The 227,751-nt window shown below is 59.7% G+C and carries 211 protein-coding genes (2 of these 211 cut by a window edge); 100 read left to right on the top strand and 111 right to left on the bottom strand.

What is annotated here, in order from left to right; genetic code table 11:
* Both ACIPO9_RS09685 and ACIPO9_RS09680 read right to left on the bottom strand, forming a co-directional pair.
* On the bottom strand, positions 1-469 hold the 5' portion of the coding sequence (locus ACIPO9_RS09685) for an alpha/beta fold hydrolase (RefSeq protein WP_400780546.1). It extends 353 nt beyond the left edge of the window; only the first 469 of its 822 coding nucleotides appear in the window; the start codon lies at positions 467-469; its stop codon lies off the left edge, out of view.
* Between the two features lie 243 nt (positions 470-712).
* A complete protein-coding gene (locus tag ACIPO9_RS09680; RefSeq protein WP_400780435.1) occupies positions 713-1,024 on the bottom strand; it encodes a hypothetical protein in 312 nt (103 codons plus the stop codon).
* A 308-nt stretch (positions 1,025-1,332) separates the two neighbouring features.
* On the opposite strand from ACIPO9_RS09680, the gene ACIPO9_RS09675 reads away from it, so the two are divergent.
* Both ACIPO9_RS09675 and ACIPO9_RS09670 read left to right on the top strand, forming a co-directional pair.
* The gene (locus ACIPO9_RS09675; protein WP_400780432.1) at positions 1,333-2,220 is read left to right on the top strand and encodes an NAD(P)H-binding protein; all 888 of its coding nucleotides are present in this window, start codon (positions 1,333-1,335) and stop codon (positions 2,218-2,220) included.
* Positions 2,221-2,390: 170 nt separating this feature from the next.
* Positions 2,391-2,978 carry a hypothetical protein gene (locus ACIPO9_RS09670; protein ID WP_274130435.1) on the top strand — a complete coding sequence of 196 codons (588 nt, stop codon included), beginning with the start codon at positions 2,391-2,393 and terminating at the stop codon, positions 2,976-2,978.
* A gap of 198 nt (positions 2,979-3,176) precedes the next feature.
* On the opposite strand, the gene ACIPO9_RS09665 is transcribed toward ACIPO9_RS09670, so the two are convergent.
* The 6 genes from ACIPO9_RS09665 to ACIPO9_RS09640 form a co-directional block, all read right to left on the bottom strand.
* Positions 3,177-3,467: a hypothetical protein gene (locus ACIPO9_RS09665; RefSeq protein WP_400780429.1), complete on the bottom strand. Its 291-nt coding sequence runs from the start codon at positions 3,465-3,467 to the stop codon at positions 3,177-3,179.
* 201 nt (positions 3,468-3,668) lie between these two features.
* The gene (locus ACIPO9_RS09660; RefSeq protein WP_274130437.1) at positions 3,669-3,998 is read right to left on the bottom strand and encodes a hypothetical protein; all 330 of its coding nucleotides are present in this window, start codon (positions 3,996-3,998) and stop codon (positions 3,669-3,671) included.
* Positions 3,999-4,368: 370 nt separating this feature from the next.
* The gene (locus ACIPO9_RS09655) at positions 4,369-5,067 is read right to left on the bottom strand and encodes an anti-sigma factor domain-containing protein (protein ID WP_400780427.1); all 699 of its coding nucleotides are present in this window, start codon (positions 5,065-5,067) and stop codon (positions 4,369-4,371) included.
* Positions 5,064-5,612, bottom strand: a complete 549-nt coding sequence (locus ACIPO9_RS09650) for a sigma-70 family RNA polymerase sigma factor (protein WP_400780424.1) — start codon at positions 5,610-5,612, stop codon at positions 5,064-5,066. Before ACIPO9_RS09650 ends, ACIPO9_RS09655 begins: the two co-directional genes overlap by 4 nt.
* Positions 5,613-5,717: 105 nt before the next feature.
* Positions 5,718-6,245 carry a DUF3455 domain-containing protein gene (locus tag ACIPO9_RS09645; RefSeq protein ID WP_400780423.1) on the bottom strand — a complete coding sequence of 176 codons (528 nt, stop codon included), beginning with the start codon at positions 6,243-6,245 and terminating at the stop codon, positions 5,718-5,720.
* 164 nt (positions 6,246-6,409) lie between these two features.
* Positions 6,410-6,949: a carboxymuconolactone decarboxylase family protein gene (locus ACIPO9_RS09640; RefSeq protein ID WP_400780421.1), complete on the bottom strand. Its 540-nt coding sequence runs from the start codon at positions 6,947-6,949 to the stop codon at positions 6,410-6,412.
* A gap of 114 nt (positions 6,950-7,063) precedes the next feature.
* On the opposite strand from ACIPO9_RS09640, the gene ACIPO9_RS09635 reads away from it, so the two are divergent.
* Positions 7,064-8,026 (top strand): cupin domain-containing protein, encoded by a 963-nt coding sequence (locus ACIPO9_RS09635; RefSeq protein ID WP_400780418.1) that lies wholly within the window; start codon positions 7,064-7,066, stop codon positions 8,024-8,026.
* A gap of 78 nt (positions 8,027-8,104) precedes the next feature.
* Here ACIPO9_RS09635 and ACIPO9_RS09630 read toward each other — a convergent pair whose 3' ends face one another.
* Together ACIPO9_RS09630 and ACIPO9_RS09625 are read right to left on the bottom strand one after the other, a co-directional pair.
* Positions 8,105-8,875, bottom strand: a complete 771-nt coding sequence (locus ACIPO9_RS09630; RefSeq protein ID WP_400780416.1) for an SDR family oxidoreductase — start codon at positions 8,873-8,875, stop codon at positions 8,105-8,107.
* A gap of 36 nt (positions 8,876-8,911) precedes the next feature.
* Positions 8,912-9,886 carry a zinc-binding alcohol dehydrogenase family protein gene (locus ACIPO9_RS09625; RefSeq protein ID WP_400780413.1) on the bottom strand — a complete coding sequence of 325 codons (975 nt, stop codon included), beginning with the start codon at positions 9,884-9,886 and terminating at the stop codon, positions 8,912-8,914.
* 207 nt (positions 9,887-10,093) lie between these two features.
* Here ACIPO9_RS09625 and ACIPO9_RS09620 point away from each other — a divergent pair, with 207 nt between their 5' ends.
* The 3 genes from ACIPO9_RS09620 to ACIPO9_RS09610 all read left to right on the top strand — a co-directional run bounded on the left by ACIPO9_RS09620 (position 10,094) and on the right by ACIPO9_RS09610 (position 12,543).
* Positions 10,094-10,723 (top strand): CGNR zinc finger domain-containing protein, encoded by a 630-nt coding sequence (locus ACIPO9_RS09620; protein WP_400780410.1) that lies wholly within the window; start codon positions 10,094-10,096, stop codon positions 10,721-10,723.
* A 151-nt stretch (positions 10,724-10,874) separates the two neighbouring features.
* Positions 10,875-11,750: an alpha/beta fold hydrolase gene (locus ACIPO9_RS09615; protein WP_400780409.1), complete on the top strand. Its 876-nt coding sequence runs from the start codon at positions 10,875-10,877 to the stop codon at positions 11,748-11,750.
* A 295-nt stretch (positions 11,751-12,045) separates the two neighbouring features.
* Complete coding sequence (locus ACIPO9_RS09610; RefSeq protein ID WP_400780406.1) at positions 12,046-12,543, top strand: YkgB family protein; 498 nt, start codon at positions 12,046-12,048, stop codon at positions 12,541-12,543.
* Positions 12,544-12,558: 15 nt separating this feature from the next.
* Here the strand turns inward: ACIPO9_RS09610 and ACIPO9_RS09605 are convergent, their stop codons facing one another.
* On the bottom strand, positions 12,559-13,461 hold the full coding sequence (locus ACIPO9_RS09605) for a LysR family transcriptional regulator (protein ID WP_274130449.1): 903 nt from the start codon (positions 13,459-13,461) through the stop codon (positions 12,559-12,561).
* A gap of 122 nt (positions 13,462-13,583) precedes the next feature.
* On the opposite strand from ACIPO9_RS09605, the gene ACIPO9_RS09600 reads away from it, so the two are divergent.
* Positions 13,584-14,684, top strand: coding sequence for a tRNA-dihydrouridine synthase (locus ACIPO9_RS09600; protein WP_400780404.1), 1,101 nt, complete (start codon positions 13,584-13,586; stop codon positions 14,682-14,684).
* 105 nt (positions 14,685-14,789) lie between these two features.
* On the top strand, positions 14,790-15,251 hold the full coding sequence (locus ACIPO9_RS09595; RefSeq protein ID WP_400780402.1) for a GNAT family N-acetyltransferase: 462 nt from the start codon (positions 14,790-14,792) through the stop codon (positions 15,249-15,251).
* Here the strand turns inward: ACIPO9_RS09595 and ACIPO9_RS09590 are convergent.
* Positions 15,220-15,714 (bottom strand): GFA family protein, encoded by a 495-nt coding sequence (locus ACIPO9_RS09590; protein ID WP_400780543.1) that lies wholly within the window; start codon positions 15,712-15,714, stop codon positions 15,220-15,222. The two genes, ACIPO9_RS09595 and ACIPO9_RS09590, sit on opposite strands and share 32 nt — an antisense overlap.
* Positions 15,715-15,873: 159 nt before the next feature.
* On the opposite strand from ACIPO9_RS09590, the gene ACIPO9_RS09585 reads away from it, so the two are divergent.
* Positions 15,874-16,767 carry a LysR family transcriptional regulator gene (locus tag ACIPO9_RS09585; protein WP_400780399.1) on the top strand — a complete coding sequence of 298 codons (894 nt, stop codon included), beginning with the start codon at positions 15,874-15,876 and terminating at the stop codon, positions 16,765-16,767.
* 115 nt (positions 16,768-16,882) lie between these two features.
* Here ACIPO9_RS09585 and ACIPO9_RS09580 read toward each other — a convergent pair whose 3' ends face one another.
* The gene (locus ACIPO9_RS09580; RefSeq protein ID WP_400780396.1) at positions 16,883-17,848 is read right to left on the bottom strand and encodes an oxidoreductase; all 966 of its coding nucleotides are present in this window, start codon (positions 17,846-17,848) and stop codon (positions 16,883-16,885) included.
* Between the two features lie 85 nt (positions 17,849-17,933).
* Here ACIPO9_RS09580 and ACIPO9_RS09575 point away from each other — a divergent pair, with 85 nt between their 5' ends.
* Together ACIPO9_RS09575 and ACIPO9_RS09570 are read left to right on the top strand one after the other, a co-directional pair.
* Positions 17,934-18,875: an AraC family transcriptional regulator gene (locus tag ACIPO9_RS09575; RefSeq protein ID WP_400780394.1), complete on the top strand. Its 942-nt coding sequence runs from the start codon at positions 17,934-17,936 to the stop codon at positions 18,873-18,875.
* Between the two features lie 135 nt (positions 18,876-19,010).
* Complete coding sequence (locus tag ACIPO9_RS09570) at positions 19,011-20,072, top strand: SDR family oxidoreductase (protein ID WP_400780391.1); 1,062 nt, start codon at positions 19,011-19,013, stop codon at positions 20,070-20,072.
* 578 nt (positions 20,073-20,650) lie between these two features.
* Here the strand turns inward: ACIPO9_RS09570 and ACIPO9_RS09565 are convergent.
* Positions 20,651-20,887 (bottom strand): hypothetical protein, encoded by a 237-nt coding sequence (locus ACIPO9_RS09565; protein ID WP_274130457.1) that lies wholly within the window; start codon positions 20,885-20,887, stop codon positions 20,651-20,653.
* A gap of 370 nt (positions 20,888-21,257) precedes the next feature.
* Here ACIPO9_RS09565 and ACIPO9_RS09560 point away from each other — a divergent pair, with 370 nt between their 5' ends.
* On the top strand, positions 21,258-21,866 hold the full coding sequence (locus ACIPO9_RS09560) for an SCO family protein (RefSeq protein ID WP_400780388.1): 609 nt from the start codon (positions 21,258-21,260) through the stop codon (positions 21,864-21,866).
* Between the two features lie 121 nt (positions 21,867-21,987).
* On the opposite strand, the gene ACIPO9_RS09555 is transcribed toward ACIPO9_RS09560, so the two are convergent.
* Positions 21,988-22,446: a MarR family winged helix-turn-helix transcriptional regulator gene (locus ACIPO9_RS09555; protein ID WP_400780385.1), complete on the bottom strand. Its 459-nt coding sequence runs from the start codon at positions 22,444-22,446 to the stop codon at positions 21,988-21,990.
* 166 nt (positions 22,447-22,612) lie between these two features.
* Here ACIPO9_RS09555 and ACIPO9_RS09550 point away from each other — a divergent pair, with 166 nt between their 5' ends.
* Complete coding sequence (locus ACIPO9_RS09550) at positions 22,613-23,383, top strand: alpha/beta fold hydrolase (RefSeq protein WP_400780382.1); 771 nt, start codon at positions 22,613-22,615, stop codon at positions 23,381-23,383.
* A gap of 118 nt (positions 23,384-23,501) precedes the next feature.
* Here the strand turns inward: ACIPO9_RS09550 and ACIPO9_RS09545 are convergent, their stop codons facing one another.
* On the bottom strand, positions 23,502-24,323 hold the full coding sequence (locus ACIPO9_RS09545) for a helix-turn-helix domain-containing protein (RefSeq protein ID WP_400780379.1): 822 nt from the start codon (positions 24,321-24,323) through the stop codon (positions 23,502-23,504).
* Between the two features lie 143 nt (positions 24,324-24,466).
* On the opposite strand from ACIPO9_RS09545, the gene ACIPO9_RS09540 reads away from it, so the two are divergent.
* Entirely contained in the window at positions 24,467-25,195 is a 729-nt protein-coding gene (locus tag ACIPO9_RS09540) for a cysteine hydrolase family protein (RefSeq protein WP_400780378.1), read from the top strand.
* 166 nt (positions 25,196-25,361) lie between these two features.
* Here ACIPO9_RS09540 and nthB read toward each other — a convergent pair whose 3' ends face one another.
* From nthB to ACIPO9_RS09505, 7 genes are all read right to left on the bottom strand, one after another.
* Complete coding sequence (nthB, locus tag ACIPO9_RS09535; RefSeq protein ID WP_400780375.1) at positions 25,362-25,985, bottom strand: nitrile hydratase subunit beta; 624 nt, start codon at positions 25,983-25,985, stop codon at positions 25,362-25,364.
* Positions 25,986-26,006: 21 nt separating this feature from the next.
* Entirely contained in the window at positions 26,007-26,615 is a 609-nt protein-coding gene (gene nthA / locus ACIPO9_RS09530; protein WP_400780373.1) for a nitrile hydratase subunit alpha, read from the bottom strand.
* Between the two features lie 151 nt (positions 26,616-26,766).
* Complete coding sequence (locus tag ACIPO9_RS09525; RefSeq protein WP_400780540.1) at positions 26,767-27,972, bottom strand: GTP-binding protein; 1,206 nt, start codon at positions 27,970-27,972, stop codon at positions 26,767-26,769.
* 181 nt (positions 27,973-28,153) lie between these two features.
* Positions 28,154-29,353: a carbohydrate porin gene (locus ACIPO9_RS09520; RefSeq protein ID WP_400780371.1), complete on the bottom strand. Its 1,200-nt coding sequence runs from the start codon at positions 29,351-29,353 to the stop codon at positions 28,154-28,156.
* Between the two features lie 411 nt (positions 29,354-29,764).
* Entirely contained in the window at positions 29,765-30,784 is a 1,020-nt protein-coding gene (locus ACIPO9_RS09515) for an ABC transporter permease (RefSeq protein ID WP_400780369.1), read from the bottom strand.
* Positions 30,781-33,261: an ATP-binding cassette domain-containing protein gene (locus ACIPO9_RS09510; protein WP_400780366.1), complete on the bottom strand. Its 2,481-nt coding sequence runs from the start codon at positions 33,259-33,261 to the stop codon at positions 30,781-30,783. Before ACIPO9_RS09510 ends, ACIPO9_RS09515 begins: the two co-directional genes overlap by 4 nt.
* A gap of 189 nt (positions 33,262-33,450) precedes the next feature.
* Positions 33,451-34,545: a substrate-binding domain-containing protein gene (locus ACIPO9_RS09505; protein ID WP_400780365.1), complete on the bottom strand. Its 1,095-nt coding sequence runs from the start codon at positions 34,543-34,545 to the stop codon at positions 33,451-33,453.
* Between the two features lie 590 nt (positions 34,546-35,135).
* Here ACIPO9_RS09505 and ACIPO9_RS09500 point away from each other — a divergent pair.
* Positions 35,136-36,074, top strand: a complete 939-nt coding sequence (locus ACIPO9_RS09500; RefSeq protein ID WP_400780362.1) for a helix-turn-helix domain-containing protein — start codon at positions 35,136-35,138, stop codon at positions 36,072-36,074.
* A gap of 172 nt (positions 36,075-36,246) precedes the next feature.
* Positions 36,247-37,683 carry an amidase gene (locus ACIPO9_RS09495; protein ID WP_400780360.1) on the top strand — a complete coding sequence of 479 codons (1,437 nt, stop codon included), beginning with the start codon at positions 36,247-36,249 and terminating at the stop codon, positions 37,681-37,683.
* A 26-nt stretch (positions 37,684-37,709) separates the two neighbouring features.
* On the opposite strand, the gene ACIPO9_RS09490 is transcribed toward ACIPO9_RS09495, so the two are convergent.
* Positions 37,710-38,750, bottom strand: a complete 1,041-nt coding sequence (locus tag ACIPO9_RS09490) for a GlxA family transcriptional regulator (protein ID WP_400780358.1) — start codon at positions 38,748-38,750, stop codon at positions 37,710-37,712.
* 116 nt (positions 38,751-38,866) lie between these two features.
* Here ACIPO9_RS09490 and ACIPO9_RS09485 point away from each other — a divergent pair, with 116 nt between their 5' ends.
* From ACIPO9_RS09485 to ACIPO9_RS09475, 3 genes are all read left to right on the top strand, one after another.
* A complete protein-coding gene (locus tag ACIPO9_RS09485) occupies positions 38,867-39,508 on the top strand; it encodes an HD domain-containing protein (protein ID WP_400780356.1) in 642 nt (213 codons plus the stop codon).
* 195 nt (positions 39,509-39,703) lie between these two features.
* Positions 39,704-40,825 (top strand): alkene reductase, encoded by a 1,122-nt coding sequence (locus tag ACIPO9_RS09480; protein WP_400780353.1) that lies wholly within the window; start codon positions 39,704-39,706, stop codon positions 40,823-40,825.
* A 111-nt stretch (positions 40,826-40,936) separates the two neighbouring features.
* On the top strand, positions 40,937-42,343 hold the full coding sequence (locus ACIPO9_RS09475; RefSeq protein WP_400780351.1) for an aldehyde dehydrogenase family protein: 1,407 nt from the start codon (positions 40,937-40,939) through the stop codon (positions 42,341-42,343).
* A 78-nt stretch (positions 42,344-42,421) separates the two neighbouring features.
* Here the strand turns inward: ACIPO9_RS09475 and ACIPO9_RS09470 are convergent, their stop codons facing one another.
* From ACIPO9_RS09470 to ACIPO9_RS09460, 3 genes are read right to left on the bottom strand one after another with little or no spacing between them, the layout of a single operon-like run.
* Complete coding sequence (locus ACIPO9_RS09470; RefSeq protein ID WP_400780349.1) at positions 42,422-43,051, bottom strand: cysteine hydrolase family protein; 630 nt, start codon at positions 43,049-43,051, stop codon at positions 42,422-42,424.
* Positions 43,052-43,105: 54 nt separating this feature from the next.
* Complete coding sequence (locus tag ACIPO9_RS09465) at positions 43,106-43,924, bottom strand: DUF2182 domain-containing protein (RefSeq protein ID WP_400780537.1); 819 nt, start codon at positions 43,922-43,924, stop codon at positions 43,106-43,108.
* A complete protein-coding gene (locus ACIPO9_RS09460) occupies positions 43,924-44,595 on the bottom strand; it encodes a DUF1326 domain-containing protein (RefSeq protein WP_400780347.1) in 672 nt (223 codons plus the stop codon). Before ACIPO9_RS09460 ends, ACIPO9_RS09465 begins: the two co-directional genes overlap by 1 nt.
* 104 nt (positions 44,596-44,699) lie before the next feature.
* Here ACIPO9_RS09460 and ACIPO9_RS09455 point away from each other — a divergent pair, with 104 nt between their 5' ends.
* Positions 44,700-45,689 carry a GlxA family transcriptional regulator gene (locus ACIPO9_RS09455; RefSeq protein ID WP_400780345.1) on the top strand — a complete coding sequence of 330 codons (990 nt, stop codon included), beginning with the start codon at positions 44,700-44,702 and terminating at the stop codon, positions 45,687-45,689.
* Between the two features lie 97 nt (positions 45,690-45,786).
* Here ACIPO9_RS09455 and ACIPO9_RS09450 read toward each other — a convergent pair whose 3' ends face one another.
* From ACIPO9_RS09450 to ACIPO9_RS09440, 3 genes are all read right to left on the bottom strand, one after another.
* Positions 45,787-46,260: a copper chaperone PCu(A)C gene (locus ACIPO9_RS09450; RefSeq protein WP_400780343.1), complete on the bottom strand. Its 474-nt coding sequence runs from the start codon at positions 46,258-46,260 to the stop codon at positions 45,787-45,789.
* On the bottom strand, positions 46,260-46,862 hold the full coding sequence (locus tag ACIPO9_RS09445) for an SCO family protein (protein ID WP_400780534.1): 603 nt from the start codon (positions 46,860-46,862) through the stop codon (positions 46,260-46,262). The genes ACIPO9_RS09450 and ACIPO9_RS09445 overlap by 1 nt, the downstream gene beginning before the upstream one ends.
* A 68-nt stretch (positions 46,863-46,930) precedes the next feature.
* Positions 46,931-48,229, bottom strand: coding sequence for an MFS transporter (locus ACIPO9_RS09440; RefSeq protein ID WP_400780342.1), 1,299 nt, complete (start codon positions 48,227-48,229; stop codon positions 46,931-46,933).
* Positions 48,230-48,423: 194 nt separating this feature from the next.
* Between ACIPO9_RS09440 and ACIPO9_RS09435 the strand changes: the two genes are divergently transcribed.
* Positions 48,424-49,449, top strand: coding sequence for a GlxA family transcriptional regulator (locus tag ACIPO9_RS09435; protein ID WP_400780340.1), 1,026 nt, complete (start codon positions 48,424-48,426; stop codon positions 49,447-49,449).
* 96 nt (positions 49,450-49,545) lie between these two features.
* Here the strand turns inward: ACIPO9_RS09435 and ACIPO9_RS09430 are convergent, their stop codons facing one another.
* From ACIPO9_RS09430 to ACIPO9_RS09420, 3 genes are all read right to left on the bottom strand, one after another.
* A complete protein-coding gene (locus ACIPO9_RS09430) occupies positions 49,546-50,409 on the bottom strand; it encodes an acyl-CoA thioesterase (protein ID WP_400780338.1) in 864 nt (287 codons plus the stop codon).
* Positions 50,410-50,499: 90 nt separating this feature from the next.
* Positions 50,500-51,276, bottom strand: a complete 777-nt coding sequence (locus ACIPO9_RS09425; RefSeq protein ID WP_400780336.1) for an enoyl-CoA hydratase/isomerase family protein — start codon at positions 51,274-51,276, stop codon at positions 50,500-50,502.
* 4 nt (positions 51,277-51,280) lie between these two features.
* Positions 51,281-52,807, bottom strand: coding sequence for a class I adenylate-forming enzyme family protein (locus ACIPO9_RS09420; protein ID WP_400780334.1), 1,527 nt, complete (start codon positions 52,805-52,807; stop codon positions 51,281-51,283).
* 252 nt (positions 52,808-53,059) lie between these two features.
* Between ACIPO9_RS09420 and ACIPO9_RS09415 the strand changes: the two genes are divergently transcribed.
* Together ACIPO9_RS09415 and ACIPO9_RS09410 are read left to right on the top strand one after the other, a co-directional pair.
* On the top strand, positions 53,060-53,824 hold the full coding sequence (locus ACIPO9_RS09415; protein ID WP_400780331.1) for an SDR family NAD(P)-dependent oxidoreductase: 765 nt from the start codon (positions 53,060-53,062) through the stop codon (positions 53,822-53,824).
* 67 nt (positions 53,825-53,891) lie between these two features.
* Positions 53,892-54,464 (top strand): TetR/AcrR family transcriptional regulator, encoded by a 573-nt coding sequence (locus ACIPO9_RS09410; protein ID WP_400780329.1) that lies wholly within the window; start codon positions 53,892-53,894, stop codon positions 54,462-54,464.
* Positions 54,465-54,695: 231 nt separating this feature from the next.
* On the opposite strand, the gene ACIPO9_RS09405 is transcribed toward ACIPO9_RS09410, so the two are convergent.
* Genes ACIPO9_RS09405 through ACIPO9_RS09395 form a run of 3 tightly spaced genes read right to left on the bottom strand, consistent with a single transcriptional unit; the run spans position 54,696 to position 57,444 of the window.
* Positions 54,696-55,640, bottom strand: a complete 945-nt coding sequence (locus ACIPO9_RS09405) for a hydroxymethylglutaryl-CoA lyase (RefSeq protein WP_400780327.1) — start codon at positions 55,638-55,640, stop codon at positions 54,696-54,698.
* A gap of 5 nt (positions 55,641-55,645) precedes the next feature.
* Positions 55,646-56,047 (bottom strand): cupin domain-containing protein, encoded by a 402-nt coding sequence (locus ACIPO9_RS09400; protein WP_400780325.1) that lies wholly within the window; start codon positions 56,045-56,047, stop codon positions 55,646-55,648.
* A 14-nt stretch (positions 56,048-56,061) separates the two neighbouring features.
* Positions 56,062-57,444, bottom strand: a complete 1,383-nt coding sequence (locus ACIPO9_RS09395) for an acetyl/propionyl/methylcrotonyl-CoA carboxylase subunit alpha (protein WP_400780322.1) — start codon at positions 57,442-57,444, stop codon at positions 56,062-56,064.
* Between the two features lie 187 nt (positions 57,445-57,631).
* On the opposite strand from ACIPO9_RS09395, the gene ACIPO9_RS09390 reads away from it, so the two are divergent.
* From ACIPO9_RS09390 to ACIPO9_RS09370, 5 genes are all read left to right on the top strand, one after another.
* Positions 57,632-58,408, top strand: a complete 777-nt coding sequence (locus tag ACIPO9_RS09390; protein WP_400780320.1) for an enoyl-CoA hydratase/isomerase family protein — start codon at positions 57,632-57,634, stop codon at positions 58,406-58,408.
* On the top strand, positions 58,405-59,937 hold the full coding sequence (locus ACIPO9_RS09385) for an acyl-CoA carboxylase subunit beta (RefSeq protein WP_400780318.1): 1,533 nt from the start codon (positions 58,405-58,407) through the stop codon (positions 59,935-59,937). Before ACIPO9_RS09390 ends, ACIPO9_RS09385 begins: the two co-directional genes overlap by 4 nt.
* Positions 59,938-59,970: 33 nt before the next feature.
* Positions 59,971-60,183: an acetyl-CoA carboxylase biotin carboxyl carrier protein subunit gene (locus tag ACIPO9_RS09380; protein WP_400780315.1), complete on the top strand. Its 213-nt coding sequence runs from the start codon at positions 59,971-59,973 to the stop codon at positions 60,181-60,183.
* A 16-nt stretch (positions 60,184-60,199) separates the two neighbouring features.
* The gene (locus ACIPO9_RS09375) at positions 60,200-61,048 is read left to right on the top strand and encodes a fumarylacetoacetate hydrolase family protein (RefSeq protein ID WP_400780312.1); all 849 of its coding nucleotides are present in this window, start codon (positions 60,200-60,202) and stop codon (positions 61,046-61,048) included.
* A gap of 322 nt (positions 61,049-61,370) precedes the next feature.
* Positions 61,371-62,336, top strand: coding sequence for a GlxA family transcriptional regulator (locus tag ACIPO9_RS09370; RefSeq protein ID WP_400780310.1), 966 nt, complete (start codon positions 61,371-61,373; stop codon positions 62,334-62,336).
* A gap of 107 nt (positions 62,337-62,443) precedes the next feature.
* On the opposite strand, the gene ACIPO9_RS09365 is transcribed toward ACIPO9_RS09370, so the two are convergent.
* The 3 genes from ACIPO9_RS09365 to ACIPO9_RS09355 form a co-directional block, all read right to left on the bottom strand.
* Positions 62,444-62,887, bottom strand: coding sequence for a MarR family winged helix-turn-helix transcriptional regulator (locus ACIPO9_RS09365; RefSeq protein WP_400780532.1), 444 nt, complete (start codon positions 62,885-62,887; stop codon positions 62,444-62,446).
* Positions 62,888-62,939: 52 nt separating this feature from the next.
* Entirely contained in the window at positions 62,940-63,821 is an 882-nt protein-coding gene (locus ACIPO9_RS09360) for an NmrA family NAD(P)-binding protein (RefSeq protein ID WP_400780530.1), read from the bottom strand.
* Between the two features lie 267 nt (positions 63,822-64,088).
* The gene (locus tag ACIPO9_RS09355) at positions 64,089-64,670 is read right to left on the bottom strand and encodes a carbonic anhydrase (RefSeq protein ID WP_400780308.1); all 582 of its coding nucleotides are present in this window, start codon (positions 64,668-64,670) and stop codon (positions 64,089-64,091) included.
* A 136-nt stretch (positions 64,671-64,806) separates the two neighbouring features.
* On the opposite strand from ACIPO9_RS09355, the gene ACIPO9_RS09350 reads away from it, so the two are divergent.
* Positions 64,807-65,433 (top strand): TetR/AcrR family transcriptional regulator, encoded by a 627-nt coding sequence (locus tag ACIPO9_RS09350; RefSeq protein ID WP_400780305.1) that lies wholly within the window; start codon positions 64,807-64,809, stop codon positions 65,431-65,433.
* A 123-nt stretch (positions 65,434-65,556) separates the two neighbouring features.
* Here the strand turns inward: ACIPO9_RS09350 and ACIPO9_RS09345 are convergent, their stop codons facing one another.
* The 3 genes from ACIPO9_RS09345 to ACIPO9_RS09335 all read right to left on the bottom strand — a co-directional run bounded on the left by ACIPO9_RS09345 (position 65,557) and on the right by ACIPO9_RS09335 (position 70,354).
* Positions 65,557-68,754, bottom strand: a complete 3,198-nt coding sequence (locus ACIPO9_RS09345; protein ID WP_400780303.1) for an efflux RND transporter permease subunit — start codon at positions 68,752-68,754, stop codon at positions 65,557-65,559.
* A gap of 222 nt (positions 68,755-68,976) precedes the next feature.
* Complete coding sequence (locus ACIPO9_RS09340; protein ID WP_400780300.1) at positions 68,977-69,573, bottom strand: carbonic anhydrase; 597 nt, start codon at positions 69,571-69,573, stop codon at positions 68,977-68,979.
* A gap of 157 nt (positions 69,574-69,730) precedes the next feature.
* Positions 69,731-70,354, bottom strand: coding sequence for a hypothetical protein (locus ACIPO9_RS09335; RefSeq protein WP_400780298.1), 624 nt, complete (start codon positions 70,352-70,354; stop codon positions 69,731-69,733).
* A 246-nt stretch (positions 70,355-70,600) separates the two neighbouring features.
* On the opposite strand from ACIPO9_RS09335, the gene ACIPO9_RS09330 reads away from it, so the two are divergent.
* Positions 70,601-71,602 carry a GlxA family transcriptional regulator gene (locus ACIPO9_RS09330; RefSeq protein ID WP_400780295.1) on the top strand — a complete coding sequence of 334 codons (1,002 nt, stop codon included), beginning with the start codon at positions 70,601-70,603 and terminating at the stop codon, positions 71,600-71,602.
* A gap of 6 nt (positions 71,603-71,608) precedes the next feature.
* Here ACIPO9_RS09330 and ACIPO9_RS09325 read toward each other — a convergent pair whose 3' ends face one another.
* The 5 genes from ACIPO9_RS09325 to ACIPO9_RS09305 form a co-directional block, all read right to left on the bottom strand.
* Entirely contained in the window at positions 71,609-72,379 is a 771-nt protein-coding gene (locus tag ACIPO9_RS09325) for an SDR family NAD(P)-dependent oxidoreductase (RefSeq protein ID WP_274130461.1), read from the bottom strand.
* 41 nt (positions 72,380-72,420) lie between these two features.
* The gene (gene rhaT / locus ACIPO9_RS09320; protein WP_400780292.1) at positions 72,421-73,479 is read right to left on the bottom strand and encodes an L-rhamnose/proton symporter RhaT; all 1,059 of its coding nucleotides are present in this window, start codon (positions 73,477-73,479) and stop codon (positions 72,421-72,423) included.
* A 41-nt stretch (positions 73,480-73,520) separates the two neighbouring features.
* On the bottom strand, positions 73,521-73,841 hold the full coding sequence (gene rhaM, locus ACIPO9_RS09315) for an L-rhamnose mutarotase (RefSeq protein ID WP_400780290.1): 321 nt from the start codon (positions 73,839-73,841) through the stop codon (positions 73,521-73,523).
* Complete coding sequence (locus ACIPO9_RS09310) at positions 73,841-74,722, bottom strand: amidohydrolase family protein (protein ID WP_400780287.1); 882 nt, start codon at positions 74,720-74,722, stop codon at positions 73,841-73,843. The genes rhaM and ACIPO9_RS09310 overlap by 1 nt, the downstream gene beginning before the upstream one ends.
* A 117-nt stretch (positions 74,723-74,839) precedes the next feature.
* Positions 74,840-75,784 carry a LysR family transcriptional regulator gene (locus ACIPO9_RS09305; RefSeq protein ID WP_400780284.1) on the bottom strand — a complete coding sequence of 315 codons (945 nt, stop codon included), beginning with the start codon at positions 75,782-75,784 and terminating at the stop codon, positions 74,840-74,842.
* 124 nt (positions 75,785-75,908) lie between these two features.
* Here ACIPO9_RS09305 and ACIPO9_RS09300 point away from each other — a divergent pair, with 124 nt between their 5' ends.
* The 5 genes from ACIPO9_RS09300 to ACIPO9_RS09280 all read left to right on the top strand — a co-directional run bounded on the left by ACIPO9_RS09300 (position 75,909) and on the right by ACIPO9_RS09280 (position 82,381).
* Positions 75,909-77,207 carry an MFS transporter gene (locus ACIPO9_RS09300; protein ID WP_400780283.1) on the top strand — a complete coding sequence of 433 codons (1,299 nt, stop codon included), beginning with the start codon at positions 75,909-75,911 and terminating at the stop codon, positions 77,205-77,207.
* Between the two features lie 16 nt (positions 77,208-77,223).
* A complete protein-coding gene (gene rhmD / locus ACIPO9_RS09295; protein WP_400780281.1) occupies positions 77,224-78,408 on the top strand; it encodes an L-rhamnonate dehydratase in 1,185 nt (394 codons plus the stop codon).
* Between the two features lie 77 nt (positions 78,409-78,485).
* Complete coding sequence (locus ACIPO9_RS09290) at positions 78,486-79,283, top strand: HpcH/HpaI aldolase/citrate lyase family protein (protein WP_400780279.1); 798 nt, start codon at positions 78,486-78,488, stop codon at positions 79,281-79,283.
* An 18-nt stretch (positions 79,284-79,301) separates the two neighbouring features.
* The gene (gene aldA, locus ACIPO9_RS09285) at positions 79,302-80,735 is read left to right on the top strand and encodes an aldehyde dehydrogenase (RefSeq protein ID WP_400780276.1); all 1,434 of its coding nucleotides are present in this window, start codon (positions 79,302-79,304) and stop codon (positions 80,733-80,735) included.
* A gap of 1,049 nt (positions 80,736-81,784) precedes the next feature.
* Positions 81,785-82,381 (top strand): hypothetical protein, encoded by a 597-nt coding sequence (locus ACIPO9_RS09280; RefSeq protein WP_400780274.1) that lies wholly within the window; start codon positions 81,785-81,787, stop codon positions 82,379-82,381.
* Between the two features lie 85 nt (positions 82,382-82,466).
* Here the strand turns inward: ACIPO9_RS09280 and ACIPO9_RS09275 are convergent, their stop codons facing one another.
* Positions 82,467-83,336, bottom strand: a complete 870-nt coding sequence (locus ACIPO9_RS09275; RefSeq protein ID WP_400780272.1) for an SDR family oxidoreductase — start codon at positions 83,334-83,336, stop codon at positions 82,467-82,469.
* 135 nt (positions 83,337-83,471) lie between these two features.
* Here ACIPO9_RS09275 and ACIPO9_RS09270 point away from each other — a divergent pair, with 135 nt between their 5' ends.
* Positions 83,472-84,350, top strand: a complete 879-nt coding sequence (locus tag ACIPO9_RS09270) for a LysR family transcriptional regulator (RefSeq protein ID WP_400780271.1) — start codon at positions 83,472-83,474, stop codon at positions 84,348-84,350.
* Positions 84,351-84,432: 82 nt separating this feature from the next.
* Here the strand turns inward: ACIPO9_RS09270 and ACIPO9_RS09265 are convergent, their stop codons facing one another.
* The 7 genes from ACIPO9_RS09265 to ACIPO9_RS09235 form a co-directional block, all read right to left on the bottom strand.
* Positions 84,433-84,993, bottom strand: coding sequence for a hypothetical protein (locus ACIPO9_RS09265; protein WP_400780268.1), 561 nt, complete (start codon positions 84,991-84,993; stop codon positions 84,433-84,435).
* A 236-nt stretch (positions 84,994-85,229) separates the two neighbouring features.
* A complete protein-coding gene (locus ACIPO9_RS09260) occupies positions 85,230-87,095 on the bottom strand; it encodes a pyruvate kinase (RefSeq protein ID WP_400780266.1) in 1,866 nt (621 codons plus the stop codon).
* 10 nt (positions 87,096-87,105) lie between these two features.
* Positions 87,106-88,710: an inorganic phosphate transporter gene (locus ACIPO9_RS09255; RefSeq protein WP_400608154.1), complete on the bottom strand. Its 1,605-nt coding sequence runs from the start codon at positions 88,708-88,710 to the stop codon at positions 87,106-87,108.
* A gap of 171 nt (positions 88,711-88,881) precedes the next feature.
* A complete protein-coding gene (locus tag ACIPO9_RS09250) occupies positions 88,882-89,115 on the bottom strand; it encodes a hypothetical protein (protein ID WP_400780264.1) in 234 nt (77 codons plus the stop codon).
* Positions 89,116-89,331: 216 nt separating this feature from the next.
* Complete coding sequence (locus ACIPO9_RS09245; RefSeq protein ID WP_400608158.1) at positions 89,332-90,606, bottom strand: MFS transporter; 1,275 nt, start codon at positions 90,604-90,606, stop codon at positions 89,332-89,334.
* A gap of 169 nt (positions 90,607-90,775) precedes the next feature.
* Positions 90,776-91,558, bottom strand: a complete 783-nt coding sequence (locus ACIPO9_RS09240; protein ID WP_274130478.1) for an aldolase — start codon at positions 91,556-91,558, stop codon at positions 90,776-90,778.
* A gap of 88 nt (positions 91,559-91,646) precedes the next feature.
* The gene (locus ACIPO9_RS09235) at positions 91,647-92,534 is read right to left on the bottom strand and encodes a LysR family transcriptional regulator (RefSeq protein WP_400780262.1); all 888 of its coding nucleotides are present in this window, start codon (positions 92,532-92,534) and stop codon (positions 91,647-91,649) included.
* 142 nt (positions 92,535-92,676) lie between these two features.
* On the opposite strand from ACIPO9_RS09235, the gene ACIPO9_RS09230 reads away from it, so the two are divergent.
* Positions 92,677-93,405 (top strand): type 1 glutamine amidotransferase, encoded by a 729-nt coding sequence (locus ACIPO9_RS09230; protein WP_400780260.1) that lies wholly within the window; start codon positions 92,677-92,679, stop codon positions 93,403-93,405.
* Positions 93,406-93,412: 7 nt separating this feature from the next.
* On the opposite strand, the gene ACIPO9_RS09225 is transcribed toward ACIPO9_RS09230, so the two are convergent.
* Positions 93,413-94,327, bottom strand: coding sequence for a pyridoxal-phosphate dependent enzyme (locus ACIPO9_RS09225; protein ID WP_400780259.1), 915 nt, complete (start codon positions 94,325-94,327; stop codon positions 93,413-93,415).
* A gap of 195 nt (positions 94,328-94,522) precedes the next feature.
* Positions 94,523-94,759 carry a transmembrane sensor/regulator PpyR gene (locus ACIPO9_RS09220; RefSeq protein ID WP_274130482.1) on the bottom strand — a complete coding sequence of 79 codons (237 nt, stop codon included), beginning with the start codon at positions 94,757-94,759 and terminating at the stop codon, positions 94,523-94,525.
* A 425-nt stretch (positions 94,760-95,184) separates the two neighbouring features.
* Here ACIPO9_RS09220 and ACIPO9_RS09215 point away from each other — a divergent pair, with 425 nt between their 5' ends.
* From ACIPO9_RS09215 to ACIPO9_RS09195, 5 genes are all read left to right on the top strand, one after another.
* A complete protein-coding gene (locus tag ACIPO9_RS09215) occupies positions 95,185-96,744 on the top strand; it encodes a DHA2 family efflux MFS transporter permease subunit (RefSeq protein ID WP_400780256.1) in 1,560 nt (519 codons plus the stop codon).
* A 106-nt stretch (positions 96,745-96,850) separates the two neighbouring features.
* On the top strand, positions 96,851-97,288 hold the full coding sequence (locus tag ACIPO9_RS09210) for a MarR family winged helix-turn-helix transcriptional regulator (protein WP_274130484.1): 438 nt from the start codon (positions 96,851-96,853) through the stop codon (positions 97,286-97,288).
* A gap of 175 nt (positions 97,289-97,463) precedes the next feature.
* Entirely contained in the window at positions 97,464-98,408 is a 945-nt protein-coding gene (locus tag ACIPO9_RS09205) for a catalase family peroxidase (RefSeq protein WP_400780254.1), read from the top strand.
* Positions 98,405-98,986, top strand: a complete 582-nt coding sequence (locus ACIPO9_RS09200; protein ID WP_400780252.1) for a sigma-70 family RNA polymerase sigma factor — start codon at positions 98,405-98,407, stop codon at positions 98,984-98,986. The genes ACIPO9_RS09205 and ACIPO9_RS09200 overlap by 4 nt, the downstream gene beginning before the upstream one ends.
* Entirely contained in the window at positions 98,983-99,177 is a 195-nt protein-coding gene (locus ACIPO9_RS09195; protein WP_400780250.1) for a hypothetical protein, read from the top strand. The genes ACIPO9_RS09200 and ACIPO9_RS09195 overlap by 4 nt, the downstream gene beginning before the upstream one ends.
* A gap of 60 nt (positions 99,178-99,237) precedes the next feature.
* On the opposite strand, the gene ACIPO9_RS09190 is transcribed toward ACIPO9_RS09195, so the two are convergent.
* The 4 genes from ACIPO9_RS09190 to ACIPO9_RS09175 all read right to left on the bottom strand — a co-directional run bounded on the left by ACIPO9_RS09190 (position 99,238) and on the right by ACIPO9_RS09175 (position 104,790).
* On the bottom strand, positions 99,238-100,740 hold the full coding sequence (locus ACIPO9_RS09190) for an FAD-dependent monooxygenase (protein WP_400780248.1): 1,503 nt from the start codon (positions 100,738-100,740) through the stop codon (positions 99,238-99,240).
* Between the two features lie 84 nt (positions 100,741-100,824).
* Positions 100,825-102,234: an efflux transporter outer membrane subunit gene (locus ACIPO9_RS09185; RefSeq protein ID WP_400780246.1), complete on the bottom strand. Its 1,410-nt coding sequence runs from the start codon at positions 102,232-102,234 to the stop codon at positions 100,825-100,827.
* 1 nt (position 102,235) lies between these two features.
* Entirely contained in the window at positions 102,236-103,264 is a 1,029-nt protein-coding gene (locus tag ACIPO9_RS09180; RefSeq protein WP_274130490.1) for an HlyD family secretion protein, read from the bottom strand.
* Positions 103,261-104,790, bottom strand: a complete 1,530-nt coding sequence (locus tag ACIPO9_RS09175; protein ID WP_274130491.1) for an MFS transporter — start codon at positions 104,788-104,790, stop codon at positions 103,261-103,263. The genes ACIPO9_RS09180 and ACIPO9_RS09175 overlap by 4 nt, the downstream gene beginning before the upstream one ends.
* A 116-nt stretch (positions 104,791-104,906) precedes the next feature.
* On the opposite strand from ACIPO9_RS09175, the gene ACIPO9_RS09170 reads away from it, so the two are divergent.
* The 4 genes from ACIPO9_RS09170 to ACIPO9_RS09155 all read left to right on the top strand — a co-directional run bounded on the left by ACIPO9_RS09170 (position 104,907) and on the right by ACIPO9_RS09155 (position 109,010).
* On the top strand, positions 104,907-105,662 hold the full coding sequence (locus ACIPO9_RS09170; protein ID WP_400780244.1) for an IclR family transcriptional regulator: 756 nt from the start codon (positions 104,907-104,909) through the stop codon (positions 105,660-105,662).
* 245 nt (positions 105,663-105,907) lie between these two features.
* Complete coding sequence (locus tag ACIPO9_RS09165; protein WP_400780242.1) at positions 105,908-106,609, top strand: pirin family protein; 702 nt, start codon at positions 105,908-105,910, stop codon at positions 106,607-106,609.
* Positions 106,610-106,735: 126 nt separating this feature from the next.
* A complete protein-coding gene (locus ACIPO9_RS09160) occupies positions 106,736-107,848 on the top strand; it encodes a Gfo/Idh/MocA family protein (RefSeq protein WP_400780240.1) in 1,113 nt (370 codons plus the stop codon).
* Between the two features lie 43 nt (positions 107,849-107,891).
* Complete coding sequence (locus ACIPO9_RS09155; RefSeq protein ID WP_400780238.1) at positions 107,892-109,010, top strand: alkene reductase; 1,119 nt, start codon at positions 107,892-107,894, stop codon at positions 109,008-109,010.
* Between the two features lie 164 nt (positions 109,011-109,174).
* Here the strand turns inward: ACIPO9_RS09155 and ACIPO9_RS09150 are convergent, their stop codons facing one another.
* From ACIPO9_RS09150 to ACIPO9_RS09140, 3 genes are all read right to left on the bottom strand, one after another.
* Complete coding sequence (locus ACIPO9_RS09150; RefSeq protein WP_400780237.1) at positions 109,175-110,281, bottom strand: alkene reductase; 1,107 nt, start codon at positions 110,279-110,281, stop codon at positions 109,175-109,177.
* A gap of 199 nt (positions 110,282-110,480) precedes the next feature.
* Positions 110,481-111,377, bottom strand: a complete 897-nt coding sequence (locus tag ACIPO9_RS09145; protein ID WP_400780528.1) for a LysR family transcriptional regulator — start codon at positions 111,375-111,377, stop codon at positions 110,481-110,483.
* A 67-nt stretch (positions 111,378-111,444) separates the two neighbouring features.
* Positions 111,445-111,834, bottom strand: coding sequence for a RidA family protein (locus ACIPO9_RS09140; protein ID WP_400780235.1), 390 nt, complete (start codon positions 111,832-111,834; stop codon positions 111,445-111,447).
* A gap of 126 nt (positions 111,835-111,960) precedes the next feature.
* On the opposite strand from ACIPO9_RS09140, the gene ACIPO9_RS09135 reads away from it, so the two are divergent.
* The 4 genes from ACIPO9_RS09135 to ACIPO9_RS09120 all read left to right on the top strand — a co-directional run bounded on the left by ACIPO9_RS09135 (position 111,961) and on the right by ACIPO9_RS09120 (position 123,778).
* Positions 111,961-112,878, top strand: coding sequence for a LysR substrate-binding domain-containing protein (locus ACIPO9_RS09135; protein ID WP_400780233.1), 918 nt, complete (start codon positions 111,961-111,963; stop codon positions 112,876-112,878).
* Between the two features lie 745 nt (positions 112,879-113,623).
* Entirely contained in the window at positions 113,624-114,142 is a 519-nt protein-coding gene (locus ACIPO9_RS09130; protein WP_400780231.1) for a cysteine hydrolase family protein, read from the top strand.
* Between the two features lie 190 nt (positions 114,143-114,332).
* The gene (locus ACIPO9_RS09125; protein WP_400780229.1) at positions 114,333-122,981 is read left to right on the top strand and encodes a GH36-type glycosyl hydrolase domain-containing protein; all 8,649 of its coding nucleotides are present in this window, start codon (positions 114,333-114,335) and stop codon (positions 122,979-122,981) included.
* A 71-nt stretch (positions 122,982-123,052) separates the two neighbouring features.
* Complete coding sequence (locus ACIPO9_RS09120) at positions 123,053-123,778, top strand: Crp/Fnr family transcriptional regulator (RefSeq protein ID WP_274130499.1); 726 nt, start codon at positions 123,053-123,055, stop codon at positions 123,776-123,778.
* On the opposite strand, the gene ACIPO9_RS09115 is transcribed toward ACIPO9_RS09120, so the two are convergent.
* From ACIPO9_RS09115 to ACIPO9_RS09090, 6 genes are all read right to left on the bottom strand, one after another.
* Positions 123,766-126,906, bottom strand: coding sequence for an efflux RND transporter permease subunit (locus tag ACIPO9_RS09115; protein ID WP_400780227.1), 3,141 nt, complete (start codon positions 126,904-126,906; stop codon positions 123,766-123,768). The genes ACIPO9_RS09120 and ACIPO9_RS09115 overlap by 13 nt on opposite strands.
* On the bottom strand, positions 126,903-128,156 hold the full coding sequence (locus tag ACIPO9_RS09110; protein WP_400780225.1) for an efflux RND transporter periplasmic adaptor subunit: 1,254 nt from the start codon (positions 128,154-128,156) through the stop codon (positions 126,903-126,905). The genes ACIPO9_RS09115 and ACIPO9_RS09110 overlap by 4 nt, the downstream gene beginning before the upstream one ends.
* Positions 128,153-129,409, bottom strand: a complete 1,257-nt coding sequence (locus tag ACIPO9_RS09105; protein WP_400780223.1) for a TolC family protein — start codon at positions 129,407-129,409, stop codon at positions 128,153-128,155. The genes ACIPO9_RS09110 and ACIPO9_RS09105 overlap by 4 nt, the downstream gene beginning before the upstream one ends.
* 98 nt (positions 129,410-129,507) lie before the next feature.
* On the bottom strand, positions 129,508-129,858 hold the full coding sequence (locus ACIPO9_RS09100) for a hypothetical protein (RefSeq protein ID WP_400608193.1): 351 nt from the start codon (positions 129,856-129,858) through the stop codon (positions 129,508-129,510).
* 163 nt (positions 129,859-130,021) lie between these two features.
* Positions 130,022-131,266 (bottom strand): serine hydrolase domain-containing protein, encoded by a 1,245-nt coding sequence (locus ACIPO9_RS09095; protein WP_400780221.1) that lies wholly within the window; start codon positions 131,264-131,266, stop codon positions 130,022-130,024.
* A 177-nt stretch (positions 131,267-131,443) separates the two neighbouring features.
* Positions 131,444-132,535, bottom strand: coding sequence for a helix-turn-helix transcriptional regulator (locus ACIPO9_RS09090; protein WP_400780220.1), 1,092 nt, complete (start codon positions 132,533-132,535; stop codon positions 131,444-131,446).
* A gap of 98 nt (positions 132,536-132,633) precedes the next feature.
* Here ACIPO9_RS09090 and ACIPO9_RS09085 point away from each other — a divergent pair, with 98 nt between their 5' ends.
* On the top strand, positions 132,634-133,029 hold the full coding sequence (locus ACIPO9_RS09085; protein WP_400780218.1) for a hypothetical protein: 396 nt from the start codon (positions 132,634-132,636) through the stop codon (positions 133,027-133,029).
* 177 nt (positions 133,030-133,206) lie between these two features.
* Positions 133,207-134,523 (top strand): hypothetical protein, encoded by a 1,317-nt coding sequence (locus tag ACIPO9_RS09080; protein ID WP_400780216.1) that lies wholly within the window; start codon positions 133,207-133,209, stop codon positions 134,521-134,523.
* On the opposite strand, the gene ACIPO9_RS09075 is transcribed toward ACIPO9_RS09080, so the two are convergent.
* The gene (locus ACIPO9_RS09075) at positions 134,477-135,454 is read right to left on the bottom strand and encodes a LysR family transcriptional regulator (RefSeq protein ID WP_400780525.1); all 978 of its coding nucleotides are present in this window, start codon (positions 135,452-135,454) and stop codon (positions 134,477-134,479) included. The two genes, ACIPO9_RS09080 and ACIPO9_RS09075, sit on opposite strands and share 47 nt — an antisense overlap.
* 236 nt (positions 135,455-135,690) lie before the next feature.
* On the opposite strand from ACIPO9_RS09075, the gene ACIPO9_RS09070 reads away from it, so the two are divergent.
* Entirely contained in the window at positions 135,691-138,510 is a 2,820-nt protein-coding gene (locus ACIPO9_RS09070) for a 2-oxoglutarate dehydrogenase E1 component (protein WP_400780214.1), read from the top strand.
* Between the two features lie 22 nt (positions 138,511-138,532).
* On the opposite strand, the gene ACIPO9_RS09065 is transcribed toward ACIPO9_RS09070, so the two are convergent.
* Positions 138,533-139,372, bottom strand: coding sequence for a helix-turn-helix domain-containing protein (locus ACIPO9_RS09065; RefSeq protein WP_400780212.1), 840 nt, complete (start codon positions 139,370-139,372; stop codon positions 138,533-138,535).
* A 118-nt stretch (positions 139,373-139,490) separates the two neighbouring features.
* On the opposite strand from ACIPO9_RS09065, the gene ACIPO9_RS09060 reads away from it, so the two are divergent.
* Entirely contained in the window at positions 139,491-140,888 is a 1,398-nt protein-coding gene (locus ACIPO9_RS09060) for an NAD(P)/FAD-dependent oxidoreductase (RefSeq protein ID WP_400780210.1), read from the top strand.
* A 201-nt stretch (positions 140,889-141,089) separates the two neighbouring features.
* Positions 141,090-143,195, top strand: coding sequence for a TonB-dependent siderophore receptor (locus tag ACIPO9_RS09055; RefSeq protein WP_400780209.1), 2,106 nt, complete (start codon positions 141,090-141,092; stop codon positions 143,193-143,195).
* A 79-nt stretch (positions 143,196-143,274) separates the two neighbouring features.
* Here the strand turns inward: ACIPO9_RS09055 and ACIPO9_RS09050 are convergent, their stop codons facing one another.
* The 4 genes from ACIPO9_RS09050 to ACIPO9_RS09035 all read right to left on the bottom strand — a co-directional run bounded on the left by ACIPO9_RS09050 (position 143,275) and on the right by ACIPO9_RS09035 (position 148,995).
* Positions 143,275-144,015: a transporter substrate-binding domain-containing protein gene (locus tag ACIPO9_RS09050; protein WP_400780207.1), complete on the bottom strand. Its 741-nt coding sequence runs from the start codon at positions 144,013-144,015 to the stop codon at positions 143,275-143,277.
* A 22-nt stretch (positions 144,016-144,037) separates the two neighbouring features.
* Entirely contained in the window at positions 144,038-145,123 is a 1,086-nt protein-coding gene (locus ACIPO9_RS09045) for a lactonase family protein (RefSeq protein ID WP_400780205.1), read from the bottom strand.
* An 85-nt stretch (positions 145,124-145,208) separates the two neighbouring features.
* The gene (gene prpF, locus ACIPO9_RS09040; protein ID WP_400780203.1) at positions 145,209-146,357 is read right to left on the bottom strand and encodes a 2-methylaconitate cis-trans isomerase PrpF; all 1,149 of its coding nucleotides are present in this window, start codon (positions 146,355-146,357) and stop codon (positions 145,209-145,211) included.
* Positions 146,358-146,388: 31 nt separating this feature from the next.
* On the bottom strand, positions 146,389-148,995 hold the full coding sequence (locus tag ACIPO9_RS09035) for an aconitate hydratase (RefSeq protein WP_400780201.1): 2,607 nt from the start codon (positions 148,993-148,995) through the stop codon (positions 146,389-146,391).
* 340 nt (positions 148,996-149,335) lie between these two features.
* Between ACIPO9_RS09035 and ACIPO9_RS09030 the strand changes: the two genes are divergently transcribed.
* From ACIPO9_RS09030 to ACIPO9_RS09015, 4 genes are all read left to right on the top strand, one after another.
* The gene (locus ACIPO9_RS09030; RefSeq protein ID WP_400780199.1) at positions 149,336-150,652 is read left to right on the top strand and encodes a CitMHS family transporter; all 1,317 of its coding nucleotides are present in this window, start codon (positions 149,336-149,338) and stop codon (positions 150,650-150,652) included.
* 117 nt (positions 150,653-150,769) lie between these two features.
* Complete coding sequence (locus ACIPO9_RS09025; RefSeq protein WP_274130516.1) at positions 150,770-151,657, top strand: GntR family transcriptional regulator; 888 nt, start codon at positions 150,770-150,772, stop codon at positions 151,655-151,657.
* 261 nt (positions 151,658-151,918) lie between these two features.
* The gene (locus ACIPO9_RS09020; RefSeq protein ID WP_400780197.1) at positions 151,919-153,217 is read left to right on the top strand and encodes an MFS transporter; all 1,299 of its coding nucleotides are present in this window, start codon (positions 151,919-151,921) and stop codon (positions 153,215-153,217) included.
* A 361-nt stretch (positions 153,218-153,578) separates the two neighbouring features.
* Positions 153,579-154,805, top strand: a complete 1,227-nt coding sequence (locus ACIPO9_RS09015) for an MFS transporter (protein WP_274130518.1) — start codon at positions 153,579-153,581, stop codon at positions 154,803-154,805.
* Positions 154,806-154,826: 21 nt separating this feature from the next.
* Here the strand turns inward: ACIPO9_RS09015 and ACIPO9_RS09010 are convergent, their stop codons facing one another.
* Positions 154,827-155,714, bottom strand: coding sequence for a LysR substrate-binding domain-containing protein (locus tag ACIPO9_RS09010; RefSeq protein WP_400780194.1), 888 nt, complete (start codon positions 155,712-155,714; stop codon positions 154,827-154,829).
* Positions 155,715-155,908: 194 nt separating this feature from the next.
* Here ACIPO9_RS09010 and ACIPO9_RS09005 point away from each other — a divergent pair, with 194 nt between their 5' ends.
* The 8 genes from ACIPO9_RS09005 (at position 155,909) to ACIPO9_RS08970 (ending at position 163,098) form a co-directional block, all read left to right on the top strand.
* Positions 155,909-156,787 (top strand): transketolase, encoded by an 879-nt coding sequence (locus ACIPO9_RS09005; RefSeq protein ID WP_400780523.1) that lies wholly within the window; start codon positions 155,909-155,911, stop codon positions 156,785-156,787.
* Position 156,788: 1 nt separating this feature from the next.
* Entirely contained in the window at positions 156,789-157,790 is a 1,002-nt protein-coding gene (locus ACIPO9_RS09000; RefSeq protein ID WP_400780193.1) for a transketolase family protein, read from the top strand.
* Positions 157,791-157,801: 11 nt separating this feature from the next.
* Positions 157,802-158,647, top strand: a complete 846-nt coding sequence (locus ACIPO9_RS08995; protein WP_400780191.1) for an NAD(P)-dependent oxidoreductase — start codon at positions 157,802-157,804, stop codon at positions 158,645-158,647.
* A 95-nt stretch (positions 158,648-158,742) separates the two neighbouring features.
* Positions 158,743-160,077 carry an MFS transporter gene (locus tag ACIPO9_RS08990; RefSeq protein ID WP_400780190.1) on the top strand — a complete coding sequence of 445 codons (1,335 nt, stop codon included), beginning with the start codon at positions 158,743-158,745 and terminating at the stop codon, positions 160,075-160,077.
* A 131-nt stretch (positions 160,078-160,208) separates the two neighbouring features.
* Entirely contained in the window at positions 160,209-160,661 is a 453-nt protein-coding gene (locus tag ACIPO9_RS08985; RefSeq protein WP_400780188.1) for a thiol-disulfide oxidoreductase DCC family protein, read from the top strand.
* Positions 160,658-161,059: a DoxX-like family protein gene (locus ACIPO9_RS08980; protein ID WP_400780187.1), complete on the top strand. Its 402-nt coding sequence runs from the start codon at positions 160,658-160,660 to the stop codon at positions 161,057-161,059. Before ACIPO9_RS08985 ends, ACIPO9_RS08980 begins: the two co-directional genes overlap by 4 nt.
* 383 nt (positions 161,060-161,442) lie before the next feature.
* Complete coding sequence (locus ACIPO9_RS08975; RefSeq protein WP_400780185.1) at positions 161,443-162,336, top strand: serine hydrolase domain-containing protein; 894 nt, start codon at positions 161,443-161,445, stop codon at positions 162,334-162,336.
* A gap of 225 nt (positions 162,337-162,561) precedes the next feature.
* Positions 162,562-163,098, top strand: a complete 537-nt coding sequence (locus ACIPO9_RS08970; RefSeq protein WP_274130526.1) for a hypothetical protein — start codon at positions 162,562-162,564, stop codon at positions 163,096-163,098.
* On the opposite strand, the gene ACIPO9_RS08965 is transcribed toward ACIPO9_RS08970, so the two are convergent.
* The 6 genes from ACIPO9_RS08965 to ACIPO9_RS08940 form a co-directional block, all read right to left on the bottom strand.
* On the bottom strand, positions 163,095-163,415 hold the full coding sequence (locus ACIPO9_RS08965) for an antibiotic biosynthesis monooxygenase family protein (protein ID WP_400780183.1): 321 nt from the start codon (positions 163,413-163,415) through the stop codon (positions 163,095-163,097). The genes ACIPO9_RS08970 and ACIPO9_RS08965 overlap by 4 nt on opposite strands.
* 40 nt (positions 163,416-163,455) lie before the next feature.
* Complete coding sequence (locus ACIPO9_RS08960) at positions 163,456-164,430, bottom strand: zinc-dependent alcohol dehydrogenase family protein (RefSeq protein WP_400780181.1); 975 nt, start codon at positions 164,428-164,430, stop codon at positions 163,456-163,458.
* A gap of 63 nt (positions 164,431-164,493) precedes the next feature.
* Entirely contained in the window at positions 164,494-164,796 is a 303-nt protein-coding gene (locus ACIPO9_RS08955) for a helix-turn-helix transcriptional regulator (protein ID WP_274130529.1), read from the bottom strand.
* A 91-nt stretch (positions 164,797-164,887) separates the two neighbouring features.
* A complete protein-coding gene (locus ACIPO9_RS08950; RefSeq protein ID WP_274130530.1) occupies positions 164,888-165,361 on the bottom strand; it encodes a hemerythrin domain-containing protein in 474 nt (157 codons plus the stop codon).
* Between the two features lie 266 nt (positions 165,362-165,627).
* A complete protein-coding gene (locus ACIPO9_RS08945) occupies positions 165,628-165,957 on the bottom strand; it encodes a hypothetical protein (RefSeq protein ID WP_400608239.1) in 330 nt (109 codons plus the stop codon).
* Between the two features lie 122 nt (positions 165,958-166,079).
* Entirely contained in the window at positions 166,080-167,264 is a 1,185-nt protein-coding gene (locus ACIPO9_RS08940) for a DUF2252 domain-containing protein (protein WP_400780179.1), read from the bottom strand.
* A 149-nt stretch (positions 167,265-167,413) separates the two neighbouring features.
* Here ACIPO9_RS08940 and ACIPO9_RS08935 point away from each other — a divergent pair, with 149 nt between their 5' ends.
* Both ACIPO9_RS08935 and ACIPO9_RS08930 read left to right on the top strand, forming a co-directional pair.
* Positions 167,414-167,656: a hypothetical protein gene (locus tag ACIPO9_RS08935; protein ID WP_400780177.1), complete on the top strand. Its 243-nt coding sequence runs from the start codon at positions 167,414-167,416 to the stop codon at positions 167,654-167,656.
* Between the two features lie 27 nt (positions 167,657-167,683).
* A complete protein-coding gene (locus tag ACIPO9_RS08930; protein ID WP_400780176.1) occupies positions 167,684-167,992 on the top strand; it encodes a hypothetical protein in 309 nt (102 codons plus the stop codon).
* 46 nt (positions 167,993-168,038) lie between these two features.
* On the opposite strand, the gene ACIPO9_RS08925 is transcribed toward ACIPO9_RS08930, so the two are convergent.
* Together ACIPO9_RS08925 and ACIPO9_RS08920 are read right to left on the bottom strand one after the other, a co-directional pair.
* Positions 168,039-169,589, bottom strand: coding sequence for a sensor histidine kinase (locus ACIPO9_RS08925; RefSeq protein WP_400780174.1), 1,551 nt, complete (start codon positions 169,587-169,589; stop codon positions 168,039-168,041).
* A gap of 227 nt (positions 169,590-169,816) precedes the next feature.
* A complete protein-coding gene (locus ACIPO9_RS08920; RefSeq protein WP_400780173.1) occupies positions 169,817-170,221 on the bottom strand; it encodes a response regulator in 405 nt (134 codons plus the stop codon).
* A 339-nt stretch (positions 170,222-170,560) separates the two neighbouring features.
* Between ACIPO9_RS08920 and ACIPO9_RS08915 the strand changes: the two genes are divergently transcribed.
* The 6 genes from ACIPO9_RS08915 (at position 170,561) to ACIPO9_RS08890 (ending at position 178,492) form a co-directional block, all read left to right on the top strand.
* On the top strand, positions 170,561-173,032 hold the full coding sequence (locus ACIPO9_RS08915; protein ID WP_400780171.1) for a PAS domain-containing protein: 2,472 nt from the start codon (positions 170,561-170,563) through the stop codon (positions 173,030-173,032).
* 141 nt (positions 173,033-173,173) lie between these two features.
* Complete coding sequence (locus tag ACIPO9_RS08910; protein ID WP_400780169.1) at positions 173,174-174,073, top strand: SDR family oxidoreductase; 900 nt, start codon at positions 173,174-173,176, stop codon at positions 174,071-174,073.
* The gene (locus tag ACIPO9_RS08905; protein ID WP_400780167.1) at positions 174,070-175,863 is read left to right on the top strand and encodes a glycoside hydrolase family 15 protein; all 1,794 of its coding nucleotides are present in this window, start codon (positions 174,070-174,072) and stop codon (positions 175,861-175,863) included. Before ACIPO9_RS08910 ends, ACIPO9_RS08905 begins: the two co-directional genes overlap by 4 nt.
* Positions 175,864-175,984: 121 nt before the next feature.
* Positions 175,985-176,815, top strand: a complete 831-nt coding sequence (gene xth / locus ACIPO9_RS08900) for an exodeoxyribonuclease III (protein ID WP_400780166.1) — start codon at positions 175,985-175,987, stop codon at positions 176,813-176,815.
* A gap of 51 nt (positions 176,816-176,866) precedes the next feature.
* On the top strand, positions 176,867-177,631 hold the full coding sequence (locus ACIPO9_RS08895; protein WP_400780164.1) for an alpha/beta fold hydrolase: 765 nt from the start codon (positions 176,867-176,869) through the stop codon (positions 177,629-177,631).
* A 63-nt stretch (positions 177,632-177,694) separates the two neighbouring features.
* The gene (locus tag ACIPO9_RS08890; protein WP_400780163.1) at positions 177,695-178,492 is read left to right on the top strand and encodes an SDR family NAD(P)-dependent oxidoreductase; all 798 of its coding nucleotides are present in this window, start codon (positions 177,695-177,697) and stop codon (positions 178,490-178,492) included.
* 16 nt (positions 178,493-178,508) lie between these two features.
* Here the strand turns inward: ACIPO9_RS08890 and ACIPO9_RS08885 are convergent, their stop codons facing one another.
* Positions 178,509-178,727 carry a hypothetical protein gene (locus ACIPO9_RS08885; RefSeq protein ID WP_400608259.1) on the bottom strand — a complete coding sequence of 73 codons (219 nt, stop codon included), beginning with the start codon at positions 178,725-178,727 and terminating at the stop codon, positions 178,509-178,511.
* A gap of 221 nt (positions 178,728-178,948) precedes the next feature.
* Between ACIPO9_RS08885 and ACIPO9_RS08880 the strand changes: the two genes are divergently transcribed.
* From ACIPO9_RS08880 to ACIPO9_RS08860, 5 genes are all read left to right on the top strand, one after another.
* Positions 178,949-179,566 carry an isochorismatase family protein gene (locus tag ACIPO9_RS08880; RefSeq protein WP_274130546.1) on the top strand — a complete coding sequence of 206 codons (618 nt, stop codon included), beginning with the start codon at positions 178,949-178,951 and terminating at the stop codon, positions 179,564-179,566.
* A gap of 88 nt (positions 179,567-179,654) precedes the next feature.
* On the top strand, positions 179,655-180,566 hold the full coding sequence (locus tag ACIPO9_RS08875; protein ID WP_400780161.1) for a LysR substrate-binding domain-containing protein: 912 nt from the start codon (positions 179,655-179,657) through the stop codon (positions 180,564-180,566).
* A gap of 105 nt (positions 180,567-180,671) precedes the next feature.
* Entirely contained in the window at positions 180,672-181,550 is an 879-nt protein-coding gene (locus ACIPO9_RS08870; RefSeq protein ID WP_400780159.1) for a pirin family protein, read from the top strand.
* A gap of 91 nt (positions 181,551-181,641) precedes the next feature.
* Positions 181,642-182,577, top strand: coding sequence for an alpha/beta hydrolase (locus ACIPO9_RS08865; RefSeq protein ID WP_400780157.1), 936 nt, complete (start codon positions 181,642-181,644; stop codon positions 182,575-182,577).
* Positions 182,578-182,625: 48 nt separating this feature from the next.
* On the top strand, positions 182,626-184,146 hold the full coding sequence (locus ACIPO9_RS08860) for a GMC family oxidoreductase (RefSeq protein WP_400780155.1): 1,521 nt from the start codon (positions 182,626-182,628) through the stop codon (positions 184,144-184,146).
* Positions 184,147-184,236: 90 nt separating this feature from the next.
* On the opposite strand, the gene ACIPO9_RS08855 is transcribed toward ACIPO9_RS08860, so the two are convergent.
* Positions 184,237-185,091 (bottom strand): LysR family transcriptional regulator, encoded by an 855-nt coding sequence (locus ACIPO9_RS08855; protein ID WP_400780153.1) that lies wholly within the window; start codon positions 185,089-185,091, stop codon positions 184,237-184,239.
* A 74-nt stretch (positions 185,092-185,165) separates the two neighbouring features.
* On the opposite strand from ACIPO9_RS08855, the gene ACIPO9_RS08850 reads away from it, so the two are divergent.
* Positions 185,166-186,179 (top strand): DMT family transporter, encoded by a 1,014-nt coding sequence (locus ACIPO9_RS08850; protein WP_400780151.1) that lies wholly within the window; start codon positions 185,166-185,168, stop codon positions 186,177-186,179.
* Here the strand turns inward: ACIPO9_RS08850 and ACIPO9_RS08845 are convergent.
* Positions 186,091-186,555: a zinc-binding dehydrogenase gene (locus ACIPO9_RS08845; RefSeq protein WP_400780150.1), complete on the bottom strand. Its 465-nt coding sequence runs from the start codon at positions 186,553-186,555 to the stop codon at positions 186,091-186,093. The genes ACIPO9_RS08850 and ACIPO9_RS08845 overlap by 89 nt on opposite strands.
* Positions 186,447-187,061 carry an alcohol dehydrogenase catalytic domain-containing protein gene (locus ACIPO9_RS08840; RefSeq protein WP_400780148.1) on the bottom strand — a complete coding sequence of 205 codons (615 nt, stop codon included), beginning with the start codon at positions 187,059-187,061 and terminating at the stop codon, positions 186,447-186,449. Before ACIPO9_RS08840 ends, ACIPO9_RS08845 begins: the two co-directional genes overlap by 109 nt.
* 399 nt (positions 187,062-187,460) lie before the next feature.
* Here ACIPO9_RS08840 and ACIPO9_RS08835 point away from each other — a divergent pair, with 399 nt between their 5' ends.
* Genes ACIPO9_RS08835 through ACIPO9_RS08825 form a run of 3 tightly spaced genes read left to right on the top strand, consistent with a single transcriptional unit; the run spans position 187,461 to position 191,251 of the window.
* Positions 187,461-188,705, top strand: coding sequence for a class I SAM-dependent DNA methyltransferase (locus ACIPO9_RS08835; protein ID WP_400780146.1), 1,245 nt, complete (start codon positions 187,461-187,463; stop codon positions 188,703-188,705).
* Positions 188,706-188,720: 15 nt separating this feature from the next.
* On the top strand, positions 188,721-190,403 hold the full coding sequence (locus ACIPO9_RS08830) for a hypothetical protein (RefSeq protein WP_400780144.1): 1,683 nt from the start codon (positions 188,721-188,723) through the stop codon (positions 190,401-190,403).
* On the top strand, positions 190,403-191,251 hold the full coding sequence (locus ACIPO9_RS08825; RefSeq protein ID WP_400780143.1) for a hypothetical protein: 849 nt from the start codon (positions 190,403-190,405) through the stop codon (positions 191,249-191,251). The genes ACIPO9_RS08830 and ACIPO9_RS08825 overlap by 1 nt, the downstream gene beginning before the upstream one ends.
* Positions 191,252-191,379: 128 nt before the next feature.
* Here the strand turns inward: ACIPO9_RS08825 and ACIPO9_RS08820 are convergent, their stop codons facing one another.
* Both ACIPO9_RS08820 and ACIPO9_RS08815 read right to left on the bottom strand, forming a co-directional pair.
* Positions 191,380-191,766, bottom strand: coding sequence for a cupin domain-containing protein (locus ACIPO9_RS08820; RefSeq protein ID WP_400780142.1), 387 nt, complete (start codon positions 191,764-191,766; stop codon positions 191,380-191,382).
* A gap of 104 nt (positions 191,767-191,870) precedes the next feature.
* The gene (locus ACIPO9_RS08815; RefSeq protein WP_400780140.1) at positions 191,871-192,308 is read right to left on the bottom strand and encodes an Rrf2 family transcriptional regulator; all 438 of its coding nucleotides are present in this window, start codon (positions 192,306-192,308) and stop codon (positions 191,871-191,873) included.
* A 64-nt stretch (positions 192,309-192,372) separates the two neighbouring features.
* Between ACIPO9_RS08815 and ACIPO9_RS08810 the strand changes: the two genes are divergently transcribed.
* Positions 192,373-193,173, top strand: a complete 801-nt coding sequence (locus ACIPO9_RS08810) for a class I SAM-dependent methyltransferase (protein ID WP_400780138.1) — start codon at positions 192,373-192,375, stop codon at positions 193,171-193,173.
* 473 nt (positions 193,174-193,646) lie between these two features.
* Here the strand turns inward: ACIPO9_RS08810 and ACIPO9_RS08805 are convergent, their stop codons facing one another.
* Entirely contained in the window at positions 193,647-194,648 is a 1,002-nt protein-coding gene (locus tag ACIPO9_RS08805) for a GntR family transcriptional regulator (protein ID WP_274130563.1), read from the bottom strand.
* A gap of 306 nt (positions 194,649-194,954) precedes the next feature.
* Here ACIPO9_RS08805 and ACIPO9_RS08800 point away from each other — a divergent pair, with 306 nt between their 5' ends.
* The 8 genes from ACIPO9_RS08800 (at position 194,955) to ACIPO9_RS08765 (ending at position 202,668) form a co-directional block, all read left to right on the top strand.
* Positions 194,955-196,304, top strand: coding sequence for an amidase (locus tag ACIPO9_RS08800; protein ID WP_400780136.1), 1,350 nt, complete (start codon positions 194,955-194,957; stop codon positions 196,302-196,304).
* A 77-nt stretch (positions 196,305-196,381) separates the two neighbouring features.
* Positions 196,382-197,263, top strand: coding sequence for a polysaccharide deacetylase (locus ACIPO9_RS08795; protein ID WP_274130565.1), 882 nt, complete (start codon positions 196,382-196,384; stop codon positions 197,261-197,263).
* A 60-nt stretch (positions 197,264-197,323) separates the two neighbouring features.
* The gene (locus ACIPO9_RS08790) at positions 197,324-198,646 is read left to right on the top strand and encodes an MFS transporter (RefSeq protein ID WP_400780134.1); all 1,323 of its coding nucleotides are present in this window, start codon (positions 197,324-197,326) and stop codon (positions 198,644-198,646) included.
* Between the two features lie 14 nt (positions 198,647-198,660).
* Complete coding sequence (locus tag ACIPO9_RS08785; protein ID WP_400608288.1) at positions 198,661-199,425, top strand: SDR family NAD(P)-dependent oxidoreductase; 765 nt, start codon at positions 198,661-198,663, stop codon at positions 199,423-199,425.
* Positions 199,426-199,434: 9 nt separating this feature from the next.
* The gene (locus tag ACIPO9_RS08780) at positions 199,435-200,184 is read left to right on the top strand and encodes an SDR family NAD(P)-dependent oxidoreductase (RefSeq protein ID WP_400780132.1); all 750 of its coding nucleotides are present in this window, start codon (positions 199,435-199,437) and stop codon (positions 200,182-200,184) included.
* Positions 200,185-200,195: 11 nt separating this feature from the next.
* Positions 200,196-200,495, top strand: a complete 300-nt coding sequence (locus tag ACIPO9_RS08775) for a hypothetical protein (protein WP_400780130.1) — start codon at positions 200,196-200,198, stop codon at positions 200,493-200,495.
* Positions 200,492-201,484, top strand: coding sequence for a CobW family GTP-binding protein (locus ACIPO9_RS08770; protein ID WP_400780128.1), 993 nt, complete (start codon positions 200,492-200,494; stop codon positions 201,482-201,484). Before ACIPO9_RS08775 ends, ACIPO9_RS08770 begins: the two co-directional genes overlap by 4 nt.
* Complete coding sequence (locus tag ACIPO9_RS08765; protein ID WP_400780127.1) at positions 201,481-202,668, top strand: PotD/PotF family extracellular solute-binding protein; 1,188 nt, start codon at positions 201,481-201,483, stop codon at positions 202,666-202,668. Before ACIPO9_RS08770 ends, ACIPO9_RS08765 begins: the two co-directional genes overlap by 4 nt.
* 36 nt (positions 202,669-202,704) lie before the next feature.
* On the opposite strand, the gene ACIPO9_RS08760 is transcribed toward ACIPO9_RS08765, so the two are convergent.
* Both ACIPO9_RS08760 and ACIPO9_RS08755 read right to left on the bottom strand, forming a co-directional pair.
* On the bottom strand, positions 202,705-203,667 hold the full coding sequence (locus ACIPO9_RS08760; protein ID WP_400780125.1) for a quinone oxidoreductase family protein: 963 nt from the start codon (positions 203,665-203,667) through the stop codon (positions 202,705-202,707).
* 111 nt (positions 203,668-203,778) lie between these two features.
* Entirely contained in the window at positions 203,779-204,528 is a 750-nt protein-coding gene (locus ACIPO9_RS08755; RefSeq protein WP_400780123.1) for an SDR family NAD(P)-dependent oxidoreductase, read from the bottom strand.
* A gap of 163 nt (positions 204,529-204,691) precedes the next feature.
* Here ACIPO9_RS08755 and ACIPO9_RS08750 point away from each other — a divergent pair, with 163 nt between their 5' ends.
* Positions 204,692-205,597, top strand: coding sequence for a LysR substrate-binding domain-containing protein (locus tag ACIPO9_RS08750; RefSeq protein ID WP_400780521.1), 906 nt, complete (start codon positions 204,692-204,694; stop codon positions 205,595-205,597).
* Positions 205,598-205,618: 21 nt separating this feature from the next.
* Here the strand turns inward: ACIPO9_RS08750 and ACIPO9_RS08745 are convergent, their stop codons facing one another.
* A complete protein-coding gene (locus ACIPO9_RS08745) occupies positions 205,619-206,392 on the bottom strand; it encodes an SDR family oxidoreductase (protein WP_400780121.1) in 774 nt (257 codons plus the stop codon).
* A 107-nt stretch (positions 206,393-206,499) separates the two neighbouring features.
* Between ACIPO9_RS08745 and ACIPO9_RS08740 the strand changes: the two genes are divergently transcribed.
* Complete coding sequence (locus tag ACIPO9_RS08740) at positions 206,500-207,417, top strand: LysR substrate-binding domain-containing protein (RefSeq protein WP_400780119.1); 918 nt, start codon at positions 206,500-206,502, stop codon at positions 207,415-207,417.
* A 33-nt stretch (positions 207,418-207,450) separates the two neighbouring features.
* On the opposite strand, the gene ACIPO9_RS08735 is transcribed toward ACIPO9_RS08740, so the two are convergent.
* Entirely contained in the window at positions 207,451-207,756 is a 306-nt protein-coding gene (locus ACIPO9_RS08735) for an NIPSNAP family protein (RefSeq protein WP_400780117.1), read from the bottom strand.
* 211 nt (positions 207,757-207,967) lie between these two features.
* Between ACIPO9_RS08735 and ACIPO9_RS08730 the strand changes: the two genes are divergently transcribed.
* Positions 207,968-209,275: a PD-(D/E)XK nuclease family protein gene (locus tag ACIPO9_RS08730; RefSeq protein ID WP_400780115.1), complete on the top strand. Its 1,308-nt coding sequence runs from the start codon at positions 207,968-207,970 to the stop codon at positions 209,273-209,275.
* Between the two features lie 110 nt (positions 209,276-209,385).
* Positions 209,386-210,009, top strand: coding sequence for a glutathione S-transferase family protein (locus tag ACIPO9_RS08725; protein WP_400780114.1), 624 nt, complete (start codon positions 209,386-209,388; stop codon positions 210,007-210,009).
* Positions 210,010-210,027: 18 nt separating this feature from the next.
* Here ACIPO9_RS08725 and ACIPO9_RS08720 read toward each other — a convergent pair whose 3' ends face one another.
* The 8 genes from ACIPO9_RS08720 to ACIPO9_RS08685 form a co-directional block, all read right to left on the bottom strand.
* Positions 210,028-210,834 (bottom strand): IclR family transcriptional regulator, encoded by an 807-nt coding sequence (locus ACIPO9_RS08720; RefSeq protein WP_400780112.1) that lies wholly within the window; start codon positions 210,832-210,834, stop codon positions 210,028-210,030.
* A gap of 144 nt (positions 210,835-210,978) precedes the next feature.
* A complete protein-coding gene (locus tag ACIPO9_RS08715) occupies positions 210,979-212,520 on the bottom strand; it encodes an AMP-binding protein (protein WP_400780110.1) in 1,542 nt (513 codons plus the stop codon).
* A gap of 2 nt (positions 212,521-212,522) precedes the next feature.
* Positions 212,523-214,226: an ABC transporter permease subunit gene (locus tag ACIPO9_RS08710; protein WP_400780108.1), complete on the bottom strand. Its 1,704-nt coding sequence runs from the start codon at positions 214,224-214,226 to the stop codon at positions 212,523-212,525.
* Positions 214,223-215,290 carry an ABC transporter ATP-binding protein gene (locus ACIPO9_RS08705; protein WP_400780106.1) on the bottom strand — a complete coding sequence of 356 codons (1,068 nt, stop codon included), beginning with the start codon at positions 215,288-215,290 and terminating at the stop codon, positions 214,223-214,225. The genes ACIPO9_RS08710 and ACIPO9_RS08705 overlap by 4 nt, the downstream gene beginning before the upstream one ends.
* A gap of 10 nt (positions 215,291-215,300) precedes the next feature.
* The gene (locus ACIPO9_RS08700; RefSeq protein WP_400780104.1) at positions 215,301-216,365 is read right to left on the bottom strand and encodes an ABC transporter substrate-binding protein; all 1,065 of its coding nucleotides are present in this window, start codon (positions 216,363-216,365) and stop codon (positions 215,301-215,303) included.
* 154 nt (positions 216,366-216,519) lie between these two features.
* Complete coding sequence (locus ACIPO9_RS08695) at positions 216,520-217,281, bottom strand: enoyl-CoA hydratase/isomerase family protein (RefSeq protein ID WP_400780102.1); 762 nt, start codon at positions 217,279-217,281, stop codon at positions 216,520-216,522.
* A 250-nt stretch (positions 217,282-217,531) separates the two neighbouring features.
* Complete coding sequence (locus ACIPO9_RS08690) at positions 217,532-218,731, bottom strand: MFS transporter (RefSeq protein WP_400608321.1); 1,200 nt, start codon at positions 218,729-218,731, stop codon at positions 217,532-217,534.
* Between the two features lie 121 nt (positions 218,732-218,852).
* Complete coding sequence (locus tag ACIPO9_RS08685) at positions 218,853-219,302, bottom strand: hypothetical protein (protein ID WP_400608323.1); 450 nt, start codon at positions 219,300-219,302, stop codon at positions 218,853-218,855.
* 75 nt (positions 219,303-219,377) lie between these two features.
* Here ACIPO9_RS08685 and ACIPO9_RS08680 point away from each other — a divergent pair, with 75 nt between their 5' ends.
* Positions 219,378-219,752, top strand: coding sequence for a MerR family transcriptional regulator (locus ACIPO9_RS08680; protein WP_400780519.1), 375 nt, complete (start codon positions 219,378-219,380; stop codon positions 219,750-219,752).
* 238 nt (positions 219,753-219,990) lie between these two features.
* On the opposite strand, the gene ACIPO9_RS08675 is transcribed toward ACIPO9_RS08680, so the two are convergent.
* From ACIPO9_RS08675 to ACIPO9_RS08660, 4 genes are all read right to left on the bottom strand, one after another.
* Positions 219,991-220,494 carry a glycine-rich domain-containing protein gene (locus ACIPO9_RS08675; RefSeq protein WP_400780100.1) on the bottom strand — a complete coding sequence of 168 codons (504 nt, stop codon included), beginning with the start codon at positions 220,492-220,494 and terminating at the stop codon, positions 219,991-219,993.
* The gene (locus ACIPO9_RS08670) at positions 220,491-220,802 is read right to left on the bottom strand and encodes a hypothetical protein (RefSeq protein WP_400780098.1); all 312 of its coding nucleotides are present in this window, start codon (positions 220,800-220,802) and stop codon (positions 220,491-220,493) included. The genes ACIPO9_RS08675 and ACIPO9_RS08670 overlap by 4 nt, the downstream gene beginning before the upstream one ends.
* A gap of 60 nt (positions 220,803-220,862) precedes the next feature.
* Complete coding sequence (locus ACIPO9_RS08665) at positions 220,863-221,582, bottom strand: hypothetical protein (RefSeq protein WP_400780096.1); 720 nt, start codon at positions 221,580-221,582, stop codon at positions 220,863-220,865.
* A 366-nt stretch (positions 221,583-221,948) separates the two neighbouring features.
* Entirely contained in the window at positions 221,949-222,485 is a 537-nt protein-coding gene (locus tag ACIPO9_RS08660; RefSeq protein WP_400780094.1) for a hypothetical protein, read from the bottom strand.
* A 192-nt stretch (positions 222,486-222,677) separates the two neighbouring features.
* On the opposite strand from ACIPO9_RS08660, the gene ACIPO9_RS08655 reads away from it, so the two are divergent.
* Entirely contained in the window at positions 222,678-223,841 is a 1,164-nt protein-coding gene (locus ACIPO9_RS08655; RefSeq protein ID WP_400780092.1) for an MFS transporter, read from the top strand.
* Positions 223,842-223,872: 31 nt separating this feature from the next.
* Here ACIPO9_RS08655 and ACIPO9_RS08650 read toward each other — a convergent pair whose 3' ends face one another.
* Positions 223,873-224,484 carry a glutathione S-transferase family protein gene (locus tag ACIPO9_RS08650; protein WP_400780090.1) on the bottom strand — a complete coding sequence of 204 codons (612 nt, stop codon included), beginning with the start codon at positions 224,482-224,484 and terminating at the stop codon, positions 223,873-223,875.
* A 284-nt stretch (positions 224,485-224,768) separates the two neighbouring features.
* On the opposite strand from ACIPO9_RS08650, the gene ACIPO9_RS08645 reads away from it, so the two are divergent.
* Entirely contained in the window at positions 224,769-225,140 is a 372-nt protein-coding gene (locus ACIPO9_RS08645) for a nuclear transport factor 2 family protein (RefSeq protein ID WP_400780088.1), read from the top strand.
* Positions 225,141-225,188: 48 nt separating this feature from the next.
* Here ACIPO9_RS08645 and ACIPO9_RS08640 read toward each other — a convergent pair whose 3' ends face one another.
* Both ACIPO9_RS08640 and ACIPO9_RS08635 read right to left on the bottom strand, forming a co-directional pair.
* A complete protein-coding gene (locus ACIPO9_RS08640; protein WP_400780086.1) occupies positions 225,189-226,586 on the bottom strand; it encodes an efflux transporter outer membrane subunit in 1,398 nt (465 codons plus the stop codon).
* Positions 226,586-227,751: the 3' end of an efflux RND transporter permease subunit gene (locus ACIPO9_RS08635; protein ID WP_400780084.1), read on the bottom strand. The gene runs 2,029 nt beyond the window's last position; the window shows 1,166 of its 3,195 coding nt (coding positions 2,030-3,195); its start codon lies off the right edge, out of view; the stop codon is at positions 226,586-226,588. Before ACIPO9_RS08635 ends, ACIPO9_RS08640 begins: the two co-directional genes overlap by 1 nt.

Raw genomic sequence — 227,751 nt, 5'->3', positions numbered from 1 at the left:
TGTAGAACTGCGCACGGTTGGCGGCGAGTGCTGACCGGAACCCGTCAAAGACGTCGATCGGCAGACCGCCAGGGTTCTTCGCCGACTTGACCATGATCGGCGGCACAGCGCCAATCAACACCGCCTTGGCCACCCGACCCGCGCCATGTTGAGCGACGTAGCGCGCCACCTCGCCGCCACCGGTTGAGTGACCGATGTGTACGACATTCTTCAATTTGAGATGCGTGACCAGCGCAGCGACGTCTGCCGCGTAAGTGTCCATGTCGTTGCCCGTGGAGGTCTGGGTCGAGCGCCCATGACCGCGACGGTCGTGGGCAATGACCCGATAGCCTTTGGAGACGAAGAACAGCATCTGAGCATCCCAGTCATCGGAGCTGAGCGGCCAGCCATGGTGAAACACGATGGGCTGCCCCGAACCCCAGTCCTTGTAGAAAATTTCTGTGCCGTCTGAGGTGGTGAAGCTCGTCATGTCATTGCGTCCTTCTTTGGGAGTCGCCGCTGTGGCGGCCTGGGCGCTGGTTGCGCCCATGACCATAGCTGAAAGTGAACCTGCAGCCAGCGCCGTCGCGCCGACCTTGAGCACCTGCCTGCGTGAGCTCGATGGTGTGTTGGGAGTGTCAGACACAGTCGTTACCTCTCTTGGGTCGTAAACGAAAGTCATCAGGGGTGGGCGCCAACGGTGCCCACCGCAAGGTCAGGAAGATTGATAGGTTCAGCTGTGCGAAGCGCCAGCACTGCCGGCGTCACAGACTTGTATGGAGAGCAAAGCGTCATGGGCCATCAGCGTGTCGAAGGCAGGTTGGAACAGATACTCGAAACTGGCTCGCATCGCATCGATGGAATTCCAGGCGCAGTGAATGGCCCAACGCCCCACAGGGCGCTCAGCGGTATCCAGTTGGCAGCACACACAACCATCGGAGGCTTTCAGACGTGCAACCGATTCCTGCATCAGGTGCCCACAGGTCTGGGAGAAACACTCGCGGGTATGAATCAGAACGACTTTTTCCAACGTGTCAGTGTTCATGGGATTCCCCGATAAATGGCCAGTGCCGAGTCATCAAGGCGCCAGACGGCAGCGCAAGAAAAATGCTCGAACTGGTTCGTATGATCTTGCGCGCGAGAGCGGTGCGCCATTATCGGTTCGCATAGGCAACCCACACCTTGGTATGGCGTATGTACAGGGCATATCGCCCACTCGCAGGCCTCACATCGAGGCCGTGCGCGACTGAAATCCGAGCAGGCGCATGGCAGGAATCACGACGCTTTTCGTCGTTTTATTTTCAAATCCCCAACTGCACGATGTGGCGGACCTCCTCTTGGGAAATCGCCGCCATGACTGTTTCACCGTCCAACCTTCCCGCCGTACACACGCCTCGCATCGCCATTTCGGGCGCCACCGGCCGGGTCGGTGCGCAGTTAATCAATAGTCTGATCAACGACCCTGTCGACCTCCTCGCTCTAACGCGAACGCCGGCCAAAACCCGGTTTCCATCCGGAGTCGACGTGGCGAGCATTGACTTCGACCAGGCGGACACACTGCCCCAGGCACTTGATGGCGTCGACACGCTGTTCCTGGCACATGGCACTTCAGACCGCCAGGTCGAAAATGAAATTGCACTGATTGACGCGGCTGTCGTGGCGGGCGTGACACATATCGTCAAGCTCTCGGCGATGGGGCCGGCGACACCGCTCAACCCATTCGCCTGGCACATGCGCATCGAGGCCCATCTGGCGATCCAGCCTGTGGCATCTACCGTGTTACGGCCCACGGCCTTCGCTGACGTACTCAAACGCGCCGGGGCTCAGGTGGCGAATGGAACCTGGGGCGGATCGGCAGGCAACGGAGCAGTCAACTTCATCGACACCCGGGATGTCGCGCAGACCGCCAGGGTCGCCTTGCTCGAAGAGGTCAGCACGCGCTCCCAGCGGGCTTATCACCTGACAGGGCCTCGCGCCTGGACGATGCAAGACATTGCCGCTGAGCTGACCCGCCTGCTGCAGCGGCCGGTTGCTTACCATCAGCGCTCTGCCACCGAGCATCGCGCAATGCTGATCAGAGAAGGCGCATCAGCGCTGATGGCCGATCTCCTGAGCGGTATGGACTTGATGTATCACGAATCGGCGCTGTCGGAGATCACCTTGACTGTTGAACAGATGACAGGCGAATCGCCGCGCGATTTATCAGACTGGTTGATCGAGAACATCAGCCTGTTCCGCTGATGCTTTGTAATTCAGAGACGAACGTCGTGCAGGCTGGGCAGCGATCCTTTCACACCAAGGTATAGCTGAGCTGTATTCAGGTAGGAGTGAGGCCCGAGGCAAACTGGCTTATCGTTTTCCCCACGCCAGATGTCGATCAACGCTTACATCGATTGTGAGGGCCATTCGTCATGGACAGTTGGAACACTCGTCAGCCAAGCGACTCTCTCGGTCTTATGGCCACCCGACATGCCACGCTGGATTCGGCCCAGACCTGCGAACGTATCGCACTGCTGGAGTTGCTACAGCAACACCTGACGACCACCGTCCAGTTGCACCAGTACGTCCACAGCCTGGAAATCAGGCTGCGCAATGTGAGCTTTGTCGACGTCCGGGAGTTGTTCCATCGCATCGGGGTTGCCACCGAGCATTGCTCGGCATTTCTTGATGAGCGGATTCGCGACATGGGCGGCGCGATGCAACTGCAACGGCAGATCGTCAACGCGCTGAGGCTGAATCAGGACGATCGCTGGTACGAATTGAGTTTTGCAGCCTGCATCGATCAGATCACCCAACGAACACATGCTTTGATGGCGTTTTCAGCTCAGGCCAAAAGATTAATGGATCGCGCCGTCATCAGTGGCGATTACAACAGCCTGCATGTCATGACCGATTGCGTCTATCAGATCAGCCAACTGGTGGCGCTGATCCAGATCCATATTCCCCTGGAGCCGCTGGCAATGGCCAAGCAGGCTTCGGCCCGATCAGAAAGAGGATGAACCAGCAGGCTTGTCGGTGAGTTCTAACGCAATGCCAGACGCAACTCTCTCGCTTGAGAGAACCATCACCTGGAATAAAGGCTGACGAACGCAGGGTGAACCATGCGACTCCCCGCTTGATGGCGTTACTGAGCGTCCGCAATGGGTCGATAGCGGCCACTGGCGCCAGACCGTTACGGCCAGAATTTAACGTGCGAGCTATGCCAGCGTGCACAATGTGTCCATGAACATCGGGCCCGATAAATCTCGTACTGCACCATCGCCAGCAACGAAACAGCCCGCAGCGCCAGCGAACGACTCCTGCTCATCAACAGGAATGTCCAAACTGCAATGGACTATGTAGCGGAATAGCCAGCCACCCGCGACGCGACCGCAAGGTTCCACTGTCTGGTGATAGCCATCAACCGACAGCGGCCCGGCACCGTGTTGCTGAGCAACACGATATGCCGCGCGGTAGCTGGATTCATCGAGTGAGGTTTCGTTTTCCATTTGAATTCGGAATGGCTAAGAAGGGGCAATTATCTACACACTCACGCGAAATGTCCGTACGCCAGCTACCAGCCAGAAGCAGCCGGCCGGTGGGTAAAGCCACATTGCTCATGATCTTAACGGCTACTCGCGAGGCAGCATGACCGGCTCCATCGTGACTCCAGACACCTCACTTCGGCCAGTCGTGCTGCCACCGTTGGTTCAGTCTTCGTTGAACGGCCCTGCCTCAAAGGAGATTTGACCGTCCATAAACTCTCGCACCCAAATGTCGCGCGTCTCTTCGCCCACGCCTTTGACTGTGAAACTAAGTTTCGGCAATAAGCGTGCAACCACTTCGAAAAGTGCACGAACTGACCAGCTATCCAACGAAAAGTACGCATTGGACTCGGTGCATGCGGTGACGAGGTCGGTGTAAACGTCTTGGCTGAGGGCGTTACTGTCCAGGTATGCGATCAACTCCGATCGCACGCTGTCCAGTACCAGCAAGTCACCGTCCAACGGTTGGACCCAAACATCAGTGTGAAAGCTCATTGCAGACCTCCGTGTAATGGTTAAAGGCATTTTGCCGTACGCTCCACGGCTATGCCTAGTCAGCTTCCCTGATATTCAATCTCACGCATTTCAACAGTTCTCTCCTTCTGAGGCCCTTGGTATAGCTCATTCGACCGTCGTGATTTTCCCGCATACCCGCTGCCGTTGATTTCAACAACCGCCTCAATTGTGTCGATCGAACGACCGCTTGTGGCCGATAGCAGCCTGTGGTGACCGGCCGCTCCCGGCCATAACCAGCCACTCCCAACATAACGCCTCTGCCAGAAACGCACAGCCTCTCAACAACGGCATCCTCGCCGAGTTCGCGACCTTACATCAGGGCTACTCAAGCCGCCCCCCTGACACTGGCTCATATCACCTTCACCGCACGACCTATGAACTGAATCGGGCCGGTCGGCCGACCGGTTGGCGACCCTCCGGCTTTCTCCAGGGTCAGTTCGAATAGCTGATCAGGTTCAAGCGGCGGCAGGCTCTGCAATGGAACGCGGTTAGGCGCGCCTGGCTTGACCAGACCCAGGGAAACCGGGGCGCCCCACCGCTCGCCTTTGGTCCAGAATTGCAGCGCCATGCCATCGGGAACCGAATCCTGCCCCAGCGGAAGCAACTCGATGGTTCGGTTGTCGTTGGCCTGTACCACCCAGCCGGGCGCCTGGCTGTTCGGAGCCACCAGCACCACCAGGTATTGGGTCGTGGGCGCAGGGGCATTGAGCAGGATGAACGCCAGCATCAGGCTTGCCGCAAGCCCCGCCGCACTCAATCCCTGCCACAGGCCCAGGCGCTGCCACCAGCTCGCCTGACGTTGGGCGGGCGCTGCGGCAAACTCGTCAAGGCTGCGCTGGATACGGCCCCACAGTCGGGCACTGGGCGGCACCGGCGTGGCGAGTTCGGTGAGGTCCAGCAGGCGAACCTCCCAGGCATCCACGGCGGCTCTCAGTGCAGCGTCGGTGCGCAGGCGCTCGGTCAGGTCGGCATGTTGTTCGGGGGACAGCGTTCCCAGCACATATTCTCCGGCGAGGGCGTCCAGTGTTTCGGCGGCTTCGGGCTTCATTCCAGACACTCCCGCAGCGCCTTGAGGCTGCGCTTGATCCAGGCTTTGACAGTCCCCAGCGGCGCACCCAGCAAGGTGGCGATTTCGGCATGGCTGCAGCCGTCCACGTAGGCGTGCAGGATGCAGCGCTGCGGTGTGGGTTGCAGTTGCTCAAGGCAGCGGTAGATCTTCGCCGACCCTGACCACAGGTCTGCATCGTCCTGCCCCCCGTGCAACACGACGCCGGTATCGATCCCGGACTCATCCAGCTCGGTTTCCCGCCGCGTATCGCGTATCGAATTCAGCGCCAGGTGGCGGGTGATGCTGTAGATCCAGCCCCGGGCCGAACCGCGCTCGGGATCGAAGCTGGCTGCACGGGTCCAGATGCGCACCATGGCATCGTGCACAACGTCTTCTGCCGTGGCGTGGTCGCGGGCGATGCGCCGGGCCACACCCAGCATACGTGCCCCCTCATGATCGTAGAGCGCCTGCAAGGCTCTCCGGTCGCCCTGTGCACAGGCCTCCAGACAGCGGTGGAAATCGAAGGGGGCAACAGGCGCGTTCAACGTGAGCGGTGTCCTTGTTTCAAACGAGGTGCCCCGGTCATCTGACCGGGGTGCTTGCCCAACAGCGTAGAGGATCGATCACAACGGCGTCTGCCTGATTGCGTATCACTTGGCCGTCCAGAACACATAGTCTGCCTGATACTTGACGATCTGCTGCGCGCCCTTGTTCTGGGCGGTGCAATCGCTTGCCGGGGCCACGCCGCCACGGGTAGCCACGCGCTGGATGTAGCTGACCCCTTGCATAGCGCCCTTGCCTTCGACCGGGTTGGCTTTGACCAGTTGATACGGCAGGTCGCCGTCCGCCGCTTTTGCCACCGCCAACTGGGTGCCGGTGACTTTCGAACCGTCCTTGGCCTGCCAGGTAGCCGGAGGGCCGAAGTAGTCACCCACGGGTTTGCCGGCACGGTCGTTGAGCACGGCCTTGGGGCCGACGAAGGTCCATTCTGTCTTGCCAGGGGCATCGGTCTTGTCGCGGCATTGATACGTGATTTCGCCGACGCCGACGGTTTCAAGCATCACCCGATGGCCATCAGGGACTTTGACCGCATCCGGCAGCGCGGACTGGGCGTGGGCAGTCTGCAGGCCGATAGCGAGGCTGCAGGCGAGCAGGCAGACGGAGGTTTTGATGTTCATGGGCAGTGCTCCTGAAGGATCATTGGGCTGGGCAGTCAGATGCCGCCCATTACCAATACCCGCCAGTTGCAGAACTGGATGCACCGCCTGAAAAAATAATTGCGCGAGGGTCTGGGCATCCCGACGGGGATACCCAGCCTGCCCGGTTCGACGCGGTCAGTGATTCACTTCACCGGCGGCATGTCGATGTCGGTGTCGTTGATGCGGTTGAAGGTATTGGTGAAGATGGTCAGCGCGATCGTCAGCGAGATTTCCGCCAGTTGCGCATCGCTGTAACCCGCCTGGCGAACCGCAGCAACATCGGCATCGCTCAGGGTGCCGCTGGTTTTCTGCAGCTTCAGTACGAAGCTGACCAGGGCATCGCGCTTGCTGTCCCCTGTCGAGGTGCCCTGGCGGATCTGGGTCAGGACCTGGGACGGCAGGCCGGTCATCTTGCCCAACATCACATGGGCCGCAACGCAGTAGTCACAGCCGGTCTGCTCGCTGACCAACAGCTTGATGGTTTCCAGGTCCTGTTTGCTCAGGCTGCCGTTGGCCAGCACGCCCTCGGCATTGAGCACAGCCGACAGTGCATTCGGCACCAGATGGCCTAATGCAGCGAACAGATTAGGCACGGTACCGCCGGCGATTTTCCGGACTTCGGCATAGACGTCAGCGGTGGCGCCAGTGGCAGTTGCAACAGCGGGGATTGCGATGCGGCTCATGGTGAAACTCCTGCTCGGTGGGTTAGATGGCTCCACTTTATCCAGCACCCATGATCTTGTAGAGACTCAAATCGCTCACTATAGTGCTCATAAGTATCAACTACGGACATCGCCATGACCGCTTCTTCCCGCCAGCAGGACTGGCTCAGCCGACTGCTGGAGATGATTACCGTCAAAGGACGCCTGGAACTGCGGTGCGCATACGGGGCGCCGTGGCAGGTCGTGTATGAAGAGTCGGAACCGGGAGAGATGCCCTATCACGTGGTGATGCGCGGGTCGGCCATTCTCGAAACCCCGGGCCTTGGCGCGCCGCGACGATTACAGGCCGGTGACGTGCTGCTGATGCTGCATGGCTCTGAACACCTGTTGCATGACGGCAGCGGCATCAGCCCGCCCAAGGCGAGCTACCGGGATGAGCTCAATCTGGTGGTCAGTGAAAACACCGGCGGCGGTGAGCCCCTGGAAATGCTCTGCGGCCGCTTCGTGATCCGGCCACCCCATGACCGCTTCATCAGGGACTATTTGCCGGGCCGCTTGATCGTCCGCACGGCCAGCCAACCCTCTGACACCCAGACGCACACGCAACTGACTCATCTGCTGGCCGTGATGCGGCAAGAGTCACTGGTCGCAAGCCTGGGCGGCAATGCCATGCTGGATGCCCTGTCTACCGCGCTGTTCACCATGACCCTGCGCCTGGCCAGCGAATCGGCAGACACACCGGTGGGCCTGCTGGCGATGGCAGGCCACCCAAGACTGGCACCCGCACTGACCGCGATCTTCAACGACCCGGCCCGGGCTTGGACGCTGCCGGAGCTGGCGGATCTGTGCAACATGTCCCGGGCGACCCTGATTCGCCATTTCCAGGACAAGGTGGGCAAGTCTGCGAACGCCATCCTCACCGACGTGCGCATGACCATGGCGGCCAATGAACTCACCTCCACTACCCTGCCTACCGAGGCGATTGCCGAAGCCGTCGGCTATCAATCCGTCGCCGCGTTTCGGCGTGCCTTCACCCAACGCATGGGGATGACCCCGGGCGACATTCGCAGGTCCAGACACCCGGGCGCGACTCCATGAAAGGACCATGAACGCAAAAGCCAGGTGCCACACCGGTTCGGTGGCACCTGGCTTGTCAGGCAGGATGTGCACTCAACCTCAGACGGATTTCACCTCTCCCCCGTCGATCCGCAACGCCGATCCGGTCATCCATTTCGCAGACGGCGACACCAGGAACGCCAGCAGGTCGGCGATCTCTTCAGGCTCGCCAAATCTTGAAATCCCGGCATTCTGCGGAAACCTGATCGTCGCTTCCTCAACACTCATGCCATTGGCAGGTGCCCATTTTTCCAGAAAGGAACGGCGGCGCCCCGTCATCACCGGCCCCGGCAACACACTGTTGACCTGGACGCCCTCCTGGATGCCGCGATCAGCGAACGCCTTGGCCAGCGACACAATGGCAGCGTTGATGGTCGCCACCGCTGCATAGCCGGCTTTTGGCGTATCCGCCGAGTTGCCAGACATCAGCACCACCGAACCTTGTGATGCCTTGAGCGCAGGCCACGCCGCCAGCGTCATCCGCCGTGCGCCGTGCAACTTGAGCTCGGCACCGTCGTGCCACTGTTCGTCGGTCATCTCGAACAGATCGATCTGAGGCACGGCCCCGGCGATGTTCAACAGGGCGTCAATCCTGCCAAACCGGGCCAGCGCTTGCTCAACCACTTCTGAGGGCACACCCGGTGCGGAAACATCGGCGTCCAGCACCAGCGCTTGCGCACCGATCGCCTCGACCTGCCGGGCCGTGTCTTGCAGGTTCTCGCGGTTTCGCGCCACCAGGACCAGTGCCTCAAAATCCCTGGCCAGGCGTAGGGCTGTGGCGCGACCGATCCCCTGACTTGCACCCGTGACAATAGCTACAGACTTCACCATCGCAATTTCCTCATTCAACGCATTTGGGTTGGGGGATCAATCGACAACCACGACCATTTTGCCGGCCGCTTCGTTGGCCTCCATGACGCGGTGAGCCTCATGGATTTCTTCGAATTTGAAGACTCGCGTCGGTTTGACGTCGAGCCTGCCGGCGGCTGCTTCCTGGGCAATGGCCTGCAGCGGCACATCGGCCAGCGGGAAGCCCTCGGTGCCGAACACGAAGCTTCCAAAGAAGGTCAGATAGACGCCACTGGACATCTGCAACAGCGGATTGAAATCGGCGATGGGCTCAAGCCCGCCCAACCAGCCTGCCAGGCACACGCGCCCGCCCCGGCGAACGATCGCCAGCGAATCGATCACCGTGCTGTTGCCCACCAGATCGAGTACTGCATCGAAGGTTTTCGCGCCCTTGATCCGGGCGGACAGCTGCGGCCCTTCCAGTTCCACTGCCACGGCGCCGAGGTCCTTGAGCATCTGGGTGCGTTTCTCGCTGCGAGTCGTGGCAACCACACGCGCCCCAGCGTTCACCGCCAGTTTCACCGCGGCCTGGCCGAACGATGAGGTCGCACCTCGAATGAGAACGGTCTGGCCCTTTTCGATCTCCAGATTGCGGAAAAGACAGGTCCACGCCGTGGCGTAGGTTTCCGGGATCGCCGCCAGTTCGGCCCACGGCAGATCGGCGTCGATCAAGGCCACGTTGGAAACCGGTGCACGAGTGTATTGCGCGTAGCTGCCGTTAATGGTGCGGCCCAGCCCTCCCATCAAGGCAGCCACCTTCGCCCCGACCGGGAATTCGCCGCCGGGGCATGACTTCACGATGCCCACGCACTCGATGCCGCTGACCGGTGCCGCTTCCGCCCATTCACCCCGGCGCATGTGCATTTCGGCGTGATTGATGCCGAACGCCTTGATCTGAATGACGACGTGCCCTTCCTCGGCCGTGGGCTCCGGGATGTCTTGATAAACCAGGCTGTCCAGACCGCCGAATTTCTCTAGAACGATCGCTTTCATAAGATTCTCCTGCAGAGGCCGTTTAGGCACCTGATCCGATTGGCTGGGTAGACGTCGCGTGAGAGGGAGGCCAACCGGGGTCGTCATCGACGCCGCCCGAGTAACCTCTCTACTGCCGGCTTGGAGGTTAGTAACGGCATAGTAACTTGTCAAACACATTTTGAATGGTTACTCTTTTTCGACACTTCCAGAGATAGCGAGCATTCGATGAGCACCCATTTGCACGGTCCGGCGATGTTCATCGCGGACGCCCCGGCGCTGGATTTCCTCAATTCCATCGCTACCCCGGGGGACGAGGTCGTTGACTGGATTGGCGATGGGCAGGGACTGCTCGACTGGCTGCGCCAGGCAGGCTGGGTCAGCGAGCACAACCTGCAGCAGATCGCCCAGGAGGCCATGCCCGGTGAGCTGGAGATGGTCGCCGGGCAAACCAGGGCGCTGCGCGACTGGTTCAGGGATTTCGTTTTGACGCACCGGGGTCAGCCACTGTCGCCCCGAGCCCTGGAGGACCTCGCTGCGCTCAACCGCCTGCTGGCCAGGGACGAAGGCTTTACCCAGATAACCGTCACCGATACGGACGCCTCGAAGCTGACCCTTGCGCCGCGCAGACGCTGGAAAACCCCGGATTCATTGCTGCTGCCTATCGCTGAGCAGTTGGCGACGTTCATCTGCGACGAGGACTTTTCCGACGTCAAAAGCTGTGAGGGTGCCAGTTGTACCCTGATGTTCGTCGACCACACCCGCGGCAAGAAACGTCGGTGGTGCAGCATGGCGGTGTGCGGCAATCGCGCCAAGGCGGCGGCGCACCGCGAGCGCAAGAAGTCCGACGCAGTGTGATGGGCAGTCATCAGGCGAAGATCCCGAGCGCTGAAAACAGGAGAGAAAACAATAACCTCTTAAAATGCATTTGACAGGTTACTAAAGCTGTGCGAACTTCAGATACGCAGCTGTATCTGCCTATCCCCGCACACGCCAAGAGGATCACGTCATGAATACTGCAAATGCTTCAACGCCGGTGATCAACCACGCCTCCGCAGACGCTGACGGCGTCAGGGTGTTCTATCGAGAAGCCGGCGACCGCGCCCTGCCCACCCTGCTCCTGCTTCACGGTTTTCCAAGCTCGTCCCATCAGTTCCGCCAGTTGATCCCCCTGCTCGCCCCGCACTTCCATGTGATCGCCCCTGACTTGCCGGGCTTCGGCTTCACCGAAGTGCCAGAGGCCAGAAACTACGTCTACAGCTTCGACGGGCTGGCCAGGACCCTGGCGGACTTCGTCGATGCCCTGGGACTCAAGAGCTACGCAATGTACGTCTTCGACTACGGAGCACCGACCGGGCTGAGGCTTGCGCTCAAGCACCCGGAGCGTGTCACCGGGCTGGTCAGCCAGAACGGCAATGCATATCTGGAGGGGCTGGGTGATGCCTGGGCGCCGATCCGGGCCTATTGGGCTGAACCCACCGCGGCCAATCGGCAGGTAATCGCCGATGCCGTGTTGAACCTGGAAGGCACGCGCTGGCAGTACGTGCATGGGGTCAGCCAGCCCGAACTCATCGCGCCGGAAGGCTACACACTGGATGCGCTCTTGATGGAACGCACCGGGAACAAGGACATCCAGCTGGACCTGTTTCTGGATTACGCCAACAACCTGAAGCTGTACCCGGAGTTTCAGGCGTTCTTTCGTGCGCACAAGATCCCGACGCTGGTCATCTGGGGCAAGCACGACCCGTTCTTCATTCCCCCGGGCGCCGAGGCGTTCAAACGGGATAACCCGCAGGCGGTGGTCGAGCTTCTGGACACCGGCCACTTCGCACTCGAAACCCATGCTGCGCACATCGCCGCGCGCATCATCGAAGTGATCCGCTGATAGCCGTAGAGCCGCCCCTCACGAGTCGCTGCCATGGACGGCGCACTTGCCCCCTCAAACTCCCGAGCCCGTTTCCCGTCAGTTGGAGCCCTAGTCGATCCTGTCTGAGCTTTTGAGACTTTGGAGCATTTTTTAGAGATTAAACAGGCTTAAGGGTATTACCGAGACGCCCTACCATGGCGTCGTTGACGAATACCTAACACTCGATGGAGTTTCCCATGTCACGTACCCACACCCCGTTCCTGGCGCCTGCCGCTCACTCCGCCGCCCACACCGCGCCAGGGAGGACTCAAGCATGACTTATCTGGTCAGCATTCTCGGGCGCTCGGGCCTCATGAAACGTGATCTCGACTACCACCTGCTGCGCGCCGCGATGGTGGTCATCTTCGTCTGGTTTGGCTATGACAAATGGTTCGTTGCCGAGATCACCGACCTGCTGCCGCTGATCACCAACGGCCCGCTGATTTCATGGACCATTCCGGTGCTGGGCGTCAAAGGCACCAGTGTCTTCCTGGGCACAGCCGAATGGACCTTTGGCCTGCTGATCTTCCTGGGTTTCTGGAACAGGAAGCTTGGGATACTGGGCGCCCTCGGCTCCTGCGCCACCTTCATCGGAACCGTCACCATCATGCCGTTCGCACCCGGAGCCTGGCATGAAGGCGCCGGCGGTTTTCCGGCGATGACCATCGTGGCCGCGTTTCTTCTGAAGGATCTGGTGTTGCTCACGGTCTCGGTCTACCTGCTCAGGCAGGACGTTGCCCGGCAGTTGAAGCTGGCTGAACACGCCGCCTGAACCAGCAGCGGGCATTCAGGACTTCGACACGGTGCTCTGAAGCCGCGCAGTCATGTCGGCTTCGAGCATCTGCAGGAAAACCTTCACCCTGGCAGGCACATACTGCCGGGTCGGGGTGACGGCCCAGACCGACAACTGCTCCATGTCGCCGTCGGCCAGGCGGATTTCCACCAGCGAACCGTCCCGCAACTGGGGCAGCACGTCCCAGTACGCCAGCATCGCAATGCCCAGCCCTTCGATGGCAGCATCGCGCACTGCGCCCACATTGCTGATCATCACCCGCCCCTCCACCCGCCGCCGGACGATTTCGCCGTTCACCACGAACGGCCATCTCGGCACTGCCTGAAGCACGATGCACTGGTGCTGTTCAAGCTCGTCCAGCGTGACGGGCGTGCCGTGCTCTCGCAGATAATGCGGGGCCGCACAGAGCACGCGAGGATTGGGCGCGACCCGCCGGGCAACCAGCTCGGAATCGGCCAACGGCGCGACCCGCAGCGCCAGGTCGAACCCGCGGCCCACCAGATCGACCACGGTGTCCGAAACATCGAGCTCGACCCGCAGATCAGGGTATTGCTGCAACAGTTGCGGCAGCATGGGCAAGACAATGGATTGTCCGAAGACGCTGGGCGCCGTCACCCGCAACAGCCCTGTCACCCGACTCGTCGACGGCTGCAACGCCTCCAGCGCACTCTCTTCGGCCTCGAGCATGGTATGGGCATAAGGAAGAAACGCCTCGCCCTCGGCCGTGAGCGAAACCGCCCTGGTGGTGCGCTGAAACAGCCGCACGCCCAATTCCTGCTCCAGCGCAGTGATGCGCCGCGACACCTGCATCGGCATCACATCCAGCCTGCGCGAGGCGTCCGAGAGGCTGCGCGCCGTCGCGACCGCCAGGAAAATACGCAGGTCGGTTGTCAGCATGATTATATCCTTTCAGGTTATGCCGGCTTCACCTCAGACCGGCTTGGTCTGGCCCTGACACCTCCGTAGTATCGCTAACAACAGGCAATTACGCCTACTACGCTTGAAGACGAGGTGCAGCCATGAACCATTCGACCCCATCGATTCTAACGCCTTTCGATATCAAGAACCTCACCCTGCGCAACCGCCTGGCGGTGGCCCCCATGACTCGCGTCAGCGCCACGCAAACCGGCGTCGCGACCGACGCGATGGTCCGCTACTACGAACGCTTCGCCAAAGGCGGGTTCGGCATGGTCATCACCGAAGGCATCTACACCGACCAGCGCTTCTCCCAAGGCTACCCCTTCCAGCCCGGCATGACAGACGCCGAACAGGCCCAGGCATGGCGCACAGTCACAGACCGCATCCACGTTCAGGAAGCGGCTGTTTTCGCGCAACTCATGCATGCCGGGGCACTGAGCCAGGGCAATCGATTTACCCAGCACACCGCAGCGCCCTCCGCAGTCCGCCCGAAAGGCGAGCAAATGCGCTTCTACTTTGGAGAAGGCCAGTACCCGGTGCCCGTTGCCATGACCGACGAAGACATCGCCGACGCCATCGCCGGATTCGCCCAGGCAGCCAAGCGCGCGATGCTGGATGCAGGCTTCGATGGCGTCGAGATCCATGGCGCCAACGGCTACCTGCTCGACCAGTTCCTCACCGACTTCAGCAATCAACGCAACGACCGCTGGGGCGGCAGCACCCAACAACGCGTCGGCTTGATTCTGGAAGTGATCAAGGCCGTACGTGAGGCGGTAGGTAGCGTCCCCGTCGGCGTTCGCATCTCCCAAGGCAAGGTCAACGACTTCGGACACAAATGGGCAAACGGTGAGCACGACGCCGAAATCATCTTCGGCTCGCTCAAGGACGCCGGCGTCGACTACATCCACGTGACCGAATTCGAAGCATGGAAACCCGCTTTCGCCAGCACCACCCAAAGCCTCGCTGCCCTGGCCCGTCGCCATGCACCCGGCGTCGTACTGCTTGCCAACGGCGGCCTGCATGAGGCAGAACACGCCAACGCCGTGCTGAACGACGGGGTCGATATCCTGGCCATCGGCAAGGCAGCACTGGCCAACCCCGACTACCCGAACCGCCTCGCCGAGGGCCGTGCGCTGTCAGGGTTCGATGCGTCGATTCTGGGGCCAATTGCGAACATCAAGGAGAGTGAGCTGGCGATGTGAGTGGAGGGGCGGCCGTAAGTTATCGGCCAGAACCTTAAAGTCGCAGCGCGATCCTCGATACCCTAGACTGACGTCGAGCTCGTTGAGATCGGCCAGGAGTATCCAATGGCTTGTTTGATCAGAAAAGCTGACAGCACGGATGCATCAGCGATCAGCCTGATCGTCGAGGCCGCGTTGCGAAAATCCAATGCCCAGGATTACCCGCCGGACGTTATCGAGCAGGTGGTGCAAGGCTTTTCGCCCTCGCAAGTCTTGAAACTCATGAGCCTGCGCCAAGTGTACGTCGCGTGCATCGACACCCATGTCGTGGCCACTGCAAGTCTTGCAGGAAATACGGTGCGCAGCGTATTCGTCGATCCTGCTTATCAGCGACAAGGCATTGGGAGTCTTCTGATGGCGGCTATCGAGTCAGTGGCGGTGAAGAGCGGCATCGAACGACTGCGTCTCCCCTCTTCGATCACTGCGCAAGGCTTCTACCTTTCTCTAGGCTTCGTGAAGGTGCGGGACGCATTCCACGGCGCCGAGCGCACGATCATCATGGAAAAGAGCCTCGGCCAGCAGGCTTGACTGCGTCAGATAGAGACTCGAATCTGAACTCGGCCATCAGCGCAGGATAATCCCGAGGGTCGGGAAAGGCGTCGTAGCTCACCCGTGCTCCCGTGCTGGCCCAAGGCAGCTTTTCACGAACCCAGGTTTCCATGAACGGCGCGTAATGCTGGGGCTGGTCGAGCAGGCTGCTGCGCACGCCAATGAATGCGTCACTTTCGTCAGGGCGGGTGAACAGCCAGGACAGACAATGGGGACAGAAATAGTGCCGGGTCGAGCCATGCATGCCGCCAATCACTGGCGAACCTGTGGTGACGGAAAAAGCTTCGGCTGGAAACAGCGCGGTCAATGAAAAAGCGCTTCCGGACATTTTCTGGCAGCCAACACAGTGGCACGCGCTGGTGATCACTGGTTTCGAGCGCACCTGGAAGGTCACCTGACCGCACCGGCAACTGCCGGTGGCACAGGGCCCGTCAATGGTCATGATTTCCTCGGTCATGGGTATCCTCCAGCAAGCTTCATGGGCAAATTCTCCTGTTTTCAACAGTGGACGCTTGATGTCAGGCACCCACAAGGTTAAGCATGCCTACTGTTCGAGCTGATGAAAATTGATCAAACCTTACCAGCGGCTCATAGGAAATGTATGAACATCCCGACACTTCAGTGGGAAACCCAGCGGGTTTTCCTGGCTGTTCTGCGAACAGGCAGCTTGTCGGCTGCAGCCCGGGCGCTGGGCATCGCGCAGGCCACTGCGCGACGACGCATCGATTCGTTGGAGCACAGCGTAGGCACCAGCCTGTTCGTTCGCTCCCCTGCGGGGTTGATGCCCACCGATACCGCTCGGGAATTGGTCGATCATGCGCAATCGATGGCATTGGCCGCCGAAGCCTTCGCCCGAGCCGCGTCGGCGCAGGCCAATGTGTCGGGCGGCACCGTGCGCGTGACGAGCAGCCAGTTGCTGGGCGTAGAGGTTCTGCCTTCGATGCTGGGCGAGATTCGCGCCGCCCAACCCCGATTGGCGGTTGAGCTGAGCGTGTCCAATCGACTGGAAGACCTGGCATTGCAGGAAGCCGATGTGGCCGTCCGTATTCGGCGCCCGAATGAGGCGGCCGTCGTCACCCGCCATGTGGGCGACTTGCGCGTTGGCCTTTATGCCACGCCTCAATTGATCGCGCACCGGGGCCTGCCTCGCAGCGCAGATGAATTGAACGAGTACCCCGTCATCGGCCCGGACCGCAACCTGACGGAACAGACCTTCCTCAGGGAACGCGGCTTTTTCTGTACGGGGGAGAACGCTGTCATTCGCAGCGACAGTCATCTGGCCCAGTTCGCCTCCCTGCGGGCAGGCCTGGGTATCGGCGTCTGTTCAAGCCAGTTGGCGAGACGTTACGGCCTTGTACGCGTGCTGCCCGAGCATGTGGACTTCCCGATCGACGTCTGGATCGCGATGCACCAGGACCTCAAGCGGGTACGGCGTGTCACCTTGGTATTCGATGCACTTTCGCAATCGCTGTCCCGCTTTTTGTCCGACGCCTGATCAGTGAGCTGGCGCCAGGTAACGGCCAAAAGCCGCCCCTGGATTCCCTCACATGACTCATCCACTTGATCGCAGAGTCCAGAGCTGTGGAAGGCACTGGCGCACCGAATTCCCTTCACAGCGACATCCCCGTCCACTCTTCGGAAATGCTCCAGAGACGCTCGGCGAATTCCGGATTGGCGGCCCAACTTGCCACTCCCTTGCGACCGGTTTCGGCATCGTTGACCGGGGCGATGTTGCAGTCTTCGCAGTAGACGCCGCCCTTGCCATTCAGTGCAGGGCTGGTTGCGCACCACAAGCCCGTTGCCGCTCCCTGCTCCAGATTCTTGAGGCCGACTTCCGGTGCGACCTTTTGCTGGCCGTGCTCATCAAAGACATCAAATGCTGCGATCTCGGCGCTGCTCAGATGGCGTCCCAGGTCAGTCAGAATCTGACCGGGGTGAAGGGAGAAAGCGCGCACGCCCTGGCCAGAACCGCGCTGGTCGAGTCCCATCGCGAACAGTGCGTTGGCGGTTTTCGACTGACCATACGCCGCCCATTTGTCATAGGGACGATGGATGAAGTCGATGTCATCGAAGTCGACACCGGCGATCTGGTGACCTCGCGATGACACCGCAACCACCCGGGCAGCGCGAGCCGCCACCAGTGCTGGCCACAGACCGCACACCAGACGGAAGTGCCCCAGATGGTTGATCGCGAACTGGCTTTCGTGCCCATCGACATCTCGTGCCAGGGGCGCGGCCATGACGCCCGCGCAATTGATCAACAACGAGAGCGGTTGTCCGCGCCCCACGACCTGAGCGCTGAACGCCTGAATGGAATCGGCATCGATCAGATCCATCCCATGGACAGAGACACCCTCTTCCCCCGCCAGGGCCTTGCGCGCACGATCAGGGTCTCTGGCCGGGACAATCACCTGGGCACCTGCGCGGGCCAGGCTTCTGGCAGTGACCAGCCCCAGTCCGGAATACCCACCAGTGACAACAGCGAGATGCCCGGCGAGATTCACTCCGGCCATGACCTCGGTTGCAGTACTGGCGGCGGAAAAAGGTGAAAGAACAGGTTTCTGAGGCGTTGTCATGAGGGGCTCCTCGTTGCATGGCTTTGGCGCCCATTGTTCTTTAACATGACTGGACGAAACAGTTCAGATAATCCAGGTTTCTGTCTTGATCATCCAAAATCCGCTTTCAGATCCCCTATCCGATGTCCTCGCGCTGGCCGGGCTTCGTGCTGCCTGCTCTGTGCGCCTGCGGGCGGGTGGACAATGGGCGCTGCGCTTTCGTCCGATTGAACTCAAATTCAACGTCGTGCGACGTGGCCAGTGCTGGCTGCGCATCGAGGGCAGCCAGCCGCGTCAATTGCGGGCGGGCGACTGCTTCGTGATTTCCCGCACCCCGTTCATTCTGGCGAGCGATCCGGAGGGCGATGCGGTCAATGCGTCCGATGCCTTCGCCCAGTCCAGCACACTCGCCACTCTGGGTGCCGGTGACGATGTGGAGTTACTGGGTGGCAGTGTGAGCCTGATCAATGCCGGCGCCGGCCAACTTCTGTCGTTGCTGCCGCCTGCGATCATCATCCGTGCAGCCTCGGGTGCCGCTTCGTCGTTTGCCTGGTTGCTGGATGAACTGGACCGGGAATGGCAGTCGGCGCAACCAGGCGCCAACGCCATGTGCAACGACCTGCTTCGTCTGATTTTCGTCCATGGCCTGCGCCATCACATCAGCACTGCCGACGTCGCCGACCTTGCCTGGCTGGGAGGCCTGCGCGACCCTGCCATCGCCAACGTGATGCGCGCCATTCATGGTGCCCCGGAGAGATCCTGGACACTGGCGCAGATGGCGCAGATCGCTTGCATGTCGCGATCCAGCTTCGCAGCACTGTTCAAGCATCGGGTGGGCCATCCTCCTGTCGAGTACGCGACCCGCTGGCGCATGCAAGTTGCCGCCTCCAGGTTGTATGCAAGCCGGGACAGCGTGGCGACCGTTGCCGCCTCCTTGGGTTATCTGTCGGACGCTGCTTTTGGAGTCGCCTTTCGCCGGGTTCACGGGAAATCGCCTGGGCAGTATCGGCGAGAGGCAACAGGTGAGAATGCTGATAGGCCAGTGTGACGCCCACATAATTGAAGCGCTTGAACACGACGCCAGACCCGGCATGCTCCAACGCTGCGAACGGGAATCTGCCGCTGCAACGAAGGAATTCGTCGGCTGACGGGTTGTCAGCTATGGACCCCAAGGAGAAACCCCATGACCCAACTCGCACTCGTTGTAGGCGCCAGCGGCATTGTCGGCAGCGCTATCACCCAACTGCTACTCGACAACCAGTGGCAGGTTGCGGCCCTCTCTCGCCACCCGTCCCAAGCCTCGGGCGTGATACCTGTTGCAGCGGACCTGCAGGATCCGGAATCCGTACGCCGCGCGCTGCAGGATCTGAAACCCACGCATGTGTTCATCACGACCTGGTCGCGCCAGGCCACAGAGGCTGAGAACATTCGAGTCAACGCCGCGATGGTACGAAACGTCCTGGATGCGATACGCCCCGCAAAAAGCGTTGCCCATGTGGCCTTGGTGACGGGGCTCAAGCACTACCTTGGCCCTTTCGAAGCCTACGGCAAGGGCACACTGCCGCAGACGCCTTTCCGTGAAGAGCAAGGTCGCCTGGACGTCGAGAATTTCTACTATGCCCAAGAGGACGAAGTGTTCTCGGCTGCCAAGAAAGATGGCTTCACCTGGAGCGTGCACCGCCCACACACCGTCACTGGCGTCGCCGTCGGCAATGCGATGAACATGGCGACCACCCTGGCCGTCTACGCCACGATCTGCAAACAGACGGGCCGGCCCTTTGTATTTCCGGGATCGCGAGTCCAGTGGGACAGCCTCACGGACATGACCGATGCGAAGCAGTTGGCCAAACAACTGCTCTGGGCTGCTCAAACCCCTGCAGCGGCGAACCAGGCGTTCAACATCACCAACGGCGATATCTTTCGATGGAAATGGATGTGGACGAGGATTGCCGACTACTTCGGCCTGCACCCCGCCGCGTATCCCCCTGCCCCTTCGCCACTTGAGTCTCAGATGGCCGATGACCAGGCGATCTGGAGCCAGATTGCCGCCGAGCGCGGACTGAAAGAATCCGACATCAATCGCCTTGTTTCGCCATGGCACACCGACGCTGACCTGGGGCGGCCTATCGAAGTGGTAACGGATATGTCAAAGAGCCGGGCGATGGGCTTCACGGAGTTTCAAGCCAGTGACCAGGCATTCTTCAACGTGTTTGACCAACTGCGTAGGGAACGTCTGATTCCTTGATACTCGGGACAAGTTCGCTTACGCATTCAAGAAACTTGCCCACCAGAGCGGATCGATGCCACTGCCAGGCGTTCAATCCTCGCAGTGGCCTCGCTTCTTCTGGTGCTTGGTGCAGTATTTTTTCTTGTCGCCGTTCAAGAACTTCTCTTGCCGTTCCTTCTCCCAAGGCGACATACAGGAGTTGAAGCCCCGACCCCATCCCGCCCAGTAACGCTCCTGAAAACGCGCTCGGCGATCAGCATCCCGTGCCTCATACCCGTAGCCATGTTCCCGGGCGTCACATCCACTGCGATATCCGTCCCCGTAGGCGCCGGTCAGAGGCTCTTTCCAGAACCAGGCGCAGCCCGACAAGGGCAAGGTTACACACAGAACAACACACACTTTGAAAAAGCGTCTTGCCACGAAACACTTCCTGGAGAACAGCCAACTGAGAGAGCCAACGAACTCCAGAATAAGATCAAAATGACATCACTTGGTTCTACGGTGTCTGATCATTTGTTGCCTCCGAAAACGCCAGTTCTCAGCAACAATTGAAGCCAGCTGGAAACCAGGGCATGTAGCCCTGGCTGATTACGGTGTTACTTACTCTTCTTTGCAGGCTTGTCTGATTTTTCGGATTTCTTGGCCTTCGTTGGTTTGCTATCCGCCTTCTTTGCAGATTTCTTCGGTTCACTGGCTTTCTTGTCTTTCTTTTCGGAAGATTTTGAAAGCGCAGAAGCCGCAGCGGATTTCTTGGCAGGCGATGCCTTTTTATCCTTCAGATCCTTACTGGCTTTCGAAGCGTCACCTTTGCTCTTCTTATCGTCTTTAGCCACGTTACACCTCTCGGAATGTGCCAGGTTGGCACTTGGCCTGCGGAAATATCCGCACGCTGACCATTAGGCGAGCGCTGGCGAAAGCGGTTCCATGTTTTACATGCGCGGATGGCTGAGTGGATCACCCGCTCAATTCGAGCACGCCATCACAACGTAGAAAGCTTGCTGGCTTTCACCCCGTCGTCCACCGTTGGCACAAAACGACCGGAAACAGTCAACACCGACAAGTGGGAATCCGTAGGATGGGGGTCCAGTTCACAGGCTAGAAGCAGTCGGCAGACAAATCAGTTCGTTCGCGAAGACGATTCATCGGCGTCGCGACTGATCCGTTACATGCCTGCAATACCAGTCAAGCGCTAGAAGGGAAAGCATGAACAAGATGATCAACCGCCGTGACGTCCTGAAAGGTTTTGGCATTTTTGGACTTGGGCTAGCGGCGGGCTGCGACGATCGAGGTGCACAGCTCTATAAATATGGGAAAGACTTGAGTAACCAGATTCTTGGTCGCACCTTCAAGCTACAGGACAGCGACGGCAATCTGAAAACCCTCTCCAGCTATCGTGGAATGATGCCGATGGTGTTTTTCGGGTTTACCCAGTGCCCGGCAGTCTGCCCCACTACGCTTGCTCGCGCAGTAAAAATCAAGAAACTGCTGGGGAAAGACGGCGATCAGTTTCAGGTCATCTTCATCACCCTGGATCCGGAAAGAGACACCCCGGAGATTCTGGATGCTTACGTGAAAAGCTTCGACCCGTCTTTTGTGGCACTTCACGGAACACTGGAAGCCACAGCAGCAACGGCCAAAGAATTTAACGTGATTTATAAAAAAGTCCCGGCAGGCTCAAGCTATACGATCAGCCATACGTCCACGAGCTACGTTTATGACTACAGCGGTAATCTTCGTCTTGGGCTATCACTGTCACTTACAGCCCAAGAATGCGCTGAGGACCTGTTGACGGTAATGGAAGTGTGTAACTGACTGCCGATATGTTGCCTGACTTCATAAGACCAATGCTGTTATCCAAGGCGCTCACCTGACAGCTGCGACTCCAATGGCTGGAAGTCCCCGCCGCCCAGCTTCCACTGTGATCGCAACTCGGTCAGACGTTTCGAAACTTATGCAGCCGCCCACGAATATCGGCTACTGCCGCTTGAATCTGCCTCACCTGCTCCTCACTCATTCCTACGGCTTCCTCGATGCAGTCGGGAACGTGGAGTGAACGCGCCTTCAAGGCTTTTCCCTCCTCGGTAAGGCGGATTCGGACCTGACGTTCATCCAGGGGATCACGCTTGCGCGACACGAAGCCGGCCGCCTCCAGCCGCTTGATGAGAGGCGTGAGGGTGCTGGAATCGAGAAACAGCTCGCTCCCCAGGTCCTTGACGATCTGATCGTCCTTTGCCCAAAGCGCCACCATTAGCAGGTATTGCGGGTATGTCAGGCCGATCGCCTCCAACAAAGGCCGGTAGAACTGGTTGAGAGCGAGCCCCGTTGAGTAAATGGTGAAGCATAAAAACTCGTTGAGAGGGGCGAAATCTTTTTCCTCGAGCGTGGCGGACACGGTGCTGCTCCTGATCTGACGTAGGCACCAAATTATTACGCACGCGATTTAATCGCAACCTCTTGACACCAATTTTTGATTCGAGGATATTCGCCCCAACGCGATTAGATCGCGCGCAAGGTAAATTCACGAAAAATCCGATTCTTATCCCACAAGGCCAATTGTCATGAAAAAAATCCTCACTGGCGTAGCGCTCGCCACTGCCCTCCTTTCAAGCGCCCTGAGTAACGCGGGAGAAATCAAGCCCACTGTCGTCCTGGTGCATGGCGCATTCGCGGATTCCTCCAGCTGGAATGGCGTGGTGAAAATCCTGGAGAAGGATGGCTACACCGTAGTGTCCGCAGCGAATCCACTGCGTAGCGTCAAGGGCGACGCGCAGACAGTCGCCAGCGTTGTGAACAGCGTCAAGGCACCAGTGGTTCTGGTCGGCCACTCCTACGGTGGTCCAGTAATCAGCGAAGCGGCGTACGGCAATCCGAACGTGAAGAGCCTGGTGTTCGTAGCCGCGTTCGCACCCGAAACTGGCGAGACCGCGGCTGGGCTGTCCGGTAAATTCCCAGGCAGCACTCTGGCCCCGACACTGGCAGCCCCTGTGGATCTGGCAGACGGGGGGAAGGACCTGTATATCCAACAGGATAAATTCCACGATCAGTTCGCCGCCGACGTTCCTGCAGCCGATGCGCGCTTGATGGCTGCAGCTCAACGACCGGTCACCGTGGCCGCATTGAATGAACCCGCGACCGACCCCGCCTGGAAAACCATTCCATCGTGGTTCGTGTACGGCGACAAAGACAAAAACATCCCACCTCAGGCGCTGGCGTTCATGGCTGAGCGCGCTCACTCCAAGCAGACTGTGGTGGTTAAAGGGGCGTCACACGTCGTGATGATTTCCAACCCTAAGGCAGTAGCAGAGATTATCGAGAAGGCGGCGAAATAAGCCAATCGCAAGACGGGCGGACCTGCCTCAGGTTCGCTCGTTCAGTGCGTTCAGGGTTATACCTGAGGTCTGAATCGGGTCCATCCTGGTGAACCGTTGGTAACGGCGTCGTGAAGTATCATTCCCGACGCTTGAGCCATTCACCGGGTGGGATGCCCATCTCCTGCACGAATGCCCGAGTCAGGGCAGCTTGCGAGCTGTACCCCACGCATGCGGCAATTACCTTGAGCTTGACACCCTGGATCATCAAGTCGCGTGCGAGCTTCATTCGCCAGGCAACCAGATAAGCGATAGGAGAAACCCCCACAACTTTCAGAAACTGAGCCGAAAACTTGGATCGAGACATGCATGCAATGCTTGCGAGCTCTCGGACAGTCCACTCTTGTTCAGGTCTGAGGTGAATCTCATTCAAAGCTTTACCCAGTTGAGGATCTAATATCGCGGACAGACCGCCTCTGGCGATCATTCCCTGGGCAATTGCCCGTCGCACCAAAACAATCAAGATATATTCAAACAGAACGCTCAGCCCCTTCCGATGCCCAGCACCCTGGGAACGATATTCTTCCAGCAGAGCTTGGATCACAGGCACGACGGTCGCGATATCGGCGAACGGGAACACCAGGGTGTCCGTCACGCCCAGCGGAAAAGATCGCCCCATACTTACCCCAAATTCGAAGGTGGCACATATGATGTCTGCCCCCGTTTCAGAGGTCGGCTCAAGCTTGTAACGGCAAGTACTGGGGCAAAGCAGAACCGTAGGACCGTCTAAAGAGATCCGTGGATGCCCGGGCCGAACAAGATCCAATCCGCCTGTTTCGAGAATGTGGATAAACGCGGTTCCATCCGGCTTATTGATATCCAAGGTGTCGTAGACCTTGCCGGCATAAAACAGCCGACCCGTCATCTGAATTCGGTCAAAAAACTCGGATAAGGCGTCCATTGAGTCCCTCAGGCAAGAAAGTTGGACGCCTGGGAAAAACTTCTTCGGCGCGGGAGCACAAGATGGCTCCACTTGCAGGCCAGGCCCAATCAGCACCGTCGCCACCGCCCGCAAGAGGTTATTCCAATCCGAGGAGCCTCACAATGAGCATCGAGCAAAGCAAAACCGAAAACTCGAACAGCGTATATCAGGACCCGACTGACCCTGCACTTCCAGGCACCGGCTTTCAGTTGGACCTCAGCAAAGCTGCACTGGTAGTCATCGATCCGCAAGTGGACTTCCTGAGTCCCGAGGGAGTCGCCTGGCCTCTGGTAGGCAAGAGCGTCACCGAGAATGGTGTGGTGGACCACTTGGGGCAACTCTTTGAGGCAGCAAAAACAGCGGGGATCGCGGTTGCCATCTCGCCCCACTACTACTATCCATGCGACCACACCTGGTCACATGGCGGCCCACTGGAGAAAGCGATGCATGCCATAGGCATGTTCGACAGGAAGTCGCCGCTTGACTTGACAGGTTTCGAGAATTCGGGCGCCGACTTCATGCCGCAATTCAAGCCTTTCATTCTCGATGGCCGGACTATCATCTGCTCGCCGCACAAAGTGTACGGACCGCAAACCAATGATCTGACCCTGCAGCTACGCAAACAGGGCGTATCTCAAGTTATCCTGGCAGGTATGGCCGCCAACCTGTGTGTGGAATCTCACTTGCGTGATCTGGTGGAGCAGGGTTTTGAAGTGGTGGTAGTGCGCGATGCGACTGCCGCCCCTCAAATTCCTGAAGGCGACGGCTATCTCGCTGCCCTGGTTAACTATCGCTTCATCGCCAGCGCGTTGTGGACCACCGAGCAGGTACTTCAGAAGCTTAGGGGATAGTTGCGCGTAATGCCGTGTTGGCTGTAAGCGCCCCGACTTCATTGGACGGGGCGTTTCTGGACTTCGCTACTGGCCGCCGGGAACACCCGCACAACGAAAGCTCCCAGCACGCCCGTTGGAAAAAGGGTGAGCACGCTGAGGCCGGATCAAGAAATTGCTTTGAACATCAATTTACCGGATCAAGGTAGCTCTCCCACAAATCAACAACCACGGACGAGCCGTCCACGACCTCCCCCCAAATCTCTTCAGAATTGAATTTGACGTGGTAGGTAGGCTGTTCGCGTACCTTCAGTCCGTGACCCGCCTCCCCAGGAAAAGGAACCGGAGCAGTTACCTTCAACACCACACCCGTCTTGCCTTGGACGTAGCCCGGAATGCGAATATGGCCTGGGGGTGGCGCCGTAATCACCCGCACCTGATCGCCCACCTTGAAAGATTCACGCCCGCCACGACTCGCGTGCCCTGGACCTATAGGGACAGACAAGGGAAAACTGCCCTTGCCACCTGCGCGCTCCTCGATATCCTCATGTGAAAGCAGCCCGTGCTCTACCAGCAATGTAGCCATGCCCACGAGCACACGGTCGAAGTACGGCGAGTTGATGTAGTCGCGAGCGGGTATACGCTCAATGGAATGACGGCCTGCGTCGAATGTCCACCAGCCGTTCTGTTTCGCCAGAATGGCGATGATGTAAGGCAAGGGTTCCCAAGCTGCGTGGAAGGGAAGTTCATCCCGACGCGTCTGTAGGCTACCAAACCCGCATACCCCGCCCATGTCATGAATACCGTCCATACGAATCTCCTTCTGAGTCTGTCAGTTACGCCCTGAGGGCCGGGTGACTGTCGGGAGCGCAACACCGATCAGGACATCCTTGGTCACCAGAGTCGCCAGGTCGTCCTCTGTCCAGCCATCGGTGCCCTCGGGTCGGCAGGGCAAGACGACATACCGAGTCTCGGCCGTCGTGTCCCAGACCCGGATGTTGATTTGCGGATCAAGATCCAGACCTAACTCACTGAGTACTTTGCGCGGTTCTCGGACAACTCGGGAACGATACTCAAAGCTCTTGTACCACTCTGGCGGCAACCCGATGATGGGCCAGGCAGTGCATGAGCAAAGTGTGCAGACGATGACATTTTGCAATTCAGGCTTGTTTTCAAGCGCTACGATGAATCCTCCCTCGTCGCCGCCGAAGCCGAGTTCAGCGCACGCGGCCGTGCCATCTGCAAGCAATCGGCCACGAAAACCCTCATCGACCCACGCACGCGCCACCACTCTGGCACCGTTTTCCGGAACCCAGGTGGTAAACACGTTCTCGAGATTCTGAATGTAGTCATCACTGATCAGATCTCGCGCCTCTAACGCCTCTTTGAGCGCTTGTGCTCGCCTCTGCGCCGAAGCTTTGGTTTGTTGTTGATGTTCCATCTCAGCGTCCTCCAGCTAGTAACGGTGCTGCCTCTATTTCCCGTAAGTCTAGTGTCGCGGTGATCGACGCATCTGCCTCTGCGAGACAGCTATGTTCGTCTGAACAAGACATAAATCAACTATCGCTGCGTGGCGCTGAACACTGGCTTGGTCACGGTAATTCCTTGAATGGATCGAGCATCAACTTCCACTCTTGAGTGCCGAGGCCAATCTCCGCGTCGGACAACTGGCACGCATCAAGATCTTTGGAAAGTTTATGCGGATCTATCCCTTGTCCGATGAAGACAAGCTCTTGCCGACAATCACCAGACTCATCGCTCCAATGGTCCATGATGCCGTTCAACCGATAAGCATCTGCGGGCCATTGTTGCTTTGCGATAAACCGCCACCATCTCCCAACGAACCCCCAGGACAAGCGCCCCCCGGCCTGCGAAAGACTCCCGATCTCGGTGAGTTGGCTTGCCAGCCAAAAATTGCCCTTGGCCCGAAGAAGCACTCCATTCGTCCATTGCTGGCTGATGAATTCATGGAACCTGCCAGGGTGAAAAGGAATACGAGCCCGGTACACAGTTGAAGTAATTCCAAACTCTTCACTCTCCGGAACAACCTCTCCACGAAGTCGCTTCAACCATCCAGGCGCTTGGGCTGCCTTCTCCAGACTGAATCGACCCGTATTCAACACCTGATCCAACGGCACCTCTCCCCCCGACATCGGAATGATGACGGCCTGAGGGTTCAACTCGCGCAGTACCTGTATCAGCTCCGAAGTGTGTTCCGGGGCAATGAGATCGCATTTACTGAGGAGCAGCGTGTCCGCGAATTCGATCTGCTCGACCAGCAGTTCGCCTACATGGCGCACATCGCTACTGTCACGTGCCACGCCGCGGCTTTCAAGAGATTCACACGCCCGGTAGTCCTTTAGAAACGAGGTACCATCCACCACGGTAACCATCGTATCCAGCCTGGCGACAGACCCAAGACTTACCCCCGACTCGTCCATGAAAGTGAACGTCTCGGCGACCGGGAGCGGTTCCGAGATCCCGGTGGATTCCACGAGCAGATAGTCAAAACGGCCTTCTCGCGCAAGGTTGGAAATCTCGTGCAGCAAATCCTCTCGCAACGTACAGCAGATACAACCATTGCTCATCTCAACCAGTTGCTCGTCGGCTCGGATCAGCGCCGAACGTTGCACGAGCTCGCTGTCAATGTTGACTTCGCTCATATCGTTGACGATCACCGCTACTCGCAAGCCCTCCCGATTGTGAAGGATCCTGTTAAGAAGCGTTGTCTTGCCAGCTCCCAGAAAGCCGGAAATCACCGTCACCGTTAGACGTGGGTCAGCGCGGTCCACACACATAGCTTCAAACTCTTCCACAAAATGATGTCCTAACCTACGCCTGCACGAGCAAGACGACTTTTCTGGAGAAGACAGAATCCGTGGTCCGATACGGACACGAGCAGCTTTTCACGCGACCGGACGCAGCGCGAATTAGCCGATTTCACCACCAGTCAGTGGAATCGGGCGCCGCACAAGGTGGTCAGAACGACGCACGCACCATCAGGCCTCCCACTACGGCACTGTCGACTTGATTCACGCCTCCTGGATGGACGATGTATTGAATATTAGGACGAAGGATCAGCCATTTCGTGACCTTGACGCCGTAGTAGATCTCCGCGCTGTACTCGTCGCCTTGAACGGGCAGGTAACGAGCGTCATCGTAATCTGACACGCCGTTGAGGGTGTTGATCAGGCGCTGACGTTTGCTCGCGTTGTCAGCCACGCTGAGCCCACCCGCTGCGATCCCGATGGTATCGTCGGGGCGAGAGTCAAAAGCGCCATTGATGATCATGCCCAATGTGTAGTGTCGAGCGACGTATCCGGTCGCGTGATCGTTGAAAAAGGCTTGGCTGAATACTTCAATATTCCGGCCAGGGTCGTTATTAATCAATGCCACCGTCTGCCGCGCTACGTACCACCAACCTGAACGGTGGGAGTGCTCCTCGAATGCTCCGCCAGGGGTGAGCGGTTGCGGTTGTCCATCCGCCCCTTTGTAAACATCGTTCGCATTGGAGGTGTTATAACATCCACCCACCCGGTATTCACCAGGGTGGCCAAACAGCGCCTGTTTGGGGGCCCAGATCAGTTCTGCAGGTAATATCACTCCGTCCCTGCCACTGGTACTCACCTTGAATGCATTTTTGTTCTGGATAAGCGTGGGATTCTGCTCAAAAACACCCACTTGCACCGCCCATTCCGGACTCAAATTGTATTTGAGACTTGCGGCCCATTGACCGATGGGGAAGTTGTACCAGTCGTCTCCATGCCAGTTACCTCCAGAGTTCCCGCAGAAGATAAGGTTCTGGAAGTCACACGTGAATTGCCCAAAGGCATCTGGCCCGAAGCGGCCGATACTGTACTCCAGGCTGTCGTCCAGAAGCTTTTGTCGGAACAGGAGTTGAGTAAGGCGAGTGACATTCCCCCTGCCGAACACGTTCTGCGACGAGCCGAGCTGGCCCTGCCTGGTATCAATGAGCCGCTCGGCGCTCAGATCCTTACCATTACGGTCAGTGAAGGTGGTCACGAAACTTGCGTTCGGGATATCAAGCAGCTTCCCAAGGTCCATGCTAAGCGTGAAAGCCAACTGATCGGCATATTCGTAGGTTCGGTTTTTATCGAAGCCGCCATGGGCATTCCATGCCGAATCATTGCGGTAGGTCATATTGAAGGTGTAGCCCATGTCCTGCAGCTGGTTTCGTAGCCCGCCCCAATCACCCAACATCCATTTGGAGCTGCCTTCCGCAGTGTAGGCTGCCGTGGGGGATGGATTAGAGCTTGAGGCCGAAGTGGAACTTGATACCGCACTTGGCTCAGGACTAGAACTTGCGTCCGCGACCAGAGGCCCGTGACTCTTCTCTTGCCCCATTACTGCGTTACAGCTCATAAGCTGCAAGATCGTCAATGCTATACCACTCGCCAACACCTCACATTTTTTCATCAAAGCCCCCGCATTTATTAGTATGATTTATAATTTTCAGGCAAGACTGTTCCTGCTCAATTTGAGAGGAAAAACATTTTTTCACATGGACCGACCGAAGTGAGGACTACACTTCGGTTACGATCTATCGCTTATTATCGCTTCTTCTCTACTTCAACCGGCGCGGCGGAGGATTCCAGGTATCCCCCGTGCTGCCACTGCAATAAATATTGCAAGCGCTTGAACAAGCAGTTGTATGGCGGCACTCGCACCCATGGCAAGAACCATTTGCCCCAGTTGCGCCATGAATAAAGCAGCAATCGCACTGGCTACAACGCTTCCTTTCCCGCCGGTGAAAGGCGTCCCGCCCACGACTACCGCCGCAATCGCAGGCAATAAATAATCATTACCAGCGGTATGGGATGCGCTGCCGATAAACCCCGCTAGAAGTATTCCGGCAACCGCAAAACAGACAGCCGAGACTACATATGCACCGAGTTGATACAGGTTCACCCTGATTCCGGCGGCAAGTGCGGCGGCTGGATTGATCCCGACAGCCACGAAACGCCGCCCAACTGCCGTTTTACGGGTGATAATCCAGACCACTCCTACAAACAGAAATGCAAAAATGACACTAAATGGCAAACCTAAAAATTTGGAATGTGAAAACTCCTGCAGAGTGCTCGCAGTCGAAACTGGAGCATTGCCCGTCAGAGTTCTGACTGACCCAATCAGCAATGCGTTGACTGCCAGGGTTGCGACCAGAGGGCTGATGGAAAGACGCGAAGTCAGGAAACCGTTCAGCGCCCCCACCAGGATCGCGATACTAACGGTAATAAGCGCTGCCAATGACTGGGAGCCCAATGCATTACCCAACGTCGCCATCAGTACGCCAGCAAGCGCGACCATGCCGATGGCAGACATATCGAGTCCCCGCTGTTGAATGACCACTGTTTGGCCTGTTGAAACAATTGCCAGCATCCCTGCGAAAGGCAGCATCGCGAGCAGCGATCCCTTGCTCATCGTGCCGGGGGCGATGTAAGCGCTGACCACGAACAATGTTATTGTGCCGAGCCAAACCCAGGAAAATTCGTCCAGAGCAACTAATCGGCGTTTAGGTTCATGAAGCTGCACTGTCTTCTTGCGTGAAAGATTGCGTTCATTAGCCAGAGGATGAGATTTGACTGAGCTCATGCTGCCACCGCCATTTGCCGACTCTTCGAATATAATGCTACTGATGCGAGAATCATCGCACCCAGAAGATATGACTGCCATGCATCGCTGAGATCCAGAAAGGTAGTGACGACATTAATCTGGGTAATCAGAAGTGCACCTAACAGGGCGCCGAGAAAGGAACCACGTCCGCCGAACAGGCTTGCCCCGCCAATAACCACTGCGGCAATACTGGCCAGGGTATAGCTGGTTCCGGCAGAGGCGTCACCTGATCCCACTTGCGCCATCATTGGAATAGCTGCAACTGCTGCCATCAACGAACATGCCACATATGCCATCAATAGAGTCACTCTGGGCTTTACACCGGCCACCCTCGCCGCCTCCGGCCGCGAACCAAAGCCTCTGAGAGAAAGTCCCCAGTAACTTTTGAACAGTGCGAACTCCAGTATCAAACCGATTATCAAAACGACGACAATCGCGGCAGGAATAAACCCGTACTGCATGTTTACAGAGTCCATGACTGATTCCGATATCAAGCCCCCTGGAGTGGGTCGAAGCACGAGGGAAAATGCTTGCAACCCCATGAATGTCACGAGGGTGGCAACCATCGGGTGCATCTTCAGAGGGTCGACAAGTACCCAGTTCACGACCCCCACACCAGCGGCGACCAGAAAGACAAACGCCCAGCCAACCAAGGCGCTGCCCGCAGGTTCATCGACGAGGTAAAAAGACTGAATGACAACCACAAAGCCCATCAACGGTCCGACGGAGAGGTCTATCCCGCCTACCAGCATCAATATCTGCTGACCGAAAGCAACCAATGCAAGCGTAGCCACCAGGGCCAGCATTCCAGCTATGTTTCTCTCACTCATGTAAAACTCGTTAGCATGAGAAGCGAACATGCCAAGGACGCCGATACCTGCCACCAGGATCAACAGCGGAGCCCAATATCCCGCTGCCCACTCGTAAAGATCTGAAACCCCTCGCTTGTGCTGCACCCTCTGGTTGGTTGCAGTCAGAACCGCGCTCGTGATGTTCTGCTCCGTTACTTCAGTCCCGGTCAGTTCTTTTACGACCTCGCCCCTGGAAAAGACCAGTACTCGATCGCACAATCCAGCGACTTCCGATGCATCCGACGAAACCAACAAAACGCCAGTCCCCGTGTTCGCGGTAGAGCGAAGTGTTTGGTAGATTTCCATACGTGCGCCTACGTCAACCCCTTGGGTAGGCTCGTCCACAATCAGCAACTTGGGGTTGCTTGCAAGAACGCTCGAGAGGACTAGCTTTTGCTGGTTGCCCCCCGACAAGAGGCGGATTGGAGTATCAAGCGACGATGTTTTCACTGCGAACTCGTTCACTGCGGCCACCGCGCGAGACTCTTCCAGACGGGGCGATATCACCCCCCCAACGCCCGATTGGCGCAAGCTACGGATAGAGAAGTTCTCCCGGATGCTGAGCTCACCAAAGATACCCTCTCTATGGCGATCGCCTGGGACATATCGGATCCCGGCTGAACCAGCTGACGCTGCGCTCGATAACCGAACGTTATCCCCGTTGACACGAACAGAACCTTTGGATCGGTGGAGCCCCGCTAGCGCGCGGATTACCTCGCGCTGGCCATTACCATCGACACCTGCCAGGCCGACGATCTCCCCACGGCGCACTGTGAAATCTACGTTGTCGAATCCCCTTCCCGTGAAAGACTTAACCTCCAGACATGGCTGAGTTGAGTCCGTGCTGGATGATTTGCGAGGAAAATCACGGTTTATCTCACCTCCCACGATCAGCTCGACGATCTGCTGCTCCGTCAGGTTGTTGGCGATATGTGTCCCCTGGTCCTGACCATCTCGCAGAACAGTGAGACGTTCGACAATCGACTGCACTTCGCGAATGCGATGCGAGATATAAATGACGGCAGAGCCCGCACTCACAAGCGTCTGGATGTGCCGAAACAGTCGTTTGACGTCGTCGCCTCCCAAATGCTCGGTCGGCTCATCCAGTACCAACACCTTGGGTTTGGCCGCGAGTGCCTTTACGATTTCGACAATGAATTTCTCCCCGGAATTAAGGCTTGCGACGCGCGTCGAGGGGTCGATCCGGGCCGAATCGTCCCACAGGAGAAGGCATTCGGCTGCCCATGCATGGAGCCGCACAGGGGAAGGCCGCAAATGGGGCGGCATGCCCATATAAAGATTTTCAGCCACTGTCAGATCAGGCATCAGTGCGGGCTCCTGCCGGACAATCGCCAGGCCAAGCTCTCGCGCAAGAAGCGGGTTACCGAGGGCCTCTTGACCGTCGATGATCACCCTCCCCTCGTCGGGTACCAGGGCACCAGACGCGACAGCCATCAAAGTCGATTTTCCCGCGCCGTTTTCGCCCACCAGTCCATGCACCTCGCCGGCTCGCACGCAAAGCGTTACTTCATCCAATGCCTTCACGCCTGGAAATGACTTGGTGACCTTATGTATGACTAACAAATCTTTAGCGTTCATATTCATTCAAGATTACCAACGGAGTAGTCAATGTATTTTTCTTATTTCAGTGAAAGGTAACTGGCTGAACAAATCACCATCACGTGAATTGGTCTGATCACAGCATGACAACAGGGGCGCATAACTATCCGCGAAGACGAGACGTAGCAGGATCTTGGAGCGTATAACCCCTCCCCTGCACCAGGCACTATCGTTTCAAAAGAGCTGCTTTAATTTTTCGCTTGATAGATTGGAACTGAAATCTGCATCTGGCGGGGCGGAAGGATCGCACTTGGGTGCAAAGCCCTTGGTAGAATCGGCGCTGGGGAACGGAACAATAGCAAGAGGCTCGGGATCTGGGGTACCCTGGAACTCAGCAACCGCTCGACGAACAGCAAACCTTGCGAGTGTCGTGGTACCGTCAAGAGAAAAGTAAGGCCACCCTTTCCCGGCGCCGACATCGTCCGAATATCTGCAATTGAGCTCGTTGCTGCTCGCCAGTGTCGCTTGTGCCGGAACTGCTAATCCCGCCTGCTGAAATGTTTTTACAGCGGCTAGAGTGGTTGCGCCGAAATCTGATGCGATGCCATCAATCTTGGAATATTTTGCGATAAGCCCGGAAACCGCTTTCTGTGCATCCGAGGGTGTCCAGTTAGTCACAATATAATTATCATCGAGCAGATGCAGCCCCGGGTATTTCTGCACGCCTTTCTTGAAACCTTGCATGAACCGTAAGGAGGAGCTGGCGCCTGGCACACCACCCAACAACAGGACATTGCCTTCTTTAATCGTCGAGCCGAACCAGTCAGCCCACAACTCGCCCACTCGTTCCTGATCCTGATAGACAAGCGCCGTATAGTCTCTTCCTGGCGTTCCGGAAATTTTCGAGAAATAAGGCACTACGGTAACACCCGCTTTTTTCGCAGAGCGCAAGGCAGGCAGCATGGCGTCGCCAAAATCCGTGAACGTCACCATCACGTCTACGCCTTGAGAAACAAGCGAATTGATATCGCTGTTGGACTTCTGCTGGTTACCGTTGGCGTTAGTATAGATAAACCGCTTCACATTCGGGCATTTTGAAAGTTCATCCTGAACCTCAGCCAAGACTATTTTTCGCCAAGTATCGCCGCCATATCCGTCTGTCAATGCTACGGTCATGGGCTTCGAACCACACATGGCGGTTATGTCGGCGCCTTCGCCCATGGTTGCATAATCACTTGCCGCAGCGGGCAAAGCCATTAGCGACACAAGCACACCCGCCAGCAGAGCGAATGAAATGTGCAGGCCTTGAGATTGTTTAAGAGCAGTCATCACGGATCTCCGTCGCACGCAAGCGCATATACTGGCCTGCCGATAACCCACACTGTACGAACTGGAGATGCAATGAACACGTCTCTAAGCGCCAGATTCATTTGCCGAATTCGGACAGTTATCAGACCGCAACAATCGGCTGAAGCGTTTCAGGCAGCGCAGGAAACTTGACGCGTCGCGAGCGTCACAAAAAGCCAAAGACAAGATTGTGCGCCGACTCTAAAGTCAATATCCGTTGCTACCATTAGGAACGCCGGGGTTGCGGATGGCTACAGTTGTTCCCTCTAGGGCCTGCTTGCATATCCGGTTCTCAGGCCTGCGTTCGGGAGCGGACCAAATAATCCGAAGCCTGATATTTGAGGACACGAAGACCTGAGCGAGGCACTGATTTGTAGCGCGCGCACCAAGCCAGAGCGGACTGAACACACAAGAAGCAGCGCCAGAATAACCGCCTGGTTTCTTGAGCGAAGCCTGAATCAACCGCAAGAACAGGTCCTGGTCACCAGAATAGGCATTCCAATGTTTGGCTCTGGCTCAAATTTTGCTGAGACCTGCGTTCGGTAAGTGAGTGGCACATCGCGGAGACGATCATGATCGACCATTACAGCACCAACTCTTTAGCAGCTAAGGATCGCTTCGCTTACTGGGCTGATGTCGTTTCGTCACAGCATTGCGTGTCCGATAGCGCAGCCACGCAAAACGGGCCTTTTGACGCCCATCTGGCTATCCACTCAGTCGGTTGCATCCGCGTCAGCGAAATCAGAAGCGCGGCGTTAACCTACCGTCGAAATTCACGAAACCTGAGCGAGGCCCCCTCTGACAGTTACTTGTTCGCCTATATGCAGGAGGGTAAAGGCAACCTCGAGCAGGCGGGTAGACGGGTTGTCCAAAAAGCGGGAGAGATGGTTCTCTACGATACCGCTCGAAATTTTGATTTCGATTTCCCGGATGATTATCGGATGATCATCATGAACATCCCGAGGAAACAGTTGTTATGCCGCCTCCCGGAAGCCGAGCGCATGACAGCCATGAAACTAGGTTCTTCCAGCATGATGGGGTCATTGCTGTCATCGATGATTTTGAGCTCCGTAGATTTGATTGTCCCTGACAACCTGAGCGCCGCAGCAAAAGTGAGTTCCTCCTTCATCGATATCCTGGCCGCAGCCATGGAGTGTGAGTTTGGAGACGCCAAGGGCCTGACTAACCGTCACAGCGATCTTTTAGCGAAGGCCAAGAATCACATGATGGCCCATATCGATGACCCCGACATGGATATGGACAGCATCAGTTCAGTGCTTGGAGCTTCATCAAGAACGCTCAGCAGACTCTTTGCAGCAGAGGGCACCACTGCCATGCAGTGGCTGTGGCAACAGCGCCTGGCCATGAGTTATACGGCACTGACGGAGGGCAGAGCACGGCTTATCGCCGAGGTGGCCGTGAGCAATGGCTTCAGCAATTTTTCGCATTTCAGCCGCGCTTTTAAAAAGCAGTATGGCGTCCCGCCCAGTTCGCTAGTGCGCAAGGATTGATGAGAGCTCCCCTCCCCGGCATTAACGATTTGTCCAGCCCAGTCACAAAGATTTGACCGGCCAAGCACATAGCGCGGTGAGCTTTCCCTCTACAGTTGAAGAAACAGTCGGCACAGGTGTGATCAGTGATTGCGCCCTTGTGCTGTGTCTTTTCCCCCGTAGAGCCATAGCGATGTCAAATTTGGACAACAAGCCCTATTACAATCTTGAGCTTCTGGAAGTTGCCGATTTGCTGCGACGCCGCGACATTTCGTCTGTGGATCTCACTCATTCGATGTTCGAACGTATCGATGAATTTGATGACAGGTTACATAGCTATGTGTGTCTGATGCAGGAGTCGGCACTATCGGAGGCCGCTAAAGCAGATGCTGAACTGGACCAAGGCCTGTGGCGCGGTCCGTTGCATGGTGTGCCGCTTGCCGTCAAGGACATGCTTTGGACAAAAGAAGCGCCCACTACAGCCGGTATGGCGATACATCTGGACACCAGAACCGAGCAGGACGCGACTGCAGTAGCTCGGCTCCGTGAGGCGGGTGCGACAGTGTTGGGAAAGGTCGTGCTCACCGAGGGCGTTTACGCCGAACACACCCCGCCGTTCAAGGCCCCCATCAATCCGTGGCACGCAGACTACTGGTCCGGAGCCTCATCGAGTGGCAGCGGTGTAGCAGTGGCTGCAGGCCTATGCTTCGGGGCGCTGGGCTCCGAAACCGGGGGATCGATCAGACTGCCATCTGCGGCAAATGGCGTGACCGGACTAAAACCGACCTGGGGGCGCGTGTCACGCTACGGTGCCTTTGAACTGGCAGCGTCAATGGATCACGTTGGCGTGCTGGCACGCAGCGTTGCAGATGCAGGAGCGATACTCAAGGAAATTGCAGGGCCGGATAACAGGGACCCTACGGCTTCACATCTTCCTGTGCCTGACTATGTAAGCGCACTTGGGCAAGACGTCGAAGGGCTGCGTATCGGTCTGGATTGGCGCTGGATCTCGGGCCTCGCCGACGCCATCACACAGCAGGCTCTGCTCTCGGCAATGGACGTATTGAGTGCTCAGGGCGCCAAGATTGTGGAAATTACCGTTCCAGACGTTCGCGCAATGATTGACGATTGGGTGGAAGTTTGTGCTGTGCAAACGGCGCTTGCGCATCGCGATACGTTTGCAAGCCGTCGAAACGAATATGGCCCCGCATTGCGCCAACTGATTGAAATGGGTCAAAACTTAAGTGGAACGGCGTATCAGGAACTGCTGCTTCGAAAGGCTGCGTTCTCTGGAAAGTTCGAGGCGCTCTTTCAGAATGTCGACGCACTCGCGATGCCGGTGATACCTTTTTCGGTACCCAAGTTGGAGCGCATGGCTAACATCGATCTTGAATTGATCGCAGCGCTTCACACCTTCACCTGCCCGTTCAACATGACCGGGAGCCCCTCTCTGACAATGCCCTGCGGCTTGGGTGAAAACGAAACGCCTCTGGTTTTTCAACTTGTCGGGGCCCAATTCGACGAGTCACGGCTTTTGAACCTGGGCCATGCCTACCAGAAAAATACCCATTGGCATCGACGGCGTCCAAAACTTGGCTCTAGTCACACAACGCTTTTTCAGGCGAGTTGAGAACTCCCATGCAAGCCCGGACAATTCTACGCGTATGCCCGGGCCAGGCTGCTTTGAGGTGCGAAGTGGAGCGCGTATTCCTTAGGGGTGATTCCTAGCCTGCGCACAAACGCCTTTCGCATCACATCAATGCTGTTGTAACCACACCGACGCGCCACCTCATCCATCGTGCGGCCACCTAGTTCAACATCACGACACGCAGCTTCCAGCCGAACATCTTCCACATATTTCGCAGGGGTTGTTTTAAGGTCTCGTTGGAAAGTCCGTATGAGGGTACGCACGCTCGTGGACATCTGCCCCGCAAGTATTTCCACGGTAAGTTCGGTATGCAGGTGTTCACTGATCCATACGCACAAATCGTCCAGGTTCGAACCCACTGCACGCTGGGACTGCAGAGTGACGCTAAACTGCGCCTGCCCACCCGGACGACGAAGAAACAAGACCAGATTCTTCGCGATTTCCATCGCGACCTCATCACCCAGGTCTTCGCTCACCAACGCAAGGGCCAAATCAATTCCTGCGGATATTCCTGCCGAGGTGTAAACGTGACCGTCTTTCACCCATATAGGATCTGCATCGACGTTGACCTTCGGGTAACGATCAGCCAAATCCCGGGCCATGCGCCAGTGAGTGGTCGCACGGCGGCCGTCCAGAACACCTGCCTGGGCAAGAACGAACGCAGCAACGCAAATTGAACACACTCGTCGCACCGCCGGCGAATGCGTACGGAGCCAGTCCAGCACGCTCTGATCTGACTGGCCAATCGACTTCCATCCTGATGCCACGATCAAAGTATCAATTGGCCTGGGCTGCTGACGCTCCTGCGAAAGTGTCTTGCGCGCCACGAGGTCAATTCCCGTACTGCTCTCCAGTCTGACATCAGCTCCGGACGATATGAGCTCTAGTTCGTAGGGAGGGATTTCCCCCACGCACAGACTGTTGGCAAAGCTGAAAACCTCCGCAGGACCGACCACGTCCAGCGCGTCAACCGGCCCCACACCCAGAATGACTACGCGTCGTTGTTTGCGGCCGCTAGCCCGTGGATCAATTTCTACGCGTCTGATCATGGCCCGAGTCCAAAAAGCAATGCCGCATATTGGCACGAATAAACTGAAAATAGTCAATTACGACAGGAAAAAAAATCTAGATTAGATAGGGAGCTACCCCACCTCAGGAATTCGATATGACTACCCCAGTAACGATCGGCGGCATCATCGCCCCAGACTCCGATTTGACCCGCAAGGCCTTCTCTCTGGTCGAACGCGTGCACTCGAAACCATTGCTCCATCACGTCCACCGCACATGGTGGTTTGCCGACTTCCTTGGGAAAAAGCGCGGCTTTAACTACGACCGTGAAGCTGTATATCTCGCAGCGCTGATGCATGACCTGGGATTGACCGAAGAATTTGCCGCCGACAGCCGTTTTGAAGTTGACGGCGCTGATGCAGCAAGCCGCTTCCTCCTCGACAACGGCTACTCGGATGCCAAGGCACAGCTTGTGTGGGATGCGATCGCGCTGCATTCAAGCGCGGGCATCGCTGACCGCAAGCAACCAGAAATCGCGCTGATCTACATGGGCGCCCATGTCGACGTAATGGGGCTGTTCATCGAAGAAATCACACCTTCGCTGATCGACGACACCTTGCAGCTTTATCCAAGAATCGGAATGAAGGCGGCGTTCACCCGGGCCGTCGCCGAAGTGGCGCGCAAAAAGCCGCATACAGCGATCGGCACCGGTCTGGGAGATGTTGGTCGTCGCCACATCCATGGTTTCGACTGCCCGAATGTCTGCGACCTGATCGACAACGCGCCTTTCGATAGCTGATTGGCGACTGGGTGGATCAACCGTACTGCACTTGGCGAGAACCCCGAGCAGTACGAGCTTCTACCCACTGCGAGACAGCGCAGCGCCGAAAACACGGGGTCCTGACTTAGCTCAACCCACTATTAATCGACAACTCCCTTGCGCTGTCCTTATGGCAGCTGCGCAAGTATCAACGACTTTTATCGGAGGTTTACCTTGAGCCTGTTCAACGACTTCAAGCTGGGCGATATGGTTCTCAAGAACCGTTTCGTCATGGCGCCAATGACCCGGTCCCGAGCGTTCGAAGATATCCCAAACGAGCAGACCGCTCTGTATTACACCCAACGTGCTACCGCTGGACTGATTGTTACCGAAGGCACGCCGATCACTCAGGAAGGCCGTGGATACCTGTTTACACCCGGCATCTATACCCCTGAGCAGATCGCAGGCTGGAAGCTGACCACCGATTCGGTTCACAGCGTTGGCGGCAAGATATTCGCCCAGTTGTGGCACGTGGGTCGGATCTCCCACACATCGCTGCAGAAGGATGGATGCGCGCCGGTCAGCGCGACGACGAAGCTCGCCAACGGAGCCACTGCCTATGCCTACACCGACAGCGGTGAACCTGGCTTCATGCAAACATCCGAGCCGCGCGCACTGACGACTGATGAGGTGCGTCGTGTGGTTGAGGACTTCGCCCAGGCCGCGGCTAACGCAATAGAAGCCGGGTTTGACGGCGTAGAACTGCATGGCGCCAACGGCTATCTGTTCGAGCAATTCCTCAACCCAAAAGTCAACGACCGTACCGACCAGTACAGCGCACAAGCTCTCGACGATCGCCTTCGCTTCGCGTTCGAGGTTGTAGACGCTGTATGCGCGCGGATCGGCGCCGCTCGCGTCGGCTTCCGGATCTCCCCGTACGGCCAGCTGTTCGACATGCCGCTATACCCAGAGATCGACGAGACTTATACCGCACTTTGCGCGGGCCTGGGCGCGCGCGGTATTGCGTATGTTCACGTCATGGATCAAACACGCTTCTTTCTTGCATCAGCAGATTCGGTTGCTCGCGAAGATGCCCTGCGAAGTCTGCTGAGCGTCTGCCGCCAGGGTCTGAGTTCGACTGCGCTGATACTGGCGGGCGACATGACATTGGAGCGCGCCAGGCAACTGGTCGGTGACGATCTGATTGACCTGCCGGCGTTCGGTCAGCCCTACATCTCTAACCCGGATCTCGTCGCTCGCCTGCAGAACGACTGGCCGCTCACCCCCCCGGATCGCGACACCTACTATCAAGGCGATGTCGAAGGCTACCTTGATTATCCGCCTTACAAGAAATGAGTTCATTGGCCGTTCAACGCTGATCCGATCTCCGGCTGATGCCCCTGAACCGAGGCCGGCCCCCGTCCCGCGTGGGGTGCCTCGGTGAACCCTTGACGAGTGGATTCTCGAATGACAGAACCAACCCTGGCGGTAACCTCCCCCTACGACGACTCGATTGTGGGACGGGTAGATATTTCTTCAGCGACCGACGTGGAGCATGCGCTTGACGTGGCCCACGGGTTATTTCGAGACCGAGCCGGTTGGCTGCCTAAAACGCAACGTATCGAAGTCCTGCATCGCGCCGCCGTGATCGTCCGTGCTCGCAAGCTCGAGATAGCGACGCAGGCTGCGCGAGAGGGAGGCAAGCCTATAAAGGATTCGATCGCAGAGGTAGAGCGAGGTATCGACGGTATCCTCAATTGCATAGAGGTCTTGCGGACCGAGGCAGGAAATGTCGTCCCGATGGGGTTGAACGCAGCATCGACGAATCGGGTTGCGTTCACTCAGTACGAGCCCATCGGCGTCGTGGTTGCCGTCTCGGCGTTCAACCACCCCTTCAATCTGATCATCCACCAGGTTATTCCAGCAGTTGCCGTCGGTGCGCCGGTAATCGTGAAACCTGCAGCCAATACCCCCCTGAGCTGCCGGACACTCATTGAGGTTCTCGTTGAAGCCGGTTTACCCCCTGGCTGGGCACAGATGGTGTTGCCGATCGACAACGCTTTGACAGGAACACTGGTTGGTGACTCCCGGGTAGGCTTTTTCTCGTTTATTGGCTCCGCCCCAGTCGGTTGGATGTTGCGGTCCACGCTCGCACCAGGTACTCGCTGCGCGCTTGAGCATGGTGGAGTCGCGCCCGTTATCGTCGCTGCCGACGCCGATCTTGATGACGCCCTGCCGCGTATCGCTCGTGGAAGCTTCTGGCACGCTGGACAGGCGTGTATCAGCGTGCAGCGGGTATTCTGTCATTCGAGCATCGCGCACAAGGTCGCTACGCGTCTGGGTCATTCAGGTGACGCTATGGTAGTTGGCGATCCTGTGGACATGACGACCGAGGTGGGTCCACTGATTTCGGGACGTGAAGTGGATCGGGTCGATGAGTGGGTAAAAGAAGCGATCGATGCCGGTGCGACGCTCATATCCGGGGGTAAGCGGTTGAGCAACAATTGCTATGCCCCGACGGTGCTGCTCAACCCGCCTCAGGACTCCAAGGTCATGCGCAAAGAGGTTTTCGGCCCAGTAGTGGCGGTCTATGCCTACGACTCTCTGGAGGAAGCACTCGAGCTGGCCAACGCCCTGCCCTATGCCTTCCAGGCCGCCGTGTTCACCCAAAACCTGGACACTGCCATGCAGTGCTATCAGATCATGGACGCGACCACCGTGATGATTAACGAGAACACATTGTTCCGGGTTGACTGGATGCCGTTTGCGGGAGCGAAGCTTTCAGGCCATGGCGTAGGTGGAATCCCGTACACCATGAAGGAAATGCAGGTTGAAAAGATGATGGTCTGGCGCTCTACAGCGGTTCGCCCATAAATCCTCTCGACTGGAAGCAGTTGCGCGACCACCCGGCCGCGCAACTGCCAGCTTTGCGTTGACGAAGATCGCGACGTCTCACATTTTCCCTATCGCGCGCTGGTTCGAGTAGTAGATGTTGTCGCGCACAGCGTGCTCTGGGTTGCTGAGGCCCTGCACCCAATCCTCTGTACTGAGCACTGCCGCATAAGCGGACTCCAGGATAATCGTCGTAACGCGATGTAATTCCTCGGCGGACGCATACCCCGATTTGTTCCTGTAAGGGAGAGAGCCGGCAGCGTCGGGTAGAAACTCGACGTGATACCCACGGTGCATCGCTTCCCGAATGGTCGAGTCGTTACAGTTGTGGGTCATATAGCCAATCACGGTCAGCGTATCTACCCTGTTATTCGTCAGCCATATGTCGAATCCCGCATCCGAGAATGTGCTGGGCAACACCTTGGTCACCAGGTGATCGTAGGGGCGCTCGGCTACTACAGGGTGCAACTTGGCTCCCTCGCTATCCTGGGCGAAGATCGGGGCGTCTGATGGCAGAACGTGCTGCACCGCCACTACGGGAATCCCTGCTTCTCGCGCAGCGTCCATCGCTTTGGCGATGTTGCCGAGCGACAACTCAACCGGCGGATACTCAATGCGAAAGTTGCCATTGATGTATTCGTTCTGGACGTCAATGACGATAAGCGCGCGACGCGGTGTACTTTCGGACATGTCCTTTCCTCAGAGTGAGCGCCATCCGCAGGACGGCGCAAGTTGGAGTTGTTGTCAGAGCGATCGGCAATAGCCGTCATACATCAGGGGGTCTTGAAGCAGCGGCGCCGTTTGCGGCGATACCGCAATCCATATCCCCATGGCGACCAGGAAAAAAGCGATGGGAATTGCCAGCTTCTGTCCTTTGGGCAAGACCTTCTCGGCAAACATGAACAGCGTCAGCAAAGCCATCCAGGTCAGGCTCATCGCCCCTACCGCAAACATCACACCCATCAGCGCCCAGCAGCAACCCACACACACGAGCCCATGTTTGAAGCCCATGTAGATTGCGCCGCCATTCCCGGCGCGCCAGTGAAGCTGGAAGAATGAAAACGGTGAGCGGCAGCCTTTGAGGCAGACATGCTTGAGGGAAGACACCTGAAAAAACCCTGCCAGGACCAGCACCGCGCCCGCCAACCATGGGCCCGCGTGATCCCAGGCGATGACCCTCGGGCTTACAGCTCGCACCAGCCCATCCAGTGCGTAGGCACAAAGGCCATAGGCAATCCAGGCAATCCCATAGCCAGCGACGAAGCCAAGCATCCGCTGGATACGGACGGCGCGTGCTGTGCCTCGTCCTCGAAGCATTCCTGCGAAGGCTGCGATGTAGTTAAGTTCGGAGGGCAGCATCATCGCAGTCAGCATCACTACCCAACCTGCGAGGAATACGGGCAATTGGTGCAGGGGCGTCCCAGGCCCCTCATCCATCCCACTCATGAAGATGAGTGTAAAGAGCCAGGCAGCCACGCTGATCGCGACGACCACCATCGCCCAACCGGAAACGGAGAGTCGCACACTCAAAAATGATTGCGACGCAGGCGGGGCGTTCTTCATCACGGCGCGTCCGGTCCGTTCCAATCAAATGGAATGTGCTTGCTCGCTTGTCCTGCGGGAATATTCTGTTCAAAACCGAAAGCCTTCCAGCGCCCGGCCACGCTTTTGCCCCAGGTGACAGCGGCGTCCGTGGGCCCAACTTCACTGCCCGGTGGGTTGAAGCTCTGCAAGCGCTTGCTTGGGTCGGAAGTCGGACCACTCATGGCGCGGCCACTGGCTTCGACCTTATCTTCAACGGTCACCCTCCAATGTTCGAGGGTGCTCTCGATTTCGACCGTGATGTCCGCGAACTCGACGCCTTTAACTTCCCGAACGTGTGTCGGCACGAACTGGGTCATCCAACCACCCGCTTGACCGGTGAATATCGACACCATTGCAGCGCGTTGTTCTTCGTTGCCGGTGGCGTCGAAGAAAAACCCACAATCGAGCCAGGCGCCGTCCCAGAGATTGCCGGTGAAATTGGCCAGCAGGACAACTTTGAGACCCGCCATCGGAGTGGCCCCGAAATGCCCTTCGTTGATTCTGTACGCCCACAGCACTTCGCAATGGTTTCCGGTAGGAGGTTGCGCGTAAGTACAAGGGCACGGTGAATTGCACGAGCACACGTCCAGCCACTCTCCGGCGATGTGCCATGGTGGAATACGTTCGGGTTCAACCACTGATTGGGTCATTGCCTGCACTCCTCTGATGTTCAGCAAAATGTCTGGACATCATGGAGCAAACTGGAGACGATCATCAGTGGCCGGATCGACATAATTAAAGGCGAAATCGACAAATGGCGAAACATCCCACCATCGAGATTGGAATTGTTCCGTTTCCAGGCGCCCAACTGGCGGCAATCTACGGTCTGATCGATTTGTTCAAGATCGCCGACACTTATGCCGCCAGACATTTTGGAGAAGACAGTGTTTTCCTGCGGGTCACGCAACGCCTCCCCCCGGCGTTAGCCCCGATAGCCAATGAACGTCTTGGCATCGAGCTGAAGACAGACAAGGCGCCGACTGTACTGATTCTGCCGCCGAAACTGGGCACCCCATTGACGGCTGAAGAAGCGATGCCCTATGCCGACTGGTTGATCGCCTGCCATAAAAAAGGAACTGTTCTGGCTTCTGCTTGCGGAGGCGCATTCATGCTCGCTGAGGCAGGCTTGCTCGACGGACGATTGGTCACCACCCACTGGGATCACGCTGAAGTGTTTGAAAGCCGTTTTCCAGACGCCAGACTGGACGTGGACAAACTCATAATCGATGACGGGGATATCATCAGCGCCGGCGGTTTGATGGCATGGGTCGACATGGGACTCAAACTGGTAGATCGTTTTTTGGGACCTGTCGTGATGGTTGAGACAGCCCGTTACATGCTGGTCGATCCTCCTGGCCGGGAACAACGCTACTACAGTGCGTTTTCACCAAACCTGAACCATGGTGACGCGTCCATCCTCAAGGTTCAGCATCGACTGCAGGCTGAAGGCGCGAAAGACGTTTCCCTGGGCGCTCTGGCCTCGATCGCCGGGCTTGAAGAAAGGACTTTTTTGCGCAGATTTCGCAAGGCGACCGGGCTGACCGCTGGAGATTACTGCCAGCGGTTGCGGGTCGGAAAAGCATGTGAGCTGCTGCAATTCAGCGCAGCCCATGTCGAAACGATCGCCTGGCAAGTCGGCTACAGCGATCCGAGCGCATTTCGTAAAGTGTTTCTTAAAATCACCGGACTCACACCCGGTGATTACCGTCGCAGATTCAACGTGAATCCGCCGCAAGGCCATTGAGCGAGTGGTAGTCGGGTCAGTGAAACTCACCAACCGGGTCAGACGCGGGACCGCAGACAGCGATTTCGAGCCCCCTCATGTCCTGAAACCGCTGGTCTTACTTGCTTGCATCCGCCGCATCCAGAGGGCGAGCTTCGGCCCTGACCGGGATCAGCTCCTGCGCACCTGATGGTGTCTGGACAACCAGAACGAGAGGCACAACATCCCCAGCCCTGATCTGAGCCTTCAGGTCCATGAGCATCACGTGATAGCCATCAGGATCGAAGCTCACCATCTTGCCTGGGGGCAGCGGCACGTTTTCGACCGGCTCCATTCGCATCACCTCATGTTGCATGGTCGAACGGTGGATCTGGACGCTCCTGGCTACATCAGATCTGACCTCGACCAGCTTGGCATCGTCCGTAGAGGTCACTTTCATAAAGGCACCGGTAGACGGTTGCCCAGGTACAGTTGCCCGCACCCATGCCTTCTCTACCGTGGTCTGAGCCATCACTGGCAGGCTCACGCCTAAAGCAGCCAGCAGGAAAAACTGCAGGAGGGATCCAGTCCCCAGATTACGTCGGCCATTCATCAACTGATCCTCATGAGAGAGAGCAAATCTTCTACACACTGCTGTTCGGTGAATGCCTGGGACAATCCCAGGCGCAGTACCCCAGCAGAGTCGTACACGTAGCTCATCGCGGTGTGAGAGATCGTGTAGGTCGTGCCGATGGGGGTCTTCTCATAAAACACACCGAACTCCTCAGCCGTCGCTGCCGTTACTTCAAGGCTGCCGTAAAGCGCCTCAAACGTAGGGTCGAACGTTTTGACATAGGCTTCCAGGACTGCCGGCGTGTCTCGCTCCGGATCAAGCGTGATGAACACGACCTGAAGCCTGTCGCCATCCGGCCCAAGTTGCTTTTTGACCTTCGCTGCCCGCGACAAGGTGACCGGACAAACCGCCGGGCATTGAGTGAAACCGAAGAAGACCATCAGGACTCGTCCTTTGTAACTGGACAACGTCTTCTGGTTTCCCTGAGTGTCGCTCAGCGTGAACGACCGCCCCCTTGGCTGCCCGGTCAGGTCCCACCCATATTTAAAGGTTGACGCCACGCTGTCGAAACTCGCCAGCAGGCCCAGACCGAATCCTGCGAGACCGACCATGACATTGCGGCGTGTCAAATGCACATTCATGCTCAACCCCCCGTGCGTGAAGAAAGCGTCCATCTGGCGCTCACGCTTGTGCAAGTGAAGAAGCCTGTTCAGCTCGCCGCCGGCACAGCGGCGGGAAGCTTTTTCTCCTGAGTAATCGAGAGAATCGTGAGCGCTGCGATCAAGCAAAGAGCGCCGCCCACGAAGAACGCCGGCAGATAGCTCGCTAAGGCGACCCGAGACCAACCCGCCCCAAAGGCCGCCGCCGCTGCTCCGATCTGATGGCCCGCGAAGATCCAGCCGAAGACCAACCCCGCTCGCTCAGCACCAAATCGCGATGCGGCAAGTCTTACCGTAGGCGGCACAGTCGCGATCCAGTCGAGTCCGTAAAACACCGCGAACAACGACAACCCGTAGATGGAGAAATCCGAAAATGGCAACGCTATAAGCGACAGACCGCGCAGGCCGTAATACCAGAACAAGAGTCGACGGTTATCAAAGCGATCCGAGAGCCAACCTGACGAGACCGTTCCGATCAAGTCGAAAACCCCCATTGCAGCAAGCAGGCCCGCGGCCTTGACTTGTGAGATCCCGAAGTCCCCGCACAATGGAATCAGGTGAACCTGAACCAATCCGTTCGTTGTCGCGCCGCAGATGAAAAATGTGCCGAAGAGAATCCAGAACACCCGGGTTTTCGCTGCGTCTCGCAGGGCCCCAAGTGATGCCGCCAGGATGGACGCGCCGCTTGGAGTCGGAGCATTGACACCAGCACCCTCGGCGACACCGAACGGCTGTTGCCCTACATCACTCGGACGGTCCCGCATCACCAGCAAGACGGCCAAGGCAGCGATCACCAGCATCACGCACATGAGCGCCAGTGCCCATCTCCACCCCGAATGATCGGTAATGGTTGCGAGAATAGGCATGAAAATGAGCTGCCCCGTTGCTGTGCTTGCGGTCAAAATCCCCACCACAAGACCGCGCCGGGCACCGAACCATCGTGATGCTACGGTGGCCCCGAGTGTCAACGCAGTCATCCCGGCCCCCACGCCCACTGCAACACCCCAGAGCACGAAGAGCTGCCAGACCTTCGTCATTCCCAGGGAAAGAAGCAAGCTGACAGTGATTACGAGCAAGGCCGTGAGGGTGACGTTGCGCAGGCCGTACCTGTTCATCAACGCGGCCGCGAAAGGCGCCATCAAACCGAACAGGACAAAACGCACCGAAAGCGCCGAGGAGATCTCGACCGTATTCCAGCCAAACTCCATTTGCATGGGAACGATGAATACGCCTGGAGCACCCACCGACGCCGCGCTGATCAAAGCAGTGAGGAAGGTCACCGCAACCATGGCCCAGCCGTAATGGATATTACGTCGCGCCAGAAAGGATGAGAGCCATCCCGAAATCATAGACACTCCTCAGGTGCAGGCACCAGCCGGCGGAAAGATTGGAATCAAGGTCGGGTGCCAAGGGCTCTCGAAATGCTCGATGTCTTCACGGCCTCTCGACCTGCGCGAGTCTAGTTTTTTTCGACTGGCACAAATTGACAATTTATTGATGATTTGTGCCAAATGACGAACAGGTTTATGCGCGAGCGCTCCCAATGCCCCATGCCAAAACGGTTCACCCTGCAAAACTGGGTTCTCGCAAGCGGGTTCTGATTCTTGCTCTACCCCCCGTTGATGCCCTGGATGTAATTGGGCCTGCGGAAGTGTTCGCCCTCGCGAACAGTCTTTGCAGAGAGCATCCGGAACCCTACTCGGTGGAACTGGTGTCTTCAGCAGGCGAGGCCCAGATACCCAGTCACACCGGCATAGCGCTCGTTGCTCATCACACGCTCCAGGAAGAGCAAACATCTGGCAGGGCAATCGATACGTTGATCGTGACGTCTGGCTGGAATCCTGCAGAGCAGCTGGATGAGAACGCAATTGAATGGATTCGGGAGCAATCGCCCAAGGTCAGGCGTCTCTGTTCAATCTGCGTAGGTGCTTTTGCGCTGGCTCACGCAGGATTGTTGAATGGTCGTCGAGCGACCACTCACTGGCGTATGGCTCGGGACATGGCCGATCGGTATCCCTTGGTAAACGTGGACCCTAATCCGATCTGGATAAAAGACGGGAATCTCTATACCTCAGCGGGAATCTCTGCGGGGATCGACCTGGCTCTTGCGCTGGTGGGGGAGGACCTGGGTGAGGACATCGCGTTGGAAGTCGCGAAGAATCTGGTTTTATTCCTGCGCCGACCAGGTGGACAGGCGCAATTTAGCATCGCACTCCAGTCTCAACACCATCCCGGCTCGAACCTGGACGAACTCTGCGTATGGATCAGCGAACATCTGCATTCAGAGCTCACCGTCGAAATACTAGCCGACCATTTGTCCATAAGCGTCAGGACCCTGATCCGACTGTTCCAACGTGACTTGAAAACCACACCGGCGAAATACATCGAGGACGTACGCATTGAGGCCGTTTGTCGAGCGCTCGAATTAGGCGGTCGATCCCTGGAAGACATTGCGCGAATCTGCGGCTACCGCAGCATCGACGTGTTGAGAAAAGCCTTCATCCGCCGCATGGGCGTGAGCCCGCGAGATTACGGCGTGCGCTTCGCACGCGACGGTGGTGGCCAGTGACCCTGGCAGACCAGTCATCCCCTTCGCGCCGCGATGACCGACCTCTGAACAGCGAGCCAGACGTCCAAATGGACAGCAACGAGCGGCCTTGTTTCATCAAGAGAATCCATGCTTCCTGATCAGTCCTTCCTGGCATACGGTTGCAATCAATGATCCCGATCGGTCATAGATCAGCCCCCTTGATAGACCTCGACCGCTGCCAGCCCAAGGACTATCCATCGCGTAGAGCAGCCAGTCATCCACTTTGACAGGGCAATGAATCCGGAGAGAGTGATCCAGGCTTGCGACCTGCATATCCTCCTGTAAATCCGAAACCCCGTGGGGAAGTAACGAGGTAATCAGAAGCCCGATGTCACTCGCATACGCGAGAACACTGTTATGGAGTACAGGATCGTTCGGAAGGCTCCCATCCGCTCGGAACCAGAACTTCTTCAAGGGGGCACGCTTGTGCGGTGAGCTCGGATCGATGAGGTCAACCGGGCGAATGTCTATCGCTCTCGCCGCCGAATACCTGAGCCTGACCTGCTCTGCCAGATCGCTCCTGCCGTTGAGCAACTCGATCTCCCGCACACAAGTCTCAGGCTGTTGAGTCTGCTCGATTTCAGGCTGATGGCTGAACCCCGGTTCGGCGATCTGAAAAGACGCTGACGCAGAGAAAATCACCCTTCCATCCTGACTTGCCTTTATCTGTCGGTTGCTGAAACTGCGACCATCATGAACAGACGTGACTTCATACAACACGGGCGCCGACGCGCGGCCGGCGCGAATGAAATAGCCATGGATGGAATGAAGGGCCTTGAACGCAGGCACTGTCAGCGTGGCAGCCTTCGCTGCCTGGCCCAGCACCTGCCCACCGAACAACTGAGGAAGGTGGAGCTCCTGACTCTGCCCTCTGAATATTCCCTGTTCAATAATCTCCATGTCGAAAAGCTCGACAAGCTCAGTCAAACACTGCGACATTTTCACTCCTGAATCAGCGTCAGGGCTGGATAGCACCTGGCCCCGTCCCGATAGAACAAAGGTTCATCGAATTGCTCATCACGAACGTCATCAAATACCGCGATAAACCGGGGCACGCTTTTCTGTGAAAGCAGCAATACCCTCCTCGAAGTCCTGGCTAAGCAGAACCCTGCGAAACGCCGTCCTCTCGAGCTCGAGGGCAGCATCCAGCCCGCAGTCCATTCCGCGACGAATGACCTGCAGGGATGCGCGCACGGCGAGCGGGCCGTTCCTGACGATCTGCTCCGCGATCTCCAGCACGCGAGGCATCAACTGCTCGGCCGATACCAACTCACTCACCAAGCCCTCTTTCAAAGCCCGCTCGGCAGAAATAGGCTCGCCGGTGAGGATCATCTGCGTCGCCAGAGCTGAAGGGATGACCCGAGCGAGTCGCGTTACCCCGCCCGCACCTGCGATCACTCCCCAGCGCGGCTCGGGCAAGGCAAACCTGGCGTGGTCAACTGCGATACGAACATCACAGGCAAGCGCGATCTCCAGGCCGCCTGCATAAGCCAGACCGTTGATGGCCGCAATGATCGGCTTCGTCGTGGGCGACCTGCGATTGATTCCGCAGAAATCCCCATCGTCCAGCTCCTGTTTCGCACGTTGCTGCAGATACGGCAGGAACGTGCCAATGTCCGCGCCGGAGCAGAACGCCTTGGGGCCTGCGCCGGTGATCACCACGACGTGGATGTCATCGTCCGAATTAATTCCCCTCCACACCTCCTGAAAGGCGAGATGCGAGTCGAGGTCGATGGCATTCATCGCATGCGGACGGTTGATAGTGACCAGCCCGACGCTGCCGATTTTTTCGAATCCGATAGTCATGTAGTTACCTTGAATTCGCAGGCTGGAAGCGCTGACGCAGTTCACGCTTGAGGATCTTGCCGTTGTGGTTGAACGGCATCTGTTCATACGCGATGAATTCGATCCGCTTGGGCAATTGGTAGCTGGCCAAGCGTTCTCGGGCGTGTGCGATGAGAGCGTCGGTGTCTGGTTCGGCACCTGACTTGAGCACGATGACAGCGGTGACTTCTTCTCCCCAACGTTCGTTGCTCAACCCAATTACTGCCACCTCGCGCACCAGCGGATGCTTGGACAGCACTGCCTCGACCTCTTGGGAATAGACGTTCAAGCCGCCCGTTTTGATCATGTCTTTCAAGCGGTCGTAGAAAAACACGTAGCCGTTGGTATCCATGTGCGCCAGGTCGCCCGTGTGTAGCCAGCCATCCTTGTCGATCGCCTCGGCGGTAGCGTCCGGTCTGTTGTGATATCCCAGCATCACGGTCGGGCCACGCAATACGATTTCACCAATCTCACCAGGCGCTGCAACCTGACCTCGATCATCAAAAATGGCGACTTCGATGTTGATGAACGCCTTGCCGATAGAATCAGGAGCCTTCAGGTAGTCCTCCTCCTTGAGCACCGTGGCGATCGGCCCAGCCTCGGTCAGGCCGTACTGGTAGAAAATTTCAACGCCCGGAATGCACTCCTTCATTGCCTGGCGATCGTGAGCGGTGAGAATTCCGCTCCCCACGTACCAACGCTTGAAGCTCTGAAGATTCAGGGTTCTGGAAAGTGGGTGCAGGATGAATTCACGGGTCAGTGAGGGGGGCATGAAGGTATTGGTTACACCTTGCGCTGCAATGGTCTGCAGGACCTCCTCAGTCGAATATTTCTCGAGAATGGTCGCCGTCGCGCCGAGGTAGAGGTGCGGCAACAGCCAGCAGTTGAGCGCGGCCGAGTGATGAAGCGGCGTCGCAATGAGGGTGTTGTCCGTCTCGACCATCCGGGTATCGATGATCTCATCCAGGCTGTTCCAGAACAGGTTGGCATGACTGAGCAGCACACCTTTGGATCTACCCGTGGTCCCACCGGTGTAAAGAATCACCGCAGGGTCATCAGTCGATACCCCGTCGACCTCATCGATAACCGGACCGTGATCGGCTGTGAACGCATCCAGCGCATCCAGCGAAACCACAGGAATACGTAATGAAGACAGAAGTCCGCAGAAGCCTTCAACGTGTTGGCTCGATACGAACAGAAGCTTCGCTGCGCAGTCGTCCAGCATCATCGCCAGTTGTTCTGAAGTCTCGCGATAATTAAGGGGAACGGCGACTGCCCCAAGCTTCACAATGCCAAAGAACGCTTCGACCCACTTACGGCTCGCCGAAGCGACAAACGCAACCTTGTCCCCCCGCCCTACGCCTTGGGCGGTTAGCGCGTTGGCAACCTTGATAGCTGCCTTTTCCAGCTCGGCATACGTGGTACGACCGTGCTTATCGATCAGCGCGACCTTGTCCGGGTAGCGCTTGGCGTTGTGAGTGATGTGACCGCCCAACAGCATTCGTGTCGACATGTGGTGCCCTCTTGTAATTATTTTTAACCGAACCGAGACGAAGGAGCCCCCGGCGAAATATTTGTCTGCAAGAATACCTAACAGGCGTTCGTTTTCAAGATGTAAATTTTCAAAGCCTTCAGAAAAATGTGCGCGCTTCTGCCCTGCTGCTCGACCATATAAAAGCTCTACCGCCGCTCAGTCGTTGATATTTGTCAGAAAATGGAGAAAGATAACGGTCGTTAGTTTTTTAAAACAAAAAAGGAGACAGGTATGGCAACGGCAAACCTCAGCCTCGACGGCGACCTCGCGCTCATCACCGGCGCCGGGCAAGGAAACGGCGCAACCCTCGCCCACGGCTTTGCCAAGGCAGGGGCACATGTTTTGGTGGTGGACATCAACGCGGAATCGGCCGCTCAGACTGCCAGCGCGATCAACGAGCAAGGAGGCAATGCTCACAGCTTCGGTCTGGACGTCACCGACGAGGCGGCATGCCGGCAACTCGCAGCCGAAATCCAAGACACCATTGGTGACGTCTCCATCGTCGTAAACAATGCCGGCCTGCTATTCCGCGGCCCCTTTGAAAGTGAGTCCACTCCAGAGAAGTGGCGAAAAACCCTGGACGTCAATGTCACAGGGATGCTCAACGTCACTCACGCTTTCATTGGGCACCTCAAGCAGACCGCGGGGTCGGTGCTTAACATCGGGTCGATCTGCGCCTATGCCGCGGGGTTCGAATTGTCGACATACTGCACTTCAAAGGGAGCTGTTCTTCAGTTCACACGAGCCCTGGCGTCCGAATTGGCGGCCGATGGCATCAGGGTTAACGGCCTGGCGCCGGGCTCATTTCCAACGGCGATGTCAGCCGTGACCCGCGAGGACGAACATCGGCGCCAGAAATTTCTTGATCACGTCCCAATGGGACGCATCGGCGATCCGAACGAGCTTGTCGGACCCGCTTTGTTTCTGTCTTCATCGTTGGCGAGCTATATTACCGGCGCGATGTTGCCCGTTGATGGCGGATACCTCACGCGATAAGCGACCCACCCATTCACTAATTACCGAGACCCCTTATCAGATGCGACCAGTTGGCGCGAAACGAGAAGTGACCGAGCAGGCCATCCACGCTGCGGGCGTTGAACTGATCTGCACTCATGGCTATGAGTCCATGACGCTGCGAATGCTCGCCGAAAAGGTGGGCATGAAAGCAGGTTCGCTCTACAACTACTTCAGTACCAAGCAGGAGTTTCTCGCTATCGTTCTGAAGGCGGTGATGCGTGACCTGCTGATGGAGTTCACCGACAGGGTTGACTTCCAGCCGACCACGCTGGCGCGCTTTGAAGGCATGGTGGTTGTGCACATCGACTTTCACACGCGTCGACGGCAGGAGGTCTTCATCGGCAACATGGAGCTTCGTAGCCTGGATGAGGACAACTATCGGATGGTCACGCGGCTGCGTGCCGAATATGAACGCCGCGTGCGCCAGCTGATTGAAGAAGGTGTCGAAGAGGGCATCTTTGAGGTCGCTGACTGCAATCTCACCACAAAGGCGCTTATCTCGATGCTGACCGGGATTTGCTCGTGGTATGACCCCAAGGGGCGAATGAGCATCGAGGAGCTCGAGAAGCTACACATCGAGCTGGCATTGCGAATGCTCAATTACAAACGACCAGAGTGATGGCGCGGCCATCAGGCCGTCCCAAGCAGAAGATCTGACTGCTCACAACAGAACTCGTCCAGAGTCCGGCCAGGCTCTGGATTCTTTTATGCTCTTGATTTGGTCAGACCGCGCGCTCAACACACCAAAAAAATAGCCCCGAGTGGACAACCTCGGGGCAAAGAACAAAGGAGCGTTCAGAAAATCACCACAGCACAACCCGGCTGCTTGAAAGAGGTGACACCCCTAGCCTCACCCCTTGTACCTGGCCAGGCTTCCACCTCTCATCACCTTACCTGGGAGTTGTCGGCCGAATACGTCTTCAGCGAGTCGAGCAACTTCGATGAGACGGTCCAGATCGACCCCAGTCTCGATACCCATCTCCTCGCACATGAACACCAGGTCCTCAGTGCAGATATTTCCAGCAGCTCCGCGCTGGCCTGCAAACGGGCATCCACCTAGCCCTGCGCATGAGCTGTCGTATTTTGCGACGCCAAGACGCAGCGCAGCGTAAACATTCGCCAGCCCTGTGCCCCGGGTGTCGTGCAGATGCAGCGCCAGCGGCAAGTCAGGCCATTGATCGCGCACGGCACCAATGGTGCGCTCCATCATCAGCGAATTGGCCCAACCCACGGTGTCCGCCAGGTAGACGCCCTTGAGTTCCACACCAGCCTCGCACGCAAGATTCAGCACTTCCCCGACCATTCGCACGACCTGAGGAATGGGCATGTATCCTTCATAATTGCAGCCGAAAGCGGTCATGACGTAGCCCCATTCGACCGGAACGTCGTGCTCAGCGTAAGACTTCAACCAGGCACGTTGCTCCTCAAGTGTCTGCTCGATGTTCTTGTTGGTATTTTTGACCGAGAACGTCTCGGACGCCGTTACGCGGATGGCGCCCACGACATCCAGCTGAGAAAGGTACGCACGTTCCAGCCCCTGCTGGTTCAACCACAAGCCGGTGTAACGAACACCGGGCTTCTTGGTAATGGCTGCAGCCAACTGATCAGCGTCGGCCATGCCCGGAACCCGCTTGGGGTTGACGAAGGACACGCAGTCGATTTGCTTGAGCCCTGTTTCGGCCAACGCCTCGACCAGCTCGACTTTGCGCTGGAGCGGGATTGGATTCGGTTCGATCTGAAAGCCTTCTCGCGGCCCTTCTTCGTTGATGACGATACGCTTGGGAAGATCACTCATCACACTTACTCCAATGTCTGCCCTGCGAATTCGCCGCCAATGAATTTGTTCGGCCGCAGGAAGAAAGAGATCACCAAAGCGCCGTTCGGTGAATGGGCCAAGTGGCGGTTGCCGCGCGGACGCCAAACGAAATTGCCTGCGGTGACTTCTCCCTCATCGTCCACGATGCTGCCTTCGAGCACGTACGTCTGCTCGATCTCCACATGCTCATGAAGTGGCAAGACCGTCCCTGGCGCCCACTTGAACAGCGCAGTCAGCAGACCAGTCTCCTGATCCTGTACCAGGATCTTCATATCAACACCTGGGGTCGGTGTCGGCTTCCACGGAAGTGCCGCAACGTCGACATAACGCGACGCCAGCTCAGGCAGCAACTCCAGACCGGGCATATTCGGGGTTGTAGCAGCCATAGCTCTAGGCTCCTTTAAGCAGGTTGGACAGCTGGAAACAGACTGGCTGAATGCACATCAATGAACCGGGTATGAACGGCCGAATCGATGTACGAAGGGTGTTCAAGAACGTTGAGCAAAAAATCCCTGTTGGTACGCAGACCGCCGATTTTCAACTGGGTCAACGCTTGCTTCAGACGGTCAAGTGCCTCGCTGCGATCAGTGCCGTGAGCAATGATCTTCATCACCATCGGGTCGTAGAACGGCGTGATACGATCGCCCGCCACAAAACCGGTATCGATGCGAACCCCCTCTACCACGGGCAATTCCAGACTTTCGATCAACCCTGGGGCGGGCATGAATTTACGCTCGGGGGACTCGGCGTATATCCGGGCCTCGATCGCATGACCCTCATGTTTGATAGCGCTCTGAGCCATCTCGACAGAAAGATCCTCCCCCAAAGCATGTCGGATCTGGGCCGCTACGAGATCTACACCTGTCACCGCCTCGGTGACGGGATGCTCTACCTGGATGCGGGTGTTCATCTCCAGGAAGAAATACGACTTGGTAGTGTCGTCGTACAAAAATTCGACTGTGCCGGCACCGTCATAGTGGCAAGCCTCTGCCAGTCTTACAGCTGCCGCTGCCATGTGCTCCAGAACGTCGCAAGGGACGTTGGGTGCCGGGGACTCTTCGAGGACCTTCTGGTAACGACGCTGGATGGAACAATCTCGCTCAAACAGGTGCACTGCCTTTCCGTTACCAAAACCAAACACCTGCACCTCAATGTGCCGGGCGCTCAGAATCAACTTCTCAAGAAAGACTGTCCCATCACCAAACGCGCGCTCGGCCATCCGCTGAGTCCCGGCAACGGCCTCGACCAACTCTCCTACCTCATACACAGGCTTGAGACCAATCCCGCCGCCGCCCGCAGAAGCCTTGACCAGCAGTGGATAACCCACTGCTTCGGCAGCGGCGATGAGAGATGCAGGATCATTGGCTGTAACATTCTCAGCCGCTGGCTGAACCGGAACCCCGGCCTCAATGGCCAGGTGGCGCGACCGCTGTTTGTCACCCATCGCCTTGATGACTGCGGCGGTGGGACCAATGAAAGCAATACCGGCAGCGCTGCATGCATCGGAAAAATCCGTGTTCTCTGAAAGAAAACCGTAGCCAGGATGAACCAGCGTCACACCATGGTCCTTCGCTACCTTGAGCACTTTGGCAGCATCCAGGTAGCTCTCGGTCGCCTTCGAGGGCCCAATCCAGTAGGCCTCGTCCGCAGCCTTGACGTGCTGGGCATCCGCATCGGCGTCTGAATAGACCGCGACCGTAGGAATACCCAGCGCTTTGGCGGAGCGAAAAACCCGGCAAGCGATCTCTCCGCGATTCGCGACCAATAATTTTTGTTGTGTCACGGCAACCTCCATAAACTAACGGCTGTAAGTATATATCTTGCTTTTCTCAGCATGACCACACCCCGCAGAGCTGCGGCTTCAGCTACCAACTACCAAGAAAATGGGCAGCGAGGGTTGTGCTGCATACGCAGCCTAGCTATATTCGACAAAACTAACAACCGTTCGTTAAAGCAAGAAGGAGAACAGCTTGACCTCCACCGACCTGCTTATTCAGCGCGAAGGCCCGTGCGCAAAGCTGATCATCAGCAACCCACCCAAGCGCAACGCCATAGCAACCGCTACAGCTGCGGCGCTGGTCGACGCGCTTAACGCTCTCGACCAAGACCCGGATGTACGAGTCATCGTGGTCACGGGCGAGGGTGAATATTTTTCCTCCGGAGGTGACCTGGACGAGTTTCTGGCGACGGTCGACGCTGGCGCCACGCAGCTATGGGAAACAGGAGAACCCTGGCAGACCCTTTTCGGACTGATCCCTACCCTCAGCAAGCCAGTCATTGCTCGCGTTGTCGGGTCGGCCATGGCAGGCGCTTGCGGGCTCGTTGCAGCGTGCGATTTTGCATACGCCAGCGAAGACGCTACGTTCGGCTCGCCTGAGATCAAGATTGGCCTCTTTCCCCTGTTCATCCTCCCCGCCCTTCTCAATCGATTGGGCCAACGTCACGCACTTGACCTGGCTCTCACCGGTAGAACCATCGACTCAGCTGATGCCCTGCGTATGGGCTTGGTGAATGCAGTCGTTGGCCGCGACCAGCTCGACGACCTGGTCGGTCAACACGTTGCTGCCTTGTCGAAGCTTGAACCGGCGACCGTCAAACGCGGCAAGCACGCATTCCACAAGATCTCATCTGTAGGTTTCACAGAAGGCCTGGAACTGGCTCGTGGGCTGCGCCCCGCGTTCATGTGTTCAGAAGAACTACGTCGTGGCATCGAAAAATTCTTTAACAAGAAAGGGGTGAAAGCATGAGTGGCATCGAGAACGTCAACGAGTTGAATCGTCGCGTAGAAATTGCTTTGGCCGGCGGCTCTGAAAAAGCCAGAGACAAACACAAGTCTCAGGGCAAGCTGTTGGTACGCGAGCGCCTGGAGATGATTTACGATGGCGGCGAATACATCGAGGACGGTTTGCTGGTGGGTGCATCGCGTGGAATGCCAGGCGATGCAGTCGTGACAGCGATTGGCAAAATTGACGGCCGTGAGGTCGCCGTGATCGCGAACGACATGACCGTGAAGGCAGGAACCTGGGGATACCACACCTTCCGCAAGATCGTGCGCATGCAAGAAATCGCGGTCGAAAACAAGATGCCGATCATCTACCTGGTCGACAGCGCGGGCGCCCGTATTGATAGCCAGTTCGACTGCTACCTCGGTCGTATCGCATGGGGAAATATCTTTCATACCCAGGTACAGATATCTGGCGTAGTCCCACAAATCTGCGTCCTGTTCGGCCCCTCACCTGCTGGCTCTGCCTACGTACCCGCACTGTGCGATGTGATCATCATGGTCGACAAGCAGGCCACCGCTTACCTGGGTTCGCCTCGACTGGCTGAAATGGCGATTGGTGAAAAAGTCACGGAAGAACAGATGGGTGGTGCACGCATGCACTGCGCCGTGAGCGGTCTCGGTGATTACCTCGCTCAAACGGAAGAGGAAGCGCTTAAGGCAGCGACCGACTATCTACGCTTCTTCCCGTCGCATAACAGTGAACTGCCGCCACTTCGCGAAGCCCGTAAACCGCGAGCCGGCCGGGCAATCGTGGACATCGTTCCGCCAGACCAGAACCGACCATTCGACGTTAAAGAGCTCGTTGAGGCATTGGTCGACGAAGACAGCCTTTTTGAAGTCAAAGCTCTTTTCGCCAAGGAGATGTTCACAGGCCTGGCGTATCTGGGAGGCCGGCCAGTCGGAATCGTGGCCAACAACTCCAAGAACAAAGGTGGCGTCCTGTTCAACGACAGCGCTGACAAAGCCACCCGATTCATCTGGGCGTGCAACGCCTTCAGTGTGCCTCTGCTCTTCCTGCAGGACATCAGTGGCTACATGATCGGCAGTGCGGTGGAGAAAGCCGGGATCATTCGTCACGGCGCCAAACTGCTGCACGCGGTATGCGAAGCGAAGGTGCCGCGAATTTCCGTGATGATCCGCAAGGGTTACGGCGGCGGTTACCTCGCCATGTCCGGCGGCCCGACCCTGCCGGACGCCCAACTGGCTCTCCCTGGCGCAATGCCCGCACTGATGGGACCGGAAGCGGCCATCAACGCGATTCACTTCAACGAGATCCAGACAATGGAACCCGAAGAACGTGAACGCTTCATCAACGAGAAACGGCAGGAATACGCAAAGGACATCAACGCCTTCGACCCGGCGGACCAGTTCTCTTTCGAGGCCGTCATTGATCCTGATCACCTGCGTGACGACCTGATTCGTCGCTTCACGATCTACAGCCGTCGAGTTATCCCGCGCATCGACCGCCGCAACGGCATTTACCCGGTTTAACCCTGGCCAACTTGAATCGTTCGGAGTTTTTTCATGAGTCAAATCAAAGCACAAATGGCCGGGAACATCTGGAAGATCAACGTTCAACCAGGTCAGACAGTCGATTACGGCGACGAGGTCATCATCATGGAATCGATGAAAATGGAGATCCCGGTAGAGGCTGACGCTGCCGGCGTGGTCAAGGAAATCCGCGTAGCCGAAAGCGATACCGTCGATGAAGGCGATGTCCTGATCATTCTCGAATAACAGAAGAAGAGACCTGATGAGAATTGCCAGTTTTCTCCATAACGGCCGCAGCTCCTACGGTATTGTCATAGACGATCACGTGCTCGATGCGGAGCATGTGCTGGGCTCCACATATCCGGATCTCAAATCGGTACTGGGAGCACCACTAGGGTTGAGTGACCTCAAGACTGTTTCGGGAGCGCCGCGCATCCCCCTCACGGATATCCAGTGGCTCCCTCCAATCCCGAATCCGGACAAGGTGCTCTGCGTAGGTCTCAACTACTCCAGACATATTGAGGAGACCGGTAGAGAAGTGCCGAAGCACCCTACTTTGTTCACCCGGTTTGCGAGTGCCCAGGTTGGCCACGAGCAGCCTCTCATCCGACCGCAGGCTTCGAAAGCCTTCGACTTCGAGGGCGAGCTTGCTGTCGTAATCGGCCGAGGTGGGCGCCACATCCAGGCACAGCATGCCCTCGATCACGTTGCGGGGTACAGCCTGTTCAATGACGGCTCAATCCGGGACTGGCAGCGTCATACCTTGCAGTTCACGGCAGGCAAGAACTTTGTAGGTTCCGGAAGTTTCGGACCGTGGATCGTCACCCGTGACGAAATACCCGATGTCGACAAACTGACCCTGATCACCCGCCTGAATGGGGATGAGGTTCAGCGCTCAGGCATCGATGACCTGCTCTTCAAGATAGGCGACCTCATTGCCTACATCTCGACCTTTACAGAGTTGCTGCCAGGCGACGTGATTGCCACCGGCACACCTGGTGGGGTCGGCGCATTCAGAGAGCCACCGCTGTGGATGCAAGAGGGTGACATAGTCGAGGTCGAAATCGCGGGGATTGGCACCCTGATCAACCGGGTGACAGACGAAGGATAACCGCTGCTCGAAGGAGGGCTCCTGCCCTCCTCTACAGTCCGACAGCCGACGGTACTGTATGAAAGAGGACTGACATGACTCACGATCCGACTCAAGGGAGGGCTTGGGGAATTCGCTGAGGTTCTGGCGCTGTTCAAACAGCTTGGTGTTCGTGCTCTTGCGGCAGCGCGCTGCTTTACATAGAGAACGAAATGCCTGCTGTGGCAGCCGCAGTTGCCAACCTTCTGACGACTTGCGCCAACGGATACGAAATAGATACGAGAAACGTTATTCTAAGCGCGGACTTTACGCGCCATGCGCGGGGTTGCCGGAGTGAGCTCGCATGATTCGTACTGTTGCCGTTGTCGTATTCCCAGGCGTCCAGTCACTTGACGTCACTGGCCCAATGGATGTGTTTGCCGAAGCCAACCGCTTCCTGCCCGCAGAGAAGCACTACGCCTTTGAAGTTATCTCATTGGAAAAAGGCTTGATAACCTGTTCGAATGGCCTGGTCATCGCGCCTCACTCGTATTACCAGCAATCCGAGGTGGCGTTTGATCTTGTGCTGTGCGCTGGCGGCCCCTCGTTACCTACAGAGGCGATGTCAGAGGACGTCTACGACTGGTTGAGAAAAGTCGCTGGTCGCTCCAACAGGTACGGTTCCATTTGCAATGGAGCGTTCATGCTCGGCCGCGCAGGCCTGCTGGATGGACGCAAAGTAGCGACTCATTGGAGCGACGTGCAGGCGCTCGCATCATTATGCCCAACCGCCCATGTGGAATTGGACCACTTATACGTTCATGACCGGAATTTGCTGACCTCAGCTGGCATCACAGCGGGTATCGACTTGTCGCTCTATATCGTCAGCCACGACCACAGTCCCGAGGTCGCGCTCAATGTAGCGAAAAGACTGGTCGTGTTTACTCAACGTGCTGGCGGACAGTCTCAATTCAGCCCCTACCTGACCACGGGCGTGGAAAGCACTTCGCTTGCGAAACATGTGCAAGACTATGTGCTTTCCAATCTGATGTCCGAATTGAGCATTGCGCGCCTGGCAGAGATCAGCAGCATGAGTAGCCGCAACTTCGCTCGCGTTTTCCTGCGCGAAACCGGAATCACGCCCGGCGAATTCGTTGAGCGTGCCCGGGTAGACGCCGCCAGGAAAATGCTGGAGTCCGAAACGGCTGCTCTCAAGGTCGTGGCTTACAGGACAGGCTTTAGCGACGCCCATCGTATGCGGGAAGTGTTCAAACGGCGGTTAGGGGTATCGCCCCAGCAATTTCGTGCGAACTTCAAGGCTCTAACGTGAACCAGCCGGTCAAGAACGCCCGGCTGACAGTCTCGTCAGTGTCACTCCCCGCGCTTTTCAGCACACCATAATGACACTTCGCCAAGACTCTGATCGGCCGATCAATTCTATCCGACATCACCCACGACCATGACCGCAAGATCGCGCCGCAGCGAATTGACGGTTTTCACGCCGTTGAGCTGCGTGAACTGCCGCTGAGCTTCTTCCCAAAGCGGCAACGTCTTTTGAAACAGTTCACGCCCCTCCTTGGTGAGTTGCACAACGCGACTCCTGGCATCGAGTGGCGAGGGGGTAATCGAGATCAATCCATCGCGCTCCAGCAAACCAGTCATTTTTCCCATTGCCGTGCGCTCGATGTCGAGCCGTTCGGCCAGCGCGTTGATAGCCGCACTCTCCAGCTCGCTGAGGGCCGCCAGAGTCAGGTATTGGGTAATGCGAAGCCCGGAGGGTTCGAGCATCGCATCGTAGAAACGGGTGATCTGCCGACTCGCCTTCCTGATTGCGGAACAGTTGCACTGGTCGATACCCAGGGGTTGGCTAGCCGGCAGCATCACGGTATTTCCTCTCTAAGACTTGGAAGTATCAACGTCACGGACGTTCGGGTTACACATAGGCATCCCGATATTTAGCGACGAATGCTTGCACGGACAACGCCGGGATTCCAGTGACCTTCTCCACTACGTCATTTACACCAGCGAAGACACCGTCGCGGTAGTCCTGGGCGACTTCGACCAAATGTTGCACGAGAGCCGGCGGGAACTGATAGTCCTGTTGCATTTTTTGCTCGAACTCTTCAATCGAGACAGGTGCGTACTCGATTTTTGCGCCCAGCACTTCGCTCATGGCTGCAGCGATTTCGGTATGGTTCATTTCGACCGGGCCGTGAAGGCTGTAGATCTTGCCCTCGTGACCCTGCGGCTTAGCCAGAAGGTGGGCAATCACCCGCCCCTGGTCATCACTGGCAATGGGCGCATGGCGGCCATTGCCGAACGGGAACTGGATTTTCTTCGTGGCCCAGATTTCCTTGGCGAAGTGAGGATAGGACAGCCAGTCGGCAAAGAAAGTTGGACGAAGATGAGTGGTCGGTACACCCGACCAGTCAAACACACGCTCCGACATCCAGTGGTCCTGGGCCAGATGGCTTTTGGCATCCCGGTTCGAGGAGATCTGCGACATGTTTACGATAGCCTGCACGCCAGCCTCTTTTGCCGCCTGAGCGAAAAAGGCTGCCGCCTGGACAATGCCAGGTGCCAATGGATACAGGAAGTATGCCGAGCGGATACCTTCCATTGCGGCGCGAATGGCATCGATATCAGTGAAGTCGCCCAAGGCAATTTCCACCCCACGTTCACGCAGCGCCGCTGCCCTGTCGTCATCCGAGCGCAGATAGGCCCGTACGCGCTTACCCATCCTCAGCAGCTCATCGATCGCCGCCCCGCCAGTGCGTCCGGTTGCACCGCTTACAAGAATTTCTGCGCCCATAATCGTGATCCTCAATTAGGTGTGAGCCTGTGCTCTTCAATAAATAGGAGCATATGCTCCCATGTGATTCAAAGTAGGAGCATATGCTCTCAATGTCAATACAGATCCGTAACCGTTCAGCGGGCATACCGCTTTCTGAATGCAGGCCTAACCTGAAAACCGAGCAGTGCTCGGTTCGATTGGCATTGGGAGATGGGGGGATGCGGCGGATAGACGATGAGCAGCGGCAGACCACGCAAGGGTGGCCGCCGCTTTCGCAAAGGCGACGGTTTAGCCTGGAATGTCGCTGACCACTTCAGTCAATTCGCCATTATCGATGTTGTAGAAGAAGCCGTGGATTTTCACTTCTTTAGGCACGCCTGGGTGGGCACGTACGACGCCAACATCGTATTTGAGCGAACTTTCGAAATCTGAAATGCAGACGCTGTTGTGGTCATAGGCTGCCGAGATATCACTGCCATGTTCATGCTTGAACGCATCGATGATGCCATCGGTGGTGAAGGATGTAGCACCACAGAACGAGTGATGCACCACCACGACCCGCTCAATGCCGAACAGATGAACCATAGTCGCGATCGACTGCAGACCGGCAACTGCGCGGCCACCGGCGCAGGACACAGGGAATAGCGTCGTGGTATGCGCTACCCGATTGCCGTTTTCATCAAGGATGTTCTCACCTGGAAAGACTTCGCCAAAGTGCTTGGCGATAACGGTCGGAACCTCCGACGCCCGCGGGTCGAAGCAGTGAATAACGATAGTGCGCAAATTCACCGCCTTGGCGAACTGCGGGCGAAACTCCGCCTCGTTGAACCAAGGTTGGGCCTTGAACGAAAAATCATTGAAATTGGGCATCTGCAGTCTCCGGTGTTATGAGTTTTCTGACTGGTCTGAACCAGCCAGGCAAAAGTACACAGATCTGTCTACCAACTCAAGAGAAAAGTAGACAGATCTGTGTACTCAGTGTTAGGTTGCAGGCTGGAGGATTTCCATGCTGACCCATGACCCGGATTTCAAAGATTTACGCCTGGAGGAGCTCACCGCTCTCAAGCCGCGGGACCGCATCCTGAAGACAGCGATCACCCTGTTCAATGAGGGTGGCGTCCATACGGTCGGAATCGATCGAATCATTGCCGAAAGTGGTGTGTCCAAGCGCACTTTCTACAATTACTTCCCTTCGAAATCCGATCTGATGTGCGCCTATCTGGATTTCTGGCACGGGTTGAGATTCAAGAATTTGAATCTCTATGCGGCCCGTGTGGGCGGCGATGCCAGAGCGGAACTGCTGGCCATTTTCGACTTCCTGGAGTTCTGGTTTTCCGAACAGGATTTCAGAGGGTGCGCCTTTGCCCGTGGCCTCAACGACTTCAGCGATGAAGCGTCGATCACCCTGCGCACAAAAGTGAGCTCTCACTTTGAAGAGTGGGCCCGGTTTATCAGAACCCGGCTGGAGCAGTTGGTGGAGCCCGACCAGATCGACATAATGCTTGCGCAGTTCCTGAGCCTTATTACCGGAACGACGGTGGTTGCCCATGCCTCCGGAAACGTTCAGGTCGCGCAATTGAACAAGAAAGTTGCCGAAGCTTTGCTGGGCGAAAAGATCGAGTCGATCAATTGATCGACCCCAACCAAAAAACCTCCAGCCTCACCGCCGTCTGGCTACTTTTGCGCCAGTGATGCACCCGCCGCCAGCACGCGGTTTACATTCCGTCGCTGGCGAGCGGCCCCCTGCCGCCACCGTTCATGAAGCAGCCTGCGGCTTCAATGAGTGATCATCAGGCTGTGAAATTACCGCGCGAGCAGCATTCCTACCCTCGATATGGCGACGAATCAGAACAAAAAATACTGGCGTGAGCAGCAATCCAAAAAAGGTCACGCCCAGCATCCCCGAAAACACTGCAGTACCCATTGCACGACGCATTTCCGAGCCTGCGCCAGTTGAAGTCACCAACGGGATCACCCCCATGATGAAAGCGACGGACGTCATAACAATTGGCCGCAGCCTCATGCGGCAGGCTTCCAACACCGCATCGAGCGGCGTCATCCCTCGATCCTGTTTGTCTTTCGCAAACTCGACGATGAGAATCGCGTTCTTGCACGCCAAACCGACCAGAACGATCAGACCGATCTGAGTGAAGATGTTGTTGTCGCCCTTTGAAATGAGCACCCCGGCGATCGCCGACAACAGGGTCATCGGCACTATCAGGATGACCGCGAGCGGCAGGCTCCAGCTTTCGTACAACGCGGCCAGCACCATGAACGCCAGTAACACGCAGAGCGGAAAGACCAGTAGCGCGGTGTTGCCTGACAGGATCTGCTGGTAAGTGAGATCGGTCCACTCGTACGTCATGCCATTGGGCAGCTCCTCCCTCAGCAGCTTCTCAATGGCAGCCTGGGCCTGGCCTGAGCTGTAGCCGGGGGCAGCACTACCATTGATTTCTGCCGTGACAAACCCGTTGTAGTGCGAGACACGATCCGGACCGGAGGTCGAGCTGACCTTCACAAAGGCCGACAGCGGGATCATCTCGCCGCGATCGTTGCGCACCTTCAAGTGACCGATCTGCTCCGGTTCCTGACGCAATTGCTGTTCGGCCTGGATGTTGACCTGATAGGTGCGGCCGAAGCGGTTGAAGTCGTTGGCATACAGCGAACCCAGATACACCTGCAAGGTGTCGAAGATGTCGTTGATCTTCACACCATGGGTCTTGGCCTTGTCCCGGTCGATAGCCGCTTCGACCTGTGGCACGTTAACCGTGTAGCTGGTAAACAACTTCGCCAGCTCCGGGACACCGTGACTCTTGGCGATGATGTTCATCGTCTCTTTGTACAGCGCCTCGTAACCCAGATTGCCGCGATCTTCGATCTGCACACGAAAACCGCCGATCGTACCTAGACCCCGAACCGGCGGCGGAGGAAACACGGCAACGTTGGCATCCTGGATGCTGCCAAACTTAGCGCCTAGTGAGGCAGAGATCGTCCCTGCGGACAGGCCCGGATCCTTGCGCTCATCGAACGGACGCAAGCTGATGAACTCCACGCCGGCGTTCGGACTGTTGGTGAACCCGTTTATCGACAAACCAGGAAATCCTACAGCGTTAACAGTGCCCGGCTCATTCATCGCGATGCTGCTCATGCGACGAATCACTGACTCGGTCCGATCCAGGCTGGCGGCATCCGGCAACTGGGTAAAAGTCACCAGATACTGCTTGTCTTGAGTAGGCACGAAACCGGTCGGCGTACTGTTGAAGCCCAGCCAAGTCATGACGATCAGGCCCGCATAAACCACCAGTGCAACGCCGCTGCTGCGAATGATCCGCCCCACTGTCGCTACATATCGATGACTGACCTTCTCGAAGAGGCGGTTGAAGGGCAAGAACAACCAACCGCCGAGCACGCGATCAAGCACTCTGGATAAGCGGTCTTTCGGTTCACCGTGGGCTTTGAGCAACACTGCGGCCAAGGCTGGCGACAAGGTCAGGGAGTTGAATGCCGAGATCACTGTCGAGATGGCGATAGTCAACGCAAATTGCTTGTAAAACTGCCCGGTCAACCCCGAGATGAATGCCGCTGGTACGAACACGGCGCATAGCACCAGCGCCGTGGCAATGATAGGCCCGGTCACTTCGCCCATGGCGACTCTGGTCGCCTCGAGCGGCTCCAGGCCAGACTCGATGTTTCGCTCAACGTTCTCAACCACCACGATCGCATCATCGACCACAACGCCGATCGCCAAGACCAGACCGAACAGCGACAGTGCGTTGAGCGAAAACCCGAGCAAGTGCATCACAGCAAACGTACCGATCAACGATACCGGTACCGCCACCAAGGGAATAATCGAGGCGCGCCAGGTTTGCAGGAACAGGACCACCACCAGCACCACCAGAATCAGCGCCTCGAACAGGGTGTGCACCACCGCTTCAATCGAACTGCGCACGAAAATGGTCGGGTCATAAACAATCTTGTAGTCCACGCCTTCCGGGAAGCTCTTTTTCAACTCGGCCATCGTCGCGCGCACCTGGTCGGAGACCTCGATCGCGTTGGAGCCTGGACGCTGAAAAATCGGCATCGCCACCGCCTCCTCGTTATTGAGCAAGGCACGCAAGGCGTACTGGTTGGAACCCAATTCAATGCGGGCGATGTCCTTGAGGCGGGTGATCTCGCCGTTCGGGCCGCTGCGAATGATCACGTTCTCGAACTCTTCTTCGCTGACCAGCCGCCCTTGTGAGTTGATCGACATCTGGAAGCTGGTGGCATTCGGCGCAGGCGGCGAGCCCAACTGCCCGGCCGCGACCTGACGGTTCTGCTCGCGCACAGCATCCACAACGTCAGTGGCAGTCAGATTGCGCGAGGCGACCTTGTCCGGATCAAGCCAGATCCGCAACGAGTAATCGCCAATACCGAATATCTTTACATCGCCAACACCGTTCAGACGCGCCAGCTCATCCTTGACGTTGAGGATCGCGTAGTTGGACAGATAGAGCATGTCGTAGCGTTTGTCCGGTGACACCAGGTGCACCAGCAACGTCAGGTCTGGAGAGGCCTTGTCGACCGTGATGCCGATGCGCGTCACCTCTTGCGGCAGCTTGGGCTCGGTGCGGGTCACTCGGTTCTGCACCTGAACCTGGGCATTGTCCAGATTAGTGCCAAGGGCAAAGGTCACAGTGAGGGTCAGACGCCCATCCGCCGTCGCCTGGGAGGACATGTACAGCATGTTCTCGACCCCGGTGATCGCCTGTTCCAGCGGTGCAGCGACCGTTTCGCCGATGACCTTCGGGTTGGCACCGGGATAGTTGGCACGCACCACAACGGTGGGTGGTACGACTTCGGGGTATTCGCTGACCGGCAGCTGGAACATCGAGATAAGACCGGCGATCAGGATCAGTAACGAAAGTACGGCGGCGAAGATCGGACGCGTGATAAAGAACTGGGAAAATTTCATGGATGCTTATCATATTCAAACGCGCAGAAGATCCTCGCCGTAAACAGCAGACGGTGAGTACAGAACAGCGGGATCGGGTGGCCGCTTCAAGACGTGCGCGGTGACGGGATAGTTACTTGAACGTTGACGCAACACTGATGAAAGCCACGGTCACCGCGAACATAAGTGCGGTAATCGTGGCTGTCGTCGAGGCTGTCCAGAACGATGGATTAAATCTGCGAATCACTCAGGTATATCACGTGCGACTTCGGTCAGCTCCCCTGAGTTTATTTCATAAAAGAAGCCATAGAGTTCGATGTGCTTGGGTACCGCCGGGCTGGCACGAAGCAATTGGAGATCGTGTTTAAGCGAGTCTTCAAAATGTCCGATAGCAAGGCTGTCGTGATCGAACAACGTAGAAATGTCAGAGTGATGATGATCGTGAAAATCTTTGACCAGGGTGTCTGGAGTGAAAGCAGTCGCGCCACAGAACGAATGGTGCACCACGACAACCTTTTTGACTTGAAAAAGGAAATCCATGGTGACGACCGATTGCAGGGCAGAAAAAGCACGGCCACCCGCATTTGACACGGCAAACAGCGTTCGAGTATTTCCGACCTTGTAGCCATCCTCATTGAGAATGTTCTCGCCAGGATAAACTTCATCCCCGAAATGATCGGCAACCGCCTGAGGGATCTCGGATGCGCGAGGATCGAAGCAATGGATCACGATGGTCTTCATGGGAATAAAATTACTGAATCCCACGAACCCTGCCCGATCGAACCAGGCGGGATCAAACCAGGGCTGGGTCCTGAATTCGAACTCGGAATATTTTGCCATCTTTTCAAACTCCCGTTGTGCAGCCCATATTGTGCAAAAAGGCCATGATTCTAACTATTCAGGAACAGCACAGACGTGATGACTGGCCTTTAGAGGCCCTACGATCGCGCGCCGCAGTAAAACGACCAGCACCGACCAACCCGGCGCGAGTCAATATTCACTCATCGAATGGCGCCCAGCCCAATACGACTGGCGCGTCCACGATCGTAAGTGGGGACCTGTTGTGTTCAATGCGGGAACATATGTGAAACCAATGCGGATAGGGCTGCTTACAGTCGAGTTCGCGATTCAAGCTTTCGTTGAACGCCCGCTTGAAATCGAGCCGCGGGTACCGCCGCAAGACTTCAGCGACATCAGCAGCATCGAGTTGTGCACCCGGAACCCCGGACACGTCGTAGGCAAGTCCGCATTGCATCAAACGGCTTGTATCGCCGCGAAACTGGTTCATGTCCCATGTGTGGAGCGCAATGTTATCCCACACCTTCTGCGCTCTATCCGCCGATACCCCCTGCGCGCCCAAAAAAGTCCGGGCTGCGGTTGCGCCTTCTATCTCGAATCGGTGTGGGCCAGGAGCGTATTCAGTCAGTCCTAAATCGTGCAGCACTGCCGAAAGAAAGATCTCTTCGCTATCGACCTTTTTTCGCTCCTGCTGCGCAAAGAGTTCAGCGAACCAGTAACAGCGCATGACATGATTGAATAGCGTATCGTTCGACACCGATCGGGCGAGTTCTTCCGCCTGGCGAGCGATGCTGCTATCTGGAGCCTTGATATCCGCGATCATTGGTGTGCCCTGCAAATCCACCCGAACCAGGGTTCAGATGTTAGTGTCCACCGGTTGCCACCTGCAATGACATTCACCCCTCGGATTCTGCCAAGCTCATTCGGTTTACTGCGCTGTGCTTGGGGGGTAAATGATCGAGGTATCTACGAGAATTGTAAGGGTGGGTAAAACTGTGGATCATGTGCTGTCTCGTTGTGGGCACAATCCGCAACCGAATGCGTCAGACAAAACGGCATAAAGTGAACCATGGCCTCAAAAGCTTGCCACTCCCCGGCCCCGACGCCGCTCAAGGTTGTCATAGTCGCTTATGATCGCGCCAAGCTCCTGGACATCTGCGGCCCGTTACAAGCGTTCAGCGACGCATGCCTGAACGTCGGGTACGCTGCCTATGAAGTATCAGTGGTGTCGGAGAGCGGCGGCCTCATCACTACCGATACCGGCGTGAAAGTAGACACCACCGCGCTTGACCAGATAACTCCCCAGACCGTCGACACCCTCCTTCTGGCGGGCTTTGACCCATCAATGCCACCCATCTCGACCGCTTCGCTTGAATCACGTCTTGCCGTTTACCTGGATCAGCCACGCCGTCTGGGATCGATTTGTACGGGCGCCCTGATCCTCGCCAAATTCGGGGTGCTGGACGGCCTGGAGGTGGCGACGCATTGGTCGGCCTGTGATCTCCTCAAGCAGGAGCATCCAACCATTCGAGTCAAGCCGGATGCCCTTTTCGTCAACTCCGGCCGAATTTGGACGTCAGCCGGCGTTTCCGCGGGAATAGACATGGCACTCGCCATGATCGAGAGCGACCTGGGCCATTTGACTGCTCTTAATGTGGCCCGATCGATGGTCCTCTTTCTCAAACGACCAGGCGGTCAGTCGCAGTTCAGTGTTGAACTGCGTCAGCAAATTCAAGATGCGCGCGGTCGATTTGAAGACCTGCACGATTGGATACGCAACAACCTGACCAGTGACCTCTCCGTGCCAGCCTTGGCCGAGGCGGCACGGATGAGCCCGCGCAATTTTTCACGTGTGTATCTTCGCGAGACTGGCGACAGCCCTGCCCGAGCAGTGGAAAAACTTCGCACTGAAGCCGTCAGGCGTCTCCTGGAATCCGCGCCAGATTCCATCCAGGTTATTGCGCGCCGAACCGGCTTCGGTGACGACGAGCGCATGCGCCGCGCATTTGTTAAAACCTATGGTGTATCCCCCCAATATTACCGCAGGCGGTTTGGGCGTCAGCACGATTGACAAAAGCTACTGCAAATTGACAAACAACCCGCCATCCACCAACAGCGATGCGCCCGTCACGTACTTCGCCATATCGGAAGCCAGAAACACGATGGGGCCTGCGATGTCATCAGGCTCGCCAAGACGCCCCAGTGGCGTACGGGACTCCATGTAGGCCAGCTTTTCCTCGTCTGCGAGGTCCTCTTTGTTGATATCGGTCGCAATGGTGCCGGGCAGCACGGAGTTACAACGAATGCCGTAAGGCCCCAAGGCAATGGCGCAGGACTGCATCAACGAGTGCAGGCCGGCTTTGGTAGGCGTGTAGTGAGTCTGCATGGCGCCGCCCACCAGTGCGCTGATGGAGCTGACCGCAATGATCGCTCCGCCTTTGCCCTGTTTCTTCATCTGATTCGCAGCAGCCTGGACAGCGAAATAGGCACCGTTGAGGTTGGTGTTCACGGTTTTGAGATACACCTCGCGCGGCATGTCGAGGAATGAATGGAAGGGGCAGATACCGGCGTTGTTGACGAATACATCGACGCTGCCGAAAGCCTTGAGTGCGCCGGCCACCAGGCGATCGCCGGTATCGGGATCGGCGGCATCGCTGCCCACTTCGACGGCTTGCCCATCGAATGCTGCTATTTCTTCGATCAGACTGCGCGCAGCCTCAGTGCCCTGCGCGCTGCCGCTGTGCCCGATGACCACACGAGCGCCTTGCCTTGCGCACTCTTTCGCGGCGGCACGACCGATACCGCGGGAAGCGCCAGTGATGATGACCGTTTTGCCTGCCAGTAACATAGAAAACTCCTTGGATAGCGAAGACTGAGTCCGGTCAGGATTCAGCTCAGATAATTGCCATAACCAACCATACCGATGGCGCCCAGGATCACGGCAATACCCGAGACCAGCACACCTTTGTTCGATGCCGTGGTGCCCTGCCATTCCCGGAAATACAGCCCCCAGCAGTTGGATACGATGATGATGAAAGACATGTGCAAGACCCATGAACTGGCGTCGTTGTGCAGCCTGGTCTCACCCATGCCGTAAAAGAAGAACTGCAGGAACCACAGCGTTCCTGCGCACGCGACGAGCAAGTAGTTGCGCAGCAGAGGCGTCTGCGTGTTCACGTAGTCGCCGAAGCTGTTATTGCGTTTGTTGAGCCACAAGCACCAGATGGCGTTGGTGGTAAGCCCGCCCCACATGATGACCATGAACGTCACGTTGTTCTGGAACAGCGAGTTGGCACCGTGTTGCACCGCAGCGTCTGCCAATGGGCGACCCGCGCTGATGCCGTAACTGAAGCAGGCGCTCAGCACGCCGGAGATCACCGCAACCAGCGCGCCTTTGCTCAGGGAGAATTCACTGATGCTGGCAAATTTGGTCTCGTCGCTGACCTCTCGCTCCTTCAGCACCCCGGCGCGACCACACAGGGCGATTCCCACCAGGGAGACGGCAACGCCCCACAGAACCCAGTTACCACTTGAACTGGTCACCATTTCGCTGAGCGTGCCGGCCTTGGCATCGGTGAACAGATCGCGATACAGCGCGGGCATCAGAGCCCCCAGAGCGGAGGTCAGGCCCATGACCAGGGACATGCCGAGTGACAGGCCCAGGTAGCGCATGGTCAGGCCGAACGTCAGTCCGCCGATCCCCCACAGCACGCCAAACACATAGGTCCAGAACAACGTGACGCCGTCCGCCTCGCGGAGGATGTCGACAAAGCCCGGGACGGTGAGTTGGGCGGCGATCAGCGGAACGATGAGCCAGGAGGCCAGCCCACCCGTGATCCAGTAGCTTTCCCACTTCCACCCTCGCACTTTCTTGTACGGAATGTAGAAGCTGCCGGAGGCTGATCCTCCAATGAAATGCAACAAAACGCCGAGCAGAATGATTTCCACGTTCACTATCCCTTTTTTTTGTTATTGGCGTGACAAAGTATTCAGTCCCGATTCAGGCTGAACACGGGCAGCAGATCCACAGTGATGGGTGAGGCGTCAGGGTGACTGGGCATGATCGACTGCATGTGCTGCCACCAGTGCTGCATCACCGCAAGGCGGGGTAACTTATCGAGCAGATGCTCATCGTCATGGGTCAGCACGGCGAACAGCGCCAGCGATTCGGGGTCAAGAAAGATTCGATAATCCCGCACGCCAGCATTGCGCAGAGCGTCGATCAACTCCGGCCAGATCTCGTCGTGGCGCTTGCGGTATTCCTCGGCCTGGCCGGGATTGAGGTTCATGCGAAAGGCGCGGACCGGCATTATCCCGCCCTCTTCAGATCAGGTAGCGAATAGGCCTGTGCGACATTGCGCAGGAAAAACTTTTCCTGCACCTCAACCGTCTTGTCGGCCATGTAATCCCTGACCAGATCAACCGTGCTCGCAAAGTCGGTGATCGAATCACTGTTGGGCCAGTCGCTGCCAAAAAAACACCGATCCTCACCGAAGGCTTCCCAGAGATAGCCCAGGCGATCCCGGTACCAGGCGGGATCATTCACAACGCCCTGCCCGGTCTGCTGAGGAATTTCCGCGAGCTTGGCAAAGACGTTGGGCCGTTCGGCCAGCGCGAACACATCTCGCTGAAAATCCACCATTTGCTGCTCAGGGACTGCGGCGTTGGGGAGGTGATCCACGACAATGCGCAGGTTGGGTACGGCGTCGCTCAGACGCAGCAAAGCCTTTATCAGGCGTGGATCGGGATTGGCGCTGTCCAGGCTTCGACCGCTGGCCGCCAGCCTCTTCATGGCGTCGATGAACCCCGGGCGGCTTTGATCCTCCAGCAAATCCCTGTCCCAGAGATTTCCGTATCGCAATCCCAGGAACAGCGGTTCTGACTCAAGAAAGTCGAGGTCATCGTCAAAATCTGCATCAAAGGGCGACAGGTTGCCGACAAAGCCCAGCATCTTGGGGCTATCGCGCAGGGTCTCAAGCAACCAGGTATTGTCCAGACGCCAAGGGCTGGCTTCGACCACGATGGCACCGATGATCTGCTGCTGGCTGGCGAGTGCCCAGTAGTTTTGCGGAAGGGAGACGCCATGAAGCGGGTGGCCGGGCTCAGGCCAGGGGATTCCTTCAGGTCGCAAGGCATCGAACAAATGGATATGGCTGTCGATGACAGGGCCCGTGTAACGTTCTGCAGTCATGCTGCGTCCGTCCAGATTTGTTTTTATTAAGTCCGACTGTAGGTGGCTAGCCGATGCGTGACTAATCGATTTTTGTTTAGGAGCGATACCCGCTTGGTATCGGTAGCAGCCATTCGCTCAAGGCGCCTCAAAGGCACGCTTTCGCAACAGGTCTATGAAATGCTGCAACTCGCGGCTCACCGGCTCATCCTTGCGGCGTAACAAACCGAACGGCGCCATGTGTGCGTCGAGGGTCACAGGCAAGGCCTTGACCAGCCCCATCTTCAAGTAATCACGCATCGCAGACTCGGAAAGCACCATCAGCGCGTCCGTGAGTTGCACCAGTTGCTGCATCGAATACACCGAACTGCATTCGATGATGTCGGCTGGCATTGGCAATTCAAGGCGTTGCAATGCCTGCTCGATGGCGATCCGTGCGGGGCTGGTTTCGGGTTGAAGGATCCATGGCCAATCCGTCACCAACTCTTTCCACTCCAGTTTTCGACGTTTGGCCAAAGGATGGCCGCTGTGAACCACGGCAATCAGCCGCTCGTTGCCCAAAGGCTCGAACTCGTAGTGTTCCCGATCATTGATCGGACTGCGCCGCGTGACCGCAATGTCCACGCGCCCTTGCTCAAGTAATTGCACCACCTGGTCGCTGGTGTCGCCCATGATTCGAATGCGCAACTGAGGATGAAGCGCCTTGATTTCGGCCACCGCGTTCATCACCAGATCCGGAGCGGCGCCCATGATCGTGCCGATCGACAGGTAGCCGTATCCGCCCAGCTTGCGCGCCGCCAGATCCGCGGAGGCCCGATCCAGGCCACTGAGCGCCGCTTCGGCGAAGCGCAACAGTTCGCGACCCAGCGCCGTAGGTCGCATGCCCCGAGGCAGGCGCTCGAAGAGCTCGCAATCAAACATGTCCTCGATTTCCTGCAGCATGCGTGTCGCCGCCGGCTGGGACATGTTCATGCTCAGTGAGGCCCGGTGCAGATTCAGACTCGAACCCAGCACGACCAGCATCTGCAGATGCTTGTAACGCAACCGGCTGAACAACTGCTGAGGTGACCGCTCGACGCTCATACCCTCACTCCTATCGATAACTTCAAGGTATCAACTATAAGCTTAATTCGATTGGTCACGCATCACTGACGCGCAGTAGAGTCAGCCCTACGCAGTCAAATAATTCCAAGAAAAGGAAACTGACGTGAGCTCTCTCCCCACATCCCTGCTGGCCAAGGTTTCATGGCGGCTGCTGCCGTTCCTCTTACTGATGTACATCATGGCGTTCCTGGACCGGGCCAACGTAGGCTTTGCCAAGCAAGCGTTCCAGGCCGACACCGGCATCGGCGACGCTGCGTTTGCCTTCGGTGCGGGCGTCTTCTTTGCCGGATATGCGCTACTCGAAGTCCCCAGCAACCTGATCATGCACAGGGTCGGCGCCCGGTTGTGGATGTGTCGGATCATGGTGACATGGGGCCTGATATCGGCGGCCATGGTGTTCGCACACACCGAAACCAGCTTCTACGTACTGCGCTTCCTGCTGGGGGTCGCGGAAGCCGGCTTCTTTCCAGGCGTCATCCTGTATCTGACCTACTGGTTCCCCGGCGCAGCGCGCGGCAAGGCCATGGGTTTCTTCTACTTCGGCGCTCCGCTGGCGTTCATCTTCGGCAGTCCCCTCTCCGGTTTGTTGCTTGAGCTCGATGGTGTGCTGGGGACTCACGGCTGGCAGTGGCTGTTCGCTGTGGAAGGCCTGATGGCAACTGCGGTGGGCGTCTGGGCGTACTTCTATCTGGACAATCGGCCGAGCGACGCGAAGTGGTTGACCGCTCAGGAGCGCAGCCAGCTTCAGGCCGTGCTGGATGCCGAGGACAGCCACAAACAAGCCCACGGCAGCCTCCTCAAAGTACTCATGCAGCCGGCGGTGCTCTACCTGTGCCTGATTTATCTGCTGATACAGGCAAGCGTCTACGGCGTGGTGTTCTACCTGCCAAGCCAAGTGGCAGGTCTTCTGGGTACGAAGGTCGGGCTGATGGTGGGCCTTGTCAGCGCCCTGCCCTGGCTCTGCGCACTGCTGGCTGCCTGGAAGGTGCCGGCCATCGCCGACCGTACCGGCCAGCGCCGCACTGTGGCCGCGCTGACACTGGTGGTTTCCGGGCTGGGGATCGCCGCCTCCGTCAGCTTCGCAAGCCCGCTGATTGGCATTCTGGCGTTGTGCTTCGCCGCGTCCGGTTTCATCGCTGTCCAGCCTGTCTTCTGGACGTTCCCGGGGAGTTTCCTCGCAGGATCCGCCGCTGCAGGCGCCATCGCCTTGATCAACTCCTTCGGGGCGCTGGGCGGCTTCATCGCTCCCATCCTCAAGAACTGGGCTGAAGGCGCGTTTCAGTCTCCCGCCGCCGGCCTCTACATGCTCGCCATCACCACCTTGATTTCTGCGGCGCTGGTCATGGGCATTCGCCCTCCCCGCGTCGCCACGCCTCACAAGCAACCCACCTTCCAGATCTGATCTAAAGGAATCAACCATGGCCACACCAACCATCAAACATGTTCGCGCCTTTGTCCTACGTGGGGGTGGCGCTGACTATCACGATCAAGGCGACGGTCACTGGATCGACGATCACATCGCCACGCCGATGAGCAAATACCCGGAGTATCGCCAGAGTCGTCGCAGTTTCGGCATCAACGTGCTCGGCACCCTGGTCGTCGAGGTCGAGGATTCCGAGGGCAACATCGGCTTCGCCGTGACCACCGGCGGGGAACCTGCGGCCTACATCGTCGAGAAACACCTGGCCCGTTTCGTGGAGGGCGCCAAAGTCACGGATATCGAGCGTATCTGGGACCAGATGTACTTCGCCTCTCAGTACTACGGCCGCAAGGGTCTGGTCATCAACACCATCTCGGGTATCGACCTGGCGCTGTGGGATTTGCTCGGCAAAGTGCGCAAGGAACCGGTACACCAGTTGCTCGGTGGTGCAGTGCGCGATGAACTGCAGTTTTATGCCACCGGCGCACGTCCGGATCTCGCGCAGAAGATGGGCTTCATCGGCGGGAAGCTGCCGCTGCACCATGGCCCTGCCGAAGGCGAAGAAGGCCTTCGCAAGAATCTTGAAGAGCTGGCCGTGATGCGCGAGCGGGTCGGCAAGGATTTCTGGCTGATGCTCGACTGCTGGATGAGCCTGGACCTCAACTACGCAACGCGGCTGGCCCACGGTGCTCAAGAGTTCGGCCTCAAATGGATCGAAGAAGCGCTGTCGCCGGACGACTACTGGGGTTATGCCGCGCTGAAGAAGGCCGTGCCCACCGGCATGCTGGTGACCACCGGTGAGCATGAGGCCACCCGCTGGGGCTTTCGCATGCTGCTGGAGATGGGCTGCTGCGACATTATCCAGCCCGATGTCGGCTGGTGCGGCGGCATCACCGAGCTGATCAAGATCTCGGCGCTGGCCGACGCACACAGCGCAATGGTCGTGCCGCACGGTTCATCGGTGTACAGCTACCACTTCGTCGCGACGCGCACCAATAGCCCGTTCGCCGAATTCCTGATGATGGCGCCAAAGGCCGATCAGGTAGTGCCCATGTTCCATCCACAACTGCTGGGCGAGCCTGTGCCAGAGAACGGCCGCATGCGTCTTTCGAAGCTGGATCAGCCAGGCTTTGGCGTGACCTTGAACCCGGAATGCCAGCTGCACCGCCCTTACCAGCATTGATCGGCTGGACGCTCGCCGATCCACAGGTGTCGGCGGGCCGCCATTGCGACCTACCCCATTCGACAGGATTTTTTGCCATGAAACTGCCCCGCAATACTTTCAAGGCTGCGCTGGCCAAAAACGAGCCGCTGTACGGCATCTGGGCGGGATTCGCCACAGGCTACGCCGCAGAAATCACCGCAAGCTTCGGGTACGACTGGATGCTGATTGACGGTGAACACGCCCCCAATACCGTGCCATCGATCCTGGCCCAGTTGCAGTCGGTGGCCCCCTACTCCACCGCCCCCATCGTGCGCGCGGTCGGACACGACCCGGTACTGATCAAGCAGCTGCTGGATATCGGCACACAGAACCTGATGATTCCGATGGTCGAGACGCCTGAGCAGGCGCAAGCCCTGGTCAGGGCGACGCGTTATCCGCCCCATGGCATTCGCGGGGTCGGCGGTGGATTGACCCGCGCGACTCGCTGGGACGGTGTTCCCGACTACATCAACACTGCCCATGAAGAGCTCTGCCTGATTGTGCAGGTGGAGTCTCGCACTGGCGTCGAAAACGTTGCGCAAATCGCCGCAGTTGACGGCGTCGATGCGGTTTTCATCGGCCCGGCCGACCTGTCCACCGGTCTGGGTCACATCGGCAATCCGTCCCATCCTGAGGTGCAGGAAAAAATCAGGCAGGCGATCGACGCCACCCTTGCTGCCGGCAAGGTCAGCGGAATCCTGGCCCCGGCCGAAGAGGACGCTCGTCGATACCAGAGTTGGGGTTGCCAGTTCATCGCCGTCGCAATCGACATCAGCCTGATGCGCCAGGCCGCCCTGGCCAACCTTGCCCGGTACCGTGAAACCGAGCAGCGCAGCGAATCCAGAACCTATTGATCAGGAAGGAGCCAGACCATGTCCTCAGTACCCGTCTATCAGAACTACATCAACGGCCAGTTCGTATCGGCCTCGGAACATTATGAAGTGCTGAACCCGGCGACCGGCGCCCTGTTGGCCAAGGTCCCTGCCTCGGATGCAGATCAGGTCGACCGTGCCCTGGCCGCTGCCCGGGCCGCGCAATCAGCTTGGGCCCGGCGCCCCGCCAATGACCGGGCAAGCTATTTGCGCAAGATCGCCAACAAGCTGCGGGAAAACGTTCCCCACCTGGCCCGCACCATCACCCTGGAGCAAGGCAAGACCTCGGGCCTTGCTGAAGTGGAGGTCAACTTCACCGCCGACTACCTCGACTACATGGCTGAGTGGGCACGACGGATCGAGGGCGAGATCATCACCAGTGACCGGCCAGGCGAGAACATCTTCATGTTTCGCAAGCCGCTGGGCGTCGTCGCTGGCATCCTGCCGTGGAACTTCCCGTTTTTCCTGATCGCTCGCAAGATGGCGCCGGCCTTGGTCACAGGCAATACCATCGTCATCAAACCCAGTGAAGAAACCCCCAACAACTGCTTTGAGTTCGCGCGGCAGGTTGCAGAAGTCGACCTTCCTCCTGGTGTGTTCAATGTGGTCAGCGGCGACGGACGAGTGGGTGCTGCACTCTCGGCGCACGAGCAGGTCAACCTGATCAGCTTCACCGGCAGCGTTGAGACCGGCGCCCGGATCATGAGCGCAGCGGCGCCCAACATCACCAAACTCAACCTCGAGCTGGGCGGCAAGGCGCCTGCCATCGTGTTGGCGGATGCCGACCTGGATCTAGCCGTCAAGGCGATCAGGGATTCGCGAATCATCAACACCGGCCAGGTCTGCAACTGCGCCGAGCGCGTCTACGTGGAGCGTCAGGTAGCCGATCAGTTCATCGAGAAGATCAGCGCTGCCATGGCCGCAACTCGTTATGGCGACCCGCTTGCCGATGCCTCGGTCGAGATGGGGCCGTTGATCAATCGCCAAGGCCTGGACAGCGTCGCCGCCAAGGTCAGGAAAGCCAGGGAGCAAGGCGCATCCCTCATCACCGGCGGCAACATCGCAGACCTCGGCCAGGGCTTTCACTATCAACCCACAGTCCTTGCAGGCTGCCGTGCGGACATGGAGATCATGCGCAAGGAAGTCTTCGGACCAGTGCTGCCCATCCAGATCGTCGATGACCTCGACGAAGCCATTGCCCTGGCCAACGACTGCGAATACGGGCTGACGTCATCCCTGTACACCCGGGATTTGAGCAAGGCCATGCACGCGATTCGCGAGATCGATTTCGGCGAGACCTACATCAACCGGGAGAATTTCGAGGCCATGCAAGGCTTCCACGCAGGCGTTCGCAAATCAGGGATTGGCGGCGCTGACGGCAAGCACGGCTTGTACGAATACACCCATACCCACGTGGTGTATCTGCAGGCCTGATCACAACAAGGGGAACGAGACTGATGGTCGCGCTCCCCTTTCGCGTTTACCCGATAACCGCCCGAAACCCCGGCTGTCAGCGGTTGAAAAACACAGCGACTTTGTTACCGGTCGGATCTCTGAGGTAGGCAACGTAGAAGAGTGAGTCGTAGAAGGCTACGGACGCATCGACATCGTTTGCACCGATCCACAGATAACTGAGCATGGTCGTCTCAGGTAGACAGTTTGCGATGGGCCAGGAGCGGTCGTTTAATCAATGTCGGCCTGCTTAATCAATAAGGCAAAGATCAGTAATTTCTTTCACTCCAGTTTGGAGTCAGTCGTAGCTGATCTTGCAATCCCTGCTCAAGAACATTAATCGGCCTCTTCAATGAATCCGGCGTGCCTGAATCTGATGATCCAAGCCATCCACAGACGTCATAGGTTTGCATGATTCTTTCGTCACCCGCTTCTGGCCGAGGCCAGATCTCGACGACAACTGTCTGCATACCAAAAAGTCGTCGCCAAAACCCGCTCTCCCTAATGACCGCACAGCAATTTTCTGCGTTAAAGTTTGAGGACCATGTGGAGTATCTTTCATCGTATAATTTTCTTCTGACTTTCAACGGGTCTCCCACATCAACGAAGTAGTCACGACGCTGAAGTGCAAGCATGTTAAAGGCGGCTTTCGTAAACTCCATGTCAGATAGGACACGCCCTTTATTTTCACAAAACCCGGGCGGTTCGAGATTAAACAGAAGCGTGTAAAAAACCGCGCCACTCAAGAGGCATAGGACTCCAAGGGTGACGCCTAGGCTACTCCTCACAATCGTCTCCCTTGTAAATTGCCTGCTTTCGCTGTCGCCGCCAGCTCATTGATTTCGTTCTCTGATAAACGCTTATCATAGCCGGAGTCACCGCCGTCCCAGCCAACCGAATGCCACGAAACCTGAAGAACTGACGGCCAGCAGTAGCCTCCGAGCACACATCACGAACTCTGCAGTATTTCTGATAGCATCCCTCCCCCCCGCTCAGTCAGCAACGCCGACATCAACACACGGAGAGTGACAATGAAACGCCTGAACGCCCTGCTCGCTGGAAGCTGCGCCGCGCTTATTGCAGCCTGTAGCAGTACAGGACCCTATCAAACACCTGAAGACCTGGCCCGTATGAAGCAGGACCTCAAGCTGGAGCATGCACCCACCGGCGTGCTTCCTCTGAAATGGTCCTATTTCGACTATGGCATTCAACAGGAAGGCGTGGACACGGTAGATGCTCTCGCGCTGGTTCAGCCTGGCTTGCTCACACTCGTGGGGTATGAAAAAGGCCATTATGTCCGTCAGGCTGAGTTCGCCAGTTCTTCAACCGACTGCATGTACATTTTCAAGGGTGATGTCAGCGCACAGCCAGTGTGGTTATTGAAAGCTGATCGCCCGGTATTCCTGACAACCGGCAACAACAGGGGACTTATCAACGTTCCCCTTCGCAAGCAATTGATTGATCAGATGACGTCCGCCGGCTTCCTTCCCCACCTCGATGCCCAGGGTATGCCCTATCAACCGACTGGCATTACCGAGCGCAAACTGGTTTTGATGACAGGCTATGGGCAGCGCGTGGAATCGATGGACCAGAATCAGGTTTACAACGTTTGCCAGAAACACAGTTAGCCGTTGAGCTTTACGCAGAACAGCGGCCAATGGTGTCGAACATCAACACCATCGGCCGTCTCACCCCTGCGAATGTGCGGCGACGTCAAACCGAGGCAGCGATTTGAGCCGCGAGCTCGCCATAGGCGTGAAGTGGACGCCCCAGCATTTCGGTCAGACGCTCCACGTCACCCCTTTCCGGAATCATGCCGTCTGTGATGAAACGCTCGCTCATCATGCGCATGTCATAGGCCATCCAGTTGGGCATGAACTGACGCAGGTTCTGCTCGAACGCGGCAGTGTCTTCACCCGGATAGGTGATCGGACGGCCCAGTGCCTGAGTCCATAGAGCGGCAATGTCCGTGCCGGTCAGGGTGTCAGGGCCTACCAGATTGATCCGTTCCATTGGCAACGGTACAGACGACTGTTCACGACGCAGCAACTCGATGGCTGCAACCTCGCCAACGTCCCGGGTATCAATCATCGCCAGGCCTTTGCTGCCCACTGGCATCGGGTAGATGCCGTAGCGGGTGATTACATCCTTGATCGTGTGATCGTTATCCATGAAGTAAGCGGGACGCAGAATCGTGGCGTTGAGCCCCATGTGTTCAATCATCCGCTCGACCCCGTACTTGCCTGCGAAATGCGGCACGTTCACGAAGCGATCACTGTGGATCACCGACAGATAGACGATGCGCTCGATGCCGGCTTCCCGGGCGATGTTGAGGGCGATCACTGCCTGTGTGTACTCGTCTGCCACCACTGCGTTCAGCAGAAAGAGTGTCGAGACGCCAGCGAATGCTTTACGCAATGAGTCTACGTCGAGCAGGTCCCCCTGAACGATTTCGACACCCGCCGGGAAGTTGGCTTTGGATGGGTCACGGACGAGTGCGCGGACGTCGGCACCGCGTTTGACGAGCTGTTCAACTACTTGGCCGCCTACATTGCCAGTCGCGCCGGTAACAAGAATGGTCATGATGATTTCCTTCGTGATAGTGAGGTTGTTCAAGCAACACCGCGGTATTGCGTGTGCATGGCCTCACGATAAGGGGTTCCATATCCTGGATGAAGTCCCTAAAATCGATACACCTCGCACCATAAATGAGACGACATGGACCTCAATGCCCTCAGTGACTTCCAGTTGGTTGCGACCCACGCAGGCTTCGGCAAAGCCAGCCGCGCCAGCGGTCGATCCAAGGCGACACTGTCGCGCCGCCTGGCTGATCTTGAAGATGCGCTGGGTGTCAGGCTTATCGAGCGAGGCAGCCACAGTCTCGAATTGACCGAAGCAGGGAAAGCCCTGATAGCCAGGATCGAAGGCCCGATGCGGGAAGTCAGCGAAGCAGTCGATGCGGCAAGAGAAGGCGTCGCAGCGCCACGGGGCCGACTGCGTATTGCCGCACCGTTGCTGTTCTCGCAGCTCGCGCTCGGAAGGCTTGCCGCCGCATTCCAGGCGATCTATCCCGACGTGGAGATCGAGGCTGTATCGGAAGATCGCTTCATCGATCTGGTCGACGAGCAATTCGATGTTGCCATTCGAATCAATCCGAGCAATGACAGCACCCTCGTGGGACGATGCTTCGCGAGGGACCGGATGGTTCTGGTGGCAGCGCCATCGGTGCCGATGCCGAGCGCGGGCGCCGATAAACCTGGCCGGGTGCCTGCCGTGGTGATGACGACCTATACGGACGGAACGCTATGGTCGGTCAATGATGGCCTGTTGAGCGTCGAGCCAAGGCCAGTTCTGAGACTGTCTTCGCTGCTGGCAATGCGCGACGCCGTGATCGCTGGCGCAGGTGCAGCGATGTTGCCGCAATCGATCATTGGCGCTTCGCTGGCAAGAGGCGAGCTGGTGTCGTGGGGTGCTGCGAACAACGAGACTGAGCTCTGGGTGCTGCATACGTCGCGGCGGCTGCAAAGCCCGAAGGTTCGGGCTTTTGTGACGTTCATATCCAGCCAGTATCCAGATGGGTCGTTCTCGATCCCCTAGTCGCTCACGAACGGCCGTTCATCCCCGCGGGAAAAAATCATCGGCCGTCGTGTAAACGAGGTATGAGCCAAAGAAGAACGCCTCAGGTGTTCTCATCAGCATTGATAAACTTTTTGCGATTGACCATCCAGGGCAACGCGGGCTGGCTGCGTATTTTCTTGTAGCGGTTTTTCGTGAACTGGTAGGTCACCAGTTCTTTGAAGTGACGGTTTCCTTTGACCACCTCGTAGGTGATAAGAAAATAAATCAAAGGGCTGTCTGCGTCGGTCCAGGTCTGCAATGTCTGCTCAAGGGCCTTGGCAACATCTTCGACACGGCTATAGCCGATGAAGGTCTGGAAGACTGCCTGCGCAGCCTTGCTGCGCAACTTCCCGATTTCATTGATATCCGTGTGAGCGCGTTTCCACTCCCACTCGACGTAGGTCAGAACGTCTTTATCAGAGTATTGCACCACTGCATCAGTACGCCCGCCAGACTCAAAAAGCGCCCGTGCGCCAAGCAGGCTGGAGCATTGCCGAACGACCAGACCCATGTGGATTGTCCAGTTGGCACGATTGGCCAAACCTGCGAATTCATCTACGGGAAAGTCTTTGTACCAGAGGTAGTTGAATAGCGTGACGAAGTCTCTTTCAATCCGTTTCATAAAAAATTCCGTACTGTCGCGTATGTCGAGTGATCTGACTTGACATGCACCGGAAAGCACCGTTCTAGAGCCTTGCGCTACCGGTTGCATCCGTGACTGTATCGGCGAAATTCGTCAAACTTGAGCTTCGTCTCTCCATCGTTTATGGGAAGTCTCCAGTACCTGAAGTTGCAACGAGAGAACACTCCAACAGGAGTTCAACACATGAACTCGATAAGACTTGGCAACCGCCCGCACTAACCCGCCGGCCGCAGATTCGCCACTCCCAATCTTCGCATCAGATCCACCTTCTTGCGCCGATGGCTCTGCATGCGCCCAAGCACGTTATCCAGGCAGCGAATGGCTTCCAGGATATGCGGGCCCTTGTTCAGCATCACACATTCGGCGCGAGCGCCTGTGGCGGCGTCGGTCATTTCGGCGCGGGTCGGGCTGCCGGTCTTGGCCAGCGTTTCCAGCACTTGCGTGGCCCAGATGACCGGCACGTGGGCGGCCTCGCAGATGCACAGGAGTTCTTCCTGCAGCTCGGCTGTGCGTTCAAAGCCAGTTTCGATGGCCAGGTCGCCACGGGCGATCATCACGCCGAGCCTGGGCAGTTGCATGCCTGCGATCAGCAATTGGGCGAGGTTGTCGAAGGCCTGCCGGGTTTCGATCTTCAGCACGACCGCCATGTTCAATGCATCCAGGCGGGTCAAATGGCTCGCCAGTGACTCGATGTCCGCGCCGCTGTTGACGAACGACATCTGCACCCCATCGGCGTTTTTACAGGCGAACTCCAGCGCCTGGATGTCGCTGGCAGAAAGCGCCTCCAGCTTGAGATCGCTGTCGGGCAGGTTGATGCCCTTGTCGCTCTTGAGCTTCGCACCGCCAGGGGCGTGATTGATCAGGACGTGAAGCGCGTCGGGTTCGACCGTCTGGATGGTCCCGCCGATCTTGCCGTCGTCGAACCAGATCGGCTCGCCGACTTTAACGTCAGCGAACACCGAGGGCAGCGTACAGCCGATGGTTGCCGATGCCTTGACCTGGCCTGATTGATCGAGCATTGCGCCGCGGCCGCTGCGTGCGTCCCGGGTCAGCAGCAGGGTGTCCCCTTCTTTCAGCTTGATGCTTTGCGCGGGTTTGCGCGAGACATCGAGCACTCGCGCCGACTTCTTGCGGCCGTTGCGCTTTTTCAGGTTGAGGGTCACGCCGGGCACCAGGTAGGCAGTCTTGTCCAGCGCCGCCCAGCAGCCGTTGTCGCCCACCTCGGTAATGCGCATGCGACGCCTGGACTCGCGGGCGTCGCTCAAGGCAATGACATCGCCGACAAGCAGACTGCAAAGCCATTTGCGCGGCACCTGGATGGCCTGTTGCTCTTGTGCGGGCAAGTGCTCGCCATGGTGCAGCCACACCCGGGCGGGCGTGACCACGCGACCGAATACGTCACGGTTCGGCCGCAGGCGCAGTACCGCAGGCGCGGGATCGATCAGGCCGGTGCGCAGCTTGGGCCCGGCCAGGTCCATCAGCACCGCGCACGGCTTGCTCAACGCGCGCGATGCACGGTGCACGTGCTCGATCATCCGCGCCCAGTCTTGCGCGGTGTCGTGGGCACAGTTGATCCGCGCGCAGTCCATCCCGGCGTTCAACATATCCTTGACCTGCCCGTAGTCGGCGGCGGCCTCGCCGGGCAAGGTGACCATGATCCGGGTGCCACGCTCTGGAGGCTGCCCGCCGAACAACGCCTGGGTGTGGGCCTCCAGCGGTTCCTCAGCGTTGTCTTTGAGCTGTGGCGATGTGGCAGAGGGTGTTTGCGATTCGGCGCTCAATCGCTGCAGCACCTCGATGACCCGGTCCAGCGCGGCCAGCGCATCGGCTTCGCAACGCCCCAGCGACGACAGCCCGAGCCTGGACAGGGTCTGCTGCAAGGGCCTGATGTCATGGCGACGCAGTGCCAGGTAGGCGAGCAGGTTTTGCGCGCTGGCCAGGTGCACGGGATGCAGGTGCATGTCCTCGACCCGCGCCTGGGCGGCAATCATCTTGTTTCGCAGAAACAGGGTTTCACGCAGCGCGGCCTTGATGGCGTCGTCATCAAGGCTGGAGAATCCGGCGGACTGGATGGCGTTCATGGCTCGGCACTCAGAAAATGGAATGGAACAGCCAGAACAGCAGTGCCGAGAGCGCCATGGCGGCAGGCAGGGTGAACACCCACGCCAGAATCAGGTTGCGCACCGTGGCCATTTGCAGGCCGCTGCCGTTGGCGGCCATGGCGCCGGCGACGCCCGACGAGAGCACATGGGTGGTGGACACCGGCAAGCCGAACACGTCGGCGGCGCCGATGGTTGCCATGGTCACCAGTTCAGCGCTGGCGCCCTGGGCGTAGGTCAGGTGCGCCTTGCCGATTCGCTCGCCAACTGTGATGACGATGCGACGCCAACCCACCAGGGTACCAAGCCCCAGCGCGATGGCCACGGCGATCTTCACCCAGAACGGAATGAAGCGCGTGGCCGCATCGATCTGGCGTTTGAATTCGGCCACGTTGGTGCGCGTGTCCGCGGAGAAGTCATCAAGGTGCTGGGTGCCCAGCAGCCGGATGCTCTCCGAAGTCAGGAACATGTCGTTGCGCACGTTGGTCATGGCCTGGGCGGGCACCTTGGCCAGCGTCCCGTAGTTCTTCACCTCGTCGGCGATGATCCCGGTCACGGCGGCCAGCGCAGGAATCGTGTCTTCGCTGGCTTTTCGGGTGCGCACGTATTCCATCAGCGCCGTGCGCGGATCCTCCACGCGGCGCCCTTTGGCTTCGTTGGTCAGACCCTGATGGGTGACTTGCGCGACCGCCACAAACTGGGTGGTCTGGGTCACCGGCACTGCGCGGTCCAGCGCGTACGCCATCGGCAAGGTGCCCACCAGAATCAGCATGATCAGCCCCATGCCCTTCTGCCCATCGTTGGAGCCGTGGGCAAAGGAGACCCCGCTGCAGGTCAGGATCAACAGCCCGCGAATCCAGGGCGGTGGCGGGTTCTGGCCCTTGGGCTCCTGATACAGCTCTTTCTGTTTGACCAGCAGCCTGAGGAGCAGCAGCAACCCCGCCGCGCAGACGAAACCCACCAGTGGCGACAGCAACAGCGCGTAGGCCACTTTGGACACCTGCGACCAGTCGACGCTGTCCGATGCAGAGCGGCCCTGCATCCAGGCATTGGCCAGCCCGACGCCGAGGATCGAGCCGATCAGGGTATGCGATGAAGACGCCGGCAGCCCCAGCCACCAGGTGCCCAGGTTCCAGACGATGGCGGCGATCAACAGCGCGAAGATCATCGCGAAACCGTTCGCCGAACCCACCTGGAGGATCATGTCCACAGGCAGCAGCGCAATGATGCTGAAGGCCACCGCGCCGCTTGAAGCCAGCACGCCGCTGAAGTTGCAGAAGCCCGACCACACCACTGCGATGTTCGCCGGCAGCGAGTGGGTGTAGATCACCGTCGCCACCGCGTTGGCCGTGTCGTGGAAACCGTTGACGAATTCGAAGCCCAACGCAATCACCAGCGCCAGGCACAGCAGGCCATAGGGCAGCCAGGTAGTGGCCACGGCTCCGGCGTCATCGACGTCCTGAACGATGCCCCATCCGCTGACGATCACACCGACGACCAGCAGGCCGAAGAACAGCGCCAGACTTCGCCGGCTCAGGGCATGATCGAGTTTGGGGCGTGAAAGATGGGCAGTGTCATGGGCGGCTGAATTGTTCATGTTGTTGTCTCAGCTCAAAGTGAGACTTCAACCTAGTCAGCGCAGATGACGCTTTTCTTACCAGTGGCGATATCAGGGACGATACGCCGAGACTTTAGACTAACGGGCCCAAACTCCACTCAAACGATTGGCTTGCTCTCTCCAGAGCGGACAGTGACTTCACGGACTGCTCTACTCAGCCAACAGCGCTTCGTCGACATCGATGGACGGCACTGAAACGGCACACCGCTGCGCTTTTAGCCAGCTGCGCATTCTCTCGGTGTCGAAGATCTGTCCCTGCTCCATCAAGCTGAGCACCAGTGCCAGGGACATGCGATAGCGGCCGCACTCCGCGCAGCGACGCTCTTCCCAACCCTCTGTGCTCTCGATGGTTTCAGCGTGGCCTGCGCAAATCAGACAACTCATGGCGCCCCCTTCTTGTTTGAGTCTGCGGGAGATGAAGTCATTGGAGGGTAACGCTCGTTCATGAGCATTCCAAGACGGGCGCCGGATCGCTGATGAGCGGCAGGATGCGAGCGCCCGAGCGAATGCTTGATACGGAAGGGATAAGCCAAGGCCAGGAAGGTCTTCCCTGACCTATGCGTTGTCGAAGCGACTGATTCAAGAATCCCTGACGTGGAATTACCGGGCCTGCTCCGCGGCGAACGGCTTGACCGTCTCTCCCTTCTTCACTTCCAGAGGCTGTGAAACGCTTTTCATCGCCCGCACGGAGATAAGCGCTATGACGCCCAACGCCATGAGATAACCGCTGATGTACAGCGGGTTGCCATTGCCGAACGCGAGCAGCGAGGTGGCCACCAGCGGGGCCAAGCCACCGCCGATTGCACCGGAGACCTGCACCCCGACCGAGATACCGGTGTAACGCACTTCGGGTTTGAACTGAGCAGCGAACAGCGCCCCCTCAGGGCCGTAGAGCAGCGAATAGACCAGACCGATCGCAATGATCATGGCAACCGTGATCCAGGCAGCGTCTTGAGTTTGCAGAAGCAGGAAAAACACCGGTGCGAAAATGATAAGTCCGACTGTTCCATAAGCGAACATTCTTCGCTGGCCCATCTTGTCGGCCAGCCACCCGCATATCGGCATGGTGAACATCGCAACTGCGGCGCCCCAGACGACGGCTGACAACACGGTCTGCTTGGGCACGAGCAATGTCTTGGTGGCGTAGGCCAGTGAGAAGGTTGCAACCGTGTAGAACCACGTCACTTCCGCAAGTCGAGCTCCCGCGACTGCCAGCAGTTCTACCCGATGATCACGAAACACTGCCTTCAGGGGTGGAATTGACTTCGGCTCATGTTTCACCGCCACGAAATCCGGGGATTCCGAGACCTTCTCGCGGATGTACCAGCCTACCAACAGCAGCGCTGCGCTCGCCAGGAAGGGAATTCTCCAGCCCCAACTGAGCATGTCCTCTTCCGGCATCTGCGCGACCGCGCCCATGGCCAGTGAAGACAGGATGAGACCTGGCGCCACCCCGGTTTGAGGAAGGCTGCCGAACAGTCCCTTCTTTCCCTCGGGAGCATGTTCGACCGCAAGGAGCACAGCACCTCCCCACTCTCCCCCTACCGCAATGCCTTGCAGCAATCGCATGACAACGAGCAGAACCGCCGCCCAGTAACCAATGCTGTCGTAGGAGGGAATCAGGCCGATCACGATGGTGGGTATGCCCATCATGAACAGCGTGATCAGCAACATGGACTTGCGCCCCAGCCGATCACCGAAATGTCCGAACACGATGCCGCCAAACGGACGTGCGAAGAACCCGACCGCGTAGGTGGCGAATGCCGCGAGGGTTCCGGTTACCGGGTCGAAATCCGGGAAGAAGATTTTGTTGAAGATCAGCGCTGCCGCCGTCCCGTACAGGAAATAGTCATACCACTCGATGGTAGTGCCCATCAGACTGGCCAGCCCGGCCGTTAGGGTCTGGGAACGCCCGGACCGCTTTGCACACTCTGCGTCTCTCATTGTTTTTGGCATTTTTCAGGCCCGCAGTTTCAGGTTTATTGTCTGACTCGTCTGCCTTGCTACCCACGCCCGGGAGCGTGGGGCACCCGTAGGTGTTCGGTCAGGTGAAGGCCGGCATGCCCGGCGCGCGGTGGGTCTGGCGGCACCAGTACTCGAAGGTGGCGCGGACGATTGAAGGCTTGAGGAGGTAGTCGTGTGCCTCTTGAGCCAGCACTGGATCGACCGGGGTAAGGTCCCCATAGGCTTTGGCACGCAGCTGCATGCGCGCTGCGCGTTCCAGATACACAGAGAGGTAGGTGGCCTCTTCGATCGAGACGCCCGCGGTCAGGTAGCCGTGGTGAGCCAGGATGATCGATTTCATCCCGCCCAAGGCTTCGGATATCAGCGTGCCTTCGTGGTCGGCGATCGGCACACCGGGCCATTCCGAGAGAAAGGCGCAATCATTGAACAATGGAGTCATGTCCATTTGCGAAATGACCAGTGGCTGACGTGCAGCGGCCAGGGCCGAGGCCCATGGCGAGTGGGTATGGATAATCGACATCACATCGGGGCGGTTTCGGTAGACCCACAGATGGAAGCGTGTGGCAGGGTTTGCCATCCCTTCGCCGGTGACAGTATTGAGGTCCTGGTCCACCTCGATGAAGTCTTCGGCGGTGGCCTCCTCGAACCCAAGGCCAAAACGGAGAGTCCAGTAGGTATCTTCCCGCTCCGAACGGGCGGTGAGCTGCCCTGCAAGCCCGGCTTCCTGACCTGTCATGGCGAGGATGCGCGCCGCATAGGCCAGCCGCTCCTTCTGTGACATGTCCCTGGTCTTGAGCAAGCGGCCCATTTCTTCAGTGGCTCGCTGATCGAAGTATTCTTTGCTGCGAAGGCTCTGGTTCATGACTCATCTCCTGTTCTCGGGCTTTCACGGCGCAAGAATAGGGTTGGCACCAGTGCCGGTGCGATGCGGCCAGGGTTATAGCTGCTTTTCAGTACAGCCCGCGCGAAGTCTGAATTGCCATGTCGAGGAAAGCTCTCGTCATCGCCCGGGGAGCCGAGTCGGTCCTCTGGATGGCGACGACCTTCCTGGCCAATCGGGGGGAGTAATCAAGTGATCGCGCCAGACCGTATTGCGTGAGCACCCGGTCTGGAATCAGCGCCGGAAGGATGCAGGCACCTACACCTGCGGCAACCAGTTCGAGCATCGCATCCACTGTCTCGACTTCTGCGGTGACGGTGTATGAAAAGCCACTGACGTCGAGCATCCTGCGCAATGCGTAACCCGTGGAGAACACGACCAGTCGCAACGGGGTTTCAACCAGGTTGACCGGCGACTGCAGAAGTGGATCACCTTGCCTGGCGACAATCGCCATCCTTTCGTTGAAGAGATGGGTGGAAGCCAACTCTGCCGAGGCCACTTCACTGTCGTAGACCAGTCCAAGCTGGGCTGTACCGTTTTCCACCAGTTTGACTACATCGGTCGAGCTTCTCGCCATGAAAGAAACGTTGACGTCTTCGTGGGCATGCACAAAGCGCGAGACGGCCTCCCCCAGAAAGTAATACGTCAGGGTGTGCACCGTCGCCAGACGAAGATTGCCCTGGGTCACTCCGTAAGCGTCCCTCAATTGCGATACCACTGAATCAACCGACATGAAGGCGGGTCCTGCTACCGAGGCAAGTTGTGTTCCTGCATCGGTCAATACGAGGCCTCGACCGGTACGCTTGAACAGCGGCTGGCCAATGTAGGCCTCCAGGCTCGCCAACTGACGGCTCAAGCTCGGCTGCGAAATATCAAGGAACTCCGAAGCCCTGGAAATGGATCCGTGCAGTGAGATGGATAGGAAATTGCGGATCTTTTTGTCCTGCTCTTCACTCACGCTACGCCTCCTTCGCGGTTCCTGGGAAAACGACGCCCTTGATCATGACACACAGTGTCATTAATATCGACAAGTGTCTTTCCTGTCCAGAGAACACACGACCTCTCTTTACCCCTCACCTTCCACTTTCGGGAAACCTGTCATGCGAGTCCATTTCATCGTCCACGAATCGTTCGAAGCACCCGGAGCGTATGAAACCTGGGTCCTGACGCGAGGCTACGAGGCGAGTCATTCGCGGGTATACGCCAATGAGGCGCTGCCAGGCGATGCGAACAACCTGGATCTGCTGGTCGTGCTCGGCGGGCCCCAGAGTCCCGCCACCACGCTGGAAGAATGTTCACACTTCGATGCAGGTGCCGAGTGCCGGTTGATTCGCCAGGCAGTGGATGCCGGAAAAGCGGTGGTAGGGGTCTGCCTTGGCGCGCAGCTCATAGGCGATGCGCTGGGTGCGAAGTTTGGCCACAGCCCAGAGAAGGAAATCGGAAAATACCCCATCAGCTTGTCTGCCGAAGGTAAAACCAACAGCAAAGTCGCTCATTTTGGGCACGTACTGGAAGTGGGTCATTGGCACAGCGACATGCCCGGCCTTACCGCTCAAGCACGCATTCTTGCAGGGAGCGAAGGTTGTCCTCGCCAGATCGTCGAGTACAGCAAGCTGGTGTACGGCTTCCAATGCCACATGGAGTTCACCCGCGAAGTCGTGGAGCTTCTGATCGCCGCCTCTGAAACGGAGCTGGCCAATCTCACCCGGCACCGCTTCGTGCAACAGCCCGCTGCGCTTCGCGCCAACGACTGGGATGAGATGAACCAGAAGCTGTTTACCTTTCTGGACAAACTGGTCGCCGAGTATCAGCTAGCCAGCCTCAGCTAACCGGCAGTCACAGCCCGGCTCGCCAGGCGCCAATCTGCGCGTAGGTCGCAGTGGCCCCGCCGCAAACCACGATCAGCACGTTCTTGTATTCTTTGAGCAAGGTTGGGGTGTAACCCAGCGCCAGCGCCGCGCCACAGGCAGGCTCAACCAGAATGCGGTGGTCCGTCAGAAAGCGATCACAGGCCTCGAGAGCCTGTGCGTCGCTGATCACGACGCTTTCGACAGTGCGGGATTTGAAATATTCATAGGCTTGCCCGCAGACGCGCTTGGCCCCGAGCGAGGTGGCAACTGACGTGATGGCGTCGATTTCCACCGGCCGACCGGCAAGGGTAGCGGCGCGGAACGACGCTGCGCCTTGGGTTTCCACCGCGATGATGGGCACCTGGCCCCAGCCGTTGCGTTCCAGGCCCTCGGCAACGCCGCACAGCAATCCGCCGCCGCCCACGGACAACACGACAGCATCCGGTTTGCAGGACGTGAGGGCCACTTCATCGATCATGCTGGCATGGCCGGCCCACAGCAGCGGATCGTCGAAGGGGTGGATAAAGGCATCACCCGCTGACAGCAGGGTGTGCGCCAGTTCATTGGCCTCCTGCCAGGAATCCCCGTGCACGATGACCTCTGCGCCTTCGAGCGCCAGAAGCTCTCTGGCCTTTTGCGATGTGGTGTTTGGCACCACCACGACAACCGACGCACCCAGCAGACGCCCGGCATACGCAACTGCCAACCCGGCATTGCCACCTGACGATGAGATGAATCGTCTTGCACCCCTGCGATAATGGGTCTCGCACGCATGCCCTACCCCGCGCAGCTTGAACGAGCCGCAGGGCTGCAAGGCGTCGAGCTTCAACAGAATGTTGCTCTTGGCCAAGGCACTCATCGGGCGGGATTCAATCAGCGGGGTCGAAATATGCAAGGGCATGGCGGCAGGGTTCCGTGTTGAATGATGGCAAGCGTAGCCTTCAGGTGAAAGGTGCGGCGCAATCGAAGCGCCAGTTCTTGAACGTACCGTCCTGTATTACGTAACGTACTTCCGTGTTGCGCTCCCATGCTTCGTATGGGCTAGCTCATGAATGCCTCAGGGTCCAACAAACCACACCGGTCACAGCCACGCCACTCAGGCATGCTGCAACCGAAGGTTATGTTGCGAAAGCAGGCGCATCACGTACCCGATCTTGAGCAGGGTTGGCCCAATAATGGTCATGGCGTGCATGCTGACCAGGACAATCAGGTTTGCATGCAGTTCGATCAGGTACGCCCCGACAATGCCGGTCAGGAGCATGATTAATCCGGTCCACAAAATACGGGTCGAAAGACGCAGCACATTCCTGGGGTCAACGAAGAAATCAAACATGGCGATTACTCCCATCCTGTTTAGGCTCGTCGTGATGACGTTGCCTGTACTCTTCGAAGAGCAGAAGTCATGCCAGAATAAATTACCATGGCACTCAACAGGTTAGTATGCTTGAGTCGTAATGACTCCATCGCAGAAAGGTCAAAATGACCGCGCTTGGTCATTTGGACCATGACTTCACTTGGCGGCGCCGCCACGCCTGCCTGAATTCCCCCTTCAGCATCATGAACTGATCACGTATCAGAACCCCGCCGCATGCCAGCCCAACCTTCGATCCGGAAAAGAATCGGCATGCTTGATATATCTGACATGTCAGATAACATCATGGTCAATTAATCACCGCAATCCCCTCATCCCGGGAGTTGCGTATTTCCAACGGCATATCTGACTAGTCAGATAAAATGACCTGTTCTTCTGGAGGCCCCATGCCCTCTGCAACTGCGCCCTCCCCGTTACCCGCGCTGACCGGAATGAAGTTTTTCTTTGGTGCGCTGGCAGTTTCCCTTGCCACGTTCATGAATGTGCTCGATTCCTCGATCGCGAACGTCGCCATCCCCACCATCTCAGGCAATCTGGGGGTGTCGGTGGATGAAGGCACCTGGGTCATCACGCTGTTCGCAGCGGCAAACGCCATTTCAATCCCGCTCACCGGCTGGTTGTCGCAGCGCCTGGGCCAGGTGCGTCTTTTTGTGGCCGCCATCTTGCTGTTCTCCTTCGCGTCATGGATGTGCGGCATCGCCCCCACTCTTCCGGTACTACTCGGCGCCAGAGTGCTTCAAGGCGTGGCTGCCGGACCTCTCGTACCCTTGTCCCAGGCACTGTTGCTGGGAACATTCGCCAAGCATAAAAGCTCCAGTGCCCTCTCGCTTTGGGCGATGACGGCCACCGTCGGCCCTATCGCCGGCCCGGCCCTCGGCGGCTGGATCACCGACAGCTACAGCTGGTCATGGATTTTCTACGTGAATATTCCGGTGGGGCTGTTTGCGGCGGGCGTCATCTGGGCGATCTACCGTGATCGGGACACCTCAGGGCGCAAACTGCCAATCGATCTGGTCGGCCTGATTTCGTTGATTGCATGGGTTGGATCGCTGCAGATCATGCTGGATAAAGGTAAAGATCTGGACTGGTTCAGCTCACCGTTAATCTGCGCACTCGGGATATTCGCCCTGGTCAGCTTCCTGTTTTTCTTGATTTGGGAGCTCACCGATGACCGGCCGATCATTGACCTACGCCTGTTTGCCAAACGGAATTTCCTGGGCGGAACCCTTGCGATATCGGTGGCCTACGCCATATTTTTTGGCAATCTGGTGCTGCTTCCCCAATGGATTCAAGGCTATTTGGGCTATCGTTCGGTGGACGCAGGCCTGGTCACCGCGCCCCTTGGGATATTCGCCGTCATACTGGCGCCGGTGATGGGCAAGATCATGCCGAAGACGGACGCAAGAATCTTGGCGACGCTTGCGTTCATAGGCTTCGCAGGGGTGTTCTTCATGCGCTCCCATTACACCACCGGCGTTGATGCCTTCACCCTGGTACTTCCGACTCTGCTGCAGGGAATCCCGACCGCGCTGTTTTTCGTACCGCTCACAGCCATCATTCTTTCGGGGCTGCCTGCGGAAAAAATCCCGGCAGCTGCAGGCTTGTCGAACTTCGTCCGTATTTTTGCCGGCGCGGTGGGTACATCACTGCTGACCACCGGCTGGAACAACCGGACCATCGAGCATCACGCGCGGCTCGCCGAGCAGATGTCTGTCTACAATCCGACGTTCACAGCGTTCATTTCTTCGGTGCAAACCCAGTTGAACGTGGGCGTCAACCAGGCGCTGGCCTTCGCCGAGACGAAGATGAATGCGCAGGCTGCCATGCTGGGCCTCAATGACATGTTCTGGTTGTCTGCGGTGGTGTTCGTGGCAATCGTTCCGCTCATCTGGATAACGCATCCTCAGAAACAGACTGCATCAGCGGCGAACGTTAGTGCACACTAGGCTTTGTACGAAAAGTGGCTGCGCTCGACCAGGCGTACAACGCCAAAGAGGAGTTTCTCTGGCCAACAGCGCACCGCCCGCTATTTGCACCACCTCTGGAGGGAACGTGAACCACTACAACAAACGAAATTTCATGCTCACCCAGAGCGTCGGGTTCACGCTGGCCAAGGCTCGTAATCTGGTGACCGCCGAGATTGACGCCGCATTGAAAGAATACGACATCTCTAGCCAGCAAATGGGGATTTTGCTATCGCTTCACCGAGCCATGGCGAAAACCCCGTTTGAACTGTCGACCCTGCTGGGCATCGACACCGGGCTGATGACAAGGACACTGGACAAGCTGGAAGACAAGGGCTTGCTGGAGCGCTCGCGCAGCGGTGACGACCGCCGCATCGTCAATCTGACGCTCACAGAAAAAGGCCAGGAGGTCGCCACTCGTATTCCCGACATCGTTCCTCCCGTACTCAATGCAAGGTTGAAGCATTTCAGCCGAGAAGAATTCGAAGAGTTTCGCCGCTTGCTGGAAAAATTCATCGAACCCTAGCGTCATGTTCGATGACCAGTACAGCCGATGCGGCACCCGGGGCCTGAAAAATTTCATTTTCGTCTGTAACAGATCTCCTCCGTCCAGCGACGTATCTGCAGCTGCTCGATCGACGCAGCTGTTTTTACAGAAATCAGCTTGAATCAATCTTCTCGGCCGACGGAGGCCAGCATTCATGAACACCCCATGCAGCACCCTTGCGGCATCGGCCTTTTCTGAGCCGCAACTGTTGATCGACTCACTGAACAACGTCTTTGGTCGCCACCCGAAGACACGTGCATCCCATGCGAAGGGTTTTTGCGCCGAAGGCATTTTCGTACCGGCTGTCGATGCGCCACGCTATGTGGGTGCGCCCCTCTTCACCCGTGCCTCGACAGCGATCGTGCGGTGGTCTGTCGGTGGCGGCAACCCCACTGTCTCGGACAAAAGCCGTTCGGTACGCGGCCTGTCTATGCGCTTGCAGGGCGCAAACGAAATCTTCGACTTACTGATGATCTCTGAGCCGGTGTTTTTCGCCGCCACGCCCGAATCATTCGTACAATTCCTCCAGGCCCGTACGCCAGATCCAGAAACCAAAAAGCCTGACCCCGAAAAAATCAGGGCATATGAGGCACAATTTCCTGATGGGAGATTGCAGCCGGCACTTCTGGCCTCACACCCGGCGCCTGCGTCCTATGCCACAACACCCTACTTCGCGACGCATGCCATGCGCTTTACCAATGATGTGGGCGAGAGCGTGTGGGGGCGTCTGCAAATGCGGCCCATGGCTGGTACTGAATATCTGGATGGCGAACAGGAAGCCAGCCTGCCCGACAAATTTCTCGAGGGCGAGCTGGAATCACGTCTTGAGAAAGGCCTGGTGGAATTCACATTACTGATTCAGCCTGCAAGACCGGGTGACTCACTGATCGATCCCTCGGCACCCTGGGCTGAAAACGCCCAGGCGGCAATTGAACTGGGGCGCCTGAAAATCTCCGCACTCTCGCCCCCGCACACGTGCGAAGGTCTGGTTTTCACACCCTCTCAACTTCCCCGAGGGATCGAAGGCCACCCCGAGGATAGCGTCTTCAAGGCGCGCGCAGCAGCCTACGGCGTATCCCTGGCCCGACGCACGCGATGATCACTCACGCCCCTATGCCACCTGACGGCTCCGGATGGCCACCGGAGCTGCTGGAACATCGCAGGTTTCTTGAGAATCTGGCGCTGTTGCAGCTTGGAAACCCTGCCGATGCCGAGGATGCCTTGCAGGAAACCTTGCTGGCCGCAATGGCATCCATTGAGAGCTTCACCGGGCGTGGGGTGATGCGGGCCTGGCTGGTGGGAATTCTGAGGCATAAGGTCACGGATATCTTCCGTCGCAGCTACCGCTTCCAGCCTCTGGAATCTGCCCTGCACGATCCAGACGAGGGGGGAATGTTCAACGAAGCCGGAAGCTGGAACCCGGCTCGATTCATCAGCACTCAATGTCCTCAAGGCGACGCCGTGCATCAACAAGCCCTGGAACTGGTCGAGTTGTGCATGCACGCCCTGCCCGGAGACAGCGCGAGGCTGTTCTTGATGCGCGAATATCTGGGCATGGACATCGATGAGATCGTCGCGCAGACGCGCCTGACACCCGGCAACCTGCGTGTCATTTTGCACCGTGCGCGGCTGCGCCTGCGTGAGTGCGTGGTAAGAGGCTGGGGAGAGCTTTTATGACCAACGATCCAGATCGCACCATCAGTTGCCGCGATGCCGCACTGCTGGTGTGTGACGAGCGCGACAGACCGCTGGCGCAGGAGGAACATGTCGCGCTGGGCAAACACCTGACGACATGCGAAGACTGCAAAGAGGCTGCCCGGCAACTGGCAACCCTGTTCGGTCAGTTGGATGAATTGCTGGCCAGGTAGTCTGAAAGGAGGCGGGCGATCTTGCTGTCAGGATCGCCCGCCCCAGGCTGCAACGCAGTCCTACGCCAGGGTGAGCCCGATGCGTGACAGGAAGCCTGACAATGCATCAGGGTCCTGATGCGCGAGCACCAGAGCGATGTGGCCATCCGGGCGAACCAGATAGACCGCGTGCTCACTGACGCCGTTGATCTTCGCGCGCTTGGTGAACGGGAGGTTCACAACCGGCAAGCCCAGACGCTCGGCCTCGCGTGCGAAGTCAGCACTGGTTTCGCCGAAATGCTGGACGTGCCAGTCCAGCGAAAACTCGTGGCCGAAGTTGTCACCGGTCCATGGCATGCGATCACCGCCGTGGAGATCCCCCGCATGCCCCTCACTGATAGCACTGTCCCGGTATTTGATCCGGGTCTGCGAGAGCGTCTGGAACAACGACTTGCGAAAGCTCTCGAGATGACTGAGCGCGGGCGCCAGGTGAGGCATCATCCAGTTGCGCAGGAACTTGCTTCGCCAGCCCTCTCCTACCATGCCCTCAAACGCCTTGTCAGTGGATTCGACCAGCTTGTGAGCGAACGCAATGCGCTCTGTTTCATAGGTATCGAGCAAGTCTTCACTGGCCCGGCCCTGGACAACGTCTGCCAGCTTCCAGGCAAGGTTTACCGCATCGCCTATGCCGGTATTCATGCCCTGACCGCCAGCCGGGCTGTGAAGATGGCCGGCGTCGCCAAGCAGAAAGGCACGATTGACGCGCAAATGCTCCGCCACGCGGTGATGCACGCGGTATGTGGAGAGCCAGTTGGCTTTACCCACTGTAATACCCAGCATGGCTTCAACCGAAGGCCGCAGATCCTCAAAGGTGAGCCCTTCATGGCCTTCCAGTTCCGGTGGAACGATACCAATCAAACGCTGCATCCCGCTGCTGCGAACCGGGGCCATGAACACCAGGTTATGCTTGGCGCTGTGCAGGTAGACGTTGGTGCTCGGCGGTCCCGTCACGGACACGTCGGCCACGTAAAACAGCTGGCTGTAGGTACCGCCCGGGAAGCCGACCTGCAGTTGTTTGCGCACCACACTGTGTGCGCCTTCACATCCACAGATATAGCGGGCTTCACAGAGCTCCTCTACGCCATCGCGACTCAGCGTGACACGCACATGATCCCAGTGCTGCTCGAAGCGCTGCAAGGAAACGCCTCGCTCCACTTCAACGCCCAGTGCTCTGAGCTGCTCGACGAGGAAGTGTTCATGATCGTCCTGCGGAAACGACAACACGAAGGGGTAAGGCGTAATGTCTTTGCCCGCATCTCCCCAATGTAGACTGGCGATGTCCTTGCCTTCTTCGCTGTAGTGGATGCTGTCGATTTTAATCCCGCGCTCGATCATCTGCTCGGCAAGGCCAAGCTGTTGATAGAACTCAAGCGTCCGTGCCTGGACCACCATCGCACGCGACGCCTGCCCCGGGCCGCTGTTGGTGTCGATGATCCGAAAGCCAACGCCCATGCGCGCCAGGCGCAACGCAAGGGACAAACCCGTGGGCCCTGCCCCGGCGATTAGAATATCGGTGCTTTTCATAGAGCCTCAAAGTGACATCGATTCAATGGATTCATTTAGCTGTTCAAGTGCCATTCCTTCAGCTGTTCCGGCGTGTGCCGGGGTTCAAGTCCTTGGCCAGCCGCCTCCCAGCGCGCGATACAAACGCACCCTGTCGATTGCGGCATCAGTGGCGCTGTCGACCAGATCGCTTTGCGTGGCCAACAGCGCGCGCTGCACGGTAAGCACGTTGATGAAATCAGTGGCGCCCTGGTTGTAGCGGTCCCGAGCGGTGTTCAGGGCCAGAGTGTTCTGGCGAACCGCTTCTTCAAGGGCCGCATGGTGCTCTTGCTCTGCGGCGTAATCACTCATCGCGTTGTCCACTTCATGCCATGCGGACAGGACGACCTTCTGATAATTCAAAGCCGCCTCCTGCTCCTGGCGCTTGCGTAGTTCCAGCGTGCCGGTCAGGCGTCCACCCTGGAAAATCGGCAGATACAGACTCGGCCCGTATGACCACTGGCGCGAATTCCACGCCCCCAGGTCCGACCCGTTCAACGCTTGAAAGCCGACACTGGCACCCAGGCTGACCCGCGGGTAGAAGTCGGCCTTGGCAACGCCAATGGCTGCCGTTGCCCGATGCAATGCGGCTTCGCTCTGCTGGATGTCCGGGCGCCGTCGGGCAAGCTCCGATGGCAATCCGACCGGGACATCGGGCGCCGGATGAGGGATATCCTTGACCGTGGACAGCTCGGTACCGAGGGCCCGGGGAGGCTCGCCCAGCAGATAGCTCAATGCGTTGATCAGTTTTTCTTCCTGAGCGCGCAGCACCGGAATGGTGGCTTCGATCGTCGCGACCTGGGCGGCGGAGTTGGCCGTGTCCAGATTCGTGGTGACCCCGTTGTCGAAGCGGTTTTGCGTCAACCGCGCGCTCTGCCTGGCGATGTCCAGGTTATGTTGGGCCACCACCAGCCTGGCCTGGATACCGCGCAGATGGATGTAGTCAGTGGCGGTTTCCGCGGCAATGCTCAACAACACGCCGTCGCGCTGGGACTGGGTCAACTGGACGTCGGCATCGGCCATTTCGACGTTGCGCCGCACATGCCCCCACAAGTCGAGTTCCCAACTGGCATCCACGGTGGCGTTCCACAGCTCATAGGGCGCCTTGCCGTTGAGGTTCGAAGGGTCCAGGAGCCCCTCGGCGCTACTGCGCTGGCGTTGATAGCTACCCCCGGTACTAACGCCCGGATATTGCTGGCTCCCCGTGACCTGACGCATCACGCGGCTTTGCTCCAGACGACTGCTCGCAGTGCGCACATCCAGGTTCGACTGCGCGGCACGTTCCACCAGAGACGTCAGTTGTGCATCGCCCAGTTGCTGCCACCACTGGCTATCAACGACCGCGCCGATGGCAGTACCGGTCCGTGCCGGCGATTCCCAGCTGTCCGGCAACGGTGTCTGCGGCCCGACAAAATCAGGCCCGACCGTACAGCCGCTCACACTGGCGATGGCCAGGATCAACAATGCGCGTTTCATTTCACAGCTCCTGCGCAGTGTCGATGCTGACCACCACCGACATGCCGACACGCAGCCTGTCCAGATCAGGCTGATTCTCATCGAAGACGATCTTCACCGGGATGCGCTGGGTCACTTTGGTGAAGTTACCGGTAGCGTTGTCCGGTGCGATTTCCGAGAACGAGACGCCACTGGCTGGCGCAACGCTTTCGACGTAGCCGGTGAAGGCATGGCCGGCAAAACTGTCGACGCGGATATCGACTCGCTGTTTCTGGCGCATGTGTTTGAGCTGAGTTTCACGAAAATTAGCGACCAGGAACGCTTCGTGCAACGGGACCACGGCCAGCAATGGACGCCCTTGTGAGACGTAGGCGCCTACTCGCACCGAACGCTGTCCGACCATACCGTCCTGCGGCGCAGTGATTTTGGTGTAGGACAGGTTGAGGTCTGCCTGCTGCAGCGCCGCCTGCTCTTTGGCCAAGGTGGCCTTGGCAACGTCGACCCGCGCCTTCAGGACATCCAGCGCCCTGAGCGCAGCAATGCGGGAAGCCTCGTCGCGATCACGCCCTGCCTGCAGGCTCGACAGATCCGACTCCGCCTTCTGCCGCTCCTGCTGGGTGCCCGCGCCCGAATTGGACAGGTTCAGATAACGCTGCGCGTTGGCTTGAGCGAACTTCAGCGAAGCTGCCGTGGAGCGAGTCGTCGCTGCGGCCTGGTCAATCACCGCAGCCTGACGCTCGATGTTGGCGCCCAGATTTTTCAGCTCCGCCTCAGCCGCTTGAACACCGGCCACCGCCGCAGCTCTGGCTGCGACGAAATCTCGGTCGTCGAGCTCTGCCAGCAACTGACCGGTCTTGACCAATTCGTTGTCTTCAACAGTGACCCTTGTCACCTGACCCGAAATACGCGGAGCCACGAAAACCGAATCCGCACGCACGTAAGCATCGTCGGTGGTCTCTACCGTCGAGTCGCTCAATAGACGATAACCGCCATAAATGGCGCACACCGCCACGGCTGCTGTGATGAGAGAAAGAGAAGTTCTATGTTTCATGGCGATACCGGTGGTTGCGGTGGGTAGGCTCGTTTAGGGAGGGTCAGCAAAATCAGCAGAAGCGCCGCCAGGACCAGCAACAGCGCCAGAAATGCATCACTGAAACTCAAGACGAACGCTTGCTCGCGCAGCCGTTCGGCCAGTTCCATGATCGCCCCTTGATCCAATGGCTGCGCCAGGGTCGGCTGGCGGGCGGTAAATGCGTTCACCAGGATGTTGGAGTGGAAATGCTCTCTCTGGGTGAGGAAGTTCTCCACTGCGGAGCCCGCGATGACGGCTGCCAGGCCGCGCAGGGCGTTGACCATGGCAGAAGCGAAGGGTCCTTCCATTGGCGCGATGACGCCGGTAGCATTCATCAGTAGCGGCACCACCACCATGGGCTGGGCGAAAGCATGAAGCGCCTGCAATGCGTAGAAATCTTCGCGGACCCAGTCACTGGTCACCAGCGACCCGCCGATGCAGGCAACCGTCAACAGGCATAGGCCTGCTGCCAGGACGTAACGCGAATCAACCCAGCGACGATTGATCACAAAGGCGACCAGAGGGGCCAGGATCAACTGAGGCACCGCAATCAGCAGGGCAATGGGCATCACCTGCTGAGGCCGGTAGTTCTGGATCTCGATCAGATACGCAGCGGGAATCGCGCTACCCGCGGTCGCGACGATAACGAACAGGCACAACGTCATGATCCCGTAGGCGAAATTTCTCCGCTCGAGCAACTGAAGCTTGAACAATGGCAACGGGTGGAACCATTCATTCAGCAGGAAAAGTGGCAGGCACACGGCCGCACCCAGCAACAGCACCACGATCAGGGGCGAGTTCAGCCAATCGAGACGCTCACCCTGAGTGAGTGCGACCACCAGCATGGAAATCCAGCCCATGCCCAGCAGTGCGCCCTTCCAGTCCGCTTGCTTGAAACGCTCCAGGCGTAGCGGATCCTGGGGCAGGCCATAGGCAATCAGGGCCGCGCCTGCAAGTCCCGCTGGAACGATTTGCCAGAACACCAGGCGCCAATCGCTGTGCTCTGTCCACAACGCCGACAGTGGCATCGCCAGATTGGGACCGAACGTGGCCGTCAACGCATAGGCTGACAGGCCGTAGAGTTTGATGTTCCAGGGCAGAAACCGCAGGGCCACAGTCATCAGCAGCGGCGGCAATGACCCACCTGCAAGCCCTTGGAGTACGCGCAACGCCAGCAGTGTCGTCAGATCGGGGGCGAACGGGATCAAGACGCCCAGCAGCGCGAACGCCGCGGTGGCGACAATGGCGAAGCGGCGTATCGAAAACGTGATCGCCAGCCACGGCGCGATCAACATTGCCGACACCTCGGCGGCAGCATAGGCCGTGCTGACCCAGGTGCCTTCGTCATGACCCAAGCCCATGACACCCAGTGTGTCGGTGAGGGTGATTTCAGTTACCCGGTCGTTGATGCCGGATGAAAGCGCAGCAATCAGAACCCCTACCAGACCAATGGCAAGGCGCCAACCAAACGGCGTGGGAACAGGTGGGGTTACGGATGGCGACACACTAGGCTCCTGGAATCGATGTCAGAACAGGCCCGGCGCAAAACTTGCGCTAGAATTTAGAAACAGATTTTTATTTCGGTACACTGTACCGCTCAACGATACGAGAGGCAAGATACATGACAGGTCCGTTATCCGGTCGCGCAGCCATACAAGTGATAACCAGAGCCGCAGCGATCCTGCGCTGCCTGGAAAGCGAACCGAACGGGTTGAGCCTGGGAGCGATCGCCAAGCGAATCGAACTGCCCCGCTCCACTGTGCAGCGACTGGTCGACGCCCTGGTGATCGAAGAGCTGCTGGAGGTGCACGGTGCTGGCGGCGTTTGCCTCGGCCCGGCGCTGATGCGCCTCGCCTCCCACAGCCATGTCGACATCACTCAACAGGCTCGCCCGTTCCTGGAAAAGCTGGCGCAAATGACAGGCGAAACGGCGGTGCTCGAAACTGCCAACGGCGACAACCTGCTGATTTTGCATTCAGTCGTGTCCGGCCAGGCCCTGCGGGTATCGCCTGTGGCCGGCAACATGTTCAGTATCTACGCCACGTCAGGTGGCAAGATCCTGCTTTCGAGAATGACGGATGAGGCGGTCATCAAGCTGGTCGGGCCGGAGCTCAAGGCGTTGACACCCAAAACACCCACGATGAGCCAGCTGCTTTCCCAGCTGAAGCTTATCCGCGAGGAGGGTTTCGCCTACGACTTTGACGAGCACACCACCGGGGTTGGGGCTGTGGCGGTAGGTTTGCAGACGCCCCAAGGCAGTTATGCGATTGACGTGGTCGGCCCTGTCTGGCGCCTGCAGACCGCACTGGACACCATCAAGGCAGCGCTGCTTGAGTGTCAGGATGGTTTGAACAAAGCGCTGCGCAGCGTTGGTTGAACGACCAGGCGCCATGCTTTACCACCCATTTGAAACGGCGAACGTGGGGTTTGCATTTCGCAAACCCCACGCTTTCCCTGCGTCACTGCGAGCGTATGCCAGGCAGCGGCTGGCCGGGCGGTTAAAAATCGAATAATCAGATCTGTTTGATTCAATTATTCGGCTTTTCCCAATCGGCCTGACCGATGTTCATTATCGAGCCTGTGAGCCTTCGCTCTCTTGAATATTCTGTCTGAGGTCAGCACATGATTGAACTGCGCACGTTTGCGGAGCTGGGCAGCGGACACGACGGAGGGCTGGATACTCGCCATCATTTCTCATTCGGTAACTACCATGACCCGAAACGCATGAACTGGGGGAGGATCAAAGCCTGGAATGACAACAGGGTCGCCCCCCAGACCAGTCTTGCCCCCCATTGCCACCCGGAGATGGAGATCATTACCTATGTGCGCCAAGGTGCGATCACCCACCAGGACAGCCTTGGCAACACAAGCCGCACGGTCGCAGGTGACGTGCATGTCAGGAGCGCCGGCACGGGTTTTACGCAGAGCGATTACAACCACGAGGACCAGGAGACCGCTTTTTTTCAAATATTCATCGTCCCGGATCTCAAGGGGTTGCCGACGCAATGGGCCGTGCGGCCGTTTCCCAGGCAGATCTGCGGTGGCACGTTGGAAATCCTGGCAAGTGGCTTCGACGGCGATTGCCAAGCGCTGCGCATTCGCGCTGATGCGCGCCTGGCTGCGGCCACCCTCGATACCGCTGGGCACGCCGAATATGCGTTGACGAAGGACCGTAAGGTGTATCTGGTTGTGGCGTCAGGGCAGATCGAGGTGAACGGCGTAGTCATGAGGGTTGGGGACGGCGCCGCTGTTCATAAAGAATTACTGCTCAAGCTGTTCGCCCATCAACGCAGTGAAGTGCTGCTGGTGGACGTGGCTTACTAGACGGATCGGCTGGCCATCGCCCATTGAAGCGCTTTTGTCCGCAATGATCGGATCGGCAGCCCGTTTTTCCCCATTCCCCCGCTCCCTAGACTTCAAGGCTTGTCCCTTGAATCCATGGAGTCTGTCATGCTTGCTATTACCTCTCCCATCCGAGTCGGCCTGGTCGGCATCGGCAACTGGGCCATGCACGGTCACGTTCGTGTGCTCTCGCTGTTGCCGCAATATCAAATCACTGCGGTGTACAGCCAGCGTCTGGACAGTGCCAAGGTCGCCGCTGATAAGCTCGGCATTGCCCATGTGGCCGAGTCTCTGGACGAGCTGGTCAACCACCCCGAAGTCGATCTGGTGGTGGTCCTGACGACCGCGCCGCAACATGAAGAAGCGGTGCGCGCGGCCATCGCCGCCGGGAAGAACGTCTACTGCGAGTGGCCGCTGACCACCAGCACCGCCGTCTCGCAGGAACTGGCTTGCCTGGCGAAGCAGGCCGGGGTGCGCACCCTCGTCGGCTTGCAGCGCCGCCACGCGCCGCACAACCGCTACCTGCAGGATCTGCTGCAACAAGGCTATGTCGGCAAGGTGCGTTCGGTGCGCATCCACGTCAGCATGAATTACTTCCAGGCCCTGCGCCCCAACGCCCTGCGCTGGACAGTACCGGTCGAGAATTTCTCCAGCGTGATTTCAATTTATGCCGGGCATTTCCTCGACATGCTGTTCACCGCCATGGGCTGGCCGGTCAACGTCAGCGCGCTGGTGGTCAACCAGTTCGACACCGTCACCATCAAGGAAACCGGTGAGCGACTGAGCGGCACCGCGCCGGATCAACTGGTCATCGCCGGGCAACTGGAAGATGGCGCCCTGCTCTCGGTTCACATCGAAGGCGGCAAACGCAACGGCTCGGGGGTGCAGATCGACATCACCGGCCACGAAGGCGATTTGCGCATCAGCAACGTCTCGGCGTTTGGCGACGTGGGCGATGACTATGTCATCGAAGGCGCACACGGCGATGACCTGCCCCTGGAAGTGCTGCCGATTCCGGCCAGCTACTCACGCCTGCCAGCCGCCGCGGACCTGCCCTCCTCGGTGCTCGAACTCGCGGAGCTGTATCACGTGTACGCCCAGGACCTCGCCGAAGGCACCCACGCCGCCGCGACCTTTGACGATGCCGTGCGCATGCACGCGCTTCTGGACGGCGTACTGGCGTCGTCGCAAACCGGCCGCCGGACGCTGCTCGCCCTCTGAACCCCTTTTCGCTGAATACCTGTTCCTTTCTGGAGATCTTCCCTTGGCCCCTTCATTGCCATTGAAACTGTTATCCAATGCGGTCGTCGGACCGTACCCACTGAGCCATCGCGTGGTGCACGCGCCCATGACCCGGCTGCGCGCAGACCGCGACGACAGCCCGAGCCAGATGATGCAACGCTACTACGAGCAACGCGCCTCCCGGGGCGGCCTGCTGATCGTCGAATCCACTCACCCTTCGCTGGACAGCCGGGGTTACCTCGGTGCGCCGGGCATCTACACCGACGCCCATCGGGACGCCTGGAAACCCATCGTCGAGGCCGTGCACGCCAAGGGCGGGGTGATATTTCTGCAACTCGGTCACGATGGCCGCCAGTCCCACAGCGACCTCAGCAACGGTAAGCCGCCGATTGCGCCGTCGGTGGTGCCGTTCGAAACCAATGCCTTCACCCAGGACGGCTGGGTGCCGGCCTCCCCTCACCGTGCTGTCGACAAGGACGAGCTGCCGGCGTTGGTCGAGAGTTATCGGCAAAGCGCGCAGCGGGCGCTGGATGCGGGCTTCGACGGCGTCGAACTGCATAATGCCAACGGCTACCTGCTGGACACCTTCCTGCAGGACGGCACCAATAAACGCACGGATGAATACGGCGGCCCCATCGAAAACCGCGTGCGATTCCCCTTGCAGGTGCTCGACGCGCTGGTGTCGGTCTGGGGTGCGGAGCGGGTCGGCGTGCGGGTGTCGCCGAGTGGCCAGTGGGGTTCGATTTCCGACAGCAACCCGCAAGCCACTTTCGAATACTTCACGCGCCGGCTGAACGAGTACGGACTGGCGTACCTGCACGTCATCGAGCCGCGCATCAAGGGCACCGACGAAATCGAGCCTGATCGCCCGCCGGTTGCAGCGGCCTTTCTGCGACCGTTCTTCGACGGCCCGATCATCGCGGCCGGCGGCTTCGATCGCGGGGGCGCCGAAGCGATCGTGCAATCCGGCGCTGCGGACCTGGTGGCCTTCGGTCGTCACTTCAGCGCCAACCCCGACCTGCCCGAGCGCCTGCGCCACGACTGGCCCCTGACCCCTTATGTGCGGGACGCGTTCTGGGGTGGTACGGCGCAGGACTACAACGATTTTCCCGAGTACGGCGGCGAGGCAGAAGCGCGCTGAGTGACCTTGTGAACTGACTCCCTTCCATCCATCCCCTCAACGCCCGATGTTCAGCATCGGGCTTTTTATTGGGCGCTGTCTGGCCGCTGCCCGGCGCTTTTCTTTCATCCACAAAAAAGCCGACAGCGAAGGATCGCTGTCGGCCCGGTGCAACCGCTGGGGTGTCAGACCACCGCGGCTTCTTCGTAGAACGGATAATCGATGTAGCCGACGTCCGTGCCGCCGAAGAAAGTCGGACGGTCGTAGACGTTCAACGGCAAGTGCTTACGCAATCTCTCCGGCAGGTCAGGGTTGGCGATGAAGTGACGACCGAAGGCCACCAGATCCGCATCGCCGGCGCGGATGATCGCCTCCGCCGCTTCGCCGTCGAACCCGCCCGCCGCGATGATCACGCCAGGGAAATGCTTGCGCATCATCTGCGCAGCCACTGGGGCCGGGTCTGCGTTTTCATCTTCGACGTTGCCGAGGATGCGTGGCTCGATCAGGTGCAGGTACGCCAGGTTCAGCGGCGCCAGTTGTCGAGCGACGTAGGTGAACAGGCCTTCAGGATCGGCATCGCCCATGTCGCCCCAGGTACCGCTTGGGCCAAGGCGAACGGCGACGCGGTCGGAACCCCAGACCGAGATCAGTGCGTTCGTCACTTCCAGCAGGAACCGCGCGCGGTTTTCGAACGCGCCGCCGTATTGGTCGGTGCGCTTGTTGCTGTTGTCCTGAAGGAACTGATCCACCAGATAACCGTTGGCGCCGTGCAGCTCGACGCCGTCGAAACCGGCCTTGACGCCACGCTCGGCTGCCGTGCGGAAACTCTCGACCAACTCGGCGATTTCCTCGACGGTCAGCGCCCGGTTCGGCGTGTTCGGCACCCAGCCTTCCTGGGTGTACGCCACGCCGCCATGGAGGACTTCCGATGGCCCGACTGGAATGCTGCCGAGGGGCTGCACTTCGCTGTTGGACTGACGACCAGCGTGGTAGAGCTGCAGGAAGATCTTCGCGCCCTTGGCGTGCACGGCGTCGGTGACCTGTTTCCAGCCGGCGATCTGGCTGTCATCGAACAGGCCGGGGGCGCCCAGATAGCCGTTGCCGTTGGGGGCGGCGATGGTCGCCTCGCCAATCAGCAAGCCGCCTTCGGAAGCGCGCTGTGCGTAGTATTCGGCCATCAGCGGACCGGGGCGTGCGCCCTCTTCGGCCCGCATGCGGGTCAGCGGCGCCAGCACGACGCGGTGGGAAAAGGTGAAAGGGCCGATGGTGACCGGGGAATGGAGCTTGGACATGATTGCCTCGTTCGGAAAAGGAATAGACGCTTGCCCGCCCGAAAGTCAGCATCGCTTTCATGGCCTGGGCACTGGCGGCCAGTACAAGGCTTTTCCCGAACCAGATAAACAGCCCAACCGTCACAACAATTCGGACTATTGGGCTGTAATCCCTCTGAATGTGCGTGGCGCGGTTGGCAATCGGCGACTCATCATCGCGTCAAGGCTGCGCCACCGTTGCGATGTGCTGCTTGAAGTAGTCGATCAACACCCGAAGCTTCGGTGTCGCATTGCGGCTCGACGGCCACAGCATCCACAACGACCCTCGGTGGTCGGTGAACTCCGGCAGCACACGCTCAAGATGGCCGTCGCGCAACGCCTGAATCGTTGAAAAGTCCGCCAGACAGGCGATGCCCAGACCTTCAAGCGCCATGTGGGTCAGCGCATCGGTGGTGGTGCAGGCGATGACCCGGCCCAGTTCCGGGTCAGTGTCGGCGTCCGGATCGCGCACCGGCCAGCGTTCAAGGGAGCCGCTGGCCGGGAATTTGTGCAGCAGGCAGGCATGGTCGCGCAGTTGATCCGGGTGGGTGGGTCGGCCACGGCGGGCCAGGTAGTCGGGCGATGCCACCAGTTCCAGCTTGTATTCCCCCAGCTTGCGCGCCATCAGCCGCGAATCCGACGGCTGGCCGGTACGCACCACGGCATCGAAGCCTTCTTCGATCACGTCCACCATGCGGTCCGACAGGTCCACGTCCAGCTCGATCTGCGGGTAGGCCTGCATGAAACCGGTGAGCAGCGGGAAGATCAGCGTGTTCTGCAACGGCACGCTGATGCGCAACTTGCCGCGCGGCTCGTCGGCCAGTTGCGACAGCTCGATTTCCGCCTGCTCGGCCTCCTGAATGATGCGTTTGCAACGCTGCAGGAACAGCTCGCCTTCGGCGGTCAGGGTGACGCTGCGGGTGCTGCGGTGAAACAGCCGCACCCCCAGGCGCTCTTCCATGCGCGACACGCTCTTGCCGACCGCCGAGGAGGAAATCTCCATCAAACGGCCGGCTTCGGTAAAGCTGCGTGTTTCAGCGACCTGCACAAAGGCCATGATGCCACTGAGACTGTCCAGCATGAGAGCTCCCGACGGAATGGATGATCACGTCGCGCCATTCTATGCCCCTGACGGTGGCGGCACATCACTCTGTGGGTTGCACAACCGCAATGGCCTCGATTTCGATCATGGCGCGAGGGTCGTAGAGCGCCTTGATCTCGGCGATGGTATCAGCGGGATACGGGGCGGAGAAAAACCGGCGACGCAGCTCGACGACTTCATCGAAGTGCCCCATATCCGTCACGAAGATGGTCACCTTGATGACGTTGGCGAGGGTCGAGCCACCTGCAATCAGTGCCCGGTTGAGGTTGGCGAAGGCCTGCTCACCCTGGGCGAGAAATCCGCCTTCGACGATCTGCCCATCGGAGCCACTTCCGGCCTGCCCGGAGATGAACAAAAGGTTTCCAAACTTGATGCCCTGCGACAGCAGGTAGGGTTCGTAGGGATCGGGTTGGGTGATGATACGTTCGAACATGGTTGGCTCCAGAGTGAGAAAGATGACACGGCATGGGTGAATTCAAATCACCAGATGACCGGTAGGGGCGATACTGATCTCGCACAGCCAAGCGGGCAAACGATAAGAAATCAGGTATAAGATGATTTGAAATCATCTGTCTTTATTGGTTGGCCCATGCGTCGTTTACCGCCTCTCTCATCACTGCGCGCTTTCGAAGCGGCAGCCAGGCACGGCAGTTTCAAGCAGGCCGCTCACGAGTTGGCGGTGACGCCGACTGCGATCAGCCACCGCGTACGGGCACTTGAGGAATACACCCAGCTTCAGCTCTTTGTGCGGACCGTGCGCCAGGTCACGCTGACCGAGGCAGGCTCAGTGCTGTATCCCGTCCTGAAACAGGGCTTTGATGCATTCGAGACAGTGTTGCAGCAGCTCACCCAGGCGAGTCAGCGCAAGCGGGTCACCATCACTGCCACCCATGCGTTCACCGCGAAGTGGCTGATGCCTCGAATTTCCCGTTTTCATGCATTGCACCCTGACATTGATTTGCAGATTCAGGCCAGCGACCGGGCCATCGAGCTGACCGGCCAGACGTTCGACATCGCTTTGCGCTACGGGCGCGGCCCCTATCCCGGATTCAACGCACAGGCCATGTTGACTGACGAATATGCCCCGGTGAGCAACCCGTTACTGCAGGTCAGGGACCTGTCGGCGCTTGGCTCGGTGCCCTTGATTCACTTTGAATGGGCGAGGGAAAGTGCCGACAACCCGACCTGGCAGAAGTGGCTGGACCAGGCCGGGCTGTCGCGGACAGCGCTTCATGGACAGTTGCGCTATTCGGATGAGGGGCACGCCATCCAGGCCGCCGTGGCCGGCCAGGGTATCGCCCTGCTCAGCCTTGCATTAGTCGCCGAAGAACTTGCCGCCGGCCACCTGATACAACCCTTTGGGCCTTCGATCACTGGCTATACCTACCACCTGCTGACCCAGGTGGGAAAAGAGCCCAGCGTTTGGGTGCAGGACGTGGCTGACTGGCTTAGAGGAGAGTTTGAAGCGAGTGGTTGAGGGGGTGGGCAGTAGTGATGAGCAAGACTTGCCTGCATCGGCGACCTCAAAGCCGCCCCCGCCGGCAAGCCGTGCTGCTACGGGACCGGCGCCAGACGCAAATCCCCCGAACACCTCATCTCCCGTAGCAGTCCGGCTTGCCGGCGTCAGCGACTTCAAGGGCGCCACGCCGGCAAGCCGGACTGCTACGGGATTGAGGTGCAGCACCGAACGTGTCTCGCAGCGCCCCTGTAGGAGCGCGCTTGCCCGCGATGACGTTGGTACATTCACGACATCTCTGTCAGGCGAAAAGGCCAGTCGCGGGCAAGCGCGCTCCTACGGGTTTGCGGCCGGACACCCATCCCGCGCCCGCCGCAAATCCCGGAGCAGCCGGGCTTGCCCGCGGGCGCAATCTCAAAGGCGCCCCCTGTAGGAGCGCGCTTGCCCGCGATGACGTTGGTACATTCACAACATCTCTGCCAGGCGAAAAAGCCAGTCGCGGGCAAGCGCGCTCCTACGGGGTTTGCGGCCGGACACCCATCCTGCGCCCGCCGCAACTCCCCGCACTTGCAACACTCTCCGGTCGAGGTTAAGGTCAAACCATGAACACCCAACGTTTCGCCTCGACCACCACCTTCACGACCGCCATCGGCGGGTCGCGGGTGGTTGCGTGAAGTGATAACGCAGGACCCCAAAGACCCGCCAGCAATGGATCGGGTCTTTTTTTTGCCCCGATTTTCGCTGGCACCCATGCAAGGAAACGCATATGTACGCTCTGCTGATTCTCGACATGCAGGTTGGACTCGTTCACGGCCCTGACAAGCCTTGGCGCGGCGAGGCGGTGATCGACACCCTGACCGCGCTCATGAGAGATGCACGGGAGCGCGGCGCTCCGATCTTTCTCGCGCGCCACGTCGGCCCGGCAGGTTCTCCGATCGAACCGGGCAGCCCGCTCACCGAGCTTGTGCAAGAGCTGGAGCTGACAGGCGATGAACGCATCTTCCAGAAAACCCGCCCCAGCGCCTTCGTTCAGACAGACCTGGCCAGCCAGCTCAGACAGCTCGGCTGCGAGGGCATCGTCGTGACCGGCATGAAAACCCAATACTGCGTCGACAGCACTTGCCGCGCCGCCCGCGATTGCGGGTTCGATGCCGTGCTGATCGCCGACGGGCACACCTGCTCCGACACCCCGACGCTGAGCGCAGAGGCCATCATCGCCCACCACAACGCAACACTGGCAGGACCCTTCTGCCGGGTGGTGCAGGCGAAGGACTGGCGTTTCTGAAACGACATCCCCGCGCCTTGAGCCTGCTCTGCCCTATGTTCGCCAGCGCACAGACGAATCTGTCCCAGGATGGCCATACTCGGCGCTGGAAAGCCACGTCTTAAAGGCGCTGCTGGGCGCTGAAGGGCTACATCGGCGCACCTCTGAACATTCGCGCGATGAGAGCCACGCGCTTCAGGCTCACGACCTTATGACTAGCACATGGACACGCGTACGGGGAGTGGTTGCTCGCTTGTCCGGGATCCACCAGAACGGTTCGTTTTCCGCCTCCGGGTTTGAATACGAACCGATTCTGCGCTCCGAGCTGTTCAGCGCCGATCAGATGGCCAGCCACGGCATCGCCCTGGCCGGGCAGCATCAACTGACGGCGCTGTCGGCCCGCGACTCGATGCTCAGCAGGCTCGATGACAACGAGGCCTTGCTCAAGCGCAGTTGCACGGCGCTGTCCGAGGCTCAGGTGTCGAGCCGTCGCGTCACGCCGGCAGCGGAATGGCTGCTGGACAATTACTTCCTGATCGAAGAACACATTCGCACCGCCAGGACCCACCTGCCCAAAGGCTACAGCCGTGAGTTGCCACGCCTGATCAACGGCCCTTCCGCCGGGCTGCCGCGGGTCTACGACATCGCCCTGGAGACGATTTCCCACGGCGATGGACGGGTCGACGAACAGAGCCTGGGCCGCTTCATTTTCTCGTATCAGACTGTCATGCCGCTGGCGCTTGGAGAGCTGTGGGCGGTGCCGATCATGTTGCGCCTGGCGCTGATCGAGAACCTGCGTCGGGTCGCTTCGCGGGTGATGGCCAACGCAGATGATCGCAACCTGGCCGACGACTGGGCCGAGCGCCTGATCGAAACCTCGGAGCGCGACATCAAGAGCGTGGTGCTGACCGTGGCCGACATGGCCCGCTCCACCCCGCCGATGACGGCGGCTTTCGTCGCCGAATTCACCCGCCGGTTGCAGGGCCAGAGCGCAGCCCTGGCGTTACCGCTGAACTGGATCGAGCAGATGCTGGGCGAAAAAGGCTCAAGCATCGAGCGTCAGGTTCAGCTCGACGCCCAGCAGCAGGCCGCCGACCAGGTGTCCATCAGCAACAGCATCGGCAGCCTGCGCCTGTTGTCCGCGACGGACTGGCGCGAGTTCGTCGAGTCGATGAGCCACGTCGAACAGACGCTGTGCGAAGACCCGGCAACGGTCTACCGGACCATGGACTTCCGCACCCGGGACAGCTACCGGCATGTCATCGAACGCCTGGCCAGGCGCAGTGCGCAGCATTCCGAAACTCAAGTGGCGCGGGTGGCCATCGACCTTGCGACGGCCCAGGCGGCGTCGGTCTCCTGTGAGGTGCTGGCGCGGCATGTCGGGTATTACCTGATCAGCGACGGGCTGCCTGTACTGGAGCGCGCACTCAAGGCCCGCGTGCCGATGCATGAGCGCTGGAAACGCCTGTTGCAGCGCTCGCCGCTGATGTTTTACCTGGCCCCGGTGTCGCTGCTGACACTGGTGTTTGCCGGACCGTTGCTGGCGTCCGCGCACCGCGACCGCATGCCGGACCTCGCGCTGCTGGTGCTGGCAGTTCCGTGCCTGATCATGGTCAGCCGGCTGGCGATCAGCCTGATCAACTGGCTGGTGACGTTCAGCCTGCTGCCTTCCGTGCTGCCCAAGATGGATTACGCCCATGGCATCCCCGACGACGCCCGCACCCTGGTGGTGATTCCCACGCTGATTGCCAACCTGGCCGATGTGGATGAACTGGTGGAAGGCCTCGAGGTGCGCTTTCTCGCCAACCGCGACAGCAACCTGTATTTCGCCCTGCTCAGCGATTTGCTCGACGCCGCTGAAGAAGTCCTGCCTCAGGACGCCGAGCTGATTGCCCGGGCCTCGGAGGCGATCACCCTGCTCAACCGCAAGTACGCCGACGGCATCACCGACCGGTTTTTCCTGCTGCACCGGCCCCGTCGCTGGAATCCGGGCGAACGGGTGTGGATGGGCCACGAGCGCAAGCGCGGCAAGCTGATCGAACTCAACGCGCTGCTGCGCGGCAGTGGGCGGGAGTGTTTCAACGCCATCGTCGGGGACATCACCCCACTGCAAAGCGCCCGCTACGTGATCACACTGGACACCGACACCCTGCTGCCCCGTGACGCCGCGCAGCAATGCGTGGCCGCCATGATGCACCCGCTGAACCGTCCGCTGTTCGATGCCATGGGCAAACAGATCATCGCCGGCTACGCGGTGTTGCAGCCGCGGGTGGGTATCAGCCTGACCAGCGTCACCCGTTCGACCTACGCGCGAGTGTTTGGCAGCGACGCCGGGGTCGACCCCTATACCCGCGCGGTGTCCGATGTGTATCAGGACCTGTTCCAGCAGGGCTCGTTCATCGGCAAGGGCATCTATGACGTGGATGCGTTCACCTGCGCGCTGGATGGCTGCCTGCCCAATAACCAGATCCTCAGCCACGACCTGATCGAAGGCTGCTATGCGCGCTCCGGCCTGCTCAGTGACGTACAGCTGTATGAGCAATATCCTTCGGGCTACGGCGCCGATGTCAAACGTCGGCACCGCTGGATTCGCGGGGACTGGCAGTTGTTGCCGTGGGTCGCGCCCTGGACCCGCAACGCGACCGGCGAGTGGGTGCACAACCGGCTCAGTGTCATGGCGCGCTGGAAGATTCTCGACAACCTGAGGCGCAGTCTGGAGCCGCTCTCCACCCTGACCATGCTGGGCTGGGCGTGGCTGGCCAGCAGCGAACCGCTGGGCTGGACGCTGACGGTTGTCGGCTTGCTGGTGGTTCAACCGCTGCTTCGCAGCGTCACCGAGCTGATGCAGCCACCGGCCGGCGTGCCCTACCGGCAGCACCTTCTGGCACTGACGGGCGACCTGGGACAGGAGCTTGCCCGCGTCTGCCTGACACTCGCCTGGCTGCCGTTCGAGATGCTGTACAGCACCGACGCCATCCTGCGCTCGCTGTGGCGGCTCGGTTTCAGCCGGCGCCTGCTGTTGCAGTGGCAACCGTCGCGGGAGGTCGAGCGGATGAGGCAAAGCCGGCTGCCCGGTTTCTATCGACTGATGTGGATCGCGCCGACGCTGGCACTGCTGACAGTCGCGGCGCTGCTCGACACTCCGCTGACCCTGCTGATCGCAAGCCCCCTGCTGCTGGCGTGGCTGGCAGGTCCATGGATCGCCTGGCGGCTCAGCTCGCCCGCCGAGGGATCAGTGTTCAAACCCTCGCCGCAGGACCTGCGTTTTCTGCACGTGCTCGCTCGTCGGACCTGGGCCTTCTTCGACCAGTACGTCGGTCCCCAGGATAACTGGCTCCCGCCCGACAACGTGCAGGAAGCACCGAAGGCGGCCATCGCCCACCGCACCTCGCCGACCAATATGGGCATGTCGTTGCTGGCGCATCTGGCCGCCCATGACTTCGGCTACCTCAGCACCGAACGCCTGCTGACCCGGCTGGCCGCCTCCCTGGACAGCATGCACAGCCTCGAACGGCACCGGGAGCATTTCTACAACTGGTACGACACGCAAACCCGCGAACCGCTGCGGCCACGCTATGTCTCGACGGTCGACAGCGGCAACCTGGCCGGGGTATTGCTGACATTGGGTACTGGCCTCGGGCAGATCGCTGACACCGCGATGAGCCCACTGGCCGTGATCAACGGCCTGCGCGACACCCTGGACACCTTGATCCAGGCCCGGCACGCCAATGAATCCGACCCGCTCAGTCAACTGCGAACAGCCCTTGAACGCGCCGGGCAGACGCCGGATGCGGACACCCTGGCCGACCTGCTGCACACAGCCCGCATGACGGTTTCAGACGCTGAACTGGCGGGCGATGAGGAAAGCATCTATTGGCAGCAAGCCTTCGTCAGCCAATGCACCGACTGGACCGACGAACTGCAGCGATACCGGCTCCCGACGCCCCTGGCCGGCCCCAGGCTTACGCCCTTCAGCCTGCGCCAGCTGGCAAGCCTGGACACCGCAGAGTGGAATATCGAGCAGCTCAGCGATATCGAACAGGTGCGCAACAGTGCCAGGGACCGGCTCAAGGTACTGGACCGGTTGAGAGCGCTGACCGGCGAGATGGCGCAGATGGACTTCTCGTTGCTCTACGACAGTCAGCGCGATCTCTTTGTCATCGGTTACAACGCTGACGAGCGCAGGCTGGACACCGGCTACTACGACCTCCTGGCTTCCGAGGTGCGGCTGACCAACTACGTCACCATCGCCCAGGGACAGACGCCACAGCGCGCCTGGTTCACCCTCGGCAGGTTGCTGGGGGAAAACGCAGGGGTGCCGACGCTGCTTTCGTGGTCCGGGTCGATGTTCGAATACCTGATGCCGATGCTGGTGATGCCCAATTACGACGGCAGCCTGCTGGACCAGACCTGCCGTGCCGCCGTGGCCGTACAGATCGAACACGGCAAGGCGCTGGGCATTCCCTGGGGCGTGTCGGAATCGGGGTATTACACCCTCGATGCGCACCTGAACTATCAATACCGCGCCTTTGGCGTTCAGGGCCTGGGCCTCAAGCGCGGGCTGAGCGACGACATCGTGATCGCCCCTTATGCCAGCGCGCTGGCGCTGATGATCGATGCCAACGCGGCCTGCAAGAACCTGCAACGCCTGACCTTGCAAGGCGCCTCGGGGCGTTTCGGGATGTATGAAGCGGTGGACTACACCGAGGCTCGCTTGCCACGCAGCCAGCCGTTCGCCGTGGTCCAGTCGTTCATGGCTCACCATCAGGGCATGAGCCTGCTGGCCCTGACCAGCCTGCTGCTGGATCACCCCATGCAACGGCGCTTCGCGGCGGATCCTGCGTCGCAATCCGCGCTGTTGCTGCTACAGGAACGGGTGCCCAAAGCCGCCGCGCCATACCTTAAAACCGAGCAATCGCCGGTGCTCGGCGACGGTGGCCAGGACCCGGGCCTGAGGGTGTTCGCCGACCCCGGCCGCAAACGCCCCGCCGTGCAGTTGCTGTCCAACGGCCGCTACCACGTGATGCTGACCAGTGGCGGCGGTGGCTACAGCCGTCGCAACGACATGGCCGTCACCCGCTGGCAGGAAGACACCACCCAGGACAACTGGGGCATGTTCTGCTATCTGCGCGACGTCGACACTGCCACGGTCTGGTCGGCGGCCTATCAGCCCACGCTGCATCAGCCAGAAAGCCACGAGACCATTTTCAGTGATTCCCGGGCCGAGTTCAGGGCGCGCAACCTGGATTTCGATACCCACCTGGAAATCGTCGTCTCGCCGGAGGACGACATCGAACTGCGGCGCCTGCACGTCACCAACCGCGCCGCCTTCGCCAAGACGCTGGAGATCACCACCTACGCCGAAGTGGTGCTGGCCAGCCCAGGCAATGACGCCATGCACCCAGCCTTCAGCAAGCTGTTCGTACAGACCGAACTGCTGCCCTCGCTGCAAGCCATCCTGTGCAGCCACAGGCCCCGCGCCAGCGATGAACCGACGCCCTGGATGTGCCATCTACTGGCGGCCCATGGCGTCGACATCGACGAGATTTCCTATGAAACCGATCGCATGCGGTTCATTGGCCGGGGGCGCAGCCTGGTCTCGCCAGCGGCACTGGACGCCGGCTGCGGGCAGCTGTCGAACACCGCAGGCCCGGTCCTCGACCCGGTGGTCGCGATCCGCTGCCGGATCACCCTGCAACCCGGCCAGCAAGGAACCATCGACCTGGTGACCGGGGCCGCCGACAGCCGCGACGACTGTCTGTCACTGATCAACAAGTACCGCGACCGTCATCTGGCCGATCGCGTGTTCGACCTGTCCTGGACCCATAGCCAGGTGCTGCTGCGTCAGCTCAATGCGTCTTTGCCCGATGCCCGTTTGTTCGAGCAGATGGCCTCCTCCCTGCTCTACGCCAACACCTCGATGCGCGCCGACGCTGCCGTGCTGGTCGCCAACCACCGCAACCAGTCAGGGCTCTGGGGACAGGCGATCTCCGGCGACCTGCCCATCGTGCTGTTGCAGATCTACAGCCTGGACAACATCGAACTGGTCCGGCAACTGGTGCAGGCCCACGCCTATTGGCGGCAAAAGGGGCTGGTGGTGGACTTGCTGATCTGGAACGAGGATCAGGCGGGCTATCGTCAGCAGTTGCAGGACGCGATCATGGGATTGATCACCTCCGGCAGCGAGGCGACCCTGCTGGATCGTCCGGGCGGCATCTTCGTGCGGCCCGCCCAGCAGATCTCCGCCGAAGACCGTGTGCTGGTCCTGTCCGTGGCGCGGCTGGTGCTGAGCGAAGGCTTCGGTACCCTGGCCGAGCAGGTGCATCGGCGCAGGGTTTCACCGGTGCATGGACCATTCGTGGCAACGCGGCAGCACCAGGCAACGTCAAGCTCGGTCAGGCCCAGCCACTCGCCGTTGCTGCTGAGCAATGCCTACGGCGGTTTCAGTGCCGATGGCAGCGAATACATCATTACCGGCCTGGCGTCCCAGCCGACGCCCGCACCCTGGGTCAACGTGCTGGCCAACGGGCAATTGGGCACCGTGGTTTCCCAGGCCGGGAGCGCCTACACCTGGGCGGAAAACGCCCATGAGTTTCGCTTGAGCCCCTGGCACAACGACCCGGTCACCGATCGCAGCGGCGAAGCGATCTACCTGCGCGACGAAGAAACCGGGCATTTCTGGTCGCCCGCGCCACAGCCCTGCCCCGGCACCGGCCCGTACCGGACCCGCCATGGCTTCGGCTACAGCGTGTTCGAACATGAAGAAGACGGCATTCACAGCGAGCTGTGGGTCTACGTGGCGCTGGACGCCCCCATCAAGTTTTCCCGATTGCTGCTGAACAACCGCTCCGGTCGCGCCCGCACGCTGTCGGTCACGGGCTACGTGGAATGGGTGCTGGGCGATCTGCGCAGCAAGTCAGCGATGCATGTGGTCACCCAGTCGGATCCGGTGACGGGCGCCCTCTTCGCCCGCAATGCCTATTCGCTGGAGTTTTCAGAAAGGGTGGCGTTCTTCGACACCGACACCGTCGAGCATGGCGTCAGCGCTGACCGCACCGAATTCCTGGGCCGTAGCGGAACCCTGGCAGCGCCCGCCGCCATGGGCCATGCCGGGTTATCGGGCCGGGTCGGTGCAGGGCTGGACCCTTGCGCGGCGCTGCAAGTGTCGGTCGAGCTGGCGGACGGGCAAAACAGGGAAGTCATCCTGCGCCTGGGTGCAGAGACCTCGACCCAGGCGGCGACCCACCTGGTGCAACGCTTCAGGGGCAGCCAGGCCGCCGCAGCGGAACTGCAGAAGGTCCGCGAGCACTGGCGCTCGGTGCTGGGCGTGATTCGCATCGAAACCTGCGCCCCATCGGTGGACGTCATGGTCAATGGCTGGCTGATGTACCAGGTCATTGCCTGTCGCTTCCAGGCACGCAGCGGTTACTACCAGTCCGGCGGCGCCATTGGCTTTCGCGATCAGTTGCAAGACAGCATGGCGATGATTCATGCCGACCCTGCCGCCGTGCGTGCGCACCTGTTGCTGTGCGCCGGGCATCAATACGCCGATGGCGACGTGCAGCACTGGTGGCACCCGCCGATGAACCGCGGGGTGCGCACGGCCTGTTCTGACGATTTCCTGTGGCTGGCCGCAGCCACCAGTCGTTATGTGGAGATGACCGGCGATGTCGCGGTGCTCAACGCGACGGCAGGCTATCTGGAAGGACGCCCGCTGGGCCCGGGTGAGGAGTCCTACTACGACTTGCCGGGCACTTCGGCCTTGCACGAAACGCTGTACCAGCACTGCGTACGCGCCATCGAGCACAGCCTGCGCCGCGGTCGCCACGGTTTGCCGCTGATGGGCAGCGGCGACTGGAACGACGGCATGAATCGCGTGGGTCACCTGGGCGAAGGCGAAAGTGTCTGGCTGGGTTTCTTCGGTCATCAGGTGCTGGAGCAGTTCGCTGCAACGGCACGGCTGCAGGGCGATCAGGCGTTCGCCAAACGGTGCAACGAACAGGCGCTCCTGTTGCGTCGTCACCTGGACCAGAACGCCTGGGACGGCGCCTGGTACCGGCGCGCCTGGTTCGACGACGGCCAGTTGCTCGGCTCGGCGAGCAACGAGGAATGCCGCATCGACTCGATTGCGCAAAGCTGGTCAGTACTGTCGGGGGCGGCGTCACCCGCACGTCAGCGCCAGGCGATGGCGTCACTGGATGAGCACCTGATCAAACGCGACATCCGCGCCGTGTTGCTGCTTGACCCTCCGTTCGACAAGGGCAATCTTGAGCCCGGCTACATCAAGGGCTATGTGCCCGGCGTGCGGGAAAACGGCGGTCAATACACCCATGCGGCGGTCTGGGCAGGCATGGCCTTCGCTCAACTGGGTGATGCCGGCAAAGCCTGGGAGGTGCTGAACCTGATCAACCCCGCCGACCCTGCCAACCATGGACGGATCGACACCTACAAGGTCGAGCCCTACGTCATGGCTGCCGATGTCTACGGCACCGCGCCCCATGCCGGTCGCGGCGGCTGGACCTGGTACACCGGGTCTGCCGGGTGGATGTACCGCCTGATCGTCGAGTCGCTGCTGGGCGTGCAGCGGGTCGGCACGACGCTCAGCCTCGAACCGCTGCTGCCGGCCGGCTGGCCGGGTTTCATCCTGCACTACCGGCTGGGCGAGGCCCTGTATCACTTCGACATCCGCCAGGGCAGCGCGCTCTCGACCTCGATGATCCGCGACGGCCAGCCCCTGGACAGCAACGTGCTGACACTCGACGGCGAACGCGGTGAGCACTGGATTCAGGTCGATTGCCGCGCCCCATCGCCCCGACCTCAGGCGCTGGAATACGTGCAGGCCGTCGATGAATCACGATAAGCCCACAGTGCCGGGGTCCAAGGGGAGTACCCTGACCCGGTACGCCCTATCCTTGATCACGGTGCCCTGCCATGCCTGCCCCACCCCAGCCCAGCGACAACCACCTGCTCGCCGCGCTCCCGGCGGACGACCTCAAGCGCCTGGCGCCTCATCTGGAGCAGGTGCCGCTGGCCTTGGGCGATGTGCTGTATGAACCGGGCGATACCCTGCGCCACGTGTATTTCCCCACCGACTCGATCGTGTCGCTGCTGCATGTCACGGAAAACGGCTCGTCCGCCGAGATCGCGGTGGTGGGCAATGAGGGGCTGATCGGAATCGCGCTGTTCATGGGTGGCGAGAGCACCTCCAGCCGCGCCGTGGTGCAGAGTGCGGGGGTGGCGTTCAGGCTTCCCGGGCAGAAACTGAAGAAGGAGTTCAACCGCCACGGCGATCTGCTCCTGCTGATGCTGCGCTATACCCAAGCGCTGATCACCCAGATGTCGCAGACCGCGCTGTGCAACCGTCACCACTCCATCGACCAGCAGCTGTGCCGCTGGCTGCTGCTGTCACTGGATCGCCTGCAGGGCAATCGCCTGAACATGACGCAGGAACTGATCGCCAACATGCTCGGCGTACGTCGCGAAGGCGTGACGGAAGCAGCGGGTAAACTGCAACGCCAGGGCGTCATCGAATACAGCCGCGGACAGATTACGGTGCTCGACCGTCCGCGACTGGAGCGCCTGAGTTGCGAGTGCTACCTGGTGGTCAAGACCGAAACCGACCGCCTGCTGCACTACACCCGTCGTCAGGACGAGTGATTGCCAGACAGCTGCCTGCGCCGCATCAGGCGATAGGCGGCTGGTAATACGAAGAGTGAAAGCAGCGGAGCAGTGACCATGCCGCCGACCATCGGCGCGGCGATGCGGCTCATGACTTCGCCGCCCGATCCGCTGCCGGACAGGATCGGCAGCAGGCCGGCGAGAATGACCGCCACCGTCATCGCCTTGGGCCGCACACGCTGTACGGCGCCCTGGCGAATCGCTTCGATCAGCCCTGACTCCGAGCCCTCGCCCAGGCTTTGCCGCTCTGCCCAAGCATTCTTCAGGTACAGCAGCATGATCACGCCGAACTCGGCAGAAACCCCGGCCAGTGCAATGAAGCCAACCCCCGTGGCGACCGACAGGTTGAAGCCGAGCAGATAGAGGAACCAGGCCCCGCCGGTGAGCGCGAACGGGAGCGTGGCCATGATCAGCAGCGCCTCATCGATTCGGGAAAAGGTCAGGTACAGCAGCACGAAGATGATCAGCAGAGTCGCCGGGACGACCAGCTTCAGCCGCGCATTGGCCCGTTCAAGGAACTCGAACTGGCCCGAATAGCTCAGGCTCATCCCCGGCTGCAAGGTGACCTGCTGCCCGATGACCTGGCGCAGATCGCCGACCACCGAAGCCAGGTCCCTGCCGCGTACATCGATGTACACCCAGCCGGAAGGCCGTGCGTTCTCGCTCTTGAGCATGGGAGGGCCGTCTGTGACCTTGATCTTCGCCACCGTGCCCAGGGTGATCTGGCTGCCCTGAGGCGTGTAGATCGGCAACTGTTCAAGCGCGCCGACCGAATCACGCCATTCCCGCGGGTAACGCAGATTGATGGGGAAACGCGCCAGCCCTTCAATGGTTTCGCCGACGTTTTCCCCGCCAATGGCTCCGGACACGATGGATTGCACGTCGGCGATGTTCAGCCCGTAACGCGCGGCTGCCTTGCGGTCGATATCGACGTCGATGTAGCGCCCGCCCGTGAGCCGTTCTGCCAGCGCCGAACTGATGCCGGGCACGGTCTTGGCCACCCGTTCCACGGCCTGGGTCGCGGCATCGATCTGGGTCAGGTCCGTCCCCGCGACCTTCACGCCAATGGGGCTCTTGATCCCGGTGGCGAGCATGTCGATGCGGTTACGGATCGGCGGAATCCAGATGTTGGTCAGCCCTGGAACCCGCACCACGCGGTCCAGTTCTTCCACCAGTTTCTGCGGGGTCATGCCCGGCCGCCATTGCTCCCGAGGCTTGAATGCAATGGTGGTTTCAAACATCTCCAGCGGTGCAGGGTCCGTGGCGCTTTCAGCGCGACCGGCCTTGCCGGACACGTGCTCGACCTCGGGAATGGTCTTGATCAACCGATCCGTCTGTTGCAACAACTGCGCAGCCTTCTGCGCCGACAGGCCTGGAAGCGCCGACGGCATATACAGCAGATCCCCTTCGTCCAGCGGCGGAAGAAACTCGCCGCCCAATCGCGACAGTGGCCACAGCACGCTGGCGAACACCAGGGCTGCGATCAGCAGGGTCGTCCTGGGACGATTCAGGACGGCATCCAGCGCCGGCCGGTAGATCCCGACCAGCAACCGGTTCAGCGGGTTGCGCTGCTCATCGGGAAGCCGCCCGCGAATCCAGTAGCCCATCAGCACCGGCACCAGGGTCACGGACAAGCCCGCCGCTGCCGCCATGGCGTAGGTCTTGGTAAACGCCAGCGGCCCGAACAGCCGCCCTTCCTGGGCTTCAAGGGTGAACACCGGAATGAACGACAAGGTGATGATGAGCAGGCAGAAAAACAGCGCAGGGCCGACTTCGGTTGCCGCTTCGGTCATCACCCGCCAATGCTCCGGCCCCTTCAACACCTGCCCGGGATGGGCGAGGTGCCAGGCTTCAACCTTCTTGTGGGCGTTCTCGATCATCACCACGGCGGCATCGACCATCGCACCAATGGCGATGGCGATGCCGCCCAGCGACATGATATTGGCGTTGATCCCTTGATGGCGCATGACGATAAACGCAATCAACACGCCCACCGGCAAGGAGATGATCGCCACCAGCGAGGATCGCAGGTGCCACAGGAAAACCCCGCACACCAGGGCGACCACGATGAACTCCTCGATCAGCTTGTGGCTGAGATTCTCCACCGCGCGGTCGATCAACTTGCTGCGGTCGTAGGTGGTGACAATCTCCACCCCTGCCGGCAAGCTGCGTTTGAGCTGTTCAAGCTTGACCTTGACCGCCGCGATGGTCTCCCGGGCGTTCTTGCCGCTGCGCAGCACCACGACGCCGCCCACGGTTTCACCCTGGCCGTCGAGTTCGCTGATGCCACGGCGCATTTCCGGCCCGAGCTGGACCGTGGCGACATCACCCAGGGTGACAGGCACCCCGCCCGCCCCAAGCTTCAGCGGGATGGCGCGAAAATCATCGAGGGTTTTCAGATAACCGGAGGCCCTGACGATGAACTCGGTTTCCGCCATCTCCAGCACCGCGCCTCCCGTTTCCTGGTTGGCCTTGCCGATGGCCGCACTGACGTCCGCCTGGGTGATGCCGAGGCTGGCCAGCCGCACGGGATCGAGCAGCACCTGGTACTGCCTGACCATGCCGCCGACCGTCGCGACCTCGGCGACGTTGGGCAGGGTCTTGAGTTCGAACTTGAGGAACCAGTCCTGCAGGGCACGCAATTGCGCCAGATCATGGCCGCCAGTGCGATCCACCAGGGCATACTGGAAAATCCAGCCGACACCGGTGGCATCCGGGCCCAGCGCAGGTTTGGCGTTCGCTGGCAGGCGGCTCTGCACCTGGCTCAGGTATTCCAGCACGCGCGAGCGGGCCCAGTACGGATCGGTGCCGTCCTCGAACAACACGTAGACGAAACTGTCGCCGAAGAACGAATAGCCCCGCACCGTCCTGGCCCCCGGCACCGAAAGCATGGTCGTGGACAACGGATAGGTCACCTGATTCTCGACGATCTGCGGCGCCTGCCCCGCATAGGGGGTGCGGATGATCACCTGCACATCCGAAAGGTCCGGCAGTGCGTCGATGGGCGTATTGCTCAGCGACCAGAGCCCCCAGGCGGTCACGAACATCGTCGCCAGCAGCACCAGGAAGCGATTGGCGACTGACCATCTGATAACGGCGGCAATCATGGTCGGGCCCCCATGTCACGGGATGGCGCGGTGATGCCCTTGAGGCTGGCCTCCGAATCCAGCAGGAACTGGCCGGAGGCAACGACCTTCTGCCCCTCCTCCAGGCCTTGGGTGATGACAGTCCTGCCGTCACTCTCCTGCCCCAACTGCACTTCCACCGGACGATACTTGCCTGCGTCTTCCGCCAGCATGACCAACGCCCGGCGCCCGGTACGAATCACCGCTTCGCTGGGCACCCACAGCACGCTCTGCTCGCCGGGATGGTGCAGGCGCACCTGGGCCGTCAGGCCGGGCCTGAGTTGCCCGTCCGGATTGGGCAGCTCCACCCGCACGCGAAGGGTGCGGGTGTCCGGATTGGTCTGCGGCAGAATCGCACTGACCTTGCCAGCCAGGGTCTTTCCCGGAAACGCCGGCAGGCGGGCTTCAACGCTTTGCCCGGTCACGACGGCACCGGCTTCGGATTCCGGGACGGCCACCGCCAGCCAGACGCTGTCCAGCCCGTTGATGCGCGCCAGCGTCTGCCCCGTCGCCAGGGTCATGCCGACGCGCAGATCCAACTCCTGCAGCACACCACCCATGGGGCTGGTGAGGGTCAGCAAGGGCTGAACCTTGCCGCTGCGCTCGACCTGCGCGATCAAGGCCGGCGGCATGCCGGTCAGACGAAGCCGTTGCCGCGCCGCGCTCAGCAGCGCTTCGTCGCCCTGGGCCTTGAGCGCCACGAACTCGGTCTGGGCAGCGGCCCAGTCCGGCACCAGGATATCGGCCAGCGGCGCATTCACCGCCACCACATCACCGGGGGCATGGGCGTAGACCCGCTCGACAAACCCGTTGGTGCGGGCCTGAACCACGGCGATATCGCGCTCGTTGAAGCCCAGCACCCCGGTGACGTCGAGGGTTGAATCAACGACGCCACGGGACACCACGCCCAGCCGCAACCCAAGGTTCTGGGTCAGGCCGGGATCAATGCTCACGGCAGCCGCATCCCCTGAGCCCTCGGCATATCGGGGCACCAGTTGCATGTCCATGAAAGGCGACTTGCCCGGCTTGTCGAACTTTTGCTGGGGGTACATGGGGTCGTACCAGTACAGCGCCTGGCGTTCCTTCGATTCCTGCGGCGCACTTGCAACCTCGGGTGATGGCAGACCACTGTCCGGCTGGCCTGCGAACCCGTATCCCCCCGCTGCTCCCAGCCCCAGACCCACGGCCAGGGACAACCCCGCCAGCACCACTGCATTCCACGGCTTGTTCATGAACGCGGTTCCCCATAGGTAAAATACAGGCGGGCACTGGTCAGGGCTCGCTGTTCCTCGACGTCGATCTGCTTGAGTCGCGCTTCGATGAGTTCACGACGGGCCGCGATGACCGCATTCAGATCGCCTTTGCCGGCCCGATAGCTCGCAAGGCCCAGTTCGACCTTCTGCTCGGCCAGCGGCACCAGGCTTTCACGGTTGCGCTGCACCGCACGGCTCAGTCGCTGGTAGTCGGCCAGTTCGCTTTCCAGTTCGGCACGGTGCTCACGGGACAAGGCGTCGCGTTGCGCCTCGATCTGGCTGAGTTCGGCTTGCCTGGCGGCGATCCTCGGGTTTTGCCGGGAGTCCGGAAACAGCGGCAGATCCCACGAGAACTGCACGCTGACCATGTCGCCGAATTGACGATTGCGGTGCTGATAGTCCAGCTCCCAACTCCAGTCCGGACGTTTCTCGGCGATGGCTTCCTTCACCCTCGCCTGCGCCTGGCGCGTCATCGGGGCAAACGCCGCCAGCTCCGGATGGTGCTGCAGGGAGTGCGAATAGCCGGCTCCATCGACGGGCCAGTCCGGCAGGCTGCCCGCCGGTTCCTCGTCACCTGCTGCGCCGATCCAGCGCTTGAGCGCCGCACGAGCCTGGGTTCGCTTGAGGTTGAGGTCATCCTGCTGCTCGGCGAGCAGCGTCGCTTCCTGCCTGGGCGTCACGGCATCGGCAGGCTGCGCGCGACCGGCGGCGATCTGCGCCTTGACGGTGTCGGCCAGCAGCCGGTTTTCCTTGTAGAAGTCCTGAAACAGCGCGTCCTTGCGCTCGACCGAATAGCGGCTGATCCACGCCATCGCCGTCGACTGACGCACGTTGAGGCGCTCGACCTGGCGCTCTGCCGCAGCCCGCTCAACAGCCGCATTGGCGACCTCGATCCGGGCGTTGCGCTTGTCGCGATTGGGTACTTCCTGTCTGACCCCGATCATTTGCATGGTCATGAAGTCATCGTTGACGCTCCAGCGATCCGGGCCGCCCACGGGGTAGTTCTGCAAGCCTGCCAGCAGCTTGGGGTCGGGCAGTTCTCCAGCGGGGACGGCCGCGCTGCTGGCGGCCTGGATGTTGGCATCTTGTGCGACAAGCGAAGGCGCCTGGGTATCTGCCAGCCGTAACGCTTCATCGAGCGTCAGGGTGGCAGCGAAACCCGGCCATGCCATCACGCTTGCCACCAGACCGGCCACCAGAGGCCAGCCGGTGCAATAGCACTTGGCGTTCATGTTGTTGATTCCTGAGTTCATTCACTGCGCGGGAAAAACAGACACGCGCAGGCAGTCCGCTTCGCCTTGGCGAAGCGGGGCTCAATGTCGAACAGGAATCAGGCGCGGGGCGGTCGCCACACCCCGGAAGGAGGCTGGGTAACAGAAGCATCGCTGACCAGCGAAAACACGACCGGAACCAGCGGCGTCACAGGCGGTTTGAACACCGAGACTTCCAGCATGCCGCCAGTCTTGCACTCCTGGCCCGGCTTGCATGGCTTGCCGTGATCGGCAGGGTTTTTCAGGTCGTGGCTGTCGTTACAGCAGTCCATCCCCATGCCATCCATCATCGCCATGCCCATGGATTTCATCGGGCAGGGTTCCGTTGGCGCCTGAACACCCGCCATCCCGGTGAGGGGAAGCGCGAGGCTGAGCATGAGAATGAGGCAGAACCGCAGGTAACGTTTCATATCGCAGCACTGTAATGACTGACAACGGCCCTGACAAATCGGGGATCGCGTGGAGGCAATAACAGCGGATCAGGGTTAAGGCAGTATTATGTGCTCAGGATGTGAGCACATGGCAGGGCGATGCGAAGCTGTATGACCTTCCATCGCCCTGCCAGGCGCGCTGTCACTTCAAGGCAGCGACCACGGCATCGAAGAACACCATGGGGTCCACTGGCTCTTTATCCGTGGGCTTGGGCTGGGCACCGAAGGTGACAATCACCACGTTATTGGCCGGGTTGAGGTAGATGTTCTGGCCCTGGATACCGATCGCTGCATAGGCGCCGTCTTTCACCGACGGCTCGGTCCAAGCCGTCCACCACATGTAGCCGTAGTCCAGGGACTTGCCGTTTTTCAGGGTGGTCGGCAGGGTCGCTTCCTTGACCCAGCCTTCGGGCAGGATCGAGGCGTCGTTGATCTTGCCGCCGTTCATGAAGAACAGCCCGAAGCGTCCGTAGTCACGCAGCGTGGCGCTGATGCCGCTGCCACCGATTTCCACGCCATCGGGCGAATCGAGCCACCAGCGGGCGTCGCTCTCCATGCCGAACGGCTGCCAGATCTTCTGCGACAGGTAATCGGCCAGCGGCATCTTCACGGCGCCACGAACGATTTCACCGAGTACCTGGGTTTCACCCGTACTGTAGTTATTAGTCGTGCCGGGCTCAGCCGCGCGCGGCAAACTGGCCATCAACGCCATGGCCGAATGAGGCTTCTGGGATATCTGCGCGTTCAACAGCGCGCGGCGGTCGGACGCCGGATCGGTGTAGGTCTCGTTCCACTTCACCCCCGAAGACATCATCAGCACATTGCGCAGGGTCACGCCTTCGTAGGCGCTGCCCTTGAGCTGCGGGACGTAATCCACCACTTGCGCATCGAGGCCCTTGATAAGCCCGTCCTTGATCGCTGCACCCGCAAGCGTCGAGGTGATGGACTTGGCCATCGACATCGACATCCAGCGGGTCTTCTCGGTGTTGCCGCGCTGGTAGTTCTCGAACACGATCTTGCCGTCCTTGAGCACCAGCATCGCAGTCACGCTGTTGAGTGCGACGTAGTCATAGAGATCGTACTTCTTGTCCTCGAAGGTGAAGCGAACGTTGGGCAACTGTTTGTCTGATCGGGCCAGCGCATAGGGATGATTGCCGGCCTTGATCAGGTGCGTGGGAAACAGCCGGTCGATGTTGCGGTAGGTACTGACCGCCAGATCCGGGAACATGGCGCCGTCATAGATCTGCTCCACGGTCCCGATGGGTTCCTGCGCGTGTGGGTAGTCATCGGCCAGGGCGGCCGAGGAGATGCCCGCCGCAAGCAGGCCCATTGAAAGAAGCAGCGAACGGCCAGGCGCGGCCGGACGAGAAATAGCGGATGAATGCATGACCTGTCCTTTTTTATTTTCCATTCACAACCATCAGGACGCGTGCGCCCGCTTGAACCATAGCCTACCGATTGCAAGTGCGCGGCGAGCGCTGAAGCATCCTGCTGCCTGCACTTGACGGCAGATCAGGGGAGCCATCAAGCCAGGCGCTGTTGGCGCAAATGGTCATCTGCCCCGTCAGGGGGTCGGATCTTCGGCGTAAAAACTTGCGGCCTGGCGCACGGCATCACGCACATGGGCGCGAATGACGGGGGGCGCAAGTACCTCGATCTCGTCCGCGTTGGCCAGCAAAAACAGGCGCAAGCCCTGGGTGTCGAGAATCGAGCAGCGCAGCTCCCACTTGCCATCGGCCAGTGGGGTGAGGACCTGCTGGTCTGCCAGCGGGTTTTCGCTGAGCCTGTTGTGCAGGTTGGCGCCCAGCCTGAGTCTGAGTTCCACGGGCTCATCGGCGTGAATGGTCATGAGATGCCGCTGCGCTTCAAGGGAATTGACATCGAAGTCTTCAGGGTCCGGGATGTACAGGCTGCTGTCTTCAATCGCCACGACTCGGTGCAACATCAGTGCACAGAACGTCCCAGGCCCATTGCTGCTGTACTTGCCTCGCCTGGCGCCCGGTTGCGGTTCGCAGCCTTCGGGCCACTCTTCCTCCAGCACGTAGGCCGACAGGTAGATGTTGGAATCCTGATAGGAAAGCGCCAGGGGCTTGAGGTGGTAGACACATTCGACGCCACCTGCATCCCTGGGCAGATAGGTGACTTTCAGGGGCTGATTGAAAAACAGCGCGTCATGAATGCTATCGACATGCGCAGGGTCGAATTGCCCGACCTTCAGCACCGTGAAACGGGTACCGGTGGTGATGCGTTTTGCCCAGTCGAACTTTCGAAACGGCACCCGGCTCATCACCTTGTCGACATGTGCACGCAATTTCTGCAGAACCTGCGCCGGTGCCTGCATGCCGAGCCTCGCCGCATGATCCAGCATCGCTGACAAGGTCACGGCCTCGGTGGGCAACAGGGTCAGATCGAGGGCAGGCCCCAGCCACACCCAGAAATTGGCTCGCTGGTCCGAGTCCTGCCGGACCTGCCTGACTTCGCCAATACGCTCAAGGGCCTCAAGGTCTCGTTGAGTGGTCTTGAGGATGTGGTTCTCCAGCCCCAACGCGGCGCAAAGACGCTTGTGAATGACGGGCGTCGGCTGGGCTTCCTTGTAATCGGCCAGAATCTTGCGCAGGCAATCACGGCGATCATACAACTCTGATTTATTTTCCACGGTCATCCTGTTGCGGACACGATCTGTCCCTATCTGGTGTTCTGATGCTCTGGCTGGCAAGCAAACCCGCTCAATGGCGCCAGCACACGGGAATATCCATGAATCGTCAAGCCTGTGCTGCAACGCCCCCCACGCAATCGCTGCAGGAAAAAATCGTCGAACTGGCCGTCGGCGGCATACCCGCCATCCGCCTCAAACAGGCCCTGGACCAGGACTTTCCTTTTCTGGACCAGGCGCAGTACCACGCGGCGCTGCTGGGCCTGCAGGAACTCGGCCGACTGGTCGGTGAAGTCCAGGAAGGCGAATGGTGTTTCAAGACCCTCGACGACACCGACCCTGACTATAAACCCCTGGAATACAGTAACGAATTTGCCGAGCAGATGATTGCCGCTTCCTGCGGGGAGTTCGTCGAAATCGACGTCGACGAATTTCTCGCCCTGCTGGACGCCATGATCGCCGAGGCTCGAAGCGCCGGTCCTGACTCTTCCCGCTGAACGCCCAGCCGTGCTTCTCATTGCCCAGGACGTGTTCTGACTTCAGTGGACCCGAAGCCCTGTTGCGCGAAGGTTCGAAACGCTGCTGTTCTGATTAATAGCGAAATGGCATTACCTACATTCGGCAGGTACAGTCGTCACCTGCGGAAAAAATCAATTCATTCAAGGATGTACGAAGTGAAAAAGTCGTCTTATCTGGCTCTCCCAGTGGTGCAGCAATTCGTGACCTGGCTGGGCAACAACCTCGACAGCGAGACCTTCGCCCACAGCTACATCAATCGTCGCAGTGGTGCCTGGCAATGCAAGAGCCTGTATGACGCCTACGTCCAGTACCACTGGCGTCATCGCGGCGGCCATACCTTCGCCCACAGCGCAGCGACCCTGACATCCCTCGGCAAAGCGCTGCATGCCGCACTCACCTCGCCCGCCGACGATCAGGCTGTCCGTAGCGCAGCCACCGACGTCATGATCTGGGGCGGCGTGGTCGCCGGGAACGTGCGCTGGCTCAACGCCAACCAGAAGCTCGCCTCGGACCTGCTGGCCGTGCAGGCGGCGATCAATGCGCAAGACACGGCCGACGCCGTCCTGACCGATCGCCAGCTTCGCTTCAACGCGGGAATGACCAAAGTCTATTCGCTGCTCTGCGAGGGGTTCGTCATCTACGACAGCCGCGTCGCTGCCACGCTGGGCTGGGCCGTCAGAAAATTCTGCGAAGCCCGGCAGTTGGCCACTGTGCCGGCCGAACTGGGTTTCCCTTGGGCACCGGCCAAATCCACGCCCAACCACCCTGCGCCGAAAGACCGCAATCCGTCTTCTGGTACGCTGACCTTTCCGAAGCTCAGCTCCGGGCCGCTTCACGCCCAGTGGAATCTCAAGGCCAGCTGGATACTGCAAGCTGCACTGCTCACACCCGCAGGCCAGGCCAGCCAGTTCACCAGCGACCCGTCTCTTGCGACGCCCGCCTTGCGACTGCGAGCGCTGGAAGCCGCATTGTTCATGATCGGCTATGACCTGAACCAGCACACGGCGAGTGCCTCGACGCAAGCTGCCGCTGCAATCGACGCCTGGATCGAATGCCAGACGCTGGCTCGCCGCAACCCGTTTCGTTATCGCTTCACTCCAACCGGCCTGGAGGTGGAAAACGGTCCACGCTTCACCATCAAAGAGATGAATGAAACCCTCGACGTCCTGTGGAAACACTTCAACGCCGGCCCGTTCCCCCTGGCCAATAGCGTCACAGGTGTGCCAAGCGGCACGGTCCCCATGGGCATGGGCACGGCGTATTACCGCGTCACCGGGAAAAGCGCCGCGTTCACCAGCAAACTGGCAGCAGCCCTTGAGGACCTCAACGTCATCCTTCCCGTGCCACCGTCCCGTGGCTCGGGACTGCATTGGGTTCTGAACCTGGAAATGCTGCAACTCGACAGCCCATCCAGCCCGGCAGATGTCACGGCCGTGTTCGAGGAACTGGAAGCGGATCTGGCGGAGAGCTGATATGGCTTACGTCTGGTAATCTCCCCGCCCCGGACAGGCTCGCCGCCAGCCTGTCCAGCAAGGCGCGCACCTTAGGTAGCGCCTGTCGGCTCTTGCTCCACGCCAGGTTGATCGCCAGGCCATCGGTCGCCAGATGCACAAGCACCTCGACCAGACTGCCCTCTTCAAGCTGGCGCTGGATCAGCCATGTTGGCAGCTGTGCGACGCCACACCCTGCCGCCACCGCTGCCGCCATGCCTTCCCCGTCCCCTACGCGAAATCTTCCAGGCATGACCCGGCGCTCGATTACGCCGGGCCGGTCCCCCGGAAAATGCCATGGGTGGATCGTGCCGTCGTTATCTCCGTAGACCACACAGCAGTGGTCGCGCAACTCGCTTTCCGAGCCTGGCGTACCGTGCCTTGCCAGGTAATCGGGCGATGCGCAGAAGATGTGCCGTCCGGTGCCCAGGTAACGGTGCCCCACCGTGGCTGGCCAGACATCCGGTCCTCCGACCTGAACCACGACATCGATGCCTTCCTCGACCGGGTCCACGATGCGATTGGAAAACGTGATGTGCGGCGAAAGTTTCGGGTGCTTGTCGATGAAGTCCAGAACGACCGGCAGCGCATGCATCCGTCCGTAAGACGCAGAAAGGTCGATGCGAATACCTCCGCAAGGCTCGGTATTTTCATGCAGCGCCGCTTCGGCTTCTTCAAGATCGGCCAGCACACCGAGGCAGGTCTTGTAGAACGCGGCACCAGCCTCCGTCAGTGACAGGCTTCGGGTGGTGCGATGAAACAAGCGGATATCGAGTCGACCTTCCAGGCGAGCAATGCTCTTGCTGATCGCCGAGCCGGTCAGGTTCAAACGCTCGGCGGCCAGTCTGAAACTGCCGCAGTCCGCCACGCAGACAAACACATCAATGCCTTTGAGCCGCTCTGACGAGAACATCACCCATCCCGAATTGTGAATTAATTTCATCTCAGATGATAAATTATATCGCATAACTGATTTCAGTTCCTCAGTACGCTATTTGCGCGTGCAGTGAACGCGATCTGGCAGCGCGGCCACCCAGTCACAGGAAACACCGACTGAACAGCCCCACCCCAAGCCCGGCTTGGGCCGACCCTCCCTGCACGTGAATGCCGGACAAACCGGCCGCCATTTTCAGCCCATCGAGGATCACCATGCACAGCCAGAAAGCTCCAGCCCTAGACAGCGGCAACGTCGCCTACGTCGAAGCGTTGTACGCACAGTTCTTGAGGGACCCCACCGTTGTATCAGAACAATGGAGCCACTACTTCGATTCACTTCGCCCGTCGCTGGACCACGGGGGATACCATGCCGAAGACATCGCGCCTGCCGCTGCCATCGAGGGAATCATCCAGGTGGCAAGGGATACTGAGCGCGGGACATCTGGGAGTGGCTTCCCGGTCATGGACAATTCACGCCTGCAACTCGCCGCTCAGTCGCTGATCGCAAGTTACCGAACGGTCGGTGCACGCAGAGCGAACCTGGATCCGCTGTGGTGGGCACCTGTGCCGCCACGCCCCGAGCTGTCGCCTGCATATCATGGACTGAGCGACGCCGACCTTGCTTTTAAAGCCGAGTTTGCGGGCCAGGCGTTCTGGCGAGGGGCAGCATCGATTTCGGATCTGGTGTCTGCACTGGAAACGACCTACTGCGGCACCCTGGCCAGCGAATTCATGTACCTGAGTGACCCGCTACAGCGCCAATGGTGGATCGACCGCCTGGAATCCACCTGGGCTAAATCCACGCTCACACAGGAACGAAAACTGCGCATCCTTGAGCGTCTGTCTGCAGCCGAAGGTCTGGAGAAATACCTGCATGCCCGTTACAGCGGGCAGAAAAGATATTCGCTCGAAGGCGGTGAATCGTTGATTGTCCTGCTCGACGAACTCATCCATCACGGCGCCAAGGCCGGTGTGAGCAACATCGTCATGGGCATGGCCCATCGCGGACGCTTGAATGTGCTGGTGAACACGCTGGGCAAACCACCCGCCTCCCTGTTCGACGAGTTCGAGAACAAGACCGCGCACGGTCTCCCGGCAGGCGACGTGAAATATCACAAGGGCTACACCGCCGACATCAAGACTGAGCATGGGTTGGTAAAAGTGGAACTGGCTTTCAATCCCTCGCACCTGGAGATCGTCAACCCGGTGGTTCAAGGGATGGCCCGTGCCCGTGGCGTGCAGCACGCGCCTTCATGGCGCAATGCGGTGCTGGCCGTGGAAATCCACGGTGACACAGCCATCTCCGGCCAGGGTGTGGTCATGGAAACCCTCAACCTGAGTGCGACCAGGGGCTACGGCACCTGCGGCTCCATCCATGTTGTGGTGAACAACCAGATCGGCTTCACCACCTCCGATCCTCTGGAAACACGCTCGTCGTTTTTCTGCACCGACATTGCCAAGCTCATCGAGGCGCCCGTACTGCACGTCAACGCCGACGATCCCGAGGCTGTCGTCAACGCTGTTCAACTGGCACTGGATTATCGCCAGACCTTCGGCAAAAGCGTGGTCATTGATCTGGTCTGTTTCCGGCGCCATGGCCATCAGGAGCAAGACACGCCGCACATGACCCAACCGTTGATGTACCGCTCGATCGCCACGCATCCAGGCGCGCTCAAGCTTTACGCCAACAAGCTGATGGCATCGGGGCTGATCACCCAGGCACACGTGCTGTCAGTCGCTCAGGCGTACCGCGACGCGCTGGACAACGCTCAGCCTGAGGCAGCCGGCACAGCCCTGTTGCCAGCAAGCGTGGTGGCCTGCGCCGAATCATTCGTCCCTCAGGGAAAGGATGGGTATCTGGCCCCCTCACTGGAACAGATCAAGACCCTGGCCAGCCGAATCGTCGATCTGCCTGATGGCTTGAAATTGCACCCCCTTGTGGCCAAGGTCACGGGGGCCCGTCGTGAGATGGCCGCCGGGACCCGGCCGCTTGACTGGGGAATGGCCGAACACCTGGCATTGGCCTCCGTCCTCTCGGAAGGCATTGAGGTCAGGCTCAGCGGCGAGGATTGCGAGCGCGGAACGTTCGGGCATCGGCACGCCGTTCTCAACCCGCAGAATCGTGAAGTCCGCAGCCAGGGCAAATACCGCCCGCTGGACCACATAGCGGGGCAGCAAGGCGAGTTCACGGTGATCAACTCAGTGTTGTCCGAAGCTGCGGTACTGGGTTTTGAGTATGGCTACACCCTTGGCAAACCCCAGGCGCTGGTGATGTGGGAGGCCCAGTTCGGAGACTTCGCCAACGGTGCGCAAGTGGTCATCGACCAGTTCATTGCCTCCGGTGCCGCGAAATGGGGACAGCACAGCGCACTGACCCTCCTGCTGCCCCATGGCCAGGACGGCCAGGGCCCCGAGCATGCGTCGGCCAGGCTCGAGCGTTATCTGCAACTGTGCGCGCAGGACAACATGCGGGTCTGCCAGCCAACGACCCCAGCGCAGTTCTTTCATCTCCTGCGCCGACAGGCACTTCACTCTACGCCCCGGCCACTGATCGTGATGTCACCCAAGTCCCTGCTTCGCCATCCGCAAGCCGTGAGCACACTCCAGTCGCTGTCCAGCGGCTCGTTCCAAGAGGTGATCGGCGACAGCGCGGCAGCCTCCGCCCAAGCGCGCAAGATCACCTGCGTCATTCTCTGCTCGGGAAAAATCCACTACGAACTGTTGGCGCACCGCAGCAGCGAGAAAGCCGAGCACGTCGCCCTCGTGCGCATGGAGCAACTCTTCCCGTTTCCATACGAAGCACTGGCCGACGCACTCGGCTGCTACCCGAATCTGCAATCGGTGATCTGGTGTCAGGAAGAGCCCAAGAACCAGGGCGCCTGGTCGTTCATCGATGACTATTTGCGCGACATAATCCCCGAAAACGCATCGCTGCGTTACGCAGGTCCTCCTGCCAGTGCTTCCACGGCACCTGGCAACATGGCGATGCATATCGAGCAGCAACGGCAGATCATGCAGAGCGCATTCCTGTAACCGGGCCGCGCACTGCCCGTCTTCAGGCAGTGCGCGCCAGGCGCTCCAGATACGCCTTCGGAGACAGCCCGGTTTCCTCGCGAAAACACTTGTAGAACGTCGACAGCGAGCGAAACCCTGCGGCGCGGGCCAGATCGTCGACTTTCGTTGCGCTTGCGCCGTTTTCCAGTTGACCCAGCAAGTGGCGCAAGCGCAGTTGGTTGATGTGCTGGTAGAAGCTGCAGCCCAGTACCTGATTGAGAAAGAAGGAGATCTGATTGCGCGTGTAGCCGGTGGCGGCGGCCACCTGTGCCATGTCCAGGTCGGGGTTCAGGTAAGGCTGTCGGGTCTGGAAATATTGCAGCAGGTCGCCGGCCAGGACGCTCAACTGGCGCGCAGACAACCCCAGGCGGCTGGGGGCCACACGCGAGGCAGATTGTGGCGCCGCGCCGTTGTGCTGCCCCACCAGCAGCGAATGCTCATTGACCCGCACCACTCGCCCATCCCGCACGGTCAACGCCTCGCACGCCTGGAACGACACCAGCCCCCGGGTGCCGCGCAACGTTACCTGGTACTGCAGGAAGGCCGTGTCGCCGTCCACGCGCAAGCGATCGACGTAGTGCTGGGTTTCATCGCCCTGCCCCGGCATGCTGGACAGCAGGTATTCACGCAACTCGTGGGGCGCGATGCGGCGGCCCTGGAAGAAATCGTTGTACTCGACCTGCGGATCGAGCAGCGTCAGCAGCGTGTCGATGTCCCGACGCTGCCAGGCCTGGTGATAACGCAGGATCAGCGCGTGGGTGTCGGCGCTGGCCGGGTCCTGCCGAAACGGCTGCGGGTCCAGGGAAGTCCGGGGTTTCTGACATTCATCAGGCTTGCTCATCGTCCCGCCATCTCTCCTGTTTTCCGCGCGTGCCCGCACATAACCGCCTGGGGTTTTACGCCGCTGTGCTCGCGTTAACCTTGAGCCATCACCGTCCGACGACCCGCCGGAGCTTTCCATGAACGCGCCCAAGTTGCACGCTTCGCTGGCCAATGCCCAACCCAGACCTTACTGGATTGACAGCGTTTCACAACCCCCGCCCTGCCCCGCCATGACTGGCGCTGCGCACTTCGATCTGGTGGTGGTTGGCGGCGGGTTCACTGGCCTGTGGACTGCCCTGCTGGCTCGTCAGCGCTGGCCGGCGCGCAGTATCGCGGTGATCGAAGCGCGACGTTGCGGCTCCGAAGCCAGCGGGCGCAATGGTGGATTCTGTGCGCCAAGCATTTCCCACGGCGTCGGCAACGCCTTCAAGCGCTGGCCAGCGGAGGCCGAGCGGCTTATTCGTCTTGGCCGGCAGAACCTCGACGAGATGGCCGATGACATCCGTCGCCTGGGCATGCAGGTCGAGTTCGAACGGGAGGGCAAACTCAACCTGGCCAGCCAACCCTGGCAAATCGAAGGGTTGCGCTCGATGCAACGCAACTACGCACGCCTGGGCATCGAATGTGAGTGGCTTGAAGCAGACGCCCTCAGCCAACGCCTCGACTCCCCCGTTTACCGGGCGGGTCTGTTCGAACCCAACTACGCGCTGCTCAACCCGGTCAGGATGGTGACAGAGCTTCGCCGCGTCTGCCTTGAGCAAGGGGTGCTGTTGTTCGAAAACAGCCCTGTGCTTGAATTGCGCTCCGAACACGACGGCCTGTTGATCCGCACCGCAGAGGCCCAGGCTCGCGCGGGTAAAGTGGCACTGGCGACCAACATCGCCCCGCCATTGCTGGGTCAACTGTCTTCAAGCGTGATCCCGGTCTACGACTACGCGCTGGTCACCGAGCCCTTGAGCGATGCGCAACTGCACACGATTGGCTGGCGGGGGCGCTATGGTATCGCCGACGCCGGCAACCAGTTTCACTACCTGCGCAAGACGGCGGACAACCGGATTCTCTGGGGTGGCTTTGATGCGGTTTACCACTTCGGCGGCCGCCGGGATGAACACCTGACGCAGCGCCCCGAGAGTTTCAATCGCCTGGCGCTGCAATTTCGCCAGGCCTTCCCGGCCTTGCAGGACGTCTCGTTCAGCCATGCCTGGGGCGGCATCATCGACACCTCGGCCCGCACCACATTGTTCACCGGCTGCGAGCATCAGGGCCGCGTCGCCTATGCCTTGGGCTTTACCGGCCAGGGCGTATCGGCAAGTCGTTTTGCGGCGCAGAACATGCTCGATTTGCTGTCCGGTGAGCGCACCGAACGCACCGAGCTGGCGATGACCTCCACGCCACCCTTTCGCTTTCCCCCCGAGCCGCTGCGCTACGTCGGCGTGAAGATGGCGCAGCGCTCACTGGCTCGCGAAGACCGCGACGGCCATCGCGACCTGCTGCTCAAGAGCTTCGACGCCTTGGGCATCGGTTTCGATTCTTGACCAAAACCCACTACGGCACCTGTGCTGCACCCACACCGCATCGACCGACCTGAAGCGGCCTGATTGTGTGGGTTCGGATACAAACCTGTACCCACATGACATGTGAAATAAATGTCAAAAGATTGTTAACGACACATCTAGTTATCATTCTCATTTTCATTCAGAATCGCGCAAATCTTTCCTTCTTCAGGTGTTTTGATCGTGAATCCTCGTTTTCCCGCCAGTTTCCTCTTCGCCGGTGCTGTCAGCGTTTTGCCGTTGGCACAAGCCGCCGATGACCTGACGCTTCCCGCAACGGAGATCCAGGACGTTGCCGCTCAGAACGACGCGCAGAGCGTGGGATACGTAGGAAAGCCGGCCACCAGCACCACCAAGATGGGGTTGAGCAACAAGGAAACGCCGCAGGCGATCACCACCATCACCCGCGCGCAGATGAACGATTACAAGACCAACAGCGTCAAGGACGCCCTGCGCTCGGCGCCCTCGGTGACCGTTGAGCAGAGCGAAAGCGACCGCACTGAGTTCACTTCCCGCGGCTTTGAAATCAACAGCTTCGAATTCGATGGCATGAACATGCCGTTCACCCAGACCATCCTCAACGGTGACCTGGACATGGCCGAATACGAGCAGATCGACATCCTGCACGGCGCCAACGGTTTGATGAGCGGAACGGGCAACCCGTCGGCCACGGTCAACTTCGTGCGCAAGCGCCCGACCAGGGAGTTCCAGGCACAGATCGACACCAGCGTCGGCTCGTGGGACAGCCGTCGCATCGATGTCGATGTCTCAGGTCCCCTGACCGAAACCGGCAACGTGCGCGGCCGCTTCATCTACGCCCATGACAAGGGCAACTCGTGGATGGACCGCTACAGCCACGAGAAAAACGTCGCGGCCGGCCTGCTGGCATTCGACCTGTCCGATGCCGATACCCTGACCGTAGGTTTCTCGCAGCACAACAGCGATTCCAACGGCAGCACCTGGGGCAACCTGCCGCTGGTGGACACCAGTAACAACCCAATCCATTACTCAAGCCGCAGCTCCAACGTCGGCCAGCCATGGAGCTACTGGAACATCCATACCCAGCGTGTGTTTGCCGAACTCAAGCATGATTTCGGCAACGGCTGGAATGCCACGCTGACCGGCACCGGCATCACCGAATACCAGAACTCCAACATGCTCTACGTCGCCAGCGTCACCGATGACGATGCGCTGGCGTTCGCGGCGCAGACCTCCGGCCGCTCCCACCAGTTGATCGGCGAGGCGAAAGTCTCCGGCCCGTTCAGCCTCTTCGGGCGTGATCACGAGCTGACCTTCGGCGCCACCTACGGCCGCACGCACCAGAAAGCGCGCGAGTACGATGCCGCCGAGACGGGCTATTACCACACCTCGTTCGCCAGCATCCTGGCGGGCACAGAAACGCCGCCGCAATTCCTCTTTACCAGCGACATCAATACCCAGAACATCGTTGACCGGCAGAAGAGCCTGTTCGCCGGCGCCCGCTTCAGCCTCGCCGACGACCTGCACTGGATCGCCGGCGCACGCATGCTCAGCACCGACGGCAGCGGCGAAAGCTACGGCGTCGACCACGCCCAGCGCGAGCACGGCAAGGTCACGCCGTACACCGGCCTGGTGTATGACCTGAACCAGGACTGGACGCTCTACACCAGCTGGACGCAGATCTACAATCCGCAGTTCGGCACAGTCGGCGTGGACGGCAAGGTGCTCGACCCACTCGAAGGCAAGAGTCTGGAAGCGGGCGTCAAGGGCACCATGTTTGACCAGCGCCTGAACCTCACCGCAGCAGTATTCAAGACCGAGCAGAGCAACGTGGCGTCGTCCGACTTCATTCAGGTCGGCTCGCAATTCCGCTACTTCACCGGCGACTACAAGAGCCACGGCATCGAGCTCGAAGCCTCGGGCGAAGCGCTGCCAGGCCTGGATCTGCTGGCGGGCTACACCTACGTGCACATCGAGAACGACGACGGTGACAAGACCCGCCGCTACGTCCCGACCCACAGCTTCCACGGCATGGCGACCTACCGCCTGCCCGGCATGCCGCAAGCCCGGATCGGTACTCGCGTCAGCTGGCAGAGCGGTATCCAGAACGACAACATCAGCGTGATCCGCCAGAACGCCTACGCCCTGGTCGATCTGATGGCCAGCTACGACATCGACCGCAACTGGAGCACAGCGCTGAACCTCAACAACGTCACCGACCGCAAATACCTGACGTCGCTGTACAGCGGCACCGCGAGCAACTACGGCGCGCCGCGTAACGTGACGGCGTCGGTGACCTGGAAGTACTGATTCGGGCCTTTACCAACGAGCCTCCGTTCTGGGGGCTTGTAGTCTTTTCGGTGGTCACCCGCCTTGAACGTTTGCTGATTCATTCCGAGCCGGGTTGTGCAACCCGCGCATCACGTCCGCCACTGGCGTCCAGGGCGCTGGCGACCAGGCCGCTACGCAGACATCGATTGATGAAACCTTGAACGTAACCGGCGGCCGTCTTCCTGCCTTTTGGAACAGCCATGGCCTGGCGGATTTCGGTGAAGTTGTCGTTCAGCACCCTGACGCCTGATGTTGTTCTGGCGAAGCGTTCCAGCGGCTGGCGAACACCGGCTGCGGCATCCAGGCCAAGGTCCAGAAAGGTGTCAACGGCGCTGGCCGAAGTCGGCGCTCGAACCAGCTCGGCATTGTTCAGCGTGCGGGACAGGAACAAATCGTAGGCAGCGCCCTTCCCCACAGCGATTCGGCAACCCAACGCATCCAGAGCTGCGGCGCGGTGGAATGGGCTCTCATTTTTTACCAGGTAGGTGCCGTCAATGCAGACGTAGGGACTTGAAAAGGCGATTTTCTCAGCCCTGACTGGTTCAATGGCGAGGAATGCGAGATCCCAGGCCTGCGCTTCGAGCGCAGCGAAGACTTTGCCGGCGGCATCATACGCCGTCATGCACAGGTCAATGTCGAGCTCATGCGCGAGCGCTGTTGCCAACGCCACCGACACGCCCGAAAGCGCTCCAGTGCTTTCGTCACGCTGTGCCAGCACCGGATTACCGAGATTGATTGCAACCCGCAGCTCTCCATGCGGAGCGATGTCCTTTCGTACGGCAGCAAGATCAAATTCCACAGGGAATCGCTCCTTTGCAATTTCAGGTCTTGAAAATCATGCACACCGGGCTGCCGGTCTCGATGACCTGACCACTGGAAGTGAGCGCACCCGAGTGCGGGTTAACGTTGAAGCTCAGTATGGTGTCGTCCTCTTCGTTGGCGACAAACAGACGCGTGCCGTCTGGGGTCAGGCTCATGAAACGCGGCTTGCGGCCTTGCGACGACGCATGACCCGTGACGGTCAGTGCTCCATCAGCCTTGATCGCGAGGATCGTCACGCTGTCATGGCCGCGGTTCGACACGTAGAGGTATTTCCCGGACGGCGCCATCACTATCGCCGCGGCGCGACTGTCGCCGGTGAATTCCGATGGCAGCGTCGAAACGATCTCCCTGGCCGTGAGCGAACCGTGCTCTGAGTCATAAGCGTAGGCTGTGACGCTGCTGTCGAGTTCGTTCACCACATAGGCGTGTTTGCCCGTTGGTGTGAACACCACATGACGCGGGCCTGAACCTTCCCGAGCCTTGACCATGCTGACCTGGCTGACACCGTACTGCCCGTTGGTCTGCTGCACGCGATAGACGAAGACGCTATCCAGACCTTTGTCGGGGATGACCAGGAATCGTCCGGACGGGTCGAACGGAATCATGTGTGGATGGGAGCTGCCTTGCTCCACTTTATGCGGACCTGGCTCTCCGGGCAGCGACTCAAGGTGGGCAAGCTCGCCGAGGCTGCCACCCTCCTGAATCGGCAAGACGGCGAAGCTGCCAGCTGCGTAGTTGGCGACGGCCAGGAACCTGCCCGCAGGATCGACGCTGAGATGAACGGGATTCCTGCCCCGGGTGCCTACCGTATTGAGACGGGTCAACTCACCGGTCTTCCCATCAATGGCGAATGAGCTTACCTCGCTGAGATCACCGTGGACGCAGTACAGATGGGACTGCGAGTGATCGAAGGTCAAGAACGACGGGTTCACCAGATCACTGAGCGTCTGAACCAATGTGCACGCACCCGTTTGCGGTGCATAACGGTACACAGTGATCCCTGCGCCACGGGCGTTTCGCTCCCGGGTCGTGCGTGATCCAACGTAAGCGAAGCGAGGAGTCTGCGAAGATATGTCATGGGTCATTTTGCATTCATCACCGGTTCAAGCAGCATGTGCCGCGGGGTCGATGGGCTCATGCCGGGCGCCCCCAGCATGAGCACAGGCTGAATCAGAGGACTTCAGGAATTAGCACCCAGCCTTCCATCAACCGCCGGGCGCTGCGGCTCATCACGGCCTTGTCCACCGCCCAGGCGCCATCTTCCAGCACAGTTTTTGCGCCTACGGCGACGCTGCCTGCGGTATGCCCCATCCGAACCTGACGCTCCCCGTTATCGCCAACGATACGGTTCACCAGCGTCCCATCCAGCGCGGCCGCAACGGCAACCGCGACTGCTCCGGTTCCGGTAATTGCGTGGTGCAGCTTGCCCATCGACAATATGCGGGCGATGACGTCGATGTCGCCCGGCTCAACGAACTTGCCGCCCGCAGCCTGATAGGCCTGAGGCCTGGCCACAAAGCACAGCTTGGGCGTGTGAGGGCGCAGGCGCGTTGCCTCGTCGGCACTGGCGGCCAGACCCATGGCAACGGTGCAGTGTGCGCGGATCGTTTCGCAGCGGGCGAGCAGTTCAGAGTCGCCGTTGACTTGCTCCTGGGTTTCAGTGCCCTTGAGCCCTACCCTTTCTGCGTCAATGAAGATGGTAGGGTTGCCAGCGTTCAACAAGGTGACGGGCATATTGCCAACGCCCGGAATGTCCAGTTCGTCAATGGCGTTGCCGGTCGGCAGGATGCTGCCGTCCGAGCCGCCAGGTTTGAGAAACTCCAGCACGACTTCCGCAGCGGGGAACGCCACGCCGTCGAGCACGAAGTCACCTTCCTCCTGCACCTCGCCGTTGCGCATCGGTACGTGGGCAATGATGCGCTTCTGGATATTGGCCTGCCAGATCCGCACGACGGCGATGCCATCGCGAGGCGCATCTACCAGACATTCAGAGATGGCGTATGGGCCGACTGCCGAGCTCAGATTGCCACAGTTGCCCGACCAGTCGATCACTGGGGTCTCGATGGCCGGAGCCCCGAACAGGTAATCAACGTCGCAATCCTCACGGCTCGATTTGCCGATAACCACGACCTTGCTGGTACTGGAGGTCGCACCGCCCATTCCGTCGATCTGCTTGCCGTAGACATCCGGGCTGCCGATCACCCGGAGCAGGATGGCATCACGCTCTTGGCCTGCAGGCGGCAGATCCTTGTCGAGAAAGAACACACCCTTGCTGGAGCCGCCACGCATGTACACGGCTGGAATACGTCTTTGAGTCATTTGTTATCTCCTGTGACAAATCAGCGCCGCGTCACTGGGCGGATGCGTTCTTCATGCTTTCGATCAGCAACTGCGGCAACAGGCCACCGCTGCGGAAGTAGCGAACATCCTCGAAGGTATCCAGACGACTCACGACAGTGACGCGCTCGGTTTCGCCGTTTTCGCGCTCGATGACCAGAGTGACCCTGGCGCCTGGCTGGAAGTCATCGGTGATGCCCTCCACGCTGAAGGTTTCGCGCCCATTCAGACCCAGGCTTTGACGCGAAACACCCTGCTCGAACTGCAGCGGGAGAATGCCGAGACCCGCCAGGTTGGTACGGTGGATACGCTCGAAGCTCTCAGCCACTACCACGCGCACACCCAGCAGGCGTGGACCTTTGGCTGCCCAGTCGCGGGAGGAACCGCTGCCGTACTCTTTGCCGGCGACAACGATCAGGGACTGTTTGCGATCCGCGTAGATTTCGGCAGCCTGGAAGATCGTGGTGACTTCTTTCTCCGGCAGCAGCAGCGTCCAAGGGCCTTCGCGACCGTCTTCGAGGAGCTCGTTCTTCAGGCGCGGGCTGGCAAACGTGGCGCGCTGCGCTGCCTCGTGGTTGCCACGACGTGTGCCGTAGGAATTGAAGTCAGGCGCGGCGATGCCGTGGGATTGCAAATACTGCCCCGCATCACTTTCGGGGAGAATCGCACCCGATGGAGAAATGTGGTCGGTGGTGATGTTGTCCGACAGCATGGCGAGAACGCGCATGTTGCTCAGGTCTTTGCGCGTATCGGTGGCCGTTACCGCATCGCTCCAGTAAGGAGGTTTGCGGATATAGGTGCTGTTCGCTTGCCATGGGTACTGGTCGCTGACGCCAGCGCGCAGGTCGCTGGCAATCAGGCCGGCTTCGCGAGGGACGTCTTCATAGGCCTTGTCGAACAGGTCGGCGGTCAGGTTGTCCGCCTCGATTCGAGTCAGTTCTTCATCGCTTGGCCACAGCTCGTGCAGGTAGACAGGAACGCCGTTGTCGTCCAGACCCAGCGCATCTTTTTCCGGATCGATCCGGTAGGTACCGGCGATGGCGTAAGCCACGATCAGCGGCGGCGACATGATGAATACTTCGCGAGCCAACGGGTGAACACGGCCTTCGAAGTTACGATTACCGGACGTCGCCGCCACGGTTTCCAGCTTGCGGGTGCGGATCTCTTCTTCGATCTCAGGGCTGAGCAGCGGGCCCGACATACCGTTACAGGTGGTGCAGCCATAGCCGACCAGGTTGAAACCTAATGCGTCGAGATCTTCGTTGAGCCCGGAACGCTCAAGGTAATCAGAAACAACCATCGAGCCCGGTGCAAAGGACGTCTTGACCCAAGGGGCACGCTTCAAGCCACGTTTGCGTGCGTTTCGAGCAACCAGGCCGGCGGCGATCACACCGCGCGGATTGGAAGTGTTGGTGCAGCTAGTGATAGCGGCGAGCACAACCGAGCCGTTGTCCAAGCCAACTGGTAGGTTGGTCGCCGGAGCTTTTTGACCCAATACGATCCGCTGATGTGGCTGCTTCGGCCCCGCAATCGAACGTGCCACAGAGCTGAGATTCAGCGTTACCACGCGGTTGTACTCAGCAGCACCAAGGCTGTCATGCCACAAGCCCTGGGCGCGGGCATAGGCTTCAGTCAGGCCGGATATCTGGCCGCCACGCCCGGTCATGCGCAGATAATGCAGGGTGCGATCGTCAATCGCGAACATCGCGGCAGTCGCGCCGAACTCAGGCGCCATGTTGGACAGGGTGCCACGGTCAGCCAGGGACAACTGCGCAACACCGGGCCCGAAGAACTCCAGAAACGCGCCGATCACACCTGCCTTGCGCAGCAGCTCGGTCAGCGCCAGTGCGATGTCGGTTGCCAGATAGCCCTGAGGCAACGTGCCTTCCAGGCGCACACCCACGATCTCGGGCAGGCGCAGCATCAGGGATTTACCCAGCATCGCAGCCTCCGCCTCGATACCTCCCACCCCCCAACCCAGCACCCCAATGGCGTTGATCATGGTGGTGTGGCTGTCAGTGCCGACCAGCGTATCGGGGAACGCCCACAACTTGCCATCACGGCGTTGAGTACCTACCACAGTGGTCAGGCGTTCCAGGTTGATCTGGTGAAGGATGCCTTTGCCCGAAGGAATGATCGACAGGTTGCTGAACGCCTTGTTGCACCAGTCGAGAAACTGGAAACGTTCAGCGTTGCGTTCGCGCTCGATGGCTTCGTTATCGGCCAGGGCACTGGCATCGCCCCAACGCTCCACGTTGAGCGAGTGATCCACTACCAGATGAGTCGGGGTGACCGGGTTGACCAGCCGTGGGTTGCCACCTTTCTCGGCAACTGCGTCACGCAGCCCCGCGAGATCGACCAGCGCTGGCGTACCGAGCAGGTCCTGCAGGACCACACGGGCCGGGCGGAAAGGAATGTCGAACGCGCTGGATCGGGCGCAGATGACTTTCAGCGCGGCTTCAGGGTCCGCCTCTCCACGCAAGACGTTCTCGGCGAGGATGCGCAAGCTGTAGGGCAGCTTTGCGTAATCACCGCCCAGGTCAGTCACGACCCCGCGGATGTCGCTGACACGGTACTCGATTCCGTTAGCGGAAACGGTTTGACCCTTTGACTCAGGCATTGGCTAATCCTCACAGGCTGTACAAGCAATGTTTTTGTGAGGCTGATGTTGCACTTTGTAATGATATAGGTCAATGTTGATTCATCCGGTTCACTCAGCCACTGAGATCGGACGTACCTGAACGATGGGTCGCGACATGCACCGCCAATGCATCCGACAGGTACTGGAACAACAATAAACATAAGAAAATTGAGGCCCTCCATGACCCAGCTCCCGCGCTCCAACTCCGTTCGTCCTCCCATTCGCACCGAGCCTGTCTCGTCCTGAATCACGCCGGCTGCCTTGCAGACCGTCTGGCTGAAAGGCGCCCTACATATTCACGAAAAAAGGGAGTTCGACCGTGCTGACAACCCTCGGCTTTTCGATGGTCATCTGTTTCATGTACCTGATCATGACCAAGCGCCTCTCGGCGTTGATTGCTCTGATCCTGATCCCCATCCTGTTCGCCCTGATTGGCGGGCACTACGCCGGCCTGGGCGCGATGATGCTCGACGGCGTGAAAACGCTGGCCCCAACTGGGGTCATGCTGACCTTCTCGATCCTGTACTTCGGGATCATGATTGACGCAGGGCTGTTCGACGGCCTGGTGCGCTTCATCTTGAAGCTGGTGAAGGGCGACCCTCTAAAGGTGTTGGTCGGTACCGCCGTGCTGACCATGCTGGTGTCCCTGGACGGCGACAGCTCCACCACCTACATGATCGCGTGCGCGGCGTTCCTGCCGCTTTACCAGCGTCTGGGCATGAGCGTTCTGGGCATGACATGCCTGGTCAACATCGCCAGCGGGATCATGAACATCTCGCCATGGGGTGGTCCCACCGCCCGTGCAGCTGCGGCGCTGCATGTCGATGCGATGGACATCTTCGTGCCGATGATTCCGGGGATGCTGATCGGCGCCGCCTGCCTGGTGTTCACCGCCGTGATCCTGGGACGCAAGGAGCGCGCTCGTCTGGGCATCATCCATCTCCATGATGTTCACAACGGCCCCATGGCGCTGGGCAACGGCTCTGCCGAGGATTGCGACGGGAATCGCCGGCCACAGATGTTCTGGCCAAACCTGATTCTGACCTTGACCCTGATCACCTGCCTGATCCTGGGCGTCATGCCGATCCAGATACTGTTCATGGTCGGTTTCGCCCTGGCCATCATGCTCAACTACCCGAAGATCGAAGACCAGAAGGCGCGGATTGCAGCCCACGCGGCCAACGTCCTGGCGGTCACTGCCGTGATTTTCGCGGCCGGCATCTTCACCGGGATCCTGTCGGGCACCGGTATGGTGGACTCCATGGCCAAGAGCCTGCTGTACGTGATCCCGCCAAGCTTCGGGCCATTCCTGGCGGTATTTACCGCGATCGTCAGCCTGCCTTTCACTTTCTTCATGTCCAACGATGCCTTCTACTTCGGGATCCTGCCGGTCATTGCACAAACCGCTGCGCAGTACGGCATTACGCCGCTGGAGATTGCACGTGCGTCAGTGGTGGGCCAGCCTGTTCATCTGTTGAGCCCTCTGGTGCCCTCGCTGTACCTGCTGGTTGCGCTGGCCAAGGTCGATCTGGGAGACCACCAGCGCTTCGCCCTCAAATGGGCCATTCTGGCGAGCTTTGGCTTGCTGCTCGGCGGTCTGCTGTTTGGCGCATTCCCGTTGTATCAGGTGCGCTGAGGCGCCGGCGGTGCGCGAGAAGAAAGCGGCAAAGACCGGAAATGGTCTCTGCCGTTGCATGGCATGACGCGCTAGAATGGCAGCCCTCTGGTTCAGCTCTTTCCGGTTCCCGATCCAATGCCTCTAAGCCCTCTGCAAGCACGCATTGCGCGTGACATCGTCTCTCACGTGCGTCGTGAACGCTTCGCCGTCGGCCATCACCTGGTAGAGTCACAACTGGCCGCGGCGCTCAATGTGTCGCGCACGCCGGTCAAGTTCGCCATGGGGCATCTGGTCGAGAAAGGCATGCTGACCTATGACCGCAACCGTGGCTTCTTCCTGGCTCGCGCCAGCGATGACCTGGGCGACCTGGTATCGGAAGTGATGGAGAAATCCGACGACCCGCTGTACCTCAAGTTCGCCGAACTGCGCCTGAGCAGGCAGCTCCCAGAGCTGTTTACCGAGATCGAGTTCATGCGCCAGTTCGATGTTTCCAGGGCAGCCCTGCGCGCCGTGCTTTCGCGGATCCAGCAGGAAGGCTGGGTTGAGCAGCGTGCAGGTCAAGGCTGGCGACTGTTGCCCATGATCGATTCGGTCGAGGCCTACGAAGAAAGCTATTCCTTTCGCGCCACTATCGAGCCGTCGGGGATTCTGTCACCCAGCTTCCAGATCGACCGCGAAACCCTGGCAGCTTGCCGTCGGCAGCAAGAGTTCATCGCCAACGGCGGTTATCTGACCATGACGCCTCAGGAGCTTTTCGAGGCCAACTCTCAATTCCATGAGACCTTGGCCGCTTGTTCCGGAAACCGTTTCCTGCAGCAGACCGTCCGCCGTCTTGACCAACTGCGACGCCTTGTCGAGTACCGCCAAGCCAGCTCACGTACCCCTCGTAAAGGACAAGCCGAAGAGCACCTCGCGATTCTTGATTGCCTGGAACGAGGCGACCGACTGGCCGCTGCAGACCAGATGCGACGCCATCTGGAACAGGCAAGACGCCACAAGGTCGACCCCGCTCTCTTCGAATAATCCCTGCCCCACGTCTTCTATAGCTGTCACGCGATCTGTCCAGGTCGCGTGCGCTTCCTCCTGGCCGCCGATCTACAACTGATGCCTCAAGTTAGTCGTCGGGTTTATCTGCCTTTCACAAAACACAGATTGACTTATATCGTTACAAAGTTCATTTTTGCATTCACCACAAGAAACGAGCCACCGCATGCGTGTCCGCCTGAACACCCCATGCCTGAAGCCCGGTTACGCACACACCACAATCACAATAATGGTGAATACATGTCATACCGTAGAGGCTGGATAGCCGTCTTCCTGTTCTCCCTGGCCATGATCAATTACATGGATCGCATCGCGCTTTCCATTGCGGCCAAACCCATCGCTGAAGAGTTTCACCTCACATCCGTGGGGATGGGCTACCTGTTCTCTTCCTTTATCTGGAGCTATGCGCTCTTTCTGATTCCGGTCGGCCTGCTGATCGACAAGTACGGGGTCAAACGCGTCGGCGGCCTGGGCATCTTTATCTGGTCCCTGGCGACCGCCCTCACCGGTGCTGCCTCAAGCTTCGCCAGCCTGCTGACCGCGCGCCTGGTCATGGGTGCGGGGGAATCGGTCAGCAACCCGGTGGGCGCCAAGGTCATACGTGAATGGATTCCCGGCACAGAGCGCGGCACCATCACGGCCATCTTCAACAGCGGCTCCTACGCAGGCCCTGCCATCTGCTCGGTGGTTCTGGCTGCACTGGTTGCCGCGTTTGGCTGGCGCATGTCCTTCGTGATCGCCGGCGCTATCGGCTTCGTCTGGCTGGTGGCCTGGTATTTTTTCTACGACAAGCCTGAGCAGGTTAAATGGCTCGCCCAGGGCGAGCGCGAACATATCGTCGCCACACGCGCTACCAGCACCGCCGGTAACGCCACCAATGTCGCTTATGGCCTCAAAAAGCTGCTGAAGACGCCAACCCTCTGGGGCCTGGCCATCGCTCAGGGCTGCAACGTCTACACCCAGTATCTTTTCCTGACCTGGCTGCCTAGCTACCTGCAGGAAGTGCGGCACCTGACCATCGCCAAGAGCGGCCTGTTCACGGCCATTCCCTATGCTGCCGCCGTGGTGTTGTGCATCGTGATCGGCAAGCTCAGTGACCAGTACCTGAAAAACGGCAGCGGCGCTGCGTCGGGCAAACGTCGCAACGTCATCGCGCTGACCATGCTGGTTGCAAGCTGCATCCTGCTGATCCCGTTCGCAGACGACATTGCCATGCTGGTGCTGATTTTTTCTCTGACCCTGGCAGGCATCGCCTCGACCACCTCACTCAACTTCTCGTTGCTCAACGACCTGCTGCCAAGCTCGGGGGACGTGGGTCGCGCCATGGCGTTCGTCGTGGTGGGCGGGAATGTCTTCGGCATGCTCGCGCCGATCGTGACGGGGTACGTCATCACGGCCACTGGAAGCTACAACTGGGCATTCGCCATCGCAGGCGCATTGTTGGTGACCGGAGCTATCGTGATCCTGAGCATGACCAGAAAACCGATGATCCCCATCGCGCCGGCGGCTGAAAGCAGCATGGTCGCCCGCACGGCCTGAGTCCTTCGAGCTCTCGCTGCGGGCGTCTTCAAGAGCCCCGACGCCGGCAAGCCGGACTGCTACGGATATCTGCGGGGTGTAGGTCTGACCTCAACCCTTTAGGAGCACGCCTGCCTACGACGGCGTACATGAAGTCGCCTCGCCGGCAAGCCGTGCTGCTACGGGACGGAGGTCGGCCCTGCTTACCCCCGGCGCCCAGGCGAGCGCTCTATTCAGCACCTCTTATCATTTCTACTGATATTTACTATCGAACCGCTCGCCTGCGGACTCGCCGAAACCGGCTCCTATAATTGCCTGCCAATCCCCCGCTCCCCTCGCCTGCCTTCAGGCGACATCTCTCCTTTCCTTGGAACCCAGTCTTATGCCAAGCGCCCGTCACGCCCCGCACACGCCTCCCGAACACAACCAACAGAGCGTCAAACAGCAATGGCTGGCGATTCTCTCCGTCGCCGTGGGTGCCTTTGCCCTGGTGACCAGCGAGTTTCTGCCGGTCGGCGTACTCAATGATGTCGCCAGCGACCTGGGCATCAGCGCAGGCCATGCCGGCCTGATGGTGACCCTGCCCGGCATCATGGCCGCGCTGGCCGCACCGTTGCTGTCGGTGGGTATCGGCGCCATGGACCGTCGCTATCTGCTGATCGGCCTGACGCTGATCATGATCATCGCCAACGCGGTCGTGGCCTATGCCAGTGACTTCAACCTGTTGCTGTTCGGCCGCATTCTGCTGGGTATCAGCATCGGCGGCTTCTGGGCCACGGCCATCGCCCTCAGCGGTCGGCTGGCGCCCAAGGGTGTGGGTGTCGCCCAGGCCACCTCGATCATCATGATCGGCGTCACCCTGGCCACCGTGCTGGGCGTGCCCGTGGGCACCTGGCTCAGCGGCCTGATGGGCTGGCGCATGACGTTCCTGGTCACTGCCCTGGTGGGCGTGCCGGTGCTGCTGGCGCAGATTTTCCTGCTGCCACGGCTGGATCCGGACAAGGCCATTCGCTTCAGCGACCTGCCTGCCCTGTTCATCAACCCGCAGGCCCGGGTCGGCCTGATCGCGGTATTGCTCATTGGTCTGGCGCACTTTGCCGCGTACACCTACGTCGCTCCGTTCTTCAAGCACAGCTCAGGCTTCGATGGGCCGACGATTGGCTCGCTGCTTCTGCTGTATGGCGTGGCCGGTGTCGCGGGCAACATCTTTGCCGGTTTCGCCGCCAACCGCAGCGTGCGCCATACCCTGCTGCTGGTGGCGCTGATGATCGGCGTCAGCACCGCCCTGTTCCCCTACTTCGCCACCGGCATGACCGGCGCTGCCATGCTCATCGCACTCTGGGGCTTCGCCTTCGGCGCCTTCCCGGCCTGCGCCAGCATCTGGATGTTCGTCGTAGCACCCAAGGATGTCGAACGCGGCATGCCGCTGTTCGTCGCCCTGTTCCAGGTCATCATCGCGCTGGGCTCCTTCTTCGGCGGACAGATCGTCGACCAGCTCGGCACCTCGGTGCTGATGAGCCTCGCGACCGCCTTGGTGGGCTGTGGGTTTGTGACGGTGCTGGTGCTGGGGCGCAATGTGAGTAATAGCCTGGCGGCGCAGCCGGGTTGAGACGCTAGTCTGCGGTGCGGTTCACCCTTGAACCGCCACCGCAGGCCGCACACCCAGTTCGTCGAGCAGCCACTTCTTGAACACCTCCGCCGCTTCATGCCTCGTCCGCCGTTTCGGGTAGACGAGGTAATGCCCGATGTACTGAATGTCATGGGTCACTGCCCGCAGCGGCGCGACCAGGGTGCCGTTTTCCAGTTCGGTCTGGGCCAGCAACGTTGATTCCAAAACCACGCCCATGCCATTGGTGGCCGCAGAGATAGCCATGATGCTGCGGTCGAAGCGCAGGGCGTAGTGATGGGGCGACATCAGGTGGTTGGCCTCGAACCAGCCCTTCCATTGCAGCATCTGCACGTCACACTGGATCAGCCGGTGCTCGTACAAATCCTGTGGCGTGCGAATGGTTTTCGCCAACTCCGGACTGCACAGCGGGGTCAGGTGCTCCACGGCCAGGGGCACTTTTTCGTTGAGGGCTGAGCGCGGTTCGCCGTAGACGATGTCCAGATCGAAGTCGTCATTCTCGAACTGCGCATAGTCGGTGCTCGCGGAAAAGCGCAGGTCGATGGCCGGGTAGGCCTGAACGAATCGGTGCAGGCGCGGCATCAGCCATTGCATGCCGAAACTGGGCGCGGTGTGCAGGCGCAACGGCGGCGGTTCGTCGGTCTTGGCGAGGACGAAACCGCGCTGCATTTCTTCCAGCCCGCGCTGCACGTGCTCCATCAGCAGGCGGCCTTTGGCTGTGAGGTTGATCTCGCGGGTGGTGCGTTCGAACAACTGAATGTCGATGGATTCTTCCAGCTTGCGGATCGAGTGGCTGACCGCGCTGGAGGAAATCCCAAGCTCCTGCGCGGCCTGAATGAACGAGCCAGAGCGGCCCGCCGATTCAAACACCCGCAGTGATGAAAGCGGCACTCGGCGAAGCTGCTGAATTAATGAATTTTGTTCAGTCATTGCTGCAAAAATGTCTTTTGTAAGGGCTTATTTTCCGATGGTAGCTTGATTACAGGTTGGATGCAGTGCGTTTGATGAATTCAGAACATTAGTTGCCGTGTATCTCTGACCACCGGTTGCCTCTTAATAAAAATAAGCAGGACTTACAGATGACGATGATTTCTCGAGGTGCCGAAGTGGCCATGGAGCCGCTCGCACGTGTGGCCCATCATGCCTGGCGCATTCGCCGTTTCGCCCTGCGCATGGGCGAGGTTCAGGGTCAGGGTTACGTCGGCCAGGCGCTGGGTTGGGCCGATGTGCTGGCCACCGCTTACTGCCATGCCATGAAGGTGCGCCCCAACGATCCTCTTTGGGAAGGCCGCGACCGCTTCCTGCTGTCCCACGGGCACTACGCAATCGCCCTCTACGCCGCGCTGATCGAGGCGCAAATCATTCCCGAAAGCGAACTGGACACCTACGGCTCCGACGACAGCCGCCTGCCGATGTCCGGCATGGCGAGCTACACACCAGGGATGGAAATCTCCGGTGGCTCGCTGGGTCAGGGCCTGCCGATCGGCGTCGGCATGGCGCTGGGCCTGCGCATGAAAGGCAACCCGGCGTGGGTGTTCAACTCCATGTCCGATGGCGAGCTGGACGAAGGCTCGACCTGGGAAGCAGCCATGTCCGCAGCGCACCACAAGCTGGGCAACCTGATTGCCCTGGTCGATCTCAATAAACAGCAGGCCGACGGCAACTCCCATGAGGTTCTTGATTTCGAACCCCTGGCCGACAAATGGCAGGCGTTCGGCTGGCATGTGCAGCGTGTCGATGGCAACGACCTGGCGGCGGTCGTCGCTGCTTTCGATGAGGCCATGGCGCTCAAGGAAGCCAAGCCTCGCGTGATCCTGTTCGACACCCTGATGGGCAAAGGCGTGGACTTCCTGGAAGTGCGCGAGAAGAACCACTTCATTCGCGTCGAGCCTGATGAATGGCAGACCGCGATCAAGGTTCTGGATGCCAGCTACCAGTCCCATCTGGAATCGGAGAAACGCTGAGATGGATACGCCAACCATGAACAAACCACGCCTGACTACCTCGGCGATGATCGCCTCCATCGCCAGCGAAGGGCAGCGCACCGAAACCGCCCCTTTCGGCCATGCGCTGGTCGCTGCCGCACAGAAGGATTCGCGCATTGTCGGCATGACCGCCGACCTGTCCAAGTACACCGACCTGCACATCTTTGGCCGCGAATTCCCCGAGCGTCACCTGCAGATGGGCATGGCCGAGCAACTGCTGATGGCCGCTGCGGGCGGCATGGCCAAAGAGGGCCTGATCCCCTTCGCCACCACCTACGCCGTGTTCGCCACCCGCCGCGCCTATGACTTCATCCACCAGGTGATCGCCGAAGAAAACCTCAACGTGAAGATCTGCGCCGCGCTGCCAGGCCTGACCACCGGTTACGGTCCCAGCCACCAGGCCACCGACGACCTGGCGCTGATGCGTGCCGTGCCGGGCCTGACCGTCATCGACCCGTGCGACGCGCTGGACACTGCCCAGGCCGTCACCGCCATCGCCGAATACAACGGCCCGGTGTACATGCGCCTGCTGCGCGGCAAGGTGCCGATGGTGCTGGACCAGTACGACTATAAATTCGAGCTGGGCAAGGCCAAGCTGCTGCGCGATGGCAAAGACGTTTTGATTATCTCCAGCGGCATCATGACCATGCGCGCCCTGGAAGTCGCCGAGCTGTTGGGCGATGGCAGCGCAGACGTCGCGGTGCTGCACGTGCCGACCATCAAGCCGCTGGACGAAGCCACCATCATCGAGCAGTGCCGCCGCAGTGGCCGGCTGGTGGTGGTTGCGGAAAACCACAGCACGGTTGGCGGTTTGAGCGAGGCCGTGGCCCTGACGCTGCTCAAGGCGCGGGTCAGCCCGGCGTTCCAGCAGATCGCCCTGCCCGATGCCTACCTCGACGCCGGCGCCCTGCCGACCTTGCATGATCGCTATGGCATTTCCACTCAGGTCATGGCGGCGAACATCCGTCAGTGGCTGGCATGAGGAGCGCGAAGATGGACGTTGCATTTATCGGTCTTGGCGCCATCGGCCTGCCCATGGCGCGGCAGATCCAGCAGGCGGGCCACGGCGTGGTCGGCATCGAACTGAGTGAAGCCAACCGCGCCCTGGCGCAGGCCCAGGGCATCGAGTCCAGCGCTGACTGGCGCGCGGCCGTCGATGCCGACGTGGTGGTAGTGATGGTCGCCACCCCGGCGCAACTGGACGCACTGGTCAGCCAGTGCACGGAGCTCAAACCCGGTCAGCATTGGGTGGTGATGAGCACCGTGGGCCCGGCCTCGGTGCGTGAACAGGCGGTGCGCCTGCTGGAGAAAGGCGTGCAGGTGGTCGATGCCCCGGTCACCGGTGGTGTGGCGCGGGCAAGCACTGGCAGTCTGCTGATTTTCGCCTCGGGGCCCAAGGCCGCAGTTGAGCGCGTCGAGCCTGTGCTTCGCAGCATGGGCGAAGTGCGCGATGCCGGCGCTGAGGTCGGCGACGGCCAGGCGATCAAGGTGGTCAACCAACACCTGTGCTCTGTGCATCTGGTGGCAGCGGCCGAGGCACTTAGCCTGGCGCGTTCGCTGGGCCTGGACCCGGCGCGGGTGCTGGATCTGGTGCAAAAAGGCGCCGGAGGTTCGTGGATGCTCTCCGATCGCGGGCCGCGCATGCTCGAAGGCACTGACACCCAGGTCACCAGCATGGTCGATATCTTCGTCAAGGACAGCGGCCTGGTGGCGTCTGCCGCGCAAGGCTGCAATGCGGCGGTGCCGTTGCTCGACATCGCTCACGCCCGCTTCAGTCAGGCGTCTGACGCAGGGCTGGGCAGGCGCGACGACAGCCGGGTCATCGAAACCTGGGAGTAAGCCCGATACAGTTGTAAAGGTCCGTTCCAACACTCAGGGCAGAATCCACACGCTGGACTGCCCGCTACAACAACAATAAAAGTTCGGAGTTTGCCATGAGCACATCCTCGACGGCGTCAGCACAAACAGAAAGCAAGGCGGGGAAAGTTTCCTTCGCCTCCATGGTCGGCTCGGCCGTGGAAAGCTACGACTTCTTCATCTATGGCACCGCCGCCGCAGGCTGGTTTGGCCAGGTGTTCTTCCATACCACAGAGCCCATCGTCGGCATCCTCGCGGCGTTTGCGACCATGGCCGTTGGCTTCTTCATGCGCCCCTTGGGTGGCTACCTGGCCGGGCATTTCGGCGACCGTCTGGGGCGCAAGACCGTGTTGCTCTGGTCGCTGCTGGCCATGGGCGGCGCGACCGTCCTGATCGGGGCGCTGCCTACCTACGCGCAAGCCGGGGTCATCGCACCGATATTGCTGATTCTGCTGCGCATGATTCAGGGCATCGGCTTTGGTGCCGAATGGGGCGGCGCGGTGCTGATGGCCTGCGAACACGCACCGGCCCATCGTCGCGGTTTCTTCGGCGCGGTGCCGCAGATCGGCATTCCCCTGGGTCTGCTGATGGCCAACGGCGCGTTCCTGCTGTCGGCAGCGCTGTTCGAAGGTGACTGGGTCTGGCGCGCGCCGTTCCTGGCGTCGGTGGTAATGGTGGCTGTGGGGATGTGGATTCGGATGAGCGTCAGCGAATCGCCGGAGTTTGAAAAAGCCAAGGCTGAAAACACCCTGGTCAAGCAACCGGCGTTGCAGGTGATTCGTGAAGACTGGCGCAAGGTGCTGCAGATTGCCGGCCTGCGTCTGGCGGAAACCGGCGGCTACTACCTGGCGACGAGCTTCATGCTGTCCTATGTCGTGCTGTCGGGCATCGCCACCAAGCAGAACGTGCTGTGGGGCACCATGATCGGCTCGGCCATTGGCCTGGGCAGCCACCTGTTCTATGGCGCCCTGAGTGACCGCATCGGTCGCAAGCCGGTGTTCCTGATCGGCTCGCTGTTCACCATCGTGTTCGGCATCCCGATGTTCATGATGATCAACACCGGGATCGTGCCGCTGATCATCGTCGCAGTGGCCATGGCGCTGATCCTCAGCCACGACCCGATCTTCGCCGTGGAAGCCAGCTGGTTCACCGAACAGTTCCCGGCCAACGTGCGTTCCTCGGGAATTTCCCTGGGCTACAACTGCGCTTCGCTGGTCGCAGGCACCCTGCCCTTCATCGCCACAGCGTTGTACTCGCAGGTCGGCTGGATGGGCCCGGCGATCCTGTTCAGCCTCTTGGGCGTGGTCTCGACGCTGTGCGCCGTGAAAATGCGCGAAACCGCGCCGGCGGTGGTCAAGGACATGCCGGTGGTAGAGCGTGCGGCTCCCGTAGGGAAGCAGGCGTTGCAGTAGGCAAGCGAAGAAATGCGAGCGAGGCCTGAATCCGGTGGTTCAGGCCTCTTTTTTTTGCCTGGCCGTGACTGGAAACAAAACGCCACCCCACCCTACAATGCTCCGCATCCTCGCCTTGCAGAGAACCCGCAATGCCCGCCTCTCTGATCCGCCCGACCCCTGCACCGCTTTTGGCCCCCGGTGAAACCGTGGTGCTGTTCGACGGTGTCTGCAAGCTGTGCAATGGCTGGGCGAAATTTCTGATCCGGCATGACCGGCATCATCGCGTCCGCCTGGCCAGCGTGCAGTCGGCAGAAGGACAAGCGTTGCTGACGTGGGCAGGGTTGCCGGTGGATGCGTTCGACACCATGGCGGTGATTCGCGGCCGGCATTACTGGGTGCGCTCGGAGGCGTTCGTCGAAGTGGTGGCGCAATTGCCTGCCGCATGGCGGATACTTGGGCTGCTGCGTGTAGTCCCGCGAGCCCTTCGAGACTGGGCGTACGATCGCATTGCCCTGAACCGCTATCGGCTGTTCGGCAAACACGACGTCTGCCTGTTGCCGACAGCGGACCATCAGCGGCGCTTTCTCAAGGCTGGATCGTGAATGCCCTGCGCCAGGTTCACTGGCTGGCTCGCGGCAGTCTCGCCTTCATGTTTGCCTACCACGGGCTGGTGCCCAAGCTCATCGCCCTGAGCCCCGGCGAGCAGTTACTGTTGCGGGCTCATGGCCTGGAAGGTGCCGCGTGGTTATCGCAAGCAGCTGGCGCGGCCGAATTGGCTTGGGCTGCAGTGCTGCTGTTTTTGCCCAGGCTCTACTGGCCCTTACCGTTGACCGCACTCATCCTGCTCGGCCTGCTGGTGGACGTGGCGGCGATGCAGCCATCGATGCTGATCGACGCGTTCAATCCGGTCACGCTGAATGTGGCAGGCATGGCGTTGTGCGCCATCGCCTGGATTACGCGGGGATCGGTGGGCGGTGACGTGACATCCGCGCGCCAGTGATACCCTTCACCGTCATTTCCCAAGGCCGTCATATGGATATATCGCCTCGTTTGATCATCCACGAATCCGCGCATTGGCGGGTCAACCACCGCATCGACAGTGCGTTGCCGGGCTATCTGATGCGCGGAATTTTGCGTCTGGCCCCGGTCCCGTAGCAGCACGGCTTGCTGGCGGGGGCGGTTTCAAGACCGCTCTCGCGGGCAAGCCCGGCTGCTACATCGTTACTCGGTGCTTCAGGAATTTGCAGTCGACCCCGATCCCGTAGCAGTACGGCTTGCCGGCGTGGCTGCCTCAGGATCGCCAACCTAACCTGGAGAATGCAGCGCAGATGACAAGCACCATCGCTGAACGCGAGGAGTTAGCCAGATAACCCAAGGGAAACCATGTTCACATCGCTCATATTGAATGGCCAGATAACCACATCCAGTCACCCCGAACTGGCGGTCCCCTGGTGGAGTTTCACCAAGACAGTCCTGGCCGCCACCGCGCTGACGCTGGTGCGGGACGGGCTGGTTGGACTGGACGATATGCTGCCCGACCAGCCTTTCACACTGCGTCAGTTACTGAGGCATGAAGCGGGCCTGGCGGACTACGGCGAACTGGGCGACTATCACGCCGCTGTCGCCAACGGTGAGCCGGCCTGGTCGGCCAGTGAAATGATGGAGCGCCTGGACGGCAGCCGGCTTCGCCATAGCCCCGGCACCGGTTGGCGCTATTCCAATGTCGGCTACATGCTCGTCGGGCGGCTGATTGAACGGCTGACGGGGCTGACACTTGATGATGCCGTCGCTCAACGGGTGCTAATGCCGCTGGAGATATCGAATGTCCGCTTCGCAAAAACGCCCGCGGATTTGCAACCGGCGCATATGGGATTCACCACCAGCTACGACCCGGGCTGGGTGTTTCATGGCCTGCTGATCGGGCCTGTTTCGCAAGCTGCCCTGTGGCTGGATCGACTCTTCACCCATGACCTTCTCCCCAGCGACCTGCTCCGGCAGATGCAGACGCCCCGAACATTGGGCGGCCCGATTCCTGGGCGGCCGTGGGTCACACCGGGTTATGGCCTGGGCCTGATGCACGGGCCGATTGCCAGCGGAATGATATTGTCCGGCCACACAGGCGGCGGGCCTGGGAGCGTCATCGCCGTCAACCGTGCCAGCGAAGGCGATGCGTTGGCTTGTTGCGCCGTGTTCGAGGCAGGTGGAAGCGAGGGAACAGTGGAACACCGGGTTGCGCAACTGTTGAGTGAAACCCTTCAGCAGGCTCCCCACCCGTAGGAGCGCGCTTGCCCGCGAAAGCGTTTCATCAGCCCACGAACCGTTGGCAGACACACCGCGGTCGCGGGCAAGCGCGCTCCTACACAGGAAGCCACCCGTCTTTGAAGGCGAACTTCGTTGAATTAATCCGCGACATCCCTCTCTCACCTACATATCGAGCAACCTGTGCAGGCCCCATGACGCCCCTGCCGTCACGTTGGACTTTCGAATGAAGGCGTACGCTCCATGAGTCACATCATCACCCAAGGCTCCAACCTCGACGCACCGACCGACGACGACGCGATCATGTTCGGCTCGTTGAAGGATCGCCTGGACTTCTACCGCAAGGAAATCCAGTACGAAACCACCATGCTTTCCGGCCGCACCAACGCCTATCTGGGTGCCCAGTCTTTCCTGGTCATCGCCTATTCATCGTCGATGGCCAACGTCAATCCCGACTGGGGCAACCTCTTCTCACTGGTGGTTTCTGTACTGCTCTCGGTGCTGGGACTGATCACCTCGCTGCATGCCTGGTCAGGGATCAAGGCGGCGTACGAAATCATCGATCACTGGTACCTCAAGCAGAGTCACCTGTTGGCCAGCCAGCCACGCATGAGCGATGTCTACGACGATTCCCCGCTGTTCGCCAAACGTGAATCCAACGAGGGCGGCTACCGCGAAGCGCTGAAGTTCTCGATGCGCGCGCCCTGGATTTTTTCCACGTTGTGGGTGGTGCTGGGCGGGTTTTCCGCGTTCATCCATCTCTTCAGCTTCAAGAGCTAGGCGCCAGGAATCGACCACCCTGACAGGCCCTCGTTGCCATTGATGTGATAGACCACCGGCTCTTGGGAAAAGAAGCTCTCAAGACCCTGCATGAACAACCGATGGTCTTCGCTCTCTTCAAAACCCGGCGTGTGATCCTCGAGCGAGCGCCAGCGCACGATCAGGTTGAATTGCTCGGGAGTCTCGATCCCCTGCGCCAGCATGTGGCCGCCGTAACCTTCTGCCCGGGTCAGCAGGTGCGCGACCTCGGCAAAGGCATTCCTGAATGCATCGATACGATCCTTTTGAACAGGGAGCAGCGCGATTTCGTAAATCATGGTGTGCCTCGTCAATGACGTGAACGGGGGGAGTGAAGGCTCAAGGGATCAGCGATGGCTCGACCGCAATCGCAATCTTGCCTCGCAGGCCGTTGTTGGGACTTTCCAGTCGGGCGTGGGCCAGCGCAATGTCGGCCAGCGAGTAGACGGCGCCCACATGAGGCCGCAACTGCCCCCGCTCAACCAGTGCGCTCAGTTCATCGAGCTTGCCGCGATTCTGCCGGGTAAACACGAAGTGATAGCTCGCGTTCTTGCCCCAGGCCTGAACCAGATTCTGCGGCTGGGCGATGTCCACGATCGACACCACGCGTCCCAGTTGGGCAAGCGCGTCGGGGCTGCGCGACAGGGTGTTGCCGCCGATGGTGTCGAACACCACATCAACCCCACGGCCATCGGTTTTGGCCATGATCACGTCGACGTAATCCTCGTTCTCATAGTCGATGACCCCATCGGCGCCCAGGCCACGCACGAAGTCGGCGTTTGCCTCGCGCACGGTGGTGAACACCCGAACCCCCATGGCTTTCGCCAACTGGATCGCCACATGCCCGACCCCGCCCGCGCCGCCGTGGATCAGAATGCTTTCCCCTACCCGCAACGCCGCCCGCACGATCAACGCTTCCCACACCGTGCCGCCCACCAGGCTCAGGCTGGCTGCCTCAAGATGACTGAGCGACGCAGGTTTTCTCGCGACGATGCTCTGGTCAGCCACGTGATACTCGGCGTAACTGCCTGCCCCTTCGAATATCTGCGGGGTGTACCAGACTTCATCGCCTGGAACGAAAGCCGTCACACCCGGCCCGACCGCTTCGACCACGCCCGAAACGTCGTGCCCGGTGATCGCCGGCAGCGGTACCAGGTCCGGGTAGTCGCCGCGTCGCACCTGGTAATCCAGCGGATTGATGGAGGTGGCGTGCACCCGAACGAGCACCTGCCCGGCTTGAGGGACAGGCTTGGGCACGTCGCACAGCTCGAACGAATCAGGCCCGCCAAATGACTTCAGTACCATCGCTTTCATGGTGAATCCTCGCATCTAGAATAAGGGATATCGAGATATCTCGATATATTGCGGTAAAAAAAACTACAGGTCTTTCCCTATGACTTCGGCAAGCGCGCCAATGGTGGCTTCATTGCGCTTGTAGTAGGTCCACTGACCGATGCGCCGAACCTCGACCAGCCCTGCCCGCTGCAGCGTCGCCAGATAGCCCGACACTGTGGACTGCGACAACCCGATACCTTCCTGAATACTGCTCACGCATACGCCGACCGTGAGAACGTCGCCTTCATCCTGAGGCGGGAAGTTCTTTACGGGATCCTTCAGGCCTTTGAGAATCTGCAGGCGCGTCGGGTTCGAGAGGGCTTTGAATATTTCGACCAGTTCCATGAGCTCAGGATATCGAGATTTACCGATATGTCAATGCGTGTTAAACACACGCAAAAACGCCCGGCAATGAGCCGGGCGCGTTGACACCGGTTTATGCAGCCAGTCCAGATAACGACGCTTTCTTGTAATCGGCTTTCATGGTTTCCATCTGCGCACCCAGCTCATCCAGTTTGGCATTGCCGAGCAGCTTTTTGGCCTGGGGAAACATCTCGGTTTCCTCTTCTTCGATATGGTGCTCCAGCAACTCTTTGACCACCTTCACCCGACCAGAAAACTCTGGCGTTGCCGGGTCTGTATTCTTGAGATCCGGAAGCACGAGCGAGTCAACTGTACGGTGCTCTTCCTTGGCCTCGTAATACATGACGTCCTGCTCTTTGGAACCCGCCTCTTTGAACGCGGGGTAGAGAATCTCTTCCTCCAGCTTGGTGTGAATGGTGATTTCCATCTCTAACTTGGCGAGCAGATCAGTGCGTTTTTTCACACCCCGCTCCGTGGACTCGCTCAACTGAGTCAGGATGGACTTGACGCGTTCGTGGTCGGCTTTGAGAAGGTCGATGGCGTTCATTTCATTTCCTCTGGTATCACGGTTGGCGAACGGGTCTGGATGCCTGTCCTGCCGGTAACTCCAGATAGATTGCAGCGGACGTGCCAGCGAGAGGATGTGAATTTCCTGCTGTGATTCAGCCGGTTACAGAAAGACTTGAATAGCGATATCGGGCGTACTGCACGAATCTGCGCGAACGGATAGTGCAAAAGCGCCGCCATACGTTAGCCGACGTCTCAAAGTGGCATTATCATGGCCCAAGGCAAAAGCTGCCGGACTGTCTCCTCCTACAGCACCTCTCGCAGATACCCCTTGATCATAGCCAGCGGAGCAGTCATGGAGTCCAGCGTCCGGGCGGCGTGAAACCCTGCCGACAGCCGTTGCAGCTCACGCCCGAGTGGCTTTTCAGCGCCGCCCATTGCTTCAAGCGCCATGAGCAGGCACTCGTTGACCTTCTGCTGGATGGCTTCGACATCTCCCCTTTTCAGCAGCAGCTCGAAGACATCGCTCTGGTAGTCGCCCATGACCAGATCGTCACGCAAGATGGGGCTTTGATCTTCAGTTTCATACGCCAGCTTGTGGCAAAAAAGAGCGACTGTTTCCAGTGCCGACTGCATAAATCAGTCCTTACAAAAATCTTTTTTCGGGGTTGAGATGACGCATACGCGCAGGATGCGTCCCCGATTGTATCAGCGCGACCCACGTCTCCCTAGCCCGTGGGCGGGCCTTGGGCGTCCGCTCAGGCATCCAAGGCATAGCGTCGACAGTGCTCCAGATAGCCCTGTTCGTGACTCCCCACCAACTGCACAACGTTCGACCACAGCCATGACGGCGCATCCAGCGTCTGGGAGCGGTTGAGTTGCAGATCCCTGATCCAGGCCGCACGGGTGCTCAAATCCATCTGCCTGGCGTGGGCATGGCCGACGACGCGGGACAGGTAGCCTGCCGCCTGGATCGCTTCCGTCTGGCTGATCTGATCCAGCTCGAGCTTCATGTCCTGGGGAAGCAGCTCGCGAACGAAGAAGCCGTTCTCCATCATGCGAGCGGCAACCATGCGATTCCCCAGCCCCGGTGACAAATGTCGCGCACCTTCCACCACCCGCCTGGCGTTATCCCGAGGCATGGAGATGCGTGGCGAACGGGGTGCAGCGGCGGCGACGGCCTGCTTCACGTCCAGCAGACAGTATTCAAGATCTTCGCCCTCGCCGATCCCGATGAGCACTGCATACCGCAGCAAGCCCAGCGAGCTGCAGCCTTTGACCCAATAGGCACAGTCCAGCATCTCCACTTTGTCGTGGTGGGAGCGGCCCTTCAACGAGGTCACCAGCGCGTGAATGTCATGGGTGGCGCACAGCTCACGCAGCGCTGATCGCTCGGCTCTGGACAGGGGCCAGAAATGCTTGCCAAGGGGGAACGTGGGCTTGGTGTTTTCGATGCGTTCCTGGGCCAGATGCTTCCAGGTACGCCGAACAGCCGTACGCATCCCGGCCTTGACTTGAGCGGGCCGTGGAGGCTCTTCTTCGACACTTTCCTCGAACGCCATCTCGTAGCCGCGCATCATTTCTTCAAGCATGCGCGCGGTGGTGACGCCAGGAAGGTCCGAGCCCCTGGCAGCCGTCGCCAAAGACAGGCCAAGCCTCACCAGGTCATGGGCCGGGTTTCCAATGACCGTCTGGTCCAGATCGCGGATGTGAATGTCGATGCCGCCCTTCAGATCGCCCGTGGGGCCAAGATTTCCGGCATGGCAATCGCCGCAGATCCACACTGGCGGGCCGCTGGGCAGACGTCGGCCGGACTGCGTGTGCAGCCAGTCGTAGAACTGCACCGTACTGCCCCTGACATAGGCATGGGCAGATCGGGCCATCTTGAGATTTCGAAGTTCGTTGAGGGGTTTCAGGCGTGCGGCGGGGCGAGGTGTTTTCATGTGCGGCCTTAAGTCGGGATTACAGCTACGACTCCCGGCACGCGGGAATGTTGCGAAATGTTTCTCCAGTCCGAAAGGGATTTCTTGAACTTAAAGCTGACCAGCAAGTCAGGTTATTCAACATCCCCTTTCTTACCACGGACGTTGCCATGCATACCTACAGCCTGCAGTACCGATTCAACGATGAACCCCGCACCCATTCCATCGAACTGCATGAGCCGGAACTCTCTGTCCACGATGCCGCAATGCACTTGTTGGAACTGCATTTCGGCGATGGCGAAAACAGCCTGATGATGCCCAATTCAGACGCTACGCCAGCGGAGATCTTGCAACAGGCAGAGCGGGTCGGCCTGACAGACATCAAGGTCGTGGCCCAGGCAGGCGGTGCCTAGTTCCCGCTCTGTTGCGAGGTACGGACCATGAATCCTGTCACGCCCGATGGCCGTTACTTCGTCGTCAAAGGCCGGCTGTGGCGCTGTTCGAACCCTGGGCTTGATGAGCAGACGCGGCAACGTCTGGTGAACGAGTTGATGGACGCCAGGCGAGCGGTGAAGGCCGCCAAGGCTTCAGGTGACCCGGACGAAATGAAGACCGCCCGCGCATCGGTCCAGACTGCCAAAGTGGCACTGGGAGAGCGCGGGCCGGTCTGGTGGGATGACGCAGCGCCAGACCTGAACAGGCACATGGTGAAGAACACGCCGTACGCGCAGTGGTATCAAGGGTTGTAGACCCATGACTCGCCAGGCCAGGCTCAAGTCTCCGGCAGCCGTCCTGTCAGAGCTTGAACCTGACCCGGATCGTGCTCACCTCAACCAGCCTGTCCACGGAAACAGCCGCATTGCCGTAGCCCGAATAGCTTTTCACCAGCCTCATACCCAAGCCGGTACCACTGGGTTTGGGGTATGACTCCGGAAAGCCGTCGCCCTGATCCGAAACCACGATGAGCGCGTGATCTTTCGCATCCTCCACACGTACGGTGATAGTGCCTTTGCCGTACTTGAGGGAGTTGGTAATCAGCTCGGAGATGACCAGGCCCAACGGGGCCATCCGTTCAGGAGGCAGCGGGACCGCGTCAACGTGCAGCACGATCTCCCTTTCCCCAAACGCCTTGCCAATGTCACATAGCAAAGCTTGCAGATATTCCGCTGCGCTCACGCTTTGTACATCGGCACTCTGGTAAAGCCGTTCATGCACAGTCGCGATTGTCACGACCCGCCCAGCCGCTGTCTGAAGCTGGATTTTCACCGCCTCCTCCACGGCCAGGTTGGCCTGAAGCAACAACAGAGTATTAACCAGATGCAGGCTGTTCTTCACCCGATGATGAATCTCCTCCAGATGGAGGTCGCTTTTCGTCAGCTTGTTGTGCTGCTGCTCGATCAGGGAGGCCAGTTCTGCTTCATGGTTTCGTCGCTCGGTGATGTCTCGCGAGACGGCGATGATCTTTTCGATTTCGCCAGACTGCCCGAAAATCGGGGCGGCGGTGACGTCCCACCACTTGGGCTGTCCTTTTGCCGTCGGGCAGTACGACTCAAAACGCACGGACTCTCCCGCCGATACACGCTGAACCGCATCGCTGACGGTATGCTGAGACTCCTCCGGCCAGAGATCCACCCAAGGCTGGCCGTAGATCCGATCGAAGCTGTCGATCTCCATCTGGCACAAGCCTGTCTCGTTGAAGAATTCGATCTCACCTCGCGCCGACAGGATCTTCACGCAGTCGGGACTGGCGTTGAGAATGCTCTCGGAATAGAGATGGTGCCCCTGCGCCTCTTCATTGGCCGCCATCCGATCGACCGCCATCGAGATGACGTTGGCGATCCCCTCCATGAACACAAGATCGGTCTCGATGAAGTCGTCACCGTCGGGACTGTCCGCTTCCAAAACTCCGTAAGGACCTGAAGTACCGCGGATCGGGACGTTGATGGCCCGTTCGATCCCGTATTTCTTGAGCAAGGACGGCGTCCTGAACCTGTGTTCCTGGCCTAGATGGTTGGATATTACAGGGCGGTCCGTCGCAAAAGCGTAGCCCGCCGGGCTTGCTTCATCTGCACCCACGCGCGCAGATCCGATATCGGACTCATCCCAACCCACCCCGTGGGCCAACAGGAAATCCCCGTCCTCAGGAACCAGCTTCAGGATCTTGGCAAAGCGTGTGTTCATGCCGCGAGCGACCGTGGCACAGGCACGGGTCAGCAAATCGTCAAGATCGGCGGCCTTGAGCGACTTGACTCCGAACTCGACAACCAATTCATGCTGCTTGCGCAGTCGGGTATGAGAGAGCTGTAACGCCGCGCGAACCGTCTCGTCAGCTGACATGTCTTGCATGGAAAGGTCCAGGGTACAAACGTTTGTGAGGGTGGCACCGGCGAAATCAATACGTTGTGCGATGAAACAGGCGCAGCATTGAGTTCTGAGGCGATAAGATCGACTTCAATCTACACAGGTGCCACTACAACGAATAGTGGTCGCGTCCTGGTGTTTACGAACGTCTTCACGATGTGCCAAACCCGGGCGGGGCTCTTTGAACCCTAAGCGGTAGCTCAGCCACTGGGTCAAGGAGTGCTGAAGCCCGACATCAGGCCACTGGCAGTATTCACCATGAGGTCAATGCTCCAGGGCTTCTGCAGAAACGCCACGCCAGGGGGCAGATCCTTACCTACTTCGCTTCCATAGCCAGTGGTGACGATTACGGGCATCTCGGGCCAGCGCTGACGGACCATGCAAGCAAGCTCCCGGCCATCCAGTTGTCCAGGGAGTGTGTAGTCGGTCACTAGCAACGCGCACACAGTCCTGGATTGCATCAGATGGATCAACGCATCATCGGCCGTCACGAATGCCTCACAATCGGCACCCAGATCCATGAACATATCGACGAGAATGCTTTGCATCAGCGCGTCGTCTTCCACGATCACCACCTTACCGGTGATTGGCTCGTAACCCGTTGCATCAGAAATCATCGTAATCCTGCTGTTATGATCTGCCCGTTATGCGCATTGCCATCAGACCTCGAGGTTCGTCGGAAATTGCTCGCACGGCGAACAATAGTTTCGCGAGAATTGTCGGCTAGAGGTTAAAGACGTCAAACAGCCGGTCGTAAGTTCCATGGAACGACTTGAGCCCCAAATGCTCAAATGGCTTAGCGAGCTGTCACTTGGCCACCCTCGCCTCGAGTTCCAAACCTTTGCGTGACACGGATCCGGATCTGCGGGCTTCGGCGTCAGTGTTGCAGATTGTTCCAGCCACAAGCGCTGATACCCTGGTTCAGCGTAAATTGTCCCCATCCCGAGAGTTCTACCGTGTTCGAAGATTCTGGCGCGAAACCTTCCATCGACTCAGGTCTGATCGGGGGCATCTACTCCCCTGCCGCTCTGGTAGAGCGGGAGAGAAAAGTTCTCGGCCAGATTGCTGCAGGCATTCCGCTCGCTGACGTCTTGAGTGAGCTGCTACTTGCCGTGGAAGCGCAGAGCACCAACATGATGGCCTCGGTTCTCTTTCTCAGCGAAGACGGGCAGTACATGCTGCACGGGGCCGCGCCGAGTCTGCCGGCGGTGTACAACGAAGCCATCCATGGCATTGCGATCGGAGAAGGGATCGGGTCTTGCGGTACCGCAGCGGCACGCGGCACTCCGGTGTATGTGAATGACATCGCCTGCGATCCGCTCTGGGAAGGTTACGCGGAGCTCGCCCTGTGCCACGGCCTGCGCTCCTGCTGGTCGATGCCGATCAAGGCGGCAGATGGTACCGTGCTTGGCACCTTTGCCGTCTACTACGTTGAACCCCGCGCGCCCACGGCAGGTGATATCGAAGCCATCTCGGTGATTGCTCAAACCGCCGCGCTCGCCATCGAAAGACACCGCTCAGACCAGAGGCTGCGCCGCAGCCAGGAAGCCCTGTGGGAACTCAACACCACCCTTGAGAGCAAGGTCAATGAACGCGCCACGGAGCGTAGCCGGACCTGGTTGCTGAGCCCTGATCTTCTGTCAGTGATCGGCGCTGACGCAAGGATTGAAGCGGCCAACCCTGCCTGGACAATCGTGTTGGGGTGGTCGCCGGAAGAGCTCCAGACGGACCTCTTCTCCCTCGTACACCCGGACGACCTGCCCGCGACGCGAGGCATTCTGTCTGCAGCGGCCAATGGACGCCCCGTCTCACGGTTCCAAAACCGCTACCGGCACCGCGACGGAGGTTATCGCTGGCTGGCGTGGGTCGCGGTGCTGGAAGACGGCAAGATCTATTGCACTGCGCGGGACATCACCGCAGAGCGCGAGCAGGCAGCCGCCCTGGCCACGCGCACCAGAGAGCGGGACCGCGCCTGGGGCCTCTCGCAGGAGCTTCTGGTGATCGCCTCCCCCGAAGGCAAGCTGGTGGCGGTCAACGCGCGCTGGAGCGAACAACTGGGATGGTCGGAGCAGGAACTGCTCGGCGCCAATTTCGCCGACTACACCCATCCCGAGGACCTGGTGGCAACCATTGCAGTCTTCCAGGGTATTTTCCACGCCCCGCTCACCGTGCCCTATGAATACCGGCTGCGGCACAAGGACGGATCTTACAAATGGTTCAGCTGGACAGGCACCTTTGAAGACGGCCTCGTCTATGCAGCCGGCCGCCACGTGACGACAGAGCGCGAGCAGGCGGAGGCGTTGCGCCAATCGCAGAAGATGGAGGCGGTAGGTCAATTGACGGGAGGCGTCGCCCACGACTTCAACAACCTGCTGACGGTTATCCGGTCTTCGACCGACCTTCTGATGCGGCCTGCCCTCACGGATGAACGACGGCTCAGGTACGTCACGGCCATCTCGGAAACGGTGGATCGCGCCGCAAGGCTCACCGGACAGTTGCTGGCCTTCGCCCGCAGGCAAGCCCTGCAACCCGAAGTGTTCAGTGTCTGCGACAACGTGCGGGCGATCAGCAGCATGATGGGGACGTTGACTGGCTCACGCATCGATACCCTGATCGAGCTGTCTGATTCGCCCTGCTTTGTCGATGCCGACCCCAACCAGTTCGATACCGCGCTGGTGAACATGGTCGCCAATGCACGGGATGCAATGCTGGGAGAAGGCAAACTTTCGATAGCCGTCCGGGCTGTGGAATCGATGCCCTCGGTCAGGCTTCACCCTGCGCTGCAAGGGCCGTTTGTGGCGGTGTCCATCAGCGACACGGGTTCGGGCATTCCGGTCACGCACCTGGAACAGATCTTCGAGCCTTTCTACACCACCAAAGGGGTGGGTGAAGGCACAGGCCTGGGCCTGAGCCAGGTGTTCGGCTTTGCCAAACAGTCTGGCGGCGAAATCGCCGTGGCCAGCGATGTGGGCCATGGCACCACATTCACCCTGTACCTTCCTCGAGTCGCTGCGCAGCACCCCGCCCCGCAACCCCCGGAATCTCCCGTAGCCCTTGAAGAGGGCCATGGCACCTCTGTGCTGGTGGTGGAGGACAACCCTGATGTCGGCACCTTTGCCGTTCAGGCCCTCTCTGAGCTTGGGTATCGGCCAGTCCTCGCTGCCACCGCGCTTGCGGCGCTGGATGAGCTGAAAGCCGGAGCAGACCGGTTTGATGTGGTGTTCTCGGACGTCGTCATGCCGGGCATGAGCGGCATCGAACTGGCCCATGAACTTCGCAAACACTACCCCGGCCTGCCGGTGGTGCTGACATCCGGCTACAGCCACGTGCTTGCTCAGAACGGGTCGGCCGGCTTCGAGCTTCTGCACAAGCCGTATTCGATCGATCAGCTGTCTCGCGTGCTATTGAAGGCGGCCGCCAAAAGGTAGAGTGCCGGGGTCAGTTCTGAGCGGGTTCCTGATCGGGAAGCAGAAAGACTGAACGTTTTGCCATTGCGGCCCATCGGACATTAGGACTCAAGTTGGCGCAAACGCCATCAGATCCTTCAATGATTCGCAGGAGAATGCGTAATGGCGACCGAAAACCAATTCGCGATGCAAAACCCGCTGACCCAATACCCACAACCTGAATTCCCCAGGCAACCCCAGACCCCGCCAGGCACGGTGCATGAAATGCAGCCCGCCGCGGACCATGGCGAAACCAGTTACAAAGGGTTTGGCAGGCTGGCAGGTCGCAAAGCGCTGATCACCGGGGCAGACTCCGGCATAGGCCGCGCGGCCGCTATTGCCTACGCCCGGGAAGGCGCCGACATCGCCCTCAACTACTTGCCGGAAGAAGAAGCTGACGCCCGGGAAGTGGTCGCTCTGATCGAAGCCGAAGGACGCAAGGCGGTGTGCATCCCGGGTGACCTGAAAAGTGAAGCGTTCTGCAAAGAGTTGGTCAGCAAAGCATCGGAAGGCCTGGGCGGTCTGGACATCCTGGTCAACGTGGCCGGCAAGCAGATCGCGCAGAAATCCATCGCCGATCTCACCACTGAACAGTTCGATGAAACATTCAAGACCAACGTCTACGCCCTGTTCTGGATCTGCAAGGCTGCCCTGCCCTTGCTCAAGCCTGGCGCGACCATCATCAACACGGCATCGATTCAGGCCTATCAGCCCTCGGAAACGCTGCTGGACTACGCCCCGACCAAATCAGCCATCGTCGCCTTCACCAAGGCGCTGGCAAAACAGGTCATCAGCCAGGGCATTCGCGTCAATGCGGTAGCGCCCGGCCCGTTCTGGACGCCGTTGCAACCCAGTGGCGGCCAGCCTCAAGAGAAGATTCCCACATTTGGCTCCGAGACGCCTATGGGCCGTCCGGGTCAGCCCGCCGAATGCGCCCCGATCTACGTGCTGCTGGCCAACCAGGAGTCGAGCTACATCACTGGCGAAGTGTTCGGCGTAACCGGCGGTAACCCACTTCCATGAGTGTCCAGCGCACCATCTCGCCCCGTGAGAATGGCTACGTACCTCTGGACCAGTACATTGCCCTGGGTGACGGTCGATCCGTCGCCCTGTCGGCAACCGATGGCTCCATTGACTGGTGGTGCGCGCCCAACATGGACTCGCCACCGCTGTTTGACCGGGTGTTGAGTGCCGGCAAGGGTGGCTTTTTCAGCCTGACGCCGCGCGAGGCCTTCACCATCGAGCGTGATTATCTGCCCGACAGCAACGTTGCCTGCACGACCTTCACCACGGCTTCAGGAAGTGTGCGTCTGACGGAGTCGCTCAACAGCGGCAATGCCGGGCGCTTGCCCTGGAGTGAATTGGCGCGGCGCCTGGAGGGCGTCGAAGGCGAAGTCGAGTTTGATCTGGTGTTCAGGCCAGGCACCCGTGCCGACACTGCAAGCCCATGGATTCAGGACACTCAGCACGGCAAGGTGTTTCACATCGCTACCTTGATGGTGATGCTGCGCACCAGCCCCGAGGTTGAGATCACCGAGTACACCGATCGCCTGGTGAGGGCACGCTTCACGGTCGGCGCCGGGCGGCGAGTGACGCTGGCTCTGCTCGCCTCTGAGGACGAGCCGTTCGCGGTCCCCACTCTGGAGCAGATCGACGCCCGGATCGATTTGAGCGACGGCGCCTGGCGCGACTGGACCAAAACGCTGGACTTCACCGGCGCCTACGCCACCGAGGTGCGACGCTCAGCCCTTGCGCTGAAGCTGCTGCTCTACTCGCCAAGCGGGGCTATCGCCGCTGCCGCAACCAGCTCGCTACCGGAAAAAATCGGCTCCGACCGTAACTATGATTACCGCTATGCCTGGGTGCGCGATGCGGCGTACACGATCAAGGCCCTGCTGCGGGTCGGCGCGCTGCAGGAGGCCAAGGCTGCATTCGCCTGGCTCATCGGGGTGATTCGCAAGCACGGGCCACGCATGCATGTGTGTTACACCCTCGACGGTGATCGAGTGGACGACGTTCAGGAAATTCCTCTGTCAGGCTACATGGACAGCCGCCCTGTCGTGATCGGCAACTCGGCGTACGATCAACTGCAACTGAGCCTGTATGGAGACATTCTCGAAACCGCTTCGCTGTTTGTCGCCAAAGGTCATCTGCTCGACGAGGGCACGGCGCAATTGCTGCACAGCCTTGCCGATCAGTGCGCGGATGAATGGCAGACGCCTGACGCAGGCATCTGGGAGTTGCCGGAACAACGCCACTACACCATCTCGAAGATCGGCTGCTGGGTGGCCCTGGACCGCGCCAGCAAACTGGCCGACGCCGGCCAGATTCCCGACGGCAAAGCCCAGCGCTGGGCCAGGGAGCGCGACAGGATTCGCGACTGGATCGACGAGCACTGCTGGTCCGAGCGCAAGCAGTCCTACACCATGTATGCCAATACCGACCGCCTCGATGCGTCCGTGCTGCTGGCTGCGCGGTTTGGATTCGAACGCGTGGACCGGGTCGTCCTCACCCGCGAAGCAGTCGCCCGGGAATTGTCGCGGGGCCCGTTGATCTTTCGCTACACCGGCGCCGAAGGAAAGGAAGGGTGCTTTCTCGCCTGCTCGTTCTGGCTGGTGGAAGCCTACGCGTTGCTGGGCCAGCGAGAACAAGGCCAGCACATACTGGAGGCATTGTTGAAACGGATCACGCCTAGCCATGGCGTGATGGCGGAAATGCTCGACCCCGATTCCGACCTGCCCCTTGGGAATTTCCCCCAGGGGCTCAGCCATTTGACACTGATACACGCAGCCCTGGCGTGCAACGGCGAATGACCTCGACAGCCTCGCCGATTCCCGCCGTTGTCTGGCAAGACTCACGCCGGCGATAAATCGCGAACTCCGTCACTCGCAAACCCTCAGATAAATAGGCTCGGACTAGTCGAAGGTGCGCAGAGTGGAAAACCTGAAGATCGCCACGTTCAACGTCAACGGCATCGGCGCCCGCCTGCCCAATCTGTTGCAGTGGCTGGACCGCGAGCAGCCTGACATCGTCTGTTTGCAGGAGCTCAAGGCACCGGACAAGGCGTTCCCGGCCAGCGACCTCGAAGCCGCAGGCTATGGCGCTGTGCACCTGGGCCAGACCTCGTGGAACGGCGTGGCCATCCTGGCCCGTGACTCCGAACCCCAGCTGATCCAGAAGGGCTTGCCAGGCGAGGAGGCGGATACCGAGGCGCGCTACATCGAAGCAGCGGCCCACGGCGTGATTGTCGCCTGCCTGTACCTGCCCAACGGCAACCCTCAGCCCGGGCCAAAGTTCGACTACAAGCTGCGCTGGTTCGAACACCTGATCGAGCACGCGAAATCATTGCACGCCAGTGAACACCCTGTCGTACTGGCCGGGGATTTCAATGTGGTGCCGACGGACGAAGACATCTACAACCCGCGCTCCTGGCTCAAGGACGCCCTGCTCCAGCCTGAGAGCCGGGAATGCTACAGCCGCCTGCTGGCTCAAGGCTGGATCGACTCGGTGCGGCACCTGTATCCGGACGAACGCGTCTACACCTTCTGGGATTACTTCCGTCAGCACTGGCAGAAAAACTCCGGCCTGCGCATCGACCACCTCCTGCTCAATCCAGCCCTGGCGCCTCGTCTGCAGGATGCCGGTGTCGACGCCTGGGTGCGCGGCGAAGAGCATCCAAGCGATCACGCGCCGACCTGGATTCGTCTCGGGGGTGCTGAAAACAAGCCTGCGAAGAAGACCCGCAAGACGAGTGGATCCGTTTGAACTTTGGCAGTCTCGCATCGCTCAACTAGCAAACATCCACGAGTAACCGTCATGCTCCCGCATAGCATTCAAGGTCATGGGTCACCGGCGTTCGTCCTCATGCATTTTCTGGGTGGCTCGCATCGCACCTGGTCGCCAACCCTTCCCTACCTTGACCGCACGCATCTGTGCGTGGCACTGGACACGCCAGGTTTCGGTGATGCGGTACACGTTGAAGGCTACAGCGTGGAAGCGATGGCTGACCATGTGGATCGCTCAATCCGCGAGTTGGGCCTGACCGATTGCGTATTGGTGGGCCACTCCATGACAGGCAAGGTCGCGGTGGTCCTGGCGTCCCGACATCCCGCCTACCTGCGGGGCCTGGTGCTGGTCGCCCCCTCTCCTCCCGGCCCGCAGCCGATGACTGACAGTGAGCGTGACGAACAGCGTGCCTACGATAAAAGCCGGCCTGCCGCCGAGGCGTTCGTGGATGACTCCAGCGCCGTTCGGCTTCCCGATCACCTCAGGGAAATCGCCATCGCCGATGCCGAGCACGTCAACCTGGCCGCGTGGCGCGCCTGGGTTGACCATGGCAGCCGTGAAGACTGGAGCAGCCGCCTGGGGACGATGAATTATCCCGTGCTGCTGATCTGCGGCGGGGCCGACCAGCAAGTGCCCGGCCCTGACGAGCAACGCGCAACCACGCTTGAAGCCTTCCCGCACAGTCAGCTGGAAGTCATTCCCGAGGCCGGGCATCTGATGCCGCTGCAAACACCCCAGGCCCTGGCAAAGCTGATGCTTGCCTTCGCCAGGCGCATCGCACCTGGCGATCAATGAACACGCGCCCCTTGGGCACTTGCATGCCGAGCTGTCGGCACCATCAGTAACAACGAGGTGATTATGGATCTGGGAATCAAAGGCCGCGTCGCGCTGATCACGGGTGCGAGCGGAGGGATCGGGCTGGCCACTGCCAGGCAACTGAGCGAAGAAGGCGTGCTGCTGGTGTTGAGTGACATCAAGCAGGACAAGCTGGAAGAGGCCTATGCGGGCTTGAACATAGACGCCCTCTTCGTCGCCGCCGACATGACCCGGCAAGATCAGGTCGAACGCGTCGTCAGCCAGGGCCGGGCGAAGTTCGGCAAGATCGACATCGTGGTCCACACGGCCGGCGTCACGGGCGCCAAGGGCGACCCGCTGGAGTTGTCTGACCAGGACTATCTGGAAGCCTGGAACACTGACTTCTTCTCCGCCGTGCGAGTTGCACGCGCCACGATCCCTGACATGCGCACCCGCGGCTGGGGCCGCTTCGTGTGCATCACCTCGGAAAATGCCACGCAGCCCTATTGGGAAGAAGCGGTCTACAACACCGCCAAGGCATCGCTGGCGGCCTTCATCAAGAATCTGTCGTACAAGGAAGCTGCCCATGGCGTGCTGTGCAACACCGTGGCCCCGGCCTTTATCGAAACGCCCATGACTGACGGCATGATGAAAAAGCGGGCCCAGGAAATGGGCGTGTCGTTCGACGAGGCGATCAAAAGCTTCCTCGATGAGGAGCGCCCGGGCATTGTGCAGAAGCGCCGTGGCAAGCCGGAAGAAGTCGCGGCGGCCATTGCATTGTTGGTGTCGGACCGCGCCTCGTTCATCAACGGCAGCAATCTGCGGGTCGATGGCGGTTCGGTGCAGGCGTTGCAGAACTGATCAACGCCTGCCCATTTCAATCAACACGCGAACCCGTGACTGACAGGGTCGAACGTCCTGCGACCCCGGGTTCGCTGTGCTCTACTGCCGGGCCCAGCAATCGGTAGTGGTGCATATGAAACCTGCTTTCGTCACCGCGCCCGTCCATCTGGGCCCGCAGCGCACTTTCCAGATGCCACTCACGTATGCGACGCAAACTCTCGACTTGCCGTTTTGATCGGGTATTGCTGGTCATCAGGCTCTCCTTGCCAGTCACCATGGGGACTTACAGGTAAGGCAGGGGCTCTTGGCAAAGGTTCGGAAAATTTCCCGCCTGATGAGATCGTCCAACAGGTTAGAAGCTGAGTTCGGGTTTCATGGGCTTCTGAGAGCGTTCCTTAAGCCGTAGCTTCTGTTCCACCACGACCACAAACGCGGTCGCCGGATGAAACCATTTCTACTCAAGAGGATGATGAAATGAGCCTACGCACCTATGAACCGCTCACCGCCGACAACGCCGCCCTGGTTCTGGTCGACCATCAGGTGGGACTGATGACCGGCGTTCGTGACTACTCCACTGGCGAGCTGAAGCACAATGTGGTGGCGCTCGCCAAGGCGGCACTGGCGCTGAAGCTGCCAATTGTCGTGACCACCACGGCGCGGGACAGCATGTGGGGGCCGACCTTCCCCGAACTGGTCGAGGCACTGCCCGGCATCGAAATCATCGACCGCTCCTCGGTCAACGCTTACGACGATGACCGCGTGGCCAGCGCCATCGAAGCCACCGGGCGCAGGAAGCTGATCTTCGCTGGCATCTCGCTTGAGGTCTGCGCCGCATTTCCGGCCATGACCGCCGTGTCGCGGGGTTACGATGCCTACGTCGCAGTCGATGCGTCCGGGACATTCAGCGACACCAAGCACCAGGTCGGCCTGTTGCGCATGATGCAGGCAGGGGTGATTCTGTCGGACTACGCGACCCTGATGGTCGAGATCCTCAAGGACAACGGCAGACCCGAAGCAGGGCCCGTCTATGGCGCGCTGGACATGCCATGGGCAACGCTGGTCGGGCAGATAGCCTCGGCCTACCGTGGCTGAAAACTCCCTATAACGTCTCTGGAACAACCCGCAATTTACCGGCACACTCCCACCTCAGCGTCCAACCAGACGAACGATGAGGTGACGAGTGCTGGATCTCAACGACTTCTTTTTCTTTGTCCATGTGGTCGACCGGGGCGGCTTCACCGCAGCCGGTCGAACCCTGCAGATTCCCAAATCCACCCTCAGCCACCGCATCCAGCAACTGGAAACCAACCTGGGCGTGCGCCTGCTCAACCGCACCTCTCGCAAATTCGGGATGACGGACGCCGGGGCGGAGTTCTACCAGCACGCCGTGGCCATGCTGCGCGAGGCGGAGCTTGCCGAAAGCACCATCAGGCACCGCCTGACCGAACCCACCGGCACCATTCGTTGCACGGCGGGCAACGCGACGATGCAATATGCGATGTCGGAAATCATCGCTGACTTCCTCGCTCAATACCCCAAGGTCAACGTCGTGTCCCATGCGGCAGACCGCACCGTGGATATCGTCGGTGAGAACTACGACGTTGCGGTGCGTGCCCATTCCGGTCCATTGCCTGACTCGGATCTGGTGCAGCGCACGCTGGCGCCGGCACCCTGGTTCCTGTTCGGCGGGGCGGCCTATCTGGACGCCAACGGGGAGCCCCGGACCCCTCAGGATCTGCACAGACATCCCGCATTGTTCATGGCCCGGTCGGGCGTAGCCCCGGTATGGCGCCTGCGTCATGCCCATCACGCCAACGAGGAAGTGGTCATCCCCCTGGAACCACGGCTTCAGAGCGACGACATGACCGGCTTGCAGCATGCCGCTATCAGTGGCCTGGGCATTGTGGCGTTGCCGGGTTATGTCTGCCGGGCGGCGGTGCGATCAGGGGCCTTGCGACGGGTGCTGCCGGAATGGCTTGCGGGGGACTCCACCATCACGGCGCTCATTCCGTGCCGGCAGGGGCTGCTGCCGTCGGTGCGCGCCTTCCTCGACCATCTGGCCCGGGAGTTTCCGAAAAAGGTGCTGATGTAGATCGTCCATGAGGCTGGACGTTGAGTCCCGAAAACAACGGCTTCTCGGGATCCGGGTTCACCTCTAGATTGGCCTTCGACACGACGCCAATCAGAGGGCTGCACCATGAATCACATCGCCACGCTTGAACCCGACATGCTCGTTGATCAACGACTGGGCGCAGTCGTTCCGGGCGTCACTCACACAATCGGTGAAGGCTTCACGGCGCTGCACTTTTCAGAAGAAATGTTCGCCACGCGCATGGATCCGCTGCTGATGGTGGACCACTTCGTGATGACCGCCCCCACCTTCGCGCCTCATCTGCACGCCGGTATCTCTGCGGTGACCGCGCTGTTCGAAGATTCACAGGGCGATTTTCTGAACCGCGACACCCTGGGTCATAACCTGGCCCTCAAGGCCGGTGATCTTTACTGGCTGGCAGCCGCCAGCGGCGCGGCCCATGAAGAAACCCCGGCGGCCAACGCCCGCGTCCACGCATTGCAACTGTTCGTCAATCTGCCGGCTCATCTCAAGCAGGCACCGGCGCGCACCCTTCACGTCACGGATGAGCAGGTCCCTGTGATTCACGGGCCGGGGCATCGTGTGCGAGTGGTGCTGGGCCGCAGTGGCGAGTCAACAGGCGCCGAAGGCACACCCGAGCCACTGACCCTGCTTGATGGTTTTCTGCAAGCGAACAGCGCCTTCACTCATGTGCTGCCCGAGGGGATGCAGGCCTGGATCTATGCAGTCAACGGTAACCTGGTCCTTCACTGCCAGGCCGAAGAACGCAATATTGCTGCCGGTCACGCCACCACTGTGAGCGCCGGTTCCCGCATCGAACTGGCGATGACTGCAGGCGAGGCGTGCCACTTCGTGCTGATCGCAGGCAAACCCATCGGCGAGCCCTTCATCAAACGCGGCCCGCTGGTGATGAGCACCGAGGAAGACATCCGACGAACCCTCGCCAAGTACGCCAATGGCGGTTTCGGACAGATTCCCGCCTGATTCACGCCTGATCGCAATGCAATCCCGCCGCGCGGCCTCCTGACCGCGTGCAGGGGACCCTTTGCCCTCAACTTCATGCAGGTGACCGAACATGACCCACATCCTTGCCCCGGAACGCTTCACCACGCTGCACATTTCGCCTGAAGAGCGCCAGCGTGAATACGCCCTGCGGGAACAGTTCGCGCGGTTCTGGGCGACCACTCCAGGGGAGCCCAGAGCCGTTTATGACGCCTTCATCGGCGCCACGCCACTGGCGACCGGTACGACCCTGCACGCCATCGATGCCCCAGGCGCGAGTGGCTGGTGGGTGGCTCCCGTCGACGCCCTGCCCGGCCAGGTCCTGTTGTACCTGCATGGAGGCGGATACGTTCAAGGAAGCGCAGCGGCCTATCGCGGTTTTGTCAGCCAGATCGCCCGACGGACCCGCACCGCAGCGCTGGTCATCGATTACCCGCTCGCCCCTGAAAACACGTTCCTTCAGGCCACCGACGCCGCACTGGCAGCCTGGCGCTGGCTGATCGATCAGGGCTACTCACGCATCGCACTGGTGGGTGATTCAGCGGGAGGCGGCCTGGCGCTGTCGACACTGGCCAGCCTCTCCCAATCTGCCGAAGCCATTGCGCCGCTGGCCGGCGTGGTCTTTTCACCCTGGGTCGATCTGACCTTCAGTGGCGCTTCCATGACCGATCCAAACGTGGAAGACCCGCTGATCGGCCATGAGTATCTGAAGCAATGCGCCCGTCACTACCTGGCCGGAGCCGATCCAGCGGATCCGCGAGCCTCGCCCCTGTTTGCCTCACTCGAAGGCCTGCCGCCGCTGCTGATCCAGGCCGGATCCGACGAGCGCCTGCTGGATGACTCACGCCAGTTCGCGGCGCGTGCGAGAAGCGCTGGCGTGCAGGTCGACCTGGAAATCTGGGAAGGCATGCATCACGTGTTTCAGCTTGACCTTGCCCATCTGCACAGCAGCGCCAGCGCCCTTGATCGCACCGCCGGCTTTCTGCGCGGCGCCTTCAACGCGGCCTGACCTCATTCATCCATCAGAACAAACGCCCTGAAAACAAGGAGAAAGACCATGGCAACTGAACAGACGCTGAAACAGACATTCGACGTTATCATCGTGGGCGGAGGCTCTGCCGGGGCAGTGCTCGCCAACCGTTTGAGCGCGGACTCGTCATGCAGGATCCTGCTGCTCGAGGCCGGGCACGCCTACGCCCCATCCGAGTACCCGGACGTGCTCGCCAACGCCAATCGGGTCGGCGGTGATACGGCACACGACTGGGGTTACCACACCTCGGATCATGCGGGGCTGGGGCACGACGTCAACGCGTTGCGCGGCAAGGTGCTAGGGGGCAGTTCGGCGGTGAACGCCGCCGTGGCCATGCGTGCACGTGCCGCAGATTTCGACAACTGGACGCGCAAAGGCATCAAGGGCTGGTCCTTCGATGACGTCTTGCCGGTCTACAAGGCGCTTGAAAACACGCCCAGCGGAGACGACGCCTGGCACGGGCGCTCGGGCCCTTTCCCGATCCGCCAACGCAGCATGGAAGAAAATACCCCGTCGATGCAGGCGTTCGCCCTCGCCTCTGAAGCGGCCGGCCTCAAGCGCATCAGCGACTTCAACGGCGCCGAGCAAAACGGCGTCTCGCCCTACCCGCTGAACGTGGTGGACGGCCAACGCATCAATACCGGCATGGCCTACCTGACTGACGACATTCGCCGTCGCCCGAACCTGACCATCCTGGGCAATGCAGAAGTGGACCTGGTCACGTTCGAAGGTCAGCAGGCCACCGGCGTACGCCTCATCGATGGCCAGACACTGTCGGCGCAGCGAGTGATCCTCTCGGCAGGCGCATTCGGCAGCCCGGCCATTCTTCTGCGTTCGGGTATCGGCCCAGCAGCCCACCTTGCCGAGCTGGACATCCCGCTTGTCGTCGATGCGCCGGTGGGTGAAACACTCAAGGAGCATCCGTTCTATTATAACGTGTACGCCCTGAAGCCGGAAACCAACTCGATGACACCGGCTGCCGGCGCGATCATCTGGACGCGCTCAAGCGAGGCGCAAGGCGACGCACTGGATCTGCACATCTCCGGGACACACATCTTCGACCCTGCGCAAAGCCCCACCGGGGGCGCCATCGTGCTGGCGTGCGCCGTCACCTTGCCCAGGTCCGTCGGCTCGGTGCGCCTGGCCAGCCGCGATCCGCGAGTGGCCCCGGTCATCCGCTATAACTTCTTCCAGGACCCCAGCGACCTGCGGCGCATGATGGAAGCCGTCAAGCTGTCCCGACGCATTGGCAGGACAGCGCCCTTCAGCGACACCGTCGCATTCGAAATGACCCCTGGGGCCGAGATTCAGGACGATGAAGCGTTGAAGCAGGCAATCATCGCATCGGTGGACGGTTATGCTCACCCGACTTCCACGGTGCCCATGGGCGCCAGCGATGACCCCGCCGCCGTGGTCGACGAGAACGGCGCCGTGCGGGGAGTCAGCGGCCTGCATGTGGTGGATGCGTCGATCATGCCGGAGATCCCTTCGGTCGCGACCAACGTGACCACCATCATGATTGCCGAGGCCATCAGCAGACGGCTTTGACGCCCACTTTTCCTGGGGGGCGGGCCATCGCGGAAGACTCGGATTCGCGGTGGCCGCAAGGCCTTTTCTAAAGGTCGGGACGCCGTGCCCCTACATCCGGAACGACCGCTGCATCTCACGCGCCAGCAACTCCACAGCCTCATCGTCCCGGGAGGCCGGGTTGCGCATGAACACGATGTCGTGGTCAGGAATGACCGGCAACCCTTCGAGAATCTGCATGCGCTCGGTGACCTTGGCGCGGTCGATCACGCTGATGGCCAACCCCGCTTCCACACAGGCCTTGACCGCCTGATTGGAGTGGCTTTCCAGGACGATCCGCGAGCGGCGTCCGGATGCCTTCAGCGATTGGACCATGGCCTCACGGTAAGGGCATTGCAGCGCGTGAACCGCCAGCGGCAAGGGGTCATGCTGCGTCAACGCGGCGCTCGACGGCCCCACCCAGACCGGCGTGGTCGCCATCAGCAGTTGAGTGTCGGGCCCGATATTGCCCTGGGACTGAGCGATGACCGCCGTCTGCAATTTTCCACGCAGGATCAGCTCGCGCAGCGCATGGCTCGGCCCGGTCCTGAGTTCGAGTACCACGTTTGGCCAGGCCGCGCTGAACGTCGGCAAGATATCCCGGATCACGTGGGCCGCGTATTCGTCAGGCACGCCGACCGTGATGCGCCCTGCCAGGTCGGTCCCGTGCAGGTCGGCCAGCGCCTGATCGTGGCTGCGCAACAGTTCGGCGGTCGAGGTCAGCAGGCGCTTGCCCAGCAGCGTCAGCGAAATCGACTGGTTGTCGCGGTTCAGCAGCCGGCCGCCCGCCACCGCCTCCAGGCGCTGAATGTGCACACTGACCGCCGCCGGGCTTTTATGCAGGTGTTCGGCCGCTGCGCTGAATTTGCCGATGCGCACCACCGCATGAAAGGTACGCAGGAGATCGATGTCGAGGATCGCCGTCATGGTTCAATACCTGTGAAGAAGTACTGCATGATATTTTGATTTATTAGACTACGCCTGTTCCGTAGTGTCTGGGAATGAGCCAGCACATTCCGATTCAAGACAACCCTCCCACACGCCACAGCAGGCGTCGGACACTGCCGCTGCCCTTGCTTGAGGCAGGGTTGCTGCTGACCTGGAGTTCCGGGTTCATCGGCGCGCGGTTTTCCATCGACTACGCCCCCGCGCTGCTCGTGGTGTTCTGGCGCTGCGTCCTGGTGTGCGTCCTGTTGTTGCCGTTCGTTTTCCGGTCACTGCGCCAGACGCCCTTTTCCCTCTTGCTGACCAATGCAGGCATCGGGCTGTTGGCGATGGCGGGGTATCTGACCGGGGTGACGAAGGGCATCGAACTCGGAGTGCCTGCCGGGCTTGCAGCATTGTGTGCAGACCTGCTGCCGCTGGGCATGGCGGTGCTGGCCGCGCTGGCGTTGGGTGAGCGCCTGGGTCGACAAGTCTGGCTGGGCCTGATCGTCGGCCTGCTCGGGGTGCTATGGGTCACGCATGATGCGCTGGTGCTGGGCGATGCTCCGCTGTGGGCCTACGGCTTGCCGGTGGCGGGCATGTTCTCGCTGGCGGTGGCGACACTCTGGCAAAAGCGCGTCCGTTCGCAGCCGATGGGTCTACTGCCCAATCTCTGGGTCCAGTGTTTTGTCTCAAGCTTTGCATTCGCAGCCATCGAAGGCAGCCAAGGCAGCCTGGCCCCCATCCCCACCGCGGGCTTCGCGCTGAGCGTGCTGTGGACCGTGGCCCTGTCGACCCTCGGAGGGTACGGGCTGTACTGGGTGTGCCTGCGCCGGTCCAGCGCGACCCGCGTCGCCAGCGTGCTCTACCTAAGCCCGCCGATCACCCTGGTCTGGGCCTGGGCGATGTTCGGCGAGCCGCTGTCGTGGCAGATGGCGGCAGGGATGGCAGTCTCCGCCGTGGGGATCTGGCTGGTGATGCGCGCCGAAGCCCGAGGTGCTGTCAGCGCCGGTCAAACCCGATCAGTATCTTGCCCAGATGTTGCGCAGGAGCAAGAAAAGCAAAGGCTTCAGGCGCCTCATCGAACGTGAAGGTCTTGGCGACAACGGTTTGGATGCCGTTCGACTCGATAGCGCGGATCAGGTCCAGAAACATCTCGCGGCTGCCGTTGGCAATGCCCCGGATGGTGACGTTCCTGAGGACCAGCGAGACATAGTCGGGGATCGGCGAACGCTGCCCCGGCGTGACTCCAATCACCGCGATACGCCCGTTCACGGCGGCAGCGGCGATCGACTGGCCCAGCGTGTCCTGGCCGGCGGTCTCGATGATGACATCAGCACCGGCGTTGTCGGTCAGGCTCATGAGCTGGCCCGCCCAGTCGGCATGTTCGCGGTAATTGACCGTGATGTCAGCCCCGAATTGACGTGCAATCTCAAGCTTCTCATCGCTTGAAGACGTAATCGCCACCCGTGCCAAGGCACAGCATCAGCTCGCCAGGCCTGACCTTGCACACCTCCACCAGTGCATTCCAGGCCGTCAGCCCGGCCGAGGCCAGCGCAGCGACGTCTGCATCTGCAAGCGCAGCCGGCACGCGTCAACGCGGCGGCAGGCAGAACGACCTTTTCAGCGAGCCAGCCCTCGTGAGACACGCCCATATCGTGAGCAAACACGCGGGGGCTGAACTTGTCCTCAAGCCAGCTCGGGAAGTGACCACAGATCACCCGATCCCCCGACTGCACCTGGCTGACGCCCTCACCGACCGCAACGACCTCACCCACACCTTCCGAAACCGGAACCCGCTCAGGTGCCTGCAGAGCACCGTACACCCCGCGCAGGATCTGCACATCACGACTGATCAGACTCACCATGCGAGGCGCGAGGATGACTTCACCCGGCCCGGCAACAGGCTCGGGACGGATGATGGCGGTGAGTGAATCCAGGCCCTGCTGGGTACCGATTTGAAACGCTTTCATTACCAGATTCCTTCTAAAGCGGTTATCGCACGCAATAGGGAACCCGACAGGGCTAATGGGTTGGGATGTAATCGTGGCGGGGGGGGATCGGGAGGGGGAAATCTGCGGCTATTCGTCGCGTGGGCGAGGCGATTGGGGAGCGTGAGGCGCTCACTTTTTGGCGGCTTTGGGCAAAAACGGCCGTGCGCAAAGGTACACCTCCGACCCCATGCGCGTGCTAAGGATAACTCTCCAGTTGGAGGTCCGACGGGACGTGCGAAGCAGAAAGAAGCAGCGTAGTCGGCTGACGAAGCAAAAAGAAAAATTTAACGTGCTCTCAGTGCTGCGACCTTTCTTCCATCCCCGTCGGGATGGCTGTAGAATCGCGCGTTGGTTTTTGCGACGAAATGAGATTGAAAATTGCCGACTATCACAACCAATTCTGGCTCAGATATTTTAGGTCGGTATTATACTAGAAGTGAGATCAGTTCGTTTTTGGTAGAACAATTCGATATTACTTCTCCCGTCCGCCTGCTAGATCTTGGAGCGGGATCAGGTTCTCTAAGCGGTGCCGCAAAAACACGCTGGCCTGAGATTAAAGTTCTTACCGTTGATATCGACCCAGAAGTTGAACTCCCCAACATCTCCGCAGGGAGAACTTCTGTTGACGTATTTCATGAGCATTTCGTGATCGATGCCTTATGTGAAGACCTATCAACAGTGCTTGATTGCGCCAACGCCCCAATTGATGTGGCTGTCTGCAATCCTCCATTTATCACCCCCAAGTGGCGAAACGAGTTTACTGCGATCTTGGAAGATGCAGGTTTTAACGACTGCCTCCCTTTTCCTTCGGATGTCGACGCGGGCTTACTTTTTTTAGCACAAAACCTCAGACTAATGAGCGAAGGCGCAACGCTTGGAATTATACTTCCAGACAGCTTAATCACAGCAAAAAAATATAAAAAATTTAGGTCAGTTTTGATTAATAGCTACGCTGTGACAAAGGTAATTCAACTGCCGCGCGGTTCCTTTCACCATACTGATGCATTAGCCAGCATCGTGATATTGCAAAAAACAAAGAAACATCAAGACGATGTTCGCATCTACTGCCTAGCTCGAGACAAAACCCTTAGCGAACCACTCTTTATTGACGTTTTACACGCATCGGAACGACTAGACTACGCCTTTCACTTTGAACGAATTAAAGCAGCCATCACAACCTGCAAAACCACCTACTTGCGAGAGCTCGCTTCAGATATAAAGCGTGGTAGCTTATCAAGCTCCCAAATGAAAAACGCCAATTTCCCGGTTTTGCACATAACGGACATTAAAGAAAAAGACATCGGAAAATGGTTAGATTTCAGCGCTTATAGTGCAAAAACTTCGCATGACTATCCATTTTATGTAAAAGCACAACCAGGCGACATATTGATTTCACGAATAGGTCGAAACCTCGATAGTAAAATTGTCGGTGTTAAAGCAGGTACATTTGCTGTAAGTGATTGTATATATGTTATAAAATGTTTGCCTCATGTGCGTGAGCACGTGCTGGCCCAGATGGCCAGTCGAGAAGGTCGAGATTGGATATCAGCACATGCTTATGGTGTAGCCGCAAAGCAATTAGCAAAAAAAGAATTAGTAACGTTTCCAGTTACTCTTGACTAATGCAAGGATGTTTAAATGGAATTTGAAGAGAGAGCCGACCAACTTTCAACCGAAGAAATTTCCACCTCTTTGGCTGACGGTGAGATACTAAAGAAAGCCCGGCAAAAACTATTAGCAACCGGGGCGAAATTACTGATAGGCCCTAGAGGAACAGGCAAGACGCATCTAATGCGCTACATCTATTCCCAATCCCTTCTCAACAAATCGTCACCACTAGTTCTATATTCTAGCTTCAATAGATACCTCCACCTAGAGCCTCTATTGAAAAAAACACCGGACGCGCTTAAACGCTTTCACTCTTGGGTGCTCGCAAGAATACTGCTTAGCGCCTTTGACTATATCAACGACCTCAGCAGTAGCGGAGATTTTCTCAAAGATCTCGACCCTATCTATGACGAACAAAAACTACGCGAACTTATTTCACTTTTAGAAAGAGGCTCGGGGGTCGAACTCTACGAGAGCTTTGGCCAGTTCCTAACAGTGGATCACGTTATAAGGGCAGTGCGATCACTTAATGCCAGGTTCAACAGAAATCGCGCTGTATTATTATTAGATGACGCAGCGCTGAGCTTATCTGACCAGTATCTAGTAGCGTTCTTCGAAATTTTCAGGGTGTTGAAAGTTGAAGGTATCGCACCCAAGGCCTCGGTCTATCCAGGCACCACCCAATACGGGCCGACCTTTCACGCATCTCATGAAGTAGAAGAAGTTCCCCTTTGGCTGTCTGTAGAGGATCCAGCATACTCAACCATAATGGGTGACATAGCTAACAGAAGGCTATCCTCCGATCAGCAAAAGAGCATATCTCCAGACATTCTGGAGCTATTCAAATATACAGCATTCGGAATTCCACGCGTTTTTCTAAGGCTACTTCGTGAGTTTTTTTCGGAGAGAGCTGGCACCTCGCAATCAAAAGTCAATAAGATTATTGACCAACAGGTTGAACTCATAGGCGCTGAGTACGATTCCATTGCGTTAAAACTCAAGCAATTCTCTTCCGTCATTCAAATCGGGCGGTCATTTTTTTCAAACGCTGTGATGGAAGTATCTACACTTCAGAACAAAGACCTTTCCAGGCGTAACATTGTCTTAGGCATACTTCAGAGTGGGGATCGCACTCTACTAGCTGATCGAATGATTAAGTTTCTAATTGAAGTTGGCATGATTTTTCCGTTGCAATCAGTATCACATGGACAAAATAGAAAATATGACCGATACATTCCCCACTTAGCATTTCTCTATCAGAGTGGTGCCTTTAAGGAAGGAAAGCGAAATACATTTCGCGGACTGTCCGAACTGATGATGGCTACTCCCGCAAAACATCCTCTAAGGCGAGAATTTAAATCTTTGCTATCTTCTCGAGAGTTGGCGGATTTAAAGCTTGACTTGCCTCCTTGCAAAAAGTGCGGCACTCAACGCTTCAACGATTCGCAGCAATTCTGCCACAACTGTGGAGAGCCTCTAGTGGGTTCGTCACTCTTCGAAGAATGCATGAAGCTTCCCCTGAGCGAGGTGCCTGGAATAAGCGAAACTCTGATTGGAAGGATACATCAAGATACGAATATTCGTAGTGTGTCTGACGTGGTCATTTCACAGAATGCATCAAGCGAGCTTCAGAAAGCAAATTACGTCGGACCTAGACGCGCCGAAAATATTATAAGAAAAGTCGAGCTGACTGTTGAGGAGTTTCTTTCATAATGGCCACTCCTTTTAAGACTCAGCTAACAACTTGTGTAGTTCCTGCGCCACCACTACTCAGTACCCACTTGCTATTCGATAGCAATCATTTGGAACCAACATCTTCACCGATAGATCAGTTCCTAGAGCGGCTGCACTCAATCAATAGATTATCCCCAGACCCCAGCAACTTCGATCCTCTGCAAGGACAACTTGTCTTATTAGGCGTAATTGCCGCTGTTGAAAGCTATCTGAGAACTTTGCTCAGAAAAATAATTTCAAATGATGAATTTTCGCAGGATGCATCATACAAGCGAGACATTTCGTTTGGAGCCGCGATTCATTTACATAAAGATATGATGCCTGAAGCCATTCTAGAAAGAGTCTCATTTATAAGCAAAGAAAGCATTACCGGCACTATAAAAGAATGCTTGGGCATTAAAGGACATTCACCTTCTTATGTGGAAGCCTCCATAGATGACTATGTAAAAATTTGCCATCTTCGGCACTGTGCCGTGCATAGATTTGGTCGACTAGGTGCCTCTAACGCACTAGCCCTAGGAATTCAAGACCATAGAGAGTTATTAGAAAAACCCTTGCTGCTCGACTATCTCTCCCTTCAAACTGCCATATCGATATCAACAAACCTAGTTAAGACTATAAACAACTTTTTATTTAACGAAATAATATCGCGCCTACCCGATCACACTTGGCAAGGGACATACTCCAAAGACAAAAGACAATTCTTGCTTTATTATCGCATTTTTGCTGACAGCGTCAGCTCAGTTGGTGCGACTACTGACCCTAAGTCATTATACGCAGAATTCCAATCACAGCGAAGAAGCTATCTAGCGGGTCAGCAACGGTAAGATAACAGACAAGCGCTGACGTCCCTGGATGCCAGCGCGAGACGTTTCAATTTCGTAGCCACCCGGTCAACGAAATCAGCTATGGGTCAAAAGCAGGGCCGGCCTTACGCCCTCTCTCGGGCTCCAACTCAAATCCAGACATCATTCAACGCAGTCCGCTCACCCCCTTCCTGACCAGTATTGAGCACGCCCCGCGGCTCAATCATCATCACCTTCGCCTCCCCCTCAGCCGCTGTCCTGTGCTCCACGCCACGTGGCACGACATACAGCTCACCGGGCCGCACATACACGCAGCCCTCTGGCAAATCGATGCGCAGGATGCCTTCAAGCACCAGGAACGCTTCGTCAGTCTCCGGGTGCGAATGCCAGATGAACTCACCTTCGATTCGCACGACCTTGAACTGATAGTCGTTCATTTCCGCGACGACCCTCGGGCTCCACTGCTGGTCGATCATCGAGGCTTTTTGCGCGAGGTTCACGGGCGCGGCAGTGCGTTGCGGGTGTGATACAGACATGGCAGATCCTCTCTGGTTGGAGTCCTCAGCCTACCGAACCCGGGCCTCGTCGCTCTTGTACGATCCTGCATCTCAGCTTGCGCGGCAATCACCCAGGGTTCGCCTCACTCCCGGTGGCCAGCAGTACGGCGTGCATCGAACAGGCGATTGAGTTCGGCCAGGCTGACGCCGCGAAACCGCTCCACCAGCACCGACTCCGCTTCCCGCAAGGCCTCTTCCACCGCCAGGTTGACGACCTGCTCGATCATGCAGTCGGGGTTGGCGCGCTCGTTGCCGATGGCGAACAGTGTGGGCTGCCCCACGGCGTTGTAGATGTCCAGTAGCGTGACCTGCTCAAGATCGCAGGTGATGACCCAGCCGCCACCGTGCCCCTTCTCCGAGCGAACGTAGCCTGAATCCCTAAGGCCCGACATGGTTCTGCGAACGACCACCGGGTTGGTTCCCAGCATCGCGGCTATGCGTTCGGAAGTGACTGGCCCACCGTGCCGCGCCATGTGCACCAGGATATGTAGCATTCGCGAAAGACGACTGTCGTTGCGCACCATTTGCTCCTTGACATTTTGCTGCTTGGCAGAAAGCATGCACTCATGATACTTCTAAAGTTACATGAATATCGAGGCCAGGGCCATGCACGAATTCGAGAATCCCGATCACTGGGACGTCGCGGCAAAGCATTATCAGAAAACCGCGCATCCCTTCACCGCGCATTTTGCAGAAGCAGCACTCGCACGAGTCCCGCTGACGCCGCACAGCCGCGTGCTCGATGTGGCCACCGGCACCGGTGCCCTCGCGTTGGCTGCCGCACGAACAGGCGCACAGGTGCTGGCGACGGACTTTTCCGCCGGCATGGTGGCCTGTGTGAAAAGCGCAGGGCTTGCCAATGTGCAGGCCCGGGTCATGGACGGCCAGGCGCTCGATCTGCCAGACGCAAGCTTCGACGCGACGTTCTCGATCTTCGGTGTGATCATGTTTCCTGACTGGCGCAAGGGGCTGGCCGAAATGCATCGCGTCACCGCCATCGGGGGCCATGGCGTTGTCGCGACGTGGCAAGAGAGGGGTGCGGCGACGTTTCTGCTGTTGGGCAATGTGCGGCGAAAGCTTTTCCCGGATCGCCAGGGCATGGCGATGCCCGAAGCGGTGAAAGCCTTGAGCGACCCACTGGATTTCGCCCGCGAACTGATCGCCGCCGGGTTTCGCGAGCCGGTCATCGAGAGTGTGACGCATGCCTATCAGCTGGAGGTAACGTCGCTCGACAACCCTGACACGCTGTTTGGCATGTCTCCCGACTGGACCAGTCTGACCGACACAGAGAAGGCGGCAGTGGTTGCCGAGGTCAGGGCCATGGCAGGCGACGATCCTGTGCTGCCCATTCCATCTACTGCATTGATTGCGGTGGCGCGGCGGTAAGTATCACTACCTGGCCAAGCGCTGCACGCTGGCGGACATCGAGTCCGCCTGCTGTTCATCGGCTTTTGCAGCTTTAACCGGCATTTCCCTTCAATCGACAACCCACCTGCTGTGGATTCCTTCGTTTGTATATTGCTGCCATCGGCACCCTCCCGAAGAATTGATCGTGCAATCAGATCATTCGGACAGGAAGGCCGAAACGACATGAATATGAGGTCAAAGCGGCAATTGGAAAGCTTGCGAAATGTGCGGGACTGGCATCTGAGCATGGCATTGCAAGCGCAGATAGGAGGCAGGATCAGCGAGTTCGAGTTCCACACCCGTTACTACCAATTGCTTAGCCCTGCTGTCGACATTGCTGAAGCAGGGGACGGAGCAAGCAGCGTCATCGCTCCGTCAATAGCGTACGAATACTAGCCCGCCATCGCGGGAAGACGGCAGCAAATCAGGCCAGCTTCCCGCACTCGACTCCTTCATGCCAGCCGCTCGAGATAGCTGGGCAATGGAGGCTCAGGCAAAACGGAAAGCACCTTCAAGCGTTGCAGCGTTCTCTCGCAGGCGCGCAGCAGGTGTTCCCTGAGATTGATCGCCGCCGACTCGCCCGTGCCGTAGAGCAACGACTCGAAGACCAGCCTGTGCTCGATCAACATGGCCTCGTCAGTGCTGGTGTTGAGCGCTTCGTGGAGGATCCTGCCGATACTCATCGGAATCTGGCTTTGTCGAATGACGGAAGCCATGCGGCCATTTCTCAGATTCGCAAGGCAGGTGACATGCAAGTCTTGCTCGATCGCCTCGATCTGAGCGCGGCTGACCGACGGGCCAGCCTGCTGGGCAGCGACGATTCTCTCCAGCATCACCTGCAGCTCAGCGCGATCAAGCTGCCCTGCCCCTTGCTTGAGCGCATCCGGCTCCAGCAAGGCGCGCAGCTCGTAATCCTCGGTGACCGCCTGGGCCGTGAGCGGGCCTGCGAGCCATTGGGCGTAGGGCTCTTTTTCAACCAGGCCACGATCCTTCAAGCGCATCAGCGCTTCACGAATCACAGCGCGCCCCACTCCCAACTGGTCAGCGGCTCGCTGCTCGTCCAGGCGATAGTGCCCAAAGACCATGAAGCGGGTGACGCAGCTGGCCAACTCATCGTGGATGCGCTCGCTCAACGCTCGGTTGTCGATCAGTTCGAGCGATGGCTCCAGCCCGAGCAGCGCCCTGGTCACGGTCAGACGCTGAGGCGCGACGCCCTGGTTACCAGGATCGATGAGGTATCCCCTGCCCTCGAAGCGGCGGATCAGTCCTTCTTCGAAGAGCAGCGTCAATGCCTGCCGAACAGGTACCCGGCTGGTGCCGAACAGTTGTGCCAGTGGTGCTTCCACGATGACCAGGCCTGGCGTCGCAAGCCCTCCAAGTATCGCCTCGCGCAGGGCGTTACGAATCATCTCGTATCGCGAAGCGCCACGATCTTCAGAGCTGGTTTCGAGCATGGGTGAAATCCCGGACAGACAAGGCGCAAATTCTCTCACAACGGCGCAGCTCCGTATCACGCATCAAATGTCACCCCGCGAAGACCCCAAATGGTGCACGAGGTTACCAAACTGCCCACGAATGGATCTTTTCGTTACACATACATTTATACCGACTCGCGCCACTTCTCAACCTTCCGCCCGCCTTCAGCCGCATGGCTGAGCATTCCCAAGCAAAACACCCATATCAATGAGTGACATGGCATGAACTGTGCCTATCAATAAATGTACCTATTTCGTAATTGTACATTATTGCAGGCAACAACTATGTACTCAGATGCTCTGGCGTTGGCACAACTGTATGCGACGGGGAAAGCAGATCCGGTGGAAATCGTCGAGTCGACGTTTGAACGGGCTGACAAATCTCCCGCGACCTTCATTTCCATGAGCCGCGACCGCGCCCGGCGGGAAGCTCTGGCTTCAAGGGCTCGCTGGCAGGCCGGTGAACCGCTGTCACCGCTGGACGGGGTGCCCGTCGCCTGGAAGGACCTGTTCGACATGTCCGGCTGCATCACCACCGCTGGCGCCAAGGTGCGCAAACATGCGGCTGCCGCCAGTGAAGATGCCGTTTTGGTCGCCATCCTGACTCGGGCCGGCATGGTCAATGTGGGCAAGACCAACCTCAGCGAATTCGCCTATTCGGGGCTCGGTCTGAACCCGCATTTCGGCACCCCGCTACAGGGGGCCGAACCCGGGAACGAACGGGCGCCGGGCGGATCTTCGTCGGGTTCTGCAATCGCTGTCGCAGCAGACATCGTCCCCATCGCCATGGGGACTGATACCGCAGGCTCGATTCGCGTGCCTGCAGCCTTCAATGGCCTGGTCGGCTATCGAAGCAGCCGGCTTCGCTATCCATCCGATGGCGTGTATCCACTGGCACGATCGCTCGACTCACTGGGGCCACTGGCCAAAAGTGTGCGAGACGTGATCTGCATCGACAACCTGCTCGTTGGCAGTTCTGCTGGCTCATTGCGTTCGCCCCTGCCGCTGCGAGGGATACGGATCAGAGTCGACTCGCAACTGCTTGCAAACCTGCAGCTGGAACCTGCTGTGCGAACCAATCTCGCAGACTCCTTGCTACGGCTGGAGCGGGCCGGAGCCGTCATCGAAGATCGCCCGGTAGTCGCCTTCGCCAGGGCCATGGAGCTCATTGAAACGGTGGGCTGGCCGGGTAGCGCCGAAGCGTTCTGCTTGCACCAGGCATTGCTGGACAGCCCCGACGCCGAGCAGCTCGACCCGCGTGTCCGACGCCGGCTGGAGGCCGCCCGGGACTTCCCTGCCTTCAAGCAGATTCGCCTCTACCAGGCATCGGAGCGGCTGCGTGCCGAACTCGCCGCCGAGCTTGATGGCGCGCTGTTGATCACGCCGACGGTGGCCCACGTAGCGCCCCTCATGGCTGCGCTGCTGCTCGATGACGACCTGTTTGCCAAGACCAATCTCGCCACGCTGCGCCTGACCATGCCAGGCAGCCTGCTCGACATGCCGGGGGTCGCCCTCCCCAACGGCACAGACGCCAAGGGCCTGCCTACCAGCCTTCTGCTTTCGGCGCCCAGCGGCCAGGACGATTACCTGTTGCGCGCCGCGTTGGCCATCGAGCCGCTGGTACGCGCGGCCTGACCCTTTTCTGCCTGAGGACGAAAGGCCCGGCTTTCGCCCTTGAACCTGTATCGCCCGGGGTATTGGAGGACTGATCCATGGCTAAAGAAATTCTGGTTTCCATTGGTGTCGACGTGGACGCCGTTGCTGGCTGGCTGGGCTCGTACGGCGGCGAAGATTCGCCGGACGACATTTCCCGTGGCCTGTTCGCCGGCGAAGTCGGCGCGCCGCGTTTGCTCAAGCTGTTCGAACGCTACGGCCTGCGCACCACCTGGTTCATTCCGGGGCACTCGGTGGAAACCTTCCCAGAGCAGATGAAAGCCGTGGCCGATGCCGGACACGAGATCGGCATCCACGGCTACAGCCACGAAAACCCCATCGCGATGACACCTGAACAGGAAGAGATCGTCCTGGACAAGTCCATCGAACTGATCACCCAACTGGCCGGCAAACGTCCGACCGGCTACGTGGCCCCCTGGTGGGAATTCAGCAATGTGACCAACGAGCTGCTGCTGAAAAAAGGCATCAAGTACGACCACAGCCTGATGCACAACGACTTCACCCCTTACTACGTACGCGTGAAGGACAGCTGGACCAAGATCGACTACAGCGCCCACCCTGACACCTGGATGAAACCCCTGGTGCGCGGGCAGGAAACCGATCTGGTGGAGATTCCGGCCAACTGGTACCTCGACGACCTGCCGCCAATGATGTTCATCAAGAAGGCACCGAACAGCCACGGGTTCGTGAACCCGCGCGACATCGAGCAAATGTGGCGCGACCAGTTCGACTGGGTCTATCGCGAAATGGACTACGCGGTGTTCCCAATCACCATTCACCCCGACGTCTCCGGCCGCCCGCAAGTGCTGATGATGCTGGAGCGGCTCATCGACCACATGAAAGCCCACGACGGTGTGCGCTTCGTGACCATGGACGAAATTGCCGACGACTTCCTCAAACGTAATCCCCGTCAGCGCTGACCTGACGCCTCCTGCGAGATTGCCCCTATGACCACGCACATCACAACGCCGACACAATCGATGGATTCTGCTGACTGGAAGCCCGTGCAACTGGCGACCAAAGACGTGACCTACGCGACCTGGATCGCATTTTTTGCCTGGGTCTTTGCCGTTTACGATTTCATCCTGTTCGGCACGCTGCTGCCGGTCATGGGCGGGCACTTCAGCTGGAACGAAGCCGAACAGGCTGAAATCGCCACCTGGGTGGCGGCGGGAGGCGCGGTGATCGCCTTTGCCATCGGCCCTGTCGTAGACCGTATCGGTCGCCGTGGCGGCATCATGTTCACCATCGGCGGCGCAGCTTTGTGCTCGGCGCTCACCGCCCTGTGCGCCGGCATGGGCAAAGGCGCGCTGATCGGCGTGCGATCGGTGGCAGGCCTTGGGTATGCCGAGGAAGGTGTGAACGCCACGTACCTGACGGAGATTTACGCCGCTTCGACCGACCCGAAACTGATCAAGCGTCGCGGCTTCGTCTACAGCCTGGTGCAAAGCGGCTGGCCGGTGGGCGCGCTCATCGCTGCGGGCCTGACAGCGTTGCTGCTGCCGAGCATCGGCTGGCAGGGCTGCTTCATCTTTGCCGCCGTGCCTGCGTTCATCATCGCGATACTGGCTCGCAAACTGAAAGAGAGCCCGCAATTCCAGGTGCACCAGCGCATCGTGCAGTTGCGCAAAGCCGGTCAGGATGCGCAGGCCCGCGGCCTGGCTCGCGAGTATGGCGTTGACTACGACGACCACGCCAAAGCCGGTGTCGCGGCAGCCTTCCGCGGCGCGGCCCTTCGTCCCACGGTGATCCTGAGCCTGGCAATCCTGCTCAACTGGTCGGCGATCCAGGTATTCAGCGTGCTGGGTACTTCGGTGATCGTGAGTGTACACGGCCTGTCGTTCGAGAATTCGTTGTGGATTCTGGTGCTGTCCAACCTCGTCGGCTTTATCGGCTACCTGTTCCACGGCTGGCTGGGCGACCGGATTGGCCGACGCAACACGGTCGCGATCGGCTGGATGCTGGGCGGCCTGGCGTTCTTCGCGATGATTCAGGCGCCCAGTGATCTGGTGATCGTGGTCGCGCTCTACAGCCTGGGGCTGTTTTTCCTGACAGGCCCTTACTCGGCCATGCTGTTCTTCATGGGCGAAAGCTTCCCTACCAGCATCCGCGCAACGGGTGGCGCCATCGTGCATGCCATGGGGCCGGTCGGTGCCATCCTCGCAGGCCTGGGCATCACCAGCGTGCTGTCCACCGGCGGCCAATGGCACAGCGCTGCCCTGTGGTTCGGTGCACTGCCTTGCTTCCTGTCTGGTGTGGTGATGTTGGCTGCGCGCCACGTCGAACCCTCCAGCGTCAAATGATCGGAGAGACCTTGATGACAACTCATTCACCTGTCGCATTGATTACCGGCGCGGCCAGCGGCATCGGCCAGGCTTTGGCCGTGGCCTACGCCGAGCGCGGGATACGCGTGGTCGGCGGCTACTTCGCGGGCGACGCCCATGACCCGGAGCACACCCGCCACCTGGTCGAAGCGGCCGGCGGACAATGCCTGATGCTGGCAGCCGATGTGACCGACAGCGCCTCACTGGATGCGCTGGCGGCCGCAGCCATCGAACACTTCGGACGCCTCGACTGCGCGGTGGCCAACGCAGGCTTGCTGCGCCGGGCGCCGCTGCTGGAAATGACCGATGAGCGCTGGAACGAAATGCTCGACGTGGATCTGACTGGCGTGATGCGCACCTTCAGATCCGCTGTGCGGCACATGCAAGGCGGCTCGCTGGTTGCCATTTCCTCCATCGCCGGCGGTGTCTATGGCTGGCAGGATCACGCGCATTACGCCGCCGCCAAAGCCGGCGTGCCGGGCCTGTGCCGCTCACTGGCCGTGGAGCTGGCCGGACGCGGCATTCGCTGCAACGCCGTGATCCCGGGGCTGATTGAAACACCTCAGTCCCTGGATGCCAAGAACTCTCTGGGGCCTGAGGGCCTGGCGCAAGCCGCCCGCGCCATTCCCCTTGGCCGGGTTGGCAAGGCGCGGGAAGTGGCCGACCTGGTGCGCTTTCTGACCAGTGACGAATCCACCTACATCACCGGCCAAAGCATCATCATCGACGGCGGCCTGACCGTCCGCTGGCCTGAATAGGAACCGCTCATGAAAGCTCTACACAATCGCCGCGCCGTGATCACCGGCGCGGCCAGCGGCATCGGCGCCGCCATTGCCCTGGCCTATGCCGAAGCAGGCGCACGCCTGGTCCTGTGCGACCGCGATGCCCAGCGGCTCGCCAACACCGCGCAGCAATGCCGAGCCCTCGATGTCGACGTTGAGGAATGTGTCGCGGATGTCGGTACGGTCGACGGTGCCCGTGCCGGTGTCGACGCCTGCGTTGCCCGTTACGACGGCATCGACATTCTGGTCAACAACGCCGGCATGCTGACCCAGGCCCCCTGTGTCGACCTGACCCAGGCGATGTGGGACGACATGCTGCGCATCGACCTGACCAGCGTGTTCATCGCCAGCCAGCGCGCCCTGCCCCACATGCTCTCGCAGCAGTGGGGGCGCATCATCAACGTGGCTTCGCAACTGGGCATCAAGGGCGGCGCCGAGTTGTGCCATTACGCAGCGGCCAAGGCCGGCGTCATCGGGTTCACCAAGTCGCTGGCGCTGGAAGTGGGCAAACAGAATGTGCTGGTCAACGTAATCGCGCCCGGCCCAATCGAAACCCCGCTGGTGGATGGCATCAGCCAGGCCTGGAAAGAGGCCAAGGCCAAGGAACTGCCCCTGGGCCGCTTCGGCAAAGCCCATGAGGTCGCCCCCATCGCGGTGCTGTTGGCAAGCGAACCGGGCGGCAATCTGTTCGTCGGTCAGACCTTGGGCCCCAACTCCGGCGACGTCATGCCCTGAGGAGAACCACGATGTGCGGCTTGTGCGGTTTGATCGGCGAAGAGAGTCACTGGAGTGATCCTCTGATGGCAACCCTGCCCCGCAGGCGAGAACGTCTGCGCAGGATTCAGGCAATCAACCGAATACTCAGGCCCTTCCGGCTGACGGTATCCGACGTCCAGGGCGCCTCGTATCTTCTGCAGGGAGCGACGGGGCGTCAGGCGCTGGCGAACGGTCTGGAAGAACTGTGGCAACAGGCCGAGCTGTTGATCGGGCGTCCTCTCGATCCGTTCGCCGAAACGATCCTCACAGCATTGGAGCGCCCCGCATGAGCCTGCCGGTCAGTGTCATCACAGGATTTCTGGGCAGCGGCAAGACCACGCTGCTCAACCGTCTGCTGGCGGGCCAGTCGTTCGGTGATACCGCGCTTCTGATCAATGAGTTTGGCGACATCGGCATCGACCATCTGTTGGTCGAGGAAGTCGCGCCCGGCACCGTCTTGCTGCCGGGAGGTTGCGTCTGTTGTTCGGTGCAAGGCGATCTCAAACAGGCATTGCTCGACCTTCACGCCCGCCGTGAACGAGGTGAAGTGCCTGCGTTCAAGCGGGTGGTGCTGGAGACCACCGGGCTGGCCAATCCGGCCCCTATTCTATCAACACTGCTGCGCGACCCTCAGTTGCGCGGCCGCTTTCACATCGCCCTGCTGATCACGGTGGTAGACGCCGAGCATGCGTCGATGCAGCAACGCGTTCACCCCGAATGGCTGGTTCAGGTCACCGCAGCCGACCGCCTGCTGCTTAGCAAGACCGATCGGGTGGACGCTGCTGCTATCGAGGCATTGCGGTCAAGGCTGCACGCACTCAATCCGACCGCCTCCCAGGCGTTCACCCATGAGATCCACGAAGGCGATCAGATGCTACTGGGGGAAGGTGCGCGAGGCGCCTCGGCAGCAGACGAAGTGCAAGGCTGGCAGCTATTTTCCCCGGTCAACCAGCAACGCCACGGCAACGCAGAGGTCTGCTGCCTGACCTTTGACGCGCCGCTGGACTGGGTCGATTTTGGGGTGTGGTTATCGATGCTGCTAAGATGCCACGGCGATCGGATACTCAGGGTCAAAGGCATTCTCGATGTGATCGACTCACCCCATCCCATCGTCATCCATGGGGTGCAACACACGCTACATGCGCCACTTCACCTGAGCGCCTGGCCCGCCGGCCACGAACGCTGCTCCCGGCTGGTGTTCATTGTCCGGGACCTGGACACGAATCTGCTTCGCCGCTCCTTCAACGCATTCATTGGCAATACTGGAATCGCTGCATGACCTCTCAGATCAAGCTCAGGGTACTGGGCACCTCGGTTACCTTGCTCGAATGCATTCGTCAGCGTGCCGAAGAGGATCTGGGCATCAGCCTGGAATACCAGATCCATGACATGCAGACCGCGCAGCGCATCGCCGTTATGCACCCCCAGAGCTACGACCTCTACGATCAGTGGTTCCACAACGTCGATTTCGTCTGGCCAGCACGGGCTATCCAGCCCATAGACACCACCCGCATCGCCCTGTGGGATGAGATCAATGACCTGCCCAAGCTCGGTCGCCTGAATCCCGGGGACAGGCTCGCCACCGGCAGCCTGCCGTGTGACAGGCTGTACGTTCAGCACGACAACAGCCTGGGCAGCACACCCACCGAACGCATCAGCATGTTGCCCTTGACCCACAATGCCGACAGTTTCGCCTATCGCCCGGAATACCTGCCCTCAGGCTTGAGCGGCAAGGCAGAGAGCTGGTCATGGCTGCTGGACCCCGCATGGGCCGGGCACATCGCCCTGCAGAGCGACGCCGCCATTGGCGCACTGGACGCCGCGCTTGCCGTGCAGGCTGCTGGCCTCGCCAGATTCGATAACGTCGGAAATCTGAGGCTCGATGAGATCGACACGCTGGCCCGAGTGCTGATTGCACGCCGGCGCGGCGGCCACTTTGCCGCGTTCTGGTCGGATGACCGGGAAGCGGGAGAGCTCATGCTCGGCCCGGACGTCCACATCCAGAGTCTCTGGTCGCCGACACTGATGCAACTGCACCGCGCAGGCATCGAGTACCGTCTGGCCGTACCCAAGGAAGGCTATCGGGCATGGTTTGGCGGGCTGTCCCTGTCCAGATGCGCCGAGGGCAGTGTCAAGGATGCGGCCTATGCCTATCTGAACTGGTGGCTCTCAGGCTGGCCCGGTGCAGTCATGGCGCGCCAGGGCTTTTACCTCTCCAACCCCGCGCGAGTCAGGGAGCACCTGGCAGCCAGCGAGTGGGATTACTGGTACGACGGAAAACCCGCCTCCGAGCACCTGCTGGGCAGCGATGACGCGCCGCTCATCGAGCCAGGCCAAGTACGCGAAGGCGGCACCTACGCGCAACGCATGGGCCACATTGCGGTGTGGAACTCGGTGATGGACGAACACAACTACCTGGTGCGCAAATGGGCTGACTTTCTGCGCACGGGGCGTACGGTCTGAATCACCATCACAACCGCAAGCCAGCCCGCAAAGACTTCAAGGCACCAGCACAATCGACCCGACGTGTTTGCGTGCCGCCATGGCCTCATGAGCCAACGCTGCCTCTTCCAGCCGATACCGAGTGAGTTCCAGATGACCCAGGGCCCCTTCGCGGAAGCGCTCGAACAACTCCGAGGCTGCCCTGTCCTGATTCTGCGGGTTGACGTATTGCGGCGTTGACGGCTGGACGTAGCGAATGCCCCGCGCGGCCAGCAGCGCGGTGTCTGCAGCGACGCTGCCCGAGGCGTTGCCGACGTGGACGAGATCACCGCCGTCGCGCAGTACGCTGAGTGACGCGTCCAGCGTCTGCCGACCGACCAGGTCGTACACCACATCGACGCCCCTTCCACTGTTGACAGCCTTGATCCGCGCAGCCAGGTCCGGCTCGTCGGAACGCAACACATGATCCAGCCCCCAACCCTCGAGGATTCGGGCTTTGCCGGCTGAGCCGACCGTGGCGATGACGGTGGCGCCCAGGGATTTGGCCCAGCGTGCAAGCAGGCTTCCCACCCCACCGGATGCGCCGTGCACGACAAGGGTTTCGCCGGCTTGAACCCCATGCACCTGCCTGACCAAAGCCCACGCCGTCAGGCCTTTCGACAGAAGCCCTGCGGCCTGTTCGCTGGAGATGTCGTCGGGGAGTTTGATCAGCGCACTGGCATCAATCACCCGCCGGTCCGCGTAGGCGCCGAACGAGAAGAAATAACCGACGCGATCCCCCACTTTCAAATGCTGCACACGCGAGCCGACAGCCTCGACGGTGCCCGCTGCCTCCACGCCCATGCTGAACGGCAGTGGGACCTTGAAGGTGCCGTCCCTGAACATCGTATCGACGAAGTTCACGCCGATGGCTTCGTGGCGTATCACCACCTGCTCACGGGAGGGAGACTCCAGCTCAAAGGTTTCGTGGTGAAGGACTGCGGGTGTGCCTTGCTGGTAAATCCGGATGCGTTGAGTCATGACTGCCTCGGCGATTGAAAACGTGATTGGCGAAAAACCGAATCCCGGAGGAAGCACTGCTACGCGGATGTAGCGCGGCAGTGCCGATCGGGTTACTGGATGTGAGGTCGATCAGGCGCTCTGGCCGCCATCGACGTTGAGCGTGGCGCCGGTGATGTACGACGCCTCGGGGCCTGCCAGGAAGGACACGGCAGCGGCGATGTCATCCGGCTGACCGTAACGCCCCAGGGCTGCCAAGCCTGCAAGGAAGGGCGCATGGTCGGCGGTTGCTGGGTTCATCTCGGTGTTGATCGCACCCGGCTGAATGACGTTCACGGTGATGTTGCGCGGGCCCAGGTCGCGGGCCCAGCCACGGGTGTAAGCGGCGACGGCGGCCTTGGTCGCGACGTAATCGGCAGCGCCGGGGAACGGCACGCGGTCGGCGCCGGTCGTGCCTATGGAAATGATGCGTCCACCGTCGTTCATCAGGCCGACTGCAGTGCGCACCGCAGTCACGACACCACCGACGTTGACCGCTTGCTGACGATCGAATGCCGCGATGTCGGCATCGGGATCTCCCACGGGGCCGGTGACGAACACGCCAGCGCTGTTGACCAGGATGTCCAGGCGACCGAAGTGCTGATGGACCTGTTTGACCAGCGCGGTCACTTGCGCCGAGTCGCCTTGGTCGGCCTGAAGCGCCAGCGCCTGCACGCCATGACCCTCAATCTCGGCGACCACGTTTTGCGCCTGCTCAGGGGATTTTGCATAACTGAACGCGACGTGCGCGCCGTCTGCCGCGAGACGTTTTGCAATGGCAGCACCAATGCCACGCGAGCCGCCGGTTACCAGTGCCACCTTGCCTTTGAGTTGCTGAGTCATCTGTCTGATCTCCACCTGGGGGCCAACCGGAATGGGTGGCTTCGTTTCGGTGAGATCAATGTAAGAGATAGCCAATGCGGGATAAATTAGCTAAAAATGACACCACTATTCCCAAAAACGGGCTAATACTCTTCGGCCCTGATCTCGATGGATGGGTCATCTCGTGGACTACTTCACGGCAGTCAAAGCCTTTATCCAGGTGGTGGAAGCCGGCAGCTTCGTCAAGGCGGCGCAAACGCTGAACCTTCCACGCAACACCGTCACCAAGCACATCCAGTCGCTGGAAAGTCATCTGCGGGTGAAATTGCTCAACCGCACCACGCGACGCATCTCGCTCACCAACGACGGAACCGCTTATTACGAGCGCATGGTGCGGGTGGTGGATCAGTGGCTGGAAGCCGAATCGGATCTGGTCAGCGCCCAGACCCGTCCCCATGGTCGCTTGCGGGTGGACATGGGCTCGACCATGGCGACAATGCTGGTGTTGCCCGCGCTGCCGGATTTCCAGCAACGCTACCCCGAATTGCAACTGGACATTGGCGTCAGTGACAGGCCGGTGGACCTGCTCGGCGACCGGGTCGATTGCGTCATCCGTGGCGGTACCTTGAGTGATCCTTCGCTGATCGCCAGGCGCCTGGGCAGCCTCACGTCCGTCACCTGCGCGACGCCCGGATACCTTGCCACCCATGGCACTCCATCGCATCCAAAAGATCTGGAAACCAACCATCAGATGGTTCGCTATTTCTTCGCCGGAACCAGTCGGCGCTTGCCCGTGGAGTTCGTCAGAGGTGACGAGCGCATCTCGGTGGACGCCAATTACTTCGTCTCCGTGAACGACTCCAATGCCCTGCTCGCCGCGGCCCTGGCCGGCATGGGCGTGTTGCAGACGCTGATGTTCATGGCCGAACCTCATTTCAAGTCCGGCGCCCTGGTCCGGTTGCTCGAGGACTGGTCACTGGAGCCCAACCCGATCTACATCGTCTACTCCCCCAACCGCCACCTCAGCGCCCGGGTCAGGGTTTTCGTGGAGTGGCTGGTGGAGTTGTTCGAGGCGAAGGGGTTGCGTTGAAGGTTCCGGCAAATGAGACGGCTAGGCCGTTGGCACCGTCCCGCCATCGATCACGAACTCAGTGCCCGTGACAGATGCCGCCCGAGGTGATGCCAGGAACGCGATCAGTTCGGCCACCTCCAACGGCTTCGCCGGACGGCCCAGCGGGATGCCGCCAAGTGCCTGCATGACGATCTGCTTGCCGCCTTCATAGTCCGTTCCGGCTTGCTGCGCGAGCCGCTCGGCGAGTGCGACCGATGCTTCTGTTTCGACCCAGCCGGGAGAAACCCGGACCACGCGCACACCTTTGGGCGAGACTTCTTTGGACAGGCTCTTGCTGTAGGTCGAGAGCGCACCCTTGGCTGCGGCGTAGGCGGTGGTCGATTCCGGCAACGGAAGCTGGCTCTGGATGGAGGTCACATGGATCACGACCCCTTCCCCGCGCGCCAACATGCCCGGGAGCAAGGCGCGATCCAGGCGCACCGCCGGCAACAGGTTCAGGTTGAGTTCGGCTTGCCACTGCTCCTCGTCCAGCGCCGCGAAACCGCCGCCGGGTGCCGACGAGCCGCCCAGAACATGGATCACGACGTCTACCCCGCCCAGCCGCTGCTCAACCTCCCTCACCAGCGCGTCGCAGCCTTCCCGAGTGGAAAGATCCGCCGCTACCAGCAGCGCGCCGGGCAGTTGAACGTCCACCTGGCGGGCCGCTGTTATCACCGTTGCGCCTTCGGTCACCAACAGTTCGACCACCGCCTTGCCGATGCCTTTGGTGCCACCGGTGACGAGGACTCGCTTGGCGTTCAAATCAAGGTTCATTTCGCTGTTTCCTGCATGGATTAAGTCGAAGTGATCTTGCTGCCCGGGTGATAGTTTGTTCAACTGGGACAAAACCTAATGACCCATCCCGAATTTCAGGACAATCCATGTCACTCGCACGCTTGGGCTTAAGTGAGCTGGACGCGGTGCTGGCAGTCGCACGCCGAGGCTCGTTCCGGCAGGCCGCCATCGATCTCAACGTCTCGACCACCGCACTGAGCAGCACCATTGCCCAACTGGAAGCGCGCCTGGAATCGCGGCTGTTCAACCGCACGACCCGCAGCGTGGCCATCACCGAAGCAGGCAGGGTATTTCTGGAGCAGGTAGGCCCTGCCCTGCAGGACTTGCGCGCAGCACTGGATGCCGTACGGTCCCATAATGCCGGGCCCTCGGGCACGTTGCGCATCAATGCCTTCGCCAGCGCTGCCCGCTCGGCGCTGTTGCCCTTGGTGGTGGAGTTCCTGGCGCAGCATCCACAGGTGCACATTGACCTGGTCACCGAAGGCCGGCTGGTGGACATCGTCGCCGACGGCTTCGACTTCGGCGTGCGCTCGGAAAGCCTGGTGCCCAGCGACGTGATCGTCATCCCCCTCGGACCGCCGCAACGCTACGCCGTGGTCGGCTCCCCAGGCTACTTCGAAAAACACGGCACACCGCGAACGCCGTCGGACTTGCTCCAGCATCGATGCATCCGGGTGCGGCTGCCGAACGGGGCGATCTTTCCGTGGTATTTCGAACGCGATTCAGAAGTGACCCGCCTCGATGTGAGCGGGCCCTTGACCCTGGACGAGTCCAGCGTCGTCAAGGCGGTGGTGCGCCAAGGCATCGGCCTTGGCTTTTTCATGGAACAGGACGTTCAAGATGAAGTGGCAGCCGGAGAGTTCGTGCGCATTCTCGATGACTGGACACCTCCCAGAGACCGGCTGTGCCTGTACTACCCGAACCGCCGCAACCCGTCCGCAGCGGTCAGGGCATTCATCGAGCTGGCCCGGGCCAGCCGGGCCGATCCGGGCGCGCCGGCGTAATTCCGGGCCAGCGCGCCACCGATCAGTCAGCCGTCACTCAAGCACAGGCCGCATGAAGCTCCTCTCGTAGCTGACGATGAACTTCAATTCAGTCGCCTCCTCCACCAGCCCCACGCATTCAGCATCCTGCACGGACTGCTGTCGGTAGCGTTCGTAGTCGGCCAGGCTGGCGAAGCTGAACATGCAGTAGGCAATGTTGTTGGCCCCCTCAGCCGGCAGGAAGTAACCGTGATGGTAGCCGCCCAAGCGAGTCACTACCCCGATCCACTGGCGCGAGTAGCGTTCGAAGGCAGCGACCTGATAGGGGTCGATGACGTATTTGACGTGACAGGTAATCATGAGATCAGTCCTTTGATTTTTGAGCGGCGACATTCTACGGGTGCGCGGGGGGCTACTCAAATTTTGAACTACGGAAGGCAAGTACCGCTGACTAGCAGCCGATGCCCCTTCATCAAGCGATGTGGCAAATTGCCAAGTCTTTTCCTCAAGAGCTTTCTTTTGCCAGCACTGTGGGTATGCTGACGCATTTTTTAAGTGCAGGGATTAGCGCATGGTTGTTTTCAATCGGGAAAGCGGCACTTGCTCAGCATCTGGATCAGATGAAAACTCTATCCCAGTCAGCGCAGAAACAGCGGTAGCGCTGCTGGGTCAATCTGCAGATCTGGTTAGCGACGCGAATGCCAGGCTCACAGCCAGTGGTGAGCTTTTCAATCTTTTCAGTATTACCCGGATCGAACGGGACGAGGTCAATACGCATTCTGCGATGATCGCGGAGCTGTTGAATCCTCGTGGTCGTCACGGCCAGGGCGAATGCTTTCTAAAGCTTTTCCTGTCGACTATGGGTTTTGAGCACCAATGTCCCATAGCTGAAGCCAAGGTCTACAAAGAGCAGGCGTTTGCAGGATATGGTCGTGTTGACATCGTGATTCGCCTGCGGGATCACCTCATTCTGATTGAGAACAAGATTGATGCCCTGGACGGCAAGGAGCAGCTCTGGCGCTACGGCGAAGTTGGCAAAGCGTCGGGGAAGAGTTGGCACTTGTGGTACCTGACCAAGAAGGGCACGAGCGCCCTGGAAACCAGCCACTGCGGCGTGCCGTACCGTCGAATGTCTTATCAGGAGCACATCCTCGACTGGCTCGAGCAGTGCATCAACGCTTCAAGCCAGACACCGGCACTGGTGCACGCATTGATTCAGTACAAGAATCTGGTCCAGAAAATCACAGGACGGACGATGACTCACATCACACGCAACGCATTGGTTGATCTGATCACTCAGCAGGATAACCTGATGGCTGCCGAAGCCATCGCCCTGGCGCTTCCACACGCAAAAGGAAAGGTACTGCACGAATTCTTCCTGGCGCTGGAAGCTGCACTGTCGACGCATTGTGAGCCGAAGCCAGCTCCGGCTGATTTTGCCGGGCATGACTACAGCGAGGCAAATTGCAGCCGCTGGTTCATGCCTAAGCCATTCAAACTACAGAACGTAGGTAGATTTTTTGACATTGGCGTCACAGGTGTTCTGCTGCGCATCGAGGTTGCGAGTGAGGCGCTGCACTACGGACTCGTAGGCTTTGCCCAAGGCAAGGTGGTCGACAACGACGTACTGAGTGAATTGATGGCCAGATCAAACGGGGAGCTTGTGCGACGTGATTGGAAAGCGTTCAAGTGGCATTCCCACCTCTGCTGGGATAGCGTTTCGAGCAACATGAACTGCCTGTCTGATCCGGCAGCACTGGCTTCACGGGTGCTGCACACTATTGCAGTAATCAAGTCGGCAATCCCATGCATGCCCCTTTCGGCGGGAGCACCAGCTAACGATATACACACGCCACAGCCGGCCTGCGAAAACAGCTAGTAGAAGCCGCCGATTTGCGCCAGAAGCGGTCGATCGATTGAATGAGTCTGGGGCGCTTAAGCTGGCGTGTTTGAACGCCCGGAGACGCAAGTGAAAGAGGTGCACCAAGGATGCTGCGTGTGTTGGGCAAGGCGACGTCAATCAACGTGCGCAAAGTGCTCTGGGCCTGCGCTGAAATCGGCCTTGATTTCGAACGAGAGGATTGGGGAGCTGGCTTCAAGTCGACCCATACCCCGGAGTTTCTGGCGCTCAACCCCAACGCGATGGTGCCGGTCATCCAGGATGGCGACTTCACGCTATGGGAGTCGAACGCCATCATTCGCTACCTCGCGTCTGCCTATGGCAAGCCCGGCCTCTACCCTGCCGACCCAAGGAAGCGGGCGAATATCGATCGGTGGATTGACTGGCAGGCGTCCGACCTGAACCGATCCTGGAGCTACGCATTCCTGTCTCTGATCAGGCACTCGCCGGCTCACCAGAACGCGCAGGCGCTGGCTGAAGGATGCGCGGACTGGTCCAGGCACATGGCGATTCTGAACCAGCAGCTTGAATCGACTGGTGGCTTTGTCGCAGGCGCCGACTTCTCATTGGCGGACATCCCGATTGGCCTCTCGGTCAACCGGTGGTTCGAAACCCCATTCGAAAAGCCGGATTTTCCAGCAGTCGTTGATTACTACGAGCGGCTCGGCAGCCGGCCGGGGTACAGGCTGTATGGGAGAAACGGCACGCCGTGACGGTTTGCCAGCCCACCCTCAATTATGCCGCTTCCCCGAAATCGAAGAAGCCGTGGAAATCACCAGATCCGCATAGCGGCGCATGTCGCGCTTTTCGTCCCAGCGTGAACGGGAAACCGCGATGTTGACGGCGCCGATGCCGCGGCCATTGCTGTCGACGACCGCAGCGGCGGTGGAGATGTCGCCGTAGAAGTACTGGTCTTCGACGTGGGCAAAGCGCTCTTCTCGGACACGTTTGATGTGCTCGCGGATTTGCCCGACGTCAGTGACGGTAGCCGGTGTGTACTGCTGAAACTGGCTGCGCGCCAGGATATCGTCCACTTCGTCATCCGGGTAGGTCGCCAGCAGCGCCAGGCCCGGCGCGGTGCACCACGCCGGCAGGCGGGTGCCGACGATGACGTTGGCGTTGAACACATGACGGCTGACGATACGCAACACGAAGACGATGTCGGTGTCGTTCATGACCGTAAGGTTGGTGGCCTCTTCGGTTTCACTGCTGAGCTGTTGCAGGTACGGCGCGGCGCGGTTGACCAAATCGCTGGAGACCAGGTACTGGAAGGTGAAGTCCAGCAACTTGGGGGACAGTTCGTATTTCTTGCCCGGGTCCTTGTTGAGGTAGCCCAGGGTCGAGAGGGTATGGGTGAAGCGCTGGGTGGCGCTCAGGTCCATGCCGGTGAGGCTGGCGATGTCGGACAGGGATAACTGGCGCTGGCTGCCGTTGAAGGCCATCAGCACCTTCATGGCTTTCTCCACCGACTGAACATAGAGCGAGGATTCCTTGGGATCACTCGCGGCGGATTTTCGTGGAGCTTTTGGGTTCGCCATAGATACGCAGCATCAATTTGAAAAGCCGATTATCCGCATACTGGGCCACATGTTCTATTGCTATTCACTAAATATTTCACGAATACCTGCCTTGGCCGAAGGAAGTGATCGCGGCGGGATCACTTCCTCCGGCCTGCGGGCGATCTAGCCGCGTCGGTCCCAGGCGCCCGCCAGGCTGCGGTCCAGCAGGTGTTTCTTGATCCGCTCGCTGGGGGTCAGCTCGAAACGGTCGATGGCTTTGTAGTACCTGGGTTGCTGGTAGGTAGCCAGTCGTTCGTCCACCCAGCCTGCAAGGCCGGCCATGTCCGGCAACGCGCCCTCCTCCAATTGCAGGTAGAGCAGGATCTCCTGCTCGCCGACGTCCGAGTTCACGCCAACGGCGGCGCAGGCGCGGACAGACGGGTGCGCGCTGAACACACGCTCCACTTCCCAGGCGGAGACGTTTTCGCCGCGCACCCGCATGCTGTCGGTTTGACGCCCGACGAAAAACAGGTCGCCGTCGGCATCGAAGCGGGCCATGTCGCCGGTGTACAGACGGCCGTTGCGCAGTGCGCTGCTGGTGGCGCGCGGGTTGTCCAGATAGCCAGGCAGAAAGACGCCTTCAACCGGGCTCGACAACACCATCTCGCCCAACGACCCGACAGGGACCGGCTCCCCCTCCGCATCCAGCAGTTCAACGCGCAACCACGGCAGTGCCTTGCCAATCGACCCTGGTTTGTTGGTGGCGTTGAGCGTGGCGAAACTCGAACACTCGGTCATGCCGTAGCACTCGCGCAACGGGCAGTTGAAGCGCTCGGCGATGGCTGCCCAGTTGCCCTGGCTGATGCCCGCGCCCCACAGGGTTCGCAGGCTGTGGGTGGCGGGCCAGCGGCTGCCGTCCTGTTGCATGAGGATGTCGAGGATGCCACCCAGGTAGTGCAATTGCGTGGCCTGCGCCTCGCTGCACTGGTCCCAGAAACGGCTGGCGGAAAAGCGCTGCACCACGCTCAATCGCACGTCGGCCAGAAACGGCAGCAGCAACATTTGCGCCCCGCCGATGTGGCACAACGGCTCCCACAGCAACAGGCGATCACCGTCGCGCACGTCGGCCACTTTCAGCACCGCTTCGCTGGCGATGCGCATCATCCGGTGGGTGAACAGAACGCCTTTCGGCGCGCCGGTGGTGCCCGAGGTGTAGATCAGGCACAGCGGCGCATCGGTGGCGCTGGGGGTCAGCGTCAGGGTTGCCGACGGCCAGGTTTGCGCCGCCTCGTGCAAGGCATCGATGGAGCGATACCGCAGCGAGCCAGCGGCGCCCTTTTGCAACAGCGGTTCGAATTCGGCGTCGCCGACCACCAGGTCAGGCCGGGCATGTTCGAAGGGGTAATCCAGGCCCGGGCCGCGCAGCTTGGTGTTGATCGGAATCCACACCAGCCCTGACAGAATCAGCGCGTAGATCAGCACGATCTGCTCGTCGCTGTTGGTCAGCATCACCGCGACCCGCTGGCCGGGCTCAAGGCCCATGTCGGCCAGCACCGCCTGCAACGAGGCCACCCGCTGCCGCAACGAGGCGGTGGTCAGGGAACGACCCTCGAACGTCAGGCGCACACCTGCGTCGTCCGCCAGCAGGCCTGCGTGAATCAAAGGGGCGGTATCGAGCTGATCACCGGCAATACGATGGGGGAAGAACTCGGCATATGGATGCATCGTCAAAGCCCTTTGCGTTTCGAGATGGAGCGTCGCGATACCCACTGGGCAACCACGGCGAAAAATACGATGAACACCAGCAAGGTGGTCGAGGCCGCCGCCAGCGTCGGCGTCAGCGCGAGCTGGATGCTGTCCCACATCTGCTTGGGCAGCGTGGTGTTGATACCGCCGCTGACGAAGATGGCCACGGTCAGGTCATCGAACGAGGTGATGAACGCCAGCAGGAACGCCGACACCAGGCTGGCCGACATCAAGGGCAAGGTCACGGTGCGCAACCGGGTGAAGGTGCTTGCGCCCAGCATCCGTGCGGCATCGTCCAGGCGCCAGTCATACTGTTTGAATGCCGCCGACAGGGTCACCACCACATAGGGCAGCGCCAGCACCGTATGCCCCAGCACCAGCCCCAGGTCCTTGCCGGCCAGGCCAATGCGCGAGAACAGGTACAACAAGCCGAGGGCGATGACGATGCGCGGTACGATCAGGGGTGCGATGAACAGCACGAACAGCCCCTTGCGCCACCCCGCAGACAAGCGGGTGAGCGCCATCGTCGCCCCGAAACCCAGCACCAGGGCGAGCAGCGCCGTCGCAACGCCGACACCGAACGAGCGCATCAGCGCCGCCTGCCACACGGGTGACGTGAAGAACTCCTCAAACCATTTGAAGCTGTACATCTTCGGTGGGAACGCAATGAACGGGCTGCTGGTGAAGGCCAGCGGCACCACGATCAGCACCGGAAGAATCAGCAGCATGACCAGCACGATGCTGTAGCCGGTGAGCAGTTTGCTGTCCCCTCCCCGCGCCCGCTCCTTGCCGAAGCGCGCACTGAAGTGTCCGAGCCAGATCAGCACCTGCAGGCCGCGTCCGGAACGCTTGCCTTCTGGCGCCTCGCCGCCGAGTGAAGACAGCCCGGCGACGCGGTCGTAGATCAGGAACACCACCAGCGAGGACGCCAGCAGCACCACGGAAAGCGCGCCTGCAAAGCGCATGTCGAAGAGGTCCAGCACCGAGGAGATGACCAGTTGCGCCACCATCATTTCCCTTGGTGAACCCAACAACGCCGGCACGATGAAGAAGCCGAGGCTGGTGATGAACACCAGCAGCGCAGCGGCGGCAATGCCGGGCGCCGACAGCGGCAGGAAGATGCTGAAGAAGCTCATGGCGCGGCTGGCGCCCAGTGTCTGCGCGGCAGGCGCCAAGCGCTGATCGATGCTGCGCATGATCGGCAACAAGGTAATGACCGCCAGTGGCAGCATCGAATGCACCATGCCGATCAACACCCCGGACAGCGCAGGGACCAGCCCCGAGGGGTTGTCGATGACCGAAGCCGCGAGCGTGGTGACCAGGCCCTTGCGCGACAACAGCAGCATCCAGGCGTAGGTCTTGACCAGGTAGCTGGTCCAGAACGGCAGCATGATCCACAGCATCCACCGCTCACGCCCATAGGGCGAGAGGCGCGTCAGCAGGTAGGCGATGGGATAGGCCAGCAGCACCGCCACCAGCGCCGTCATCGCAGAAATCCAGAATGTGATACCCAACACGCGGCCATAGATCGGGGTGGACGCGATGCGCTGGAAATTGCCCAGGCTCAGGTCACCATTGGCGTCCTGAAAGCTGCCCATGAGCATCTCACCCACCGGCAGCAGGAAGAGAAGACACAGGAACAACAGCGCTGGAATGGCCGGCCACAGGCCGCGCCGCAGGTTCATGACCGTGCCTCGGCGGCCAGCAGCGTGGCGCGGTCCGCGTCCCAGGTGATTCCCACCTGATTGCCCACCTGCGGCTTGACCTGACGGGCGCAACGCACGCTGAACCGAGCACCGGACGGCAGGCGAATCAGGGCCCGGGTGTCACTGCCCAGGAATACGCACTCATCCACATAACCCACCAGCAAGCCCTGAGCAGGGTCGGTCAGGCGCGCAGCTTCAGGCCGGACCAGCACGAAGGCGTCATCGTCCACCGTTTGCGCGACCTCCTGGCCGACGCAACCGCTGAAATCGACCAACCGGCCTTCAACCGCGAACTGCTGGCTGTTTTCACGTCGCACCTTGAGCACGTTGGAGTGGCCGATGAACTCGGCGGCGAAGCGGGTCGCCGGGCGATCGTAAAGCTCCTGGGGCGTGGCCAGTTGTTCGATACGCGCGCGGTTCATCAGGCAGATACGGTCGGACAGGGTCAGCGCCTCTTCCTGATCGTGGGTGACATAAATGAAGGTCGCGCCCAGTTCCTTGTGCATGTGGCGGATTTCGAGCTGCATGTGTTCGCGCAGGTTCTTGTCCAGTGCACCCAGCGGCTCGTCGAGCAGAATCACCGACGGCCGATAGGCAAAACAGCGGGCCAGGGCGATGCGCTGCTGTTGCCCGCCCGATAACTCATTGGGGTAGCGATGGGCGAAATCCTGCATGCGCACCATGGCCAGCGCGTCATCCACTGCGGTCCTGGTTTCGGCCTTGCCCATACGCCGCATGCGCAATCCATAGGCGACGTTGTCCCAGACGCTCATGTGCGGAAACAGCGCATAACTCTGGAACACCAGCCCCATCCCGCGATCGCCGGGTGCGGTGTGGGTGGCGTCCTTGCCGTCGATCAAGAGTTGGCCGCTGGTGGGCAGCACCAGCCCGGAAATCATCTGCAGCAAGGTGGTCTTGCCGGAGCCGGAAGGCCCCAGCAAGGTCAGGAACTCACCTTCCTTGACCTGGATATTGGTGGGTTGCAACGCCACGAACTGGCCGTATGTTTTGCCCAGACTGCGGGCCTCTAGTTTGACGGTCATGCGGCCACTCCTACGACAAGATCCAGGCGTTGAAACGTTCTGTCACCTGGGTGCGATTCTCTGCCCACCAGCTCGGGCTGGGCAGGCGCATGTTCTTCAGGTTTTGTTCGGCGGTCGGCAGGAACGCGGCACGCTCGGGTGGGATCGATTCGAAGGCCTTGCGGTTGGTCGGACCGTAGGCCAGGGTGTCGGTAAAGTCGGCCTGGCGCTTGGCATCGGCACAGAAGCGGACGAACTCCTTGGCCATCTCCGCCCGCGACGTGCCCTTGGGGATGGCCCAGCCTTCGATGGAATACAGCCCCTGATTCCACACCACCTGAACCGGCGCACCGTTTTCAATCGCCGCCTGGGCGCGACCGTTCCAGGTCGAGATCATGTCCACTTCCCCGCTCTGGATCGCCTGCATCGCCTGTGCACCGGAGGTCCACCACAGGTCAATGTGCGGCTTGATCTTGTCCAGGCTCTTGAATGCGCGATCCACGTCCAGCGGATACAACTCGTCCAGCCCCACGCCGTCGGCCAAAAGCGCCTGCTCCAGGGTGTCCAACGGGCTGCGGCGCAAGCAGCGGCGTCCGGGGAATTTCTCGACGTTCCAGAAATCGGCCCAGGACTGCGGGCGCTTGCCTTCGTCCAGGGTGTCGGTGCGGAAGGCCAAAACGGTGGAATACACGTCCAGCCCCAGGAAATTCGGGGTGATGGCCTCGGGCATGAGGTCCGGGTAGTCCTTGGCGTCCAGCCCGATGGGTTCGAGAAAGCCCTCGGCTTCGAGGTAAGGAATGTCGGCCGAGATGGTGAGGATGGTGGCGTCCCACACGTAGTTGCGGGTCTTGACCATGGCCGCGAACTGCGCGACCGGCTGCGACTCACGCGCCACGCTGACGACCTTGATCCCCGTGGCTTTTTCGAAGGGGTCGTAGAACGCCTTGCGGTAGGCGATGGTGTACGGGCCGCCGGGATCGGAGACCACGATGCGCTTGTCCTGGGCGCGGACCACACTCGGAAGGCCCAGCGCCAACGCAAGCGTGGCACCGGCTTTTAGAACCTGACGACGATTTGGGGTAACTGGACTGCTCATGACTGACTCCTACGGCACGAATTGTTCGTTTTTGTAGATGGACGTGGGCAGGGCAAAGGTCAATCAGTTGGTTAGAGAGGTACTTTGCCCCTGTCATCCATGGTGCGGTGAAGCCCGGCGCCGACCCAGTGGCCGGCTGCCGGTCAAGCAGTGGTCACTTCCTGGCGCGCTTGCTGAAAAACTCTTCCATCATGCGTGCAGGCTCGCCCGAGTCGTAGGCTTCTTTCTGCAGACGACGGCCCGCTTCGATGCAGCTCTTGAAACCTTCCTCGCTCATTTCGCGGAAGCGCTGCTTGTCCAGGCGCATGGCAACCGGTGGCTTGGCCGCCAGCTCCTGCGCGATCTGCATGGCTTTCTCGAACACCTGTGCAGCCGGCACCAGATGATGAATCAGGCCAATGCGGTGGCACTCCTCGGCGTCCATCAAACGGCCGGTCAGTACCAGCTCGATGGTGCGCGACATGCCGAGCATGCTGTTCATGATCCAGGGACCGGTCGTGCTCGGGATGCCGGAGTTGATTTCCGGCTGGCCCATGCGCACCTTCGGGTGGCCGACACGGATGTCACCGAGCAGCGCGACCTGGAACGCCGAACCTGCGGCGGTACCGTTGAGCGCAATCACCAGCGGTTTGGAGAGGCCGCGCAGCGTCGCGTAGTAATGCTCCCACTCGCCGACCCACTCCACCGCGCGGTCACCGCTGAAATCGTGGGCCTCGGACAGGTCCTGGCCTGCAGAAAACGCACGGTCCCCTGCCCCGGTCATGATGATGGCCTTGATCGCAGCGTCGGCTTCGTAGTGCTTCAAGGCGGTGATGATTTCGTTACGCATCGGCGTGGTCCATGCGTTGAGCACGGCCGGCCTGTTCAGTGTGATAACCGCGACAGCACCTTGGATCTCAAGCAGAATGTCTGACATGTTTATCTCTATGCGATAGTTAATGTCTCAATACAATAATTAACTATCGAAAAATGCGCAACGGTCCGAAATCTTTTGTCGTATTCGGGTCAGGAGGGTCGCTGAGAAGCATGAAAGACGCCGGAAATGGCGTGAGGGAGGGCTGGAAGCGGACGCTTCAGCGGGCACCTGTCACCTCGATTGAGGGACAGGTGTCACACAGGGTTACTCAACAGTCTCGAGCCTGCCGGCATTGCGCCGGTTCAGTGACTCAGGACTGGCACGAGACAGGTTCTGGCCCCCTCAGGGAAACCAGCACGACCAGGGTCGCCAGCAAGGCGCAGCCCGATCCGGTCATGATGGCCGCCGTGAAGCCTGCGGAACCGGACACCAGACCGCCGATGAAGGCACCGCCGCCAATCGACAGGTTGACCACACACACCAGCAGCGCCTGAACGCCTTCGACGCGGCCGTTGGAGGCATCGAAACACCAGATCTGGGTGGTAATGGGGATCATCCCGAAGGCAAAACCCCAGAACACGATCACCGGCCACAGCAGCAGCGGATCGGCCACGAAGACCATCAGCGAGGTCAGCGACACCAGCATGAGCAGGGTCATGACCAACACCGACGACGGCGCGCCCCGGGCTGCCAGCACCCCGCCGGCCAGATTTCCCACCACCGCCGCCAGGCCAAAGGCGAACAACAGGACACTGAGTGTCGAGCCCGTCACCCCGGCCTGCTCCTGTACGTATGGCGCCAAAAAGGTGTAGGCCGCAAAGTGCCCCACGTAGATGAGCAGCGCAGCGGCGAACCGTCGGCGGATGGCGGCCTCGCCTGCCAGCGCGCGCATCTGCGTCATGCCGGCACTGCGCTCACCGGGCAGCGACGGCAGGAACCAGGCGATCAGCAAACCCACCCCGACGGTGACGGCCCCCGCCAGCAGGAACGCCGAACGCCAGCCGAAGGCTTCGCCGATGAGCGTGCCCGCTGGAATACCCGCCACGGTTCCCAACGACACCCCTGCCAGAATATATGACGTCGCGCTCACCCCTTCCCTGCCTGGGCGCAGGCGCGGGCCGAGCGAGCCGGCGATGGTCCAGAACCCGCCTAACGCAAAGCCCAGCAACACCCGGCCGGCAAGGGTCAGCCAGAATTCACCCGACAGCGCCACGATGAGGTTGGAGGCCAGCAGTATGCTCAGCAGCACCAGCAGGATCCGGCGCCTGTCGACATGACTGAAAAGCGCAATGCATGAAGGCGCCGAGACAGCGGCCAGCACACCAGGCACAGCCATCATCAGGCCTGCGTGATTGACGCTCACCTTCAGTTCACTGGCGATCGAAGGCAGCAGGCCCACGGGAAGAAATTCGGTGGTCACGGTCGCGAAGGAGCCAAGGGCTACGCTTGCGACCGCCCACCATGAAGCGCATTGAGGGGTGTTTGATTCAGAAGCTTTCACGCAATTCACAAAAAATCCGGGTCCTGTGTACAGCACTGACCGATGGGTCAGAGCACGAGACAGAGCACCCTACACGTTTATCAAGTCAGGATGTAACCGTACGGGGCAGGTCAATCCCGCCAGATCTGTATCAATTCGTCACATGTTCCCCACGACTGCCCCCTGAGCGATCCCTCCCTCGCTCGGCACCGGACACCGGCAGGCTCTGGGCAATGGCAAACGCGACCTCCATGAAGGTGAAGCCAAGGATCAGAAAACTGGCGCCCTTGGCCACTGCATAGATCTGCCACAGGGCAAACAGTCCCCTTGCCAGCACGTCATAGAGTCCCACGAGGCGGCTCGGATGCCGCAGCCGCCACAGCGACCAGACAATCACCACGCTGCCCAGCAAATTGACGAAGAGCATCTCCGAGACGCCAAGCACAGGGACCGGACGGTCCAGCCCCAGGGCCGCGGACAGTGCGGCGAAGCCTTGCAGGCAGAGCGACGCCGACCACGGCGTCATGAAGGCCGCCGTGGCCGCCAGGTCATACCAGGCACTGGCCCGCACGATTTTCAGATTGTGGTTTACGTTCAGCATGCTCATCCCTCACAGTTTGGACCCTCAGGCTAAAGCCTGGAGTAAGGTCCAGAGTCAATGCGAGAAACCATGAAAATGAGAATCGGCGACGTCGCCAGGCGCACCGGCGTGTCCGTGGACGCCTTGCGGTTTTATGAAGACAAAGGCCTGATCAAGCCCCAGCGAACCGCCAATGGCTACCGGCTCTACCCCGAGGAAACACTGCAACTGGTGGGGTACATCAAGTTGGCGCAGCAGTTGGGGTTCTCACTGGCGCAGATCGGTGAAAACCTGCCACTGCTGTGGAATGCTGAAGAAGCATCGAGCGCGCTTCTGGCCGAGTTGTTCGCACAGAAGATTGCAATGCTGGACGAGCGCATTTCACAGATGCAGGCGCTGCGAAATGTGCTGGCCGAGCGGGCGCAGCAGGCGTGTCCGCTGTTGGTGGGTGAGTTGGGGACGGTGGTGTGAAGGCGATTGCTCCTCAAAGCCAGACAGGCAGGAGACTTGAGTGATCCCCATGCCTGTCGCGCCCGTGAACTTACTTGGGTTTCGCCGGCAAACGGTTACCGCGTCCGCCGCCAGACTTGTTGCCTGTGGTGCTTGGCAGATTTGGAACGACCGGACGGAACTCTTGCTCAGGACTTGGGCTGCTAGGTTTCAGAGGCTGCTTGTTCATGACATCGTTTCCTTTAGAAGTTGAGTGAGATTACTTGCATGCACCTTCTACTCGGCAGGCGCAGGCCGTCGGCGCATGGCACTTGTGGTCGACACCGCAACGCATCCCCTGTGCCTGATCACCACCCGGATACGCGCCATAATGTTTTTCATACAGTGCAACCGTCTGGGCAAAAGCATTCTTCAACTCTTGGTAGTCGTCGTGGCCGTAGATGCCAAAATACGGGTAGTGGTCGATGAAGCGACCGAACACTTGCTGGCAGTCCTCACGATAGGCGCGGGTATCCAGTATGTGGGCATGCCAGAGAGCATCCACCATCTTGCTGGGCACGAGCGCAACAGATGGATAGAAACTTTTGAGGGATAAAAAGCGGCGGTACTCCATTTCAGCCAGATCCCATTCGGAGGCTGACATCTCAGCCTCCGAGGACTTGGTGTATTTATGCTTCAGACGCGTGAAGTCCAGAAGACTGACACTGAGCACCAGACCGTTTGCCGCTAACTGCGGCGCATTTAACGAGAATATCGCGTTCATATGTGTTTCTCATGTGATTGAAGGTTGCAGGCTTTAATGGCCCGCCTTCGCTTCAGCTCACGTTCGAAACATTGGCGGCTGACCAGCGCGCAAGGTGCGTAGCCGGTTGATGTGAGTTGATAGAGCAAGCGCCAGTCACTGCCGAGCTTGAAGCGCAGCAGACCTTCACGACACCGCACGCGCTTGCCGCCCAGGACAGTGAATGGCGTCCCCGATGCCAGGGCTTGATCAATGACCAAGGCTTTGGTCTGGTGATTGGCACTAATCTGGTGTGGGCAACTGGAGAGAACAGACTGAATGGTGTACATGAATGGCTCCGTTTGTGATGACGGAGCCAGTTTCGGTGTGTGGATTCCACAGCCAACAGGTCAACGAAGAAAATCCAGCAAATCATCAAACTCCTTGGCGTTGTGATATTCGCCGACGATGAGGTCGCGGTATTTCAACAGCAACGCATTATCCGTCGCGATGTTGATGGCGCGCTCATAGGCCAGCGCCAGCTCACCGTTGAGGTAGTACGTCATCATGCTGTCGCCTACTGACAGCGCAGCGGTCTGGCTGGCCAGTGTTTTCAGCAGACTGCCCTGATGTGGTCCGAACGCCATTTGTGGCAGCGCATCGACAAATGGATTGGGCAGTTTTTCCCTACGCAAATCCACTGTGACCAGTTGATCGAGCAGAATGGTCATTTCCTGCCGTAACAGTCCAAGACCTGCCACGGACTGACGATTCAGAAATAGCTGGCGGGCCCAGTCGGCATGGGCCTGTCGTTCCGAGCTGTCTCTGATCAGCGTGATCGCGACCTTAGGCGCACCGAACAAACCCTGCAATATGATCGCGTTCCAGACCAGCACTTCATCGTCAGGATTTATGCACCAGCGCTCGCGACTCCCTGTAGCACCAGGTCCATCCGGTCTGAAGCGTTCGATTGATAGCAGTGGTGCCAACGTTTCCTTGAGGGCACCGCGCCCCCGAGTAGTCTTGCTCCCCAGCGCGTCGATCAACGTATTGAGAGCATCCCTTAAACTGCCATACCGTTTCTGCGACAGCGGCGGCGATAGCGGCGGACAAAGCAGGCGCTCCAGCACTGCAGTGTGTTCAGGCCACGTACGACGATCAGAGCGCACAGGACTGCTCTAACAATGCGTCCACGCTTGGCAACTGATCAGCCAGTGGAGAGTAGATTGCAATGTGCGTAGCCTGAGCAAACCAATCATTTTGAGCGCATGAATGCGTGCGTCGAAACTCGTTGAGCACTCCTCGACAGTAACCCGCTCGCAAGGCGTCGGCGGTTGAGGTTGTAAGACCCGCAAGAAGGTGTTGCTCATCCCGCTTTGCGTAGACTCTGAGCAACTCTTTGCAACTGGTGATCAGATGCTTTGCCCCCTCATCAGCCAGGACACAAGGGGCAATAGCGCTGGCTAGGACCAAGGCAAGCGTGAAATTCAAGACTTTCAAGCGGTGACATCCTTTTCAGCTGTAGTGAACGCGGGTTCAACATGAGGAAAAGAGGGACTGCGTGAGCCGCTGACATTCCTCACAGGGGCTGCCAGGTAAAGCGCCAGCAGCGTGAGACCAAACTGTGCAAGCTCAGTGACGGGATCTATGGCGATTGCTGGCAGATCGAGAGAAGTACCCAACTGTTGCTCGACTCCCGTAATAAACCCCGCAACCGCCAACCCTCCACCCGCCAGTATCCCTTGGAAAAAGATTAACCGCCTCATACCCTTCAAGACACTTATGGCAAAGTACCGGCAGTAGCGAAAGTGCCGCCAGAGCAACAATGCGAAAATCATCATGAACGCTAGCTCAGCCCATGAGAGGTCGGCCCATCCTTCGCCATATGCAAAAATCCGCGAGGCGAGATCCAGCAGCGACAACAGACCCAATATCCAGATCGAGGCACTGACCAGCCAACTTATGAGCACGCAGAGGCAGTTTGTCAGGAAGCTATCTAGCCTCGCTATCAGCGAGAGTTTGGCGAGGTGCATCTGGACTCCTTGTCAGTCTGAGCTGCTTGGTGCAGTCATGGGTTAGCGCATAGCTGAGTCAAACAGCCAGGCCTGGCGGCCACCTGTGCGCTGTGTACTTTATCGGATTGCTGCGAATACGTCCGCTGCAGGCCGGCGCAGCGTCTATGAGAACTGCTGTTCAGCAAGCTTCGTCACTCTTGGGGAATGTGCATGAAACAAAGTCGATGGATGATTCTGATCGGATGCTTCATCGCCTACCTGTTCGACTCGGTCGAAATCGTGCTGTTTTCACTGGCGCTGCCGGCGATTTGCGCCGATCTGGAACTGTCCGTGGTCCAGGGCGGTTTGCTGGTGACCTCCATGTTGGCGGGCGTCGGCGTCAGCAGCATTGCGGGCGGCTACGTTTCCGACAACCATGGGCGCAAGAAGGCGTTGGTGGCCTCGCTGGTCGTGTTCGGTTTGTTCACGGCCGCGTTGTCGGTGGGCAACGGCTTTGCGCTCCTGATCGTGCTCCGATTCTTGGCCGGGGTGGGGCTGGGCTCTCTCTGGAGCGTCATTTCAGCCTACATCGTGGAGACATGGCCGGCAGGAAGCCGCGGGCGAGCTGCAGCGTTCGTCACCAGCGCCCTTCCTGCCGGTGGCGTGATCGCAGGCATCCTGTCCGGGTATTTTCTACCTGATTGGCGCACGATGTTCCTGGTCGGCGGGCTTTCGATTCTGATCCCCGCCCTGCTCATCCTGATCGAATTTCGTGAGTCGGCGCTATGGTCGGAACAAAGGACCGGACGGGGAAGCGAGAGGATCGCCGTGCGTCACGTATTCACGGTTGCCCTGCGCCGCTCCACGATCCTCGGCACCCTGATGTCTGCCCTGGCCTTGACCGGTTTCTGGGGCGCGATGACCTGGCTGCCCACTTACCTTGGGCAGGAGCGAGGCCTGCCCGCTGTGTCAGTCGCGTGGCTGGTCACGGTGTTGAACATGGGAATGTTCGTGGGCTACAACGCTTTTGGTCTGTTGTCGGACCGTATCGGTCGGCGGCTGACGATCATCATTACGCTCATGGGTGTCGCGGTGATCATCCCGATCTACGCCTCAACCAGCGACCATGCGACCTTGCTGTGGCTAGGCTTGGGACTGGGTCTTTTCAGCGCATTTTTCGGAATTTTCGCCTCCTACCTCGGGGAGCTTTTTCCGACACGGGTCCGCTCGACCGGAGCGGGGTTCTGCTTCAATGCAGGGCGGGGCGTGGCTGCCATCGCACCTTTTGGTTTGGCAGGTCTCTCTGGCGTCGTGGGTTTCAGCGGGGGGCTGATCGTTTGTGCCGGTTTGTTCGCCTGCTCGGCACTGGTGGCTATGCTGATGCCCAAGACCTGAGTAAACCGGCACCCATGTTGCGTAATGCCCTTTAATAGTCAGCGCTCGGTCGGGTGCGAAAATGTCTGTACCAGGCATCCAGCCGCGGGTGAGAGGTGCCGAACGGCAGATTGAAGCGCTCTCGCGCGGTCTGGAAAATCGCGAACACTGTGCAATCGGCAATGGTCGGTCGATCTCCCGCCAAAAAGCGCTTGTCAGCTATTGCCAGCTCCAGCAGGTCCAGCAGCTCTTCGACGTGTCGAAACAGTTTCGCGGCAAATACCTGGGAGGGTTCCGGCTCGTTTCGCGGGAACGCCCCGGTGACATTCCATAGCCACAACTGGCTTCTGACGATCAGGTCGCTGCCGATTCTTTCCAGCGCACGGACCTGCGCGCGAGACAAGGGATCAGTGCCGATCATAGGGTTCTCGGGGTACAGCTCTTCGAGGTACTCGACAATGGCTGCCGACTCGGTGATCGCCGCTCCCTCGTGAGTTACCAGAGTCGGCGCGCGGCCTGCCGGATTGATTTGCAGGTACGCTGCAGAACGGTGCTCCAGTTTCACATGATCGAGTGTGTATTGAGGGACATCGAGCCCCTTCTCTGCAATGTAGATCGCAACGCGTCGGGGGTTGGTCCCCATCGGAAACTGATAGAGCAGCATAGCGATACCCCCCATTGAACTGGCGCAGTCAAGCCAGGTGCCGCATCCGTCTGAGATCCTGACGGGTTGTGCGCTGACAGGCAATGTCAACGAACGCTTGCGATGCTGTCGTGTTCAAGTCGTGGCCCTGCGCTGATTGAAGGCACAGAGCTCCGGCCAGGATCATCAGCCGTCACGCCCGGAAGATAAACGCGAGGTGGCGCGCAAGTCTTACGCTGTCAAAGCGTAAATAAAGGGGTTGTGACGTATTAGCCTGTTGGCATGCATCCATGCGAGGAAACACCATGACCGCCCCAATCGGAACACCTGATTACGACGCACTGCTGCGCGCCAACCTGGAGCGCGTCTTCAATGAACGTGATGCCGCAACGCGCCAAGCCGCGGTGAAAGAACTGTTTTCCGAGACACCAACGATGTACGAGCCGGACGGTATTGTCACCGGGCAGGCGGCGATCGGCGATGTCGCCGGCGCGCTACTCGAACAGTTCGGCCCGGACTTCGCCTTCGTGGCCGAAGGGGTGGCGGTCGGGCACCACGGGCTTGGCTATCTGCGCTGGCATGCAGGGCCAGAGCAGGGCCCTGTCGTGGTGCGCGGTGCCGATGTGGCAGAGGTCGAAGACGGCAGGATCGTCCGGCTGTGGGTGCTGCTGGACTGATCGGCTCGTTGCAGCACGGCTTGCCGGCGGGGGCGTCAGCGAGGCCTGCTAATTCACACTCGACCACCCTCCTCCAAGCGCCTTGTAGATGGCGACGATGCCTCGGTACTGGTCGATTTCCGCCTGCGCCTGAGAGTCCTCGGCCGCCAGGCGTTCGCGTTCGGCATCCAGCAGCACGAGAAAGTCAGCGGTACCCTCCTTGTACTGGATGTTGGCGAGGTTCGCGGCCTTGCGACTGGATTCACTCTGGCGCACCAGCGACACCAGCCGCTGCTGACGCTTGTCGTAGTCGCTGAAGGCGTTCGAGGTTTCCTCAAGCGCCAGCAGCACATGCTGCTCATAGTTGGCCAGTGCGCCTTCCGCGTCAGCGTTGGCGCCCCTGATCCTGGCCCTGACACTGCCCAGATCAAACGCCGCCCAAGTGATACTCGGCCCAAGCCCCCAGGCCTGCGCCGCACCTGAACCGAGCTGCGAACCCCGGCTGGCGGTCCACCCCAGAAAACCGCTGAGGCTGACCCTGGGAAACAGGTCCGCGGTCTGCACGCCAATCCGCGCGGTCTGCGCCGCCAGTTGCCGTTCGGCGCTGCGCACGTCCGGGCGGTTCTCCAGCAGCCTGGTCGGATCACCAATCGGCAGCGCCCTGGAGATAGCCGGTAGCCTTGCCGGACTCAAGTTGACGCTCATGCGGTCTGCACGTTCTCCCAACAACGTTGCGATACGATTGCGTTGACGAGCCTGCTCCGCCTGCAACTGCGGAATGCTCGCCTCCACGGCGGCCAGACGCGCATCGGCCCGCACCACGTCGATCTCGTTGCCGACGCCCTCGTCACGCAGTTGCACGGTGACCCCGCGAGACTCCCGCTGATTGTTCAGGTTGTCCCTGGCGATCCGCTCTCGCAATTGCGCGCCACGAAGCTGACCGTAGGCGTCCACCAGTTCGGCGATCATGGTCACCTGCAGATGGTAGAGATCCGCCTCGGCCGCCTGCTGGTCCGCCTCGCTGGCTTCCAACTGGCGCTGAATGCGGCCGAACAGGTCGATCTCCCAGGCCATGTCCAGACCCAGGTCGTAGCGCTCCTGATTGACACGGTGCTCGGTTTCACCCGGCACCTGGGCGCGGCCGATTTCACTGCTGGCGCGGCTGGTGACCACCGGCATGGCATCGTTACGGATATCGTCGCGTATGGCGCGTGCCGCCTTGAGCCGGGCGAACGCCACGCGCAGTTCCCGGTTACCCTGCAGCGACCGGGCAACCAGTTGGTTCAGCGTCGGATCGTCGAACTGCTGCCACCACAGGGTTTCGATCCGGCTGCGATCATAGCTGCGTTGCGCGGCGGCCTGGATATCGGCAGCCGGCGTATCAGGCTTGCGGTAGTCAGGCCCTACAGTGCACGCCGCCAGCGCCAGAGCCACCAGCCCTGGCAGGAAGGGTTTGACTGTGTTCATCAATGAGCCTCCGGCGCGATAGTCTGGATGCGCGCGGCCCTCTGGGCCTTGCGGGCTTGGCTGCGCTCCACATGATTACGAATCAGCACGTAGAAAACAGGGGTCAGCAACAGGCCAAAGAAGGTCACGCCGAGCATTCCGGAGAAGACCGCCACCCCCATGGCATGCCGCATCTCGGCACCCGCGCCACTGGACAAGACCAAGGGCACAACACCCATGATGAAGGCGAACGAGGTCATCAGAATCGGCCGCAGGCGCAGCCGACAGGCCTCCAATACCGCTTCCAGCGGCGCCTTGCCTTTTTTCTGCTGCTCGTCCTTGGCGAATTCAACGATGAGGATCGCGTTCTTGCACGCCAGGCCTACCAGCACGATCAGCGCGATCTGGGTGAAGATGTTGTTGTCGCTGCCCGCAATGATCACACCGGCAATGGCCGACAGCAGCGTCATCGGCACGATCAGCATCACCGCCAGCGGCAGGCTCCAGCTTTCGTACAGCGCCGCCAGCACCAGGAATGCCAGCAACACGCAAAGCGGGAAGACCAGCAGCGCCGTGTTGCCCGACAGGATCTGTTGATACGTCAGGTCCGTCCACTCGTAGGTCATGCCATTGGGCAACTCCTCCTTGAGCAGTTTTTCCATCGCCGCCTCTGCCTGACCCGAGCTGTAGCCCGGGCCTGCCGCACCGTTGATTTCCGCGGTGATGAAGCCGTTGTAGTGCATCACCCGGTCAGGCCCTGAGCTGGGGGTGACGTTGAGCAAGGTGGCCAGTGGAATCATTTCCCCCAGGTTGTTGCGTACCTTGAGCTGGCCGATCTGTTCGGCATCCTGGCGAAAGCGCTGCTCAGCCTGCACGTTGACCTGGTAGGTACGGCCGAAACGGTTGAAGTCGTTGGCGTACAGCGACCCCAGATAAACCTGCAACGTGTCGAAGATATCGGTGATATTTACCCCGTGGGTCTTGGCTTTTTCGCGATCGATCGCGGCATCGATCTGCGGTACGTTGACGGTATAACTGGTGAACAGCGCCGCCAATTGCGGCACGCTGCGGCTCTTGGCGATGATATTCATGGTTTCTTTGTAGAGTTCGTCATAGCCCCGGTTGCCACGGTCCTCGATCTGCAGACGAAAGCCCCCGATAGTGCCCAGGCCCTGTACAGGCGGGG

It is taken from the genome of Pseudomonas sp. NPDC090203, from assembly GCF_044746765.1.
GTDB lineage: Bacteria > Pseudomonadota > Gammaproteobacteria > Pseudomonadales > Pseudomonadaceae > Aquipseudomonas > Aquipseudomonas putida_AD.
Note: the sequence above shows the minus strand (reverse complement) of the source record. Positions and strands in the feature narration are given on the sequence as shown.

What these genes read in the sequence shown, in the direction of transcription:
- ACIPO9_RS09680 (WP_400780435.1), bottom strand. Translation starts at nt 1,024, where the DNA reads ATGAACACTGACACGTTGGAAAAAGTCGTTCTGATTCATACCCGCGAG.
- ACIPO9_RS09675 (WP_400780432.1), top strand. Translation starts at nt 1,333, where the DNA reads ATGACTGTTTCACCGTCCAACCTTCCCGCCGTACACACGCCTCGCATC.
- ACIPO9_RS09670 (WP_274130435.1), top strand. Translation starts at nt 2,391, where the DNA reads ATGGACAGTTGGAACACTCGTCAGCCAAGCGACTCTCTCGGTCTTATG.
- ACIPO9_RS09665 (WP_400780429.1), bottom strand. Translation starts at nt 3,467, where the DNA reads ATGGAAAACGAAACCTCACTCGATGAATCCAGCTACCGCGCGGCATAT.
- ACIPO9_RS09660 (WP_274130437.1), bottom strand. Translation starts at nt 3,998, where the DNA reads ATGAGCTTTCACACTGATGTTTGGGTCCAACCGTTGGACGGTGACTTG.
- ACIPO9_RS09655 (WP_400780427.1), bottom strand. Translation starts at nt 5,067, where the DNA reads ATGAAGCCCGAAGCCGCCGAAACACTGGACGCCCTCGCCGGAGAATAT.
- ACIPO9_RS09645 (WP_400780423.1), bottom strand. Translation starts at nt 6,245, where the DNA reads ATGAACATCAAAACCTCCGTCTGCCTGCTCGCCTGCAGCCTCGCTATC.
- ACIPO9_RS09640 (WP_400780421.1), bottom strand. Translation starts at nt 6,949, where the DNA reads ATGAGCCGCATCGCAATCCCCGCTGTTGCAACTGCCACTGGCGCCACC.
- ACIPO9_RS09635 (WP_400780418.1), top strand. Translation starts at nt 7,064, where the DNA reads ATGACCGCTTCTTCCCGCCAGCAGGACTGGCTCAGCCGACTGCTGGAG.
- ACIPO9_RS09630 (WP_400780416.1), bottom strand. Translation starts at nt 8,875, where the DNA reads ATGGTGAAGTCTGTAGCTATTGTCACGGGTGCAAGTCAGGGGATCGGT.
- ACIPO9_RS09625 (WP_400780413.1), bottom strand. Translation starts at nt 9,886, where the DNA reads ATGAAAGCGATCGTTCTAGAGAAATTCGGCGGTCTGGACAGCCTGGTT.
- ACIPO9_RS09620 (WP_400780410.1), top strand. Translation starts at nt 10,094, where the DNA reads ATGAGCACCCATTTGCACGGTCCGGCGATGTTCATCGCGGACGCCCCG.
- ACIPO9_RS09615 (WP_400780409.1), top strand. Translation starts at nt 10,875, where the DNA reads ATGAATACTGCAAATGCTTCAACGCCGGTGATCAACCACGCCTCCGCA.
- ACIPO9_RS09610 (WP_400780406.1), top strand. Translation starts at nt 12,046, where the DNA reads ATGACTTATCTGGTCAGCATTCTCGGGCGCTCGGGCCTCATGAAACGT.
- ACIPO9_RS09605 (WP_274130449.1), bottom strand. Translation starts at nt 13,461, where the DNA reads ATGCTGACAACCGACCTGCGTATTTTCCTGGCGGTCGCGACGGCGCGC.
- ACIPO9_RS09600 (WP_400780404.1), top strand. Translation starts at nt 13,584, where the DNA reads ATGAACCATTCGACCCCATCGATTCTAACGCCTTTCGATATCAAGAAC.
- ACIPO9_RS09595 (WP_400780402.1), top strand. Translation starts at nt 14,790, where the DNA reads ATGGCTTGTTTGATCAGAAAAGCTGACAGCACGGATGCATCAGCGATC.
- ACIPO9_RS09590 (WP_400780543.1), bottom strand. Translation starts at nt 15,714, where the DNA reads ATGACCATTGACGGGCCCTGTGCCACCGGCAGTTGCCGGTGCGGTCAG.
- ACIPO9_RS09585 (WP_400780399.1), top strand. Translation starts at nt 15,874, where the DNA reads ATGAACATCCCGACACTTCAGTGGGAAACCCAGCGGGTTTTCCTGGCT.
- ACIPO9_RS09580 (WP_400780396.1), bottom strand. Translation starts at nt 17,848, where the DNA reads ATGACAACGCCTCAGAAACCTGTTCTTTCACCTTTTTCCGCCGCCAGT.
- ACIPO9_RS09570 (WP_400780391.1), top strand. Translation starts at nt 19,011, where the DNA reads ATGACCCAACTCGCACTCGTTGTAGGCGCCAGCGGCATTGTCGGCAGC.
- ACIPO9_RS09560 (WP_400780388.1), top strand. Translation starts at nt 21,258, where the DNA reads ATGAACAAGATGATCAACCGCCGTGACGTCCTGAAAGGTTTTGGCATT.
- ACIPO9_RS09550 (WP_400780382.1), top strand. Translation starts at nt 22,613, where the DNA reads ATGAAAAAAATCCTCACTGGCGTAGCGCTCGCCACTGCCCTCCTTTCA.
- ACIPO9_RS09545 (WP_400780379.1), bottom strand. Translation starts at nt 24,323, where the DNA reads ATGGACGCCTTATCCGAGTTTTTTGACCGAATTCAGATGACGGGTCGG.
- ACIPO9_RS09540 (WP_400780378.1), top strand. Translation starts at nt 24,467, where the DNA reads ATGAGCATCGAGCAAAGCAAAACCGAAAACTCGAACAGCGTATATCAG.
- nthB (WP_400780375.1), bottom strand. Translation starts at nt 25,985, where the DNA reads ATGGACGGTATTCATGACATGGGCGGGGTATGCGGGTTTGGTAGCCTA.
- nthA (WP_400780373.1), bottom strand. Translation starts at nt 26,615, where the DNA reads ATGGAACATCAACAACAAACCAAAGCTTCGGCGCAGAGGCGAGCACAA.
- ACIPO9_RS09525 (WP_400780540.1), bottom strand. Translation starts at nt 27,972, where the DNA reads ATGTGTGTGGACCGCGCTGACCCACGTCTAACGGTGACGGTGATTTCC.
- ACIPO9_RS09520 (WP_400780371.1), bottom strand. Translation starts at nt 29,353, where the DNA reads ATGGGCTACACCTTCAATATGACCTACCGCAATGATTCGGCATGGAAT.
- ACIPO9_RS09515 (WP_400780369.1), bottom strand. Translation starts at nt 30,784, where the DNA reads ATGAGCTCAGTCAAATCTCATCCTCTGGCTAATGAACGCAATCTTTCA.
- ACIPO9_RS09510 (WP_400780366.1), bottom strand. Translation starts at nt 33,261, where the DNA reads ATGAATATGAACGCTAAAGATTTGTTAGTCATACATAAGGTCACCAAG.
- ACIPO9_RS09505 (WP_400780365.1), bottom strand. Translation starts at nt 34,545, where the DNA reads ATGACTGCTCTTAAACAATCTCAAGGCCTGCACATTTCATTCGCTCTG.
- ACIPO9_RS09500 (WP_400780362.1), top strand. Translation starts at nt 35,136, where the DNA reads ATGATCGACCATTACAGCACCAACTCTTTAGCAGCTAAGGATCGCTTC.
- ACIPO9_RS09495 (WP_400780360.1), top strand. Translation starts at nt 36,247, where the DNA reads ATGTCAAATTTGGACAACAAGCCCTATTACAATCTTGAGCTTCTGGAA.
- ACIPO9_RS09490 (WP_400780358.1), bottom strand. Translation starts at nt 38,750, where the DNA reads ATGATCAGACGCGTAGAAATTGATCCACGGGCTAGCGGCCGCAAACAA.
- ACIPO9_RS09485 (WP_400780356.1), top strand. Translation starts at nt 38,867, where the DNA reads ATGACTACCCCAGTAACGATCGGCGGCATCATCGCCCCAGACTCCGAT.
- ACIPO9_RS09475 (WP_400780351.1), top strand. Translation starts at nt 40,937, where the DNA reads ATGACAGAACCAACCCTGGCGGTAACCTCCCCCTACGACGACTCGATT.
- ACIPO9_RS09470 (WP_400780349.1), bottom strand. Translation starts at nt 43,051, where the DNA reads ATGTCCGAAAGTACACCGCGTCGCGCGCTTATCGTCATTGACGTCCAG.
- ACIPO9_RS09465 (WP_400780537.1), bottom strand. Translation starts at nt 43,924, where the DNA reads ATGAAGAACGCCCCGCCTGCGTCGCAATCATTTTTGAGTGTGCGACTC.
- ACIPO9_RS09460 (WP_400780347.1), bottom strand. Translation starts at nt 44,595, where the DNA reads ATGACCCAATCAGTGGTTGAACCCGAACGTATTCCACCATGGCACATC.
- ACIPO9_RS09455 (WP_400780345.1), top strand. Translation starts at nt 44,700, where the DNA reads ATGGCGAAACATCCCACCATCGAGATTGGAATTGTTCCGTTTCCAGGC.
- ACIPO9_RS09450 (WP_400780343.1), bottom strand. Translation starts at nt 46,260, where the DNA reads ATGAATGGCCGACGTAATCTGGGGACTGGATCCCTCCTGCAGTTTTTC.
- ACIPO9_RS09445 (WP_400780534.1), bottom strand. Translation starts at nt 46,862, where the DNA reads ATGAATGTGCATTTGACACGCCGCAATGTCATGGTCGGTCTCGCAGGA.
- ACIPO9_RS09440 (WP_400780342.1), bottom strand. Translation starts at nt 48,229, where the DNA reads ATGATTTCGGGATGGCTCTCATCCTTTCTGGCGCGACGTAATATCCAT.
- ACIPO9_RS09435 (WP_400780340.1), top strand. Translation starts at nt 48,424, where the DNA reads ATGCCCCATGCCAAAACGGTTCACCCTGCAAAACTGGGTTCTCGCAAG.
- ACIPO9_RS09430 (WP_400780338.1), bottom strand. Translation starts at nt 50,409, where the DNA reads ATGTCGCAGTGTTTGACTGAGCTTGTCGAGCTTTTCGACATGGAGATT.
- ACIPO9_RS09425 (WP_400780336.1), bottom strand. Translation starts at nt 51,276, where the DNA reads ATGACTATCGGATTCGAAAAAATCGGCAGCGTCGGGCTGGTCACTATC.
- ACIPO9_RS09420 (WP_400780334.1), bottom strand. Translation starts at nt 52,807, where the DNA reads ATGTCGACACGAATGCTGTTGGGCGGTCACATCACTCACAACGCCAAG.
- ACIPO9_RS09415 (WP_400780331.1), top strand. Translation starts at nt 53,060, where the DNA reads ATGGCAACGGCAAACCTCAGCCTCGACGGCGACCTCGCGCTCATCACC.
- ACIPO9_RS09405 (WP_400780327.1), bottom strand. Translation starts at nt 55,640, where the DNA reads ATGAGTGATCTTCCCAAGCGTATCGTCATCAACGAAGAAGGGCCGCGA.
- ACIPO9_RS09400 (WP_400780325.1), bottom strand. Translation starts at nt 56,047, where the DNA reads ATGGCTGCTACAACCCCGAATATGCCCGGTCTGGAGTTGCTGCCTGAG.
- ACIPO9_RS09385 (WP_400780318.1), top strand. Translation starts at nt 58,405, where the DNA reads ATGAGTGGCATCGAGAACGTCAACGAGTTGAATCGTCGCGTAGAAATT.
- ACIPO9_RS09380 (WP_400780315.1), top strand. Translation starts at nt 59,971, where the DNA reads ATGAGTCAAATCAAAGCACAAATGGCCGGGAACATCTGGAAGATCAAC.
- ACIPO9_RS09375 (WP_400780312.1), top strand. Translation starts at nt 60,200, where the DNA reads ATGAGAATTGCCAGTTTTCTCCATAACGGCCGCAGCTCCTACGGTATT.
- ACIPO9_RS09370 (WP_400780310.1), top strand. Translation starts at nt 61,371, where the DNA reads ATGATTCGTACTGTTGCCGTTGTCGTATTCCCAGGCGTCCAGTCACTT.
- ACIPO9_RS09365 (WP_400780532.1), bottom strand. Translation starts at nt 62,887, where the DNA reads ATGCTGCCGGCTAGCCAACCCCTGGGTATCGACCAGTGCAACTGTTCC.
- ACIPO9_RS09355 (WP_400780308.1), bottom strand. Translation starts at nt 64,670, where the DNA reads ATGCCCAATTTCAATGATTTTTCGTTCAAGGCCCAACCTTGGTTCAAC.
- ACIPO9_RS09350 (WP_400780305.1), top strand. Translation starts at nt 64,807, where the DNA reads ATGCTGACCCATGACCCGGATTTCAAAGATTTACGCCTGGAGGAGCTC.
- ACIPO9_RS09345 (WP_400780303.1), bottom strand. Translation starts at nt 68,754, where the DNA reads ATGAAATTTTCCCAGTTCTTTATCACGCGTCCGATCTTCGCCGCCGTA.
- ACIPO9_RS09340 (WP_400780300.1), bottom strand. Translation starts at nt 69,573, where the DNA reads ATGGCAAAATATTCCGAGTTCGAATTCAGGACCCAGCCCTGGTTTGAT.
- ACIPO9_RS09335 (WP_400780298.1), bottom strand. Translation starts at nt 70,354, where the DNA reads ATGATCGCGGATATCAAGGCTCCAGATAGCAGCATCGCTCGCCAGGCG.
- ACIPO9_RS09330 (WP_400780295.1), top strand. Translation starts at nt 70,601, where the DNA reads ATGGCCTCAAAAGCTTGCCACTCCCCGGCCCCGACGCCGCTCAAGGTT.
- ACIPO9_RS09325 (WP_274130461.1), bottom strand. Translation starts at nt 72,379, where the DNA reads ATGTTACTGGCAGGCAAAACGGTCATCATCACTGGCGCTTCCCGCGGT.
- rhaM (WP_400780290.1), bottom strand. Translation starts at nt 73,841, where the DNA reads ATGCCGGTCCGCGCCTTTCGCATGAACCTCAATCCCGGCCAGGCCGAG.
- ACIPO9_RS09310 (WP_400780287.1), bottom strand. Translation starts at nt 74,722, where the DNA reads ATGACTGCAGAACGTTACACGGGCCCTGTCATCGACAGCCATATCCAT.
- ACIPO9_RS09305 (WP_400780284.1), bottom strand. Translation starts at nt 75,784, where the DNA reads ATGAGCGTCGAGCGGTCACCTCAGCAGTTGTTCAGCCGGTTGCGTTAC.
- rhmD (WP_400780281.1), top strand. Translation starts at nt 77,224, where the DNA reads ATGGCCACACCAACCATCAAACATGTTCGCGCCTTTGTCCTACGTGGG.
- ACIPO9_RS09290 (WP_400780279.1), top strand. Translation starts at nt 78,486, where the DNA reads ATGAAACTGCCCCGCAATACTTTCAAGGCTGCGCTGGCCAAAAACGAG.
- aldA (WP_400780276.1), top strand. Translation starts at nt 79,302, where the DNA reads ATGTCCTCAGTACCCGTCTATCAGAACTACATCAACGGCCAGTTCGTA.
- ACIPO9_RS09280 (WP_400780274.1), top strand. Translation starts at nt 81,785, where the DNA reads ATGAAACGCCTGAACGCCCTGCTCGCTGGAAGCTGCGCCGCGCTTATT.
- ACIPO9_RS09275 (WP_400780272.1), bottom strand. Translation starts at nt 83,336, where the DNA reads ATGACCATTCTTGTTACCGGCGCGACTGGCAATGTAGGCGGCCAAGTA.
- ACIPO9_RS09270 (WP_400780271.1), top strand. Translation starts at nt 83,472, where the DNA reads ATGGACCTCAATGCCCTCAGTGACTTCCAGTTGGTTGCGACCCACGCA.
- ACIPO9_RS09265 (WP_400780268.1), bottom strand. Translation starts at nt 84,993, where the DNA reads ATGAAACGGATTGAAAGAGACTTCGTCACGCTATTCAACTACCTCTGG.
- ACIPO9_RS09260 (WP_400780266.1), bottom strand. Translation starts at nt 87,095, where the DNA reads ATGAACGCCATCCAGTCCGCCGGATTCTCCAGCCTTGATGACGACGCC.
- ACIPO9_RS09255 (WP_400608154.1), bottom strand. Translation starts at nt 88,710, where the DNA reads ATGAACAATTCAGCCGCCCATGACACTGCCCATCTTTCACGCCCCAAA.
- ACIPO9_RS09250 (WP_400780264.1), bottom strand. Translation starts at nt 89,115, where the DNA reads ATGAGTTGTCTGATTTGCGCAGGCCACGCTGAAACCATCGAGAGCACA.
- ACIPO9_RS09245 (WP_400608158.1), bottom strand. Translation starts at nt 90,606, where the DNA reads ATGGGCACTACCATCGAGTGGTATGACTATTTCCTGTACGGGACGGCG.
- ACIPO9_RS09240 (WP_274130478.1), bottom strand. Translation starts at nt 91,558, where the DNA reads ATGAACCAGAGCCTTCGCAGCAAAGAATACTTCGATCAGCGAGCCACT.
- ACIPO9_RS09230 (WP_400780260.1), top strand. Translation starts at nt 92,677, where the DNA reads ATGCGAGTCCATTTCATCGTCCACGAATCGTTCGAAGCACCCGGAGCG.
- ACIPO9_RS09225 (WP_400780259.1), bottom strand. Translation starts at nt 94,327, where the DNA reads ATGCCCTTGCATATTTCGACCCCGCTGATTGAATCCCGCCCGATGAGT.
- ACIPO9_RS09220 (WP_274130482.1), bottom strand. Translation starts at nt 94,759, where the DNA reads ATGTTTGATTTCTTCGTTGACCCCAGGAATGTGCTGCGTCTTTCGACC.
- ACIPO9_RS09215 (WP_400780256.1), top strand. Translation starts at nt 95,185, where the DNA reads ATGCCCTCTGCAACTGCGCCCTCCCCGTTACCCGCGCTGACCGGAATG.
- ACIPO9_RS09205 (WP_400780254.1), top strand. Translation starts at nt 97,464, where the DNA reads ATGAACACCCCATGCAGCACCCTTGCGGCATCGGCCTTTTCTGAGCCG.
- ACIPO9_RS09200 (WP_400780252.1), top strand. Translation starts at nt 98,405, where the DNA reads ATGATCACTCACGCCCCTATGCCACCTGACGGCTCCGGATGGCCACCG.
- ACIPO9_RS09195 (WP_400780250.1), top strand. Translation starts at nt 98,983, where the DNA reads ATGACCAACGATCCAGATCGCACCATCAGTTGCCGCGATGCCGCACTG.
- ACIPO9_RS09190 (WP_400780248.1), bottom strand. Translation starts at nt 100,740, where the DNA reads ATGAAAAGCACCGATATTCTAATCGCCGGGGCAGGGCCCACGGGTTTG.
- ACIPO9_RS09185 (WP_400780246.1), bottom strand. Translation starts at nt 102,234, where the DNA reads ATGAAACGCGCATTGTTGATCCTGGCCATCGCCAGTGTGAGCGGCTGT.
- ACIPO9_RS09180 (WP_274130490.1), bottom strand. Translation starts at nt 103,264, where the DNA reads ATGAAACATAGAACTTCTCTTTCTCTCATCACAGCAGCCGTGGCGGTG.
- ACIPO9_RS09170 (WP_400780244.1), top strand. Translation starts at nt 104,907, where the DNA reads ATGACAGGTCCGTTATCCGGTCGCGCAGCCATACAAGTGATAACCAGA.
- ACIPO9_RS09165 (WP_400780242.1), top strand. Translation starts at nt 105,908, where the DNA reads ATGATTGAACTGCGCACGTTTGCGGAGCTGGGCAGCGGACACGACGGA.
- ACIPO9_RS09160 (WP_400780240.1), top strand. Translation starts at nt 106,736, where the DNA reads ATGCTTGCTATTACCTCTCCCATCCGAGTCGGCCTGGTCGGCATCGGC.
- ACIPO9_RS09150 (WP_400780237.1), bottom strand. Translation starts at nt 110,281, where the DNA reads ATGTCCAAGCTCCATTCCCCGGTCACCATCGGCCCTTTCACCTTTTCC.
- ACIPO9_RS09140 (WP_400780235.1), bottom strand. Translation starts at nt 111,834, where the DNA reads ATGTTCGAACGTATCATCACCCAACCCGATCCCTACGAACCCTACCTG.
- ACIPO9_RS09130 (WP_400780231.1), top strand. Translation starts at nt 113,624, where the DNA reads ATGTACGCTCTGCTGATTCTCGACATGCAGGTTGGACTCGTTCACGGC.
- ACIPO9_RS09125 (WP_400780229.1), top strand. Translation starts at nt 114,333, where the DNA reads ATGACTAGCACATGGACACGCGTACGGGGAGTGGTTGCTCGCTTGTCC.
- ACIPO9_RS09120 (WP_274130499.1), top strand. Translation starts at nt 123,053, where the DNA reads ATGCCTGCCCCACCCCAGCCCAGCGACAACCACCTGCTCGCCGCGCTC.
- ACIPO9_RS09115 (WP_400780227.1), bottom strand. Translation starts at nt 126,906, where the DNA reads ATGATTGCCGCCGTTATCAGATGGTCAGTCGCCAATCGCTTCCTGGTG.
- ACIPO9_RS09110 (WP_400780225.1), bottom strand. Translation starts at nt 128,156, where the DNA reads ATGAACAAGCCGTGGAATGCAGTGGTGCTGGCGGGGTTGTCCCTGGCC.
- ACIPO9_RS09105 (WP_400780223.1), bottom strand. Translation starts at nt 129,409, where the DNA reads ATGAACGCCAAGTGCTATTGCACCGGCTGGCCTCTGGTGGCCGGTCTG.
- ACIPO9_RS09100 (WP_400608193.1), bottom strand. Translation starts at nt 129,858, where the DNA reads ATGAAACGTTACCTGCGGTTCTGCCTCATTCTCATGCTCAGCCTCGCG.
- ACIPO9_RS09095 (WP_400780221.1), bottom strand. Translation starts at nt 131,266, where the DNA reads ATGCATTCATCCGCTATTTCTCGTCCGGCCGCGCCTGGCCGTTCGCTG.
- ACIPO9_RS09085 (WP_400780218.1), top strand. Translation starts at nt 132,634, where the DNA reads ATGAATCGTCAAGCCTGTGCTGCAACGCCCCCCACGCAATCGCTGCAG.
- ACIPO9_RS09075 (WP_400780525.1), bottom strand. Translation starts at nt 135,454, where the DNA reads ATGTTCTCGTCAGAGCGGCTCAAAGGCATTGATGTGTTTGTCTGCGTG.
- ACIPO9_RS09070 (WP_400780214.1), top strand. Translation starts at nt 135,691, where the DNA reads ATGCACAGCCAGAAAGCTCCAGCCCTAGACAGCGGCAACGTCGCCTAC.
- ACIPO9_RS09065 (WP_400780212.1), bottom strand. Translation starts at nt 139,372, where the DNA reads ATGAGCAAGCCTGATGAATGTCAGAAACCCCGGACTTCCCTGGACCCG.
- ACIPO9_RS09060 (WP_400780210.1), top strand. Translation starts at nt 139,491, where the DNA reads ATGAACGCGCCCAAGTTGCACGCTTCGCTGGCCAATGCCCAACCCAGA.
- ACIPO9_RS09045 (WP_400780205.1), bottom strand. Translation starts at nt 145,123, where the DNA reads ATGACCCATGACATATCTTCGCAGACTCCTCGCTTCGCTTACGTTGGA.
- prpF (WP_400780203.1), bottom strand. Translation starts at nt 146,357, where the DNA reads ATGACTCAAAGACGTATTCCAGCCGTGTACATGCGTGGCGGCTCCAGC.
- ACIPO9_RS09035 (WP_400780201.1), bottom strand. Translation starts at nt 148,995, where the DNA reads ATGCCTGAGTCAAAGGGTCAAACCGTTTCCGCTAACGGAATCGAGTAC.
- ACIPO9_RS09025 (WP_274130516.1), top strand. Translation starts at nt 150,770, where the DNA reads ATGCCTCTAAGCCCTCTGCAAGCACGCATTGCGCGTGACATCGTCTCT.
- ACIPO9_RS09020 (WP_400780197.1), top strand. Translation starts at nt 151,919, where the DNA reads ATGTCATACCGTAGAGGCTGGATAGCCGTCTTCCTGTTCTCCCTGGCC.
- ACIPO9_RS09015 (WP_274130518.1), top strand. Translation starts at nt 153,579, where the DNA reads ATGCCAAGCGCCCGTCACGCCCCGCACACGCCTCCCGAACACAACCAA.
- ACIPO9_RS09005 (WP_400780523.1), top strand. Translation starts at nt 155,909, where the DNA reads ATGATTTCTCGAGGTGCCGAAGTGGCCATGGAGCCGCTCGCACGTGTG.
- ACIPO9_RS09000 (WP_400780193.1), top strand. Translation starts at nt 156,789, where the DNA reads ATGGATACGCCAACCATGAACAAACCACGCCTGACTACCTCGGCGATG.
- ACIPO9_RS08995 (WP_400780191.1), top strand. Translation starts at nt 157,802, where the DNA reads ATGGACGTTGCATTTATCGGTCTTGGCGCCATCGGCCTGCCCATGGCG.
- ACIPO9_RS08990 (WP_400780190.1), top strand. Translation starts at nt 158,743, where the DNA reads ATGAGCACATCCTCGACGGCGTCAGCACAAACAGAAAGCAAGGCGGGG.
- ACIPO9_RS08985 (WP_400780188.1), top strand. Translation starts at nt 160,209, where the DNA reads ATGCCCGCCTCTCTGATCCGCCCGACCCCTGCACCGCTTTTGGCCCCC.
- ACIPO9_RS08975 (WP_400780185.1), top strand. Translation starts at nt 161,443, where the DNA reads ATGTTCACATCGCTCATATTGAATGGCCAGATAACCACATCCAGTCAC.
- ACIPO9_RS08970 (WP_274130526.1), top strand. Translation starts at nt 162,562, where the DNA reads ATGAGTCACATCATCACCCAAGGCTCCAACCTCGACGCACCGACCGAC.
- ACIPO9_RS08965 (WP_400780183.1), bottom strand. Translation starts at nt 163,415, where the DNA reads ATGATTTACGAAATCGCGCTGCTCCCTGTTCAAAAGGATCGTATCGAT.
- ACIPO9_RS08960 (WP_400780181.1), bottom strand. Translation starts at nt 164,430, where the DNA reads ATGAAAGCGATGGTACTGAAGTCATTTGGCGGGCCTGATTCGTTCGAG.
- ACIPO9_RS08955 (WP_274130529.1), bottom strand. Translation starts at nt 164,796, where the DNA reads ATGGAACTGGTCGAAATATTCAAAGCCCTCTCGAACCCGACGCGCCTG.
- ACIPO9_RS08950 (WP_274130530.1), bottom strand. Translation starts at nt 165,361, where the DNA reads ATGAACGCCATCGACCTTCTCAAAGCCGACCACGAACGCGTCAAGTCC.
- ACIPO9_RS08945 (WP_400608239.1), bottom strand. Translation starts at nt 165,957, where the DNA reads ATGCAGTCGGCACTGGAAACAGTCGCTCTTTTTTGCCACAAGCTGGCG.
- ACIPO9_RS08940 (WP_400780179.1), bottom strand. Translation starts at nt 167,264, where the DNA reads ATGAAAACACCTCGCCCCGCCGCACGCCTGAAACCCCTCAACGAACTT.
- ACIPO9_RS08935 (WP_400780177.1), top strand. Translation starts at nt 167,414, where the DNA reads ATGCATACCTACAGCCTGCAGTACCGATTCAACGATGAACCCCGCACC.
- ACIPO9_RS08930 (WP_400780176.1), top strand. Translation starts at nt 167,684, where the DNA reads ATGAATCCTGTCACGCCCGATGGCCGTTACTTCGTCGTCAAAGGCCGG.
- ACIPO9_RS08925 (WP_400780174.1), bottom strand. Translation starts at nt 169,589, where the DNA reads ATGCAAGACATGTCAGCTGACGAGACGGTTCGCGCGGCGTTACAGCTC.
- ACIPO9_RS08920 (WP_400780173.1), bottom strand. Translation starts at nt 170,221, where the DNA reads ATGATTTCTGATGCAACGGGTTACGAGCCAATCACCGGTAAGGTGGTG.
- ACIPO9_RS08910 (WP_400780169.1), top strand. Translation starts at nt 173,174, where the DNA reads ATGGCGACCGAAAACCAATTCGCGATGCAAAACCCGCTGACCCAATAC.
- ACIPO9_RS08905 (WP_400780167.1), top strand. Translation starts at nt 174,070, where the DNA reads ATGAGTGTCCAGCGCACCATCTCGCCCCGTGAGAATGGCTACGTACCT.
- ACIPO9_RS08895 (WP_400780164.1), top strand. Translation starts at nt 176,867, where the DNA reads ATGCTCCCGCATAGCATTCAAGGTCATGGGTCACCGGCGTTCGTCCTC.
- ACIPO9_RS08890 (WP_400780163.1), top strand. Translation starts at nt 177,695, where the DNA reads ATGGATCTGGGAATCAAAGGCCGCGTCGCGCTGATCACGGGTGCGAGC.
- ACIPO9_RS08885 (WP_400608259.1), bottom strand. Translation starts at nt 178,727, where the DNA reads ATGACCAGCAATACCCGATCAAAACGGCAAGTCGAGAGTTTGCGTCGC.
- ACIPO9_RS08880 (WP_274130546.1), top strand. Translation starts at nt 178,949, where the DNA reads ATGAGCCTACGCACCTATGAACCGCTCACCGCCGACAACGCCGCCCTG.
- ACIPO9_RS08870 (WP_400780159.1), top strand. Translation starts at nt 180,672, where the DNA reads ATGAATCACATCGCCACGCTTGAACCCGACATGCTCGTTGATCAACGA.
- ACIPO9_RS08865 (WP_400780157.1), top strand. Translation starts at nt 181,642, where the DNA reads ATGACCCACATCCTTGCCCCGGAACGCTTCACCACGCTGCACATTTCG.
- ACIPO9_RS08860 (WP_400780155.1), top strand. Translation starts at nt 182,626, where the DNA reads ATGGCAACTGAACAGACGCTGAAACAGACATTCGACGTTATCATCGTG.
- ACIPO9_RS08855 (WP_400780153.1), bottom strand. Translation starts at nt 185,091, where the DNA reads ATGACGGCGATCCTCGACATCGATCTCCTGCGTACCTTTCATGCGGTG.
- ACIPO9_RS08850 (WP_400780151.1), top strand. Translation starts at nt 185,166, where the DNA reads ATGAGCCAGCACATTCCGATTCAAGACAACCCTCCCACACGCCACAGC.
- ACIPO9_RS08840 (WP_400780148.1), bottom strand. Translation starts at nt 187,061, where the DNA reads ATGAAAGCGTTTCAAATCGGTACCCAGCAGGGCCTGGATTCACTCACC.
- ACIPO9_RS08830 (WP_400780144.1), top strand. Translation starts at nt 188,721, where the DNA reads ATGGAATTTGAAGAGAGAGCCGACCAACTTTCAACCGAAGAAATTTCC.
- ACIPO9_RS08825 (WP_400780143.1), top strand. Translation starts at nt 190,403, where the DNA reads ATGGCCACTCCTTTTAAGACTCAGCTAACAACTTGTGTAGTTCCTGCG.
- ACIPO9_RS08820 (WP_400780142.1), bottom strand. Translation starts at nt 191,766, where the DNA reads ATGTCTGTATCACACCCGCAACGCACTGCCGCGCCCGTGAACCTCGCG.
- ACIPO9_RS08810 (WP_400780138.1), top strand. Translation starts at nt 192,373, where the DNA reads ATGAATATCGAGGCCAGGGCCATGCACGAATTCGAGAATCCCGATCAC.
- ACIPO9_RS08805 (WP_274130563.1), bottom strand. Translation starts at nt 194,648, where the DNA reads ATGCTCGAAACCAGCTCTGAAGATCGTGGCGCTTCGCGATACGAGATG.
- ACIPO9_RS08800 (WP_400780136.1), top strand. Translation starts at nt 194,955, where the DNA reads ATGTACTCAGATGCTCTGGCGTTGGCACAACTGTATGCGACGGGGAAA.
- ACIPO9_RS08795 (WP_274130565.1), top strand. Translation starts at nt 196,382, where the DNA reads ATGGCTAAAGAAATTCTGGTTTCCATTGGTGTCGACGTGGACGCCGTT.
- ACIPO9_RS08790 (WP_400780134.1), top strand. Translation starts at nt 197,324, where the DNA reads ATGGATTCTGCTGACTGGAAGCCCGTGCAACTGGCGACCAAAGACGTG.
- ACIPO9_RS08785 (WP_400608288.1), top strand. Translation starts at nt 198,661, where the DNA reads ATGACAACTCATTCACCTGTCGCATTGATTACCGGCGCGGCCAGCGGC.
- ACIPO9_RS08780 (WP_400780132.1), top strand. Translation starts at nt 199,435, where the DNA reads ATGAAAGCTCTACACAATCGCCGCGCCGTGATCACCGGCGCGGCCAGC.
- ACIPO9_RS08775 (WP_400780130.1), top strand. Translation starts at nt 200,196, where the DNA reads ATGTGCGGCTTGTGCGGTTTGATCGGCGAAGAGAGTCACTGGAGTGAT.
- ACIPO9_RS08770 (WP_400780128.1), top strand. Translation starts at nt 200,492, where the DNA reads ATGAGCCTGCCGGTCAGTGTCATCACAGGATTTCTGGGCAGCGGCAAG.
- ACIPO9_RS08765 (WP_400780127.1), top strand. Translation starts at nt 201,481, where the DNA reads ATGACCTCTCAGATCAAGCTCAGGGTACTGGGCACCTCGGTTACCTTG.
- ACIPO9_RS08760 (WP_400780125.1), bottom strand. Translation starts at nt 203,667, where the DNA reads ATGACTCAACGCATCCGGATTTACCAGCAAGGCACACCCGCAGTCCTT.
- ACIPO9_RS08755 (WP_400780123.1), bottom strand. Translation starts at nt 204,528, where the DNA reads ATGACTCAGCAACTCAAAGGCAAGGTGGCACTGGTAACCGGCGGCTCG.
- ACIPO9_RS08745 (WP_400780121.1), bottom strand. Translation starts at nt 206,392, where the DNA reads ATGAACCTTGATTTGAACGCCAAGCGAGTCCTCGTCACCGGTGGCACC.
- ACIPO9_RS08740 (WP_400780119.1), top strand. Translation starts at nt 206,500, where the DNA reads ATGTCACTCGCACGCTTGGGCTTAAGTGAGCTGGACGCGGTGCTGGCA.
- ACIPO9_RS08735 (WP_400780117.1), bottom strand. Translation starts at nt 207,756, where the DNA reads ATGATTACCTGTCACGTCAAATACGTCATCGACCCCTATCAGGTCGCT.
- ACIPO9_RS08730 (WP_400780115.1), top strand. Translation starts at nt 207,968, where the DNA reads ATGGTTGTTTTCAATCGGGAAAGCGGCACTTGCTCAGCATCTGGATCA.
- ACIPO9_RS08725 (WP_400780114.1), top strand. Translation starts at nt 209,386, where the DNA reads ATGCTGCGTGTGTTGGGCAAGGCGACGTCAATCAACGTGCGCAAAGTG.
- ACIPO9_RS08720 (WP_400780112.1), bottom strand. Translation starts at nt 210,834, where the DNA reads ATGGCGAACCCAAAAGCTCCACGAAAATCCGCCGCGAGTGATCCCAAG.
- ACIPO9_RS08715 (WP_400780110.1), bottom strand. Translation starts at nt 212,520, where the DNA reads ATGCATCCATATGCCGAGTTCTTCCCCCATCGTATTGCCGGTGATCAG.
- ACIPO9_RS08710 (WP_400780108.1), bottom strand. Translation starts at nt 214,226, where the DNA reads ATGAACCTGCGGCGCGGCCTGTGGCCGGCCATTCCAGCGCTGTTGTTC.
- ACIPO9_RS08705 (WP_400780106.1), bottom strand. Translation starts at nt 215,290, where the DNA reads ATGACCGTCAAACTAGAGGCCCGCAGTCTGGGCAAAACATACGGCCAG.
- ACIPO9_RS08700 (WP_400780104.1), bottom strand. Translation starts at nt 216,365, where the DNA reads ATGAGCAGTCCAGTTACCCCAAATCGTCGTCAGGTTCTAAAAGCCGGT.
- ACIPO9_RS08695 (WP_400780102.1), bottom strand. Translation starts at nt 217,281, where the DNA reads ATGTCAGACATTCTGCTTGAGATCCAAGGTGCTGTCGCGGTTATCACA.
- ACIPO9_RS08685 (WP_400608323.1), bottom strand. Translation starts at nt 219,302, where the DNA reads ATGCTGAACGTAAACCACAATCTGAAAATCGTGCGGGCCAGTGCCTGG.
- ACIPO9_RS08680 (WP_400780519.1), top strand. Translation starts at nt 219,378, where the DNA reads ATGAGAATCGGCGACGTCGCCAGGCGCACCGGCGTGTCCGTGGACGCC.
- ACIPO9_RS08675 (WP_400780100.1), bottom strand. Translation starts at nt 220,494, where the DNA reads ATGAACGCGATATTCTCGTTAAATGCGCCGCAGTTAGCGGCAAACGGT.
- ACIPO9_RS08670 (WP_400780098.1), bottom strand. Translation starts at nt 220,802, where the DNA reads ATGTACACCATTCAGTCTGTTCTCTCCAGTTGCCCACACCAGATTAGT.
- ACIPO9_RS08660 (WP_400780094.1), bottom strand. Translation starts at nt 222,485, where the DNA reads ATGCACCTCGCCAAACTCTCGCTGATAGCGAGGCTAGATAGCTTCCTG.
- ACIPO9_RS08655 (WP_400780092.1), top strand. Translation starts at nt 222,678, where the DNA reads ATGAAACAAAGTCGATGGATGATTCTGATCGGATGCTTCATCGCCTAC.
- ACIPO9_RS08650 (WP_400780090.1), bottom strand. Translation starts at nt 224,484, where the DNA reads ATGCTGCTCTATCAGTTTCCGATGGGGACCAACCCCCGACGCGTTGCG.
- ACIPO9_RS08645 (WP_400780088.1), top strand. Translation starts at nt 224,769, where the DNA reads ATGACCGCCCCAATCGGAACACCTGATTACGACGCACTGCTGCGCGCC.
- ACIPO9_RS08640 (WP_400780086.1), bottom strand. Translation starts at nt 226,586, where the DNA reads ATGAACACAGTCAAACCCTTCCTGCCAGGGCTGGTGGCTCTGGCGCTG.